At 72.3% G+C, this 225,533-nt stretch carries 201 protein-coding genes and 3 pseudogenes (2 of these 204 cut by a window edge); 117 read left to right on the plus strand and 87 right to left on the minus strand.

Going from position 1 to position 225,533, the window contains the following annotated elements:
• The 4 genes in view from LCN96_RS24415 to LCN96_RS24430 are tightly spaced (at most 22 nt apart) and all read left to right on the plus strand, a layout consistent with a single transcriptional unit that may run on beyond the window.
• A protein-coding gene (locus tag LCN96_RS24415; protein WP_225275202.1) for a type I polyketide synthase crosses the window boundary here: on the plus strand, positions 1 to 1,499 show its 3' end. It extends 4,222 nt beyond the left edge of the window; 1,499 of the gene's 5,721 nt are visible here — the last part of the coding sequence; its start codon lies off the left edge, out of view; it ends in the stop codon at positions 1,497 to 1,499.
• On the plus strand, positions 1,496 to 1,930 hold the full coding sequence (locus LCN96_RS24420) for an acyl-CoA thioesterase (RefSeq protein WP_225275203.1): 435 nt from the start codon (positions 1,496 to 1,498) through the stop codon (positions 1,928 to 1,930). Before LCN96_RS24415 ends, LCN96_RS24420 begins: the two co-directional genes overlap by 4 nt.
• A gap of 22 nt (positions 1,931 to 1,952) precedes the next feature.
• A complete protein-coding gene (locus LCN96_RS24425; protein ID WP_225275204.1) occupies positions 1,953 to 2,483 on the plus strand; it encodes a flavin reductase family protein in 531 nt (176 codons plus the stop codon).
• Positions 2,483 to 3,871 carry a cytochrome P450 gene (locus LCN96_RS24430; RefSeq protein WP_225275205.1) on the plus strand — a complete coding sequence of 463 codons (1,389 nt, stop codon included), beginning with the start codon at positions 2,483 to 2,485 and terminating at the stop codon, positions 3,869 to 3,871. Before LCN96_RS24425 ends, LCN96_RS24430 begins: the two co-directional genes overlap by 1 nt.
• 74 nt (positions 3,872 to 3,945) lie before the next feature.
• Here the strand turns inward: LCN96_RS24430 and LCN96_RS24435 are convergent, their stop codons facing one another.
• Complete coding sequence (locus tag LCN96_RS24435; protein WP_225275206.1) at positions 3,946 to 4,740, minus strand: helix-turn-helix domain-containing protein; 795 nt, start codon at positions 4,738 to 4,740, stop codon at positions 3,946 to 3,948.
• A gap of 432 nt (positions 4,741 to 5,172) precedes the next feature.
• Between LCN96_RS24435 and LCN96_RS24440 the strand changes: the two genes are divergently transcribed.
• From LCN96_RS24440 to LCN96_RS24460, 5 genes are read left to right on the plus strand one after another with little or no spacing between them, the layout of a single operon-like run.
• The gene (locus tag LCN96_RS24440; RefSeq protein WP_225275207.1) at positions 5,173 to 5,676 is read left to right on the plus strand and encodes a SigE family RNA polymerase sigma factor; all 504 of its coding nucleotides are present in this window, start codon (positions 5,173 to 5,175) and stop codon (positions 5,674 to 5,676) included.
• 9 nt (positions 5,677 to 5,685) lie between these two features.
• Positions 5,686 to 6,255 carry a DUF5987 family protein gene (locus LCN96_RS24445; RefSeq protein ID WP_225275208.1) on the plus strand — a complete coding sequence of 190 codons (570 nt, stop codon included), beginning with the start codon at positions 5,686 to 5,688 and terminating at the stop codon, positions 6,253 to 6,255.
• On the plus strand, positions 6,252 to 7,889 hold the full coding sequence (locus LCN96_RS24450) for a GMC family oxidoreductase N-terminal domain-containing protein (protein WP_225275209.1): 1,638 nt from the start codon (positions 6,252 to 6,254) through the stop codon (positions 7,887 to 7,889). The genes LCN96_RS24445 and LCN96_RS24450 overlap by 4 nt, the downstream gene beginning before the upstream one ends.
• 1 nt (position 7,890) lies before the next feature.
• Positions 7,891 to 8,976 (plus strand): carboxymuconolactone decarboxylase family protein, encoded by a 1,086-nt coding sequence (locus LCN96_RS24455; protein WP_225275210.1) that lies wholly within the window; start codon positions 7,891 to 7,893, stop codon positions 8,974 to 8,976.
• A complete protein-coding gene (locus LCN96_RS24460; protein ID WP_225275211.1) occupies positions 8,973 to 9,779 on the plus strand; it encodes a TIGR03084 family metal-binding protein in 807 nt (268 codons plus the stop codon). Before LCN96_RS24455 ends, LCN96_RS24460 begins: the two co-directional genes overlap by 4 nt.
• Before the next feature lie 10 nt (positions 9,780 to 9,789).
• Here the strand turns inward: LCN96_RS24460 and LCN96_RS24465 are convergent, their stop codons facing one another.
• Positions 9,790 to 10,008 (minus strand): EF-hand domain-containing protein, encoded by a 219-nt coding sequence (locus LCN96_RS24465; protein ID WP_225275212.1) that lies wholly within the window; start codon positions 10,006 to 10,008, stop codon positions 9,790 to 9,792.
• A 41-nt stretch (positions 10,009 to 10,049) separates the two neighbouring features.
• Positions 10,050 to 11,546, minus strand: a complete 1,497-nt coding sequence (locus LCN96_RS24470) for a benzoate-CoA ligase family protein (RefSeq protein WP_225275213.1) — start codon at positions 11,544 to 11,546, stop codon at positions 10,050 to 10,052.
• Between the two features lie 195 nt (positions 11,547 to 11,741).
• Here LCN96_RS24470 and LCN96_RS24475 point away from each other — a divergent pair, with 195 nt between their 5' ends.
• From LCN96_RS24475 to LCN96_RS24495, 5 genes are all read left to right on the plus strand, one after another.
• On the plus strand, positions 11,742 to 12,776 hold the full coding sequence (locus tag LCN96_RS24475; protein WP_225275214.1) for a hypothetical protein: 1,035 nt from the start codon (positions 11,742 to 11,744) through the stop codon (positions 12,774 to 12,776).
• Between the two features lie 82 nt (positions 12,777 to 12,858).
• On the plus strand, positions 12,859 to 13,845 hold the full coding sequence (locus LCN96_RS24480; protein ID WP_225275215.1) for a LuxR C-terminal-related transcriptional regulator: 987 nt from the start codon (positions 12,859 to 12,861) through the stop codon (positions 13,843 to 13,845).
• A gap of 86 nt (positions 13,846 to 13,931) precedes the next feature.
• Positions 13,932 to 15,542, plus strand: a complete 1,611-nt coding sequence (locus tag LCN96_RS24485) for an acyl-CoA carboxylase subunit beta (protein ID WP_225275216.1) — start codon at positions 13,932 to 13,934, stop codon at positions 15,540 to 15,542.
• Between the two features lie 310 nt (positions 15,543 to 15,852).
• The gene (locus LCN96_RS24490; protein WP_225275217.1) at positions 15,853 to 16,134 is read left to right on the plus strand and encodes a hypothetical protein; all 282 of its coding nucleotides are present in this window, start codon (positions 15,853 to 15,855) and stop codon (positions 16,132 to 16,134) included.
• Positions 16,131 to 16,898, plus strand: a complete 768-nt coding sequence (locus LCN96_RS24495) for a 4'-phosphopantetheinyl transferase family protein (RefSeq protein ID WP_225275218.1) — start codon at positions 16,131 to 16,133, stop codon at positions 16,896 to 16,898. Before LCN96_RS24490 ends, LCN96_RS24495 begins: the two co-directional genes overlap by 4 nt.
• 70 nt (positions 16,899 to 16,968) lie before the next feature.
• On the opposite strand, the gene LCN96_RS24500 is transcribed toward LCN96_RS24495, so the two are convergent.
• From LCN96_RS24500 to LCN96_RS24510, 3 genes are all read right to left on the minus strand, one after another.
• Complete coding sequence (locus LCN96_RS24500; protein ID WP_225275219.1) at positions 16,969 to 17,430, minus strand: hypothetical protein; 462 nt, start codon at positions 17,428 to 17,430, stop codon at positions 16,969 to 16,971.
• Positions 17,427 to 17,969 (minus strand): hypothetical protein, encoded by a 543-nt coding sequence (locus LCN96_RS24505; protein ID WP_225275220.1) that lies wholly within the window; start codon positions 17,967 to 17,969, stop codon positions 17,427 to 17,429. The genes LCN96_RS24500 and LCN96_RS24505 overlap by 4 nt, the downstream gene beginning before the upstream one ends.
• 66 nt (positions 17,970 to 18,035) lie before the next feature.
• Positions 18,036 to 18,650, minus strand: coding sequence for an isochorismatase family protein (locus LCN96_RS24510; protein WP_225275221.1), 615 nt, complete (start codon positions 18,648 to 18,650; stop codon positions 18,036 to 18,038).
• A 424-nt stretch (positions 18,651 to 19,074) separates the two neighbouring features.
• On the opposite strand from LCN96_RS24510, the gene LCN96_RS24515 reads away from it, so the two are divergent.
• Positions 19,075 to 20,226: an acyl-CoA dehydrogenase family protein gene (locus tag LCN96_RS24515; protein WP_225275222.1), complete on the plus strand. Its 1,152-nt coding sequence runs from the start codon at positions 19,075 to 19,077 to the stop codon at positions 20,224 to 20,226.
• Here LCN96_RS24515 and LCN96_RS24520 read toward each other — a convergent pair.
• The gene (locus LCN96_RS24520) at positions 20,208 to 21,173 is read right to left on the minus strand and encodes a prephenate dehydrogenase (protein WP_225275223.1); all 966 of its coding nucleotides are present in this window, start codon (positions 21,171 to 21,173) and stop codon (positions 20,208 to 20,210) included. The genes LCN96_RS24515 and LCN96_RS24520 overlap by 19 nt on opposite strands.
• Positions 21,174 to 21,442: 269 nt before the next feature.
• Here LCN96_RS24520 and LCN96_RS24525 point away from each other — a divergent pair, with 269 nt between their 5' ends.
• Both LCN96_RS24525 and LCN96_RS24530 read left to right on the plus strand, forming a co-directional pair.
• Positions 21,443 to 22,270 (plus strand): alpha/beta hydrolase, encoded by an 828-nt coding sequence (locus tag LCN96_RS24525; protein WP_225275224.1) that lies wholly within the window; start codon positions 21,443 to 21,445, stop codon positions 22,268 to 22,270.
• A 49-nt stretch (positions 22,271 to 22,319) separates the two neighbouring features.
• A complete protein-coding gene (locus LCN96_RS24530; RefSeq protein ID WP_225275225.1) occupies positions 22,320 to 22,964 on the plus strand; it encodes a carboxymuconolactone decarboxylase family protein in 645 nt (214 codons plus the stop codon).
• 117 nt (positions 22,965 to 23,081) lie between these two features.
• On the opposite strand, the gene LCN96_RS24535 is transcribed toward LCN96_RS24530, so the two are convergent.
• Positions 23,082 to 23,474, minus strand: coding sequence for a nuclear transport factor 2 family protein (locus tag LCN96_RS24535; RefSeq protein ID WP_225275226.1), 393 nt, complete (start codon positions 23,472 to 23,474; stop codon positions 23,082 to 23,084).
• 187 nt (positions 23,475 to 23,661) lie between these two features.
• Between LCN96_RS24535 and LCN96_RS24540 the strand changes: the two genes are divergently transcribed.
• Positions 23,662 to 24,225 carry a carboxymuconolactone decarboxylase family protein gene (locus LCN96_RS24540; protein ID WP_225275227.1) on the plus strand — a complete coding sequence of 188 codons (564 nt, stop codon included), beginning with the start codon at positions 23,662 to 23,664 and terminating at the stop codon, positions 24,223 to 24,225.
• Positions 24,222 to 25,763 (plus strand): NAD(P)-binding domain-containing protein, encoded by a 1,542-nt coding sequence (locus LCN96_RS24545; RefSeq protein ID WP_225275228.1) that lies wholly within the window; start codon positions 24,222 to 24,224, stop codon positions 25,761 to 25,763. The genes LCN96_RS24540 and LCN96_RS24545 overlap by 4 nt, the downstream gene beginning before the upstream one ends.
• Positions 25,764 to 25,790: 27 nt before the next feature.
• On the opposite strand, the gene LCN96_RS24550 is transcribed toward LCN96_RS24545, so the two are convergent.
• The 3 genes from LCN96_RS24550 to LCN96_RS24560 form a co-directional block, all read right to left on the minus strand.
• Positions 25,791 to 26,369 (minus strand): TetR/AcrR family transcriptional regulator, encoded by a 579-nt coding sequence (locus LCN96_RS24550; RefSeq protein WP_225275229.1) that lies wholly within the window; start codon positions 26,367 to 26,369, stop codon positions 25,791 to 25,793.
• 66 nt (positions 26,370 to 26,435) lie between these two features.
• Positions 26,436 to 27,626, minus strand: a complete 1,191-nt coding sequence (locus LCN96_RS24555) for a serine hydrolase domain-containing protein (RefSeq protein WP_225275230.1) — start codon at positions 27,624 to 27,626, stop codon at positions 26,436 to 26,438.
• A 168-nt stretch (positions 27,627 to 27,794) separates the two neighbouring features.
• Positions 27,795 to 28,916: a carboxylate-amine ligase gene (locus tag LCN96_RS24560; protein WP_225275231.1), complete on the minus strand. Its 1,122-nt coding sequence runs from the start codon at positions 28,914 to 28,916 to the stop codon at positions 27,795 to 27,797.
• 273 nt (positions 28,917 to 29,189) lie between these two features.
• On the opposite strand from LCN96_RS24560, the gene LCN96_RS24565 reads away from it, so the two are divergent.
• The 4 genes from LCN96_RS24565 to LCN96_RS57440 all read left to right on the plus strand — a co-directional run bounded on the left by LCN96_RS24565 (position 29,190) and on the right by LCN96_RS57440 (position 34,013).
• A complete protein-coding gene (locus tag LCN96_RS24565; RefSeq protein WP_225275232.1) occupies positions 29,190 to 32,372 on the plus strand; it encodes a hypothetical protein in 3,183 nt (1,060 codons plus the stop codon).
• A 278-nt stretch (positions 32,373 to 32,650) separates the two neighbouring features.
• Positions 32,651 to 33,499 (plus strand): NAD(P)H-binding protein, encoded by an 849-nt coding sequence (locus tag LCN96_RS24570; RefSeq protein WP_225275233.1) that lies wholly within the window; start codon positions 32,651 to 32,653, stop codon positions 33,497 to 33,499.
• A 16-nt stretch (positions 33,500 to 33,515) separates the two neighbouring features.
• The gene (locus LCN96_RS24575; protein ID WP_225275234.1) at positions 33,516 to 33,701 is read left to right on the plus strand and encodes a Rossmann-fold NAD(P)-binding domain-containing protein; all 186 of its coding nucleotides are present in this window, start codon (positions 33,516 to 33,518) and stop codon (positions 33,699 to 33,701) included.
• 174 nt (positions 33,702 to 33,875) lie between these two features.
• Positions 33,876 to 34,013, plus strand: coding sequence for a hypothetical protein (locus tag LCN96_RS57440; RefSeq protein WP_397351974.1), 138 nt, complete (start codon positions 33,876 to 33,878; stop codon positions 34,011 to 34,013).
• 33 nt (positions 34,014 to 34,046) lie between these two features.
• Here the strand turns inward: LCN96_RS57440 and LCN96_RS56635 are convergent, their stop codons facing one another.
• Genes LCN96_RS56635 through LCN96_RS24595 form a run of 4 tightly spaced genes read right to left on the minus strand, consistent with a single transcriptional unit; the run spans position 34,047 to position 38,680 of the window.
• Positions 34,047 to 34,853 carry an EAP30/Vps36 family vacuolar-sorting protein gene (locus tag LCN96_RS56635; RefSeq protein WP_263657510.1) on the minus strand — a complete coding sequence of 269 codons (807 nt, stop codon included), beginning with the start codon at positions 34,851 to 34,853 and terminating at the stop codon, positions 34,047 to 34,049.
• Positions 34,850 to 36,334 (minus strand): hypothetical protein, encoded by a 1,485-nt coding sequence (locus LCN96_RS56640; protein WP_263657511.1) that lies wholly within the window; start codon positions 36,332 to 36,334, stop codon positions 34,850 to 34,852. Before LCN96_RS56640 ends, LCN96_RS56635 begins: the two co-directional genes overlap by 4 nt.
• Positions 36,327 to 37,091: an ATP-binding protein gene (locus tag LCN96_RS24590; protein WP_225275235.1), complete on the minus strand. Its 765-nt coding sequence runs from the start codon at positions 37,089 to 37,091 to the stop codon at positions 36,327 to 36,329. The genes LCN96_RS56640 and LCN96_RS24590 overlap by 8 nt, the downstream gene beginning before the upstream one ends.
• Entirely contained in the window at positions 37,091 to 38,680 is a 1,590-nt protein-coding gene (locus LCN96_RS24595) for a Mu transposase C-terminal domain-containing protein (protein ID WP_225275236.1), read from the minus strand. Before LCN96_RS24595 ends, LCN96_RS24590 begins: the two co-directional genes overlap by 1 nt.
• A gap of 202 nt (positions 38,681 to 38,882) precedes the next feature.
• On the opposite strand from LCN96_RS24595, the gene LCN96_RS24600 reads away from it, so the two are divergent.
• The gene (locus LCN96_RS24600) at positions 38,883 to 39,614 is read left to right on the plus strand and encodes a hypothetical protein (RefSeq protein WP_225275237.1); all 732 of its coding nucleotides are present in this window, start codon (positions 38,883 to 38,885) and stop codon (positions 39,612 to 39,614) included.
• A 247-nt stretch (positions 39,615 to 39,861) separates the two neighbouring features.
• Here the strand turns inward: LCN96_RS24600 and LCN96_RS24605 are convergent, their stop codons facing one another.
• From LCN96_RS24605 to LCN96_RS24620, 4 genes are all read right to left on the minus strand, one after another.
• The gene (locus LCN96_RS24605; RefSeq protein ID WP_225275238.1) at positions 39,862 to 43,068 is read right to left on the minus strand and encodes a tetratricopeptide repeat protein; all 3,207 of its coding nucleotides are present in this window, start codon (positions 43,066 to 43,068) and stop codon (positions 39,862 to 39,864) included.
• The gene (locus LCN96_RS24610; RefSeq protein ID WP_225275239.1) at positions 43,068 to 43,505 is read right to left on the minus strand and encodes a hypothetical protein; all 438 of its coding nucleotides are present in this window, start codon (positions 43,503 to 43,505) and stop codon (positions 43,068 to 43,070) included. Before LCN96_RS24610 ends, LCN96_RS24605 begins: the two co-directional genes overlap by 1 nt.
• 204 nt (positions 43,506 to 43,709) lie before the next feature.
• Positions 43,710 to 44,261 (minus strand): tyrosine-type recombinase/integrase, encoded by a 552-nt coding sequence (locus tag LCN96_RS24615; RefSeq protein WP_225275240.1) that lies wholly within the window; start codon positions 44,259 to 44,261, stop codon positions 43,710 to 43,712.
• The gene (locus LCN96_RS24620; RefSeq protein ID WP_225275241.1) at positions 44,258 to 44,662 is read right to left on the minus strand and encodes a site-specific integrase; all 405 of its coding nucleotides are present in this window, start codon (positions 44,660 to 44,662) and stop codon (positions 44,258 to 44,260) included. The genes LCN96_RS24615 and LCN96_RS24620 overlap by 4 nt, the downstream gene beginning before the upstream one ends.
• Positions 44,663 to 45,015: 353 nt before the next feature.
• On the opposite strand from LCN96_RS24620, the gene LCN96_RS24625 reads away from it, so the two are divergent.
• Positions 45,016 to 46,191, plus strand: coding sequence for a pentapeptide repeat-containing protein (locus LCN96_RS24625; RefSeq protein ID WP_225275242.1), 1,176 nt, complete (start codon positions 45,016 to 45,018; stop codon positions 46,189 to 46,191).
• 177 nt (positions 46,192 to 46,368) lie between these two features.
• On the opposite strand, the gene LCN96_RS24630 is transcribed toward LCN96_RS24625, so the two are convergent.
• The 3 genes from LCN96_RS24630 to LCN96_RS24640 form a co-directional block, all read right to left on the minus strand.
• Positions 46,369 to 47,478 carry an IS5 family transposase gene (locus tag LCN96_RS24630; protein WP_311132513.1) on the minus strand — a complete coding sequence of 370 codons (1,110 nt, stop codon included), beginning with the start codon at positions 47,476 to 47,478 and terminating at the stop codon, positions 46,369 to 46,371.
• A 100-nt stretch (positions 47,479 to 47,578) separates the two neighbouring features.
• Entirely contained in the window at positions 47,579 to 47,908 is a 330-nt protein-coding gene (locus LCN96_RS24635) for a hypothetical protein (protein WP_225275243.1), read from the minus strand.
• Positions 47,905 to 48,507: a hypothetical protein gene (locus LCN96_RS24640; protein ID WP_225275244.1), complete on the minus strand. Its 603-nt coding sequence runs from the start codon at positions 48,505 to 48,507 to the stop codon at positions 47,905 to 47,907. Before LCN96_RS24640 ends, LCN96_RS24635 begins: the two co-directional genes overlap by 4 nt.
• 440 nt (positions 48,508 to 48,947) lie before the next feature.
• Here LCN96_RS24640 and LCN96_RS24645 point away from each other — a divergent pair, with 440 nt between their 5' ends.
• The 15 genes and pseudogenes from LCN96_RS24645 to LCN96_RS24715 all read left to right on the plus strand — a co-directional run bounded on the left by LCN96_RS24645 (position 48,948) and on the right by LCN96_RS24715 (position 65,954).
• On the plus strand, positions 48,948 to 49,484 hold the full coding sequence (locus tag LCN96_RS24645; RefSeq protein WP_225276051.1) for a DinB family protein: 537 nt from the start codon (positions 48,948 to 48,950) through the stop codon (positions 49,482 to 49,484).
• Positions 49,485 to 49,568: 84 nt separating this feature from the next.
• Positions 49,569 to 49,778, plus strand: a pseudogene (locus LCN96_RS24650) (three-helix bundle dimerization domain-containing protein); the annotation flags it as partial.
• A gap of 27 nt (positions 49,779 to 49,805) precedes the next feature.
• Positions 49,806 to 50,183, plus strand: coding sequence for a hypothetical protein (locus tag LCN96_RS24655; RefSeq protein WP_225275246.1), 378 nt, complete (start codon positions 49,806 to 49,808; stop codon positions 50,181 to 50,183).
• A 236-nt stretch (positions 50,184 to 50,419) separates the two neighbouring features.
• On the plus strand, positions 50,420 to 51,613 hold the full coding sequence (locus LCN96_RS24660; protein WP_225275247.1) for a hypothetical protein: 1,194 nt from the start codon (positions 50,420 to 50,422) through the stop codon (positions 51,611 to 51,613).
• 806 nt (positions 51,614 to 52,419) lie between these two features.
• Positions 52,420 to 53,352, plus strand: a complete 933-nt coding sequence (locus tag LCN96_RS24665) for a hypothetical protein (RefSeq protein ID WP_225275248.1) — start codon at positions 52,420 to 52,422, stop codon at positions 53,350 to 53,352.
• A gap of 174 nt (positions 53,353 to 53,526) precedes the next feature.
• Positions 53,527 to 54,528 carry a hypothetical protein gene (locus LCN96_RS24670; RefSeq protein WP_225275249.1) on the plus strand — a complete coding sequence of 334 codons (1,002 nt, stop codon included), beginning with the start codon at positions 53,527 to 53,529 and terminating at the stop codon, positions 54,526 to 54,528.
• A gap of 28 nt (positions 54,529 to 54,556) precedes the next feature.
• Entirely contained in the window at positions 54,557 to 55,636 is a 1,080-nt protein-coding gene (locus tag LCN96_RS24675) for a hypothetical protein (RefSeq protein WP_225275250.1), read from the plus strand.
• 259 nt (positions 55,637 to 55,895) lie between these two features.
• A complete protein-coding gene (locus tag LCN96_RS24680) occupies positions 55,896 to 56,156 on the plus strand; it encodes a hypothetical protein (protein WP_225275251.1) in 261 nt (86 codons plus the stop codon).
• Between the two features lie 117 nt (positions 56,157 to 56,273).
• The gene (locus LCN96_RS24685; protein WP_225275252.1) at positions 56,274 to 58,313 is read left to right on the plus strand and encodes a SpoIIE family protein phosphatase; all 2,040 of its coding nucleotides are present in this window, start codon (positions 56,274 to 56,276) and stop codon (positions 58,311 to 58,313) included.
• A 37-nt stretch (positions 58,314 to 58,350) separates the two neighbouring features.
• Positions 58,351 to 59,517, plus strand: a complete 1,167-nt coding sequence (locus tag LCN96_RS24690; RefSeq protein ID WP_225275253.1) for an erythromycin esterase family protein — start codon at positions 58,351 to 58,353, stop codon at positions 59,515 to 59,517.
• Between the two features lie 45 nt (positions 59,518 to 59,562).
• Positions 59,563 to 60,066 (plus strand): MarR family winged helix-turn-helix transcriptional regulator, encoded by a 504-nt coding sequence (locus LCN96_RS24695; RefSeq protein WP_225275254.1) that lies wholly within the window; start codon positions 59,563 to 59,565, stop codon positions 60,064 to 60,066.
• A gap of 129 nt (positions 60,067 to 60,195) precedes the next feature.
• Positions 60,196 to 61,086: pseudogene (locus LCN96_RS24700) on the plus strand (LLM class flavin-dependent oxidoreductase); the annotation flags it as partial.
• 17 nt (positions 61,087 to 61,103) lie between these two features.
• Positions 61,104 to 63,353, plus strand: a complete 2,250-nt coding sequence (locus tag LCN96_RS24705; protein ID WP_225275255.1) for an LLM class flavin-dependent oxidoreductase — start codon at positions 61,104 to 61,106, stop codon at positions 63,351 to 63,353.
• Positions 63,354 to 63,449: 96 nt separating this feature from the next.
• Positions 63,450 to 64,631 carry a cytochrome P450 gene (locus LCN96_RS24710; RefSeq protein ID WP_225275256.1) on the plus strand — a complete coding sequence of 394 codons (1,182 nt, stop codon included), beginning with the start codon at positions 63,450 to 63,452 and terminating at the stop codon, positions 64,629 to 64,631.
• 96 nt (positions 64,632 to 64,727) lie between these two features.
• Positions 64,728 to 65,954, plus strand: coding sequence for an alpha/beta fold hydrolase (locus LCN96_RS24715; RefSeq protein WP_225275257.1), 1,227 nt, complete (start codon positions 64,728 to 64,730; stop codon positions 65,952 to 65,954).
• A 30-nt stretch (positions 65,955 to 65,984) separates the two neighbouring features.
• Here the strand turns inward: LCN96_RS24715 and LCN96_RS24720 are convergent, their stop codons facing one another.
• A complete protein-coding gene (locus LCN96_RS24720; protein WP_225275258.1) occupies positions 65,985 to 66,728 on the minus strand; it encodes an SAM-dependent methyltransferase in 744 nt (247 codons plus the stop codon).
• Between the two features lie 147 nt (positions 66,729 to 66,875).
• On the opposite strand from LCN96_RS24720, the gene LCN96_RS24725 reads away from it, so the two are divergent.
• Positions 66,876 to 68,189 carry an FAD-binding oxidoreductase gene (locus LCN96_RS24725; RefSeq protein WP_225275259.1) on the plus strand — a complete coding sequence of 438 codons (1,314 nt, stop codon included), beginning with the start codon at positions 66,876 to 66,878 and terminating at the stop codon, positions 68,187 to 68,189.
• A 124-nt stretch (positions 68,190 to 68,313) separates the two neighbouring features.
• Here LCN96_RS24725 and LCN96_RS24730 read toward each other — a convergent pair whose 3' ends face one another.
• On the minus strand, positions 68,314 to 69,984 hold the full coding sequence (locus LCN96_RS24730) for an RICIN domain-containing protein (protein WP_225275260.1): 1,671 nt from the start codon (positions 69,982 to 69,984) through the stop codon (positions 68,314 to 68,316).
• 276 nt (positions 69,985 to 70,260) lie between these two features.
• On the opposite strand from LCN96_RS24730, the gene LCN96_RS24735 reads away from it, so the two are divergent.
• Positions 70,261 to 70,830 carry a GNAT family N-acetyltransferase gene (locus tag LCN96_RS24735; protein ID WP_225275261.1) on the plus strand — a complete coding sequence of 190 codons (570 nt, stop codon included), beginning with the start codon at positions 70,261 to 70,263 and terminating at the stop codon, positions 70,828 to 70,830.
• A 121-nt stretch (positions 70,831 to 70,951) separates the two neighbouring features.
• Here LCN96_RS24735 and LCN96_RS24740 read toward each other — a convergent pair whose 3' ends face one another.
• The 3 genes from LCN96_RS24740 to LCN96_RS24750 all read right to left on the minus strand — a co-directional run bounded on the left by LCN96_RS24740 (position 70,952) and on the right by LCN96_RS24750 (position 72,656).
• On the minus strand, positions 70,952 to 71,260 hold the full coding sequence (locus LCN96_RS24740) for a GntR family transcriptional regulator (protein ID WP_225275262.1): 309 nt from the start codon (positions 71,258 to 71,260) through the stop codon (positions 70,952 to 70,954).
• Between the two features lie 212 nt (positions 71,261 to 71,472).
• Positions 71,473 to 72,057: a TetR/AcrR family transcriptional regulator gene (locus LCN96_RS24745; protein ID WP_225275263.1), complete on the minus strand. Its 585-nt coding sequence runs from the start codon at positions 72,055 to 72,057 to the stop codon at positions 71,473 to 71,475.
• Entirely contained in the window at positions 72,054 to 72,656 is a 603-nt protein-coding gene (locus LCN96_RS24750; protein WP_225275264.1) for a sugar O-acetyltransferase, read from the minus strand. The genes LCN96_RS24745 and LCN96_RS24750 overlap by 4 nt, the downstream gene beginning before the upstream one ends.
• Positions 72,657 to 72,721: 65 nt before the next feature.
• Between LCN96_RS24750 and LCN96_RS24755 the strand changes: the two genes are divergently transcribed.
• Positions 72,722 to 72,994, plus strand: coding sequence for a hypothetical protein (locus LCN96_RS24755; RefSeq protein WP_225275265.1), 273 nt, complete (start codon positions 72,722 to 72,724; stop codon positions 72,992 to 72,994).
• A gap of 32 nt (positions 72,995 to 73,026) precedes the next feature.
• Here the strand turns inward: LCN96_RS24755 and LCN96_RS24760 are convergent, their stop codons facing one another.
• On the minus strand, positions 73,027 to 76,041 hold the full coding sequence (locus LCN96_RS24760; RefSeq protein ID WP_225275266.1) for an NACHT domain-containing protein: 3,015 nt from the start codon (positions 76,039 to 76,041) through the stop codon (positions 73,027 to 73,029).
• 143 nt (positions 76,042 to 76,184) lie between these two features.
• On the opposite strand from LCN96_RS24760, the gene LCN96_RS24765 reads away from it, so the two are divergent.
• Positions 76,185 to 76,844 (plus strand): maltokinase N-terminal cap-like domain-containing protein, encoded by a 660-nt coding sequence (locus tag LCN96_RS24765; protein ID WP_225275267.1) that lies wholly within the window; start codon positions 76,185 to 76,187, stop codon positions 76,842 to 76,844.
• A 23-nt stretch (positions 76,845 to 76,867) separates the two neighbouring features.
• Here LCN96_RS24765 and LCN96_RS24770 read toward each other — a convergent pair whose 3' ends face one another.
• The 7 genes from LCN96_RS24770 to LCN96_RS24800 form a co-directional block, all read right to left on the minus strand.
• Positions 76,868 to 78,010 carry a L,D-transpeptidase gene (locus LCN96_RS24770; RefSeq protein WP_225275268.1) on the minus strand — a complete coding sequence of 381 codons (1,143 nt, stop codon included), beginning with the start codon at positions 78,008 to 78,010 and terminating at the stop codon, positions 76,868 to 76,870.
• A gap of 170 nt (positions 78,011 to 78,180) precedes the next feature.
• Positions 78,181 to 78,816 (minus strand): response regulator, encoded by a 636-nt coding sequence (locus tag LCN96_RS24775; protein ID WP_225275269.1) that lies wholly within the window; start codon positions 78,814 to 78,816, stop codon positions 78,181 to 78,183.
• Entirely contained in the window at positions 78,816 to 79,985 is a 1,170-nt protein-coding gene (locus LCN96_RS24780) for a sensor histidine kinase (RefSeq protein WP_225275270.1), read from the minus strand. The genes LCN96_RS24775 and LCN96_RS24780 overlap by 1 nt, the downstream gene beginning before the upstream one ends.
• Positions 79,982 to 80,707: an ABC transporter permease gene (locus LCN96_RS24785; RefSeq protein WP_225275271.1), complete on the minus strand. Its 726-nt coding sequence runs from the start codon at positions 80,705 to 80,707 to the stop codon at positions 79,982 to 79,984. The genes LCN96_RS24780 and LCN96_RS24785 overlap by 4 nt, the downstream gene beginning before the upstream one ends.
• A gap of 2 nt (positions 80,708 to 80,709) precedes the next feature.
• Positions 80,710 to 81,423, minus strand: coding sequence for an ABC transporter ATP-binding protein (locus LCN96_RS24790; protein ID WP_225275272.1), 714 nt, complete (start codon positions 81,421 to 81,423; stop codon positions 80,710 to 80,712).
• Between the two features lie 64 nt (positions 81,424 to 81,487).
• Positions 81,488 to 82,789: a hypothetical protein gene (locus LCN96_RS24795; RefSeq protein WP_225275273.1), complete on the minus strand. Its 1,302-nt coding sequence runs from the start codon at positions 82,787 to 82,789 to the stop codon at positions 81,488 to 81,490.
• A 289-nt stretch (positions 82,790 to 83,078) separates the two neighbouring features.
• Positions 83,079 to 83,642 carry a TetR/AcrR family transcriptional regulator gene (locus LCN96_RS24800; RefSeq protein ID WP_225275274.1) on the minus strand — a complete coding sequence of 188 codons (564 nt, stop codon included), beginning with the start codon at positions 83,640 to 83,642 and terminating at the stop codon, positions 83,079 to 83,081.
• 79 nt (positions 83,643 to 83,721) lie between these two features.
• On the opposite strand from LCN96_RS24800, the gene LCN96_RS24805 reads away from it, so the two are divergent.
• The 4 genes from LCN96_RS24805 (at position 83,722) to LCN96_RS24820 (ending at position 86,502) form a co-directional block, all read left to right on the plus strand.
• On the plus strand, positions 83,722 to 84,537 hold the full coding sequence (locus LCN96_RS24805; protein WP_225275275.1) for an NAD(P)H-binding protein: 816 nt from the start codon (positions 83,722 to 83,724) through the stop codon (positions 84,535 to 84,537).
• 106 nt (positions 84,538 to 84,643) lie between these two features.
• On the plus strand, positions 84,644 to 85,015 hold the full coding sequence (locus LCN96_RS24810) for a pyridoxamine 5'-phosphate oxidase family protein (protein WP_263657512.1): 372 nt from the start codon (positions 84,644 to 84,646) through the stop codon (positions 85,013 to 85,015).
• 14 nt (positions 85,016 to 85,029) lie between these two features.
• A complete protein-coding gene (locus tag LCN96_RS24815; RefSeq protein ID WP_225275277.1) occupies positions 85,030 to 85,881 on the plus strand; it encodes a haloalkane dehalogenase in 852 nt (283 codons plus the stop codon).
• A gap of 42 nt (positions 85,882 to 85,923) precedes the next feature.
• On the plus strand, positions 85,924 to 86,502 hold the full coding sequence (locus tag LCN96_RS24820; protein ID WP_225275278.1) for a TetR/AcrR family transcriptional regulator: 579 nt from the start codon (positions 85,924 to 85,926) through the stop codon (positions 86,500 to 86,502).
• Here the strand turns inward: LCN96_RS24820 and LCN96_RS24825 are convergent.
• Complete coding sequence (locus LCN96_RS24825) at positions 86,492 to 87,727, minus strand: serine hydrolase domain-containing protein (protein ID WP_225275279.1); 1,236 nt, start codon at positions 87,725 to 87,727, stop codon at positions 86,492 to 86,494. The genes LCN96_RS24820 and LCN96_RS24825 overlap by 11 nt on opposite strands.
• A gap of 148 nt (positions 87,728 to 87,875) precedes the next feature.
• On the opposite strand from LCN96_RS24825, the gene LCN96_RS24830 reads away from it, so the two are divergent.
• From LCN96_RS24830 to LCN96_RS24840, 3 genes are all read left to right on the plus strand, one after another.
• Positions 87,876 to 88,694, plus strand: coding sequence for an NmrA family NAD(P)-binding protein (locus LCN96_RS24830; protein WP_225275280.1), 819 nt, complete (start codon positions 87,876 to 87,878; stop codon positions 88,692 to 88,694).
• A 20-nt stretch (positions 88,695 to 88,714) separates the two neighbouring features.
• Entirely contained in the window at positions 88,715 to 89,896 is a 1,182-nt protein-coding gene (locus tag LCN96_RS24835) for an epoxide hydrolase family protein (protein WP_225275281.1), read from the plus strand.
• Positions 89,897 to 90,249: 353 nt separating this feature from the next.
• Positions 90,250 to 91,101: a phosphotransferase gene (locus tag LCN96_RS24840; protein ID WP_225275282.1), complete on the plus strand. Its 852-nt coding sequence runs from the start codon at positions 90,250 to 90,252 to the stop codon at positions 91,099 to 91,101.
• 169 nt (positions 91,102 to 91,270) lie between these two features.
• Here LCN96_RS24840 and LCN96_RS24845 read toward each other — a convergent pair whose 3' ends face one another.
• Complete coding sequence (locus tag LCN96_RS24845) at positions 91,271 to 94,378, minus strand: ATP-binding protein (RefSeq protein WP_225275283.1); 3,108 nt, start codon at positions 94,376 to 94,378, stop codon at positions 91,271 to 91,273.
• Positions 94,379 to 94,613: 235 nt separating this feature from the next.
• Here LCN96_RS24845 and LCN96_RS24850 point away from each other — a divergent pair, with 235 nt between their 5' ends.
• Positions 94,614 to 95,876 (plus strand): metallopeptidase family protein, encoded by a 1,263-nt coding sequence (locus LCN96_RS24850; protein ID WP_225275284.1) that lies wholly within the window; start codon positions 94,614 to 94,616, stop codon positions 95,874 to 95,876.
• 135 nt (positions 95,877 to 96,011) lie between these two features.
• Here LCN96_RS24850 and LCN96_RS24855 read toward each other — a convergent pair whose 3' ends face one another.
• A complete protein-coding gene (locus tag LCN96_RS24855) occupies positions 96,012 to 96,236 on the minus strand; it encodes a hypothetical protein (protein WP_225275285.1) in 225 nt (74 codons plus the stop codon).
• Between the two features lie 217 nt (positions 96,237 to 96,453).
• Here LCN96_RS24855 and LCN96_RS24860 point away from each other — a divergent pair, with 217 nt between their 5' ends.
• A complete protein-coding gene (locus LCN96_RS24860) occupies positions 96,454 to 97,233 on the plus strand; it encodes an IclR family transcriptional regulator (RefSeq protein WP_225275286.1) in 780 nt (259 codons plus the stop codon).
• A gap of 17 nt (positions 97,234 to 97,250) precedes the next feature.
• Here LCN96_RS24860 and LCN96_RS24865 read toward each other — a convergent pair whose 3' ends face one another.
• Together LCN96_RS24865 and LCN96_RS24870 are read right to left on the minus strand one after the other, a co-directional pair.
• Positions 97,251 to 98,258 carry an aminotransferase class V-fold PLP-dependent enzyme gene (locus LCN96_RS24865; RefSeq protein WP_225275287.1) on the minus strand — a complete coding sequence of 336 codons (1,008 nt, stop codon included), beginning with the start codon at positions 98,256 to 98,258 and terminating at the stop codon, positions 97,251 to 97,253.
• A 285-nt stretch (positions 98,259 to 98,543) separates the two neighbouring features.
• Positions 98,544 to 99,332 (minus strand): ABC transporter ATP-binding protein, encoded by a 789-nt coding sequence (locus LCN96_RS24870; protein ID WP_225275288.1) that lies wholly within the window; start codon positions 99,330 to 99,332, stop codon positions 98,544 to 98,546.
• Positions 99,333 to 99,417: 85 nt separating this feature from the next.
• Here LCN96_RS24870 and LCN96_RS24875 point away from each other — a divergent pair, with 85 nt between their 5' ends.
• The 3 genes from LCN96_RS24875 to LCN96_RS24885 all read left to right on the plus strand — a co-directional run bounded on the left by LCN96_RS24875 (position 99,418) and on the right by LCN96_RS24885 (position 102,878).
• Positions 99,418 to 100,437, plus strand: a complete 1,020-nt coding sequence (locus LCN96_RS24875) for an ABC transporter substrate-binding protein (RefSeq protein WP_225275289.1) — start codon at positions 99,418 to 99,420, stop codon at positions 100,435 to 100,437.
• Between the two features lie 4 nt (positions 100,438 to 100,441).
• Complete coding sequence (locus LCN96_RS24880) at positions 100,442 to 101,218, plus strand: ABC transporter permease (RefSeq protein WP_225275290.1); 777 nt, start codon at positions 100,442 to 100,444, stop codon at positions 101,216 to 101,218.
• 109 nt (positions 101,219 to 101,327) lie between these two features.
• The gene (locus LCN96_RS24885) at positions 101,328 to 102,878 is read left to right on the plus strand and encodes an AMP-binding protein (protein ID WP_225275291.1); all 1,551 of its coding nucleotides are present in this window, start codon (positions 101,328 to 101,330) and stop codon (positions 102,876 to 102,878) included.
• A 75-nt stretch (positions 102,879 to 102,953) separates the two neighbouring features.
• Here LCN96_RS24885 and LCN96_RS24890 read toward each other — a convergent pair whose 3' ends face one another.
• From LCN96_RS24890 to LCN96_RS24905, 5 genes are all read right to left on the minus strand, one after another.
• Positions 102,954 to 104,003 carry an aldo/keto reductase gene (locus LCN96_RS24890; protein WP_225275292.1) on the minus strand — a complete coding sequence of 350 codons (1,050 nt, stop codon included), beginning with the start codon at positions 104,001 to 104,003 and terminating at the stop codon, positions 102,954 to 102,956.
• Between the two features lie 68 nt (positions 104,004 to 104,071).
• Entirely contained in the window at positions 104,072 to 104,197 is a 126-nt protein-coding gene (locus LCN96_RS56645) for a hypothetical protein (RefSeq protein ID WP_263657513.1), read from the minus strand.
• A 136-nt stretch (positions 104,198 to 104,333) separates the two neighbouring features.
• Positions 104,334 to 105,458 (minus strand): hypothetical protein, encoded by a 1,125-nt coding sequence (locus LCN96_RS24895; protein WP_225275293.1) that lies wholly within the window; start codon positions 105,456 to 105,458, stop codon positions 104,334 to 104,336.
• A 3-nt stretch (positions 105,459 to 105,461) separates the two neighbouring features.
• Complete coding sequence (locus tag LCN96_RS24900) at positions 105,462 to 106,052, minus strand: RNA polymerase sigma factor (RefSeq protein ID WP_225275294.1); 591 nt, start codon at positions 106,050 to 106,052, stop codon at positions 105,462 to 105,464.
• A 129-nt stretch (positions 106,053 to 106,181) separates the two neighbouring features.
• Positions 106,182 to 106,709: a TetR/AcrR family transcriptional regulator gene (locus LCN96_RS24905; RefSeq protein WP_225275295.1), complete on the minus strand. Its 528-nt coding sequence runs from the start codon at positions 106,707 to 106,709 to the stop codon at positions 106,182 to 106,184.
• A 227-nt stretch (positions 106,710 to 106,936) separates the two neighbouring features.
• Between LCN96_RS24905 and LCN96_RS24910 the strand changes: the two genes are divergently transcribed.
• The gene (locus tag LCN96_RS24910; RefSeq protein ID WP_225275296.1) at positions 106,937 to 107,851 is read left to right on the plus strand and encodes a zinc-binding dehydrogenase; all 915 of its coding nucleotides are present in this window, start codon (positions 106,937 to 106,939) and stop codon (positions 107,849 to 107,851) included.
• A gap of 74 nt (positions 107,852 to 107,925) precedes the next feature.
• Here LCN96_RS24910 and LCN96_RS24915 read toward each other — a convergent pair whose 3' ends face one another.
• The 3 genes from LCN96_RS24915 to LCN96_RS24925 form a co-directional block, all read right to left on the minus strand.
• Complete coding sequence (locus LCN96_RS24915; protein WP_225275297.1) at positions 107,926 to 108,615, minus strand: flavin reductase family protein; 690 nt, start codon at positions 108,613 to 108,615, stop codon at positions 107,926 to 107,928.
• Positions 108,616 to 108,687: 72 nt separating this feature from the next.
• The gene (locus LCN96_RS24920; RefSeq protein ID WP_225275298.1) at positions 108,688 to 109,287 is read right to left on the minus strand and encodes a hypothetical protein; all 600 of its coding nucleotides are present in this window, start codon (positions 109,285 to 109,287) and stop codon (positions 108,688 to 108,690) included.
• Positions 109,288 to 109,471: 184 nt separating this feature from the next.
• Positions 109,472 to 110,092, minus strand: a complete 621-nt coding sequence (locus LCN96_RS24925; protein WP_225275299.1) for a chemotaxis protein CheB — start codon at positions 110,090 to 110,092, stop codon at positions 109,472 to 109,474.
• Between the two features lie 524 nt (positions 110,093 to 110,616).
• On the opposite strand from LCN96_RS24925, the gene LCN96_RS24930 reads away from it, so the two are divergent.
• Together LCN96_RS24930 and LCN96_RS24935 are read left to right on the plus strand one after the other, a co-directional pair.
• Positions 110,617 to 110,811 carry an MbtH family protein gene (locus LCN96_RS24930; RefSeq protein WP_225275300.1) on the plus strand — a complete coding sequence of 65 codons (195 nt, stop codon included), beginning with the start codon at positions 110,617 to 110,619 and terminating at the stop codon, positions 110,809 to 110,811.
• Positions 110,808 to 111,053, plus strand: coding sequence for a hypothetical protein (locus LCN96_RS24935; RefSeq protein ID WP_225275301.1), 246 nt, complete (start codon positions 110,808 to 110,810; stop codon positions 111,051 to 111,053). The genes LCN96_RS24930 and LCN96_RS24935 overlap by 4 nt, the downstream gene beginning before the upstream one ends.
• A gap of 199 nt (positions 111,054 to 111,252) precedes the next feature.
• Here the strand turns inward: LCN96_RS24935 and LCN96_RS24940 are convergent, their stop codons facing one another.
• Positions 111,253 to 111,483 (minus strand): hypothetical protein, encoded by a 231-nt coding sequence (locus LCN96_RS24940; protein ID WP_225275302.1) that lies wholly within the window; start codon positions 111,481 to 111,483, stop codon positions 111,253 to 111,255.
• A gap of 134 nt (positions 111,484 to 111,617) precedes the next feature.
• Here LCN96_RS24940 and LCN96_RS24945 point away from each other — a divergent pair, with 134 nt between their 5' ends.
• Positions 111,618 to 114,197 carry a DUF7824 domain-containing protein gene (locus LCN96_RS24945; RefSeq protein WP_225275303.1) on the plus strand — a complete coding sequence of 860 codons (2,580 nt, stop codon included), beginning with the start codon at positions 111,618 to 111,620 and terminating at the stop codon, positions 114,195 to 114,197.
• Positions 114,198 to 114,328: 131 nt separating this feature from the next.
• On the opposite strand, the gene LCN96_RS24950 is transcribed toward LCN96_RS24945, so the two are convergent.
• Positions 114,329 to 116,197: an Ig-like domain-containing protein gene (locus LCN96_RS24950; RefSeq protein ID WP_225275304.1), complete on the minus strand. Its 1,869-nt coding sequence runs from the start codon at positions 116,195 to 116,197 to the stop codon at positions 114,329 to 114,331.
• Positions 116,198 to 116,340: 143 nt separating this feature from the next.
• Between LCN96_RS24950 and LCN96_RS56650 the strand changes: the two genes are divergently transcribed.
• Positions 116,341 to 118,998, plus strand: coding sequence for a hypothetical protein (locus LCN96_RS56650; RefSeq protein WP_263657514.1), 2,658 nt, complete (start codon positions 116,341 to 116,343; stop codon positions 118,996 to 118,998).
• Between the two features lie 34 nt (positions 118,999 to 119,032).
• Here LCN96_RS56650 and LCN96_RS24960 read toward each other — a convergent pair whose 3' ends face one another.
• Positions 119,033 to 119,437, minus strand: coding sequence for a RidA family protein (locus LCN96_RS24960; protein WP_225275305.1), 405 nt, complete (start codon positions 119,435 to 119,437; stop codon positions 119,033 to 119,035).
• Positions 119,438 to 119,536: 99 nt separating this feature from the next.
• Between LCN96_RS24960 and LCN96_RS24965 the strand changes: the two genes are divergently transcribed.
• From LCN96_RS24965 to LCN96_RS24985, 5 genes are all read left to right on the plus strand, one after another.
• Positions 119,537 to 119,917, plus strand: coding sequence for a winged helix-turn-helix transcriptional regulator (locus tag LCN96_RS24965; protein WP_225275306.1), 381 nt, complete (start codon positions 119,537 to 119,539; stop codon positions 119,915 to 119,917).
• 254 nt (positions 119,918 to 120,171) lie between these two features.
• A complete protein-coding gene (locus LCN96_RS24970; RefSeq protein ID WP_225275307.1) occupies positions 120,172 to 122,523 on the plus strand; it encodes a sensor histidine kinase in 2,352 nt (783 codons plus the stop codon).
• Complete coding sequence (locus LCN96_RS24975; RefSeq protein WP_404823973.1) at positions 122,520 to 122,954, plus strand: roadblock/LC7 domain-containing protein; 435 nt, start codon at positions 122,520 to 122,522, stop codon at positions 122,952 to 122,954. Before LCN96_RS24970 ends, LCN96_RS24975 begins: the two co-directional genes overlap by 4 nt.
• Complete coding sequence (locus LCN96_RS24980) at positions 122,951 to 123,343, plus strand: DUF742 domain-containing protein (RefSeq protein ID WP_225275308.1); 393 nt, start codon at positions 122,951 to 122,953, stop codon at positions 123,341 to 123,343. Before LCN96_RS24975 ends, LCN96_RS24980 begins: the two co-directional genes overlap by 4 nt.
• Complete coding sequence (locus LCN96_RS24985; RefSeq protein WP_225275309.1) at positions 123,324 to 123,923, plus strand: GTP-binding protein; 600 nt, start codon at positions 123,324 to 123,326, stop codon at positions 123,921 to 123,923. Before LCN96_RS24980 ends, LCN96_RS24985 begins: the two co-directional genes overlap by 20 nt.
• 22 nt (positions 123,924 to 123,945) lie before the next feature.
• Here the strand turns inward: LCN96_RS24985 and LCN96_RS24990 are convergent, their stop codons facing one another.
• The 3 genes from LCN96_RS24990 to LCN96_RS25000 form a co-directional block, all read right to left on the minus strand.
• Complete coding sequence (locus tag LCN96_RS24990) at positions 123,946 to 124,740, minus strand: DUF1838 family protein (RefSeq protein ID WP_225275310.1); 795 nt, start codon at positions 124,738 to 124,740, stop codon at positions 123,946 to 123,948.
• A 345-nt stretch (positions 124,741 to 125,085) separates the two neighbouring features.
• Complete coding sequence (locus LCN96_RS24995; RefSeq protein ID WP_225275311.1) at positions 125,086 to 125,424, minus strand: YciI family protein; 339 nt, start codon at positions 125,422 to 125,424, stop codon at positions 125,086 to 125,088.
• Entirely contained in the window at positions 125,421 to 125,792 is a 372-nt protein-coding gene (locus LCN96_RS25000) for a YciI family protein (RefSeq protein ID WP_225275312.1), read from the minus strand. Before LCN96_RS25000 ends, LCN96_RS24995 begins: the two co-directional genes overlap by 4 nt.
• Positions 125,793 to 125,956: 164 nt before the next feature.
• On the opposite strand from LCN96_RS25000, the gene LCN96_RS25005 reads away from it, so the two are divergent.
• Together LCN96_RS25005 and LCN96_RS25010 are read left to right on the plus strand one after the other, a co-directional pair.
• Positions 125,957 to 126,877 (plus strand): LLM class flavin-dependent oxidoreductase, encoded by a 921-nt coding sequence (locus tag LCN96_RS25005; protein ID WP_225275313.1) that lies wholly within the window; start codon positions 125,957 to 125,959, stop codon positions 126,875 to 126,877.
• Between the two features lie 60 nt (positions 126,878 to 126,937).
• Positions 126,938 to 127,903: an SDR family NAD(P)-dependent oxidoreductase gene (locus LCN96_RS25010; RefSeq protein ID WP_225275314.1), complete on the plus strand. Its 966-nt coding sequence runs from the start codon at positions 126,938 to 126,940 to the stop codon at positions 127,901 to 127,903.
• Positions 127,904 to 127,948: 45 nt separating this feature from the next.
• Here LCN96_RS25010 and LCN96_RS25015 read toward each other — a convergent pair whose 3' ends face one another.
• From LCN96_RS25015 to LCN96_RS25025, 3 genes are all read right to left on the minus strand, one after another.
• Entirely contained in the window at positions 127,949 to 129,106 is a 1,158-nt protein-coding gene (locus LCN96_RS25015; RefSeq protein ID WP_225275315.1) for an alkaline phosphatase PhoX, read from the minus strand.
• Positions 129,107 to 129,309: 203 nt separating this feature from the next.
• Positions 129,310 to 129,765, minus strand: a complete 456-nt coding sequence (locus LCN96_RS25020) for a VOC family protein (RefSeq protein WP_225275316.1) — start codon at positions 129,763 to 129,765, stop codon at positions 129,310 to 129,312.
• Between the two features lie 104 nt (positions 129,766 to 129,869).
• Positions 129,870 to 130,793 carry an AEC family transporter gene (locus LCN96_RS25025; protein WP_225275317.1) on the minus strand — a complete coding sequence of 308 codons (924 nt, stop codon included), beginning with the start codon at positions 130,791 to 130,793 and terminating at the stop codon, positions 129,870 to 129,872.
• A 178-nt stretch (positions 130,794 to 130,971) separates the two neighbouring features.
• On the opposite strand from LCN96_RS25025, the gene ctaD reads away from it, so the two are divergent.
• Positions 130,972 to 132,642: an aa3-type cytochrome oxidase subunit I gene (ctaD, locus tag LCN96_RS25030; protein ID WP_404823974.1), complete on the plus strand. Its 1,671-nt coding sequence runs from the start codon at positions 130,972 to 130,974 to the stop codon at positions 132,640 to 132,642.
• Between the two features lie 4 nt (positions 132,643 to 132,646).
• Positions 132,647 to 132,877 carry a DUF3040 domain-containing protein gene (locus tag LCN96_RS25035; protein WP_225275318.1) on the plus strand — a complete coding sequence of 77 codons (231 nt, stop codon included), beginning with the start codon at positions 132,647 to 132,649 and terminating at the stop codon, positions 132,875 to 132,877.
• A gap of 46 nt (positions 132,878 to 132,923) precedes the next feature.
• Here LCN96_RS25035 and LCN96_RS25040 read toward each other — a convergent pair whose 3' ends face one another.
• The gene (locus LCN96_RS25040) at positions 132,924 to 133,688 is read right to left on the minus strand and encodes a PIG-L family deacetylase (protein WP_225275319.1); all 765 of its coding nucleotides are present in this window, start codon (positions 133,686 to 133,688) and stop codon (positions 132,924 to 132,926) included.
• 66 nt (positions 133,689 to 133,754) lie between these two features.
• On the opposite strand from LCN96_RS25040, the gene LCN96_RS25045 reads away from it, so the two are divergent.
• Positions 133,755 to 134,249, plus strand: a complete 495-nt coding sequence (locus LCN96_RS25045; protein WP_225275320.1) for an NUDIX hydrolase — start codon at positions 133,755 to 133,757, stop codon at positions 134,247 to 134,249.
• A gap of 15 nt (positions 134,250 to 134,264) precedes the next feature.
• Here the strand turns inward: LCN96_RS25045 and LCN96_RS25050 are convergent, their stop codons facing one another.
• Together LCN96_RS25050 and LCN96_RS25055 are read right to left on the minus strand one after the other, a co-directional pair.
• Entirely contained in the window at positions 134,265 to 134,792 is a 528-nt protein-coding gene (locus tag LCN96_RS25050) for a hypothetical protein (protein WP_225275321.1), read from the minus strand.
• A 67-nt stretch (positions 134,793 to 134,859) separates the two neighbouring features.
• Positions 134,860 to 135,264, minus strand: a complete 405-nt coding sequence (locus tag LCN96_RS25055) for a hypothetical protein (RefSeq protein ID WP_225275322.1) — start codon at positions 135,262 to 135,264, stop codon at positions 134,860 to 134,862.
• Positions 135,265 to 135,436: 172 nt separating this feature from the next.
• On the opposite strand from LCN96_RS25055, the gene LCN96_RS25060 reads away from it, so the two are divergent.
• The 5 genes from LCN96_RS25060 (at position 135,437) to LCN96_RS25080 (ending at position 138,889) form a co-directional block, all read left to right on the plus strand.
• Complete coding sequence (locus LCN96_RS25060) at positions 135,437 to 135,835, plus strand: VOC family protein (RefSeq protein ID WP_225275323.1); 399 nt, start codon at positions 135,437 to 135,439, stop codon at positions 135,833 to 135,835.
• 16 nt (positions 135,836 to 135,851) lie between these two features.
• Positions 135,852 to 136,190, plus strand: a complete 339-nt coding sequence (locus LCN96_RS25065) for a YciI family protein (protein ID WP_225275324.1) — start codon at positions 135,852 to 135,854, stop codon at positions 136,188 to 136,190.
• A complete protein-coding gene (locus LCN96_RS25070) occupies positions 136,187 to 137,392 on the plus strand; it encodes an RNA polymerase sigma factor (protein WP_225275325.1) in 1,206 nt (401 codons plus the stop codon). Before LCN96_RS25065 ends, LCN96_RS25070 begins: the two co-directional genes overlap by 4 nt.
• Before the next feature lie 64 nt (positions 137,393 to 137,456).
• Positions 137,457 to 138,254, plus strand: a complete 798-nt coding sequence (gene ppk2 / locus LCN96_RS25075; protein ID WP_225275326.1) for a polyphosphate kinase 2 — start codon at positions 137,457 to 137,459, stop codon at positions 138,252 to 138,254.
• 113 nt (positions 138,255 to 138,367) lie between these two features.
• Positions 138,368 to 138,889: a DoxX family membrane protein gene (locus LCN96_RS25080; protein ID WP_225275327.1), complete on the plus strand. Its 522-nt coding sequence runs from the start codon at positions 138,368 to 138,370 to the stop codon at positions 138,887 to 138,889.
• Positions 138,890 to 138,940: 51 nt separating this feature from the next.
• Here the strand turns inward: LCN96_RS25080 and LCN96_RS25085 are convergent, their stop codons facing one another.
• The gene (locus tag LCN96_RS25085; RefSeq protein ID WP_225275328.1) at positions 138,941 to 139,561 is read right to left on the minus strand and encodes an L-threonylcarbamoyladenylate synthase; all 621 of its coding nucleotides are present in this window, start codon (positions 139,559 to 139,561) and stop codon (positions 138,941 to 138,943) included.
• A 394-nt stretch (positions 139,562 to 139,955) separates the two neighbouring features.
• Between LCN96_RS25085 and LCN96_RS25090 the strand changes: the two genes are divergently transcribed.
• Both LCN96_RS25090 and LCN96_RS25095 read left to right on the plus strand, forming a co-directional pair.
• Complete coding sequence (locus LCN96_RS25090; RefSeq protein ID WP_225275329.1) at positions 139,956 to 140,561, plus strand: hypothetical protein; 606 nt, start codon at positions 139,956 to 139,958, stop codon at positions 140,559 to 140,561.
• A 93-nt stretch (positions 140,562 to 140,654) separates the two neighbouring features.
• Complete coding sequence (locus LCN96_RS25095; RefSeq protein ID WP_225275330.1) at positions 140,655 to 141,182, plus strand: signal peptidase II; 528 nt, start codon at positions 140,655 to 140,657, stop codon at positions 141,180 to 141,182.
• A 52-nt stretch (positions 141,183 to 141,234) separates the two neighbouring features.
• Here the strand turns inward: LCN96_RS25095 and LCN96_RS25100 are convergent, their stop codons facing one another.
• Both LCN96_RS25100 and LCN96_RS25105 read right to left on the minus strand, forming a co-directional pair.
• Positions 141,235 to 142,383: a macrolide family glycosyltransferase gene (locus LCN96_RS25100; protein ID WP_225276054.1), complete on the minus strand. Its 1,149-nt coding sequence runs from the start codon at positions 142,381 to 142,383 to the stop codon at positions 141,235 to 141,237.
• Between the two features lie 19 nt (positions 142,384 to 142,402).
• Positions 142,403 to 143,059: a CatB-related O-acetyltransferase gene (locus LCN96_RS25105; RefSeq protein WP_225275331.1), complete on the minus strand. Its 657-nt coding sequence runs from the start codon at positions 143,057 to 143,059 to the stop codon at positions 142,403 to 142,405.
• A 248-nt stretch (positions 143,060 to 143,307) separates the two neighbouring features.
• Here LCN96_RS25105 and LCN96_RS25110 point away from each other — a divergent pair, with 248 nt between their 5' ends.
• A complete protein-coding gene (locus tag LCN96_RS25110) occupies positions 143,308 to 143,931 on the plus strand; it encodes a TetR/AcrR family transcriptional regulator (protein WP_225275332.1) in 624 nt (207 codons plus the stop codon).
• Between the two features lie 97 nt (positions 143,932 to 144,028).
• On the opposite strand, the gene LCN96_RS25115 is transcribed toward LCN96_RS25110, so the two are convergent.
• Complete coding sequence (locus LCN96_RS25115; RefSeq protein WP_225275333.1) at positions 144,029 to 144,643, minus strand: TetR/AcrR family transcriptional regulator; 615 nt, start codon at positions 144,641 to 144,643, stop codon at positions 144,029 to 144,031.
• A 67-nt stretch (positions 144,644 to 144,710) separates the two neighbouring features.
• Between LCN96_RS25115 and LCN96_RS25120 the strand changes: the two genes are divergently transcribed.
• The gene (locus tag LCN96_RS25120; protein ID WP_225275334.1) at positions 144,711 to 145,475 is read left to right on the plus strand and encodes an SDR family oxidoreductase; all 765 of its coding nucleotides are present in this window, start codon (positions 144,711 to 144,713) and stop codon (positions 145,473 to 145,475) included.
• Between the two features lie 310 nt (positions 145,476 to 145,785).
• Here the strand turns inward: LCN96_RS25120 and LCN96_RS25125 are convergent, their stop codons facing one another.
• The 3 genes from LCN96_RS25125 to LCN96_RS25135 all read right to left on the minus strand — a co-directional run bounded on the left by LCN96_RS25125 (position 145,786) and on the right by LCN96_RS25135 (position 149,207).
• Positions 145,786 to 146,016 carry a carboxymuconolactone decarboxylase family protein gene (locus LCN96_RS25125; RefSeq protein WP_225275335.1) on the minus strand — a complete coding sequence of 77 codons (231 nt, stop codon included), beginning with the start codon at positions 146,014 to 146,016 and terminating at the stop codon, positions 145,786 to 145,788.
• Between the two features lie 6 nt (positions 146,017 to 146,022).
• Positions 146,023 to 146,259 carry a carboxymuconolactone decarboxylase family protein gene (locus LCN96_RS25130; protein WP_225275336.1) on the minus strand — a complete coding sequence of 79 codons (237 nt, stop codon included), beginning with the start codon at positions 146,257 to 146,259 and terminating at the stop codon, positions 146,023 to 146,025.
• A gap of 200 nt (positions 146,260 to 146,459) precedes the next feature.
• Positions 146,460 to 149,207, minus strand: coding sequence for a tetratricopeptide repeat protein (locus tag LCN96_RS25135; protein ID WP_225275337.1), 2,748 nt, complete (start codon positions 149,205 to 149,207; stop codon positions 146,460 to 146,462).
• 331 nt (positions 149,208 to 149,538) lie between these two features.
• Between LCN96_RS25135 and LCN96_RS25140 the strand changes: the two genes are divergently transcribed.
• The 7 genes from LCN96_RS25140 to LCN96_RS25170 all read left to right on the plus strand — a co-directional run bounded on the left by LCN96_RS25140 (position 149,539) and on the right by LCN96_RS25170 (position 155,334).
• Positions 149,539 to 149,799, plus strand: coding sequence for a YciI family protein (locus LCN96_RS25140; protein ID WP_225275338.1), 261 nt, complete (start codon positions 149,539 to 149,541; stop codon positions 149,797 to 149,799).
• The gene (locus tag LCN96_RS25145) at positions 149,745 to 150,011 is read left to right on the plus strand and encodes a DUF6596 domain-containing protein (RefSeq protein ID WP_225275339.1); all 267 of its coding nucleotides are present in this window, start codon (positions 149,745 to 149,747) and stop codon (positions 150,009 to 150,011) included. Before LCN96_RS25140 ends, LCN96_RS25145 begins: the two co-directional genes overlap by 55 nt.
• Before the next feature lie 461 nt (positions 150,012 to 150,472).
• A complete protein-coding gene (locus tag LCN96_RS25150; protein WP_225275340.1) occupies positions 150,473 to 150,874 on the plus strand; it encodes an ester cyclase in 402 nt (133 codons plus the stop codon).
• Positions 150,875 to 151,068: 194 nt separating this feature from the next.
• Positions 151,069 to 151,440, plus strand: coding sequence for a hypothetical protein (locus LCN96_RS25155; protein WP_225275341.1), 372 nt, complete (start codon positions 151,069 to 151,071; stop codon positions 151,438 to 151,440).
• A 115-nt stretch (positions 151,441 to 151,555) separates the two neighbouring features.
• Positions 151,556 to 153,025 (plus strand): NF041680 family putative transposase, encoded by a 1,470-nt coding sequence (locus LCN96_RS25160; RefSeq protein ID WP_225275342.1) that lies wholly within the window; start codon positions 151,556 to 151,558, stop codon positions 153,023 to 153,025.
• Between the two features lie 141 nt (positions 153,026 to 153,166).
• Entirely contained in the window at positions 153,167 to 153,808 is a 642-nt protein-coding gene (locus LCN96_RS25165) for a PadR family transcriptional regulator (RefSeq protein ID WP_225275343.1), read from the plus strand.
• Between the two features lie 44 nt (positions 153,809 to 153,852).
• Complete coding sequence (locus tag LCN96_RS25170) at positions 153,853 to 155,334, plus strand: FAD-dependent monooxygenase (protein ID WP_225275344.1); 1,482 nt, start codon at positions 153,853 to 153,855, stop codon at positions 155,332 to 155,334.
• Between the two features lie 116 nt (positions 155,335 to 155,450).
• Here LCN96_RS25170 and LCN96_RS25175 read toward each other — a convergent pair whose 3' ends face one another.
• On the minus strand, positions 155,451 to 157,271 hold the full coding sequence (locus tag LCN96_RS25175; protein WP_225275345.1) for a substrate-binding domain-containing protein: 1,821 nt from the start codon (positions 157,269 to 157,271) through the stop codon (positions 155,451 to 155,453).
• A 523-nt stretch (positions 157,272 to 157,794) separates the two neighbouring features.
• On the opposite strand from LCN96_RS25175, the gene LCN96_RS25180 reads away from it, so the two are divergent.
• From LCN96_RS25180 to LCN96_RS25230, 11 genes are all read left to right on the plus strand, one after another.
• Positions 157,795 to 160,569 carry a carbohydrate-binding protein gene (locus LCN96_RS25180; RefSeq protein WP_225275346.1) on the plus strand — a complete coding sequence of 925 codons (2,775 nt, stop codon included), beginning with the start codon at positions 157,795 to 157,797 and terminating at the stop codon, positions 160,567 to 160,569.
• Positions 160,570 to 160,575: 6 nt separating this feature from the next.
• Positions 160,576 to 163,167, plus strand: coding sequence for a ThuA domain-containing protein (locus LCN96_RS25185; protein WP_225275347.1), 2,592 nt, complete (start codon positions 160,576 to 160,578; stop codon positions 163,165 to 163,167).
• A 48-nt stretch (positions 163,168 to 163,215) separates the two neighbouring features.
• The gene (locus tag LCN96_RS25190; protein ID WP_225275348.1) at positions 163,216 to 163,689 is read left to right on the plus strand and encodes a hypothetical protein; all 474 of its coding nucleotides are present in this window, start codon (positions 163,216 to 163,218) and stop codon (positions 163,687 to 163,689) included.
• On the plus strand, positions 163,686 to 164,603 hold the full coding sequence (locus LCN96_RS25195; RefSeq protein ID WP_225275349.1) for an alpha/beta fold hydrolase: 918 nt from the start codon (positions 163,686 to 163,688) through the stop codon (positions 164,601 to 164,603). The genes LCN96_RS25190 and LCN96_RS25195 overlap by 4 nt, the downstream gene beginning before the upstream one ends.
• Before the next feature lie 122 nt (positions 164,604 to 164,725).
• Complete coding sequence (locus LCN96_RS25200) at positions 164,726 to 165,250, plus strand: DUF2243 domain-containing protein (RefSeq protein ID WP_225275350.1); 525 nt, start codon at positions 164,726 to 164,728, stop codon at positions 165,248 to 165,250.
• Entirely contained in the window at positions 165,217 to 166,038 is an 822-nt protein-coding gene (locus tag LCN96_RS25205; RefSeq protein ID WP_225275351.1) for a cytochrome c oxidase assembly protein, read from the plus strand. The genes LCN96_RS25200 and LCN96_RS25205 overlap by 34 nt, the downstream gene beginning before the upstream one ends.
• 84 nt (positions 166,039 to 166,122) lie before the next feature.
• A complete protein-coding gene (locus LCN96_RS25210; RefSeq protein ID WP_225275352.1) occupies positions 166,123 to 167,835 on the plus strand; it encodes an FAD/NAD(P)-binding protein in 1,713 nt (570 codons plus the stop codon).
• Between the two features lie 171 nt (positions 167,836 to 168,006).
• Positions 168,007 to 168,924: an iron-containing redox enzyme family protein gene (locus tag LCN96_RS25215; protein ID WP_225275353.1), complete on the plus strand. Its 918-nt coding sequence runs from the start codon at positions 168,007 to 168,009 to the stop codon at positions 168,922 to 168,924.
• A gap of 152 nt (positions 168,925 to 169,076) precedes the next feature.
• Positions 169,077 to 170,744, plus strand: a complete 1,668-nt coding sequence (locus tag LCN96_RS25220) for an FAD-binding oxidoreductase (RefSeq protein ID WP_225275354.1) — start codon at positions 169,077 to 169,079, stop codon at positions 170,742 to 170,744.
• Positions 170,745 to 170,788: 44 nt separating this feature from the next.
• Positions 170,789 to 172,138: a sensor histidine kinase gene (locus LCN96_RS25225; protein ID WP_225275355.1), complete on the plus strand. Its 1,350-nt coding sequence runs from the start codon at positions 170,789 to 170,791 to the stop codon at positions 172,136 to 172,138.
• Positions 172,135 to 172,782 carry a response regulator gene (locus LCN96_RS25230; protein ID WP_225275356.1) on the plus strand — a complete coding sequence of 216 codons (648 nt, stop codon included), beginning with the start codon at positions 172,135 to 172,137 and terminating at the stop codon, positions 172,780 to 172,782. The genes LCN96_RS25225 and LCN96_RS25230 overlap by 4 nt, the downstream gene beginning before the upstream one ends.
• 23 nt (positions 172,783 to 172,805) lie before the next feature.
• Here the strand turns inward: LCN96_RS25230 and LCN96_RS25235 are convergent, their stop codons facing one another.
• Positions 172,806 to 173,132 (minus strand): hypothetical protein, encoded by a 327-nt coding sequence (locus tag LCN96_RS25235; protein WP_225275357.1) that lies wholly within the window; start codon positions 173,130 to 173,132, stop codon positions 172,806 to 172,808.
• Between the two features lie 53 nt (positions 173,133 to 173,185).
• Here LCN96_RS25235 and LCN96_RS25240 point away from each other — a divergent pair, with 53 nt between their 5' ends.
• A complete protein-coding gene (locus LCN96_RS25240) occupies positions 173,186 to 173,668 on the plus strand; it encodes a hypothetical protein (protein WP_225275358.1) in 483 nt (160 codons plus the stop codon).
• A gap of 11 nt (positions 173,669 to 173,679) precedes the next feature.
• Here the strand turns inward: LCN96_RS25240 and LCN96_RS25245 are convergent, their stop codons facing one another.
• The gene (locus LCN96_RS25245; RefSeq protein WP_225275359.1) at positions 173,680 to 175,611 is read right to left on the minus strand and encodes a hypothetical protein; all 1,932 of its coding nucleotides are present in this window, start codon (positions 175,609 to 175,611) and stop codon (positions 173,680 to 173,682) included.
• Between the two features lie 219 nt (positions 175,612 to 175,830).
• On the opposite strand from LCN96_RS25245, the gene LCN96_RS25250 reads away from it, so the two are divergent.
• A complete protein-coding gene (locus LCN96_RS25250; RefSeq protein WP_225275360.1) occupies positions 175,831 to 176,799 on the plus strand; it encodes an enolase C-terminal domain-like protein in 969 nt (322 codons plus the stop codon).
• On the opposite strand, the gene LCN96_RS25255 is transcribed toward LCN96_RS25250, so the two are convergent.
• Positions 176,784 to 178,001, minus strand: coding sequence for an FAD-dependent monooxygenase (locus LCN96_RS25255; protein ID WP_225275361.1), 1,218 nt, complete (start codon positions 177,999 to 178,001; stop codon positions 176,784 to 176,786). The two genes, LCN96_RS25250 and LCN96_RS25255, sit on opposite strands and share 16 nt — an antisense overlap.
• Before the next feature lie 100 nt (positions 178,002 to 178,101).
• Between LCN96_RS25255 and lgt the strand changes: the two genes are divergently transcribed.
• Complete coding sequence (gene lgt / locus LCN96_RS25260; protein WP_225275362.1) at positions 178,102 to 178,941, plus strand: prolipoprotein diacylglyceryl transferase; 840 nt, start codon at positions 178,102 to 178,104, stop codon at positions 178,939 to 178,941.
• A 120-nt stretch (positions 178,942 to 179,061) separates the two neighbouring features.
• Here lgt and LCN96_RS25265 read toward each other — a convergent pair whose 3' ends face one another.
• From LCN96_RS25265 to LCN96_RS25285, 5 genes are all read right to left on the minus strand, one after another.
• A complete protein-coding gene (locus LCN96_RS25265; RefSeq protein ID WP_225275363.1) occupies positions 179,062 to 180,261 on the minus strand; it encodes an MFS transporter in 1,200 nt (399 codons plus the stop codon).
• 58 nt (positions 180,262 to 180,319) lie between these two features.
• Entirely contained in the window at positions 180,320 to 180,754 is a 435-nt protein-coding gene (locus LCN96_RS25270) for a carbohydrate binding domain-containing protein (protein ID WP_225275364.1), read from the minus strand.
• Between the two features lie 139 nt (positions 180,755 to 180,893).
• Entirely contained in the window at positions 180,894 to 182,360 is a 1,467-nt protein-coding gene (locus tag LCN96_RS25275) for an MFS transporter (RefSeq protein ID WP_225275365.1), read from the minus strand.
• Between the two features lie 71 nt (positions 182,361 to 182,431).
• Positions 182,432 to 182,920, minus strand: coding sequence for a MarR family winged helix-turn-helix transcriptional regulator (locus LCN96_RS25280; RefSeq protein WP_225275366.1), 489 nt, complete (start codon positions 182,918 to 182,920; stop codon positions 182,432 to 182,434).
• A gap of 65 nt (positions 182,921 to 182,985) precedes the next feature.
• The gene (locus tag LCN96_RS25285) at positions 182,986 to 183,579 is read right to left on the minus strand and encodes a hypothetical protein (RefSeq protein WP_225275367.1); all 594 of its coding nucleotides are present in this window, start codon (positions 183,577 to 183,579) and stop codon (positions 182,986 to 182,988) included.
• Positions 183,580 to 183,807: 228 nt separating this feature from the next.
• Here LCN96_RS25285 and LCN96_RS25290 point away from each other — a divergent pair, with 228 nt between their 5' ends.
• A complete protein-coding gene (locus tag LCN96_RS25290; RefSeq protein WP_225275368.1) occupies positions 183,808 to 186,051 on the plus strand; it encodes an arylsulfatase in 2,244 nt (747 codons plus the stop codon).
• 21 nt (positions 186,052 to 186,072) lie between these two features.
• On the opposite strand, the gene LCN96_RS25295 is transcribed toward LCN96_RS25290, so the two are convergent.
• The 5 genes from LCN96_RS25295 to LCN96_RS25315 are packed head-to-tail and all read right to left on the minus strand — an operon-like array spanning position 186,073 to position 189,553.
• Positions 186,073 to 187,272: a cytochrome P450 gene (locus LCN96_RS25295; RefSeq protein ID WP_225275369.1), complete on the minus strand. Its 1,200-nt coding sequence runs from the start codon at positions 187,270 to 187,272 to the stop codon at positions 186,073 to 186,075.
• A gap of 9 nt (positions 187,273 to 187,281) precedes the next feature.
• On the minus strand, positions 187,282 to 188,046 hold the full coding sequence (locus LCN96_RS25300; RefSeq protein ID WP_225275370.1) for an ABC transporter permease: 765 nt from the start codon (positions 188,044 to 188,046) through the stop codon (positions 187,282 to 187,284).
• A 12-nt stretch (positions 188,047 to 188,058) separates the two neighbouring features.
• A complete protein-coding gene (locus LCN96_RS25305) occupies positions 188,059 to 188,826 on the minus strand; it encodes an ABC transporter ATP-binding protein (protein ID WP_225275371.1) in 768 nt (255 codons plus the stop codon).
• Positions 188,823 to 189,221: a DUF1048 domain-containing protein gene (locus LCN96_RS25310; protein ID WP_225275372.1), complete on the minus strand. Its 399-nt coding sequence runs from the start codon at positions 189,219 to 189,221 to the stop codon at positions 188,823 to 188,825. Before LCN96_RS25310 ends, LCN96_RS25305 begins: the two co-directional genes overlap by 4 nt.
• Positions 189,218 to 189,553 (minus strand): PadR family transcriptional regulator, encoded by a 336-nt coding sequence (locus LCN96_RS25315; protein ID WP_225275373.1) that lies wholly within the window; start codon positions 189,551 to 189,553, stop codon positions 189,218 to 189,220. Before LCN96_RS25315 ends, LCN96_RS25310 begins: the two co-directional genes overlap by 4 nt.
• A gap of 243 nt (positions 189,554 to 189,796) precedes the next feature.
• On the opposite strand from LCN96_RS25315, the gene LCN96_RS25320 reads away from it, so the two are divergent.
• From LCN96_RS25320 to LCN96_RS25340, 5 genes are all read left to right on the plus strand, one after another.
• Entirely contained in the window at positions 189,797 to 189,982 is a 186-nt protein-coding gene (locus tag LCN96_RS25320; protein WP_225275374.1) for a hypothetical protein, read from the plus strand.
• Between the two features lie 8 nt (positions 189,983 to 189,990).
• A complete protein-coding gene (locus LCN96_RS25325; RefSeq protein ID WP_225275375.1) occupies positions 189,991 to 191,529 on the plus strand; it encodes an aKG-HExxH-type peptide beta-hydroxylase in 1,539 nt (512 codons plus the stop codon).
• A gap of 123 nt (positions 191,530 to 191,652) precedes the next feature.
• On the plus strand, positions 191,653 to 192,177 hold the full coding sequence (locus LCN96_RS25330; RefSeq protein ID WP_225275376.1) for a hypothetical protein: 525 nt from the start codon (positions 191,653 to 191,655) through the stop codon (positions 192,175 to 192,177).
• The gene (locus tag LCN96_RS25335) at positions 192,174 to 193,502 is read left to right on the plus strand and encodes a lanthionine synthetase C family protein (RefSeq protein WP_225275377.1); all 1,329 of its coding nucleotides are present in this window, start codon (positions 192,174 to 192,176) and stop codon (positions 193,500 to 193,502) included. Before LCN96_RS25330 ends, LCN96_RS25335 begins: the two co-directional genes overlap by 4 nt.
• Positions 193,499 to 196,453: a lantibiotic dehydratase gene (locus LCN96_RS25340; protein ID WP_225275378.1), complete on the plus strand. Its 2,955-nt coding sequence runs from the start codon at positions 193,499 to 193,501 to the stop codon at positions 196,451 to 196,453. The genes LCN96_RS25335 and LCN96_RS25340 overlap by 4 nt, the downstream gene beginning before the upstream one ends.
• Positions 196,454 to 196,456: 3 nt before the next feature.
• Here the strand turns inward: LCN96_RS25340 and LCN96_RS25345 are convergent, their stop codons facing one another.
• Positions 196,457 to 198,295, minus strand: coding sequence for an N-acetylmuramoyl-L-alanine amidase (locus LCN96_RS25345; RefSeq protein ID WP_225275379.1), 1,839 nt, complete (start codon positions 198,293 to 198,295; stop codon positions 196,457 to 196,459).
• A gap of 817 nt (positions 198,296 to 199,112) precedes the next feature.
• On the opposite strand from LCN96_RS25345, the gene LCN96_RS25350 reads away from it, so the two are divergent.
• The gene (locus LCN96_RS25350) at positions 199,113 to 199,994 is read left to right on the plus strand and encodes a hypothetical protein (RefSeq protein ID WP_225275380.1); all 882 of its coding nucleotides are present in this window, start codon (positions 199,113 to 199,115) and stop codon (positions 199,992 to 199,994) included.
• Positions 199,995 to 200,125: 131 nt separating this feature from the next.
• Here LCN96_RS25350 and LCN96_RS57445 read toward each other — a convergent pair.
• Positions 200,126 to 200,362, minus strand: a pseudogene (locus LCN96_RS57445) (respiratory nitrate reductase subunit gamma); the annotation flags it as partial.
• A gap of 283 nt (positions 200,363 to 200,645) precedes the next feature.
• On the opposite strand from LCN96_RS57445, the gene LCN96_RS25360 reads away from it, so the two are divergent.
• Positions 200,646 to 202,127, plus strand: a complete 1,482-nt coding sequence (locus tag LCN96_RS25360; protein WP_225275381.1) for a WS/DGAT/MGAT family O-acyltransferase — start codon at positions 200,646 to 200,648, stop codon at positions 202,125 to 202,127.
• A gap of 44 nt (positions 202,128 to 202,171) precedes the next feature.
• Entirely contained in the window at positions 202,172 to 204,082 is a 1,911-nt protein-coding gene (gene hypF / locus LCN96_RS25365; protein WP_225275382.1) for a carbamoyltransferase HypF, read from the plus strand.
• Positions 204,083 to 204,086: 4 nt separating this feature from the next.
• On the opposite strand, the gene LCN96_RS25370 is transcribed toward hypF, so the two are convergent.
• The gene (locus tag LCN96_RS25370) at positions 204,087 to 204,728 is read right to left on the minus strand and encodes a response regulator transcription factor (RefSeq protein ID WP_225275383.1); all 642 of its coding nucleotides are present in this window, start codon (positions 204,726 to 204,728) and stop codon (positions 204,087 to 204,089) included.
• Positions 204,729 to 204,766: 38 nt separating this feature from the next.
• Positions 204,767 to 205,465 (minus strand): CBS domain-containing protein, encoded by a 699-nt coding sequence (locus LCN96_RS25375; protein WP_225275384.1) that lies wholly within the window; start codon positions 205,463 to 205,465, stop codon positions 204,767 to 204,769.
• Between the two features lie 222 nt (positions 205,466 to 205,687).
• On the opposite strand from LCN96_RS25375, the gene LCN96_RS25380 reads away from it, so the two are divergent.
• The 5 genes from LCN96_RS25380 (at position 205,688) to LCN96_RS25400 (ending at position 221,941) form a co-directional block, all read left to right on the plus strand.
• Entirely contained in the window at positions 205,688 to 207,388 is a 1,701-nt protein-coding gene (locus LCN96_RS25380) for an acyl-CoA dehydrogenase family protein (protein WP_225275385.1), read from the plus strand.
• Positions 207,385 to 215,052, plus strand: coding sequence for a type I polyketide synthase (locus LCN96_RS25385; protein ID WP_225275386.1), 7,668 nt, complete (start codon positions 207,385 to 207,387; stop codon positions 215,050 to 215,052). Before LCN96_RS25380 ends, LCN96_RS25385 begins: the two co-directional genes overlap by 4 nt.
• Before the next feature lies 1 nt (position 215,053).
• Positions 215,054 to 220,519: an ATP-binding protein gene (locus LCN96_RS25390; protein ID WP_225275387.1), complete on the plus strand. Its 5,466-nt coding sequence runs from the start codon at positions 215,054 to 215,056 to the stop codon at positions 220,517 to 220,519.
• A complete protein-coding gene (locus LCN96_RS25395) occupies positions 220,516 to 221,223 on the plus strand; it encodes a 4'-phosphopantetheinyl transferase family protein (RefSeq protein ID WP_225275388.1) in 708 nt (235 codons plus the stop codon). Before LCN96_RS25390 ends, LCN96_RS25395 begins: the two co-directional genes overlap by 4 nt.
• A gap of 70 nt (positions 221,224 to 221,293) precedes the next feature.
• Entirely contained in the window at positions 221,294 to 221,941 is a 648-nt protein-coding gene (locus tag LCN96_RS25400) for a hypothetical protein (protein WP_225275389.1), read from the plus strand.
• 269 nt (positions 221,942 to 222,210) lie between these two features.
• On the opposite strand, the gene LCN96_RS25405 is transcribed toward LCN96_RS25400, so the two are convergent.
• Together LCN96_RS25405 and LCN96_RS25410 are read right to left on the minus strand one after the other, a co-directional pair.
• Positions 222,211 to 223,206, minus strand: coding sequence for an NAD(P)H-dependent glycerol-3-phosphate dehydrogenase (locus tag LCN96_RS25405; protein WP_263657515.1), 996 nt, complete (start codon positions 223,204 to 223,206; stop codon positions 222,211 to 222,213).
• Positions 223,207 to 223,306: 100 nt separating this feature from the next.
• Positions 223,307 to 224,260, minus strand: coding sequence for an Acg family FMN-binding oxidoreductase (locus LCN96_RS25410; RefSeq protein ID WP_225275391.1), 954 nt, complete (start codon positions 224,258 to 224,260; stop codon positions 223,307 to 223,309).
• A 208-nt stretch (positions 224,261 to 224,468) separates the two neighbouring features.
• On the opposite strand from LCN96_RS25410, the gene LCN96_RS25415 reads away from it, so the two are divergent.
• Both LCN96_RS25415 and LCN96_RS25420 read left to right on the plus strand, forming a co-directional pair.
• Positions 224,469 to 224,999, plus strand: coding sequence for a hypothetical protein (locus tag LCN96_RS25415; protein WP_225275392.1), 531 nt, complete (start codon positions 224,469 to 224,471; stop codon positions 224,997 to 224,999).
• Between the two features lie 102 nt (positions 225,000 to 225,101).
• Positions 225,102 to 225,533 carry the 5' end (the start) of a glycoside hydrolase family 30 protein gene (locus LCN96_RS25420; RefSeq protein WP_225275393.1) on the plus strand. Its footprint extends 855 nt past the window's final position, so the window shows 432 of its 1,287 coding nt (coding positions 1-432); the start codon lies at positions 225,102 to 225,104; its stop codon lies beyond the right edge, outside the window.

Below are 225,533 nucleotides of genomic sequence, written 5' to 3' on the forward strand. Positions count from 1 at the left end.
GCAGGCTCGTCACCGACCCGGACCTCGACGGCGTCGTGGTGATCAGCGGGCGCACCGAGGGGGTCGCCACGGTCAGGCGCGACGAGCCCGAGCTGCCGCTGCTGCGCTTCGTCGGCACGCCGCTGATCCGCTACCACGGGGTGGAGCTGGTCAGCGAGGTCGAGCTGAACGCGGGCACCGACCTCTACCTGGCCGACCACCTCCTCGACGGGAACCTGCTGTTCCCCGCCGTGATCGGCATGGAGGCCATGAGCCAGGTGGCGTGCGCCGCCACCGGCCGCCAGGAGGCGCCCGTCATCGAGCGGGCCGCCTTCAGCCGGCCGATCATCGTGCCGCCCGGGTCGAGCACCACGCTCAGGATCGCGGCGGCCGCCACCGGCGACGACACCGTCGCCGTCACCATCCGCAGCGCGGAGACCGGCTTCGAGGTGGACCACTTCAGCGCCGAGCTCCGCTTCGACGCCGGGCCCTGCCCCGAGGGCCCGCCCGGCCAGATCCCGGACGGGCTGCCCCCGGTCGCCCTCGACCCCGACACCGACCTGTACGGCCAGGTGCTCTTCCAGGGCACCCGCTTCCAGAGGCTGCGCCGCTACCACCGGGCGGCGGCCCGCCACGTGGACGCCGACCTAGCCGTGGAGCGGGACGGCTCCTGGTTCGCCGGATACCTGCCGGGTGAGCTGCTGCTCGGCGACCCCGGCATGCGGGACGCGCTCATGCACGGCAACCAGGTGTGCGTGCCCGACGCCACGCTGCTGCCGACCGGCATCGACCGGGTGCGGCCGGGCGGGGCGGCGCTGGACGAGCTGGACGAGGTGCGTTACTGCGCCGCCGAGCGCAGCAGGGACGGTGACACCTACGTCTACGACATCGCGGTCCGCACCAAGACCGGTGATCTCGTCGAGCGCTGGGAGGGGCTGCGCCTGCAGGCCGTGCGCAAGCAGGACGGCCGCGGGCCGTGGGCGGCGCCGCTGCTCGGCCCGTACGTCGAGAGGAGGCTCGGCGACCTGGTCGGCGCGAGCGTCGCGGTCGTCGTCGAACCCGGCGACGAGCTGACGGACCTGGCCCGCCAACGCCTGCACACCCTGCCGGCCGCTCCACCTCCTCAGGGCAGCAGCGCACTGGCGCATGTGCCGGGCCTGACGCTCACCGTGGCCGCCACGCAGACGGTGGCCTGCGCCATCACACCGGTCGGTGCCGCGCCGGAGCCCGCGCACCGGGCGACGGCCGAGCGGAACGACACGCAAGCCGGGCTCGCCGAGCGGATCGCCGCGCAGGCGGGGGAGAGCGGCGACGTCGCCGCCGCCCGCGTCCGCGCCGCGGCGGCCTGCCTGCGCGACGCCGGCCTCGGCGACCTGGCGGAGCCGGAGCTGCGCCCGCCCACCGGCGACGGCTGGGTGGTGCTGGCCACGGCGGACGCGCGCATCGCGACCCTGGCGACCACCGTGCGCGGCCTGACCGACCCCGTGGTGGTCGCGGTTCTCACCGAAGGACGGTCATGACGATGGAGAAGTACTTCGAGTATCGCCACACGGTGGGTTTCGAGGAGACCAACCTGGTGGGCAACGTCTACTACGTCAACTACCTGCGCTGGCAGGGCAGGTGCAGGGAGATCTTCCTCAAGGAGTGCGCCCCCGAGGTGCTCGCCGACCTTCAGGACGACCTCAAGCTGTTCACCCTCAAGGTCGACTGCGAGTTCTTCGCGGAGATCACCGCCTTCGACGAGCTGTCGATCAGGATGCGCCTGATCGAGCTCGCCCAGACCCAGCTCGAGTTCGGCTTCGACTACGTGCGCGTCGGCCCCGGTGACGGGGAACTGCTCGTCGCGCGTGGCCGGCAGCGGGTCGCCTGCATGCGCGGGCCGAACACCAGGACCGTCCCGGCCAGGGTGCCGCCCGCACTGGTCGGCGCGCTCGAACCGTACGCAGCCTAGACGCCGATCACAGGAGGTCAGCGTGCACGTCTCCTCTTCCACCGCACTGACCGACAGCGCGATCGACGCCGCGGCGTTGCGTCACGCGTTCGGTGCCTTCGCCACCGGCGTCACCGTGGTGACGACCGGCGGCCCCGTCCCTCACGCCATGACGGCCAACTCCTTCACCTCGGTCTCGCTGGACCCGCCGCTGCTGCTGGTGTGTGTCGCCAAGTCGGCGAGCATGCACCGCTTCCTCGGCGCCAGCTCCTTCTTCGGCGTCTCCGTGCTCGCCGCCCACCAGGAGGCCGAGGCCAGGCACTTCGCCAACCGCTACCGCGAGACGGGCGCCGCCCAGTTCGCCGCGGTGGACGTGGTGCCCGGCGAGCTGACGGACGTGCCGCTGATCGCGGACGCCGCCGTGAGCTTCGAGTGCGACCTGTGGCGCTCCTACGACGGCGGCGACCACACCATCTTCCTGGGCAAGGTGCTGTCGATGCGGCAGCGTCCAGGCAGTGACGGGTTGCTGGTGTACCGGGGCAGGTTCGCCGCGCTCGACGAGGTCGCGGCGTGATGGCTGTCCAGACTCGGCCGGCGGCGCGGGCACGGGTGCGTGCCGCGCCGCCCGGCCCGCCGCTCTGGGCGGGACCGGCCCTGTTCAGGCAGCTCGTCTCGGACCGGCTGGGCATGCTGTCGGACGCCGTGGCCAGGTACGGCGACGCGGTGCGGCTCACCATCGGCCCCAAGAGCCTCTACCTGTTCAACCACCCCGACCACGCCAAGCACGTGCTGGCCGACAACAACGCCGGCTACCGCAAGGGCCTCGGCCTGGCCGAGGCCAGGCGGGTCCTCGGCGACGGCCTGCTGACCAGCCACGGGCAGGTGTGGCGCGACCAGCGCAAGGCGATCCAGCCGCTGTTCCAGAACAAGCGGCTGGCCAGGCAGGACACGGTCATCGCCGAGGAGACGGGCCGGCTGGTGGCCAGGCTGCGCGCCCACGCGGGCGGCGGGCCCGTGGACGTGGCCCACGAGATGACCGCGCTCACACTCGGCGTGCTGGGCAGGACGCTGCTGGAGGCCGACCTCAGCGCGTGCGGGTCTCTTGGGCACGGGTCCATCGGGCACGGCTTCGAGGGCGTCCAGGACCAGGCGATGTTCGAGATGGTGACGCTCGGCGCGGTGCCGCTGTGGCTGCCGCTCCCGCTGCACCTGCGCTTCCGCCGGTCGCGGCGCGAGCTGCACCGGGTCGTGGACGCCCTGGTCGCCCACCGGATCGAGCATCCCACCGGCGGGGATGACCTGCTGTCCCGCCTGATCGCCGCCGCCGGGCAGGCGCCCGACGAGCGGGCGGCCCGCGACCGGCTGCGTGCCGAGCTGATCACCATCCTGCTGGCCGGGCACGAGACCACGGCCAGCACGCTGTCGTGGGCCTTCCATCTGATCGACCGCCATCCCGCCGTGCGGGAGCGGCTGCGCGAGGAGGCCGTCTCCGTGCTGGGCGACCGGCCGCCGACGGTGGACGACCTGCCCAGGCTCACCTACACCACCATGGTGCTGGAGGAGGTCATGCGGCTCTACCCGCCGGTGTGGGCGCTGACCCGCGTGGCGGTGACGGGCGACGAGGTGGGCGGGTACCGGGTGCCCGCCGGGGCGGACGTGCTGATCAGCCCGTACACGCTGCACCGGCATCCGGCCTGGTGGCGCGAGCCGGAGCGGTTCGATCCCGGCAGGTTCGCGCCGGACGTGCGGTCGGACCGGCCCCGCTACGCCTACATCCCGTTCGGCGCCGGGCCGCGGTTCTGCGTCGGCAGCCATCTGGGGATGATGGAGGCCGTCTTCGTGCTCGCCTCCGTGGTGCGCGAGCTGCGGCTGACCGGGCTGCCCGGGCGGCCGGCCGTGCCCGAGGCGATGTTGTCGCTGCGGGTGCGGGGCGGGCTGCCGATGACCGTCGGCGTCCTGTAGGAGAAGGCGCGGAAAAAAGGGCCGCGGGCGGTGATCTCGTCACCGCCCGCGGCCCCGCGCGTCCCTGGTCTCCTTCACCCGGTGTCCTCCCGCTGCTGGTCGTACCCGCCGGCCTCCTGGTTCCACGCGGACAGCATGTCGCCCAGCGCGAGCAGGTGCGGCGGGTCGAAGCTGCTCATGGGCCGCAGCGTGAGGTCGGCCCGGTGGGCGCCGCCGTGCGCGCCGACCGCGATGGGGCCGCGGCGCGCGACGCACAGCGTGACCTCGCTGGTGGGCGGCAGGTTGACGACCTCGTCGCAGCCCTCGGCCACCGACTGGGCCAGCAGGTACCAGTGGCCCGCTGGCACGTCGTCCATGACGAACGGGCCGGGCCGGCTGAGCACGGTGTAACTGGCGGGCTTGCCCTCCAGGAGTTGCCCCACGAACATGCCCGCGAAGACCGGCCGGTCGGGCAGCGGCGAGGTGACCGTGCCGTGCACGGTGGCGGTGCCGCCGCCGCGCGACCGGCTCGCCCCGCCCGCCACGCTCATCCTCGGCACGCTCAGGACCTGGCGGTAGCGGCTGGGGGACAGGCCCACGCTCCGCGTGAAACGGCTGCTGAACGTGCCGACGCTGGAGTAGCCGACCTGGTGGCTGATGTAGGCGATGTTCAACGAGGTCGAGGCGAGCAGCCGCTTGGCCTCGCGCAACCGCACCGCCGACAGGAACCGGCCTGGTGACAGCCCCGTGACCCGCTGGAAGACCCGCGAGAAGTGGAACTTGCTGAACATCGCGGTGTGCGCCATGTCGTCGATGGTGATCTGCTCACCGAAGTTCTCGTGAATGTCGTCGATCACTCGCATGACCGCTCGTTCGATGACGTCGTCCATGTGGCCTCCCGCTTCCGGATCGGCCGGTGTTGCGCGCTTTCCGGATACGCGTCGATAAATGCCCTTCGGTGGTACACGCGGTGCGCCCGCGCGAATGCTGCACGGTTCCCGAAATTGATTCGACAAAAATCGCCAAGTGCTTGCCCGGTTTCTCGCGGTAGTTTTCCTTGCAAAACCCTGTTGATTGTTGTCAACTGTCCTGAGAGGGCCGGAGGGCCGCGCAGGTGGCCAAGAGGGCTGCCCATCCCCCGAGCGTACGAGCGCACCGGCCGCCCGCCCCCGGCCGCGCCGCGTTATCAGGGGTCCGCCGGCCACGATTAGGGGTGCCCCTTCGAATAAGGGCGCCGGGCACCCGGCTAGGGGTTGTCCCGCATAGTGCGCAGGTCGATTCTTCACATATCGACCGACTGTGCAAAAAACGGGGGAGCGATTATGTCCGAAGGGCGGGGCGAACAAGAATTCACGCGCTTCGTCCAGCAGACCAGGCCCATGCTGAGACGCAGCGCCTTCGCGCTGTCCGGCGACTGGCACGAGGCGGACGACCTGGTCCAGCGGACACTCATGACCATCTATCTGCGCTGGCGCGAGCTGGAACGGCGGGACAGGATCGCGCCGTACGCGCGCCGGGTCATGACGCGGCTGCTCATCAGCGACCGCCGGTCGTCGCGATGGACCAGGGAGGTCCTGTTCGGCGTGCCGCCCGAGGCCGGCGCCGCGCTCGACCCGTACGTCCCGGTGGTCCAGCGCATGGTGCTGAGGGACGCGCTGGCCAGGCTCGGCCCCCGCCAGCGCGCCACGATCTTCCTCCGCTTCTGGGAGGACCGCAGCGTGGAGGAGACCGCGCGGGTCCTGGGCAACGAGTCATCCACGGTACGCAGCCAGACCGTCCGCGCGCTGAACACCCTGAGGGACGCGCTGGACGCCTCATCCACCTAAGGAAGGCCCATGAGCGCACAGCTCTCCGCGGACCACGAGACGAGGGTCACCACGCTCGAGGCGTTCGCCGACACGATCATCCCCGGCGCCAGACGCAGCGACCAGGACAGGGCGGTGGCCGGCGCGAGCCCCACCGGCGGCGCGGTGGCGGCGGGCGCGATGGAGCTGATCCACTGGGACGCCACCGGCATCAGCCAGAGCCTCGACGGTTACGCCCGCGCGCTCAATGAGCACGCCCGCGAGTTCGCCCAGCAGCACGGCCTCGACCTGGACGGGGACGTCCCGCCGTTCGTGGCGCTCGGCTTCGAGCAGCGCACCGACCTGGTCCGCGTGCTCACCGCGCCCGGCCACCCCGACAAGGCGCTGTGGGTGCTGCTGTCCCTGTTCTGCTACATGGCCTACGACTCGGCCGCGCACACCGGCACCGCCGCCGCGCTGGCCGCCGGGCACCCGGGCCTGACCTCCATGCGCCTGGCCGCGCCGGGCGCCGACGGCCTGTGGCGCTTCCCCTCCTGGTCGTACGGCAGGCAGCTCGCCGACCTCCACCCCGGCACCACCGACACAGGGAGCCCAGCATGAACAGTGTCGAGCGCACCGACGTGCTCGTGGTCGGCACCGGCTTCGGCGGCGCGATCGCCGCCTACCACCTGGCCGCGGGCGGGGCCCGCGTGGTCATGCTGGAGCGCGGCCCGTGGCTGACCGCCGCGGACTACGACCACGACTTCAAGCTCGGCTCGTCCTACACGCGCCTGTTCGACTTCACGGTCGGCGACGGGATGAGCGTGCTCGGCGGCAACTGCGTGGGCGGCGGCAGCGTCGTCTACTTCGCCGCGATGCCGCGGGCGCCCCGCTTCGTGTTCGAGCGGCGCGGCAGCGTCAACCGCCGCATGTGGCCCTCCTCGATCACCCGCGACACGCTGGACCCCTGGTACGACCGCGTCGCGGAGTCCATCGCCATCACCCGGCAGGGCTGGGACGACGTGTCCTACTCCGGCGGGCTCTGGGCCGCCGCCTGCCGGCACGCCGGCCGCACCGCCAACCCGGTGCCCGCCGCCGTGGACACCGCCGCCTGCACCAACTGCAACTGGATGATGGCCGGCTGCCGCTTCGACGCCAAGCAGTCGCTCCTGCTCAACTACCTGCCCGCCGCGCTCGCGCACGGAGCCGCGATCAGGCCGCTGCACGAGGTGCAGAGCATCGCCAGGAACCCCGACGGCGGCTACCGCGTGCACTACCAGCTCGTGGACGCCGAGGACTACCGGATCACCGCGGGCGAGGGCAGCATCGACGCCGAGGTGGTCGTGCTCGCCGCGGGCGCCGCGGCCACCCCCGTCATCCTGCAGCGCAGCGCCGCCGCGCTCGGCCCGATGCCGCACGCGGTAGGCCGCTACTTCTCCGGCAACGGCGAGCGGCTCAACACCGCGGTGCTGAACGAGGAGCGCGTCCGCGAGGTACTCGGCCTGGAGCTCGACCCCGCGGCGTTCCAGATCGGCAAGGGGCCCACGGTGGCCAACTGGGACCGGCTGGACGGCTCGCTGCCCGAGTACACCCGCTTCTCGCTGGAGCAGCTCTACTTCCCGCCGGGGCTCGGCACGATCCTCGCGCTGACCGGCGGCCAGGACCCGCGCTGGTTCGGCCTGGAGAAGAAGGAGCTGCTCAGCCACTGGCAGAAGTGGCTGATCATCTTCCAGATGATCGAGGACGACAACGAGGGCGTGTTCGGCCCGCCGCCCGCGCGCGGCAACGCCGACCGGGTCTCCCAGCAGATGCTCGGCCTCGGCACGCTCAGCTACAAGCCGACGCTCAACACGCAGGCCGCCTGGGCGATGGCCGACGCCGAGTGCAAGGACATCCTGGAGCGCGACGGCCTGGCCACCGTCACGCCGTGGACCAACGACCTGGTGGGCGCGTACACCGTGCACCCGCTGGCCTCGTGCCGCATCGGCGACGACCCGCGCACCTCCGCGCTCGACGACCGGCACGAGCTGCGCGGCCACCCGGGGATCTTCGTCACCGACGGCTCCGCCGTACCGGCCGCGCTGACCGTGAACCCGGCCATGACCATCTCGGCGCTCGCCGAGCGCGCGGTGCCGGCCATCGTCCGCGCGGCGCGGGAGCGCGGGGTGGACGTCCGGTACGGCGCGCCCGCCCCCGACGGCTCGACCGCCGGCCGGCGCGGCACCGCGCCGCTGGTGCCCGCCCTGGGAGGGTGAGGTGGGCAGGCTGCTCGCCCGCGTGACGGAGCGCGGCGTGCTCGCCCAGGTGCGCCACGTGTCCCCGGTGCCGCCGCGCGCGGCACGCGGGCTGGTGGGGCGGGTGTACGGCCAGCTCGTCCGGGACTTCGGCATGGCGGCCCCGCCGGTGCTGCTGCACTCGCCGGCGCCCGAGGTGCTGGCGGCGGGGTGGATGATGCTGCGCGAGTCCCTGCTGTCCGGGGGAGTGGCTGCGCGGGTGGTCAAGGAGGTGGTGGCGACCGAGGTGTCGGCCGCCAACGCCTGCCCGTACTGCGTGGACGTGCACCGCGCCACGCTGCTCGGCCTGCGCGGGCACGACGACCCGCGGTACGCGCCCGTGGCGGCGTGGGCGCGGAGCACGGGCGGCGGCCGAGCGGCGACGGAACCGCCCCCGGCGCTGGATGCGGAGCTTGTCGCCGTGGCGGTGACCTTCCACTACCTCAACCGCATGGTGGCGGTGTTCCTCGGCGACTCCCCGCTGCCTCCCGAGGTGCCCCGCCGCGCCCGCGGGCCGGCCCTGCGCGTCTTCGGCCGGCTCATGCGCCCGGCCGCCCGCAGGACGATCCCGCCCGGCGAGTCGCTGCCGCTGCTGCCCGCCGCCGACCTGCCGCCGGACCTGGCGTGGGCGGGCAGCGGCCCCCTGGCCGGCGCGTTCGCCAGGGCGTCGGCCGCCATCGAGGCGGCCGGGCGGCGCTCGGTGCCCGCCCCGGTCCGCGAGTTGGTCACGCGACGCCTGGCGGCCTGGGACGGCGCCCCACCCGCCCGCGCCAGGGTCACCGAGGCGACGGCGGAGCTGCCACCCGGCCTGCGCCCCGCCGCCACGCTGGCCCTGCTGACCGCGCTGGCCCCCTACCAGGTCCACGACGCCACCATCGCGGCCTGCCGGAGCGCCCAGGGCGGCGGCCACGACGACCGCTCGCTCATCGAGCTGACGTCGTGGGCGAGCCTGTCAGCCGCCCGCCGCACCGCCGAGGACCAACCGGCGCCCCTTGCGGCCGGCACGCCGTCCCCAGCCGACACGCCATCCCCAGTCAAGGCTTCATCAGTGGAAAGGACGAACCCGTGAGCGAACTCGACGCCGTACTCGCCGACCTGGCCTCGGACGGCGACCAGCTCGACAGCCTCGTGGCAGGTCTCGAACCGGCCCAGTGGCACCTCCCCACCCCCGCCCCCGGCTGGACGATCGCCGACCAGATCGCCCACCTGACGTTCGTGTTCCGGCTGGCCGCCACGGCGGCCACGGACGCGGCGGCCTTCCAGGCCATGACCGAGGACGCCCAGCACAACTTCGACGGCGCCGTGAACGCCGCGCTCAAGGCGTTCGCCGACGACACCCCCGCCACCCTGCTGGCCAAGTGGCGCGCCCAGCGGGCCGCCGCGGTCACCGGGCTCGCCGCGGTGCCGCCGGACCGGACCGTGCCGTGGCTGGTCAACCCGCTGCCGCCGATCGTGCTCGGCTGCGCGGGCATCATGGAGCAGTTCGCGCACGGTCAGGACATCGCCGACGCGCTCGGCGTCGAGCTGCGGCGCGGTGACAGCCTGCGGCACCTGGTGGTCTTCGCGGTGCTCACCCAGGACTTCGGTTACCTGTCGCGCGGCCTGACCCCGCCGGCCACCGAGTTCCGCTTCGAGATCACCGGCCCGGGCGGCGAGCTGTGGGCGTACGGGCCCGAGGACGCCGACCAGCGCGTCAGCGGGCTCGCCGAGGACTTCTGCCTGCTGGTGACCCGGCGCAGGCACCGCGCCGACGTCGCGGTCACCGCGGTGGGCGAGGAGGCCGACCGGTGGCTGGACATCGCCCAGGCCTACCGGGGCCCGGCGGGCGCGGGGCGCCGCCCCGGCCAGTTCCCGCGCAGGAGCGCGGCCTGAGGGCCGCTCGTCACTTGTTCCAGGCCACCAGGAACTCCGCCAGCGAGATCCGGCCGTCCACGTCGCCGTCGTGCTCGTCCGACACCCTGAAGATCGAGTCGAGCTCGGCGGCGGTGACCTCCTCGCCGCGCGAGCGCATGGCGAGCACGAACTCCTCGCGCGTGATGTATCCGTCGGCGTCGCGGTCGAACTCGCGGAACGTGGCGGTCGGGTCGTCGAGCTCCGGCATGGGCAACCTCTTCACTGCGCGGGCGGTCACTCGGACGGATTCTAGGCGGCCAGGGCCCGGCGATCGACCTTTCCGTTGGCGGTCTGCGGCAGGCCGGGGACGAGGGTGATCTCCCTGGGGAACTTGTGCGGCGCCAGCCGGCCCCGTACGTACGCCTTCAGCTCCTCGGGGGAGACCGGCGAGGTGGCCACCACGTAGGCCCGCGGCCGGCTCAGGCCGCCCGCCTGCTCGCCCACCACCACGCACTCGCGCACCGAGGGATGCGTCAGCAGGCAGTTCTCTATCTCGGCGGGCGCGATCCACACCCCGCCCACCTTCAGCAGGTCGTCGGCCCTGCCGTGGAAGCGGTAGAAGCCGTCGGCGTCCCTGCTGACCAGGTCGCCGGACAGGACGGTGCGCTCGCCCACGAACGTGCGCGCCGACTTGACCGGCTCCTGCCAGTACTCCGCCGCCACCGTGTCACCGGTGATCTCCAACCGGCCGACGTCGCCGTCACGGACCTCCGCGCCGTCCTCGTCCACCACCCTGGCGCGGTAGCCGGGCACCAGCTCGCCGAGCGTGCCGGGGCGCACCCGTCCCGGCCGGTTGGACAGGTAGATGTGGTACGCCTCCGAGGAGCCGATGCCGTCGACCACCTCCACGCCGAACGTGTCGAGCCAGCGCCGGTGCAGCTCGGGCGGGAGCGGCTCGCCCGCCGACGTGCACAGCCGCAGGCAGCTCAGGTCCTGCCGGGCCGCGTCGGGGTGGGCCAGCATCGCGCTCATCATGGTCGGCACGTTCACCAGGATCGTCGGGCGGTGCTCGGCGATCAGCTCGAAGATGGTCTCGGCCCTGCTCCGCTCGGGGAAGACCACGCCCGCCGCGCCGGCGCCGAACGGGAACAGCGCGGCCAGGTCGCGGGCGTAGCCGAAGAACAGCTTCGGCACCGGCAGCACGACGTCGTCCTCCCGGATGCCCAGCACGCCCCGCGCGTACTGCTCGAAGCTGCGGTGCGGGCTGCGCGCGGGCAGCACGCAGGCGCGCGGCGCGCCCGTGCTGCCGGTGGTGAACTTCCAGATCGCCGGCTCCTCCGGCGCCACGTGGACGGGGTCGAGCCGGTCGGACTGGGCGCCGACGAGCGTGTCGAAGTGGTGCTCGCCGGCGCGCAGCCCGCCGCGCGGGTAACCCGTCACCAGCAGGCCGGTCGCGCCCGCGGCGCGCAGGTTGTCCAGGACGGCGGGGTCGGCCAGGATGACCTTGGGCTCGGTGTAGCCGACGAAGTAGCGGTAGTCCTTGGGCCGCAGGTAGGTGTAGACCTCGGCGGTGACGGCGCCGATCTGCTGGGCGCCGTACCAGGTGGCGACGAACTCCGCGCCGTCGCCCGCCGCGATGAGGACCCGGTCGCCGCGGCGCACGCCGAGCGCGCGCAGCGCGTTGCCGGCCCGGGCGGCCAGGGCCCGCAGCTCGCCGTAGCTGATCGGGCCCGCGCGGGTGATGAGCGCGGTCGCGTCCGCCCGGCCGCCGCCGAGGAAGCGCGTGGTGATGTTGTAGGAGTCCATGCCTCCACGGTGCCTGCGCCCCCCGTCACGGGACAGCGGCGGGCCGCGCAGCAAGCTGGGCGTGGCTGGCAGGTTGCTGTCAGCGGCCGGGCTTCTCTGCGATTGCTCGATCAGGGGCGGCACGTTGACTGCCGTGGCGGGCGCCACCTGTACTGAAGGCACGCAGGCTTCCCTGTTCCCGGTTGAGGAGTGGCTATGGCGTCCATGCCCGCAGGCTCGTGGTCGGCCACCGGTGTGGACGAGGTGGTCGACTGCCTGGGCGGCGCCGTACACCTGGCCTACGCGGAGGCGGCCAGTGAGAGGGCCGGTGAGAGGGCCGGTGAGGTCGCGGCGATCGTGGCGGGCTTCTCCGGGCACGAGGCGCGCACGCGGGCGCGCGCCCGCGCCAGGGCGTCGGCGGTGCGCGCGCTGCGCGAGCTGGCCGAGCGGCCGCCCACGGGCGCGCGGGCGCGCGGCGGCAAGGAGCTGCGGCTGGACGACTTCCTCGCCGACCCGCCCGCGAGTACGGGCGTCGTGCTGCCCGGCGTGGGCCTGCTGAGCGGCAACCGCTACCTGCTGCCCGCCGAGGTGGTGTGGCTGGAACGGCAGGAGTGCCGGGTCGAGCCGGCCACGAGCGGGGTGGTGGACCACGGCGTGGCCGAGGCGATCGCGGAGATCTTCGCCCACGACGTGGTGGCCCGCTGGTGGGCCGATCCGCGTCGGCCGCTGCTGCGGGTCTCCGAGCAGCTCGACCGGCTGCTGCCGCCCGGGGTGATGGCCTCGGCCACCGGGCTCGGCCTGCGGGTGTCGGCGTTCGTGCTGTCGGCGCAGGACGCCAGCGTCGCGCTGGTGACCGTGGGCGGGGACGCGGGCGCGCTGGCCGTCGCCGCCGACCGTACGGTGAAGTCGGCGGTGAGCGAGGCGTTCCTGCTGGCCATGGCGTCCAGGGCGCAGCCGTGGCACACGCTGCCGCTGCCCGACTCGCTGCGCCGCTTCGCGGTGTGGCACCGCGAGGGCGACTACGCGGCGTACCTGGAGGGCATGGCCGTCGAGGCCGACACGTCGCTGGTGCACGAGCTGGGCGGGCTGCGCCCGGCGAGCTGGCCGGAGATCGCCGGGCACCGGTTCGGCCACGAGCCCGTCGCGGTGGAGCCGCAGGCGCCCGGGCAGGTCGTCAAGGTGGTGTGCCCCGGCGCCGCCTGCTACCGGGCCACCCGGTCGGCCACCGTGCTGCCCTGCCCCGTCCCCTGACACCGCACGTTGCGAGGGGACGCGGCGCGTTCCGGCGCCGATGATGGTGCCAGGAGCTCCATGTGCAGGTAGGAGGTGCGCGATGGACCTCTCGGTCATCGGCATCACACCACAGGCGGAACAGGTCTACCGGTTCTTCCTCAAGCACAAGGGTGAGGGTGTCGGCTCCGTGCCGGAGGCGCTCGGCATGGACCCCGACACGGTCGAGGAGGCCGTGGACCTGCTCGGCAGGCTGTCCATGCTGGACCTCACCGACCGCTACCGCGTCACCGCCACGGACCCGCGCGTGGCCATCGAGCGCCTGGTCGAGCAGCGCATGGAGGAGCTGAACGCGGAGATCAGGCGGGTCTTCAGCGCCCGCGACGCCATCTCCTCCTTCCAGGACGACAAGCGGGAGGGCGACAAGGTCGCCGCGATCCTCGACATCGAGCGGGTCGAGGACGGCGCCCGCGTCCGCCAGCGCCTGGACGACCTGGCCTTCTTCTGCTACAAGGAGACGCTCTGCCTGCACCCCGGCGGCCCGTTCACCGAGGTGATGATCGAGTCGGCGCTGCCGCTCGACCAGCGGTCGCTGCGCCGCGGGCTCGCGCTCAAGCAGATCTTCCACCCGAAGGCGATCGAGGACCAGCGCATGCTGTCCTACCTGCGCGAGCTGGTCAACCTCGGCGCCGAGATCCGCATCACCGACCAGCACATGGACCGCATGCTGATGTACGACCGCAGCGTGGCCGTCGTGCCCATCGACCCCTCCCACCACTCCGCCGGCGCGCTCCTGGTGCGCGAGCCCGGCCTGATCTCGCAGCTCTACATCTACTTCGAGGGCCTGTGGAAGAGCGCCGTGGACCTGCGCCACCACCTCGACCCGCCCGACGAGGAGCCGGCGCTGTCGCAGATGGAGCAGCGCATCCTCACCGTGATGGCGACGGCGGACAAGGACGAGATCGCCGCCCGCGAGCTCGACATCTCCGTGCGCACCTACCGCCGCTACGTCGCCGACCTCATGGCCAGGCTCGGCGCCGCCAACCGCTTCCAGGCGGCGCTGCGGGCGAAGGAGGAGAACTGGATCTGACGGTGCGTCCGGCACACCAAGAGGTGACACCCACCGGGCTCCGATCTTTCACTGAAGGATACGGAGAAGCCTGTGAGGAGCAGACGATGAGCATCTCTGAGCTGGACATCACCGCGGAAGAACTCGAACAGGCCGTCCTGCCGGCGCCCCCCTCGATGGACCGGCTCCGTGACGAGCTGGGCAGGTTGCGCCAGGACATCGCCGACGGCGACCACCGGGGCGTGGAGCGGCAGCGCGCCCTGGGCAAGCGCACCGCGCGCGAGCGGCTGGACCTCCTGCTGGACGAGGGCTCGTTCGTGGAGCTGGACATGTTGCGCAGGCACCGCGCGCAGGGGCTGGGCATGGAACGGCAGCGGCCGCACACCGACGGGGTCGTCACCGGCTCCGGCACGATCGACGGCCGCCGCGTGTTCGTCTACGCGCAGGACTTCACCCTCTTCGGCGGCTCGCTCGGCGAGGCGCACGCCCTGAAGATCCAGAAGGTGATGGAGCTGGCGCTGTCCACCGGGGCGCCGTTCATCGGGCTGAACGACAGCGGCGGCGCCCGGATCCAGGAAGGCGTCATGTCGCTCAACGGCTACGGCGGCATCTTCCAGCGCTATGTGCAGGCGTCGGGCGTGATCCCGCAGATCAGCGTGGTGCTCGGCCCGTGTGCCGGCGGCGCGGCCTACTCCACGGCGCTGGCCGACTTCACGTTCATGGCAGGCGACACCGCCCAGCTCTACCTGACCGGGCCCGACGTGGTGGAGGCGGTGACGGGCGAGCGCGTGACGCACGCCGAGCTGGGCGGCGCGCAGGTGCACGGCAGCCGCTCCGGCGTGGCCACGTTCGTGCACGACGACGAGGAGGAGTGCCTGGCCTCGGTGCGCGACCTGCTGTCGATGTTGCCGAGCAACAACCTGGGCAGACCGCCCGCCGCGCCGCCCTGCGGCGCGGCGGCCGACGTGCGTCCCCGCCTCGCCGAGATCGTGCCCGCCGAGCAGCACAAGCTGTACGACATGCGTGAGGTGCTGGCGGAGCTGGTGGACGACGGGGACTTCCTGGAGACCCACCGGAACTGGGCGGGCAACGTGATCTGCGCCCTGGCCAGGATCGACGGCGAGGTGGTCGGCGTGGTGGCCAACCAGCCGACCGTGCTGGCCGGCGTGCTCGACGCGAAGGCCGCGCAGAAGGCGGCGCGCTTCGTCAGGTTCTGTGATGCCTTCTCCATCCCGCTGGTGACGCTCGTGGACGTGCCCGGCTTCCTGCCCGGCAAGGACCAGGAGTACGAGGGCGTCATCAGGCACGGCGCCAAGCTGCTGTACGCCTACTGCGAGGCGACGGTGCCGCGCATCTCGGTCATCCTCAGGAAGGCGTACGGGGGCGCGTACATCGTCATGGACTCGCGCTCCATCGGCACCGACCTGTCGCTGGCCTGGCCCACCAACGAGGTCGCCGTGATGGGCGCCGAGGGCGCCGTGAACATCGTCTACCGCCGGCAGCTCGCCGCCGCCGCCGATCCCGTCACCGAGCGGGCCGAGCTGCTCGAACGCTACAAACGCGAGCTCATCCATCCCACCTACACCGCCGAGCGCGGGCTCGTGGACGACGTGATCGACCCCGCCGACACCAGGGCGGCGCTCGCCCGCGGCCTGGCCATGCTGCGCGACAAGCGCAAGCACAGCGCGCCGCGCAAGCACGGCAACGTCCCGCTCTGACCCGCCTGTACACCCTCCCAGCCCGCCTCTCCCAGCCCGCCTCTCCCCGCCCGCCCCTTCAGCCCGCCCCTTCAGCCCGCCCCTTCAGCCCGCCCCTTCAGCCCGGCCTCGGTGTCACCGAGGCCGGGCTTTTCGCGTGCTCAGCGGCCCTGCCTGACAACATGCGGTGCCCCGCATGCAGCTTCCTGCCTCCCCGACGCCTCGATCGGCGGCCCCCGCCACCGCACAGTGGAGCTGTGAGGACATGACCCCGAACAGGGAGGCACGACATGAAGCGCACTTTCCTCCACGGGCGGAGGGTCCTGCCGCCATGGTGATCCAGCTGACGATGCGCCAGGCGCACGGCCTGCCGCTGCCGGCGACGCCGGTGGACGGCATCCGCATCATGGCGCTGCTGCCCGCAGGGTGGCACAAGGACCTCGCCCAGGCCACCGGTGCCATCGTCATCCGCGTCCGCCCCGACGAGCCGCTCACGAGCGCTCAGGTGGGCGAGCGGGTGCGCGAGATCCTCGCCAACCCGGAAGTGGACCGTTGGGAACTGGTGGGCTGCCACCGCCTTGTCACGCGTGAGGCCAGGGAGGACGACAGATGATTGCTTCGGTGCTGACGCAGGGACAGTGCCAGATCTGGTGGGCGGGTCCGGACGACCGGACCGAGGAGAGCATGGCCGTGGTGCTGAGCGAGCGGGAGCTGGGCAGGGCGGCGCGGTTCCGCCGCGCGGCCGACCGCCGCCGTTTCGTCACGGGAGCGTGGCTGCTGCGGACGGCGAGCGCCGCCCAGCTCGGCACCAGCCCGCAGGAGGTGGCGGTCGACCGCTCCTGCCCGGATTGCGACCGCTACCACGGCAAGCCCGAGCTGACGGGCGACGGCGCCCACCTGCACGTGTCCATCTCCCACTCCGGTGACCGGGTGGTGGTGGCGCTGAGCGAGGAGGGGCCGCTGGGCGTGGACGTGGAGGCCGTCCCGGCCGAGCCCGTGGACGACCTGGCGCGCTGCGCGCTCACCTCGTGGGAGCAGGCCCAGCTGGACGCGCTGCCCCGGCACGAGCGCTACGAGGCCTTCGTCAGGCTCTGGGTACGCAAGGAGGCGGCGCTCAAGGCCACCGGGCACGGCCTGCGGGTCCCGCCCACGGAGGTGGAGGTCAGCGGCCCCTTCGCCGAGCCGGCGCTGCTGAGCTGGCCGCTGGACGTGCCTCCCGGGCACGTACGCTTCCGCACGCTGCACCCCGGCGACGGGTACGCCGCCGTGGTGGCGGTCATCACCGAGGAGAGCGCGATCACCGTCGCCGAGCGGCGGGCGATGCCGGGGCGCAGCACGACGCGCGTGCCGGACGACGCCCTGCTCGTGGCGGCCTGAGAGACACCGAGGCCCCGCCAGGCCCCGCTGCCGCACCATCGTGACAGCGGGACCTGGCGGGGCTGCGCCGTCACGAGCGCGTGACGGCCGGGGCGCGGCGGGGGCGCCGGCCGTACAGGAACCACAGGATGGCCGCGGCGGCGGCCAGCAGCAGCACGCGGAACATCCACTCGCCGGAGCCGCCGGGCCCGTACACCCTGGCGGGCGCGCCGACGTCCACGGCGGGCACGGCCAGACCGGCCCGGTGCGTGGCACGGTCGCTGCCGTACAGCTCGACACCGCGCAGCAGGACCGTCCCGTCGGCGGAGCTGAAGTCACCGGTCCACACGCACGACTCGTGACCGGGATGCCGCAGGCAGCTCAGCTCACGCGGCACGAACCGTCCCGCCTCGCCCTGCGCGAACGCGGCCCGCAGCACCGTACCGGCGTCCTGCGCCCCCAGATAGACCAGCAGCCCCGCGAAGAGAGTGAGCACCACGGAGAAGCCGGACACCCGGGCACGCCTGCCCGCCGCCGTCCCCGACGCGGTCACCAGCTGGGCGCCACGGCGCAGGTGCAGCGCATGCCGGCACCTTCGGACACGCGCGGACGCCGATGCAGCAGCACCGCCACCACCATCGGCGCGAACACCAGCGCGTTGTAGAACAGGTGCAGCTCCATCCGCGGCACCAGGAGCTGGATGAGGCTCGTCGGCGCGGGCCGGCCCAGCAGGTTCGCCCCCGCCAGCGCCTGGACGAGCAGCAGCAGGTGCTCCAGGTGATGCCACACCTGGATGCCGAGCGAGACGTTCCACCACGTACGCGACCTGCCGACGAACCCGCTCCGCAACATGATGAGCCCGGTCAGCATCAGCAACGCGTACCCGTAGTGCATCCACTCCGATGAGATCAGCCACGGGAAGGGCACGCCGAGCAGGCCACGCGCCTCCTTCAGCGGCCAGCCCAGCGCGTAGACCTGCACCGCCTGCGCGAGGTGCTCGCCCCAGTGGGCGACCACCACGACCATGAACGCCGTGAGCGCGGCCTTGTGGTGGCGCGCGTTGAGACCGGCGGGCAGCGTTTCCGTGCGCATGCCTGTACCTCGATTCCGACCTGGGAGTTTTCCCTCAGCCTGAATCGAGGCACGGAACGCGGCATCTCAGAACGTGCGCAGTTGCACGAGCAACTGCTTGGTGGTCAGCGTGACCCCGCAGGAGCCGGCCACGAAGCGGAGCGTCTGCAGGTGGTCGGCGGCGGTGCGGTCGGCGATGGCGTCGGCCACGATGTAGGGCTGGATGTCGTGGGTGAAGGCGTCGAGCGCCGTCGCCAGCACGCCGGCGTGCGCGTACACGCCCGCGATGAGAAGCTGGTCGCGGCCGGACTCGCGCATCCGCCACAGCAGCGTGGAGTCGTGGAAGGCGCTGTAACGCTTCTTGGCGATGAGCCAGTCGTGCGGCCTGGGGGCCACGCAGTCGGGGAAGCGCCGCTGAGCCGCGTCCAGCCGGGGGCCGCGCTCCTCCTGGAAGTCCCTGAGCAGGCCCTGCTGCTGCTCGCTCATCAGCCCCGGCTGCGCCGCGTACGCGACGGGGACGCGCCAGCGCGTGCACTGCTCGCGCAGCTCGGCGACGTTGCTCAACAGGTCGCGCAGCGGGGCCTCGCCGTGCGGGAAGGCGTCCAGCACGCTGTTGCGCATGTCGAGCAACAGGAGCACGGCACGCCGCGGGTCGGGCGTCCACGGTGGAGTGTTCTCGGGAAGCTCTCCCGTGTCCGGCATCGGATAAGGCTCGAATTCCGCAACAATCGTCATGTCAGCTCACCCGTAGAAATCTCGGCTTTCCATCATGATCGCCTCAAGTGCATTGTCGCGGAAGGGTGGTACGGCGGCAGGAAGCTGCCTTCCTGTCGCCGTTTCTTGCCAGCCCGGCATTTTCTCACCGGCCTAGAACGGTAGCTTCTTGCCGGACGGCGTGCGCAGGTCGAGCTGGGTGGGCGCGGGCTTCTTGGTGGGCTTGGAAACGCGAATACGTCGCATGATGAACTCCGTTCGGATTCCCCTGCCTGCGACGGTAACCGCTTGCCGGAATTCCCGGTTCTCGTGCCGTGCCCAGCGCCGAGGAGAGCAATTTCGGAGATGTCCGCGCGGGCGCGGAGTGCGAGCCTCGTTGACGACGGGCACGCCGGCCCGACGAGGAGGCGCGATGCTGAGGCTGCCGACTCCCAGCGGAGCGGAGCTCGTCGCCCGCGCGGCGGATCTGGCGCGGGCCCTGCGCGGCAAGGCCGCCCCGGCCGGGCGCGACGGCGCCCCGCACGCGGAGACCCTGGAGGCGATGACGCTGGCGGGCGTGTTCCGGCTGTGCGTGCCCGCGCGCTTCGGCGGCTACGAGGCGGACGCGGGCACCGTGGCCGCGGTCGCCGCCGAGCTGGCCGGGGCCGACGGCGCCGTGTCGTGGGCGGCCGCCGCCTCGTGGAGCGCGGCGTGGGCCTGCGCGATGTTCCCCGAGCAGGCGCAGGAGGACGTGTTCCGCACCGCGGACGTCCGCATGTGCGGCACCCTGCGGCCCACCGCGATGGCCTTCGAGACCGGCGACGGCATCGAGATCAACGGCAGGTGGGGGCAGATCGCCGGCGCGGCGCACAGCCAGTGGCAGCTCATCGCCGCGATGCGCGTGGGCGCCGACGGCCGGCCCACCCACGTCCTGGCCCTGGCCAGGACGTCCGACCTGAAGCTGGTGGACGGCTGGGACGCCCCTGGGCTGCGCGGCTGCGGCGGCGCCGGCACGGTCGCCGACCACCTCTTCGTCCCGGCCCACCGCGTGCTGCCCCTGCGTGAGGCCCTGCGCGGCTCCGCCTCACGCGCCCCGCTCGTGCCCTTCGCCTCCGTCTGCGCGGCCGGCGCGGCACTCGGCCTCGCCCGTGCCGCCCGGGAGGCGTTCGCCGAGCGCGTCACGTACGGCAGGCTCGCCGACACCGACTACGAGAGCCGCGCCGCCGCCCCGATGACGCACCTGCGGGTCGCCGACGCCACGATGCAGATCGACGAAGCCGAGTTCCACACCCGCCGCCTGGCCGCGCTCGTGGACGGCAAGAGCGCGCGGGCCCAGGAGTGGAGCCTGGCGGAGCGCGCCAGGGCGCGGGCGGAGGCGGGCGAGGTGTGCAGGCTCGCCCGGCAGGCGGCCGACACGCTGGCGGCGGCGGGCGACGAGACCTCGATCCGCGACGACGAGCCCCTCCACCGCATCGCCCGCGACCTCGCCACCCTGTCCCTGCACAGCCTGACCCACCCGGCGACGGGCGCCGAACTGTACGGCCGCACTTTGTGCGGCCTGCCGCCTCACACGCTGTACGTCTGAGGCGCGGGATCCTGCCTGCGCCGTACGGGCGGACGCGGGGCACCGCTCGCACCCGGCCAGGACCTGACGATGCGGGAACGTCCCGCGTTGCCGGCCCCCAGCACGTCGGTCAGCGCCGCCAGCCGCGCCGGGTCACCCGAGCGCAGCGCCGCCACCACCGAGTCGAGGTCACCGGCGACGGCCTCCAGCACGTCGGCGACGGGCTCGGCGTTGTGCTCCAGGATGTCGCACCACAGCCCGGACGGCCCGCCCGCCACGCGCGTGACGTCCAGCAGCCCCCGCCCGGCGAGGATCAGCGCCGCCTCACCCGCCCCGGCGAACCGGGCCGCCAGCGTCGAGGACACCACGTGCGGGGCATGCGACACCGCGGCGGCGGCCCGGTCGTGATCCTCGGCCCCCATCGCCACCACCCGCGCGCCGCACGCGCTCACCAGCGTGGTCACGGCGCGCACGGCGTGCGGCGACAGCGCCGGATGGTGACACACCGCCCACGGCCGCCCCTCGAACAGGTCGGCACTCGCGGCTCCCGGCCCGGACGACTCGCGCCCGGCCATCGGGTGCCCGGGCACGAAGCTCCCCAGGTCACACCCCGCAGCCTCGGCCTCCGCGAGCAGCCGCGCCTTGACGCTGGCCACGTCCGTGTAGAGCACCCCGAGGCCGCGCGCCTGCGCCCAGCGCAACATCGGCACGACGGCGGACGGCGGCGTGGCGATCACCACCACATCAGCGGGCCCCGACCCCCAAGGCACTCCCACACCCGCCTCTTGCGTAACGCCTCCGTCCGAAGCCGCACCCGCCGGCAGCGGCACCCCCGCACCCCGGCTCACGGCCGTCGCCACCGCACGCGGATCGCGGTCGGCGAGCGCCACGCGGACCCCGGCCCGGCGCAGGGCGAGCCCCACCGACGTGCCGATCAACCCGCACCCGATCACCGTGACCTTGCGCACCGCCCACCCGGGCGTCGTTGAGGTGCCAGATCCTGACATGGCAGTGCCTTCCCTGACGAGGCCTTCACGTTGACGTGGCCTTCACACTGGCGCGGCCTTCACGCTGGCGTGGCCTTCACGCTGGCGCGGCCTTCACGCTCCCGACCATGGTGCGCGCCCGCCCCACCGCCGGGCAGCGCCCCACCAGGTCCCCTTGCTGCACGGGCACGGCACCTTCCTGCCACGCCAGGCCAGGGTCCGCGTCCCGCACCCCTGCCTACGCTCGCGGCATGTCCTTCCACGAACTGCTGACCAGACCCGTCAGGGCCCCCGACCGCGTCATCCGCTTCGGCCCGCACCCCGACCAGGTCATCGACGTCCACCTCCCACCCCGGGAGACCGCGCCCGCGGTGGTCCTGCTGCACGGGGGCTTCTGGCTGTCGCAGTACGACAGGTCGCACACCCGCCCCATGGCCACCGCACTGGCGGACCTCGGGCACCGCGTGTACGTCCCGGAGTACCGCAGGCTGGGTCAGGAGGGCGGCGGCTACCCGGGCACCTTCGACGACGTGGCCACCGCGATCGACCTCGTCGCCGCCGAGCGGCGGGGCCGTGGCGGGGTCACCGTGGTGGGCCACTCGGCGGGCGGGCACCTGGCCCTCTGGTCGGCCCTGCGGCACCGCCTGCCGGCCTCCTGCCCGTGGCGCGGCGAGCCCGCCGTGGAGGCGGTGGTGGCCCTGGCGGCCCTGTCCGACCTGGGAGCGGCGTTCACCTCAGGGCTCGGCGGGGGAGCGGCGGCGCGCCTGGTGCACGGCCGCGCGGAGCTGACCGGCCTCCTCGATCCGGTACGGCTGCTGCCCCTCGCCCCCACGACCCGCGTCGCCCTCGTGCACGGCACCCGGGACCGGCTCGTGCCCGTGGAGATGAGCCGCAGGTTCGCCGCCCGCGCGGCCGTCGCGCTCACCGAGATCGAGGACGCCGGGCACTTCGCCCTCATCGACCCGCTCTCCGCCGCGTGGCCCGCGGTGATCCGCGCCCTCACCCCATCGGGCGGTGGCAGGAAGCGGTCACCGGCCTGCACCTTGCTGGCCGCCCGCACCCCCTTCTCCCGGGCCTGATCGCCGCACACTGAAAAGGCCGGACACTACCGAGAACGAAGGGTACAAAATGACCAACGTCACCTTTCTGGATAACCGCAATACCGCGAATTGGCCGCCGCGCTGGGAGGAATTCGTCAACCACGCCGGCGGCAGAACCGCTCACATCACGTTACATTCGGACGAACCGGGAATCCGCGGCCTGTTCCGCTACCGCCCGGAGGCCGCGCAGCCGCTGAACCTGCTGTCCGAGGTGCTCCTGTGCGGTGACGGCACGCTGACCAGAGGCGAGCGCGAGCTGATCGCGGCCTACGTGTCGTCGCTCAACCGCTGCCGCTTCTGCTACCACACCCACGCCGCCTTCGCCGCCGTCCGCGTCCCCGGTGGCATGGAACTGGTCGATCAGGTACGCGCCGACCCCGAGACCGCCCCCGTCCCCGGCAAGCTCAAGGCCCTGCTGGCGATCGCGGCGGCGGTGCAGCGCGGCGGCCAGGAGGTCACGCCCGAGCACGTGGCCGCGGCCAGGCGGGAAGGGGCCACGGACGACGAGATCCACGACACGGTGCTGATCGCGGCGGCGTTCTGCATGTACAACCGCTACGTGGACGGCCTGGCGACGCTGGCCTGCGACGACCCCGAGCACTACGCGGAGCGGGCCCGGCTGACCAGCGGCTACGTGGCCACCTGGAACGACGCCCTGCGGGAGGCCTCCTGAACGGCCACGGCCGAGCCCGCCACGGCCGAGCCCGTCACGGCCGAGCCCGTCACGGCCGAGCCCACCACGGCCGAGCACGGCGCGGACCCCGTACAGGCGCCCGCGCCTCACCGCCCGTCAGGCGAAGAACTCATCCACGGAGTAGGGATCGTACGGATAGCTCGTCCGCTCGCTGATCCTGCCACCGCTCAACCGGAAGAGCTGCAGGCCATGGTCGTTGAGGGTGCGCCCGTCCCGTTCACCGCGGATCGACAGCACGGCGGCCACGCGGTCCCCGCCGGCGAGGAAGTCCTCCGGCTCCAGCCGCAGCCCGCCGGAGGCGGCCTCGGCCAGCCGGGACAGGTAGCCGAGCACCTCCTCCTTGCCCCGGTAGTCCCTGGCCATCGGGCCGCGGCCGGGGACGTGGAAGACCACGTCGTCGGTGAGCAGATCTCGCAGGACGTCCAAGTCGCCCTTGGCGAGAGCGTCGTAGAAACCGCTGGCGACAGTGATGTGGGAATGTTCGGTCATGGAGTTCCGTCCCATCGCAAACAGGGCTGATGAGCCGTTCGCGACCTTACGCTGCGTAGATCCACAAAACAAGAAGACGTCCGAAATATGCTCATAAATGAGGAAAAGAGGACATTGACAGTGGATGAGCGACGACCCGATCATGCAGGAGGTGACCGACCGGATCGGCCGAAAATGAGGAGCATTAATGCCCCATATCCCCATCGATTCTGGTGAGCCCGGAATTCGCGGCCTCTTCGCCTTCCGCCCCGAGACGGCGGGACCGCTGAACGCCCTGGCCGAGACGCTGCTGCGCGGCGACAACACGCTCACGCGCGGCGAACGGGAGCTGATCGCCACCTACGTGTCGAACCTCAACGAGTGCCGCTTCTGCACCGCCTCGCACGCCGCGTTCGCCGCCGCCCAGCTGCCCGGCGGCATGGACCTGGTCGACCGGGTCCGCGCGGGCACGGCGGGCACCGAGATCTCGCCGAAGCTCACCGCCCTGCTGGCGATCGCCGCCGCCGTGCAGCGCAGCGGCCGCGAGGTCACCGGTGACCTCGTGGCGGCTGCCAGGGCAGAGGGCGCCACCGACCAGGAGATCCACGACACGGTGCTGATCGCGGCGGCGTTCTGCATGTTCAACCGGTACGTGGACGGCCTGGCCACGCACGCCCCCGACGACCCGGCCGGCTACGCCGCCGCGGCCGAGCGCGTCGTGCGGTACGGCTACGGCCACCCCGCCCCGCAGCAGGCGGGACACGCCGGGTGACGCACGACCACCGCTACCTGATCATCGGCGCGGGCCCCGGCGGCCTCCAGCTCAGCCACTTCCTGCAGCGGGCCGGAGCCGACTACGTCACGCTGGAGCGGGAGGAGTCGCCCGGCGGCTTCTTCCGCCGCTTCCCGCGCCACCGGCGGCTGATCTCGCTGAACAAGGTCCACACCGGCGAGAAGGACCGCGAGATCCAGCTCCGCTGGGACTGGAACTCGCTGCTCAACGAGGGCCCCGAGCTGACCTTCCCCAGCTATTCGCAGGAGTACTTCCCGCACGCCGACGACCTGCTGCGCTACCTCGCCGACTTCCAGCGCGTGCATGACCTGCGCGTCCGCTACGCCACGCCGGTGCTGCGGGTGGAGCGGAGCGGCGGCCGGTTCGCCGTGCACACCGCCGGTGACCTCTACCGCGCCGACTGCGTGATCGTGGCCACCGGGTTCGGCGGGCCGCACGTGCCCGACATCCCCGGCATCGAGCTGGCCACCGGCTACGAGGACGTGCCGGCCGGCGGCGAGGGCTTCGCCGGGCAGCGGGTGCTCATCCTCGGCAAGGGCAACTCGGCGTTCGAGACCGCCCAGGCGCTGCTGCCGTACGCGTCGGTGATCCACCTGGCCAGCCCCAGCCCCGTACGGCTGACCTGGGCCAGCAAGCACCCCGGGCACGTGCGCGGCCAGTACGGCGCGCTGCTGGACAGCTACTGGTTCAAGACGCTGCACGCCGTGCTGGAGTGCACGGTGGACCGGATCTGGCGGGAGAACGGCGGCTTCCGGGCCGCGATCACCTACACGCTCGCCGACGGCGAGCAGGCGGTGCTCGACTACGACGCCGTGCTGCGCTGCACCGGCTTCACCATGGACACCGGGCCGTTCGACGCCTCCTGCCGGCCCGAGCTGGCCCCGAACGGCCGCATCCCGGCCATCCGCCCCGACTTCCAGTCCGCCAACGTCGACGGCCTCTACTTCGCCGGCACGCTCATGCAGGCCCGCGACTTCAAGCGCGCGTCCTCGGCGTTCATCGACGGCTTCCGCTACAACCTGCGCACGCTGGCCGCGCTCCTGCGCGAACGCTACGACGGCGTGCCGCTGCGCTCGCGCGAGCTGCCCGCCGACGCCGGGCTGCTGACCGACGACGTGCTCGGCCGCGTCAATCACAGCTCGGCGCTGTGGACCCAGTTCGAGTACCTGGCGGACGCGTACGTGATCGACGCGGCGAACCGGACGGCCCGGCACTTCGAGGACCTCCCGGAGGACTACGCCGTCTCCCGCTTCGCCGCGGAGGACCTGCTGCTCACCGTCACCCTGCGCTGGGGCCCCCGCGACCGGCACCCCGACGTGTTCGCCATCCGCCGCCACCCGACGCCGGACCGCGCCGACGAGTGCGCCTTCCTGCACCCCGTCGTCCGGGTCTGGCGGCGCGGCGAGCAGGTAGCCGAGCGGCACCTGCTGGAGGACCTCCAGGCCCGCTGGCAGGACCCGGTACGCCACGCCGCCCCGCTGCGCGCCTTCCTGGCCGAGCACCTGCCCGCCGCCTGAACCCGCGTGGCCGTGACCTGCTTGAGGTCAGCGATCGAGGATCGCGTTCGCGCCGCTCAGGAGCTCGGCGCGGAGATCGTCCACCGGCACGTCCGCGAGCTGGCTGACGGGGTCGGTGGCCGCGGCGAACGCCTGGGCCGCGCGTACGCGCCGGCGCCAGTCGGGATCGGGCCCGGTGAGCAGGTCGATGGCCCGGTTGACGATGCGCACCATCCTGGACATGACCTCGGTCGTCTCGTCGCTGTAGACCGAGGCGTCGCGCAGGAGCAGGGCCATGGTCTCGCGGTGGGCCAGCATGACGTCGAGACAGCCGCCGAGCACGTGCTGCCTGATCTCCGCCTGCGTGGCGCGGGCCGCCGCGCCGTCGACCACCGACTCGAGCTGCTCGATGGGCGGGCCCACCAGGCTGGCCAGGATCTCGCTCTTGCTGCGGAAATGGTGATACAGGGAGGGCTTGGTGATGCCGACTCGCTCGGCGATGTCGCGCATCGAGGCGGCCCGGTAGGTCTGCGTGGTGAACAGCTCCCGCGCTGTCTCGATGATGCGGCTTCGCGTGTCGCCCGGCTCCGTACGCAGCAACGGCTGTCCTTCGTCCTCGGTGCTCAACTGGTCACAGCCTATCCGCGTCGCCGCCCTCGCTAGGCGATCCGCGAGCCCGCTCCGACGGCGTGGTCAGAGCCTGCCTTCGTACAGTGCCTCGATCAGGCCGCGGACCCGGAAGTCGCCGCCTTCGAGCAGCTCGGAGCCGCGGTTGGGGACGTAGGCGAAGGCCAGGCCGCGTGCGGGGTCGGCGAAGGCGAAGGAGCCGCTGGCCCCGCTGTGCCCGAACAGCCCGGTGACGTGCTCCGGCGCCGGCCACATCGGGCCGCCGGGCAGCGCGAACCCGAGCCCCCACGACGTCCGCACCCGCAGGATCTCGTCGATGCCGTCGCCGTGGGGCCGGCGCACCTCGTCCAGGAGCGGAGGGCTGAGCAGCCGGACGCCGTCGACCTCGCCGATCAGCGCGGCGTAGTAGCGCGCCAGCGCCGGGGCGGAGGCGACGCCGTCCATGGACGGGCTCTGCACCTGGTACGTCCTCGGATCGTTGGTGGCGTCCCAGCCGATGGCGACGCTGCCGAACATCGAGCGGTACGTCAGCGTGGCCGGATCGTGCAGCGCCGCCACCAGGCCGGCCAGCTCGGGCACCGCCATGCCCAGCCTGAGATCCTCGGCGCCGGGCACCACCATGGTGGCCATCCTGGGCAGCTCGGCGTCGGGCACGCGGAGGTAGCAGTCGAGGCCGCCGAGCGGCTCGGCGATGTGGCGGGCGAAGAACTCGCTCAGGCTCGTCCCCGACACCCGCCGGACGATCTCCCCGGTCAGGTGGCCGAACGTCACGCCGTGGTAGCCGTGGGCGGTGCCGGGCGGCCACTCGGGTGCCGCGGCGGCCAGGGTGTCGGTGATCGGCGTCCAGTCCCTGAGGTCCTCCCAGGTGACGGGCCTGGCCTCCATCGACGGCAGCCCCGCGCGGTGGCTGAGCAGCACCCGTACGGTGATCTCGCCCTTGCCGTTCCGCGCGAACTCCGGCCAGTAGCGGGCCACGGGCGCGTCCAGGTCCACCTGGCCCCGCTCGACCAGCAGCAGGAGCGCTCCCGCCGCGAAGGTCTTCGTGGTCGAGGCCAGCGGCGCGATCGTGTCGTGCTCCCACCGCCGACGGGTGCCGGGGTCGGCGTCGCCGCCCCACAGGTCCACGACCGGCTCCCCGTGCTGGTAGACGGCCAGGCCGGCGCCCACCTCGGCGCCCTGGGCGAAGTTGCGGCGGAAGACCTCCCGCACCGCCTCGAACCCGCCGGCGACGGTCCCGTTGATCTCGGTGACATCCATGACAGTCCTCTCACATCGCTCTACCGACCGGTCGGTAGAGAGGGTGGAGTGGAGACTACCTACCGGTCGGTCGGGACGCAACCGATCAGTCGCCGGCCTCAACGCGGGGAACCGTGCGACTGAGGCGCCCGGCTCCAGGCGCGAAGCGTTTCACTGAGGCGCCGGCCTTCAGGCGGGGAAGCGTTCCACCAGGTCGTCCACCACCCCCTCGAACGACCCGCGCTCCTTCAGTGCCGCACGCTGCCGGGCGGCCCCGCTCCCGGCGGCGCGCAACCACCGCCACCCCCGCATGACCGCCTCCAGGTCACCGCTGTCCACCAGGGCCGGCCGGACGTGCTCCAGCAGCCCCGCCACGAGCTCCGCCACGGGAACCGCCCGCCCGGTGTGCGGATCGACGCCGTGCCCGTCGAGCCCGTCCCTGGCGGCCCGCCAGTACGCCACCCGCAGCAGCTCGCCCGGCGTCCGCGGCCCGGGATCGCCCGCCTCCACCCGCCGCAGCGACACCGTGACCAGCGCCCTGACCAGCAGCGCCAGGAACACCGACTCCCGCGCCGAGGCGGGCACGTCGCTCACCCGCACCTCCACGGTCGGCAGCCGCGGCGACGGCCGCACGTCCCAGAAGACCGTCGCCGGATCGACCAGCGCCCCGCTCGCGGTCAGCGCCGCGACCACGCTCTCGTAGTGTTCGAGGCCCTCCAGGTACGGCGGCGGCCCCGCCACCGGCCACTTGCTCCACGACAACACCCGCCAGCCCGCGTAGCCGGTGTCGCGGCCCGTCCAGAACGGCGAGTTCGCCATGAGCGCGATCAGGACGGGCAGCCAGGGCCGCAGATGGTTGCAGACCAGCGGCACCAGCTCCCGGTCCGGCAGGTGCACGTGCACGTGACCGGCGCAGATGGCCTGCTCGTCGTGGAGCGAGCGGTAGTTGTCGATGCCGAGGTCGTAGCGCGGGTCCTCGGTGATGGGCGGCGGCACCGCGGCGCCCAGCACGGGCGTGCCCGACGCGACCGCGGCCAGCCCCTCCGCCCGCGCGGCGGCGGCGACCACGTCCCGCATCCGCCGCAGCTCCCGCTCCAGCCCGGCGGCGTCGGCGCAGGGCGGCGTCTTGGCCTCCACCTGAAACCGGGTGATCTCCGTGCACACCCGGTCGCCGAGCTCGCCGGCGGCCCGCCGGACGACCTGCCCGGCCCGCGGCGCCACCTCCCGGGTGCGCGGATCGACGACGAAGTACTCCTCCTCGACCCCCATCAGGGGCCGGACGGGATCGAACGACGCGGCTGGCACGGTCATGAGCTCCCCTGCGACGGTGGACGGCGGGACGGCGGGACGGCGGGACAACGGGACGGCGGGACAACGGGACGGCGGGACAACGGGACGGCGGGACGGCCCGGTCCGATCCCAGGACGACCAAATCCGGAGCTCGGGACGGCCCGCTCCGATCCTGCCCGTCGCGCCGCCCGCCCGGCAGGCCCTTCCCGCAACGGCGGCCGTTAGGTCTAGGCGACTTATTGGACGCGACGTACAGTCCCGATCAAACCTCCCGTCCCGAGGCGGTCGATGACCATGTCGTCGCGATTCCTGGTTCCCTCAGTCGTCCTCCTGCTCGTCCTGGCCACCGGCGCCGCGCCCGCCTGGGCCGACCCGGTGGCCGGGTCGAGCTCCTGCACGGCGGGTGGTGTCACCTGGCGGGTGGCGTGGACGGTCTCCGACTCGGTCTACGGCCCGCTCGCCAGGGTGACCGGCCTGACCAGGACCGACGCCTCGGGCACCACCGAGGCGGGCGCGCTGCGGTGGGAGCTGCGCTGGGACAACCTCCCCGGTCAGTGGCCGCCGGACACCCCGCAGGCCGTGCCGTTCCAGCACGTCACCGGCACGCTCACCGGCACGCCCGCCGTCGGCGACCGGCCGGTCGCCACCTACCTGTCACCGCGGCTGGTCACCCCCGACGGCGGCTGCCAGGTCTACCTGTCGCCGTACGCCAACGCGCACGGGCAGCCCGGCCTGCCACGGGTCGCCGTGCTCGGGGACAGCCTGCTGCAGCAGCTCAACGACTCCGGCTACAACGCGGCCCACGGCATGCAGGGCTACGTGGAGGGCAACCTGAACACCGCCGGGATGCTTGCGGAGGTCGAGGGCCAGGGCGGGCGCCGCTGGACCGACGACGGCGGCACCGGCCTGGCGAAGGCGGACGGCTACCTGCTCGACGAGTTTCGGGGGCTGGGCGAGCACGAGACGAGCGGGTTCGTGGTCGCGCTGGGCGCCAACGACGCGCTCCACGTCGCGCTCGGCGCCACCCAGCAGGAGCGCGACGCGCGCTGGGCGGCGGTGTACGACAAGCTCGTGGCCGTGCTGGGCGAGATGATCGCCGGCACCGGCTGCCTGGTCGCGATCACCGCTCCCCAGCACGGCAACGTCTACAGCGGCGACTACGCCGCCGCGGCCACCCGGCTGAACGACGTGCTGCGGTGGATCGCCGCCGCCGACGGCGCCGACTCCTTCACCCTGCTCGACTTCGCCGCCGAGGCCGGCCAGCACCAGCACGGCGCCGCGCAGCCGTGGTTCGACAGCGACAACCTGCACCTGAGCACCGCCGGGCGGCTCGTCTACACGGCGAAGATCACCGAGGCCGCCGGGCGCTGCCGGCAGACCCCGGCCGCGCGGGCGGTGCAGGTCTACGGCGCGCCCGGCACGTTCGGGACGCTCACCGACGGCGGCACGGCGCCCACCGGCCAGCCCATCGGGGCCTCCCCGGTGCCCGGCTGGGACGTGCCGCCGGGGCAGAGCGCGTTCTTCTCGGCCGTCGCCGCCGACGGGACGATCTTCACGGCGGGGCTCGACCACAACGCGGTCTTCTTCTTCCCGACCGCCGACGACAGCGTGATCATGTCGTTCGACCCGGCACGCCGCGCGTACGAGAACATCCGGATCCGCTCCACCACCGGCGCCACCCACGGCAGGCACCCGCCAGCCTCGCCGGGCGGCAGCTCCATCGCCGACCTGCAGGCCATCGACGGCGGCGACGCGATCGCGTTCACCGTCTTCGCGCCCAACCAGAGCGGTCACGACGGGCAGGGCGTCTGGCCGACGTTCGGCGTGCTGACCAAGACCGGCGGGCGCTGGCAGGTCGCGGACGGCAACCAGTGGACGGCGGCCCAGCTCAGGGACTCCCACCCCACGCTGGGCCGGGCGGCGTGCGGCGACAGCGCGCCTTACTGCCGCGGCATGAACGAGATGTCGCTGCTGCCCGCCTCCAAGGACCTCGTGGTCGCCCAGTACACCTCCGGCACCGGCGAGGAGAACAAGAACGGCGCCATCGTCGTCCTGCGCGTCGAGGGGCCGGACGCCGCCGGCCGCTACACCGCCAGCATCCGCGGTCACTACCAACTGCCCCGCTTCCCGAACCCGCAGACCGCCGCCCCGGACGACTACGCCGACCTGTCCGTGCTCGCGGTCGAGGCCGACCCCACCGGCACGCTCGGCGACGAACGCTTCACCGCGGTCTTCGACGCCTGGAACGTGCACAACCCGGTCATCGAGTTCAGCTACGACGCCGCCACCGGGCGCATCACGCCCGTCTCGGCGCCCCTCATCGCCGGTGACCGCGACGACGGCGGCCGGTTCTGGGGCTCCAGCGCCGGCACCTACGATGGGGACGGCAACCTGTGGATCCGCCGCAGCCGCGGCTTCGCCAACGGCCCGCTCGCCGTCTACGCCCGGCAGCCGGGCCGGCACAACGTCGGCGGGCAGAGCTGCGCGTACGACCCGGCCAAGGGCTGGCACGAGTACACCTCGTCCTTCGGCGGCACCACCGTGTGGGGCCTGACCTGCCCGCCCGACTACGACCTGCTCCAGGGCGCCGAGACCGGCCCCACCACGGGCGTCGCCTACGACCCGGAGCGCGGCCACCTCGTCACGCTGGGGGCGAGCGGCGAGGTGCTGGCCATCCGCCCGAGTGGCGCGGGCCGGGCCATGTCGTTCACGATCGGCGCCTTCACCGACCCGGGACGCTCCAGACTCCCCGTCGGCGCCAACCCCGCCGACCCGGCGCGCAAGTCCGTCACCGACACCCGGCTCGGCGGCTTCGACGCCTCCGGCCGCTTCTTCTACTGGCTCGGGCAGCGCGTCGCCCCGAGCTGCGGCGCGCCGGTCGAGGGGCCGTGCCGCACCGACAACGCCTACGCCGAGCTGGACCAGTGGCTGGTCACCGTCGACCCGGGCGCCCTGTTCGACCCGGCCCCTGCCATCCTGCCGGTCGAGCCGGGGCAGCGCCGCACGATCGAGGCCGAGCACACCGCCACCACGGCCACCACCCTCACGCAGGGCTCCACCATCACGGTGGACTCGCACGCGTTCGTGCACCTGTGCATGTGGGGGTGGGGGACGAGCCAGTGCGCGGACAAGGGGGCGGACAACTCGTACCAGACCGAAGGGTGGGTGCTCGCGGACGACACGGGCACGGCGGGGCATCCGGGGACGCCTGTTGCGTACAAGGTGTTCGTGCCTCGGGGTGGGGAGTACACGATCGCGTACCGGGCCCGCATGCGGGGGGCGGCCGGCGGTCGCATCCACGTCCGCGTCGGCTCCACCGCCTACCCGGCCACCACCGTCGCCGAGGGTGGGTGGGGAGTGGTCACCGGGCCGGTCCTGACGCTGGCGGCGGGGGAGAACACGCTGACCGTCTCGGCGCCGCCGGGGGAGGCGGGGTGGTATCTGAACTGGTTCAGCCTTACGCGAGGGGCGTCGTAGGGCGGCTCACGGCGCGGTGGCGCGGTGGCGCGGTGGCGAATCACGTTGGCGCGCTGACAGTCATGGCGCCCTACGCCCTACGCCCCGCGCCCGCGCCCATGCAGCACGCCCGCGTCCGCGTCCGCACCTCGCCCGTGCAGCGCGCCCGCGTCCGCACCTCGCGCCCTCAGCCGAGACGCGCGGAAATGCAACCGAGCGTCATGAACATGGATCCTCTCGCCGCCGACGCCTTCACTGAGAACACGGCACCCGAAACGACAAGAGGCAGGAGGCGGCTGATGTACGCGATCACCGGAGTGACAGGTCATGTCGGCGGAGCGGCGGCCCGGAGGCTGCTGGCCAGGGCCGAGCCGGTGCGGGCCGTGGTCCGCGACCCGGCCAGGGGCAAGGGCTGGATCGAGGCGGGAGCGGAGACGTTCGTCGCGGACCTGGGCGACAGGGCGGCCCTGGCGGAGGCGTTCGGCGGCTGCCGGGCCGCGTTCGTCATGCTCCCGACCGATCCGGCGGCGGACGACGCCGGCCACCGCGCGCTGGCCGACTCGATCGCCGGCGCGGTCCTGGACAGCGGCGTCCCGTACGTCGTGATGCTGTCCTCCCTCGGCGCCGAGCTGCCCGAGGGCACCGGCCCCATCCGCTGGCTCCACCATCTGGAGCACCGGCTGCGCGAGACGGGCGTCCTGCTGACCGCGGTGCGCTCCGGGCACTTCCAGGAGAAGGTCGAGGCCGCGCTCGACGCCGCACGCGGGGCCGGCGTCTACCCGGTCTTCGGCGACTCGGCCGACACGCCGGCCCCGATGATCGCGACGCACGACGTCGGCAAGGTGGCCGCCGACGCCCTCCTGACGCCGCCCGCGCGCAGCGAGGTCATCGACCTGGATTCCCCCAGCTACACCGAGCGGCAGGTGGCCGAGGAGCTGGGCGCCGTCCTGGGCAGGCCGCTCCAGGTGATCACCATCCCGCAGGCGCAGTGGATCCCCAGCATGGTGGAGGCGGGCGTGCCGCCGCAGCTCGCGCGGGAGCTCGCCGGCATGTACGAGGCCGTGGAGCGCGGCCTGCTGCAGCCCGCCGGCGATCGGCGGATCGCCTGCCCGACCGAGATCGGTGAGACGTTGCGCCGTCTGGTGTGACGTGAGGGGAGGCGGTGTGCGCACGATCGTGCTGACCGGCGGAACCGCGGGCTTCGGCGCGGTTGTGGCCGAGCGGCTGACGCGGTCGGGAGACGTCCGCCTGATCCTGGGCACCCCGCGGCGGGGCGAGGCGGCTCACAGTGCGGAGCCGTCGCGGGCGCTCTGGAACGACAGCGCCATGCTCGTCGGCCTGCCGGAGTGAACGAACCCATGAGCATCTGTGTATTCCGGTGAAACAAAAAAATCGGCGCGGCCGAGAACCCCTATATGGTTGGGTCCCGACGCTCGGGCAGACCTGGCGGTTTGCTGCGAAATGCGACAAATGCGACGTCGGGGAGATATTGGTGAGTGACGATACCTTCGCGAGGAACAGGCGATTCGCCGGATCACGGATCACCTGATTCAGATTTTCGCGGACACCCACTCCGCCGAGCACGTCGAGAGGGTGATGCAGGCCGCGTATCTGTTGAGCGACGAGTTTCTGTCAGTGGAAACGACAGGTTCTTGGCAGTAGCTCGCGACAAGTTGATGTCAGTGACGGCGACAGTCAGTCACTGACATCTGGAGGCGAAGCCGAGTGGCGTGCTGCCCGGAAGCCGTCTCGCTGTGCGTGGGTGTCGGCCGGGGCGCTGGGACGGTGGTCGAGGCTGAAGCGGACATCGTCGTCCAGGCTGACGCGGTGGGGCCCGTTCTGGCTGTGGATCAGGCCGCCGTCCTTGAGTGCTTGTTCGGCGTCGAGGTGGTCCTGGCGCCAGCTGTCATATTCACCGTGGCTGTGGAGGACGTAGGCGGCCAGCAGGGTGTTGGCTTGGTCGTCGGTGAGCGGTGCGCGGTAGCGGACGTTGTCGGCCAGGGCGCGGCGCTGGTCGTCGGTGAGCACGTCCAGCCGGGCGGAGACGGCCCAGCCATCTGGAGGGACGCGGCGGAGTGCGACGGGGCCGGCGAGGGCAGGGTGTGCGTGGGCGTGGCTCAGCGCCGTGGTGATGCGATCGAGTGTCCACCGCAGCGCGGTGGCGAGTTCGTCTGCGGTGAGCGGGATGCTGGTGGTGGCCAGTGCGGTGAGCACGGTCAGCGCGTCGGTGTTGAGGTCGGGCTGCGCGGTGTCGGCCGCGGTGTCGGCGGCGGCGGCGGTGGTGCAGCGGGCGGGTGTGGGTGGATCGAGTGCCTCGATGAGGTCGGCGGGGTGCAGATCGAGACGGCGGGCAAGGTCGATGATGACCTGGGCGGGGAGGGCTGTCAGGCCGGGGACGTCGCCGGTGTGCAGATGGTGCGGGTGGATGCCGAGGAGGTCGCCCAGTTCCCAGAGCGACAGGGCGGTTTGTTCGATGCGTTGCTGGAACGCCTGAGGGTTCATGCGGGTCGTCCTACGGGTGGGGAGGTCAGCCGGGCGATGAGGTCGCGGTCGAGCTGGCGCATGACCAGGGCGCGTTCGTTCAGCCAGCCGTGGGAGCGTGGGGTGAGCCCGACGTCGGCGCCGTACTTGCAGGGGTCGCGGTGGAGCCAGGGCGGGTTGAGGTTGAGCCGGCGGCAGGTGCGGATGGTCCGCTCGTGCAAGGCGGCGGCTGGGCTGCGGGCGGGGTCGTGGTCGTTGAGGAAGAGCGGCTCGTCGTCGGCGGCGTTCTGGCGGCGTCGCAGGGCCTGGTGGGCGGCGAGCAGGTGCCGGGCGTGCGGCGGGATGAGGATGGGGCCTTGGCAGGCCAGTTCGCCTTCGGCGACGGTGAGTGTGGTGGGTGCGCCGTTGGGGGCGTAGAAGAGTTTGCTGTGCGGTGGTGGCGGGTGGTGGTGTGGTGGCGGGGCGGCCAGGTGTGAGGCGTCGGCGGCGAGGTCGCCGTAGCGGAAGCAGCCGAAGTGGGTGGGCGGCAGGTTCAGATGCAGGGACAGGGCGGTGGCCGCGGCGTGATCGGTGGGGGCCAGTGTGGCCAGATCGCGGGCCCGGGCCGGGGTGAGGTCGCCGGGCAGCCGGGCGGCGGGGGCAGGGCCGAGGGTGGCCGGGGTCCAGCGCAGCAGGATGGCGTGCCGGAACAGCGCGGCCTGGGTGGCGCGCAGCGCGATGAGCGCCGGGGCGGGTTCGGCTGTCGGTCCGAGGTGGGTGTCGCGTAACCAGCCGATCAGGTCGACAGCGATGTCGGTCAGCGGCGGTGACGGGAGGGCGAGCCAGTCGTACAGGCGCGGGTCGCGGTCGGCCATCCAGGCGTGGACGTGTCCGACGGCGGCGCGGTAGAGGTCGTCGGCGCGGGCAAAGGCGCGCGGGGACAGGTGGCGGCGGCAGGCGGCGCGGAAGGTGGTGAAGTCGGCGGCGGGCAAGACGGGCCATGGCTCGGCGTGGTCGGGCCGGGCGGGTACGGGCAGCGGCAGCACGTCGGGCAGGTCCTGGGGGCGGATCACCTGGTCGGGGTGACCGGCGTCGACGATCAGTTTCATCGTCGGGCCGAGGTGCTCGTCTCCACTCCAAATCAGCCACAACCACATGCCGAGCTCGTCGGCCAACGCGATCAGGTCGGCGATGCGGTCGGTGGGCAGGATGTTGGCGCGGTCGATGAGCAGGTCGGTGATGCCGGTGGCGGTCAGCCAGGCGCGGGCCAGCTCCCATCCGGCGCCGCCGATCCTGTCGCGGCGCAGCCCTTCGGGGTTCTTGCCGAGCGCGGCCAGCACGTCCAAGCCCAGGGTGAGCTCATCGCCGCCGCCCGGCGTGGGGCGGATGAGCAGACGCGGGCAGGGTGTGTTGGTTCGCTGGAGCGTGCCGAGGCGGTACAGGTAGCGCTGGGTGGCCTTGAGGTGATGGCGATCGTCGACGATGACGGGCTGCGGGTGGGGCCACAGGCGGCGGTCAGCCATCCAGGCCGCCGCCGAGCAGGGTGTAGGCGTTGGCCAGCACCGCCTCGTCCAGCCGGGTCCGGCCGGCCTGGCCGCACAGCGCGGCGGCGGTGTGGGTGAAGGCCGCCCAGTCGCGCAGGGTGCCGTGGGCGTAGAAGTCGTTGATGTCGAGCAGCAGCTGCTCGTCGGCGTCGGCGTAGATCGGGTGGTAACCGCGCATCAGCTCGGGGACCTGAGCGCGAGGCAGTGCCTTGAACGGCAGGCGGCGAAAGACGCGCGAGCGCAGCATCGGCTCGCGCGAGAGCACCTCCCAGCAGCCGTCGCCGCCGACGTACAGCAGTGCGAAGCGGGTGTCGTGGTGGTCGTGCAGGTGGCGCAGCAGCTCGATGCAGTCGCTGTTGAGGCGCTGGGCCTCATCGATGCACACCAGCCGGCGAGGCCCGGTCAGCAGGCCGACCAGGTGAGAGACGAGGTGGAAGCGGCTGTGCGAGCGCGGCGGCGCGCCGCCGGTCAGCGCGGTGAACAGCTCGGCGGCCACCCGGCGCATGGTGGGCTTGGACGGGAAGGCCAGCGAGCAGGTGATGACGCGGTGCTCGCCGTCTTCGCGCAGCCGTTCCAGATGCGCGTCGACGGCGAAGGTCTTGCCGACGCCGGCCGGGCCGTGGATGACGCCGGTGGCCGAGTAGTCGATGAGGTCGTCGATGATGCGGCCGGTGAGCTGGAACTGGGCGGTATCCAGCGTCGCGGCGTCCCGCAGGCCGAGAAAGTGGACGGGCATCAGGACGTCTCCTCCGGAGGGATGGCCCGGACCGGGCGCAGCCCGAGCAGGTCGCTACGCGAGCGGCGGGTCAGCTCGCCGTCGGCACGGCGGCGGGCCTGGTCGGTCAGCGCCGCGGCGGGCAGCAGCCGCGCCTGCGCCGGCTCGCTGTCCGCATCCGACAGGGGCGCCAACTCGGCGCGGGTGCGAGCGGCCGCCTGGCGGCGTTGCCGGGTCAGGCGTTTGGTCTCCTGGCGGGCGTGCTCGCGGAAGGCCTCCACCTGTTCGTCGGTGAGCTGGCCTTGCGGGTGCGCGGTGCACAGGTGCTCGCCGTCGAGGTAGACCTCGACGAAGCGGTCGTCGTGCGGCATGTAGCGCACCTGCACCGGCTGGCCGCGGCGGCCCTGCAGTTCGGGGGCGACGTAGGCCAGGCCGTGCAGGCGCACGCCGTCCTTGCCGATGGTGCGCTCGATGCCGGCCAGCAGCAGGTGCCGCAGCCGTTCGGCACCGATGCGCGCCAGCGCGGACGGATCGTCGTTCCACGCCTGCACCGGGGTCCGGCCGTCCAGCGCGGTGTGTGGCCGTTCGGTGTTGTACCAGGCCGCCCAGGAGGCGAAGTGGGCGGCGAAGCGTTCGATGCGCATCGGCTGGACCGCCTGATCGGGCGCGGCGGCACGGGCGGCGGCTCCATCGTCCAGCGGCCCGTACAGCTTGCCGGCGGCATCGCGCGGGCCTTCGGTGAAGCCGGGCAACCCGGACAGCAGGGTCTGGTCGATGGTGCGGTGCAGTCGTTCGATCTTGCCTTTGCGGTGTGGCTGGCGGGCCGGCAGGCGCTGCAGGTCGACGCATAAGGCGGCCAGAGCCTCGCGCACCGAGGCGGCGGCGAATTCCAGCCCGCGGTCGATGCGTACCAGGGCCGGGATCGCGCCGAACGGGCCGCGTTCGGCGTCGCAGACCAGCGCCATCCGCAGTGCGGTCAGCACCGTGCCGGCGTGCGGCGTCAGCGCGAGCGCCCATCCGAGCAGGGCGCGGGTGCCGTCGTCGACGATCGTGGTCAGCCACGGGCACACCGCCGGGCCGCGTGGCGGGAGCACCAGGATGGGCAGCTTCTTGTGGTCGGCCTCCCAGATCTGGTTGCGGTGCGCGGCGGGGCGCACCAGGTAGACGTCGGCCTCGCGCCGGGCCTGCTCGCCCGAACTCCAGCTGGCCCGCTCGGCGGGCGACAGTGCCCGGGTGAAGGCCCGCTGCAGGGTGCGCAGCGTGACCGGCTCGGCTCCGACCCAGCCCTGGACCAGGAATGCGGGGATCGGTACGCCGGCCGCGCTGGTCTGGCCGTCCAGGACGGCGGTGCGCGCCCGGTGCACCGCGGCGATGTTCGCGCCGTAGTGGGCGTAGGCCTCCCGGTCGGTTTCCGTCAGCGCGTACGGCGGCGGACCGGGACGGCGTGCGGCGCCGTCTTCGCTGCCCAGCATTCGCCACACGGTGCGCTCACTCAGCCCGAGACCGGCGGCTGCCAGGCGCACATGGTCGGCGGTGAGATCGCCGTCGGCACGCAACTGACGCAGCCGCTCGACGGCGGCCTGGCGCTGCTCGCGATCGGCTCTCGGCATGATCGGCCTCCCGCTGCGGGGGAGATATCACAAGGTGCCTGGACCGGAACGTAGCAAGGCATGTCACCGCGGTCAGGCGAATGAGAAAGTCTCCGGCCAAAGCGGCCAAGCTGGGCCGACCTCCTCGGCGTTGCCGCTGCGCTCATGCCAGGTGTCGGGTTCGGTCAGGTTCCTGTCGTCGCCCTGGAGTAGTCTCCGCGCCATGCGCGCGAAGTTACCGGTGTACGGCATGCCGGAGCCGGGCCCGCGGCTGGAGATCCGGCCCAGGTTGGCGAGCTGGGACGCGGCCGGGCACCCGAGCCAGGTCTGGCTGGAGGAATTCCTCGTCGAAGCGTCCCGGGTGTGCGCTCCGCAGCTCGACCAGCTCCCGGATCCACTCGCGTTGCGGCTGGATGTGGGTCTTCCCGTAGAGACGCCGCTGCTGGAGCAGCATGACCTGGACAACTACCTGTTCCCACTCGTCACCAGCCTGAGCAAGGCCAGCGGCAGGCGGTTCGTGTCGGTATGGGGCACCAAGCAGCACGCCCCGGACTCCCATCTCGGCGTCACCGAGGCGGTCCCCGCCGGAGACGATCTCGGGCCCGGCCAGGTCTTCGATGTTCGGACCACCGCGGCCAGCGACTCAACGGCGTTCAAGGAACAGATCGACCAGCAACTCACCGAGGCGGTGCTCCTGCCCGAAGGGCCGCTTCGGCTCCACATCGGCTTCCTCGTCGGCCCCCGAAGGCATTGGGCCAACCTGTGGAAGCCGACCATCGACGCCCTCGACCGGATCCTCGGCCGAACAACACCGAACCGCTCCTGGCACCCCCGCGACGGCCGCATTGTGGAACTTGGCCTGAGCGCTCTCACTGACCCGGACCTCGGCCACCACGTGGCTCTACGCATCCACGCCGGCTCTTCATGCAACTCAGCCAGAGTCGCCACCACCTGACTGAACAGGCGAATCCCCGTCGCATGCCCAGCCATGGGGCGATCAGTGCTCTGCCTGGTCTCGGCGTCGGCTGAGCAGATCGCGTTGAGGCCTTGGCGACGTCGGCGGCGGCGAGGTCAGGCACGGCGAAGCCGGGGGTTCCCGGACATAGGTTTCTGGACGGTGTTCGCCCAGGTCGTCACTGCGTCCGGAAACGTACACCTTTCCCGATGGGCCGAGCTCAGCTCCAAGCTGTTGCCGTAACCTCTCAGCCCTTGGTTGAGTCGAGTGGTTTTTTCATCCACTCGGGGACGTCTAGATCCGTGAATAGGCGGAACTCTTCGGCTACCTCGTCGGGATCCGCTGCATAGGCGCGACGCAGCAGATTGAATATCGTGCTGATAATGCCCTGGGCAGACTCAGGTAGTTGCTGCCCGAGATGGAATGCATCAATCAGGGGAGCGATCGCCTCGCGGAACCGGTCATCTTTGATCAGAACGTACCCAATGGTCATGGTGCTTCGGGCGTGGGGGATGAGGTAGACAGCCGGGTTGGCCTTAGCCAACTCTCGGCAGGACATCAGGGCCTCCGCCGCGAATGCCCACGCCTCCTTTGGCTGGCCGATTTCTGCTAGCAGGGCGGCTAGGTTGCTCAGCGAGGTGGCCAGGAGGGGCAGGTAAGCATCCTGGCCGCGAGGGACCAGCTCACGGTAGGAGGTGACGGCCTCCGCCGAGAACGGCAGCGCCTCTTCCCGCCATTCACTCTCCGCCAGCCAAGCGGCGAAATTGGTCAACGCAGCAGCCAGGTCAGCTAGATATGCGTCCCGGTCGCAGCCAACCAGTTCCCGCCGCAGTGTGACGGCCTCCGCCGAGAATGGCAGCGCTTCCTCCCTCCGCCCGCTTGCTGCCAGTAAGACCGCGTGGTCGTACAACGATGTGGCCAGGCCAGGTAGGTAAACGTCCCGATTGCGGTTGGCTAGTTTCCGCCGTAGGGCGATGGCCTCCGCCGAGACCGGCAGCGCCTCCTCTGATCGTCCGATTTCTGCCAGTAGGGCGGCATGGTTGTTCAACGACATCGCCAGGTCAGGCAGGTAGACGTCTCGATTGTGTGCGACCAGTTCTTGTCGCAGGGCGACGGCCTCCTCCGAGACCGGCAGCGCCTCCTCTGGCCGTCCGTTCTTTGCCAACCAGTTGGCGTGGTTGTTCAACGAGGTGGTCAGCTCAGGCAGGAAGGCGTCTCGATTGCGGTCGACCAGTTCGCGCCGCAGGGTGACGGCCTCTTGAGAGATTGGCAGCGTCTCCTGTGGTCGCCCATTCTCTGCCAGTCGGACGGCGTGGTTGTTCAGCGACTTCGCCAGGTCGGGCAGGAAGACGTTCCTATGCTGGTCAGCCAGTTCCCGCCGCAGGGTGACGGCCTCGGCTGAGATCGGCAGCGCCTCCTCTGGCCGCCCGCTCTCGGCCAGCCAGATGGCGCGATTGTCTAACGCGGCGGCCAGGTCTGCCAGATATGCACCCCGGTCGCGGCCAGCCAGATCCCGGTAGAGGCTGACGGCTTCGGCTGAGATCGGCAGCGCCTCCTCTGGCCGCCCGCTCTCGGCCAGCCAGATGGCGCGATTGTCTAACGCGGCGGCCAGGTCTGCCAGATATGCACCCCGGTCGCGGCCGACCAGTTCGCGCCACAGGGTGACGGCCTCCTCAGAGATGGGGAGCGCCTCCTCTGGCCGTCCGTTCTCTGTCAATCGCGCGGCATGGTTGTTTAAGGAGGCGGCCAGGTCGGGCAGGTAGACATCTCGGTTGAGCCGGGCGAGGTGATGCCAGATTTTGGTAGCCATATCCGTCGCTGCCAGGGCACGCGCATACCAGCCAGCGTTGGATAGGCGGGCAGCCAGGTGATCATGGATGCGAGCGCAGGCGACGAGGTCGATGGGAGCGGCCAGCCGATACCCAGTCAGCCGGACGGCCACCGCCGCGATACCGATGTCCAGGTCAATGTGCCGGTGGTTGGGGAAGTGGGACTCAATGGCTTCTAGGAGATCAGGTTCGACATCGTCCAGACTAGCCAGGGCGGTCAGGGCGGCGCTGCCTGCAGTTAGGGCGAGTTTGGGATCGTGGCGGAGCAGGGGGTAAAGGTGGCGGGGGCCGAGGTGGGGCCAGCGTTGGGTGGCGGTGGCCAGGAAGGTGATCGCGCGGGGGGTCCAGGCGGGAGGCGCGTGGTCGCTGTCGCGGGTGAGCAGGGTGCCGGCTGTGTGGGCGGCCCAGGGTTGTGCCGGGTAGTCGGCCGTGTGTCCAGGGAAGGTCAGGGCGAGGAAGTCTTCGGCGAGGCGGTCGGGATACAGCGGTTCTAAGACGGTGGCCCGGAAAGGGTCGGCCGGGGGATAGCAGAGGCTGTGGTCGGCGATGACCTGCTCGGCCGGGAGCGGTAAACGCAGAGTCTGCACAAGCGTTGCGCCTGCAGTCTCGGGGAGTGCGCCGGTGAGAGCGGCGGTGAACACCGTTCGGTTCATCACCGCCGGTGGGGTCCGATACTTTCGGTCAGCCGGGTTGAGGTCGTGGGCTGCGTCCTGGTGCAGGCGGGTCCAATGCAGGTGTTCGCGATCCAGCAGATAGATGGTCAGCCCGGCCATATCGCCAGGAGGCTTGCCGCCACAGATGTGGGCGTCTACCGCAACCAGGGCGGCCATGTGCAGGGCCAGGGTCAACCCGAAGTCGGGATCACCCAGCGGGCCGGGCGGGTTGATGGCGACGGCGTCGGCAAGGCCGTAGCGGGCGGCGAAGCTGTCACGCGCCACGCGGAACATCTCCCTGCGTGGCCCCGGATCATCCGGTAGCTCCTTCAGAGGCTGCGTTGATGTTTCGACCCGGAGATTGGCCAGGTTAGCCAGGCTGGCGCGAACCGCCGGCCAGACATCGGCACTTCGCGCGAGCATAAGCACCCGGACCGGAACGGCACTGCGGTGGAGCAGGGCGTTACTGAACAGCCAGGTCAGATGCGTCAACGGCCACTGGTCGGCGTAGTCAACGATCAGCAGCAGGCCAGCGGCGCCATCCAGACGCAGGTCCTGGCTGCCCGGCGGAGGCAACACCGACCCAGGACCCTGGATCGCGGTAACGACCCGCCAGCCCGCATCAAGCGACTCATCAGCCAGCTGCGCGGCGAGCCGGGTCTTTCCTTGTCCACCGGGTGCGTGTAACCACCGGGCGGCCAGGCGGGGCCGGCTGCCTCGCCACTGGCGCAGGTCCGCCAGTTCATCGGCGCGGCCGGTGAAGTCGACCACGGCGAAGCGGGCATTCAGCATCCGGCTGGGCAGTTCCCGCAACCATTGCGGGTCCACCTCGGGCGCAGATCGCCACCTCTCCAGCAGGTACAGGGGCATGCCGTTGCCGAACACGTGAATGTCAGCGCCGATGACCCCGTAGGCGAACCCATCGACTGCCGAGACGTTCTGAACGATCGGCTGCTGGTCCTCGCTCGCCATCAATCCTCGCCAACGTCCAGATCAGTGCGTGAATCAGGCGAAGGCAGGGAGCCGGCAACCGGCGGACCACCGTAGTGGTTGATGATGTTGCCGAACATCGCACCTTGAGCAGTCGCGCCCTGAGCGGATGCGGTGATGTTCTGAACTGGCCCACCCCCCGAAAAGGTGGTCCCGCTGTTATCTCCCCCGCTGGCGATCGATCGCTCCCCGGAGGCTGAGGCACGCTGCGGTGTATCCTTCCCGCCACCGCTGCTCTTCCGATCGGTGATCAGCCCGTACGCCGCCACCCCCAATCCGGCCACCGCGACGAACAATCCGATCACGCTGGCCAGCTTGTCCGCCTCATCGAGCCCTACCCCGGCGAGGTAGACGCCTAGTCCCGCAAGGGCTGCCACGGCGATGACCGCCCCAGCCCATACCAGCACACGTCCGCGCATACTGGCATCATTGACCACTCCACAAGATCACACAACGTGATCACACGATAACGCATCCGATGTTCCGTGTCGTCCCTAAAAGTAGACGTTCCTGGAGCGAATTCCGGAAGGACCGCCGATGGAACAGACGATCGGCCTACATCCTGCTCTCGGCCCGCGGCCGAAATCCCGACTCCGGGGTGGAGGCAGCGACGAAAGACTTCCTCAGCGCGTCATCTGGTCGCGGCGTCGGCGGGCGGCGCGGATCTCGGCGTCGGCGATCTTGTCGTCGAGCAACGCGTACAGCTGCGTCGTCTCGGTGGAGGCGTGACCGAGCCGGCGGCGCACGGCCTCGATGGACACCCCGGCGTTGATGAGTTCGGTGGCGTGGGCGTGGCGCAGCTGGTGGATGTCGATCTCGACGCGTGCAGCAGCGCAGTAGCTCTGCCAGCGGTGGTGGGCGGCGTCGTAGGACAGCGGTCCGCCGCGGCCGTTGATGGAGGCGCGGAACAGCGGACCGGCTGTGTAGCCGGCGCGGGCCAGGTAGAGCTTGAGCAGGGTGACGTACCCGCGGTCGTCGAGCAGGACGGTGCGCACGCTGCCGCCCTTGCCGTGGATGCGGACGTGTTCGTCGTCCAGGCGTAGGTCGAGGTCTTCGACGTACAGGCCGCACACTTCCGAGGCGCGGGCGCCGCAGACGTAGGCGGTCTCGAACAGCACTCGATCGCGCAGCCGGTCCAGCGGCAGGTCCTTGCGCGGCCGCCGTGAGCAGATCACCGCCAGCACCCTGGCGACGTCGGCCGCGCTGGCCGGGCGGGGCAGGTTCTTCGGGACCTTGACGGTGTCGATGTGGTCCGTCGGGTTGGCGTCGAGAAGGTCGTGGCGGACGGCCCACTTGGTGAAGGAGGCGACGGCGGCGCGTTGCGCTTGCGGCTGGCCGGCGACAGCTCGGCGAGCTCGGCCAGGAACGCGCGGACCGGCGCGGCGGTCAGCTCGGCGAGGTCCTCGCCGTGGTGGGCGGCGAAGGCGATCAGGTCGCCTCGGTAGGCGCGCCGGGTGTGTGCCGACTTCCCGGCGTTGGCCAGGTCGGTGAGGAAGTCGTCGAGATGGCGGGCGAGCGGGTGGGAGTGGCCGAGTTGCTCGGCGATGACCGGATCCACCGTGCCGACCTCCACCATCCGCGAAGTTGCCAGATAACCGGGAACCGAAGCCCTCGCGCTGGACGGCGACCGCCCTGCTCGCGCTATGCCGGTGATCGCTATCTTGCCAGATAACGAAGGTTATCTCTTAAGTGGTTCCAAACCGCTCGCACGGTCGATTAGCTGCTCGAGGAGCTTGAGCGGGATGCGGGCCGGATTGATGAAGACGGCACCCGGGGGTCGCCGGCCCTGGCGAGGTGGAATGGGCTATGAGCCCTTTTACTCGCTCCCCCAAGTCCTCTACGCGTCCGCCTGATTTGCATGCGCCGCGCGCGGTGTGGTGGTGGATCGTCCCGGGCGCGCTCCTGATAGGCGCAGCCGTCTGGGGCACCATGAGCTGGCTGCTCAGTGACCTCAACCTACTGCCCGTTACCGAGCAGGTCTCCGCGCGTATCGAGGCCGCGCGCACCGCGCTCGCGGCCGCGGCTGGCGTTGGTGCCACGGTAACTTTGATGCTTGCAGTGCGTCGGCAACGCCATCAGGAACTGGCCGCTGCGCACAGCGCGCACGACGCCGCCGAGCGACGAGTTACCGAGCTATATACCAAGGCCGCCGAACAACTCGGCAATACCCAGGCACCTGTCCGCTTGGCCGGGCTGTACGCCTTGGAACGCCTCGCCCATGACACTCCGGCGCTGCGGCAGACGATCGTGGACGTAATCTGCGCCTACTTGCGAATGCCCTACACTCCACCTCGAGACGACCTCCGGGAGAAGATCCGAACCGCTCAGCGCGCCGCACGCGCCAGGACAGGCTCGTCGAATAGCGCGGCCGGGCGGAGCCCTTGGGAGGAACAGCAGGTCCGGCTCACAGCCCAACGCATCCTCACCGAGCACCTGCGGCACACCGAACCGAGCAGCAGCCAAGGAAGGTGGTATCGAAGGCCCTGGCGTCGAAAGACACCAACCAGCTCCCGGTTCTGGGACGGCATCCGCCTCGACTTGACCGGCGCGACGCTGATCAACTTTGACTTTCAATCCTGCCACCCCGCCCACGCCTATTTCGTCGGAGCAACCTTCTGTGACAACGCGGTGTTCGACGGAGCGATATTCCCTGGATGCGCTGAGTTCGGCGACGCAACTTTTGGCGGAATCACCCGTTTCAACAACGTGACCTTCCAGGACAACGCCTGGTTCGTTGGGGCGACCTTCGACGGGGGCGCTTGGTTCAACGGCACGACCTTCGACGCTGCTGCTGAGTTCCGCGAAGCCGTTTTCAAAGGTCCCGTCCGGTTTGGCCGAGCGACCTTCGACGGCGCGGCTCAGTTCGACAGAGCGATCTTTGATGTATCGGCCAGATTTGGTGGGGCTGCCTTCCATGACGACGTCGGATTCCGGCAGGTGCTCGGAGCAGAACGCGTGTCCTTAGCTGGGGCGGTAACCACTTCTGATGGAAAGTTTAGGAAGCGGCACTGGCCACCCGGTTGGCATCCGAACCAGGAGCTTGCTCCCAACAACAAGCTAGGCAAGGTGCCTGTTGTGCAGGTGACGGAGATCACAACCACCTGACCAGGCGAGCACGCTCTTGGGCACCTTGACGAATCACAACAACCCCCGACCGGAAGGTGATCGGTGATGATGCTCTCAACCATCCGTCGTAGCCGAAACCAGCCTACAGAGCTTCGGTGTCGATCGAGCGCAACACGAGGGCCAGTCGCTGATCACTGAGAGCCTGCTGACAAAGGCTTAAGTGCTGGCGGGCGTGGGCCCGTAGAGAGCCGGTCCGAGCTTGTTGATGTAGCCCTGGTGGGACCATTGGGATAGCTGAACGCGGAAGCTGTTGACGTTCTCGATCTTGAGGATGGCGGCCAGCTCGCTGCCTCGCCAGACTCGCCACGGCTGAGCGGCCAGGAGTTGCAGGACCTTGCCGCGCCGGTCGGGGCTGGACAAGACCGGTAGCGGCGGCGGGCCGCTCCAGCGGCTTGGGGAGGGCAGGCCTGCCAGCTCGCGTGTCAGGCGGCGGGTCATCTGGTGCACGGTGGCCCACCAGATCATGGCCTCGTGATGGGCAGGCTTGCGTTCGTAGATCCGCGCCAGGCGGCGGTAGCGGACCAGCCAGGCGAACGTTCTTTCCACCACCCACCTGCGGGGCAGCACCACGAAGCCGCGCAGGTCGTCGCTGCGCTTGACGATCGTGACCGCCAGGCCGAGGACCTGCCGGGCCCAGACCTGCAGCCGTCCGGCGTAGCCGCCGTCGGCCCAGACCAGGCCGATGGTGGAGAACTTCTCGCGCAGCAGCGCCAGGACCGGATGCGCGCCGTCGCGGTCCTGCACGGACGCGGCGGTGACGATCACGCACAACAGCAGCCCGAGGGTGTCTACCACGACGTGCCGTTTCTGCCCCTTCAGCTTCTTGCCCGCGTCGTACCCGCAGGCCGCCGCCCCGATGGTCTCGGCCGCCCGGACGGTCTGGGAGTCGACACACCCAGCCGTCGGCAGCTCACGCCGGCCGGCCAGGACACGCAGCCGCCCGCGCAGCCGCGCGGCCAGCTGTTCCGGCAGACCACGCCGCGACCAGCGCAGGAAGAACGCATACACCGCCTCGTGCGGCGGGAAGTCGACCGGCAGGGCCCGCCACTCGATCCCGTACCGGGTCACATAACCGATCCCGTCCAGCACAGCTCGCAGGTCGTGCACCATCGGCCGGCCCGCGACCGCGACCAGCTCGGCCATCACACCCCGCGCCTCGCCCTCCAGCACCAACCACTCGGCATCGGTCAGATCCGACGGATATGCCGGTTTCCGGCCGCGACATCCGCACCCCGGTGAGGCGCAACCGCTGGCGTTCACGGCCACGGGCGTGTAGACAGACAACCACGGGCTCCTGGCCGCTGAGCTGCTTAGACAACACCTCAGCTACCGGGAGCCCGCTCGCGTTCACGGGTCAACAGCCCAATCATGACCACAGCACGGCGCTCTTCTGACCCGAGCCCCAACACCAAATCCCTTTGTCAGCAGGCTCTGAGTGTTGGGCCAGTTCGAGTTCGGCTTCGATCTGGTCGCGGGTCTCCCGCATCCGGTGCCAGTTGCCGCGCAGCTCGGGGATTCGTCCGTCCTGCCGTACGAGGGTGGCCACCAGGTGGATGTGGTCGCGGGCGTGCCGGAGTGCGATCCATCGGCAGGCGTTGAGGTCTCCGTACGGGGCGATGCCGGCGGCGTCGATGAGGCGGGCGGCGATCTGTGCCCAGGTGGTGTCGGTGAGGGGCCGGTGCGAGCCGCTGGTCACCAGATGAAGTAAGCAAGCAGGGTGGCTACGGTCAAGGGAAGCAAATACCGCATGCCCATGGTGGCCCGGTACAACTGCTTGTACTTGGTCATAGCCAGATGCGAGAGCTTTCGAAGTGTCTCCGCCTTGGCTTCCAAGGTGCTCTCGGCGACCATGCACTGCAGCAGGTCGCCTGAAGACTCGTGCTTGGCATAGGCGACGAAACCAGTACCACCGCCGTATTTAGGCGTCATCCGCGGCGTGATCGCGCGCAGCACATCCCAAGCTGTGATGGCCAGTAACGCGAACGCGATGATGCCCACCGCCTTTATGATCCAATGGACCTGCGAGTTCCCTTGTAGGACGAAGCCCAGCGCGGTCGCCGCCAGCGTCAGCACCACTAGCAGCACGTTGGCCTTGGTGTCACTGCGAGCGATTTGGTTGAGGGCGACGGCGATCGCATTGTCCAGATGCGCGCGTACCTGGGCATCGGCAGTTTGCTCAGCGATCCCGTCGGTCTTGAGACGGCGCTGGGTGAGCATGGTGGAACTTCTAGCCGACGCGATCCCCGCCGCGAACGCCACGGCGGTCACGGTCACCACGATGCGAACCGGCTTCATGCCTCCAAGCTGATTCGAAGCGACGCTGACGGCTAGGGACGAAGGAAACTCTGGCGCCGCCTTTTGTCATGACCCAGTCAAAAGCTCTGATCTGCCGGGTTCCGTTCGTCTGATTACAACCTGCCACTGACAGTGGTGTCGCGGGCCGCTGACACTCTCCTGGCGCACAACACGGGTGGCGTGTTGCCCGGAAGTCGTGTCGCGGTGTGTGGGTGTCGGCCGGTGCGCCGGGACGGTGGTCGAGGCTGAAGCGGACATCATCGTCCAGGCTGAAGCGGTGGGGCCCGTTCTGGCGTCCTGCTCCCGAAGGCGTCCCAGCCCCAGAGTAGCGATGAGCTAGATCACGATTACTGCTCGTGGGCGTGTATCTCCGACATCACCGATGCGACATTCCCGGCATAGCGCTCCAAGATCCGCACTATAGGGTGCATCGGGTGGACATGACCGATCCCGCCACCCGGGACATTCTCCTGACTTTCGAACACGCGCGATCCCGGCTGTTCGGGCGCCTTGAGGGCCTGACCGACGCCGAGTACCACTGGGAGCCGGTCAGCGACTGCGTCGGACTGCGCCCCGGCGACGACGGTGTCTTCCGCGTCGACGCGGTCTTTCCGGAGTCGAGCCCAGATGCACCGGACCCCGTCACCACGATCGCCTGGCGTATCTGGCACATCGGCAACCTCTGCCTGCGCGGCTATGTGATCTACTTCTTCGACGATGCCCCGGAGTTCGGCGACCGCGACGCGTGGCCGGGCACCGCGAAGGAGGGCCTCCAGGCGCTCGCCGAGGACTGGGAGCACTTCACCTCCCGCCTCGCAGCCCTCGACGACGAGCGCCTGCTGGCGCCGATCGGCATGGGCCCCGCCGAGAGCACCTACACCTACCTGAAGCTCGCGCTGCACGCCCTGGTCGAGGTCTCGCATCACGGCGGCGAGATCGGCCTGCTGCGCGACCTGTACATACGCCAAGGCGTCTAACACGGCCTCCGTCTACCCACCTGATCACACTCTGCGACCGACATTAGTGTCGCGGCCCACTGACACTCTCCTGTCGCTCAACAGTATCGCCGTTTCGACGGCTTTCCGGTCCGGGATTTCGTTCCCGTCCTAGCCGAACGCGTGGCCCGCAGCGAGCTGACCAGCCCGCCGGAGGCGTCCCCGGAAACCCAGGCGCCTCCGTACGTCGCCAACGGCGGCAAGGTCGTGCCCGGCGCCGCCGCGGAGAAGGCCGTGCTGCCCCTGGTGACGCCGCTCTTCACCGGCCAGGGGTAGACCGACAACACCTCCGAGGGGCCGTTCGTGGAGTACCTCACGGTGGGCATGGGGCCGTCGCCGATGGTGTGGATCTACGAGGCGCAGTTCGTGGAGGCCGCCGCCCACGGGCAGGTCAAGCCGGGGATGGTGCTGCTGTATCCGTCGCCGACCGTGCTGTCCAAGCACACGCTGGTGCCGCTCAAGCCCTCGGGCGACCGCCTCGGACGGCTGCTCAGCACCGACCCGCGACTGCAGCGGCTGGCCGCCGAGCACGGGTTCCGCTCGAACGACACCGGCAGCTTCGCCGAGGTCGCCGCCGCTCACGGCGTACCTGTCGCGAAGGACCCCATCGACGTGGTCGACATCCCCTCCTACGACACCCTCGAGCACCTCCTGGAGGGCGTCGCCAAGTCCTACGGCTGATCGCCGCGGAATCCTGACGCGCCGCCGCCGGGCGGCGCGTCCCCTTTGTGCGGCGATGTCCGCGCATGTCGTGGGGCGGCTGGACGGCTGCGGTTGCCGTCCGCTGGCCATGTGGCGGAGTGCCATGGGCGACCACTGGACGATCTCGGACAAAACCCTCTGGCTGGTCAACGTGCGGAGCCATAGCAAAGCCTTCAGGAAGGTCCGACGGACCAAGTCCCTCACGGAGGCACTCAATGCATATTCGCTCACGGCGACGCATCACGTACGCCGCCCTGGCCGGCGTGCTGGCGCTCGGCGGAACGGGGCTCACCATAGGGGTTGCGACGGCGCAGCTCGAGAACGACGACCCTGACGTGGCCATGGTGAAGGAGGCGGCAGCCAAGAAGAGCGACTCTCTCATGGCCACCACCTCCGAGGACGCCGACTCGGAGGAGATCAGCGTCGCCGACGAGGCCGACGACCCCGCCGAGTCGGACGAGAGCGGCGACGCGACCGCGATGACCGATGAGGACGACACCACCACCGAGACCGACGACGACACCAGCACCGACACCAGCACCGACACCAGCACCGACACCAGCACCGACACCGAGTCCGGCACCGAGTCCGACGTCGAGCAGGCCGACGGCACCGAGGTGACGGACAAGACCGACACCGGCGACGAGACCACGGAGCCGGACGACACCGAGACGACCGACGACACCGAGACCGACGCGGACGACGCCGGGGTCGGCTCCGACGAGATCGAGGAGGGCACCGAGGAGACGGCGACCGGCGAGGAGGCCGTCACCGAGCTCACCGAGGAGCAGGCCCGCTGCCCGTTCACCACGCTCTACAAGGGCAGCGTCAAGCAGATGCTGATCAAGCGTGAAGGTGTGCGGACGGAGGCGGTCAGCACCACCGAGAAGACCAAGAAGGGCAAGACCCGCACCACCGTCACCATTGGGATCGGCTTCGACATGAACCGTGGCGACGCCCGGACCATCATCAACGGCATCCTGAAGGAGACCACCGCGCCGTCCGAGCAGGACGACATCAAGTCGGGCAAGGCGTTCGACGACCTCAAGGCGGGGGCGGCCGAGCTGACCGAGGAGCAGGTGAACGCGCTCTTCGACGTCTCGTACGAGGAGGCCAAGGAACTGGTCACGCGCCGGGGCATCGAGAGCTTCGACAAGCTGCCGCGGTCCGTGCAGGCGGCGTTGATCGACTTGGCGTTCGCGCGGCCGAGCAAGGTCAACGACATCGCGGACGAGATGAACCTGGGCACCCAGGCGGCGCTGGCCAAGAAGCAGTCGCTGAGCAGCGCCAACTATGGGCCGGCCGCCAAGCGGCTGGAGGCCATCGGTGAGGCTGCCGGGGAGCGGGGGCAGGCGGCCGACAAGATGCGGTTCGAGCTGGATGCGGCGATGCTGCGTAACAAGTGCTGAGGCACTGTCATTGGAGTTCCACTGGGTCGTGCCCGGGTTTCCGACGGAATCCGGGCACGGCCCTTTTCGTGTCCGCATTCCGGCTCGCGTGCCCGGTCCACGCGCCTTGCGCCGCCTGGCGTGCGCGCCCCGCGTGCGCGCCCCGCGTGCCCGCTCCGCGCCCGCGCGGCCCGCGCCTGCGCCGCCCGCGACTGCGCCTGGCGCACACCTGGACGCGGGCCGTTGGCATGCGCGAGCGCACCCGGATGCGCGGGGCAGGCGGTGGGCGGCGCTTGCCGTGCTCGGCTCGCCGTCGGCCGCGCTTGCGAACCGCAGCGGCTCCCGCCTCGCATCGTGACGCCCACCTCGCCAGGCCGGGCGATGCCGGACGCTGCCACGCTGGGCTGCGTCGCGTCTGACGTGGGATGCGGTGCTGCGTGATGCGGTGCCGCGCGACGGTGCGATGCGGCGTGCTGCTAAGCGGCGTGCCCCTGTGCCGCGTCGGGCTGCGGCGCGTCGGACCCCCGGCGGCGGAGTGTCGGGCTGCCCACGCCATCCCTCACCCCGACGAAACGTTCCGTCAGACCACCCCGTACACGTGGACAGCCGCCCCAAATGACGCCCCCCACTCCGCCCACCACCCCCACCAGCCCAGACGCCACCCCCCATCCCTGGACATCGGTTTGCGGCGCTGGACAACGTCCTGACCTGGCTGGTCATCGCCAGGCCCCGTAATCAGGAAGTCGCAGCAAACATCCCGACGCGTTCGGCACCCGGGGGAGCACGCCGCTCCCCGCCGATCGCGTCACCATGAGAGGGGAACCAAGGTGAAAGCACCTTCGAAGCTTCGTCTTGCGGTGGCCGGCCTGGCGGTCGGCGGTGTGCTGGCCGGTAGCGGCCTCACCGCGGGGGCGGCGCACGCGCAAGTGAACGACCCGTTCGGGTTCGGCGGCTCGTCCGGCGGCAGCTCGTTCGACTTCGGGCTCACCGCGCCCCAGCCCGGAACCGGGAGCAGTGGCTCCAGCTCCGGCGGGTTCGGCGACTTCCTCAAGGACCTCGGCAAGAACGTGGGCAAGCAGCTGACCCAGGAGGCGCTGGACAGGCTGCTCAAGCGCGACAAGAACAACAACACGACCACGCAGCCGAACACCGCGCCGCAGCTCCCTACCGGGGAGGGCGCCGGCACCGTGCCGTCCGAGGACCTGACCCAGCAGCTCCCCACCACGACCAGCGCGAGCAAGCGGGTGCCCGAGTCGGTGGAGAAGGTGCTGCGCGAGGCCGGGGTCAGCCTGGTGGACTGGATCGTCAAGCGGCAGCCCGGCGACGACCGCAGGGGTCTCGGCTCGTTCCGTGAGCCGGACCGCTTCTTCCGGCCGGAGCTGCAGCGGCAGTTCTGCCGCGTCCCCGGCAACGTCCGCCTGTTCGGTACGACGGTCCGCAGGGGCCGCTTCGCCCCGACGAACTTCATCGGCGGCGACAACCTGGGCCGGACCCTGGTCCTGGGCCGGAACTCGTTCCTGGCCCCGTCGGGCAACAAGCTGAAGAGGTTCAGCACGGTCAACTACGTCTTCGTCTCGAAGAAGGGCGCCGAGGTGCTGCGCCCGCAGCCCCGCGTCGCCAGGAACACGGTGCTGGAGGACCGCGTCAGGTACTCCACGGACTTCCTGAAGAGGGGCGTCAAGTACACCGTGATCGTCCGGTACGTCAACACCTGCAACGAGCCGGTCGTGGACGTGATCGGCAAGGTCCGCCGGCGATAGCCGGGAGTTCCGGATCGTCGTGCGGGGTGGCCCCTGACCAGGGGTCACCCCGCAGTCGTGCCGATTTCGGATGGGAGCAGTCCGGTCAGGGTCAATTCCGAAACCCGAAGGATCAGTCCGCGGGCCGCGCACCTACGAATAGGGGCCGACAGCTTCATCTCGTCAGGGGGCACGATGATCCATCAGGACACCACCACCCGGGGCAGACGGGAACGGCCGGTGCCGCCCGGCCCGCTCCAGGAGTTCGCGCAGGGATTACGCGACCTGCGGATGGCGGCGGGCAATCCGAGTTACCGGGCCATGGAGCGTAAAGCGGGATATTCGTCGTCGGCCTTGTCCGCGGCCGCGTCGGGGGACCGGCTGCCGAGTCTGGCGGTGACGAAGGCGTACGTGGGGGCGTGCGGCGGCGACCAGGACGCGTGGGCCAGGAAGTGGAACACGCTGCGGGAGGAACTGGACAACAGGAGCGGCGACGGCGAGGTGGCCGCGCGCCCGGCCGCGGCCCGCCGCCCGCGCCGGTTGCGGCTCAACCGCGGCGTCGTCAAGCTCTCCGCGCTCCTGGTCGCGATCGGCGTGACCGGGCTGGCCACCGCCGGCGCCCTGCGCGACGATCTGATCTTCCGCGCCATCTCCACCACGGACGACGCCAAGGACAAGCCGAAGCAGAGCCGCCCGGCCTTCACCGCCGTCGCCGGGCCGAGCTGCCCGCGCGACACCACCCGCAGCGTGCGCATCGACGGCATGCCGGGCCGGGACGGCTGGAAGGACGCCGCCGCGTCCGGCTGGACCGGCGCGGGATGCGGCGACAGCTTCCTGTTCTCCGAGCTGAAGCCGGGCAGCGAGGCGAACACCCGCAACTCCTTCCAGTGGCGCTTCACCACGGGCCTGCGCGGCCCGCACGACTGCACGCTGACGGTGTATGTGCCGAAGTCGGAGCTGGCCGGGCAGCGCGTCTGGTACACGGTGAGCGACGGCTTCGACGAGGAGGCGCGCACGGTGGGGGAGTTCACCCTCGACCAGGGCGTGCGGCAGGGCCAGTGGGTGCCGGCGCCGGTGCCCCTGGTCGTCACCAGCGGCCTGGTGATCGTGGAGATCAGCGACACCGGGGCGCGGCAACAGCACGGGAAACCAGGCCATGGCGGCCGGGCCGGTCCGCCTGTCCTGCCCATGATCTGACGGACCGACCCGATCGCTGGGGGGCACGATGACGAGCAAGGACACGCTTCGCGAGTTACCGCGCAGGCCTCGGGGGCGGCACGCGCGGCCGGCGGCGCCGGATCCGCTGAGAGAGCTGGCCCGCGGGCTGCGCGAGCTGCGGGCGGCGGCGGGGCAGCCGAGCCACCGCGTGATGAGACGCAGGACGGGAGTCCCGGCCGCCGAGCTGGCCGCGGCGGCCTCGGGGGAGGAGCTGCCGAGCCTGGCCGTCACGCAGGCTTACGTCGCCGCGTGCGGCGGCGACAGGAACGAGTGGACGAGGAAGTGGCACGTGGTCGACGCCATGCTGCGGGTACGGCACAGCGACCGCGTGTACGAGACGGTGGAGTTCCCGCGCATGGGGCCGGCCCAGGAGCCGCCTGCGGCCGAGCCCAGGCGCACCTCCATCAAGACCTGGGTGATCCTCGGGGTGCTCGCGCAGATCGCGGTGCCCACGGCCCTGGTGATCTACCAGAACCAGGTGCCCATGGCGGTGTCGGTCGCGGGCCGGCAGGACGCGTTCACCACCACCTCGCGGCCGCCCGCCCGCCCGTCGCCGCGGACCACGGCGACGGGCTCCGGCCGCCCGGCCTTCGTGGCGGTGGCCGGGCCCGGCTGCCCGCGCGACGCCAGGAGGAGCGTGCGCATCGACGGCATGCCGGGCCGGGACGGCTGGAAGGACGCCAGCGCTCCCGGCTGGACGGGCGCGGGCTGCGGCGACGGCTTCCTGTTCTCGGCGCTGACGGACGACCCGGGCCGGGCCGTCCCGCCGCGCAACAGCTTCGAGTGGCGCTTCACCACCGGGCTGGACGGGCGGCACCAGTGCCAGGTGAAGGTGTACATCCCGAAGACCGGCTTCGCGGGCCGGCGCGTCTGGTACACCGTCACCGACGGCTTCGACCGGGACGCCCGCACGGTCGCGGAGTTCACCCTGGACCAGCGCATGCGCCAGGGCACCTGGGTGTCAGGACCGGCTCCCGTCACGATCACCGGTGGCCTGGTGATGGTGCGGATCACCGACACCGGCAAGGGGAACACGACGGGCGACCAGGCCATGGTGGCCGGTCCGATGCGGCTCTCCTGTCTGTGACGGTGCGGTCCCGCCCCGCCCGAGATCTGACGGGGCGGCCCGACGCGGCGAGACCCCGCGGATCTCGCCGCGGTTTGGGGCCCGCCCCATGATGGCCACAATCGGCCAGGCCGGGCCCCGTCCGCCGGGCTCAGCGACGACCCGGCCGCGCCGCCGCCCGTTAAGGCCGGTGTCAAATGCGCGCCCCGATTGACCACCGCCCGGTGGCGTCTCATAGTCAGGGCTCCCGGCGCCTACGACGAAGTGGGAGGGAACGCGCATGGCCACGTACAAGACGCAGATCCAATGGGGCGGGCCGAACGCCGAGTGGCACGACGACACGGACCTGACGATCGTCATCAACAACCGGGCCGGAGTCGTGCCCAGCACCGGCATGCCCGGCACCGGCACCCAGGTGTCATGGGCGAGCCCGCAGGGCAACGGCACGATCATGTTCTTCGAGGACGGCAACCGGTTCGTCGGCTCGGCCCAGTTCAAGGGCGAGGGGCCGGTCGGCTACCGCGGCACGCTGAAGCCCTGATCCCCGGCGCACCAGGCCTGGGGCCGGTGTCCGCGCCGGCTTCCAGGCCCGATGCGTTCTCACTCGCCGATGGAGGGTATTCAGAGGCGAGGGGTGACCATCGGGGGGAGGTCACAAATGGGGAGGGCCGGCGACGGCTCACGCTGCGGCCTGGCGTTCGAGGTGCTCGATCCCGCGCCGGTGGGGGTTGCCGTCACCAGCGGTCCCGGGCACCGGCTGCTCTACACCAACGCCATGTACCGCGCACAGTTCGGCGAGAGACCGATGGGGCTCCCGCTGGAGCAGGCTTTTGCCAAATTCGTCCAGAAAAGTTATGGGCAACTGTTCGACCAGGTGTACGAGACGGGCGAGCCCGTCGTCCTCAACGCGGCTCCGGCGAGCATGGCCGCCGACGAGGAGGAGCGGTTCTTCACCTCCAGCCTGTCGCGGGTCTCCCTGGAGAACGGGGAGTACGGCGTGCTGGTGGTGACCACGGAGGTCACCGAGCAGATCAACGCCACGCAGGAGTTCCGCGCGATCGCCGACGAGCGCAGCCGCATCCTGCGGCGCTACGAGAGCCTGATGCGCGTGAGCGCGGAGATCTTCTGGGTGGCGGGCCCCGAGGGCGAGGTCATCGAGCCCAGCCCGAGCTGGCAGCGGGTGACCGGCCAGCCGTGGGAGGAGTTCCGCGGCCACGGCTGGCAGCAGATGCTGCATCCCGACGACCGCGGGCCGACGATGCGCGCGTGGTGGCAGGCGGTCCGTGAGGGGGCCGAGATCTGGGAGCAGGTCTACCGGCTGCGCACCGCCGACGGCTGCTACCGGCACTTCCGCGCGCAGGCCGTGCCGATCCGCGAGAACGGCCGGATCGTGGAGTGGGTGGGCACCTGCAGCGACATCGAGCAGCAGTGGCGCGACCGGCGGCGCCAGCAGGTCCTGGACCGTGCCACCGCGGCGACGGCCGACCTCACGAGCCTGCCGGAGATGCTCGGCGCGCTGGCCGACGTGATCGTGCCGGAGCTGGCCGACGCGTGCGGTGTGCACCTCGTCACCGATCTCACCAGCATCCGGCAGGGCGGGGTGCCGTTCGTGGTCGAACGGCTGGCCACCTCCGCCCGCAGCGGCCTGAACCCGCTGCCCACCTACGGTGAGGAACGCCTGCCCGCCGACAACACCCTGGTCAGAGCCGTCCAGCAGCGGCGCCCGCTGCTCAAGATCTTCCCGCAGGGCTCGCCGCCGCCCGACCTCGCGCCCCCGGACTTCCAGTCGTGGCTGGAGGGCAACGGCACCAACAGCCTGCTGACGCTGCCCGTGGTGGTGGACGGCGCGGTCCCCGCCGTCGTCAGCGCCGTCACCTGCGGGGAGCGGGCGCCGATCGGCTGGGACGACATCGAGCTGCTCGGCGAGATCTTCGACCACGCGCACGACGCGCTGAGCAACGCCATCCGCTACCAGCGCGCGCAGCAGGTGGCCCTGGCCCTGCAGCACAGCCTGCTCGCCGAGCCGCCGACCCTGCCCGACCTGGAGATCACCGCCCGCTACCAGGCCAGCCCGACGGCGGCGGAGGTGGGCGGCGACTGGTACGACTCCTTCGTCCTGCCCGACGGGGTCACCGTGGTCGCCATCGGCGACGTGGCCGGCCACGACCTCGGCGCCGCCGTCGCCATGAGCCAGCTGCGCAACATGCTGCGCGCCCTGGCCATGGACCGCTGCGAGCCGCCGGGCGAGATCCTCACCCGGCTCAACCTGGCGATGGAGTCGCTGTCGGACGACGTGACGGCGACGTGCGCGCTCGCCCGCGTGGAGCGGGTCGACGGCGGCCACCAGTTGCACTACGCCGTGGCCGGGCACCCGCCGCCGCTCCTGGTCACCGCCGACGGCGGGAGCTGCTTCCTGAACGGCGCGGCCAGCCCCCTGCTCGGCTTCCGCCACGAGCAGGCGTGCTCCTCGGAGGTGCTGCCGTTGCCGCCGCGCAGCACGTTACTGCTGTACACGGACGGTCTCGTCGAGCGGTCGGGCGAGCACCTGGACCGGGGGCTGGAGCGGCTGCGCCGGCTGGCGGGCTCGCTGGCGGATGAGCCGATCGACGCGTTCTGCGACAATCTGCTCAGCGGGCTGCCCACCAGCGGACAGGACGACATCGCCGTCATCGCGCTGCGGCTGCCGGCCGAGGCGTAGATGTCGGGTGTAGCGGCGACCTGACGCGAGGGGGGCCATGCCGGACGAGGTGACAGGCTGGCTGGCCGCGCGCGCCGTGCCGCTCACCGGCCTCGCCCCGCTGCGGGCCGCCTTCCAGGGCGTACGCGTGGTGGGGCTGGGCGAGGCCACGCACGGCAGCGCGGAGTTCTTCCTGGCCCGGTGGCGGCTGACCGAGTTCCTGATCGAGGAGCTGGGGTTCACCATCCTGGCCATCGAGGCCAGCGCCGCCGCGGCCCACGCCGTGGACGACTACACCGCAGGCGGCCCCGGCGACCCCCGCCGGGCGCTGGCGGGGCTCGGCTTCTGGACGCTGCGCACCGCGGAGATGCTGACGGTGCTCGAACGGCTGCGCGCGCACAACCGCACCGCGGCCCGGCCCGTGCGTTTCGTCGGGATCGACCCGCAGAACCCGGCGACGGCGCTGCGGGCCCTGCGTGACAGCCTGGGGCAGGACGCGGCTCCCCTGCTCGACCCGCTCGCGGGCCTCGACCTCTCGGGGTTCCTGCACCGGCTGGACCCGCGGGCCGGAGAGCACGCGCGGCGCCTGGAGGAGTACGTGGCCGCGCACGGCCCGGCCGAGGCCCGCGAGCACGCCCTGATCCTGCGGCAGTACACCGAGGTCGCCGCCAGGCCCCGCGTCCACACCGACCCGGAGCGGACCCTGAGCGCCCTGCGCGACCGCTACATGGCGGAGAACGCGGGACGGCTCCTGGCCGACCCCGAGGCCAAGGTCGTCCTGTGGGCGCACAACGGCCACGTCAAGAAGAGCGCGACCCACAGCGGCTTCGTGCCCATGGGCGCGCACCTGGCCGACGAGTTCGGCGACGCGTACTACGCGCTAGGGGTGCTGTTCGGGCACGGCGGGTTCCGCGCGATCCGGCGGCTGCCGTTCGGCAGGATGACACGCGAGCCGGCCCGGTTCCGGGTCCCGCCGGCCGACACGCCGCGCCACGTGGCGGCCCGCCTGGCGGCGGCCCGCCCCGGCGACTACGTGGTCGACCTGCGCGGCGGTGACCGCCCCGAGCCCGTGGCCGCCTGGCTGTCCGCGACCGGCCGGATGCGCAGCTTCGGCGGGCTGGCCGGGCGGAGGAGCGCCAGGTCGGCCTTCAGCGACACGGTGCCGGCCGACGAGTTCGACGGCCTCGCTTTCCTGCCGCAGGTCAGCCCCTCCACGCCGTTATGATGCGCCGCGCGGGGCGGCACGCGTCAGCGCGGATAGGATGCGGTCATGAGCACCGACCGGCCAGGAGACGTTCCCGGCGGTGACAACCTCGGCTGGACGCTCGGCGTGCTGCTGCGCGCCTACCAGAGCACGGTCGTCACCGTGATCGGCGACCTGCCCCACGGGCCGCGCGGCTACCAGACGCTCGCCGCCGTCGTGGGCGGCGCGCATCCGACGCAGCTCGCCCTGGCCGCGCACCTGGGCATCGACCGCACCGTGCTGACGTACCTGATCGACGATCTGGTCGAGGCCGGGCTGGTCGAGCGCCGGCTGAGCCAGGCCGACCGGCGCCGGCGCCGGATCGTGGCGACGGCCGAGGGCGAGCGCACGTTCCGTGAGCTGGAGCGGCGCGTCCGCGACGCCGAGGACGGCCTGCTCGGGGCGCTCGACCCGGCCGAGCGTGACACGTTCAGGAAGCTCCTGTGGCGGGTGGCCTGCGACGTGCGCGACATCGACGCCGCCGCCGACCCGTGTGACGTGGCCGAGGAGCTGCTCTCCGAGGGTCGCTGAGCCTCCTCCCAGATTCCTTGCATACGCGTGGAATGCCCGTGCGCAACTTGCTGTTGTGCAACTCGTCTGAAGCGGAGATAGTCTGCTTCACAACACATCTGCCTCGTGCGGGCGGAGGAGGAACACACCATGCCTGACTACGGGCACGACCTGACGTTCGGGTCCTTCATCACGCCGGCGAACGCCTCGCCCAAGGAGGTCGTCGCGCTGGCGCAGGAGTCGGAGGCCGCCGGCCTCGACCTGGTGACCTTTCAGGACCACCCCTACCAGCCGGCCTTCCTCGACACCTGGACGCTGCTGTCGTACGTCGCCGCCCGGACGGAGCGCGTCCACCTGTCGGGCAACGTGATCAACCTCCCGCTCCGCCCGCCGGCCGTGCTCGCCAGGGCCGCGGCCAGCCTCGACCTGCTGAGCGGCGGCCGGTTCGAGCTGGGCCTCGGCGCGGGCGGCTTCTGGGACGCCATCGAGGCCATGGGCGGCCGGCGGCTCACCCCCGGCCAGGCCGTGGACGCGCTCAGCGAGGCCATCGACGTCATCCGCGGCGTCTGGGACGCGGGCAACCGGGCCCGGCTCCGCGTGGAGGGCACGTACTACCAGGTGGACGGGGCCAAGCGCGGGCCCGCCCCGGCGCACGACATCGGGATCTGGCTGGGCGCGTACAAGCCCAGGATGCTCCGGCTGACCGGGGCCAAGGCCGACGGCTGGCTGCCCTCGCTGCCGTACATGAAGAGCCTGGACGAGCTCGCCGCGGCCAACGCCACCATCGACGCCGCCGCGACCGAGGCCGGGCGCGCACCCGCCGCCGTCCGCCGCCTGCTCAACCTCGGCGGCCGGTTCGGCGCGCCCAGCGACCGGTTCCTGGCGGGGCCGCCGGAGCAGTGGGCCGAGCAGCTCGCGGTGCTGACCCTGGAGTACGGCTTCTCCGGCTACATCCTCATGGCCGACGACGCGGCCACCATCCGGACGTTCGGCGAGCAGGTCGCACCCGGCGTGCGGGAGCTGGTGGCCCAGGAGCGCGCCGCGCGGGAAGCGGGGCGATGAGCGTGGACTACGGTCACCCGCTGCGGCTCGGCGTGCTGCTCACCCCGGGCGGCGACCGGCCCGAGGCGGTGGTGGAGCGGGCGCGGCTGAGCGAGGAGCTGGGCTACGACGTGGTGTCCTTCGTGGACGAGCGCGCCGGGGTGGAGCCGTGGACGCTGCTGAGCTGGGTCGCCGCCCGTACCAGCCGCATCCGCCTGATGGGTGTTGCGTCCATGGGCAACCCGGCGGTGCTCGCCCGGGCGGCGGCCGGCCTCGACCTGCTCTCGGACGGGCGGGTCGAGCTGGCACTGAGCCCGGGTACGCCGGAGGAGCTGGAGAGCCTGGATGAGGCGATCGACGTCATCCGTGGCATCTGGGCCGCGAACCTCCGTGCCCCGCTGCACTTCGACGGGCGTCACCATCGCGTGCTGGGCGCCGAACGCGGGCCCGCGCCGGCGCACAACATCCCGCTCTGGATCGCCGCCGGCACCCACCCGGACGCCCTGCGCCTGGCCGCCACCAAGGCGGACGGCTGGCTGCTCACCGCACCCGCCACCGCCACCGCCACCCCACCCGCCACCCCCACCCCACCCGCCACCCCCACCCCAGCCGCCACCGCCACTGCGCCCGCCACCGCCACTGCTGCCGACCTGGCGACGGCCAACGCGCGGATCGACGAGGCGGCCGCGACGGCGGGACGCGACCCGCGCGAGCTTCGCCGCCTCGCCCTCATCACCGGCGACGGCTTCCTGACCGGGCAGCCGGAGCAGTGGGTCGCGGACCTCCTCCCCTTGATCACCGGCGACGGCCTCAGCACCCTCCTGCTCGCCACCGACGACGAGGACACCCTGCGCCGCTTCGCCACCGAGGCCGCCCCGGCCCTGCGCGCCGCCGGAGGGGAGCCCGGCCGCACCCCCGGCAGCCTGTTCGTCCGCCGCCACCGCCGCGAGAACATCGACTACGACGCCCTCCCCGCAGCCCTCGCCGAGTCGGCGGTCGAGCCGGGCGACGCGGCCTACGCGCGCGTCCGCTCCACGTACCTGCGCGGCGGTTCCCCGGGCCTGGTCCTGCGCCCGGGCACACCGGCCGAGGTGAGCCAGGCCGTGCGCTTCGCCCGTACACAGCCCGTGAAGCTCTCCATCCGCAGCGGCGGTCACGGCATCAGCGGCCGCTCCACCAGCAACGGCGGCATCGTCATCGACCTGTCCAGGCTGAACGCGGTCGAGGTGCTCGACAAGGCCACCCGCCGCGTCCGCGTCGAGCCGGGCGCGCGCTGGGGCGAGGTCGCCGCCGCGCTGGCCCCGCACGGCTGGGCGCTGACCTCCGGCGACTACGGCGGCGTGGGCGTCGGCGGGCTGGCCACCGCGGGCGGCATCGGCTGGTTCGTCCGCGAGCACGGCCTGACCATCGACCGCCTGCGCGCCGTGGACGTGGTGCTGGCCGACGGCAGCCAGGTGCGCGCGGACGAGGCGGAGAACGCCGACCTGTTCTGGGCCGTACGCGGAGCGGGCGCGAACTTCGGCATCGTCACGGCCTTCGAGTTCGAGGCGCACGAGGGCGGCGACGTCGGGTTCGCCCAGTTCGTCGTGGACGCCACCGACACGGCGGGCTTCCTGCAGCGCTGGGGCGCCGCGATGGAGGCGGCTCCCCGCGACCTCACCAGCTCGCTCATCATCGGCCGGCCCCGGCCCGGGCAGCCCCTCATCGCCCAGATCATGGCGGTCGTGCACTCCGGCGACGCCGAGACGATCATCAACCGCCTGCAACCCATCGCCGCCACGGCCCCGCTGCTCGACCACTCGATCCAGGTGCTGCCGTACGAGTCGATCATGGACGTGCCGCACGGCCCCCACGACGCCCAGGGCGAGCCGGTCACCCGGGCGGGCCTGGCCGACCACCTCACCCCCGAGCTGGCCGCCGCAGCCGCCCGCCTCGTCGCCGGCGGACGCACGTACTTCTTCCAGGTCCGCGCCGCGGGCGGCGCAGCTTCCGACGTCCCCCCGGACGCCACCGCGTACGCGGGCCGCTCGGCCGGCTTCTCGCTCGTGGCCTTCGGCGCCAGCCGCCGCGCCCTCGACGAGCTGTGGGACGGCATGCTGCACCACTTCTCCGGCCAGTACATCAACTTCGAGACCGACCTGCGGCCCGAGCGCGTCCAGGAGGCCTACCCCGAGCCGACGCTGCGGCGGCTGCGTGCGCTCAAACGCCGCTACGACCCGGACAACGTCTTCCGCGACAACTTCAACATCACCCCGTCCGACCCCTGATCTGGCTGCGCAGGCGGGATTTGACCTTGACGCGACGTCAACGTCTTTCCTGGAGGGGACGACCACGATCCCCACTCCGAGAGGCGTCCCAGACCGATGATCCTTCCGTTCGACCGGCCCACCCCGCTCGCACCTCCACCCGAGTACGCCCGGCTCCGCGACACCACCCCCGTCGCCCCCGTCCAGACTCCCGACGGCCGCCGGGCGTGGCTCGTGACCTCCTACGACGCCGTGGCGGCCGTCCTGTCCGACCGCCGGTTCCGCCTGGCGCCGCCCGGTAGCGCGTACCCCGGCAACGACACCCTCTTCCAGGACGGCGAGGCGCACGCCCGGCTGCGGCGGCTGGTGTCGAAGGCGTTCGGGCCGCGGACGGTCGAGGGGATGCGCGTCCGGGTCGAGCAGGTCGCGGACGAGCGCGTCGCCGCGCTCGCCGCGAACGGCCCGCCCGCCGATCTCGTGGCGGGGCTGGCGGCGCCGCTGTCGATCACTGTGATGGGGGAGCTGCTCGGTGTGGATCCCGGCGACCGTGAGCACGTGCGGGAGCTGGCGGGCGCTGGGGGGACCGACTTCGTGTTCGGAGATGAGGAGGAGGTGGCCAGGGCCGCGCAGGCGTGGGAAGGGCTGACCTCCTACGCTGCCACGCTGGTGGGGGTGCGGCGGGCGGCGCCCGGTGACGATCTGCTCAGCTCGCTGATCGGGGTGCGGGACGCGGAGGACGGGCGGCTCAGTGACGGTGAGCTGGTCGCGATGGTGGCCACGATCGTCGCCGCCGGATATCTCTCGGCCCGCAACGCGATCTCCACCGCCGTCCTCCGGCTGCTCGCCGAGGGTGAGGCCGCCCGTGTCGCGAGCACGGGGCTGGGCGATGCGGCGGGTCCGAGGCTAGACGCCGTGGTCGAGGAGGTGCTGCGCCTGCAGTCCGGGCTGACCGGCGAGCCCTTCCCGCGCTTCGCCCAGACCGACCTCGACCTCGCCGGCGTCCCGATCCGCGCCGGCGACCTGGTGCTGGTACGGCTCGAAGCCGCCCACCGCGACCCCCGCCACTTCGCCGGCCCCGACACCTTCGCACCAGGGCGGAGCTCCAGCCCGTCCCTGGTGTTCGGGCACGGCGTGCACTACTGCCTCGGCGCCCCGCTGGCCCGCCTGGAGGTGGGCGCCGCGCTCGCCGCCCTGGCCCGCCGGCTGCCCGGCCTGCGCCTGGCCGGCACGGTGGACGACATCGCGTGGGCCCACGACGGCGCCGACCGCGGCCCGGCCGCCCTCCCCGTCCTCTGGTGACTCCCGGCCGTCGAGGCCACCGCCAGGCTCCCGCGCACCTCCCGCACCCCCGCCATACGCTGGGATCACAGGACCCCGCCAACCCCTGGAGAGGCGATGAGCGCGGGTGTGGGAGCAAGGGTGGCGGCCGGGCTGCTCATCGTCCTGACGCTGCCGGCCGGACTGGCCGCCGGGCTGGGCGCGCTGTGGGCCACCGCCTCGGTGACCGGCAACCGGTACCTGGCAGTGGCCGCCGCCGCGCCGGCGATGGCGGGCGTCGTGTGGTGGATGTGCCGGTCGGCGTTGCGGCGGGTGGCAGGCCCGAGGGTACGCCGCTGGGCGCCGATCGCGGTCACCGTGGTGGAGCTGGCGGTCGCGGCCGTCCCCCTGGCGGGCCTGCTGTTCGGCGGGCCGCCGCCCCGCCCGATCGCGGCCGGCCCCGACACGCGCTACTGGGACCTGCCCACCGGCTCGCGCCTCGCCTACACCCGTACCCCCGCCCAGGGGGAGAGCCGCAGGGACACGCCCGTGATCCTCGTGCACGGCGGCCCTGGCGCGCCGGACGCGGAGCCGTCGCCGCTCGCGCCCGCGCTCGCCGCCACGGGCTTCGACGTGTACGCCTACCACCAGGTGGGCGCGGGCCTGTCCAGCCGCCTGCCCGACGTCAGCGGCTACACCGTGCGACGGCACGTCGCCGACCTCGACGCCGTCAGGGCCGCGATCGGCGCCGAGCGCGTGGTGCTGGCCGGCGCCTCCTGGGGCGGCCAGCTCATCGCCGCCTACCTGGCCGCACACCCCGACCGGGTGGCGCGCGCGGTCGTCGCCTCGCCCGGGACCATGTGGTCCGCCGCCTACGCGGGCGACCGGCAGCTGACGGAGACCGGCCTGCGTGACCTGAACCGCGTGCTGCTGGACCGCCCGCGCTTCCTGCTGGCGCACGTGCTCTCAGGGGTCGCCGGCCCCGGCCCCGCTCATGCGCTGCTGCCGGACGAGGCGATGGACGGCGAGCTCGACGCGCTCGTCGGGCAGCTCGACCTGCGGGCGGGATGCCCGGGACGGCCGCTGCGGATCCCGATGTCGGGAGCGGGGTTCTGGGCCAACGCCATGACGGCGCGCGACGCCGCTCTGGCCCCCGATCCCCGGCCCGCGCTGCGCCGGGCGACCGTGCCGGTGCTGGTGTTACGGGGCACGTGCGACTACCTGGCTCCCGAGGTGGCCCGCGAGTACGCGGACGTGCTGCCGAACGCCGTCTTCCACGCGATCGACGGCGCCGGCCACGACCTCGCCCATGACCGGCCCGGCGAGTACCAGGAGCTGGTCACCACCTTCCTGGCGCGCGGCTGAGGCGCGAGTCCGGCGTGACGTCGGCCCATCTCAGGCGCCGCGCAGCAGGAGCGTGACGAAGCCCAGGACACCGCGATAGCCGTCGAGCCACAACTCCCGATGCTCCCGGGCGGCGGCCAAGGCACTCTCCCCGTCAGCCCCCGGATGATCCAGCGCCCAGCGGGTCAGCGTGCCGGTCCAGGACCACTCGTACTCGTCCCACTCCTCCATCGTGCTGGTGTGAGCGTGGACGGTGGCGTACCCGGCGCTCTCCGCACGACCCGCCGTCCCGCTCAGATCGGCGTACTCGTCGGGCTCGGCGCCGAACCGGGCGAGCAGCGCGGGAGAGGGCGGGCGCTCCCAGAAACCCTCACCGACCAGGGCAAGCCCGGAGGACGGCCGCAGGTGATCACGTACGGCGTCCAGGGTCGGCGCGAGGCCGCCGAAGGCGTGCGTGGCGCCCACGCACAGCACCAGATCGTACGGCTCATCGGCGGCGAAGCCGGCGGCCGGGACGGCATGCAGGCGCAGCCGGTCGGACACCCCGCGACGCCGCGCCTCCTCCTCGGCCCTGGCGAAACCGGAGTCGGAGATGTCCACCCCGTCGGCCGTCGCGTCCGGGTAGAGCGACAGCGCTCTGTTCAGCCAGCCGGCCTCGCCGCAGCCCAGGTCGAGGATGCGGGCCCGCGCGGGCAACTGCGCCCGGACGAGCAGGCGTTCCAGGTTGTCCTCGCTGATCGGGGCGGCGATCGGGTGGTCGGCGTGGGCGAGGTGGCTGATCAGGTCGCGGTCCATTCGGCGAAGGATGGCGCACCGGAGGTCACGGCGGCAATCGGATTTCCGGCCCGGGAGATTTCGGGAGAGGCGGTCACACTTCCTCCGCAGCATCCGTCATATCCGTACCACCCCGGCGATCGGGGATGACGATGACATGGGGGATACATGACGCACACCGATCTGCGCGCCACGGTACGAGGCCTGGTCCTGCTCCCGGGCGACGACGCCTTCGAGCAGGCGGCCAAGCCGTGGAACCTGTCGGTACACCAGCCCGCGGCAGCCGTCGTGGAGGCCGAGGACGCCGCCGACGTGGCGGCCGTGGTCCGGTACGCGGCCAGGAACGGCTTGACGGTGACCGCCCAGCCGAGCGGGCACGGCGCCTCCGGCGACACCGACGGCGTCATCCTGCTGCGCACCGGGCGCCTCGGCGGCGTGACGGTGCGCCGCGAGGAGCGCGTGGCCAGGGTGGGCGCCGGCGTGCAGTGGGGCGAGGTGCTGGCCGAGACCGGGCCGCTCGGCCTGACCGGGCTGGCGGGCAGCAGCCCCGTCGTGAGCGTGACCGGCTACACCCTCGGCGGCGGCCTGAGCTGGTTCGGCCGCAGGTACGGGTTCGCGGCCGACAGCGTGCGCTCGTTCGACGTGGTATCGGCCGATGGGGAGCCCGCCACGGTGACCGCGAGCTCCGACCCCGACCTCTTCTGGGCGCTGCGGGGCGGCGGCGGTGACTTCGCGCTGGTCACCGCGATCGAGTTCGGCCTGCATCCGGCGCCCGCCCTGTACGGAGGGCGCATGATGTGGCCCGGGCACCGCACGCACGAGGTGTTCGAGGCCTTCCGCGAGATCACCGAGGCGGCGCCGGACGAGCTGTCCGTGTGGTTCAACAGGTTCCAGTTCCCGCAGGCGCCGCCCATGGTCGCGGTGGACGCCGCCTTCCTCGGCGAGGAGGGCGACGGGCGCGCGCTGCTCGCCCGGCTGGACAAGATCGGCGACGTGCTCGCCGACAAGCGCGGCACCCTGCCGGTGGCGGCCCTGGGCGCCATCACCGACGAGCCCACCGACCCGGCGCCCGGCCGCTCCCGCGCCGAGCTGCTCACCGGCCTGGACGACACGGCCGCCAAGGCCCTGCTCGACACGCCGCTGGAGCCGGTGCTCGCGGTGCAGGTCAGGCACGTGGGCGGGGCGCTGGCCGCCGCCCGCCCTGACGCGGGGCCGAGCGGCCCGATGACCGAGCCGTACCTGCTCTACCTGCTCGGCCTCGCGCTCAACCCGGACCTGTCCGCGGCCGTGGGCGAGCGGCAGGAGCGCTTCGCCGCCGATCTGGGGGCGCTGGTGAGCGGGCGCAAGCCGTACACGATGCTGGGGCGGGGCGAGCGGGCGGCGGCGGCCTTCGCCGAGCCGGACCTGGAGCGGCTGCGGGAGATCAAGCGGGCGCGCGACCCGCACGGCGTCCTGCGCGCGAACTTCCCCGTGCTGGGCTGACGGCGGCCCGCCCTCCGGCGGCGTCGCGTGCGTGCTGCCCGTGTCAGGAACCTTCGCAAGGGCCGCACGCACGCGGACGCGCCGGGGCGGTGAGGCGGTGGCGAGGGCGCCGGTGCGGCGACCGTCAGCCGAACGTCACGACCAGCCGCCCGTCCGAGGCGAACGACCAGCGCAGCGTGCCCGCGTAGGACGAGCAACGGGAGCCGTTCGTGCCGGTCCAGAACTGGTTGGAGCCGTCGCTGTTACCGACGATCTTGTCATTGGTGCCGCTGCCGCTCCGGCACGAGGTGTTGTTCCTGAACACCGAGGTGCCGCCGTCGAAGGAGAAGTTGCGCTCGGCGTTGTCGATGCTGACGTTGTCCGCGATCGACATCGTGCCCAGGTTGCGGTTGTAGGTGAAGCCGTGCTTGCCGTTGCGGTAGGCGAGGTTGCGCCGGATGACGTGGTTGACGCCGATGTCCTCGCCGCCCAGCTTGTAGCCGTTGCGGTCGCCGTTGCCGGCCTGGCTGCCGTCGCTGAGCGTGCCGTTGCCGTACGCCAGGGAGTCCTCGATCGTCACCGGGCCGATGGGACCGGTGTCGGTCTTGGTGTAGAGGTCCCAGCCGTCGTCGATGTTGTTGCGGGCCACGGCGTACCGGAAGACGTTGCCCGAGCCGACCGTGAGCTTGGCGGCGAACCCGTCGGCGTCCTCACCGTCGGAGTCGGCGTTGTCGTGTGACAGGGCGCTGAGGATGAGGTTGTCGGCCGGCCACTGCGAATCGGGCGTGTCGGAGGCGATCCTGGACAGTTGCAGGCCGGTGTCGCGGTTGTGGCGCGTCACCGTGCGCTCCAGGATGTTGTGGCTGCCGCCGACGAAGATGCCGTTGTCGCCGGCGCGCTCGACGACGACGCCGTAGACGTGCCAGTACGAGCCGTTCACCGCCAGGCCGCGGTTGGCCGGGTCCTCGCTCTGGGCGGAGAAGTTCAGCACCGGGGTCTCGCCCGGGTAGGCCGACAGCTTCTTGCGGGCGGCGGCGGTGCCGTCGTTGCCGGGCGCGATGGTGACCGTCTGCGCGAAGTCGTAGGTGCCGCCGCGCAGGTAGATCGTGCCGCCGGCGGCGATGCGGGTGAGGGCGGAGGTGAGCGTGGTCGGGTCCGCCTGCGTCCCGGCGGCGCCGTCCCTGCCGCCCGGCGCCACGTACAGCGTGCCGCTCGCCGGCGGCGGCGTCACGGTCGGCGTGACGGTCGGCGTCACAGTGGGGGTGGGGCTCGTGGTCGGGCCGCTCCCGGTGGGGCGCAGCGTCCACTGCTTGGTGGCGGCAGAGTCGCAGGAGTTCTGCTGCAGGACGGCGCCCGCCGCGGTCGAGTTGTCCTTGACGTTGAGGCACTTGCCGCCGTTGCCGTTCACCACCCGGTAGCCGGCGCCGGAGACGACCAGTTGCCAGGTCTGCGAGGCCGCCCCGGTGCAGGTCTCCTGCTGCACGGCCTTGCCCGCGCTGGTGGAGGCGTCTCGGACACCGGCGCACTTGCCGCTGTGCTCGGCCTTGATCTGGTAGCTGCTCCCGGACGCGGTGAGCGTGAAGACCTGCCCGGCGCCGCCGGTGCACGCGCTCTGCACCAGTTGCACGGCCTCGCCGGTGCTCTGCCCGGGCACCGCGGCGCACAGCCCGCTGCCCGCGTTGACCAGCGTGTACGAGCCGCTCGCCGGAGCGGCGGAGGCCGGCAGGTTGAGCACGGCGATCAGGCCGCCGGTGGTGAGCAGGCCCGCGGTCGCCACGACGGCGAGCCTGCGTGCCAGGGGTGGGTGGTTGCGCACGTTTCCATCCATTCCATACGGGGGTGGGGGCGTAGGACATGGTGAAGCCGTCGAGCACCGGCGAGTTGACAACCGGTTGCAGTAACAGTGACGTTACCTGGCTGCAACGTCAATACAGCCAGGTAAAACTGCAAACCGGGTGCGGTATCGGCCCTGGTAGTTCTGCTTTTTCTGCAACAACCGATTGCAAGCTTCGCCGCCTCCGCCGTACAGGCTTGATCGATTTTTGGTACGTTGTGTCGCCTTCCTTCCGATCTGTGACCTTGGAGCTGCCGGATGTTCGCGACCCGCCTGGGAGAGGACGGCGCGGTGCTGCGCCCGCTGGAGCCGTGGCGGGCCGAGGAGTTCCTCGCCCACATGGAGCGGGGGCGCGAGTTCATCGGACGCTTCATCGCGCTGCCCGACGCCGTGGTCGACCAGGCGTCCAGCCGGGCGTTCCTGCAGGCGTACGCGGACAAGGCGGCCGCCGACACCGCCCGCATCTACGGCATCTGGACGGACGGCACCCTGGTCGGCGGCGTCCTGTTCCGTACCATGGACGTCGCGATGGGCGTCGCCGAGGCGGGCTGCTGGCTGGAGCCCGCCGGTGTCGGCAAGGGGCTCGTCAGCAGGGCCGCCCGGCTGGTCATCGACTGGGCCGTCGAGGAGCGCGGCATCCACCGCATCGAGTGGCGCGTCGCCTCGGCCAACGAGGCCAGCATCGCCGTCGCCCGCCGGCTCGGCATGACCCGGGACGGTGTGCTGCGGCAGAGCTACCCGTACCGGGGCGAACGGCACGACGTAGAGGTCTGGTCCGTGCTCGCGCCGGAATGGCGGGCGAACAAGGGCGCGACTCCGGCCGCCTGACGCCTCAGCCTGACGCCTCAGCCGGCCGCCTCAGCCTGACGCCTCAGCCGGCCGCCTCAGCCTGACGCCTCAGCCGGCCGCCTCAGCCTGACGCCTCAGCCGGCCGCCTCAGCCTGACGCCTCAGCCGGCCGCCGACTCCAGCACCTCGCGCGCCTCCAGGATGTCGGCGGCCTCCTCGACGGAGAAGCTGCGCGTGCGCACCCCGCGGTTCACCTCGCTGGTGACGTACCCCTCCTGGGCCAGCCGGACCAGCACCGAGCGCATGGTGCTGCGGGAGACGTTGCACCTGCTGGTCAGCTCGGCCTCGGTGAGCCGGCTGCCCGGCTCGATTCCGCCCGACAGCAACAACGGGCGCAGGCCCTCGTAGGCCTCGTCGTGCCTGGTCCGCGAGGCTCTGTCCTGCGCGTCGGCGTCCTCCCTGAATTCCACCGTGATCACCTGTGTCTCGGAGGAGATGGCTGTTGCTCCGGGAGTATTCCTGCTCGGCCGCGTCACCCGCGTCACCCGCGTCACCCGCGTCACCCGCGTCACCCGCGTCACCCGCGTCACCCGCGACGCCGCGAACGGCCCGCGCGTGGCCCGGGTGTGGCCCGCGTGTGGCCCGCGTGTGGCCCGCGTGTGGCCCGGCACCCGCCCGCGGGTCAGCGCAGGAACCGAAGCACGGCGTGCCGGATCTGCGCGGGCGTCATCGGGTCGGTCGACAGGGCGCTGTGCAGGACGAGCCCCTCGATGAGCGCGTCGAGCTCCCTGGCGGTGGTGGCGTCGAAGTGCCGCTCCAGCGCCTGGCGGTTGCGCGCCATCCAGGCCTGGGTGACGGCTCGTAAGGCGGGGTTGCGCGCCGCGGCCACGTACAGCTCCACAGTGAGCACGAGGTCATGCCGAGACCCGAGCAGAGCGTCCGACACCAGCGCGATGACGGCCTCGGCCGCCTCACCCGGATCGCGGGCGGCGCTCAGGTGCTCGTCGAAGACGCGCGCCGCCGCCTCGGCGTGCCGGGTGAACGCCTCGGCGAGCACCTCGTCCAGCGACGTGAAGTGGTACGTCATCGAGCCGAGCGGCACGTCGGCGGCGCGCGCGATCTCCCGATGCGTGGTGCCGGCGACGCCGCGCTCGGCGATGACGGCGAGCGCCGCGTCGATCAAACGATCCCGCCGCCCCGGGTCGTGCCGCCGCGCCCGCCGCCTCGGGGCAGGACCGCTCACCTCGCGCCCGCCGTCCCCGCTCATGTGGCCCCGGCTCCCGCCTCGCCCGGCTCGATCGTACGGATGACCCGGGCCGGATTGCCCACCGCGACGACGTTCGCCGGCAGATCGCGGGTGACCACCGCACCGGCGCCGACCACCGTGTTCTCCCCGATCGTCACCCCGGCCAGCACGATCGCCCCGCTCCCCAGCCAGACGTTGTCACCGATGGTGATCGGCTTGGCGGCCTCCCACTTGGCCCGGCGCAGCTCCGGATCGACCGGGTGCGTCGGCGTCATGAGCTGCACGTTCGACCCGATCTGCACGTCGTCCCCGATGGTGATCGGCGCCACGTCCAGCGCGACGAGCCCGAAGTTGGCGAACGACCGGGCGCCGATGCGGAGGTGACTGCCGTAGTCGACCCGCAGCGGCGGCCGGATCACCGTGCCCTCGCCGACCGCCCCCAGCAGCTCCGTGAGCAACCGGTGCCGCAACTGCGGATCGCGGGCCGACGACGCGTTGAACGCCTCCATCAGATCCATGGCCCGCAACATGTGCTCCGCCAGCTCCGGGTCGTCGGCGATGTACAGGTCACCGGCCAGCATCCGCTCACGCATCGTGCGGTCGTCCACGTCGTGTGTCATGTGTACAAGCGTACATAACGGCGGGCGTGGCTGGACGGCGATCGGTCAGCATCCCTCCGACGGGTTTGGACGGGGTCGCCAACAAAGCGTTGCGCGCCAATTTGATCGAAAAGCTGGAAAAGACGCCTGCGGCCGTCATCCGGATCGGATCGATTCTGATCGTGAAGACCGAAAGCGAGCTACGCGTTCGCGAGTTGACCGCGCAGGAACTGCAGTATCTCGAGGCGAACCCTGGACCGAGAAAGGATCCTGCCACCGCCGCCATGGTCTTCAGCCTGCATGAGGGGCCGAAGGAATTGAGCGAGGTGCGCACCAGCCCCGTGTCGGGGAACGAGTGAGCAGTGGTCGAGCGTCGGACACCACAGCGAAATCACCGGAATCCGAGCCGTGTCAGCTCCGCACGTATCCTCTCGACGAGTTCCGGCTCGCTGGAGCCCAGCGGCACCTCGTCGAGCCGCAGCACCCCCCGCAGCCGGTGGGCGTCCAGATTGAGATGCCCGAGGACCAGGTCGAGGTAGGAGTGGGCATCACGCTGAGCGAAGGGGGCGAACGCCTGGCTCAGGTGCAGGCATTCGACGTAGGCCGCCGCGAGCTCCGGGAGGTTGGCTCGGCGACTGGAGAGCAGCCACAGGCGCAGCAGAGCGTGAGCTGGTGAGACGGCGCGGTCCGGCCAGAAGCCGGCGAAGGTCGTGATAGATCTGCTGAGCTCGTCCGCCAGCGGCTCCACGGTGTGCAGCAGGACATCCTCTTCGTAGCCGCAGATGAAGTGGAGTTGCCGGACCGATGGCTGGAACTCGTTCATCATCCAGGCGTAGGTGCCGCGCTCGATCGAGCGGTAGGTCCAGTACGGGTCCACGGTGGGCAGATTCGCCGGCGGCCCGGCGGTCCAGCGGATGATCACGTCGCGTTCCTCACCTGCGCCCGTACGATCGAGGTCGATGGCGTGGATCAGGTTGAACCAGGCGTTGTAGCCGATCTGCGACTGCCAGAAGCGGGCCAGGCCGCGCCACCTGGAGATCACGTATCCCGGCTCGTCGAAGAGCTCTCCGCCCGAGACCTCACGAGAGACCAGTACGAGGAGCAGCAACAGGTTGACGCTGTAGGCGGCGAATCGGGCCGGAACCGTCCTGAACGCCTCGATGCGCCCCGGCTGATAGGCGTCGAACGCCGATGAGGTGCGGGACGTGAGTGCGTTCCGGAACATGCCGAGCAGAAGATCCTTGCCCTCCGGCAGTTCGCGGAGCAACTCGTGGAGGAACTCCGGGATCGATTCGCGGGAGGAGAGCGGGGTGTGGGACAGCAGAGCATGGAGGAAGGCGTTGTCGGGGCTGGTGCGTCTGGCCCGGGGGGCGGACAGCCGGGCCTGCGCCAGCAAGTGACGCACTTCCTGCGCGGTGAGCCGCGCGACCAGGTACTCCCCGAAGGTGGCGTGCAGGAACTCGTAGGTCTTCAACCGCCGCTCGTCCTGGAGAGCCTGCGCTTCATGGACGAAGAAGAATCGCCCTACAGCCAGCTGGCTCGCGCTCAGGGCGGGCTGGAAGCTTCGGGAGGACATGGGCGCTTCGGGCAGCAGAGCTTGGAGATCGGCTTCCAGCTCCTCCTCGGTGATCCACTGGCTGTCGCGGTTGAACATGCCGAACGCGACAACGGACAACCGCAGCAACTCCCTGTCGATCGCTCGATCGAGCTCTGCCTCGCTGAGCTGGGATCCGTACTTCATCACCTCGCGATGGGCGAAACGGACGAGAATCCGTTCGTACAGCTCGCCCCGGGCCAGCTCGCCCTCGCCGCCGAGCGGGGCGCCTTCCGCGTCGTAGAGGGCGAGCAGCAGTAACAGCAGCGGCTGGGCGGCGAGGTCGCCCAAGGAAAATACGACGTCAGTGCAAAGACCAGTGCGGTTGATCCGGTTCCAGATCCCCACCCACTCGGCGACCTGGGCATGTTGGAAGGGCTCCAGCCGGACCATGGTGCTGCCCAGCGGCATCCGCGCACGATCCGCGACCGCTGTACGACTGGTCACGATCACCGCGGTAGGCCGGCCCTGGGCCGTTTCGCGTTCCTGGAAGGCCGCCACCCGCTCGAGGAAGTCGGAGTTGCCGATCCGCGTGGCCTGGAGCAGTTCGTCGAAGCCATCGAGGAGCACCACGGCCACCACGCCGGTCTCATGGATCGAGGCCCATGGACGGTGCTCGCCCGTTGCCTGCCGCATCGCGTGCTCCATCTGCGTCTGCAGGTCCGCCTCCATGGGGACCTCCCGCAACGGCACGCGGAGCACCACGAACTGACTCGCCGGCAGCTCGGCGGCGAGGACCTTCGTCAGGACGGACTTGCCGGCTCCCGGCTGACCGAGCACCAGCAGCGGGTACCGGGTGGCGGCGGGGTGAGTGAGGTGACCGAAGAGGAACGCGCGCAGATCCGCTTGCACCGGCACCTCCGCCCACCAGTGGTCCTCGGCCGGTCTGGCTGCGCTGTCTGCTGCGGTGAGGCGGAAGCAGGGGCTGATGTAGGCGTCACTCAGCGACGGGATCGTCACACCGGCGGGCAGGTCCGTCGCGGACAGGATGGGCTTGCCGAGCGCCAGGCGATAGATCCGGGACAGCGCTTCACGTACACCGTGGGGCTTCGTCCCCGATCCCGCTGATTCAAGCAGCCTCCGCAGGTCGCTCAGGCCGGCGTCGAGCTTCTCCCGAGTGGCCTGATGATCGATCCGGTTGCTCCAGTACGCGATCTCGGGCACTTCCGCCTCGAGCCGGTGGAAGAGATCGGCATATCGCTCGCGGGCCTGCGCTGGCAGCCCGGTGGTGAGCCATTCGTCATGATGGCGACGACGTGTCTCGTCCATCGCCTCCCACCGCTGCAGCCCGTTGATGAACACCTTCAACCTCGAGCCAAGCTCGGCGTAGTGGGACTTCAGGTCCTCAAGGACGATCTCGTACGGCGAGGCGGGGCTCGGGCATGGCACCTGCATATGCAGGAGCCGCTGCACCAGGTGTCCAAGGGCGGAGCCTCCGGCCCTCTCGTCGCCGGCGATCAACAGCTCCTCCTGGCGTAGCAGGCGGAGTTCCTCGTCGCTGAACCGACGGCAACCCTCAGCCGCCGCCTCGAAGAAGGCGGTCACCACGATGACCGTGTGAGCGGCTGCGATGCGTTGGGTACGCGAGAAACGATCCAACCCGCGCAGACGATCGCCGAGCCCCGTCCCGAGCTGCCGGCTGAGCCTGGCCAGCTCACCCTTGGCGTCGAAGAGGCTGAGCGCGAGCTGGCTGCCACCCCCGGTCGCTGCCAGGAGCAGCCCGCCTGTCAGCCGGTCGAGCGCGTCGGCGAGCCCGGTGTCCGCACCGAGAATCCTGACAGCGTTGGTGTAACTGAACCAGCCGTTCGTCACGACATGAGCATCGCCGTGCACCCTCTCATAAGCAATGAGGTCGCAGGTTCCGCGGCAACGGGGTGAGCTCGCTCGAGCCCGTTGTCCGGGGCGGATGGCAAGATGTGAAGATCGCAGGCGTTCGAGGAAAGAGAACCACCGGCATGGCCGTCATCCACCGCACCGTCCTCAACCCGACCAAGCTGGAGCTGCTCACCGGCTGGCTGCCCTCCCGCCCCTGGTACCAAGGCGGCCAGGGCACCCCAGAGCTGGTCAAAGCAGGAGGCTTCCGGCTGGACGACCCCGAGGGCGAGGTCGGCATCGAGTTCATGGTGGTCACGGACACCTCCGGTGCCGGGGCCACCTGCTACCTGGTCCCGCTCACCTATCGCGGTGCCCCGCTCGACGGGGCGGAGCACGCGCTCATCGGCACCATGGAGCACGGCGTGCTGGGGCGGCGCTGGGCGTACGACGGCTGTCACGATCCGGTGCTGATCGCCCAGTTGCTCGCACTGATCGCCGGCAAGGCCGAGGCTCAGGACCAGAACATCAGCGACACCCCCGATCGGGAGGTGACCCGCTCCAGCGCCGCCCCCGCACCCGAAGGCTTCTCCGCCGACGCCACGGACGATCAGGAGGGTACCGAGCTGCGTGCGGCGGACGGCACGGCGCTGCGGCTGCAGCGGGTCCTGCGTCCCGGCGGGGACGACGAGGCCGCGCTGCCGCCGGAAGTGATCGGCCACGTCGCCGGGGCCTGGAGCCTGCCGGACGGTATCCCAGTGCGCGGGCTGTTCGCCGCCCTGCGCACCGGTTCTCGCGCCTGAGCGCCGGTTCTCGCCCGGACGGGTCAGGCGTCGGTTGAGGTGCGGAGGGCGCTGCCCGCCAGCCACTCCTCCCACGACTTGGCCCACGGCGTAGGCCCGTTCCCGAACTGCAGCCGACGCGAGGTCCCCACGACCTTGATGATGTCCCCCCGCTGCGTGAAGTTGTAGAACCACCGGGCATGGTCCATCCCGGCGTTCACGCAGCCGTGGCTGACGTTGCGGTGCCCCTGGTCCCCGACCGACCACGGGGCCGCGTGGAAGAACATGCCGCTGTAGGTCATGCGGACGTTCCACTTGGTGTGGTGGAAGTACTCGCCCGGGATGCCGACGGTGGCCGAGTCCATGAGGAAGTTCTCGGCCTTCTCCTGGGCGATCATGGTGCCGGAGTAGCTCTCGTAACCGGGCTTGCCCAGGCTGACCGGGATGGTTTTGACGACCTCGCCGTTCTTTCGGACGATCGCCCGGTGTGCCTTGTTGCGGATCGTGGTGATGTGCTCCGGGCCGACGGTGAAGGTGACGGTACGGTCCTTGGCCCCCCACAGATCCTGGCCGATGCGCAGGCCGGCCAGGTGGGCGACCACCGTGACGCGCTCGCCGCTCGGCCAGTACGTACGCGGCCGGAACTGCACCTCCCGATCGCTCACCCAGCTCCAGGCCCCCTCGACCGGCCGGGACATGTGCACCGCCAGCGAACGTTCGACCGCCGCCCTGTCCTCCTGCTCGCGCACCGGCTTCGACAGCAGGAGCTGGATCGGCATCCCCACGCCGACCCGCTCGCCGTCCAGCGGCGACATGCCGGTCTCCAGCACGTGCCTCGGCTTCAGCGTGGTGAACGCGGCCCGCTTCGTGACCGTCTGCCTGCCGTCGGCGCCGGTGGCCTGCGCCCGCACCGTGTACTGGGTGGACGGCCGCAGGGGCCACCTCGGCCGCCAGGTTCCGTCGGCGCCCAGGGTGCCGCTGACCTGGCGTCCCTTGGCGTCGGCGACGGTCAGGCCGGTGACCTTGCCGTCGGTGACCCTGATGCCGATCCCGGTGTCCGGCGGGACCTTCTTCGCGCCGTGTACCGGTGTGATCGTCAGTGCGGGCGGTGGTGGCGGGGCCTGCTCCCGTTGTGGTGCGGGGTGCGTGGCCGGGGCCGAGGTGCACCCGGCGAGCGTGAGCAGCACCACTGTGGATGTGCTGATGAGTATGGTGCCGCCGTTCCGCATCGCCGAAGCCCCCACTTCTCCCGACACATGGGCATATTTCCGATCACGTGGCCCCTCGTCGGGACGAGAAGTGTTATGCCCGTCACTGTGAGTAATCATGCGGAGATTTCTGGCCGACCCGCCGACCGTCACCCCCGGGACGCCGGCTTGAGCAGCCCCCTCTCGTACGCCACCGCCACCGCAGCCGCCCGATCCTTCACCCCCAGCTTGGCGAAGACATGCAGCAGATGCGTCTTCACCGTCGCCTCCGTGATGAACAACCTCCCAGCGATCTCCCGGTTCGTCGCCCCCCGAGCGATGAGCCCCATCACCTCCACCTCCCGAGGGCTCAACACCCGTACCGCAGCCTCACGCACCCGCTGGTCTAGCACGCCCGCCACCGTAGGCGACAGGACCGCCTCCCCCCGGGCCGCCGCGATCACAGCCCGCCGCAGCTCGTCTCGCGGCGTGTCCTTCAGCAGGTATCCGGTCGCCCCCTCCTCGATGGCGGGCAGCACGTCGGCGTCGTCGTCGAACGTGGTCACCACCAGCACCCGCACCCCCGGCTGCTGCTCCCGCAGGCGGCGGATGACCTCGACCCCGCCCATGTTCGGCATCCGCAGATCGAGCAGGACCACGTCCGGACGGGTACGCAGCGCCACCGCCAGAGCCTCCCGGCCGTCGGCCGCCTCGCCGACGACCTCGAAGCCATCGGTGTCGAAGATCCCGCGCAGCCCGTCACGTACGATCGGATGATCATCCACGATGATCAGGCGGATCGGCATCACGACCTCACCGCGGCGGCGGGGATGGCCGGAACGGTGGCGGAGATCCCCGTGCCCTGACCGGGCGCGGTCTCGATCGCGAAGCTGCCGGCCAGGCGGATGACGCGCTGGCGCATCCCGATGAGCCCGAACCCGCGCGACCTCCCCGGCTCGTGCACGAAGCCCGCCCCGTCGTCGCGCACGTCCAGGGCGACCACGTCGTCCATGTACGACAACGTCAGCACCACCCGCCCCGCCGAAGCGTGCCTGGCGACGTTGGCCAGCGCCTCCTGCGCCACCCGTAACAACGTGCTCTCCACCTCCGCGTGCAACGGCCGCGCGTCCCCCGTCACGGACACCTCGGCGGGCACCCCCGAGACCCGCGACCATCGCGCGGCCACCTCCGACAGGGCCGCCGCGAACCCCGGGCTCTCCTCCAGCGGCGCCGGCCGCAGCGCGTGCACCGAGCGGCGCGCCTCCGCCAGGCTCTCCCTGGCCAGCCCCCGTACGGTGGCCAGCCGATCACCGGCCCCCGGCACGTCGCCGAGCGCTTCGAGCTGGGTGAGGATCGCGGTCAGCCCCTGCGCGAGCGTGTCGTGCATCTCCCTGGCCATCCGCTGCCGCTCACCGAGCACCCCGGCCTCGCGCGCCTGGTCCAGGAGCTGGGACTGCAGCGTCGCGTTCTCCTCGGCGAGCGCGGCCAGCCGGGCGGAGGTCTGCTTGAGCTGCTCGTTCTGCTCGGCGACCGTCTGGAAGACCAGCCCGGCCATGGACGCGATCAGCACGCCCACCACGAACGAGGCGAGCAGTTCCACCGGCGTCCGGCCGTCGGCGGGCCGGGCGGCGACGAGCACGCCGGCCGTCACCGCCACCCCGGCGTACGCCCACAGCCCGGGCAGCAGGGCGAAGCACTGCAGGAACGTCCCGACCCCGGTCACCGTGAACACCGTGTCGATCCTGACCAGCGCCGCGACGGCGGCGAGCAGGACGGCGAAGTAACCGATCACCACCCAGCGGCGGGCGACCCACTCGGGCTGCCGGGCCACGACCACCCAGTGCCAGGCCGCCGTGAACAGCGCCAGCGCCAGCACCTCCACCCGCCACTCCCGCAGCAGCGAGAAGAGCGCGGGCAGCAGGACGAGCAGGTACGGCAGCGCGGCCAGGACCCGATCCCAGCGCCTGAGCGTCACCACCGGTACGCCCGCAGCGCGACGCCGCCCGCCACCACCGCGATCGCGACCATGACGCCCAGCGTAACCGCCGACCCGGGAGTGCCCGCCCACCCGTCGCGGACCGCCTCGACCACGGGGGCCATCGGCGTCAGATCGCCGATCGCGCGCATGGAGCCCGACATCGTCTCGCGGGGGATGATCGCCCCGGACAGGAACACCATCGGGAAGAACAGCCCGAGCCCGATGACGGTCGCCGCCCGCCCGCTCGGCACCAGCGCGCCCAGCAGCAGGCCGACGGACCCCAGGCTCAGCGCGCCGAGCAGCCAGCCGAGCAGCACGCCGGTGAGGTCCGCGGGGGCCGCCAGGCCGTAGAAGAGGGCCGCGACCAGGACGATCACGGCCGTCCCCGCCGCCGCCAGCAGCATGTGGGCGATCCACTGGGCGCCGAACAGCATGGCCGGCGCCGCCGGGGTGGCGCCCAGCCGCCTCAGCACGCCGCGCTCCCGGTACTGGGCGAGCGTGGCCGGCAGGATCACCAGCGCGGCCAGCCCGATCACGAACGCCGCCAGCATCGGGACGGTGGCGTCCACCAGCGGCACCCCGCTGGACAGCGGCTTGTTCCCGCCGCGCAGCTTGACCCACAGCATGATCAGCGGGAAGGCCAGCGCGAAGAAGGCCGACATGGGCTCGCGCAGGCCCAGCTTGAGCTCGACGGCGACGACGGTGGCGAAGCCCTTCATGGTCAGTTCCTTCCGGTGAGTGCGAAGTAGGCGTCTTCGAGCGAGCCGGTGCCGGCCCTGTCGATCAGCTCGCGGGGGCTGCCCTGGGCGGTGACGCGGCCACCGTCGATGATCGCGACGCGGTCGCAGAGCGCCTCCGCCTCGTCCATGAAGTGCGTGACCAGGACGACGGTCACGCCGCGGTCGCGCAGGCCGCGGATGAGACCCCAGGTGGTACGGCGGGCGTCCGGGTCCAGGCCCGTGGTCAGCTCGTCGAGCAGCACCACCTCGGGATCGCCCACCAGGGCCAGGGCGATGAACAGCCGCTGCTTCCACCCGCCGGACAGCCCGCCGAACCGGCTGCCCTTCCTGGCGGTCAGGCCCCATTCGTCCATGACCGCCCGGTGATCGGCGGGGTGGTCGTAGAGGGAGGCGTACATCCGCAGGGCCTCGCCGACCTTGATCGCGTCAGGGAGCGCCGCCTCCTGCAGTTGCACGCCGATGCGCTGCTGCAGCGCGCGGCGGTCGCCGCCGTGCGGGTCCAGGCCCAGCACCCGTACGGTGCCGCCGTCGGGGCGGCGCAGCCCCGACACGCACTCCACGATGGACGTCTTCCCCGCGCCGTTCGGGCCGGCGAGCCCGAAGATCTCCCCGCGTGCCACGGTGAGGCAGACGCCGTTGACGGCCTGGTGGCCCTGGTAGCTCTTGCGCAGGTCGCTGACCTCGATGACTGTCATGCATCGAGGATCTTCGGCGGATGCCCGTCCCGATATCCACCGATCGGTTGACCCCTGCCGGGGATCAGCCGCTCCCGCCCGCCGGGGGATAGGCGAACTCCTGCACCCCCGCGAACGTCTGCGGCCCGGTGATGCCGTAGTCGTGGGCGGCCTCGCTGTCCAGGTGGCGGGGGCCGACGTCGAGGGTGTCGGCGAGCTTCCACCCGCCGCCGACCTGCTGCTCGACGGTGTACAGGAACTCGTTGAAGTCCTGGTCGGAGGAGACGAACGTGTTGACGACGGTCAGCGCGCGCCGGCCCGCGCTCAGCGCCGGTGGCAGCTCCACGCTCTGATCGCTCCATCGGTACGCGTGCTGCACGGGCAGCGGTTGCCAGGTGCCGGCGGGGGCGCCGTTCACCGTGATGTCGGCGCGCTGCGCGCCGATGCCGGCGTCGAGGCGGCGGGTCAGCCGCACCCCCGTGTTGGCCGGATCGATCGTCACCGTGAAGCGGCTCGAACCGCCGGGGCCGAACGCGCGGCCGTCGTCCACGACGGTGCGGGGCTCGGGTGTGGTCTGGCGTGGTATCCAGCTGCCGACCAGGAGACCGAGTGTGGCGGCGGCCAGCGAGGCCAGGACGGCGAGCAGGAACGGCCTGCGCCGGTCCCGGATCTCGGACGCGGACGGCTCCTTCTGGGGCGCTTCCGGGGGTGCGGCGGGTTTTTCTCGCGTCGTGCCTGCGTGCGCGGACGGGTTCTCCGGCGTCGTGGCCGTGTGCGCCGACGGTTTCTCCCGCGCCGTGCCCGCGTGCCTGGGTGGTCTCTCCGGCGTCGTTTCCGCGTGCGCCGATGACTCCTCCCGTGCTGTGCCCGCGTGCGCCGGCGACTCCTCCCGTGCTGTGCCCGCGTGCGCCGGCGACTCCTCCCGCGTCGCGCCCGGGTGCGCGGACACTTCCTCCGGCGTCGTTTCCGTCCGCGCCGGGGGCTGCGGCAGGGAGGCCGTGGCCAGCGCGTTGAGCTGCGCTTGGGCCTCGGCCTGAGCCCGGGCCGCCATGTCCGTCAGCCGCGCGATCCTGACCCGCTCCCACGCCTGCTCCCAAGCAGGCAACCGATGCTCGGGGACACGGCACCCGCGAAGGAACGCCACCATCACCGCCTTCTTCGGGAACCGCCGCCCCGCCAGCATGTCGGCGCAGGTGGCACGCGGCAGCCGGGTGCCACCCGCCCGGTCGGCCCGCGCCTGCAGCTCCCGCAACGACACGTCCGCCCGCGCGAACTGCTCCGCCAGCAGCCGCACCAGCTCCTCATGACGGGTCACCGACTCCAGGCCGCGAGGCGGCTGCGCCCCGGCGACCCTGACGTCCTCGGCCCCGTCCAGCTCCCTGCCCATCACCGCAGACCCTGCCTCTCCCGACCGGGGCCGTGCCGCCCGTGAACCACCCGTGCCAGTGATGGACAGTGTAGGAGTGATGACTCTGCGTACACGAACGGTTTTCCGGCCGGCCGGGGTCTCCCGCCCCCGCGCGTGGGAGACCCCCTGAGGCGGCCGTGTCGGACGGGCCGTGAGCGCCGCCGCGGCGGCGGCTTCCGGCCCGGGACGTGAGACTACGGGGGGCGGGCTTCAGGCCCGCTTCATCATGTTGTCGCGCGGGGAACGGCCCGGTGGCCGGTCGGCGAAGTCAGAGCGAGTCGATCCAGCGCTCCAGCCGCCGCCCCTCCGCCCGCATGAGACCGGGGTCGCGGAAGGTGTTGGTCAGCAGCGCCACGCCCTGGTACGCGGCGAACAGGGCGACCGCCAGCTCCCGCGCGTCGGCCCGCCCCATGGCCGCGAACTGGCCCTCCACCCAGTCGAGCAGCCGCCCCATGACCTCGGCGATGGCGCGGTCGAGGCCGTCGTCGCGCTTGTCCAGCTCGGCGGCGAGCGTGCCGGTCGGGCAGCCGTACCTGGCGGTGAGATCGCTCTCCCCGACCCAGCCCCGCAGCAGCGCCTTGAGCCTCTCCTGCGGTGTGCCGAGCCGTTCCATGGTCTCGATCATGGTGTCGAGGTGCCGGCCGTGCTCCTGGATGGCCGCCTCGACGAGCTGGTCCTTGGTCTTGAAGTAGTAGTAGACGTTGCCCACGGGCACGTCGGCCGCGCGGGCGATGTCGGCCAGGGTGGTCTTCTCGACGCCCTGCTCGTGGAGCACCCGTGCGGCGGCGCCCGCCAGCCGCTCCCGCTTGCCCGTCCGTGTTGAGTGAGTCACCTGACTAACTATAGACGCGCCACCCGGTCGCCCGCTATGGTCCTGGAAGTGAGTCAGTCAACTAACTAAGGAGTGACGCATGTTCGTGATCACAGGTGCCACCGGGAACGTCGGCAGCGAGCTGGTCCGGCTGCTCGCCGCCGCCGGCGAGCAGGTCACGGCGGTCTCCCGGCGGTCCGCGCCGTTCCCCGACGGCGTGCGGTACAGCGCGGGCGACCTGGGCGAGCCCGCCGGGTTGAAGGCCGCCTTCGACGGGGCCGAGGCGCTGTTCCTCCTCGTCGCGGGGCACGAGCCGCGCGCGGTGCTGGAGGCGGCCGAGGCGGGCGGGGTCCGGCGCGTGGTGCTGCTCTCCTCGCAGGGTGCGGGCACCAGGCCCGGCCTGTACGGGCATCCCGTCGCCTTCGAGCAGGCCGTGCGCGAGTCGGGGCTGGAGTGGACGATCCTGCGTCCGGGCGGTTTCGCCTCCAACGCCCTGGCCTGGGCGGGGCCGATCCGCGAGCACCGTACGGCCGCCGCGCCGTTCGCCGACGTCGCGCTGCCCGTCATCGATCCGGCCGACATCGCCGAGGTCGCCTCCGTGGTGCTGCGTCAGGACGGGCACGCGGGGCGTACGTACGTGCTCACCGGCCCTCGGCCCGTCAGCCCGCGCGAGCGGGCCGCCGCGATCGGTGAGGCGCTGGGGGAGGAGGTGCGGTTCGTCGAGCAGAGCAGGGACGAGGCCCGTGCGCAGATGCTGGGCTTCATGCCCGAGCAGGCCGTCGAGGGCACCCTGACGATCCTCGGCACGCCGAACGAGGCGGAGCAGCAGGTCAGCCCGGACGTGGAGCGCATCCTGGGCCGCGCTCCGCGCCCCTTCGCCGCCTGGGCCACCCGCAACCTCGCGGCCTTCCGGTGAACGCCGCGCCCGCCGGCATGACCGTCGCCGCGCCCGTCGCCGTGACCGTCGCCGTGATCGCCGCCCGCGACCTCGCGGCCTTCCCATGAACGGCACGCCAGCCCGCATGGAAGGCTTCCTGACCGAGCCCACCGTGGCGACCCTGACCACGCTGCGCCCCGACGGCTCGCCGCACGTGGCCCCCGTGCGCTTCACCTGGGACCCGGAGGCGGGCCTGGCCCGGGTGCTGACCGTCGCCACCGCCCGTAAGGCACGCAACCTGACCGGCACCCCCACCACCGGCCGAGCGGCACTCTGCCAGGTGGCGGGCTTCCGCTGGATCACCCTGGAGGGCCCGGCCACGATCTCGAACGACCCGGGCCGGATCGCCGAGGCCGCCCGCCGCTACACCGACCGCTACCTGTCGCCACCGCCCGCCCCGCCCGGCCGGGTCGTGATCGAGATCGCGGTCGACCGCTTCCTGCACCTGAACCTCTGAAAGGACCCCTGACCATGCCCATCCAGCACGTCCTCGACTCCATCATCCACTACCGCGAGGCCGGCAGCGGCGCCCCGATCGTCTTCCTGCACGGCAACCCGACCTCCTCCCACCTGTGGCGCGACGTCATGCCCGCTCTCGGCCAGGGCCGCCGCCTGGCCCCCGACCTGATCGGCATGGGCGAGTCGGGCAAGCCCGCCGTCGACTACACCTTCGCCGACCACGCCCGCTACCTGGACGCCTGGTTCGACGCCCTCGACCTGGACGACGTGCTGCTCGTCGGGCACGACTGGGGCGGCGCCCTGGCCTTCGACTGGGCCGCCCGCCACCAGGGCCGGGTGCGCGGGATCGCCTTCACCGAGGCCATCGTCAAGCCGATGAGCTGGGAGGAGTTCCCCGAGGGCGGCCGGCCGCTGTTCCGGGCGATCAAGACGGAGGGCGTCGGGGAGACCATGATGCTCGACGACAACGCCTTCCTGCGCGGCCTGCCGGGCACCGTCGCCACGCCGATGGCCGACGAGGACGTGCAGGCGTACCTGCGGCCGTACCCGACGAGGGAGAGCAGGCTGCCCCTGCTGCGCTGGGCCCGCTCGATGCCGCTGGACGGCGAGCCCGCCGACGTGGTGGCCAGGATCGAGGCGTTCGACCGGTGGCTGGCCGGCAGCGTCGAGGTGCCGAAGCTGCTGATCGACTTCCGGCCCGGCCCCGGCAGCATGTGGACGCGGGAGACCATCGCCTGGTGCCGCGCGAACCTCGCCGCCCTGGAGATCGTGGAACGCGCGGAGGTCGCGGGCCACCACACCCCGGAGGACCACCCCCAGGTCATCGCCGCGACGATCGCGGAGTGGATGGCCAAGCACCTCTGAGCGGGATGCAAGTCGTACAAGTGTTGGCCTACACTTGTTGTCATGGCATTCACCGAGAGGTCGGCGGCCACCAGGAACGCCATCCTCGCCGCCGCCAGGAAGCTGCTCATCGAGCGCGGCTACGAGGCGATGACGATCCGGGCGGTCGCCTCCCTGGTGGGCGTGGACCCGTCCATGGTCATGCGTTACTACGGCAGCAAGGCCGGGCTGTTCAACGCGGCCGTGGACGTGGACCTGCAGCTCGACAAGCTCGACCGGCCGCCGCGCGAGCGGCTGGGCGAGCTGCTCGTGCGGCACTTCCTGTTCCGCTGGGAGGGGGCGCAGGCCGACGACGTGCTCATCCTGCTACTGCGCTCGGCCAGCACCAACCCCATGGCCGCCGAGCGCATGCGCGAGGTGTTCGCCACGCAGATCACCGCGCTCGTCGGCCGCCTCACCGGGGCGCCCGACGCCGAGCACCGCGCCGCGCTCGCCTCCACCCAGCTCCTCGGCCTGGCGCTGACCCGGTACGTGCTGCGCTTCCCGCCGATGGTGGAGGCCGACGTCGACACCCTCGCCCGCGACATCGGGCCCGTGGTGCAGCACTACCTGACGGGAGGCGCGCAGCCGCTCACGCGGTGATCCGGCTGCGCTCCTGCTCGATGATCGGCTCGATCGGCAGGTCGTGGTTGCACAGGACGACCGCCACCCAGTCGAGGTCGAGGTAGATGCTCCAGTTCGTCGAGCCGCCCGCGATGCCGCCGCCGTGGGAGATGTAACGCTGGTCGTTGTAGGTGGACGCGGTCGGCCCGTACGCGTGGAACGCCTCCCCGCGGCGCGGATCGGCCGGGCCCTCCCGCAGCGGCGGGCCCGAGACCTTCGCGTTCACGAACAGCTCCGTGTACGCGCGCTTGAGCAGCTCGTCGCGTTGCAGCGCGAGCGCGAAGCGCACCAGGTCGGGCGCCGTGGTGAAGCCGTTCCCGCCGCCGGACCCGATGAACGCGCGCGCCGAGTTGCTCCCCGGCACGCCGCCGACGCCGCCCTTGTCGAGGTGGCGGACGCCGTCGACCCGCGAGCCGTCCTCCTGCAGCATGTACGGGTGCGCGATGCGCTCGTTCGCCAGCCATTCCGTCCTGGTGTGGTAGGCGGAGTCCACCATGCCCGCCCGCGCGAAGACGTGCTCGCGGACGTACTCGTGGAACGGCTGCCCCGAGACCGTGGCGACCAGCTCGCCGAGCACCTCGTACCCCATGCTGGAGTACTCCTTGCGGGTGCCGGGGGTGAAGCGCAGCGTCTGTGCCCTGGCGCGGGCGGCGAGGTGGCGGTTGCGTTCCTCGGCACTCGTGAAGACGTGCGGGTCCGGCGCGTCGTTGGTGGGATCGGTCATCCCCGAGGTGTGCGTGAGCATGTGGTGGATGGTGACGTGCTCGGCGATCTGCGCGGGAAAGCCGTCCAGGTGGTCGCCGACCTTGTCGTGGAACCTGAGCTTGCGCTGCTCGGCGAGCCGCACCACGGCCAGGCCGGTGAACGGCTTGGAGGCCGAGGCCATGGCGTAGACGGTGTCCGGCTCGTTGGGGATGCGCCGCTCCTTGTCGGCCATGCCGTACGCGCGGGCCAGCACGTGCCGGCCCCGGTGCGCCAGCAGCACCGTCCCGGAGAACTGGTCGCGCTCGGCCAGATCCCTGATGTAGCGGTCGAACGCGCCGCCCGGGCGCAGATCGGCCGGGATCCGGCCGGAGCCGTCGCCCGCCGCTGAGGCTGACGCGCTCCGGGGGGCGGCTCCGAGCAGGCCGCCGGCGCTCAGGGGGACGGCTCCGAGCAGGCCGAGCGCGGTCCGCCGGGACGGCGCGGCCTCGTGTCCTGTCATGGGTGCCTCGTCTCGTCGTGATCTTCACGGAACGGGCACGATGCAACCGCGCGCGGCGTTTCCCCGGCGTTTCCGCCGTCTAGCGAGCGCTATTTCCCGTGTAGCGCCTCCTGTTCGACAGACAAGACCATCGGACAGGAGAACACGGATGACGATTCTCGTGACCGGCGCCACGGGGACTGTCGGCCGCCGCATCGTGGGGCAGCTCGTCGAGCGCGGCGTGCCCGTACGAGCGCTGACCAGGAACCCCGGCAGGGCCGCCCTTCCCGACGGGGTCGAGGTGGCCTGCGGCGACCTCACCTCGCCCGGGACGCTGGCCCCCGCGCTGGAGGGCGTGACGGGACTGCACCTGATCACGTTCGGCGGGGACGACTGCACGCCGCTGGAGAACGGGGCCGAGCTGGTCCGGCTGGCGGCCAAGGCGGGCGTCCAGCGCGTCAGCGTGCTCAGCAGCTGGGACGAGACCTCCGTCGAGGAGGCGCTGCGGGCCGGGGAGCTGGGGTGGACGCAGCTGCAGTGCGTCGAGTTCATGGCCAACGCCTTCGAGTGGGCCGAGCCGATCCGGCAGGAGGGCGTGGTGCGGGTCTTCGGCAACCATCCCGGGGCCGTGGTGCACGAGGCCGACATCGCAGCCGTGGCCGTGGCCGCGCTGGTGGAGGAGGGGCACGCGGGAGAGACGTACCTGCTGACAGGGCCTGAGGCGCTCACGCCCGAGCAGCGGGTGCGGATGATCGGCGCGGCGGCCGGGCGGGAGATCCGGTTCGAGGAGCTGAGCGAGCAGGAGTACCGCGCCGCCATGCGGGCGGCGGGGGTGGGTGACGACCTGATCGAGTTCGGGGTCCAGCTCGGCGCCAACCCGCCGGACGCCGCCTCCGTCGTGCTGCCGACCGTGGAACGGGTCACGGGCCGTCCCGGGCACACCTTCGCCCAGTGGGCCGCCGAACACGCCGCCGCCTTCCGCATTTAAGAGCTTAGAGAGGAAATTTCATGACTATTCACCCGTTCCGGATCGAGATCCCCCAGCAGGACCTGGACGACCTGCGGACCCGCCTGGCCATGACCCGCTGGCAGGACCAGCTCCCCGGCACCGGCTGGGAGCGCGGCGTCCCGGCCGGCTACCTCAGGGAGCTGGCCGAGTACTGGCGCACCGGCTACGACTGGCGCGCCCACGAGGCCAGGCTCAACGAGCTGCCGCACTACACCACCACGATCGACGGCCAGCGCCTCCACTTCGTGCACGTCCGCTCGGCGCGCGCCGACGCGCTGCCGCTCATGCTGCTGCACGGGTGGCCGGGGACGTTCGTGGAGTTCCTGGACGTCATCGAGCCGCTCTCCCGCGACTTCCACCTGGTCATCCCGTCGCTGCCGGGCTTCGGCTTCTCCAGCCCGCTCTCCGCCACCGGCTGGGACGCCGCCCGCACCGGCCGCGCGTTCACCGAGCTGATGGAACGGCTCGGCTACGACCGGTACGGCGTCCAGGGCGGCGACGCCGGCGCCTTCATCGCGCCCGAGATGGGCAAGCAGGCACCCGATCGCGTCGTCGGCATCCACCTCAACGCGGCGCTCACCTTTCCTGTCGGTCAGGAGGGGGAGCTGGACGGGCTGTCGCCGGAGGAGCGGCGGCGCTGGGAGGCCATGGAGAACATGAACGACGGGTATCTCCAGACGCAGTCCAAGCGGCCGCAGACGGTGTCGTACGGGTTGCACGACTCGCCGGTGGGGCAGCTGGCGTGGGTCATGGAGAAGTTCAAGGAGCTGACCGAGCCTGTGGAGGGGCTGCCGGAGGAGTCGCTGGATCGCGATCTCATGTTGACGAACGTGACCCTGTACTGGGTGACGGGGACGGCGGGGTCGTCGGCGCAGTTCTACTACGAGAACATGGGTGCTGCGGAGTGGGAGCACTCAGAGGGGTGGGCGGACGCCGGGGATGCGGCCGGTGGCTGGGGGGCTGCTGACGGAGGCGCCGATTGGGCGGCTGCTGCCCGGGGCACCGTTCCCACGGGGGTGCTGGTCTCCAAGGCTTGCGACGTCACGATCCGCTCCTGGGCGGAACGCGATCACAACATCGTGCACTGGGCCGAATACGACAAGGGCGGCCACTTCTTCGCCGCCGAGCAGCCCGGCCTCTTCGCCGAGGACGTCACGACCTTCTTCGCCAAACTCCGCTGACACCCGCCGGGCCACCCCCGCCGCGCGGTCTGCCACGCCGCGCGGTCTGTCACGCCGCGCGGCGGCGGGTGGCACGGCGGCGGGCGGCACGGCGGCGGGCGGCGCGGCGGCCAGCAGCATGACGGCGGATGGCATGACGGCGGCTGGCACCAGGCACGTGGCCCGCCTCGGCGCCCGCCACACCGGCGGTCCGTCACGCTGAGGGGTCCGCCATGCCGGAGGTCCGCCACATCGCGCGGCCCGCCGGACGTGCCGCCGGGCGTCGCGCGGTCAGTGGCCGGCTCTCTCGATCGAGGACTTGATAGGGTGCCAGATCGCACCGCTCGTAGATCAAGGGAGAGGGGCCGGCCACGATGCAGGCGTCAGAGGTCGCACGTGCGGTGGCTGCGGCCAGATCGATCGCCGCATCGCTCAACCTGACAGCCGACGACGCGATCGTCCTGCAGAACTCGAACAAGCTCACCCTGCGCCTCCTGCCGTGCGACGTCCTGGCCCGGGTGGCACCCGCGGCGGATCACGTCGCGGAGCTGGAAGTCGAGCTGGCACAGCGGCTCGCCGAATCCGGAAGCCCGGTCGCCGCGCTAGAGCCACGAGCGGAGCCGCGGGTCCACGAGCGTGACGGCTTCGCGGTCACGCTCTGGACCTACTACGAACAGGCGACAACCCAAGAGGCCGCACCGGCCGACTACGCCGGTGCGCTCGAACGGCTGCACGCCGGGATGCGCAAGCTCGAAGTCCCGACGCCGCACTTCACGGATCGCGTCGAGCAGGCGCAACGCCTGGTGGCGAGCCGCGACCGCACGCCGGCGCTCGCGGAAGCGGACCGGGAGCTCCTCGCCGCCACGCTAGGCGACACGAGACGAGCCATCGTCGAGCGCGGCACCACCGAGCAGCTCCTGCACGGCGAACCGCACCCGGGCAACGTGCTCGCCACGAAGAACGGGCTGCTGTTCATCGACCTCGAGACGTGCTGCCGCGGGCCTGTCGAGTTCGACCTCGCCCATGCGCCCGACGAGGTCGCCGGGCACTATCCGGGTGTCGACCGGGGCTTGCTCCGGGACTGCCGGCTGCTCGTGCTGGCGATGATCACAACCTGGCGCTGGGACCGGGACGACCAGCTGCCGGACGGGCGTCGGCTGGGCATGGAGTGGCTCGGCCAGATCCGGGCAGCGCTCGGCCCCAACGCGCAGGACACCCACGGCTGACGCACGGCGGCCGACGTCGCGCGTGGCGGCTCCTGCGGTCACGCGGCCGGTGCTGCGGTCACGTGAGTCGCACCGCGCGACGTGACCAGCGCTGGGCTCAGCGCCGCCTCATGCCGTGTCGGGTGGCGCTGCGTCGGGTGGTGGTCTGTCGGGTGGCGCTGCGTCGAGGTCAGGTGTTCCAGCTCACCTCCGACGCCGGTTGATAGCGGCAGGTCGAGCCGGTCGAGACGGAGGCGCGTAAATGGGCCGCCAGCTCGGGGTGCCGCTGGTCGAGCTGGCGGAGAGTGTTGCGGATGCGGTTGGTGACCGCCTTGCGGGCACGTTCGGCCTCGTCGCCGAGCCGGCGGGGGCGGCCACCGAGGCCGGCGGCGGCCCGTAGCTCATCCAGCAGGGCCTGCCGCTCCGCGTCGAGGTCGGCGGCGCGGTGGTCCTGGCCGAGGTGGACCGCTCGATCGATCTCCTCGTCCAGCAGTTCCAGCCGCCTGCGGTAGCGCGTTCGGGCCTCATCGTCCAGGACGTCGTCGCCGCCCATGCCGCGCGCCGCGATGACGACCTGGCCGCCCGGTGGGTTGAGGAGCTCGACCGCCGGTACGTCGCTTCCCGGGCGGGCGAGCAGAATGCGCAGGTCGGCCAGGCCCTTGGAGTCGGGCAGGTGTACGGTGCGGCCGGCGAAGGTCACGGCCCAGACCTCGCCGTCGAAGTGGAAGGTGCCGGTGTCCGGGGCCGGGAGGCGGAGCAGCATGCCGAGCTCCGCGGCGTCCCGTTCGAGCTGCTCGATCAGGGTGGAGGCGTCGTCGCCGCGAGCCTGGAGTGCCTGCGCCAGGCCGGCGCGGGACAGGACCGACCAGGGGCGCGCGCCCAGGAGGTCGGCCGCGCGGCAGGCCGCGGTGAAGCCGGTGATCGCGTCGTCCCAGCGTTCCTGGGCCGCGTCCAGCACGGCCGCCCAATGGGCGTACGGGCCCTCGACGGTGACGGTGGCGGTGATGCCCCACTGGCCGATGTACGGGGAGATGGCGGCGCGGGCGTGCTCGCAGAGCACGGGGTCCTTGGACCGGGCCGCCGCCTGCGCCTGGAACCTCAGCCACAGCGGCGCCATCCAGCGCAGGTACTGCTCGCCCGCCGCCATGATCTGCGCCAGGTGCCGCACGGCGGCCTCGCCGTCGCCGCCGCGCTGCACCGCCGTCACGGCGTGGTAGAGCGGGAAGTGCCGGCTGCCCGCACGCTCCATCTCCGCCAGGACGGTGTCGGCCACGTCGAAACGACCGCGGAGCAGGGCGGCCGACCAGCGTTGCATCCAGCGCAGGTCCTGTCTGCCGATGCCGGGCTGCTCGCCGAGGTCGTGGGCGGCGTCGATGTCCGCGTCGGCCTCGTCGAAGCGGCCGGTGAGCGTGGCGAACGCGGCCTCGAGCACGGCGGCCTCGTGCTGGAAGAGGGCCAGCCCCGAGGACTTCGCCCGGGCGGTGAACGCGCGCTGCTCGGCCAGGCAGCGCGGGTCGCCCAGCTCCAGGAGGGCGCCGATGCGCCAGGAGCGGGCGGTCAGGTCGAGTTGGTCGTCTTTCGTGCGTCGGGCGACCGCCGACAGCTCCTCGGTGATCGACAGGCGTTCGGCCGTGGTGCCCGGGCTCCAGATGACGCCCAGCCTGGACAGCAGGCTGTAGGCGAGAGCCTCGTCGTCCTCGCCCTGCCTGGCCAGGTCGGCCGCCACCTCGGTCAGCTCGCGCGCCGCGGCGTGCAGCCGGTCCTCGCCCTCCGCCTGGCCGGGGCGGTTGCCCTCGTGTGTGCCGGTGCTCGTCGGTGGGAGTGGGGAGGGGGCGTCGTGGTGCAGGAGCTTGTGATGGGCGTCGTGGACGAAGTCCGTCCAGCGGCTCTGACCGGTGTGGCACAGGTCGTGCAGCTTCAGGGCCGCGATCGCCAGTAGCTCGGGCACGTCGAGGCGGCGGATGAGCGCGAGGGCGGTCTCCAGGGTGCGGGCTCCGGAAGCGGCATCGCCTGCGCGGTGCTGGGCCACGCCGAGGTCGAGGCCGATCGTGGCCCGCCGGCGCGGCTCGGAGCCGGGCGTCAGCTCCAGGGCGCGGCGGTAGTGGCCTGCGGCCTCCTCGTCCGCCATCCGGGCCTCGGCGTCGTGGGCCGCGGTCAGGAGCAGGTCCACCGCGTCGGGTGCGGCGGCCAGGTAGGCGTGGTGGGCGCGGGTGGCGGGGAGCGCGGTGTCGAGTGCTGCCAGGGCGGATGCGTGCAGGGTGGCCCGGGCCGGCTCGTCGAGCTCGGCGTAGAGGGTCTCGCGCACCAGGTCGTGCACGAACGCGTAGCGGCCGGAGTCGTGCGAGACGATGAGCTTGGCGGACACGGCCTGGTCGAGCGCCCTGGTGACGGCTGCCTCGGCGACGGACGCCTTGAGGGCGGGCGCCTGGACGATGGAAGCTGGGAGGGCGGGCGCTTCGCCATCCAGGAACGGCACGTAAGCCAACGCCCGAACCAGGGCGTCCTCGGCGAACTCGCGCCCCAGCACCGCCGCCACCCGCAAAACCCCCAACACCTCACCCGCCAACCGAGACAACCGCCGCCGAACCACCGCCCCGACCCCGGGCGGAACGGTGGCCAGCGGGCTACCCCCCTGCCACAGCCGCGCCGTCTGCTCCACGAAGAACGGATTACCCCCCGTACGCTGATGGATCTCCGCCACCAGCTCAGGCTCCGGAACCACCCCCGTCGTCCGCTCAACCAGCCGCCGCACGCCCGATTGATCAAGCCCCGTCAACGCCACCGTGGTCGCCTTGGCCTCCAGGGGAGGGCTGAGCGGCCCGTCCACCTCGGCGTCGCGGTAGGTGCCGATCACGAGCAGCCGCTCGAACCAGGCGTGCCGCACCACGAACTCCAGCAGCCGCAGCGACGCCGCGTCCGCCCAGTGCAGGTCTTCGAGCACGACCACCACCGGCCGCTCCCGCGAGGCGGTCACGAGCAGCCCCGTCACCGCGTCGTAGAGCTGGAACGCCTCCGCGTCGGCCCCCGCCAGGCCCTGCGGGGTGGCGCCGGGGGCGAGCTGCCTGACCACCTGCACCCACGGCCAGTAGCCCGGCGCGCCCTCGCCCTCCCAGCAGGCGCCGGTGAGCAGCCTGGCGCCGCCGCGCACGGCCTCCTCGGCCGCGCCCGCCACCAGCGTGCTCTTGCCGATGCCCGCCTCGCCCGTCACGAGGACCAGCGCTCCGTGGCTGACCAGCGCGCGCTCCACCTCGCCGCGCAGGATGGCGGCGGGCCGGTCGCGCCCGATGAGCGGGGTCATGCCGGAACCCTACGCGGCCGGACCGACAAAGCCGGAGGCCGTGCCGGGCATGAAAGTTTCAGCGGGCGAACCTGCAGGTCGGTGCGAGTGCTCAGGCGTCCGGTTTGACGCCTGTCCCAGGGCGTGCGATCAAGTGCGCGAGCCCACGCGCACCGGACGGACGAGCCGGGCCTTGAGGGAGCGCGCCCTTCCTCAAGGCCCACGGATGTTAGCGCTACCAGATCGGAGGACCGGCGTGCAGAGACGTGTGAGACGCCTGGCCATCCTGCCCATCCTGCTCCTCTCCGGCTTGCTGTTACCGGCCCGCCCGGCCCTGGCGGACACGAACGTGGCGGTGACCGCGACCCCGGCGGCCTCGTACACCTCCCCCTGGGAGAGCGTCGCGGCGATCAACGACGGCATCACCCCGCCGAGCTCGAACGACACCGCCAACCGCCGCTGGGGCACCTGGCCCAACACCGGCTCCCAGTGGGCCGAGCTCACCTGGGCCGCCGCCCAGCCGCTCATCTCCGCCGAGGTGTACTTCTTCGACGACGGCGGCGGCGTGCGCGTCCCGGCCTCGTGGAAGCTGCAGCGCTGGACAGGCAGCACGTACGCGGACATCCCCGGCACCTACCCGATGGCCGTCAACGCCTTCAACAAGGTCACCTTCGCCTCGGCCGTCAGCACCACCCGGCTGCGCGTCGTGCTGCAGAGCGGGCCGGCGTCGGTCGGGCTGCTGGAGGTCAGGGCGTGGACCGCGGGCTCGTCCGGCGGCACGGGCTGGAACCCGCCCGCCAGCCTCGTCACCCCGCTGAACGAGGTCTGGCAGCACCAGGAGAGCACGTACCCGAACCTGTACGGCTTCCGCAACTACGGCTGGGACCAGGTCATGGCCAACCGCGGCTCGATCAACTACTGCGTGCGCTGGGACTCGAGCGCCTCGGTGACCGCCGCGCAGCGCGACCAGATCCACGCCACGCTGGCCCGCCAGTTCAAGAAGTGGATGGACGTGATGGCCGGCCACAACGGCTGGCCGTACAGCAGCGTGCCGGTGAAGGTGGTGGGCTGGGCGGTCCGCGACCGCGCCCAGCTCCAGTGGAGCGACACCTCTGTGGACGTCTACGTCAACGACATCCGCGAGAACGCGCCCCAGTGCGCCGAGGCGTGCGGCCGCTTCTTCAACCAGAGCGGCACCTACCCGCGCTGTCCGGGCGGCGCCTCCCACCACTACGACATGTCGCTGTGGCTGACCGCCGGCTTCGGCGGCGGCGCCGGCGGCGACTGGGGGCAGCGGATCGGCAGCGAGTACTACCTGTCCAACCTCGACGCCGACAACGTGCACATCCTGCTGCACGAGATCGGGCACTCGTTCGGCCTGGACGACTTCTACGACTGGACACCGACCGGCGTGTGCTGCTTCCTGATGAAGGCGGGCAGCGCGTCGTCGATCACGGAGTTCGACGCGTGGATGTTCCGTGACTGGTGGCGGCATCTGAAGAGCCGTTACGGGTTGTGAGCCAGGGGAGTGGGGCCGCAGCGCGGCGTCCGGCCGGTGCCGGACATCGGTGCCGGCCGTGGGCACCGGGCCGGACGCCGCGCTGCGGGACTTACGGGCGGTCCCAGGGAAGAAGGGGGACCGCAGGGGAGCCGGTCAGCGCTGGACGCAGCCTGCTGATTCCGACGACACGATGGGTACCTTGACGCCGATGGCGGCCGCTTCGACGTCCTGCACGCAGACGTTGTTGTCGTTCAGGACGCTGTTGCCGTTGAGCGCGTCGATGCCGCCGGGGACGGTCGCCGCCGCCGGACCGGCGACGGCGGCCAGCGCGAAGGCGCCGGCGAGAGTGATGGTGGCGATCCGGGTTGAGTGACGCATGAAATGCCCTTCTGTGAGTGGAGGGGACCATGGATTGTCGTGTGTTGATTTAGCCGTTCCCGATGGTTACTCAACGTAGCGAGCGGTTACGGTGTGCTGTCACGGGTGCGAGCGAGGCTTGTCGAACCCGCAACCCCCTTGCGTGCGTCTAAGCACCGCCGCGGGCCCGTCGTGCCCGGTGGCGTGAGAAGGTGAGCGGCAGGTAACCGTTCGACCGATGAGTGAGGATCCCGTGCCTTCAAACCAGGCTGAAGACACCGGCGGCGTGCGCAGCGTGCAGCGGGCGTTCGACATCCTGTCACTGCTCACCGAGGACCGCCGGACGCTGACGATCCGCGAGGTGGTGGACGAGACGGGGCTGGCCAAGACCACCGCCCTGCGGATGTTGCAGACGCTGGAGCACATGGGGCTGCTGTGGGCCACGCCGAAGGGTTACGCGGCGGGCCCGGCCCTGTGGCGGTGGGCGCACCTGGCCCGCAACGCCTGGGAGCTGCCGCCGGAGACCGTGCAGCTCATGCGGGAGCTGGGGGCGCGGCAGCGGGAGACCGTCAACCTGTACGTGCTGCGCGACGTGCACCGCGTGTGCATCGCGCAGCAGGAGAGCCCGCAGCCGCTGCGGCACGTCGTGCGCGTGGGCGACGAGCTGCCGCTGTGGGCGGGCGCGTCCTCGAAGGTGCTGCTCAAGGACGCCCCTGAGCGGCTGCTCGAACGGGTGGCGCGCGCCTCGCCGTACGGGCAGGAGCACGTGGCGACGCTGCGGGAGTGGGCCGCGCGGGCCGAGCGCGACGGGTACGCCGTCAGCCACGGCGAACGCGAGCCGGGGCTGTCGGCGGTGGCCGTCCCGGTCACCGGGGGATCGAAGGCCACGGTCGCCGCGCTCACGCTGAGCGGGCCGAGTGTGCGCTTCACCGCCGAACGTGTCGAGGAGTTCACGGCCGACCTGGTCGAGGTGGCCAGGCGCATGTCGGAGCGCGGGTTCGAGCACCCCCTCGGCTGAGCCGCCCAGGGGCGCGGTCAGGTCAGGGCGTCGAGGGCGCGGTCGACGTCGTCCCGCGTCGTGTAGAGGTGGAAGCTGGCGCGCACCTTGCCCGCCCGCACGGCGGCGCGGATCCCGGCCGCCGCCAGCCGTTCCCCCGGCGCGTCCACCGAGACGATGGCGGAGTCGGACGGCGGCAGGCCGAGGCCCGTCAGGAAGCGGTTGGCCAGCGCCACGTCGTGGTCGCGGACACGTTCGACGCCGAGCTCGTTCAGCAGCTCGATCGCGGGCGCGGCCCCGACGAAGGAGAACCAGGCCGGCGACAGGTCGAACGCCCGCGCGTCGCCGGCCAGCCGCAGCGGCGGGCCGTAGTAGGAGCCGCCCTCGTCGGCGCCGCCGTACCAGTTGGCGGCCAGCGGGCGCATGCGCTCGCGCACGCGCGGCGACAGGTAGGCGAACGCCGCCCCGCGCGGCGCCATCAGCCACTTGTACGCCGCGCAGGCCAGTACGTCCACCCCCGCGACCTCGACGGGCAGCCAGCCGCACGCCTGCGAGGCGTCCACGACGACCAGCGCGTCATGCTCGCGGGCGGCGGCCACGACGTCCGCGAGCGGCGTCACGTACCCGGTGGCCGACTGCACCAGGCTGAACGCCACGGCGGCGGTGCCGCGCGTGACCGCCTCGGCCAGCCGGTCGGCGGGCACCGGCTCGACCCGGGCCGCCACCGCCCAGGGGAACAGGTTGCTGGTGAACTCGATCTCCGGCACCACGACCCTGGCGCCGGGCGGCAGCGCGGTGGCCACCACGGACATGATCTGGGACACGGTCGAGCTCACGCTCACGTCCGCGACGGGGGCCGAGACGAGGCGGGCGAAGGCGGCCCTGGCACGCCCGACGGAGGCGTCCCACGGCTTCCAGTCGGTGGCGCCGTGCCGCCAGTCGGTCAGCACGGCCTGCAGCTCCTCGAAGGCGGGGCGAGGGGGCAGGCCGTAGGAGGCGGTGTTCAGCCAGCCGGGGGCCGCGTCCCAGAGCTCGGTGACGTCCATGGTCCCAGCGTAGGGGCGGGGTCAGTGGAAATCTACGTTGTAAAGGCGGACTGGCGCCGGACGTACTGATCGTATTCACCTCCGATCATTACCACACGTTCTTCGTCGAGAGCGTGCCGATCTTCGGCATCGGGGTGGCCGAGTCGGCCGCCGGGCCGAGCGACTACGCGGAGCTGCCTCGGTGCGAGGTGCGGATCGAGGCGGGGCTCGCCAGGCGGATCCGGGCGAGCGTGGTGCGGGCGGAGTTCGACGTGGGGATGAGCCAGGAGTTCGGATCCGCGCCGCCTACCGCTGAGGGGCGGGCGGCGGCTCGCCGACGGCGCGGCGGGCGCCGAGCACCTCGTGCAGCTCGGCCGAGCAGCGGGCCAGGTCGGCGGCGTAGGCGTGCTGGCCGAGGGTGCGCGGCCGGGGCACGGCCACGTCCACGACGGTGAGGATGCGGCCGGGGCGCGGGGTCAGGACGACGACGCGGTCGGCGAGCAGCACGGCCTCCTCGATCGAGTGGGTGACGAGCACGACGGTGGCGGCGTGCTCCATGTGGATCTGCTGCAGCTCGATCGACAGCTCCTCGCGGGTGAGCGCGTCGAGGGCGGAGAACGGCTCGTCCATGAGCAGCACGCGGGGCCACTGGATGAGCGCCCGGCACAGCGCGACCCGCTGCTGCATGCCGCCGGACAGCTCGTGGGGCAGCCGCCGGTGGAAGGACTCCAGCCCGACCATCTCCAGCAGCCGGAAGGCGTGGGCGCGGTGCTCCTGACGGGGCCAGCCGAAGATCTCGACGGGCAGCAGGACGTTGTCGAGCACGCTGCGCCAGGGCAGCAGGGCGGGGCGCTGGAACATGATGGCGACGTCGCGGCGGGGTTTGACGACGGGCTCGCCGCCGACGCGTACCTCTCCCGAGGTGGCGGTGAGCAGCCCGGCGATGAGGCGCAGCAGCGTGGACTTGCCGCAGCCGGAGCGGCCCACGACGGCGGTGAACTCGCCGTCGGCCACGTCGAGGTCGAGGTCGCGCAGCGCTTCCACCTCGCCGCGGCGCCCGCCGAACACCTGGGAAACCTCGCGCAGCAGGATCACCTCGGGACCTCCTGATCCCGATGGTATGCCGAGTCACGGCCCGCGACATATTGACCGTCGTGCAGGGTCCGTCATGATCTGGGGCATGAGGCGACTGCCGCGCGTCATCACGATCACCGTTCTGGTCGCGACGTCCTTCCTCCCCGCCGCCTGCGGCTCGGGGGCGCAGGAGCCGTCGCCGGCCCGGCCGGCCGCCGATCGGGTCACCTGGGTGACCGGGTTCGGCGCGTTCGGGCGGGAGGCCTATGTCTACGTCGCGCAGGAGAAGGGCTTCTTCAGGGAGGCCGGGATCGAGGTGGCCGTGCAGCCCGGCCAGGGCAGCGGTGAGAACCTGGCCGCGGTGCTCGGCGGCCGGGCGCAGTTCGCCGCCGTGGACTTCACGGCCACGCTGATCAGCGCCGCCGGGGGCAAGGCGGAGGGCGCGGTCGCGGTGGCGGCGCTGCACCAGCGCACGCTGGCCGCGCTGATGACGCTGGGCGACAGCGGCATCAGCCGGCCGAAGGACCTGGAGGGCAGGACGGTGGCCGACACGGCGTCGTCGGTGATCAGAATGATGTTCCCCAGCTATGCCCGGCTGACCGGGCTGGACGCCTCGAAGGTGAAGTGGGTCAGCCTGGAGCCCGCCCAGCTCGCCGCGAACCTGGCCTCCGGGCAGGTGGACGCGATCGGCCAGTACGTGGTCGGCCAGCCCACGGTGCGTAACGCCGCCAAGGGCAAGGAGGTCACGGTCCTGCCGTTCGGGGACGTCATCACCGACCTGTACGGCTCGGCGGTGACCACCTCCACCGCGGTCGCGACCGGCCGGCCCGACCTGGTCAGGCGGTTCACCGGCGCGCTGCTCAAGGGCCTGGCGTACGCGGTCGAGCACCCGCAGGAGACGGCGCGGATCCTGGTCGCCGAGCAGCCCGCGCAGAAGGCCGAGGTGGCCGCCGCGGAGCTGACCCTGATGGCCTCGTACGTGCGCCCGGAGGGCGGGGCGCCGATGGGCACGATGAGCAGGGAACGCGTGGAGCGGGCGATCACCGTGCTGCGCACCGCCGGGGCGTTCGAGGAGCAGCTGACGCCGGAGTCGGTGGTCGCGTTCGACCTGCTGCCCCAGGGCTGAGCGGGTGGAGCGCGGCCGGGACGCGGCGACCGCGGCGGCCTGGTCCACGCTGGGCGTGGTCGTCGCGGTCGGCGCGTGGGCGCTGGTGGCCTCGGCGTTCGCGATTCCGGAGATCGTCCTGCCGTCGCCCGCGGACGTGGTGGCGGCGTTCCTGCGGATCCCCGGTTACCTGCTGGAGCAGGCGGTGATCACGCTGGGGGAGACGGTGCTCGGGTTCGTGCTGTCGGTGGCCTGCGGGCTGGTGATCGGGATGGTGATCGCGGCGTTCCGGGTGGCGGAGCTGATGTTCTATCCGCTGCTGGTGGCCTTCAACGCGGTCCCGAAGGTGGCGCTGGCGCCGCTGCTGGTGGTGTGGATGGGGTTCGGCCAGCAGCCGAAGGTGGTGATGGCGTTGCTGGTGTGCTTCTTCCCGGTGGTGCTGTCGGTGGCGGGCGGGCTGGCCTCGACGCCGCCCGAGCTGGTGGAGCTGGCCAGGTCGCTGGACACGCCGCGGTGGCAGGCGTTCGTGAAGATCCGCTTTCCCGGCGCGTTGCCGCAGGTGTTCGTGGGGTTGAAGGTGGCGATGCCGCTGGCGTCGGTGGGTGCGGTGATCGGGGAGTTCAGCGCGGGGGACGCCGGGCTGGGGTTCGTGATCGTGCAGGCGGGCGGTAGCTCGGACACGGCGCTGGCGTTCGCCGCCATCGGGCTGCTCGGCGTCATGAGCATCGCGTTGTTCTACGCGCTGGTGCTGGCCGAGCGGCTGCTGCTGCCCTGGGTGCGGGAGACGGCGGCCGTCCGCTGAGCCACTCACCACTGAGCCTCTCACCACGAGGTCGCGCTGCCTGCGTGGTGCGCTTGCGGCGTGGGCGGGTACGCGTACCTTCTGTCCTGACGAAAGGCGTGGTGCGCAGATGCTCGGAAGGCTGATCGACCTGGGCGGTTTCGGAATCGAGGCCGCCTCCGCGCTCATCCGCAACGGACTCCTGGGCCCGGTGCACCCCTCGGTGCTCGCCCGCGTCGTGGAGGCGTACCGGCACTTCCACCTCAGCCCCGCCACGGGCCTGGCCGCCGCGGCGGCGCGCTGGCCCGACCGGCCGGCCGTCATCGACGAGGCGGGGACGCTCACGTTCGCCGAGCTCGACGCCCGCGCCGCGGCGCTGGCGGCGGGCCTGCACCGCCGGCTCGGCATCGAGCCGGGCAGGACGGTGGCGGTCATGTGGCCCAACGACCGCGGGTTCGCCGAGGTGGTGGCGGCCGTGTCCCGGCTCGGCGCCGACCTGCTGCTCCTGAACACCGGGCTGGCGGGGCCGCGCCTGCGGGACGTGCTGCGGCGCGAGCGCGTACACGCCCTCATCGCCGACCCCGGCCTGCCCCACGTGGACTTCGACGGACCCTGGACCGGAGATCTGGACGGGCTGATCCGGGAGGGCGGCTCCGGCGCGGGGGTGCCGTCGCCGCGGCGGGCGGGGCGGCTGGTGCTGCTCACGTCCGGGACGACCGGCGTGCCCAAGGGCGCGCCACGGCGGCTCTCCCCGGCCGCCGTGGCGGAGCCGTTCCTGTCGATGCTGGCGACCGTGCCGGTGCGCGGCGGCGAGCCGATGCTCATCGCCCCGCCGCTGTTCCACGGTCTCGGCCTGCTCTGGTACGCCGCCGCGCTCGTGCTCGGCTGCCCGGTCGTGCTCATGCGGCGCTTCGACCCCGAGGCCGTCCTCGACGCCCTCGAACGGCACCGCGCCGGCACGCTGGTGGCCGTGCCGGTGATGCTGAAACGCCTCCTGGCGTGCACGCCCCGGCCGCTGCCGCACCTGCGGGTGGTCGTCTCGGGCGGCTCCGCGCTGCGCCCCGACCTGGCCACCGCGTTCATGAACACCTACGGGGACGTCCTGTACAACCTCTACGGCTCCACCGAGGCCGGTTGGGCCGCCCTGGCCACGCCCGCCGACCTGCGCACCGCACCCGACACCGTCGGACGTCCTCCGCGCGGGGCGACCGTGCGCATCGAGGGGCCGGACGGGCGTGCGCAACCGGCCGGGCAGGTCGGGCGGGTGCTCGTCGGGGGCGGGCTGACGTTCGGCGCCGGGGGAGGGCCGGACGGCCTGCTGGCCACGGGCGACCTCGGGCACCGGGACCGGCGGGGCCTGCTGTTCATCGACGGCCGCGACGACGACATGATCGTCTCCGGTGGCGAGAACGTGTTCCCGCAGGAGGTGGAGAACGTCCTGGCCCGCGTCCCGGGCGTGGCGGATGTGGCGGTGCTGGGGGTGCCGGACGAGGAGTACGGGCAGCGGCTGGCCGCTTACGTGGTGGCGGCCGATGGGGCGCGGTTGTCGGCGGAGGAGCTCCGGCGGGCGGTCAAGGAGTCGCTGGCCGGGTTCAAGGTGCCGCGTGATGTGGAGTTCGTGCCGTCCGTGCCGCGTAACCCGACGGGGAAGGTGGATCGGGACCGGCTCGTACGGGGATGAGCCCCCCTCGTCCGGCTGGCATGATCCCCGGATCGCCGCCCGCGCCTCACCTCCGGAGCACGCCCCCCACGGGCCTCACCCGTGGATGAGGCGCTCGATCGGCGGGTTCACGCGGGCGAACCCCTCCTGGCTGCGATACGGGTAGTAGGGGTAGGCCGCCGTGACGGTGCTGGCGGCGTCCAGGCGGGACACCTGGTCGGGGGTGAGGGACCAGCCGACGGCGCCCAGGTTCTCCCGCAACTGCTCCTCGTTGCGCGCCCCCACGATGACCGAGGCCACGGTCGGGCGGCGCAGCAGCCAGTTGAGCGCGATCTGCGGAACGCTCTTGCCGGTCTCCCCGGCGATCTCGTCGAGCACGTCCACCACCGCGTACAGCCGCTCGTCGTCCACGGGCGGCCCGTAGGCGGCCGTGCGGTGCAACCGGCTGCCTGCGGGGAGCGGCGCGCCGCGCCGGATCCTGCCGGTGAGGCGGCCCCAGCCGAGCGGGCTCCACACCAGCGCGCCGACGCCCTGGTCGAGGCCGAGGGGCATCAGCTCCCACTCGTAGTCGCGGCCGACCAACGAGTAGTAGACCTGATGCGCCACGTACCGGGGGTAGCCGTGCCGGTCGGACGCGGCGAGGGACTTCATGAGCTGCCAGCCGGAGAAGTTGGACACGCCCACGTACCGCAGCTTGCCGGCCGCCACCAGGTCGCCGAGCGTGGACAGGACCTCCTCGACCGGCGTGGCGGCGTCGAAGGCGTGCAACTGGAACAGGTCGATGTAGTCGGTGCCGAGGCGGCGCAGCGCGTCGTCCACCGCCCTGATCAGCCGGGGCCGCGACGTGCCGGCGCCGTTGGGAGTGTCGTCCACGGGCAGCCCGGCCTTGGTGGAGATGAGCACCTCGTCCCGGCGTCCCTTGATCGCCTGGCCGAGCACCTCCTCCGAGGCGCCGTCGGAGTACACGTCGGCGGTGTCGAACATCGTCACCCCCGCCTCGACGGCCACGTCCACCAGCCGCCTGGCCTCCGCCACGTCGGTGTTCCCCCACGCGCCGAACAACTCGCCCCTGCCGCCGAACGTGCCTGCGCCGAAGCTCAGCGCGGGCACCTTGAGACCGGACGCACCCAACTGCCGAAATTCCATGATTCCATCCTTTAACGGGTCAGATTTCCCGTTAAGAACGGTAGCACACTAACGGCAAATTTGTTTCATTAGAGGGGGGTGCGGTGGCCGAACAGGCAGAACAAGCCCAGGCCGGCGAGCAGGAACGCCGGCAGGAGCAGCGCGCCTGCCGGCGCGGCCTGCCAGGACGGTGCGCCACCGGTGGACAGCGCCATGAGGAGCAGGCCGGGGAGGGTGAGGAGGCTTCAGCCTGCCGAGGGGGCTGGCGATGCGCCGCATGGCCGCACCGTATGGCGGCGCCGCATCGGTGCGTAGTGCCGCCGGGGGCCGAATGCCGTCCCCGGATCCGGGTCAGCCGGGCCGTTGCCCTGCCCGGTCGACGACGGCGGTCTCGACCAGGGCGTCCCAGTTGTGGATGTCGCCCTTCCTCATGGTGTCGAAGGGGCCGTCCTTGTGGTTCTTGACCACGATGGTGCGGTAACCCAGGTACTCGTACGTCCGCGGGTCGATGAAGATCTCGTCGCGCAGGTAGCCGTCCAGGACGTGGTAGAGGGTGATGCCCCGGCGGTCGAGCAGGTCGGAGGAGCCGTCCTCGTACCGGACGCCCGGGATCGCGGCCATGGCGCCGTACATGGCGGCACGGATCCTGGGCGGCAGCGCGGCGTCCCCCATGCCCAGCGCGATCAGCTGGAACGCCCACCTGTCCCGCTGCACGGAGGTCAGCGGCGGCGGCGCCTCCTCGGCCAGGCGGGCGGCCTCCTCAGGCGTCCTGCCTCTGGCCTGCGCCCGCTGCCGGGCACGCTCCAGCATGGACGCGCGATTCCTGGCGTGCTCGGCGTCGACCGTCTCGTAGATCCGGGCCAGCAACCGGTCGGCGTCGGCGGGCAGGGCGAGCAGGTAGGGGTAGGTCACCTCGAACTCCGACCCCTCGTGCACCGTGAGCTTGCCCCGCTCGATGGTGGCGAACGCCTGGTCGTCGAGCCGTCGCCACTGCTCGTGCGTGCTCGTCTTCGCCGGCTCGCCGCGCAACCACCGGCCGCCGTCCGTCCTGGTGCGCGCGCGCAGGCTCTTCACGTAGCCCCACTGCTTCGGCCCGGCCGTCCACGCCGGCTCCCCGCCGGCCAGCAGTGCCGCGTTGTCCGCCACGTCCTGGGCGTTCGCCACGGGACGCAGCCGCAGCTCGGCGATGGTGGGTGGCTGCGCCTGAGGGGGTCGCGGGTCCTCGCCCTGCCGGGGTGCGACCGTCACGGCCACAGCCAGCGCGACGGCGGCCCCGGCCAGCGGCGCCCACAGCGCCCGGCGCAGCCAGAACGCCCGCGGTGCCCACGCCGCCCGCAGCGGCCGGAGCTGACGGGGCCGCTCGTCGCGCCCTCCTCGCATGTGGGCGTTCAGGCGCGAACGTGCCGCGTCGATGGTCCTCGCGTCCGGCTCCGGCATCGTGTCGTGATGGCGGCGCAACTCGTCCAGCTCGTTCATGACTCAGACCTCCTTCACCGCGTGACCCAGGGACTTGCGCAGCCTGGCTCGGGCCCGGTTCAGCCGGGAGCTGACGGTGCCGATCGGAACGCCCAGGGCGAAGGCCGCCTCCGCGTAGCTGAGGCCGGCGCAGGCGACGAGCATCAGCGCGTCACGGTCACCCTGGGGCAGGCTCTTCAGCCCGCGGGCCAGTCGCGGGCTGAGCTGTTCGGCGGTCACGCGGTCGGTGACGCGGTCGGCGTGGTTCTCGGTGTCGTCGCGGCCGGCCGCGCGGCTGAGCGCCCGGTAGAGGCGGAGCTCGTCGCGGCGGTGGCGGCCGATGAGGTTCGTGGCGATGCCGTACAACCAGGCCTTGGCCTCCGGCCGGGTCAGGTCGTAGCGGTCGCGCTGGTCGAACCCCGCCAGGAACGTCTCCGCGGCCACATCGTCGGCAGCGGCCGGTCCGAGCCTGGCGGCGGCGTACCGGTGGATCGCGGTGAAGTACCGGTCGAAGATCACCGAGAACCACTCGGGGTCGTGGCGCGAGTTCGCGATGACCGACGCGTCGTCCGGCTCCGCGGCCACGGGCGTGGAGAGGTGGGAAGGGTCATGCATCCGGCGCCTTTCTCGAAGGAGGGTCGGCGCTTATTGCCCGATGCGGTCGTCCTTGTTCGCGGTTTTTCGCGGCGGCGCCGGAGAGTGCTGACGGTCGGCGCCGCCGTTCAGGAGATCACGACTGTGCCCTCAGGGGCGAGGGCCGAGCAGCGCCGCCGCCAGCTCCTGCACGGAACGGGTGAAGCGGCGGGGGTCGCCCGGCGGGGTCAGGTGGCGGACCAGGTCACCGTCGAAGACGGCGAGCAGGGCGTGGGCCAGGAAGTCCGCGTCCAGGTCGGGGCGTTCGGCGGCGAACAAGGTGCTGAGGTGGTGATGCCAGAGCCGGTAGCTGGGGTCGCCGTACCTGTCTTCCGCGCAGGCCTGCTCGTGTGCCGCCAGCAGGACGGCGTTGCCTTCCGCGATCGCGCCGAGGGCGTCGAGGAACGCCCGTAGCCGCTCGTGGGCGGGGGCGCCGGGGCCGAGCGGGGGCGGGCCGCTCGCGACCGCCTCGCGCAGCTCGCGGGAACGCTCTTCGAGCAGCGCCTGCAGGAGACCCGCGCGGCTGCCGAAACGCCGGAACACCGTGCCTTTGCCCACTCCTGCCAGCGCGGCCACCCGATCGAGCGACACATGATCCCCGCCGCCTTCGGCCAGGAGCTGCTCGGTCGCGCGAAGCACCGCCTGCCGGTTCCTGGCCGCATCAGCACGCTCCGACCGTCTGCCATCCTCGCCGCTGCCCGTGCTCGTGCTCGTGGCGTGGGCGGTACCCGCAGCGGTTGCGGTGCCGTCGGTGTGGCGGTCTGCCATGGAACCCTCGCGTGCAGATGCGGACTATCGGTCCGATTATGCTACCTTCCTGCCAAGCGGACTGTCGGTCCGCATCAACCCCCACGAGAGGAACGGACATGCGCGCACTCATCGTCGACCCCGACGCCCCCGCTTCACTGCGCCTCGCCACGGCCCCCGAACCCGAGCCCGCGCCGCACCAGTCGCTGATCGAGGTGCGGCACGTCTCCCTCAACCGGGGCGAGGTGGCCTTCGCCGGACGACGGCCGGCCGGGACCGTGCACGGCTACGACGCCGCCGGGGTCGTCGTGCGTGCCGCGGCCGATGGGAGCGGGCCGGCTGAAGGGGCCAGGGTGGCGGCGTTCGGGGCCGGCGCGTGGGCGCAGCGCATGGCCGTGGACAGCACCGCGGTCGCCGAGGTTCCCGAGGGGGTGGAGCTCGCCGACGCCGCCGCGCTGCCGATGGCCGGCATCACGGCGCTGCGTACCTTGCGTACGCGCGACATCCTGGGGCGGCGGGTGCTGATCACCGGGGCCGCGGGTGGTGTCGGACGGTACGCGGTGCAGCTCGCCGCGCTGGGCGGCGCTCACGTGATCGCCTCGGTGGGGTCGGTGGCGCGGGGCGAGGGGTTGAGCGGGCTGGGGGCGCAGGAGGTGGTCGTGGGGCTGCAGGGCATCGATCGGCCTGTCGACCTCATTCTGGACAACGTGGGCGGGCCTCAGCTCGCCGCCGCCTGGGCGTTGCTCGCGGCTGGGGGGAGCGTGCAGAACATCGGCTGGGCGTCCGGTGAGCCGGCCGTGTTCGAGCCGTACTCGATGTTCTTCGTCGGGGCCGCCAAGACGATGAGCACGTTCGGCGATGTCCATGAGGTGGGGCCGGACCTTGCGACGCTGCTCGGGTTCGCCGCTGCGGGGCGGCTGTCGCCGGAGATCGGCTGGCGCGGCCCCTGGGAGCGCATCGCCGGCGCCTCGCGGGCGCTGCTGGAGCGGCGCGTCGCGGGCAAGGCCGTCCTGGACGTGACCCCGCCCGCCTGACGCGCCCGCCTGACGCGCCCGCCTGACGCGCCCGCCTGACGCGCCCGCCTGACGCGCCCGCCTGGCGCCGAAGGTCACCGGCCGTGGGACGCGGAGACCTCCGTGCGGGCCCGGTCGAGGTCCTCCGTCCGGTAGAGCCGCTCAGGAATGCTCGCCAGCCTCGACGGATGCACCTGCTGCCCCAGCCCGTACAACTTCTGGAAGCTCATGATCAACGGCCGCCACGCATCCGGATCGATGTGGTCGTCCGTCCCCGCGAGCCGGATCTCCTCGTGCGCCCACACCCGCACGACCCGCACCTCGAACCCGAGAACCCCGCCGTCACCCACCGGATGCACCGCCTCCACCACGCACTCCATCGCCACCGGGCACTCGCCCACCCGTGGCGGCGCCACCACCTCGGACGGCACAGCGGTCAGCCCCGCGTGCCCGAACTTGTCGCCCACATGCCGGTAACCCCGCTCGTACTTGCGCTCGGGCACCGGGTCGGAGCCCGTGGTGAGCGCCAGCCGGTCCACCGCAGCCGCGAGCGCGTCGGAAGGCAGGTTGAGGACGCACTCGCGGGTCCTGCGCAGGTTGGCGGCGGTCTTGGACCTGGCGCCCAGCCCCAGCATGGCGCGCCAGCCGAGCCAGAAGGCCGACGACATGGGGGCCAGGTTGGGGGTGCCGTCCTCGTTCGAGGAGGAGATCAGGACGACGGGGGTGCCGAAATAGAGGATGTTCGGCTCGATACGGACGTGCCCGGTCACCACAGTGTTGTTCATGGGCAACCACTTTCGCCCCCGCCCCGGCCGTACGCTGGCGGACTTCGGACCTCCCGTTCAGTTGGCCGGCTGCTAACGGGCGGCCATCATGGCGAAGGCGTCCACCCACAGACGCTGCTTGTCCTCAGGCTGCCCGACCAGGTAGGTGGCGCGTAACTTCGGCGGCAGGTACGGCAGCAGCCGTGCCACCACCTCCAGGTGCTCGCGCAGCTGCGACACCTCCGCGTCGGCGAAGATCTGGTGCACCGTGTCGGAGTCGGCGCCGCCCTCGTCGTGCTTGCCGGCCGCCGCCAGCCGCGCCTCCCACGCGCCGGCCTCGGCCGCCAGGTCGCGGATGCCGATCGCCCGCCGCCCCGACAGCCGGTGCCGCAGCCCCGACAGCGGGATCATCGCACCCTCGGGTCCCGCCCAGCCCACGCCTGTGGCGCAGGACAGGCCGCGGCGGCGGGCGCGCAGCGACCACGCGGGCTGTCTGGCGCTCACCAGCTCCAGGGCCACCCGAGCGACCGGGGCCTGCCCGGTGGCGGCGAGCCGGTCGGGCAGGCTCGGCCGGTCGGACAGGAGCCGCTGGTTGGTGGCCAGGAGGCCGAGCTGGGCAGGTTCCCCGGCGGCGAAGACGGCCTCGACGAAGGCGTCGGGCAGCGGGGCGCCGCCGAGCGCGGGGGCGAGCACGTCCGCGGCTGAGGCGAGGGGGTGGGTCCAGTCGGGCAGGGCGGAGACGCGCAGCGGGAGGAACAGCCGCTCGCTTGCACGCGGCCCGAGCCAGGGCGGCCAGGCGTTGATGGCAAGCTCCCCTGAAGGCCATGGGGGACGAAGCCGGGAAGCGTATTCCCGGCGGACGATCGCCGCCGGGCCATCAGGGACCGTCCGGCCGAAGCCCGTCGACCAGGCCGACGAGCAGCGCCGCCACCTGGTCCAGCGGCACCACGTGATCCACGGTCTCCTCCTGCTCGATGCACGCCGCGGGCATGTCGAAGTGATCGCTGGTCGCGGCGTCCGTGGCGACCACGGTGCCGCCGAAGTGGTGCACAGCCGCGGCCCCCGTCGCGCTGTCGTTCCCTCTGCCCGACAGGACGACCGCGATGGCGTCGGGCCCCGCGGCGAGGGCGAGGCTCACAAGCAGCAGGTCCGCGGAGGGCCGGGACGGCGGGAACGGCCCCGAGGGGATCAGCGCCAGCCGCCGGTCGGCGCGCACCAGCAGGTGCCGTCCGGGTGGCGCGACCACCACGCGGCGGGGCAGGAGCGGCTGCCCGTCCTGGGCCGCCGCCACCGGCAGGCCGGTGCGCAGGCCGAGGAGCTCGGGCAGGACGCTCCGGTGGTCCGGCGCCAGGTGCTGCAGCACGATCACCGAAGCGGCCAGCCCGGACGGCAGGCCGGACAGGACCGTGCCGGTGGCGGTCAGCCCGCCGGCCGAGGAGACGAGGGCGACGACCGGGCACGGCGGAGCGGGCCCCGGCCGTCCGGTCGCGGAGGCCATGCCGGTGCTCCTTCCCAGGAAAGGCGGCCGTCACCCCGCAGGTCTCGCGCGAAGCCACCCCCGGTCGCGCGGGCCCTCGCACGACATGAGGCGGGTGGCCGTGAGGGCATCGGAACACTCCCTTGACAGATGCTGACTTTCCGATCAAATTAGGCAAGGCTTGCCTAACTAAAGCATTCGGGGAGGACTTGCCGCAATGGACGGGATCGAAGGCAGCATCGCCTCGGTGACCGGCGCGGCCCGGGGGATCGGCGCGGCCCGGGCGCGCTCCCGCTCACCGTCAACGGCAAGCTCGACCGACCGCGCCGCCCTGCCGCATCGAAGGCTGTGGCGGCGACGTGCTCTTCTTCCGCGCCACCGTCGACCCCCTCGACGACACCCTCACGTGCGGACGCCTGGCGCCCGCACGTGAACGGCGCGATCGAGGCGCACGACGTCGCCTGCAGCCACAAGGACATGACCCGGCCGGGACCGATCGCCGACATCGGCGCGATCGTCGCGGCCCGACGCGAGGAGCTCGAATCATGAACCCCTTCGACGACCCCGACGGCGAGTTCTTCGTCCTGGCCAACGACGAGGAGCAGCACTCCATCTGGCCCTCCTTCGCCGCCGTGCCCGAGGGCTGGTCGGTGCGCTTCGGCCCCGACTCCCGCGCCGCGTGCCTGGCCTACGTCTCCGCCTCCTGGACCGACCTGCGTCCCCGCAGCCTGCGTCGGTGAGGCCGGTCGTCCAGGCCGTCCATGTCACGGCGATGTGCATGAACGGCCTGGACGCGACGATCGTCAACCCGGCGCTGTTCGCCATCGCCGCCGACCCCGGGTGCCGCCGCAGGCGAGCGGCGCCGTGGAGCCGGCGTTCCTGGCCGGCCTCGCGGTGTGCATGCCGGTCGCCGGCTGGTTGTGCGACCGGTACGGCGCGCCCCGGCGTGTTCCTGGCCGCGCCGGCGGTGTTCACGGTTTAGGGGGCTGCGCGCCTGTCCTGGGACGTGGGCTCGCTGGTCGCGTTCCGCGTGGTGCAGGGTGCGGGCCCTTACGCGGGAGAGAGTCCCGCGACCTTGATCGACCCCGGGTGGCGGGCGCCCATGTGCGCGGAGGCGGCCCGCCGCCCGGGGTTCCCCGCACGCTGTCCTGAGGCTCACCACCAGCCGGCCGCCGGCGTGGTCAGGCAGGTGCCCAGGCCGCCCAGGACAAGGACGGCACCGCCCACTCGATGCCGCTCAGCCTGGAGTCGCTGTCGGACATCCACGGCGACTGGCTGTTCGGCTCCACGCTGACCGCCGACAGGCAGAAGACGCTCGACGAGGCACCGGAGGACCGGCAGCCGCTCGACGCGCCGGCGGGTGTGGAGGTGACGTGGCTGGAACGCGAGGACCACACGGCCGTCCCCGGCATGCTCGCCCTGGAGGTCGCCCGCGCTCTGCCGCCGCGCCCACGGTCACCCGGAGCCGTGCCGCCCGCGCGGCCCGGGAGCCGTGCCGTCCGCGTGACCGGGGAATTGTCGTGCCCACCCGCTAGGGTCCCGGATCATGGCACATGTGCTGGCGCCGCACCCGAGCGCCCGACCCACCTCACCCCCGCCCGCGACCGCCTGGGAGGAGACCCTCGCGCGGGTCACGGCCGGCGACGCCGCCGGGCTGGCGGCGTACCTGGTCACGCTCGACGACCCGGCCCGCAGGAAGGTCGCGGCCGAGCTGCCCGGCTACGTCACCGCCACAGCCCGCACGGCCGGGTGGCGGGAGTGGGCGGCGCAGGGCAGGCCGCTGCTGGTGGCGGGCGTGGCGTGCCTGGGCGGCGCGTCGGCCGTGACGGCCTGGCTGTTCCGGCGGGAGCTGCCCCGCTGGCTCGACGACCGCGACCACGAGCTGCTCCTCGGCCTGCTGCGCCGCCGGCCCGTGGAGTGGCAGGCCGACGTGGCCCGCCGCGTCGCCGCCCGCATGCGGCTGCCGGAGCCGAGGCACTGGTACCTCGCCGCCGCGCTCGTCCGCGAGACCGGCATCGAGCCGCCGGACGGCGAGCCGTTCATCGTCGGGTGGCTGCGCAGGCTGCATCCGGAGACGGCCGGCCGCGACCCGTTCGTGGCCGCGTACGGGCCCCGCATCCTCGAGGTGGACGCCCTCGCCCAGGCCCCGCTCTGGCAGGTCGTCGAGACGGTCGCGCGCCTCGTCCACGACGGCCTGCTCGACCGGGCGGCCGTCGTCGGCGCCATCGTGCGGCGGCTGCTGCGCGACGGCCCGGCGGCCCGCTCGGAGCTGGCGACCCTGCACGACCGCCTCGACCTCGACCTCGACGAGTCGGCCAGGTACGCCCGTGACTACACCGCCCTGCTGCCCGCCGGGCCCGTCGCGGTGGCCGACGTGGCGCTGGCGCAGCTGCGGCGGCTGGAGGAGGCGGGGCGGCTGGAGGAGGAGCTGTTCGCCGAGGCGATGGGGGCGCTGGCGTTCCGGCCGGAGAAGAAGCTGCTGCGCGCCGCCGTGTCGTGGGCGGGCGACGCGGTGCTGCGCGACGCGGGCCGCGTGGACACCGTGCTGGGCACCCTCGCGACGATCTTCACCCAGGACACGCTCGCGCTGCAGGAGCGCGCCGTACGGCTGGCCGTCAGGCTCGCGCCGCAGGCCGGGCCCGCCGGTCGCGACCCGATCCGGCAGGCGGCGGCGGAGCTGCCGTCGGAGCTGCTGGAGAAGATCTCGGCGGCGTACGGGGGCGGCATCGCCGAGGCTGCCCCGCCCGCCGCGCCACCGCTGTGGGTGGGGGAGGGCCCGCCGCTGCCGCCGCCCGTCGCCTCACCGCAGGAGCTGGTGCAGGAGCTGCAGGCGTTCCGCTGGCCGCCCGACGTGTACGCCTTCGAACGCCTCCTCGCGGGCCTGATCGAGTGGTCGCACCGGGCTCCCGGGCAGCTCAGGCAGGCGCTACGGCCGTGGTGGCATCCGTTCTCCGAGGCCGCCTACGGGATCGACGGCCACCAGACCCTCTTCACGGCGGTCTCCAGGGCGTTTCTCGCCTTCGCCGACCCCGCGCGCAGCAGGAAGCTGACGGCGGGAGCCGCGGCGCGGCGCCGCTACCGCCACTCCGACGCTCCCGGCGCGCCCGAGCTGCTCTACCGGCGCCGCGCCATGGAGCTGGTGACCCCCTTCGAGAACGGCACCGGCTATCCGGTGCTGCTGGCCACCCCCACGTCGGGCACCGGTCACCTGGCCCCCTCGGTGCTGCTCGACCGCCTGGAACGGCTGGAGGCCGCGGGGGTGGAGGCGCTGCCCGCCGACCTGGCGCAGGCGTTACTGCGGCTGCCCCGCCGGTTCGAGACCGCCGACGTCGAGCGGGCCGTCCGGCTGACGTCCGAGGCGGGCCGTACGTGTGCGGCGTGGATGCGCGACGGCGGCATGCCCGACCCGGAGGCGACCGTGACCGTGCGCCGGACCGACGGCGGCGTGGAGCTGCAGAGCCGGCTCACGCCGCCCGCGCACGGTCTCCCGGAGGAGATCCGGGCCCTGTTCGAGCCGCAGAACGGTCACACGTACTCGCTGACCTGGTGGCCGCTCGCCCTGCCCGCCCACCGCGAGATCGCGGCGGCCCACCTGGTGGGCTACCTGCCGTGGTCCATGGACGCCAACGACCGGCAGACTCAGGCACTGACCACCCTCGCCCACGGCGACGGGCCGATCGGCGCCGCCACCGCGCACGCCCTGGTGTGCGGCATGAGCCACGTCAACCCGGCCGAGCGCGCCGCCGCCACCGACGCCTTCCTCACCCTCGCCGCCCACGGCGAGACCCCGGCCCAGGCGCTGGCGGAGGCGGTGACGAGCCTGGTCACGGCCGACCTCGTCAAGCTCAACCGGGTGGTCTCCGTCCTCGATGACGCCACCCAGGCGGGGGCGCACGAGGCGGTGTGGGCGGTGGTGTCGGGGGTACTGGCGGGCCTGCTGCCGAGGGAGGGCGAGCGGCCCCGCGCCGGGGTGGCCGACCTGCTGGCGGCAGGGGCTCGGGCGGCCAGGATCGCCGGTGTACGGGCGCGGCTGCCGGAGGTGGCGGCGGTCGCCGGGCGCAAGGGGTCGAGCCGGTTGACGCAGGAGGCCCGGCGACTGGTCCAGCTCGTCGGCACGACGGACTGAGGAGCACGACTGACTGAGGCGGCACGACCGACTGAGGCGGCACGACGGATGGAGGCGGTGCGGCCGGCGGTGGTGGTGCGGCCTCGCCGGTGGCGGTGCGGCCTCGCCGGTGGGCGCACAGCCCTGCCGGGTCACCCCGCCGCGTGGCCGGTCAGCGGCGCCGCAGCAGCGTGATGCGCTCGCCGCCCAGCTCCGTCACATAAATGTTCCCGGTGGCCCGGTCCTCGACGAGGTCGAGTGGCTGGTCGAAGCCGGTCAGCCCGGCGATCCCCCGGATGACCGTAGTAGCGGCCCGGCTTGACGTCGAAGACGTAGTCGGTCTCGGCCTGCGGGTTGGCGGTGATCGCCGGCACCTGCGGGCCGGTGTACCCGCGCCGGGCACAGGAGGCGGGCAGCGGGCTCGGGGTGGCGGGCGTGTTGCCGCCGGCGGCCGAGCCGTTCGTGGGCGCGTACAGGTGGCCGTTGCTGTGCCAGACCAGGTCGTAGGCGTTGCGCACGCCGGTGGCGTACAAGGTGAGCGGCGCACCGGCCGCGTACGGGTCGTAACCGCCGCCCGCCTCGGTCCGCACGTCGAGCGGCAGCGTCGCCGGCAGCCTGGCCGGGTCGAGGCGCAGCACGGCGGCGCTCAGCAGCCGCTCGGGCCGGTTGCCCCAGGCCGCGTCGGGCGCGCCCATCGCGTTCATCGAGCCCTGGGTGAGGTAGCAGGCGCCGTCGGGGCCGAAGGCGAGCGAGTTCGTCTCGTGGTCGCGGGCCGAGCGCGGCAGGCCGGTGACGACCGCGGTGTAGGTGCCCAGGTTCTGGCCGCTCAGCCGGGCGATCCTGCTGGTCCACTCCGGTACGTCGGAGCCCGGGTACGCCTGGTTGTCGGTGATCCACAGGATCGGGGCGGCGGGCGTGGAGGCGGGGTCGAAGGCCAGCCCGATGACGGTACGGTCGGCGCCGCCGTGCGCGTTGCGTACCGTGTCGATGACCAGCTCGTCGGCCAGCGTGCCGTCGGCGTCGATCGTGTAACGGCGCAGCTGCCCGGTGAGCGTGGCGGCGTACAGGCGCCCGTCCGGCCCCTTCACGACGCTGGTGTACGGCGCGCCGCCCGCCCCGGAGACCACCTTGTCGAAGGCCGCCTCCCCGCCGGGCGGCGCGCCGGTGGTGAAGACCATCGAGTACGGGTGGAACGCGTTGCCGGCGGTGTCGCGGACGGCGCCGGTGATGTCGAGCCGGTAGAGCGTGCCGGGCTGCAGCGCCGTGGCGGGGGCGACGCTGATGGTGTCGCCGCCGCCGCTGGTGGCGACGTTGACCGGCACGGCGGCGCCGTCGCTGACCCGCCTGATCGTGGCGCTGCCCGCGGTGAGCGAGCCGACCGCCACGCCGCCCGCGATCAGCCGCAGGTCGGCGACCACCGCCCCGGTCAGGGGGACGTTCGCGGCCCGGTCGGCCGGGACGGTGCGCCGCACGCTCGGCGCGGGTGTGGTCAGCTCGGTGATGTCGACGTAGTCGAGCTTGGTGTTGACACCGCCGGCCGGGAGCGTGAGCCGCCCGTCGGTGACCGTGACGGTCCTGGTCACGGTGCGATGCCGTTCGGCGGCCGACGGGACGAACGCGGCGGTGCCGTTCTGGTCCTCGATGGTGAGCCAGTGGGTGCTGTCGGTGTGCGACGGGTCGCCGACCGCCGCCGTCACCCGATAGGCGCCGCTGGGCACCGCGATCTCCCACGAGCCCGGCGTCCTGATGCCCGCGGAGCCGGCGGGCAGCTGCATGTGGATGAGCGTGGCCAGGCGCGGGTCCGTCCCCGTGCCGCGATTGCGGCCGTTGCCGATCAGCGACAGCGGGGTGGTGGTGCCGTTCTGCACCCAGCCGTAGGTCAGGCCGCCGGGACGCGGCCCGTACGCCTCGCCGAAGTCACGGACGTATCCGGCCGGCGGGGCGGTGGCCTGGTCGGAGAAGTTCACCTGCACGTCGAGGGGGGCCAGGGCGATCAGGACCGCGAGTAACGGGAGGTGCATGCCGGACCTCTTCCACACAGGGGTTTCCGGGGACACACCGGTACGAGCCGCACATTCGGCACCAGCGCTGTGACGGTAACCCGGCGCGGAGATCGAATCCAGGCGCCGCGGGATTGTCGGTGGGGTGCCCTACTGTCCCAGGCATGATCAACGCCTGGGACGCGGTCCGCGCGGCCATCCACGCCGAGGACCTCACCGCCATCGCCACGCTGCTCGGCGGTTTCGACGACGCCCAGCGGCGCGAGGTGGCGCAGGAGTTGCCCGGATACCTCACGCCGGCACAGCAGGCCGGCGACCGCCGCGACGCCGAACACCGCGCGGCGGAGCGGGCGCGGTGGTGGGAGCTGGTCGCCGAGGCGAAGCAGGCGGGCCGCAGCGTGTGGGAGCTGCCCGAGGCGCTGGCGCTGTCGAGCCGCCCGTTCCGGGGCACCCGCTGGGTCGAGGCCATGCGCGTGGCGGGAGCGGGCGCCATCGCCGGTGCCGCGGCCGTCGCCGCCTGGCTCAACAGGCGCGAGCTCGTCCGTGGCGGCGCCGTGCGCGGCGTCGACGACGTGCCGCCGATCCTCCAGGTCGTCGCGTCCAGGCCGGTCGCCTGGCAGGAGGATCTCGCCGTACGGCTGGCGCTGCGCCTGCGCGGTGCCCGCCTCCGTGCCGACGACGGCCGCGTACGGCTGGCGCTCGCGCTGCTGCGCGCGACCGGGGCCGAGCCGCCCGGGCACGACCCGCTCACCCTGGCCTGGATCACCGCCACGCCGGTCGCGGAGCTGGCCGCCGATCCGCTGCTCGACGCCATGTCGCAGCGGCTGTTCGAGACCGAGGGCGTGGGCCGGCTGCTGCGTCACGATCGCGTGTGGGGCCCGGCCCTGGTCAGGCTCGCCGCCGACGGCCGGATCAAGCGCGCGGCGCTGCTCGACGGCTGCCGCACCCGCATGCTGCGCGGTGGTCAGACCGCCGACCTGCGCTTCTTCCAAGCCCTGCACGACCTGCTGGACCCGGCGCCGGAGGAGGTCGCCCCGCACGCGCGCGACTACGCGGCCCTGCTCTCGCTGCCCGCGGCCAACGTCGCCGACCTGGCGTTACGCCGGCTCCGCCAGGTCAAGGCGGCGCCCCCGGCGGAGGCCGTCGAGAGCCTGCTGTTCCGCTCGGAGGGCAGGCTCGTCCGCGCCGGGCTGGCGCTCCTCGACCGGGTGCTCAAGCAGCCAGGAGAGGACGTCGACGCGTACGCGCCCGCACTGGCCGCCGCGCTGCTGTCCGGGTCCGGCGAGGCCCGCGACAGGGCGGTGCGGCTGGCCGTCAAGCACGCCGGCCGCTTCGGCCCGGAAGCGGCCCGGACGATCAGGGAGACCGTGGCGATGCTGCCTCCCGGCCCGGCCGCCGAGCTGGCCGGCGTCTTCGGCGGGGAGGCGGCGCCGCCTCCGCCGCCACGGCCCCGCTACCAGCCGCCACCGTTGCCGCCTGCCCCCGAGCCCGGGCCGATGCCGCTGATCACGGACGCCGGGGTGCTGGCGCGGATCTCGCTGCGCGAGTACGACTGGATGCAGCCCGAGCGGTGGCTGGACGGTTTCGTCCGGCTGGCGGCGGGCGAGCAGCGGGAGTCGCTGATCGCCGAGCTGGCTCCGCTGGCCGCGCGCTTCGCGGACGACCGCTACCACTGGATGCCGTGGTGGGACACCAACGACTGGGCCGGCGCCATGGCCCGCGAGCTGATCGAGCCGAGGGCCGAGCGCAGGGCCATGCCGGACTGCCGGGCCGACGTGGCGCGCCGGGTCCCGCCGCCGGCGCACTCCGGCGTGTGGCGGCACATGCCGCTGGCCCGCTTCGGCGAGGTGTACCAGGCGCAGCTGGACGGACGGCTGCCGCCGTACCTGCTGGCCGTCCCCACCCGCGCCAACGGGCTGCTGGACGCGGAGGCGCTGGTCGAGCGGCTGGAGGGGTACGAGCGCGACGGTGTTCACGCGTTACCGCTGGACCTGCGGCAGGCGCTGCTGCGGCTGGGACGCCGGACCGTGACCGCCGAGGCGGTGCGGCGGGCGGCTCAGCTCACCGGGCCGGCGGGGCGCCGGGTGCACCGGTGGCTCACCGACCGGCCCGCCCATCCGGAGGTGGTGCTGCGCTGGACGACGCACGAGGACGACACCCGGATCGCCGCCGAGTTCGATTGGGGGCAGGAGTACGAGGAGCTGTTCGCGGACCTGCTCGCGCCGCGCATGCACGACGAGCCGGGCGAGCTGCTGCTGCCCGTCTTCGCCGGGCATCGGGAGCTGGCGGCGGCGCGGCTGGTCTACGGCATGAGGTCCTTCTGGCCGATCAGCAAGCCCACGGCGCGCGACCTCGACCACCTGGTGCTCGCCGACGGCCCCGGCGGCCCCGGGGTGGCGCTGCTGTTCGCCCGCTACCTGATGGAGGGGGCCGACGGTGACGGGGTGCGGCCCTTCCTGCACCTGGCCGCCTCCGGTGACCTGCCGGGGGCCGAGCTGGGCAGGCAACTGGCGTTCCTGCTGAGACGCGGGCAGGAGCGCCCCGCCGGCGCCATCGGGGCGCTCGAGGAGGCGGCCAGGCTGGGGGCGCACCGGGAGGTCTGGCAGGTGATGACGGGGCTGCTGCCCGCCTATCTGCCGGGGGCGGGGGAGCGGGCGACCGGCGTGCACACGCGGCTCATGCGGGTCGCGGCCGAGGTCGCCGAGTGGGCGGACGCGCGGGGTGAGCTGCCGGTGGTGGCCGAGCTGGCGGGCAGGGGGCGCACCAGCGAGCTCGTCCGCCAGGCCCGCGCCCTGCACGCCCTGCTCACCAGCCCCGCTTGACCAGCCGGATCCGGTCGCGGGCGCGGTGGTCGGGTCAGTCGATGACCGCGGTGACCTCGGCCTCGACGAGGATGCCCGGCTCGAAGAGCACCTCGACCCCGATCAGCGCGGCAGGCGGCGTGGCGAGGTCGAACTCGCGTGCCGCCTGCTCGATCCCCGCGTTGAACGCGTCGTACATCTCCCTCTTCCACCCCGCCGCATACCAGGTCATCCGCACCACGTCATGGAAGCTCGCCCCGGCCGCGGCGAGCCCCTTGGCGACGTTGCGGTACACCTGGGCCACCTGCCCGGCCAGATCACCCGGCGCCACCAGCTCGCCGTTCTCGTCCCAGGCCACCTGCCCCGCGAGGTGCACCTGCCTGCTCCCGGTGGCCACCGCCACGTGGTGGTAGATCGGGACGCGCACGTGCCGGTCGGGGTTGATGAGCGTGACAGCCATGATCTCTCCTCGGTCCATACTCTCTTGCGGTTACTCGGAAACTGTAAGAGAGTGTGCGCTGACATGGAAGAACGCACTTTTCAGTGACTGGGGAACCAGATGGTGAGCAAGCAGGTCAGCGGCCTGTCCGACGAGGCGGACCTGAGGCGGGCCGACTCCCTGGCCAGGGAGATCTTCTCGGACGTCGCCAACAAGTGGGCGTTGCTGATCATCGAGGCGCTCGGCGAGCGCACCCTGCGCTTCAGCGAGCTGCGCAAGGAGGTCGAGGGCATCAGTCACAAGATGCTCACCCAGAACCTGCGCATGCTGGAGCGCAACGGCCTGGCCGAGCGGACGGTGTACCCGACGGTGCCGCCGCGCGTGGAGTACACCCTCACCCCGCCGGGTCAGGCGCTGCGCGCGACCGTCGATCTGATCTGCGGCTGGACCCACGAGTTCTTCGGGCACATCGAGTCAGCCCGCCGCCGCTTCGACGCCTGATCACCCGCGCGACCGGCCGCCTCGGCGAGGTGACCACCCGCGCGACCGGCCGCCTCGGCGAGGTGATCGCAGCGGCGGGCGCGACCGCGGTTATGCCCCCGCGAAATCAGGACTTTCGGCCTCAACCTCGCATGGCTACGATCGGGCACCGATCACCCGCACGGGGATCATTCATGTGGGCTGCACCGATCGGCGAGGAGAGGGTCCTGCACGTGACTGGATGGGGCAGGAGCAGACGACGACGGGGCGAAGCCGTGGACGAAGGAGGAGAGCCGCGGGGACCGGCCGGCGTCAGGCGGCTGAAGCTGCGTACCGTGCTGCTCATCATCGTGCTGGTGCCCAGCCTGACCTTCACCCCGCTGCTGGCCTCGGGCATGAACCAGCTGTTCAGCCAGTGGCGGGCGGAGCAGGTCCAGATGGACCTGGCCACCTCGCTCGTCGGCAAGCCGGCGTCCGAGCTGTTCTTCACCCTGAACACCGAGCGCAGGCTCACCGCGGAGCTGCAGGCCGGCCTGCGCCGCAGCGCCGCCGACGAGCTGACCACGCAGCGCGCGGCCACCGACCGGGCGATCAAGGCCTTCCTGCCGCTGGCGGACCTGGACACCGCCGACGGGCCCGAAGGGCTCACCGCCGCCATCACCCGCACCACGGGCAGCCTCGGCCGCCTGGCCGAGCAGCGCCGCGCGGTGGACGCCGGATGGGCTGCCGCGCAGAGGTCGTACGACTACTACAGCGGCGTCATCGAGTCGGCCATCGGCGTGCTGACCGTGCTCAGCCAGACCGACGAGGGCGAGGTCAACAACAAGGCGCGGCTGCTGGTGGACCTCTTCTGGATCGTCGACACCTTCGGCCGCGAGGACGCCCTGCTGGCCCGCGGCTGGGAGAGCAAGCGCCTGACGACGGAGGAGTACCGCCTGGTCAGCGGCGCGATCGGAGCCAGGAGGCACCTCCTGCAGAGCCGGGTGCTGCCGAACCTGACGGGCAACGAGACCCGGTACGCGGGGCTGATGAACAGCCAGGCGTGGCAGACTCTGACCGTCCTGGAGGGCCAGTTCGTCACGCCCGCCGGCAGCGGCGTGGCCGGGCAGGTGACCCTGCGCGGCAACCGGTCGATGTGGCGCTCCTCGGCGGACGCGGTCACCCAGCAGGTGGTGGAGCTGCTGCGGCTGCGCCTGGCCAACGTCACCGCGATCGGCTACGGCCACGCCGACATGATCTTCACCGTCTTCGTCAGCATCAGCAGCGTCGGCCTGCTCGCGCTGGGCCTGGTCATCTTCACCAGCTGGCGGCTGACCAGGACCCTGCGCCGGCGCATCGACCACCTGCGCCAGGACGCCCACGAGCTGCAGGAGCGGCTGCCCGACGTGGTCGCCAGGCTGGAACGCGGCCAGGACGTGGACGTGGACGCCGAAGCCCACATGATCGAGCCCACCCAGGACGAGCTCGGCGAGCTGGGGCACGCGCTCAACCTGGCCCGCCGCAGCGCCGTGACCACCGCCGTGCGGCAGGCCGAGCAGCATCGCGGCTTCCAGCGCATGCTGCAGCGCATCGCCCGGCGCACGCAGATCCTCATCGGCCTGCAGCTGAAGAAGCTGGACGAGCTGGAGCGCAAGCACGAGGACCCCGAGGTGCTGGAGGGCCTGTTCGACCTGGACCACCTGACGGCCCGGCTGCGCCGCTACGAGGAAAACCTGGTGATTCTCGGCGGCGGTCAGCCGCAGCGGCGCTGGCGCAGGCCCGTACCGCTGCTCGACGTGCTGCGTGCCGCCCAGGGCGAGGTGCAGGACTACCGGCGGATCTCGATCGACGTCGAGGGCACGCCGTGGGTGGCGGCGCGCGCCGTCGGCCCGCTGGTCCACGTCCTGGCGGAGGTCATGGAGAACGCCACCACCTTCTCCAAGCCGAACACCCCGGTCGAGGTACGGGCGGCGCCCGTCAGCCGGGGCGTGGCCGTGGAGATCGAGGACCGCGGCCTGGGCATGGAGCCCGAGCAGTACGCCGCGGCCAACGACCTGATGGCCGCACCGCCCGAGCTGGACGTGATGACCCACGCCGAGGACGCGCGGCTGGGCCTGTACGTGGTCGCGCGGCTGTCGGCGACCCTGGGCCTGCACGTCGAGCTGCGTTCCTCGCCCTACGGCGGCACCCGGGTCATCGTGCTGCTCCCGGAGACGATCGTGGTGGAGGCGCCGCCGCCGGACCCCGAGGAGCCGGTCCTCCAGGTCGCGGCGGTCCGGGAGCCCGGCCCCGCGCAGGACGTCCCCCACGAGAACGGGCAGTTGCCGGCGCGCTCCAGGGGACGCGCGCTGGCGCAGGTGACGGCCCCGGCCGGCACGCGGGAGCCGGACGACGAGCCGCGGGGCCGCGCGCCGCTGCCCCAGCGGGTCCGCCAGGCCAGCCTGGCGCCCGAGCTCAGGGTCCCGGCGGAAGCGGAGGAAACGCCCGGACAGGACACCGGGCCGCTTCGTGATCAACCACGCCGATCCGGTGCCACAATCGGTGCGTTCCAACGGCAGTCCCGCCGGCGCCGGACCGGTGACGACGCCTACCCCACGCCCCCGGACGCGGACCCCGAGCCCGGTACCCCTACGACGGAAGATCGATGATGACGCAGCGAACCACCGCCACCAACGCAGACCTGGACTGGCTCCTGGACCGCCTGGTCAATGAGGTCGCCGGCACCCGGCACGCCATCGTGCTGTCCGACGACGGCCTCGTGCTCAGCCGGTCGCGGACCATCGAACGCGCCGACGCCGAACGCCTGGCCGCGATCGCCACCGGCCAGCAGAGCCTGGCCCGCGGCGCCGGGGCGCTGTTCGGCGGCGGGCCCGTCCAGCAGGTCATCGTCGAGCTGGCCGAGCTGTGGCTGTTCATCACCGCGGCGGGCCGCGGCACCCACCTGGCCGTCGTCGCCTCCCAGGAGGTGGACGCCGAGGTGATGAGCGAGGCGATGCACACCCTGATCCAGCAGGTCGGCCAGAAGCTGGGGACCGGCGCGCGCACCCCGGTGACCAGTGAGCCGGGGAGATCAGGATGAAACACTGGACGGAGGACTTCGACGACGACACCGACGAGCCCCTGGTCCGTCCCTACACGATCACCGGCGGCCGGACCGCCACCCAGCGCGACGACCTGACGCTGATCACCATGGTGTCGGCCGCGGCGCCCGCTCCGCCGTCCAGGCGCGAGCTGCGCAAGCTGCAGCCGGAGCACCACACGCTCCTGGACCTGTGCCGGCGGCCACTGGCGGTGGCGGAGCTGGCCTCCGCGCTGCACCTCCCGGTCTCACTGACCAAGATCCTCATCGAGGACCTCATCGAGGCCGGCCACCTGCGGGCGCAGCCACCGCTGGCCTTCGCCCAGGAGAGCAGGCTTCCCGACATGACAATCCTGAAGGCGGTACGGGATGGGCTACGCAACCTCTGAGCACGGGGCGCAGGCTCCCCTGGCAGTCAAGATCCTCATCGCCGGCGGGTTCGGCGTCGGCAAGACGACGATGGTCGGCTCGGTGAGCGAGGTGCCGCCGCTGCGAACCGAGGAGTACCTGACGCACGCCAGCGTCGGCGTGGACGACCTGGAGGGCCTGAGCGGCAAGTCCACCACCACCGTGGCGCTGGACTTCGGCCGCATCACCATCAACGACCAGCTCGTGCTCTACCTGTTCGGCACCCCGGGGCAGGAGCGCTTCTGGTTCATGTGGAACGACCTGGTCAACGGGGCGCTGGGCGCCGTCGTCCTGGTCGACACCCGCCGGCTGGACGTGAGCTTCGCCTCCATCGACTTCTTCGAGAACCGCGGCATCCCGTTCGTGGTCGGCGTCAACTGCTTCCACGGGGTCAGGGACCGCACGCCGCAGGAGATCCGCGCGGCGCTCGACCTCGACCCGCAGGTGCCGCTGGTGCTCTGCGACGCCCGCGACCGGAAGGCGGGACGCGACGTGCTGCTGACGCTGATCGACCATCTGATGGCCGTCCAGGAGCGGAGCACCCCGCATCCCGTTCCGTGACCGGCCGGGGGCGGCGGCGGGTTCAGGCGCGGCCGTTGGCCGCGCACCAGCCCGCCCAGGTGGTGGCACCCTTGCCGAGCTGCTTGTTGTAGAAGGAGGTCCAGGAGTTCTCGCTCGGCCCCGGCGCGGCGGGGGAGGACTTGTAGAGCGGGTGGTCGGCCTCGATCTCGGCCCGCAGCCACGGCTCGACGGCGGCGTAGGAGCCCAGCGACCAGCTACGGGCGTGGTAGGTGAGCTGGCCGCGCACCTCCGTCTCCGGCAGGCACATGAACGGCGCCCACGGGCTGGTCCGCGCCCAGCTGATCTTCGTCTTCATCGCGCCCTCCGGCACGCCCGGCTCGGTGCGGGCCGCCACCTCGCGCTGGTCGACGGAGAAGTCGAACATCTCCTGCGCGGCGTAGACGCCGCCGACCAGGCCGAACTGCTCACCCAGGGTGGTGGCGAAGCTCGTGCGCACGGGGATGTCGCTGGTCCAGACCGTCTCCTCGTGCAGGCGCTGCAGCGGCGGGCCCGCGTAGGAGGGGGTGATCGTGAACGGGCCGAAGTTCACCGTGTCGTTGTTGATCGGGATGACCGGGTACGTCTTGCCGTCAATCGGGTTCTTCCACTCGCGCAGGATGCGCTGCGGGTCCGCCGGGTCGGTGTAGAAGACGATCTCGCGCGAGAGCTGGTAGAGCTGGTTGGTGTCGGGCACCCGGTACAGCCGCCGGATGTTGTAGCCCTCGATGTTGAACAGCTTCTGGCCGTGCCGCATCGCCGGGTCCAGGCTGTTGCCCTCGATGTTGGCGTACACCGAGCCCGAGATCCGGAACACCATGTCCTTGCCGTCCGGCCGCCCGAAGGTCTGCAGGGACAGCTTCCCGCTGGTGTCGGTGACCGTCGCGTAGACCGGTCCGGGCGCCGTGGGGCTGACAGCGTCGTCCTGAGCCGCCGCGCCGGGGGCGCCGGTGCTGAGAAGTAAGGCGAGCGGGGCCAGCAGCCCCGCCAGACGTTTTGTGATCACGTACGGCCTTCCGTGCCGATGAGGAACCGAACAGCGCCATATGTGATCATGTCGCCCGAAGGCTTGTCCACTCCGGGCCCCGCGAACGGCCTGCGCGCCAGAGGACCTGCGGCACCGGGCGACCCGGCGCCGCAGGCCCTCACAGGGCGCCGGCGAGGCTCACATCTCCAGCCCGGCCGGATCCATCACCGGCCGCACCTCCACGCCCGCGCCCCGGCCGCGCGCCATGGCGGCGGCCAGCTCCACGGCCCGCTCCCTGCTCTCGCAGTCGAGCAGGTACTGGCCCGCGACGTGCTGGACGGCCGGCAGGTACGGGCCCTGGCTCACCTCCACCACGCCGTCCCTGACCCGTACGACGGTGCTGATGGACGGGTCGGCCAGCGCGTGGGCGCCGATCAGCTCGCCCGACCGCCCGGCCAGGGCCAGGATCCGCTCGTGGCCGAGGGCGTCCCCCGGCCCGTCGGACGCGCTCGCGTAGACGTTCAGCAGAAACTTCACGAGCCGTCGGCCGTGCCCGCGAACACCACCGGCCGCACCTCGATGCCGAGACCCTCCACGCCGGCGTCGGGGATGAGCGCGGCCAGCTCCAGGGCCCGCTCCCGGCTGTCGCACTCCACCAGATAGTAGCCGCCGAGGAACTCCTTGGCCTCCAGGTACGGTCCGTCCGTCACGACCGGGACACCACCGCGGACCCGCACCACGGCGCTCTGCCCCGGGTCGGCCAGCGCCGCGGTGCTGATCAGCTCACCGGACTTGGTGATGGTCTCCATGAAGCCGCCGTGGCCGCTCATCACCTCGTTGCGCTGCTCCTCGGTGAGCCCGTCCCAGACCTGCGGGTTCTGGTGCATGATCAGTAGAAATTTCATGTCATCTCCTTCGATGGCCGGGCGGCACCCCCGTGGGCGCCGTTCACCATGAGGTCGGAACCGGTGGCGGGTTCTTGCCGTGGCGGGCGCAAAAATCTTCTCGCCGCTCCGACCTCCTGCCGGAGTGGGTGTTCCCGCCCACCGGCTACGAATGGAGCATACGAATGAGCCTTCCCCGTATCGGCGTCACCCTGCCGCAGGTCAGCCCGTACGCGGGGCCCGAAGCCGTCGTCACGGTCGCCCAGGCGGCCGAACGGCTCGGCTACCACGCCGTGGCCGCCAGCGACCGGCTGCTCATCCCCGCAGGCCCGCACTGGAACAACGACGCGGGCCTGCCGGAGGACCACGTCTGGGAGTCGCTGGAGCTGCTGGCCTGGGCGGCGGCGCACACCCGGCGCATCCGCGTGGTCACCGGCATCCTGAACACGATCTTCCAGCCGCCCGTGGTGCTGGCCCGCCGGCTGGCCACGCTCGACCGGCTCTGCCAGGGGCGGCTGGTCGTCGGCATCGGGCAGGGCGGCGGCACCCGGCTGCCGCCGTTCTACATCCCCGAGGAGTTCACCGCCGCGGGTGTGCCCGCCGGCCGCAGGGGCGCCGGGTTCGTCGAGCACACGGCCGCGATGCGGGCCTGCTGGGCGCCCGACCCGGTCGAGTTCGAGGGCGAGCACTACCGGATCCCGCCGTCCAAGATCGGCCCGAAGCCGTGGCGCGGCAGCATCCCCCTGCTGTTCGGGGCGATCGCCCGGCCCACCATCGAGCGCGCCGCGCGCCTCGGCGACGGCTTCATCACCACCGCCGTCGACTGGGACGACACCCGCACCCAGGTCGGCTGGTACCGGGACGCCGGCGGCACCGGCACCGTCGTGGTGAACATCATCCCGACCACTCCCGGCGAGCCGGTCTCGCCCGCGGCCTTCACCGGCGCCGTGCTGGCCCAGCTCGACCGGGCCGTGGCCGTCGGGGCCGACGAGACGCACATCGCGCTCCACCTGCTGCCCATGGGCGCGGCGGAGCAGGCCGAGCTGATCGAGGCGCTCGCGGCCAAGCTGGGCCTGCCCGCGGAAGGGGCCGGTGACGCCGCGTAAAAGGCGTTGATGGCCGGCCCGGTCCGTGCGACGGTGGCCATCGAAGAGGGGAGCTGATCGATGAGATCGTTCACCGGAAAGATGGCCGTCGTCACCGGCGGCGGCGCCGGCATGGGCCGCGAGCTGGTCCTGCGGCTGGCGGCCGAGGGCTGCTCGGTCGCCGCTTGCGACCTCGACGAGGCGGCCCTGGCCGGCACCGCGGAGCGCGCGGCGCCGGCCGGCGGCGCGCGGGTCACCACGCACCTGTGCGACGTGTCCGACGAGGACCAGGTGGCTCGCCTGCGCGACGAGGTGGTCGAGCGGCACCGTACCGGGCACGTCAACCTGCTGTTCAACAACGCGGGCGTCGGCGGCGGCAGCAGCTTCTTCACCAGCCCGCGCGCCGAGTGGGAGCGCACGTTCGCCATCTGCTGGGGCGGCGTCTACAACTGCTCGCGCGCGTTCATGCCGCTGCTCGTCGCCGCCGACGAGGGCTTCCTGGTCAACGTCAGCAGCGTCAACGGGTTCTGGGCCGGCGGCCCCGGCATGCCGATGAGCGCCTACAGCGCCGCCAAGTTCGCCGTGAAGGGCTTCACCGAGTCGCTGCTGGCGGATCTGCGGATCAACGCGCCGCACGTACGGGTCGCGCTGGTGATGCCGGGCCACGTCGGCACCGAGATCCTGATCAACTCGCGCCGGGTGCACGGCAGCGCCGACCCGGAGGACATGACCGCCGAGCAGCTCGCGGACGCCCGCGCGCTGGCCGCCGCCATCTCCGGCGTTCCCGCGGGCGGGCTGAGCGACGAGGCGGTCCGCGCGGCGGTCAAGGCCATGGGGGAGACGTTCCGCGACCACGCGCCGCTGTCGCCCGCCGAGGCCGCGGCGATCATCCTCGACGGCGTGCGCGCCGGCACCTGGCGCATCCTGGTCGGCGACGACGCCCGCGCCCTCGACGCGGCGATGCGCGCCGACCCGCTGGACCTCTACCGGTCCGACAGCCCGACCCTGGCGAAGCTGTTCGGCGACCGGTGGCCGCCCGGCGAGTGAGCGCCCGCGCCCCTCGCCGGGCCGCCTGTGCGGGTCGGGTGCGGGTCAGGTGCGGAACGGCCCGGTGACGCAGTACGTGATGCCGCCCGACGGCGACCCCGACGTCCCGCGCTGGGAGGAGAAGTACAGCCGGTCACCCGCCGGGCTGAAGGCCGGCCCGGTGATCTCCGACGCGCTCTGCCCGTTGATGCGCAGGAACGGCGAGATCCTGTCGTCGGGGGTGATCAGGCAGATCTCCATGTTCCCGCCGTCCTCGGCCACGTAGAGGTCGCCGGAGGAGGAGCCGGTGACGTTGTCGACGCCGGTGAGCGGCGGCGTGCCGGGGCTGACGAGGCTGTCGTCGTAGGCGAGCTCGTAGGTGCCGGAGGCCAGGTTGACCTGCCACACCCGGTTGTCGCCCTTGGTGGTGAACCAGACGGTGTCGCCCGCGTAGTGGCAGCCCTCGCCCCCGTTGAAGGACTTCGACCCCGCCACCTGGCTGCGCGTGGCCGTCGGCGAGCCGTCGGGGTCGGGTACGTTCGCCCAGGTGAAGGAGCCCGAGGTGGCGGAGCCCGCCATCAGGACCTGAAGGGTGCCCGACGACAGGTCGCCCCACGTCGTGGGGACGAACCGGTAGAACCGCCCGTCGGTCTCGTCCTCGGTCAGGTAGATGACCCGCCGTACCGGGTCGGCCGCGGCGGCCTCGTGCTTGAACCGGCCCATCGCGGGGCGCTGCACGGCGGTGCCGCCGAAGGGGTGGGTCTCGTAGACGAAGCCCCGGCTGACCTCCTCGCATGACAGCCAGGTGTTCCAGGGCGTCTTGCCGCCCGCGCAGTTCGTCCTGGTGCCGGACAGGATCCGGTAGGCGGAGGTGACGTTCCCCGAGGCGTCGAAACGCAGGGCCGAGGCGCCGCCGCCGGGGTTGATCTCGGAGTTCGACACGTAGATCCAGCCGCTGCCGTCGGCGAAGCACGCACCGCCGTCGGGGGCGTTGTGCCAGGTGTAGGAGGTGCCGGGGACCGTCTGGCCGGAGCGGGCGATCACCCGGCTGGTGAAGCCGGTGGGCAGGTGGATGCCGTTGGCGTCGGCGGCCTGCAGCGCGCCGTACGGGCCTGGGGCGTTCTGGGCGGGCGCGGCCAGGGCCGCTCCCTGCCAGAGACTGCCGGAGAAGGCGATCGTGCCGGCGCCGAGCACCGAGGCGCGCAGGAAATGGCGGCGTTCCATCGACGAACCTCCTGAGTGGGGGGTGCAGCCTCGCCGACAGTAAGTCGAGCACATGGACACCGATCTGTCAGGAAAGTTAACGACATAGGTGTGCTGCACCACATTCCGGTGGGTTCGCCGCATTCTGCGGGTTCGCGAAGACGGAGACCCGCCGACCGGTGACCGAGGCCGGACTTCGGCCACCGGTGAACCGCTCGGCGGGATCACTGCCCGGCGGCCGCCTTCAGCTCGCTGATCTGGATCTTCTGCATGCCGAGCATGGCCTTCATCACCTGCTGCGCCGTGTCAGGATCCGGGTGCTGCAGCAGCTCGGGCAGCTGCCTCGGGATGATCTGCCAGGACAGGCCCCACCGGTCCTTCAGCCAGCCGCACCGCGACTCCTCGCCGCCCTCGGTGAGCCGGGCCCACAGCTCGTCCACTTCCTCCTGCGACTCGCAGTCGACGTACAGCGAGATCGCGTCGTTGAAGGTGTGCTGCGGCCCGCCGTTCAGCGCCAGGTACCGCTGGCCGGCCAGCTCGAACTCCACCACGAGCGCCTGGTGCGCCTCGCCCTGGCGCTGCACGGACACGATGCGGGAGTCGGGGAACAGCGAAGTGTAGAAGGTGGCGGCCTCCTCGGCCTGGTGGTCGAACCACAGGTACGTGGTGATCTTCTGCATGGCGGGTCCCTCCTCAGGGGGTCGTTCGTCGTCCTACACCGATGCGTCGTACGGGCTGAGCGCGGATCGACACGATCCCCGGAAGAATCTTCTCCGGATCGCCGTCAGCCGAGCACGGCGCCGATCGCCGTCATGATCGGGATGGACAGACCCGTGGTCAGCAGCACCGCTCCCCGGGCCAGGCGCCTGCCCGTGTCATAGGTGACGGCGTAGACGTAGATGTTCTGCGCGGTGGGCAGCGCCGCGAACAGCGTCGCCGCCAGCAGCTGCGTGCCCTCCAGGCCCAGCGCGAAGCGGGCGGTCACGTACGCGAGCGCGGGCTGCGCGAACGCCTTGAGCGTCACCGCCAGCGCGATGTCCTTGCCGACGCCGCCCTCCTCGGGGGCGGCGGACGCCTGGCGCGAGCCGTACAGGCTCAGGCCGTACGCCAGCAGCGCCACGGGCACGGCCGCGCCGCCGAGCAGGTCGATCGGGCGCATGACCGTGACCGGCAGCGAGACGCCGCTGAGCGCGAGCGCCAGGCCGAGCAGCGAGGCGACCGTGAGCGGGTTGCGGAAGGGCAGCAGCAGCGCCGCGCGCGGCGAGCGGGAGCCCTTGTCGAGGATCAGGAACGACACCGGGGTCAGGACGAGGAGCTGGAAGAGCAGGATGGGCGCGACGAGGGCGGCGTCGCCGAGCACGTACAGCGAGATCGGCACGCCCAGGTTGCCGGCGTTGACGTAGGACGAGGCCAGCGCGCCGATCGTGGCCTGCCGGGTCGTCCGCCGCCAGGCCAGCTTCGCCACCAGCACGAACACGAGCTGCGTGACCGCCACCGCGATGACCTCGGTCAGCAGCACCGGCGAGAGCAGCGCCCCCAGGTCGGCCCTGGACACGGTGGCGAACATCAGCGCCGGGGTCGCCACGAAGAACGCCAGCCGCGACAGCACCAGCTCGTCACTGGTCCGCAGCAAACCGATGACGCCGATGACGTAGCCGAGCACGGCAACCGACACCAGAGCGGCGAACGCCGCAACAACCCCCGACAACCCATTCCCTCCCAAACTGGACGTTCGTGAGGCTATCTGAGGTAACCGGACCGGTCCGAGCCCGGCTCACCGGCATAGGACACCCGGGAGGGGGTAAGCCCGTCGTACGGCGCTGACCTGGGGAAACTTCATCATGTGCGGGCGCCGAGAGCACCACGGGGCAAATGGGGGGTTCCCGGTGACCATTGACGAACCGCGTACTGACGAGCCGTTGACGTCCGCCGTGGCGACGGTCCGGCCGTCGAGCAAGGGCCGCATCATCGCGAGCTGGCTGTCGAGCACGGACCACAAGGTCATCGGCTACATGTACCTGATCGCCTCCTTCATCTTCTTCTCGCTGGCCGGCGTCATGGCGCTGCTCATCCGGGCCGAGCTCGTCCATCCCGGCCTGCAACTGGTGAGCAACGAGCAGTACAACCAGCTCTTCACCATGCACGGCACGATCATGATGCTGCTGTTCGCCACCCCGCTGTTCGCCGGGTTCGCCAACGTGATCATGCCGCTGCAGATCGGCTCGCCCGACGTGGCCTTCCCCCGGCTGAACGCGGTGAGCTTCTGGCTGTTCCTGTTCGGCGGGATCATCGCGGTCAGCGGCTTCCTGAGCCCGTCGGGCGCGGCCAGCTTCGGCTGGTTCGCCTACACGCCGCTGTCGGACGCCGTCTTCTCCCCGGGCATCGGCGGCGACCTGTGGGTCATGGGGCTGAGCCTGGCGGGCGTCGGGACGATCCTCGGCGCGGTCAACTTCATCACCACGATCATCTGCATGCGGGCGCCGGGCATGACGATGTTCCGCATGTCGATCTTCACCTGGAACGTGCTGCTGACCAGCATGCTCGTGCTGATGGCGTTCCCCGTGCTGGCCGCCGCGCTGCTCGCGCTGGAGGCGGACCGCAAGGTCGGCACCCAGTTCTTCGACCCCGGCAACGGCGGCCCGATGCTCTGGCAGCACCTGTTCTGGTTCTTCGGGCACCCCGAGGTCTACATCATCGCGCTGCCGTTCTTCGGGATCATCACCGAGGTGCTGCCGGTCTTCAGCCGCAAGCCCATCTTCGGCTACATCGGCCTGGTCGGCGCCACCATCGCCATCGCGGGGCTGTCGATGACCGTCTGGGCGCACCACATGTTCCCCACCGGGCAGGTGCTGCTGCCGTTCTTCTCCTTCTTCACCTTCCTCATCGCGGTGCCGACGGGGGTGAAGTTCTTCAACTGGATCGGCACCATGTGGCGCGGGCACCTGAGCTTCGAGACGCCGATGATGTTCGCGATCGGGTTCCTCATCACGTTCCTGCTCGGCGGCCTGACCGGCGTCATCCTCGGCTCACCGCCGCTGGACTTCCACGTCACCGACACCTACTTCGTCGTGGCCCACTTCCACTACGTGGTCTTCGGCACCGTGGTGTTCGCGATGTTCGCCGGGTTCTACTTCTGGTGGCCCAAGATGACGGGGCGCATGCTGCACGAGGGGCTCGGCAAGCTGCACTTCTGGCTCCTGTTCGTCGGCTTCCACCTGACGTTCCTGGTCCAGCACTGGCTCGGCGTGGCCGGCATGCCGCGCCGCTACGCCGACTACAGCGCCGCCGACGGCTTCACCGACCTGCACCTGGTCTCCTCCATCGGGGCGTTCGTGCTGGGCGCCTCGACGCTGCCGTTCCTGTTCAACGTCTGGTACACCGCGCGCAGGAGCAGGCGCGTGGTCGTGGACGACCCCTGGGGGTTCGGCAACTCGCTGGAGTGGGCCACCTCCTGCCCGCCCCCCCGGCACAACTTCACCAGCATGCCCCGCATCCGTTCCGAACGGCCCGCCTTCGACCTGCACTACCCGCACGCCGGCGGGCAGGCGGCGGAGTGACGGCGTGGACGGCCTGTCACCCCAGGAGCGGCTCGTCCTGGCGGCGATCGAGCTCGAACTGCGGCACAACGGGGAACGCCTGGCCAGCCGGCTCAGCGAGTTCAACGAGCGCGCCGAGCGGGAGGGCCCGCGCCGCTTCTGCGACCACGTCAGCCGCGCCGAGGTGGCCGTGGTGGGCGTCATGGTGCTGATCCTGACCGGGATCGTCACGCTGGTGATCGTCACCTGCAAGTGAGGACTCCGGGCCCGGACGGCGTGGCGAACCGGCTGAGGTGACCGGGCTACCCCTCCAGCGAGGTGGCCCGCCGCCCCCCGGCGAACGACACCCGCCGGTACCACTCGTTGCCCAGCAACTGCGCCCGCGCCCGCTCCGGCAGCGACGTCAGCAACGTCATCGACGCGCCGCGCCCCACCTCCGACTCGTGCGCGTGCATGGCCGCCCACTTGCGCTCCGCCCACGCCGACACGTCCAGGTGAACGGCGATCTCCTCGTCGGGCACGCCCAGCATCGCCTGCCCCGGCTCCGGCGGCGCCCCGAACACCTCCTCCCACCCCGCCACGGCCACCGAGCGCGGGACCGTGGCCAGGTAGACCGCCCGTGGCCGCCACGGATCGCCCGTACCGGGATAGAGCTGGTCGTACCCGGCCGCCTCGACCGCCGCCAGCGTGACGCGGTGGGCGTGCACGTGATCCGGATGGCCGTAACTGCCGTAGCCGTCGTAGGTGAGCACCACGTCCGGCCTGACCTGCCTGATGTGCTCGACCAGCCGCCCCACCGTCTCCTCCAGCGGCACGTCCACGAAGCGCGGCGCGCCGGGCGCCGACTCGGCCTTGCCCGCGTCGGCGTATCCGAGCAGCCGCGGGGCGCCCGCGCCGAGCAGGTCCAGGGCGCGCTCCAGCTCCGCCGCGCGGTGCGTGCCCTTGGCCCAGGTGCAGGTCACCACGGCGGTCCTGGCGCCGGCGTCGGCGTACCTGGCCAGGGTGCCGCCCGTCCAGATCGCCTCGTCGTCGGGATGCGCGTGCACACACAGCAGACCGAAATCCATGTGGATCAGGCTAGCGGCCTGCCTTATCGTGGTTCGCCCGTTTCGCTACCTTACGAGGGGAGCCCCATGACCTCACCCCGGCTGCGCAGGGCGGCGCGTGCCGTCATCCTCGACCAGGACGACCGGGTGCTGCTGTGCCGCATCGATCTCAGCGCCGGCGGCGGGCCTGTCGTGTGGGCCATGCCGGGCGGCGGGGTGGAGCCCGGCGAGACGAGCCTGCAGGCGCTGGCCCGCGAGCTGGCCGAGGAGGTCGGGCTGCGCCTGGACGGCGAGCGGCCACCGCACGTCTGGCACCAGAGCGCGACCGGCCCGTACGCGCCCGGCTACGACGGTGTGGTCAACGACTACTTTCTCGTGCGGCGGCCCTGCTTCGAGCCGCGGGGCGTCAAGAGCGACGCGGAGCTCGCCGCCGAGCACATCACCGGCTGGCGGTGGTGGAGCGTGGCGGAGATCGCCGCCGGCCACGGCGACGATCTCTTCTCACCTCGCGACCTGGCCGGCGTCCTGGGCGAGCTGCTGGCAGGCGGCGTGCCCGAGGAGCCGGTCCGCATGGGAGCGTGACCCACGCCCCGGCGTTCAGTTGACGCAGTCCTGCCTGTTCAGCCCGAAGGCCAGTTCCCTGACCTTGTTGCCCTTGGTGTAGAGGAAGGCGTAGTAGGCCTTCGGGTTGCCCGGCACCGTGACGTAGGAGATCCCGGCGGGCGAGACGCGCAGCTTCGGGTACGCCTTCTTGACCTGCCGCGCCGAGGAGCCCAGGCCGATGCCCTGCGGCGTCCGCATCCCCTTCTGCGCCAGGATCACGGCCACGCCGACCCGCTTGGAGATGTACAGGCCCACGCGGTCCTTCCCGGCCGGATGCGCCTTGAGGTTCCAGCCGGAGCACGGGCCGGCGCCGGCGCGCTGCTTGAGCACGATCCTCCCGGTGGCCCGCGCCTTCGTGGCGCTCATGCCGAGCTTGACCGCGCCGTAGCCGTACGGCCCCAAGGTCGTCTTCGCAACCGTCGAGAGAGCGGGCGCGGCGAGAGCCGGTGTGGCGAGTGCGGGCGCGGCGGCGACGGCGGCCAGCGCTCCGCCGGCCAGCAGTGCGACGAGTGACTTCTTCATCGATATCCTCCCCGTTGTCGTGACACGTACGGATTCGTCCAGCAGGCCCGGGCGGATCACCACGCCATCACTGCCCCGGCCGCACGATGGTCTTCCACGCCGAGCACTCGCCCGTGGGCCGCGCGGCGGAGCCACGGCAGACCCGCACCTTGACCTGCCGCGTGTTGCGGTAGTCCTTCCTGAACGTGCCGACGCCCGGCACGCAGTTGTAGAAGCCGTGCTCGCGCCAGCGGCCGTCGCGCGAGTCCTGCGAGCGCAGCACCGCCCACGCGCACCCCTTGCCCCGCGTGTCCTCCAGCTTGCCGTCCACGACGTGGCCGAACTGGTGGATGGCGACCTCGCCCCAGGCGGTGGCCATGCCGTCGGCGGAGTGCACGGCCCGCCACTTCCACATCGCCGGGGTGGCGGCGGCGGGGGTGCCGAGCGTCAGCGAGACGGCGGCGGCGGTGACCAGGACGGCGAGCGAACGCATGAGAGAGCTCCACGGTGCGGTGATGATCGAACCCTCCCAGGAATAGGCCCCCGCCCTTGCACCCGGCTTGGAGATCGCTGCACGAGATCTCCGCCGGAGGTGTCGTATCGCGGGTCCGCCCGATCGTCTTGAGGATGAGGAACCATCCAACCGACCCCAGAGGAGCGCACCGATGCGTCCCACCTTGAACACCGTCGACCTCGTGGTGTCCGACATGAAGGCCGCGATCGCCTTCTACGCCCGCCTGGGCCTGACGTTCAAGCTCGACGAGCACTCGCCCGAGCACGCCGGCTGCGACCTGCCGAACGGCCTGCACGTCATGCTGGACACCGAGGCCTTCCGCACCCCGTTCCTGCCGGGCTGGAGCGCGCCGACCGGCACGCCGCGCACGCTGCTGTGCTTCGAGTTCGACAGCCCGGCCGCGGTGGACGCCAAGTACGCCGAGCTCGTCGGGGCCGGTCACCGGGGCGTCGCGGAGCCGTTCGACGCGTTCTGGGGCATGCGTTACGCCACGGTCGCCGACCCGGACGGCGGCCTCGTGGACCTGTACGCCGCACTTCCGGCAAGCTGACCCCAGGAGGACGGACGTGAAATACGTGCTGATGTTCATCGAGACCGAGCAGTACGCCAAACAACTCCAGGACCTGGACGAACCGGACCGGCAGGCCGCCTACGAGGCCGTCACCCGGTGGTTCGCCGAGCACGAGGGCAAGATCACCCATCACACGCACCTGGCGCCGGTGCACACCGCGACCACCGTGCGGCTGGACCAGGGGGAGCCGGTGGTCACCGACGGGCCGTTCGTGGAGGGCAAGGAGGTGGTGAGCGGGTTCGCCGAGATCGAGGTGGCCGACCTGGACGAGGCGTTGCGGCTGGCGCGCTCGTGGCCCGCCTGCCCGATCGTGGAGATCCGCCCCGTCTCATGACCGGACCCACCGGCGGTCAGGAGGTGCTGGCCAGGGCGGTCCGCGAGCACGCGGGCCGCCTGGCCGCGTCCCTGGTGTCGCTGCTGGGCGACTTCTCCGCCGCCGAGGACCTGGTGCAGGACGCGGTGGAGACCGCGCTGCGGCGCTGGCCGGTCGAGGGCGTGCCGGACCGGCCGGACGCCTGGCTGTTCACCGTGGCCAAGCGGCGCGGCCTGGACGTGCTGCGCCGCGAGTCCAACTACCGCGCCAAGCTCGCCCGGCTCACCTGGCCCGACCCGGCTCCGCGCGACGACCGGCTGCGGCTGGTCTTCACCTGCTGCCACCCCGCCCTGTCGCGCGCCGCGCAGATCGCGCTCACGCTCCGGGTGGTGTGCGGGCTGTCGGCGGCGCAGATCGCCGCGGCGTTCGTCGTCCCGGAGAGCACGGTGGCGCAGCGCATCACCCGCGCCAAGCGGAAGATCGCCGAGGCGGGCATCCCCTATCGCATCCCCGCCGAGGAGGAGCTGCCGCAACGGTTGAACGAGGTGCTGGCCGTCATCTACCTGCTGTTCAACGAGGGCTACCTGAGCAGCACCGCCGAACGCGCGCACGCGCTCGACCTGGTGGAGGAGGCGGAATGGCTGGCTGCGCTGCTGGTGAACCTGATGCCGAAGGAGCCGGAGGCGGCCGGACTGCTGGCGCTGATCCGGCTGCACCGGGCACGCGGCGCGGCCCGCTTCGACGGCAGGGGGCGGCTGGTGCTGCTGGCCGACCAGGACCGCTCGTCGTGGGACCGCGACGCCATCGCCGAGGCCACCGCCCTGCTCACCCGCACGGCCAGGGCACATCGGCAGCCGGGGCCCTACCAGGTGCAGGCGGCGATCGTGGCCTGCCACGCCGAGGCAGGGACGTTCGCCGACACGGACTGGGCGCAGATCCTCGTGCTGTACGACATGCTGCTGCACCTGGCGCCCTCCCCGGTCGCGCGGCTGCACAGGGCCGTCGCCCTGCGGCACGTCACCGGCCCCGAGGCGGCCCTGACCGAGCTGGCCGGCCTCGGCCACGCGCTGGAGCGTTACCCGCTCTACCACGCCACCCGCGCCGAGCTGCTGCGCGACCTCGGCCGGGCCGACGAGGCGCGCCGTGCGGACGAGCAGGCCCTGCGCCTGACCGCCAACCCGGCCCAGCAGGCGCTGCTGGAACAGCGCCTCGGCTGGGACTGAACGCCGCCCGTACCCCATCCCGGCTGCTGGCGCGTACGGTGGCGGAGCGGAGGTGATGGTGCGGATGAGCGCTGAGAAGCTGCGACGCAAGCCGTACGAGAAGCGGTTGTTCGAGTTGCAGGCCGAGCTGGTGAAGCTCCAGGAGTGGGTACGCGCGGAGGGCCAGCGGCTGGTCGTGATCTTCGAGGGACGCGACGCGGCCGGCAAGGGCAGCACGATCAAACGGGTGGCCGAATACCTCAACCCCCGCGTGACCAGGATCGTCGCCCTGCCCGCACCCACCGAGCGCGAGCGTACGCAGTGGTACTTCCAGCGCTACGTCGAGCACCTGCCCGCGGCGGGCGAGATCGTGCTGTTCGACCGGAGCTGGTACAACCGGGCCGGCGTCGAGCGGGTGATGGGCTTCTGCACCCAGCAGGAGTACACCCGGTTCCTGCACCAGTGCCCGATCTTCGAGCGGCTGCTGGTGGAGGACGGGATCCTGCTGCGCAAGTACTGGTTCTCGGTGAGCGACACCGAGCAGGAGCGCCGCTTCCGCGCCCGGCTGGAGGACCCGATGCGGCGCTGGAAGCTGTCGGAGATGGACCTGGAGTCGATCACCCGGTGGGAGGAGTACTCCCGCGCCAAGGACGAGATGGTGGTGCACACCCACATCCCCGAGGCGCCCTGGTACGAGGTGGAGAGCGAGGACAAGCGGCGGGCCAGGATCAACATGATCTCCCACCTGCTCTCCACGGTCCCCTACCGCGAGGTGCGGCGCACGCCGCTGAAGATCCCGGCCCGGCCCGCCCCGACCGGGTACCGGCGCCCGCCGAGGGTGGAGACGGCGGTGCCCGACGTGACGAAGGATCTCCAGCGATAGAGGGGACCAAGGACCTTCGGGCGCGGGCCGTACGGCACTGAGCGCGAGCGGCGGGGACCGGTGTGATGGAGGCATGACGAGGACTGCACGACGGAGCTGAACGGAGGCTCGTCATGGCCACCACCACCCCCCGGCCCACGGCGACCGGTGAGCTCGCCGCCCGCCGCCCGGTCGACTACGTCTGGGCCGCCGCCCGGATCTCGATCGGCTGGATCTTCCTGTGGGCGTTCCTGGACAAGACCTTCGGCTGGGGCTTCGCCACCCCCGCCGACCGCGCCTGGCTGAACGGCGGCAGCCCGACGACCGGCTTCCTCAAGGGCACCGGCGAGAACGCGCTCGGCGGCTTCTTCTCCGGCCTGGCCGGGCAGGCGTGGGTGGACTGGCTGTTCATGGCCGGCCTGCTCGGCGTCGGCGTCGCCCTGATCCTCGGCATCGGCACCCGGATCGCCGCCGGCGCCGGCACCGCGATGCTGCTCCTGATGTGGGCCGCCGAGCTGCCCCTGGCCAACAACCCGGTCATCGACGACCACATCGTCTACTCGATCGTCCTCATCGGCCTGGCCCTGGCCGGCGCGGGACGTACCCTCGGGCTCGGCAACCTGCCCATCGTCCGGCGCACCGCCTGGCTGAAGTAGCGGGCCACCCGTCCACCCCCTGCGCCCCAGGGGGTGGGCTTTCCGCTGCCGTCACTCGAACAGCGACGGATCCCCGGTGCCCCGGCGGAGGATCTCCGGCTCGTCCTGCGACAGGTCGACGACCGTCGTGGGGGTGGCGCCGCACTCGCCGGCGTCGATGACGGCGTCCACCACGTGGTCGAGCCGCTCCTTGATCTCCCAGCCCTGCGTCGGCGGCTCGCTCTCGCCGGGCAGCAGCAGGGTGCTCGACACCAGCGGCTCGCCCAGCTCGGCCAGCAGCGCCTGCGTCACCACGTGATCGGGGATCCGCACGCCGACCGTCTTCTTGCGAGGGTGCAGCAATCGGCGCGGCACCTCCTTGGTGGCCGGCAGGATGAACGTGTACCCGCCCGGAGTCGCCGCCTTGACCAGCCGGAACACCGAGTTGCTCACGTGCACGAACTGGCCGAACTGCGCGAAGTCCCGGCAGATCAGGGTGAAGTGATGGTCGCTGCCGAGGCCGCGGATCTCCCTGATCCGGTCGATGCCCTCCTTGTTGCCCGGCCGGCACCCCAGCGCGTACGAGGAGTCGGTGGGGTAGGCGATCAGCCCGTCCGCGCGCAGCAGGTCGACGACCTGGCTGATCAGGCGGGGCTGGGGGTTGTCGGGATGCATGTCGATGTACTTGGCCACACCTTGGATCCTAGGAGTGGCCCGGACCCGCGCATGACCACGTGCCGCTGGGCGATCGGGGCGGCGGTGCGGGCAGCACCGGCCGGGACGTGGCCGCCTCCGCCTGCGGGTTGTGGTGGCCGCGCTGGAGCAGGCTGAAGGGCCGCCCGTGGGATCAGCGCTGTTCATGTCGGCGACGGCTGCTCCGACTGCGGCGACAGCTGCAACTGTCGCAACTGCTCCTGCGGCAACTGACTGCACCGCGCTCGCATGGAACCGGCGGTGGTACGAAGCCGCGCTCGCTCGCAATCGGCGGTGGTACGAAGCCGCGCTCGCTCGCGATCGGCACCGGCACAGCGCCGAGCCCGCCCGAAACCGGCGCGGCGAACCTCCCCGGCGTCTACACTCTGCCCGCATGCGCTTAAAGATGATCTTCGCGCTGCTCCTGGCCTACGCCGTCACCGCCGCCCCCGTCTTCCTCCCCGGCGAGCTGCGAGTAGTCGTCCAACCGGCCACCCCCGACGGAGCCGAGGTGTTCTACGAGCCCTTCTCCCCGGTGCTGCTCAGATCGTACGAGAACATCGAGCCCTACAACCGGGCCCAGCTCCTCGCCGCACAACGCGCCGAGGCCTACCCCGACGACCTGGCTCCGCCCTACATCGCCCACGGCGGCTCGTACCGCCTCATCGCCCCCTACGTCACCGAGCGTGGCCGCGCGCTGGCCACCCCGGTGATCTCTGGCGTCTACTGGGACCAGGGGCAACGGGTCAGGTTCGACATCGTGCCGGAGGTGCGGCGGGTCGCCAACAGCCAGGCGGAGCTGAGCCGGCTGTTCGAGGGCGGGCCCGACCTGCTCGACGAGCCCGGCGTCTACGGGGCCTCGATCGACGAGGAGGCCAACCGGATCGTCATCGAGACGAACATCTTCGACCCGGACCTGCGCCACCGGCTGGCCGAGCGGCACGGCGGCCTGGTCATGGTGAAGTGGGATCCGTTCGGCCAGCCGATGCAGCTCCTTTGAGCCGGGCTGTGGCTGATCAGGCACCCACGAGGGTCACCGGCCGGCCGGAGATGTCGGTAGATTCAAGGCGAAATCAGGGATGGAGAGGTTGAGATGCCCGAAGACCACGGCGACAGGGCCGGCGGCGCGCGGCCGTACATCTGGATGCTGGTGCTGGCGGCGGCGGTGCTGCTCGCCGACCAGGCGTCCAAGCTGTGGGCGGTCTCCGCGCTCTCGGGCGGCGGGCGGATCACGGTCGTCCCGGGGCTCATCGAGCTGCGCCTGCTGCTGAACCCCGGTGCCGCGTTCTCGATCGGCGAGGGCGCGACCTGGGTGTTCACGCTGACGACGGCCGCGGCGGTCGCGGGCATCCTGTACGTCGGGCGGCGCCTGCGCTCCCCGGCCTGGACCGCGGTCCTGGGCGGCCTGCTGGGCGGCGCCACCTCCCACCTGCTCGACCGCCTGTTCCGCCCGCCGTCCTTCGGGCACGGCCACGTCGTCGACTTCATCGACTACGGCGGCCTGTTCGTCGGCAACGTCGCCGACATCGCCCTCACCGTGAGCTGCGCCCTCCTCCTGCTCCTGACCCTGCGCGGCATCCCGCTGGGTACTTTCACCGAGGAGAGGCAGCCCTCGTCGTAGCGGCAGGTCAGGTCGCAGCTCCGAGAGGGGCAGCCCTCGTCGTAGCGGCAGGTCAGACCAGCAGCTGCTCGATGAGGTCGGCGGCGCGGGTGGTGCCGCCCTCGGCGCGGGCGTCCGCCTGGAGCCGGGCCGAGCGGCGGGCGACCTCCGGGTCGGCGGTGAGATCGAGCAGGGCCTCCCGCAGGGCCTGCGCGGTGGCGTCCGCGGTGTCGATGCGGCGGGCGACACCCAGCTCCACCAGCCGGTCGGCGTTCATGAACTGCTCGGCCGCCTGCGGCACGGCGATCATCGGAACGCCGGCCAGCAGCCCCTCACCGCACCCGCCCATGCCGGCGTGGGTGACGAACGCGTCCGCCTGCTCCAGGATCGCCCGCTGTGGCACCCACGGATGCACCTCGACGTTCGACGGGATGACGCCCAGCTCACCCGCGTCGGTGTACTTGCCGATCTGCAGCACGACGTGCCAGCCCGGCAGGTCGCCGAAGGCCGCCAGGCACTGCCGGTAGAACTCGGGCTGCCGGGTGTACGCCGAGCCCAGCGAGATCAGCAGCACCTTCTCCGCGCCGTCGGGACGTGCCCAGCCGCCCTGCTCCCCGCCGGGCCCGTAGCAGGGGCCGACGAAGGTCACCGTGCCGGTGTCGACCTGGTCGGCGTGCGGCTGCATGGCCCGGGAGATCAGCGCCAGGGCACGCGAGGGCACGCCGGAGAAGGCGTCCACGTCGGTGGTGGCGGCCCCGGAGCCGGCGAGCCACCGCGCGAACCTCTCCCGATAGGCGTCGGCGCCCGGCAGCCCCCACAGGTGCGCCGCCACGTCCTGGTCGTAACCCTTCCACGCCACGAACGTCGGCGACAGCTGCACCAGCGGCCGCCCCTGCGACTCGGCGAGCGCGCGGGCGGCGTAGGCGCCGATGTCGTACAGGTAGAGGTCCGCGGGATCGTCGTCGTAGACGGCGCGCAACTGCGGCAGAGCTTGTACGGCGTCGTCGAGGAACAGGCTCATCGCGGCGATGGGGTCGTCGGGCCAGTCGTTGTCGGCGACCGGCAGCACGGAGGTGCAGGGGACCAGGTCGGCCCCGGTGGCCGTGATGAGGTCGCCGACCGCGGGATCGTTGGCGTAGGTCACCCGATGGCCGCGGGCGGCCAGCTCACGGATGATCTCCAGGCTGGGCAGGACGTGGCTGACGGCGGGGATGCCGATCATGGCGATGTGCGACACGCGCTCATCCCTCCTGGTTGCCGGGGGCGGCGGCCTCGAGGTCGGCGACGCCGCCCGACATGATGGTCCGTACGTGCTCGGTGATGTGCTCGGCCGGCCAGTCCCACCAGGCCACCGCCAGCAGCCGGGCGATGTCCTCGTCGCTGAAGCGGGTGCGGATGAGCCGGGCAGGGTTGCCGCCGACGATCCCGTAGTCGGGCACGTCGGAGGTGACCACCGCGCCGGCGCCGATGATCGCGCCGTGCCCGATCCGCACGCCCGGCATCACGGTCGCGCCGTAGCCGAACCAGACGTCGTTGCCGACCACCGTGTCCCCTCTGCTCGGCAGGCCGGCCAGCAGGTGGAAGTGCTGCGCCCAGGAGCCGCCCATGGTGGGGAAGGGGAAGGTCGAGGGGCCGTCCATGCGGTGGTTGGCGCCGTTCATGATGAAGCGCACGCCCGTGCCCAGCGCGCAGAACTTGCCGATGATCAGCTTCTCCGGGCCGTAGTGGTAGAGGACGTTGCGGGTCTCGAACGCGGTCGGGTCGTCGGGGTCGTCGTAGTAGGAATACTCCCCGACCTCGATCAGCGGGGACTTCACCAGCGGCCGGAGCTGCACCACCCGCGGCTGCTCCGGCATGGGGTGCAGCACGGTCGGATCGGCGGGGACGAGCGGATTCATGAAGTGCGACTCCGTTAACGCGACAACCTTTACATTAAGATGTTGTCATGGTGCCGGCCGATGAGCAAACCGAATACCGAGGCTTGGAGTCGAGTGGGAGGCTGTGCGAATGCGCGGGCGGGAGTTCGTGTGAAGCGCGGGCGGGAGATCGTGCGATGACCCGGCGGCGGTTTCGTGCGATGCGCGAGCCGGAGACCGTGCGATGAGCAAGCGGGAGACCGTGCGATGAGCAAGCGGGAGACCGAGCGATGACTTCCGAGGCGGCCCCGCCGCCCAGACGCCGGCCTGGTGGCCGTACCGGCCGCATCCGCGCGCAGGTGCTCGACGCGGTCCGTGCCGAGCTGACCGAGCGCGGTTACGACGGACTCAGCCTGGACGGGGTCGCGGCGCGCGCGGGCGTGCACCGGGCGACGGTGTACCGGCGCTGGCGGGATGTGGGCGGGCTGCTCGCCGACGTCCTGGACGCGACGGGCGACGACGACTGGGAGCCCCAGGACACCGGCTCCCTGCTGGGCGACCTGACCGCACTGAACCACGAGAACCTCACCGCCATGACCGCGCAGCCCTCGATGGCCGCCGCCCTGATCGCCGCCTCGTTCCGTTCGGAGGAGGCCGCCCGCGGGCTGCGGCGGCTGTGGGAGGACCGCTACACCCGCTGCGAGGTCGTCGTCGAACGGGCCGTCAGCCGCGGCGAGCTGCCGCCGGGCACCGACGCGCGGCGGCTGCTCGTCGCCGCCACCGCCCCGCTCTACCATCACCTGGTGCTGCTGCGCACGGAGCCGGACCCCGACCTGCCCGGCCAGGCCGCCAAGGCGGCGGTCCTCGCCGCCTTCGCAGGCGCCTTCGCCGGGAACTCGGCCGACACCGCGTGACGGCGGGGGCTTGGCGCCTCGGTGTGGCCGGGTTCCCGGCGGCTTTCGTGTGACGGCGTGACGGCGAGTCCCGGGCGCCTCGGTGCGGCGCGGTCTCTCAGTCGCCTTCGCGTGGCAGCGGGCTCTCACCGAAGACGGCGGCGAGGGCCTTGGCGATCAGGCCCGGCAGGTCGGCACGCCCGTCCTCCTCGGCCCAGCGCACCAGCGCCGTGTGCAGAGCGGCCAGGCAGGCACTGGCCGCCGCCTGTGCATGGAAGGCCGTCTCGGGGTCGGCGGCGTCATCCCCGAGAGCGCCGATGATCGCCTGTTGCAGGGCGTACTGGTTGTCCAGGTGCTTGGCGCGCAAGGCGGGTGTAGAGATCATCAGCCGCAGCCGGGTGAGCAGGAACTCCCTCCCGGCGTCATCGCCGGTCAGCGCCGCGGCCGAGTCGATGAGCGCGCCCCCGATGCGGCGGACCAGCGGCTGCCCGGGAGCCGACGCGGCGATGCGCTCGCCGACGAGCCTGCCGTGCTCATCGGCCAGCACCAGATCCTCCTTCGTGGGGAAGTGCCGGTACACGGTCATCGGTGACACCCCCGCGGCCTCGGCGACGTCGGTCACGGTCGTCGCGTCGTAACCGCGCCAGGCGAACAGCCGCACCGCGTGCCCCTGGATCATGCGCTGCGTCTGGGCTCTCCTGCGCGCTCGCAGCGTTGTGTGCTGATCGGCCATGTGGTAGACACTACCGCAGTGGTAGTCACTACCAACTTGGTAGCAGCTAACAGATTGGGTGATGAGCATGGCAGGCAGAACGGCTCTGGTGACCGGGGCGTCGCGCGGCATCGGGCAGGCGATCGCGATCCGGCTGGCGGCCGGAGGGACGACGGTCATCGTGCATTTCGGTACGGACGAGGACGGCGCGCACGCGACGGTCGCCGAGATCGAGCGCGGCGGCGGCACCGCCTACGCCGTCGGCGCGGAGCTGGGCGTGGACGGTGACGTCGAGACGCTGTTCGCGGGGGTGGAGGCGGCGCTGGCGGGGCGGCCGCTCGACATCCTGGTCAACAACGCGGCGGCACCGCCCGCGGGGCCGTTGGGGGTGACGACGCGGGCCGAGTTCGACCGGCTCTTCGCGGTGAACGTGCGGGCGCCGTACTTCATCGTCCAGCGGGCGCTGCCGCTGCTGCGCGACGGCGGGCGCATCATCACGATCTCGTCCGTGGCGACCAGGATGGCCAACCCGGGCCAGACGTCGTTCGCCATGACCAAGGGCGCGGTCGAGACCATGACCCTGACCCTGGCCACCCAGCTCGGTGCCCGTGGCATCACGGTGAACGCGGTCGCTCCCGGCGCCACCCGTACAGCCACCAACGGGATGGCCTTCGAGGCGCCCGGCCTGGCCGAGTTCATCGCGGGGTCGACGGCGCTCGGCCGGCTGGGCGAGGCCGGTGACGTTGCGGACGTCGTCGCGTTCCTCGCCTCCGACGCCGCCCGCTGGATCACCGGCCAGGTCATCGACGCCACCGGCGGCCTCTTCCTGGGGCCGGCCGCCAGCGCAGCTTGAGCGCAGGATCACCCCTCCGTGCTGGTCCGGGCGTGGGTGGCTGCTCCGCGCAGGTTCGGGCACAGGCCGCCCGTCCGGGCAGCGTGAGCGCGGGGCCGCCCGTCCGGGCAGCGTGAGCACGGGCCAGTCCGTCCGTGCTGCGTGAGCGCGGGCCAGTCCGTCCGTGCAGCGTGAGCGCGGGGCCGCCTGTCCATGACAGCCCGAGCTGGGCCCAACCCCGGCTGTCCTGTCCAAGCGCTCCGGGGAGGGCGATTCGCCTTCCTCAGGTACGGTGCTTGAGCCCCGGGAGCAGTCCTCGGCCAGGCTCAGGTCACCCCCGCTGCCCGGGTTGGTAGTCGCCGGCCGGCTGCTGGGTGATGACGTTCAGCCGATTCCAGGCGTTGATGATCGCAATCAAACCCGCCAGCGCAGTGAGCTGCTCCTCGTCACCATGCTCAGCGGCCTCGGCCCCACGCCCGGTCGGAGACGCCTCCGGCCCGTCCGCGATGCGTGTGCCCTGCTCGGTCAGTTCCAGGGCGGCGCGCTCGGCGCTGGTGAACACCGTGGCCTACCGCCGGACCGCGACGAGATTGAGGCGCACCGCAGTCTCCCCGGCGTGCGCGGCGTCCTTGGTGTGCTGGTCGACGCAGACGGCGCAGCCGTTGATCTGGCTGGCGCGCAGTTGCACCAGCTCCCGCGTCGCGGCGGGCAGGGGTGAGTCGTGCACGGCCCTGTCCGCTGAGACGAGGTACTTGGCGGCCTTGGCCTCGACCGGGTTGGCGGCGTAGTCGAGACGGGCGTCCATGGTGATCTCCTTGCCGTGTCAGTGGTTCCACCTCGACGACGAAGCGGCCCGGCGTGCGGGACTGGCAACGTGACGTATTCGCTGGTTGGTCGGTGCGATGCGAGCGGGTGAGCCTGTTCGGCGACGGCTCAGATGATCTCACCTGCGTAACGGATTATGATGGCCAGAATCGTGCCCGAATGCCGAATTTCGGTGGACACTCACGCGTCGTCTCGGGACCGGCCGTCGGCTCTCGTTTCCCGGCAACGCCGGGCCCAGTAGGCGAGGTCGGCCTGGGCGGTCAGTGTTTCGGGGTGTTCGGTGCCCGAGATGCGTTCGCGGAGGGGCAGCAGTGCGGCGAACTGGTCGCGCGCTCCGGCCGGATCCCCCGCTTCCCCCGACCAGCGGGCGAGGTTGGCCTGGGCGGTCAGTGTTTCGGGGTGTTCGGTACCTGAGATGCGTTCGCGGAGGGGCAGCAGTGCGGCGAACTGGTCGCGCGCTCCGGCCGCGTCCCCCGCTTCCCCCGACCAGCGGGCGAGGTCGGCCCGGACGGCCAGTGTTTCGGGGTGTTCGGTGCCCGAGATGCGTTCGCGGAGGGGCAGCAGTGCGGCGAACTGGTCGCGCGCCCCGGCCGGATCCCCAGCCTCGCCCGACCAGTAGGCGAGGTTGGCCCGGGCGGTCAGCGTGTCGGGGTGTTCGGCGCCCAGGACGCGTTCGCTGATAGGCAGCAGCGCGGCGCACTGGTCGCGCGCCCCGGCCGCGTCCCCCGCCTGCCCCGACCAGTAGGCGAGGTTGGCCCGGGCGGTCAGTGTTTCGGGGTGTTCGGCACCCGAGACGCGTTCGCGGAGGGGCAGCAGTGCGGCGAACTGGTCGCGCGCCCCGGCCGGATCCCCAGCCTCGCCCGACCAGCGGGCGAGGTTGGCCCGGGCGGTCAGTGTTTCGGGGTGTTCGGTGCCCGAGATGCGTTCGCGGAGGGGCAGCAGTGCGGCGAACTGGTCGCGCGCCCCGGCCGGATCCCCAGCCTCGCCCGACCAGTAGGCGAGGTTGGCCCGGGCGGTCAGCGTGTCGGGGTGTTCGGCGCCCGAGACGCGTTCGGTGATAGGCAGCAGCGCGGCGAACTGGTCGCGCGCCCCGGCCACATCCCCCACCCTCCCGGTGCAGGAGGCGAGGTTGGCCCGGTCGGTCAGCGTTTCGGGGTGTTCGGGTCCGTGGTGGTTGAGCTGAGCCTGGTAGCGCTGGTGTTGCAAGGTTTTGGCGGTGGCGTAGTCCCCGCTGGCGTCCAGGTAGTCGATCACCCGGGACATCGCCGGCGATCGCGGGGGCAGGGCCGCGCGGGCGTGGGCCAGCAGTAGCCGGTAGAGCGGCCAGTTGTCGATCACGTTCGGGTCCGCGGGCAGTTCGGCGGTCAGCAGGTCGGCGGCTCGGGCGTGGACGGTCTGGCGCTCGTGTTCGGGGAGGTCGTTTACGGTGACGGCTTGGACCAGGCGGTGGACGCTGACGGTGTCGCAACCGGGGCCGCGGCCGGTGTTGTCAGGGCTGATGGTGATCATGCTGTAGGAGGCCAGCAGCCCCAGCGCCTGGCCGATCTGAAGTTCATCGACGTCGGGCAGGGCGTCGGGCAGGTGGTGCAGGACGGTGATGGGCAGCTGGTCGGGGGCGTAGCAGGCGAGCAGTGCCAGCAGGTGGGGGGCCAGCGGGTTCTGGGCGGCGATCCGGGCGCGGGTGATCGTCCAGACCTGGGCGAGGACGCGTTCGCCGTCGCCGCCGGGCGGCGCGGCCGCGTGAGCCTTGCCGGGGTTGTCGCGCAGCAGTGTGCGGTAGGTGGTGACGTTCATCGCGGGCGTGCGGGCGATGAACGCGGCGGCTTGCGTCAGAGCCAGCGGCAGAAATCCCAGATCCTCAGCCAGCCCGGCCAGGTCGGCCGGCTCGGCCGGTCCGGACTTGTGCGCGGGGGCGCCTCTGCCGGGCGGTCGGGTGGGATGCGCCTGGGTGATCATCCGGGTCAGGAGCTGCCGGGCGGGTTCGGGGTCCAGCACCTCCAGGCTGATGGGGGTGCAGCCCATATCCGTCCAGCCGGTGTCGCGCCGGGTGGTGATCAGCACGTGTCCGCCGGTCAGCCGGCCCAGGTAGGGGCGCAGGTCACGCTCGTCTTCGACATTGTCGAAGACGAGCAGCCAGCCGGGGTGGGCGGCCAGCCACGCCAGCGCCCAGTCGGCCGCCTCCTCCACCGTCGCCGCGGACGCCGCCACCGAGTCGGCGCCCGCGCAGATCGCCCGGGTCAGCCCTGCCAGCGAGGTCTGGATCTGGGCCGGGGTGTCGGCGTCGATCCACCACACCAGCCGGTAGGCGCCGCGGTGGCGGGCGGCGTACTGCAGCGCCAGTTCGCTCTTGCCGATCCCGCCCAGCCCGTACACGGCCGCCTGCGTGATCACCACCGGCTCCACCCCCGCCGATCCCGCCGGCGGCCTGCCCGGGGGCCTGGCCGGCGTTTTGGGTGTGGTGGTCAGTGTCTTGCGCAGCCGGGTGAGCACCTGCCGGCGGCCCAGGAACACCGCCGCCGGCGGGCGGGGCAACCCGGGCAGCCCGACCGGGACGGTGAGGGTGGCCGCGTCCGGCAACGCCCGCCGGTCGGTCGCGGCCGGTACCGCCGGAGAGTGCGCGGGAGCGGATGCGGCGGGTGAGGGAACGCGAGGAGAACCGGCCGAATCGGAAACCTGCGACTGGCCGCGCCACTCGCCCTGCTCTGCGGGATCGACAGCGTGATCGACAGCGGGGTCAACGGCCGGTGGCAAGGGCCGGGGGCCGGTGCGGGACTGCCACAGCGACACCGCCGCCACGATCAGCGAAGCCAATCCGATGGTGGCGCCGGCGGGATCGACGTCACCCTTCCAGCTGACCCACATGACCACCACGGCGGCGACCACCCCGGCCACACCGGCACCGGCCAGGATCCTGAACGTCGCCCGCACGCGACTCCCGCCCGGCATCATCGGCCGCCCGCCACAGCCACCACGACAGCCACCGCGATGCCGATCGGCCGCGATCCGCCTGCCTGTCCCGCAACCACGCTTCCTATCGTGGCGGCACTTCAGGCGAACGGGCAGCACATGCATACAAATCCGTAATCAAGATCCCTAATCAAGCACTGAAAGGCGATTATGGAGGCCCGATTCCCCCTTAATAACCGAATCGCGAGGGAGTGCTCACGCACACTTGGACGGTTCGGAGAAAGATAGTTTCGGGTGTCCCCCGCGCCGCCGCCCGTTCGTCGTTGGGGAGAGAACCCTTGTGGAGGCCGCCATGCAGTACGCCCTGATCATTCACGACGAGCCCGGATACCTCGACGTCCTGTCCGAGGAGGACCACGAGGCGGAGTGCCGCGCGCTGGCCGAGGACCCCCGCTATGTCGGCGGTGCGCAGTTGCAGCCGGTCGAGACGGCGACCAGCGTGCGCGTGGCCGGGGGCAGGACGCTGGTGACCGATGGCCGTTCGCCGACACCAAGGAAGTGCTCGCCGGGCTGCTGCGGGACGAGGCGGAGGCGCACGGCCTGCTGGCGCTGATGCTGATCCACCATGCCCGGCGGTGGGCCCGCTTCCGGGGCGACGACCTCGTGCTGTTGGAGGATCAGGACCGGTCGCTGTGGGACCTGGATCATATCGCGCAGGGCCGCGCGGTGCTCGACCAGGCCATCGCGCTGGGCGGGCGTGGCACGTACGTCGTGCAGGCCGCGATCGCGTCACTGCAGGCCAGGGAGCGGATCGACTGGCCATAGGTGGCGGCGCTGTATCGGCGGCTTGCCGGACTCACCGGCTCGGCGGTGGTCGAGCTCAACGGAGCGGTGGCGCGCGCCCAGGCCGGTGACCCTGCCGGGGCGTTGCGTGCCGTGGATCGGCTGGGGCTGGACGGTTATCTGTATTACCACTCGACCCGGGGCGAACTGCTGCGGCGGCTCGGCCGTGACGCCGAGACCAAGGGCCGCGTACGGCGAGGCGCTCGCGCTGGCCACCTCCACTCCTGAGCGGCGCTTCCTGGCCCGGCGGCTCGAACGGCTCTGAGCGGTGCTTCTTGACCGGCGGCTCGAACGGCTCTGAGCCGCTGTCCCTCGGACGGGTTCCCGTTCGTCTGTATGCGGACGGCGAATCGCCCGTCCCATGCGAGAAGCGCCGTCCACAGGCGCCATCTCACGAGCGCCGGCCCAGAAGGAGAGACCACAAGTCGGCCAGCGACAAGACGGTGTTCCGCCGCTTCCACGAAGCGATCGGCAGCGGCGACCCCGACCTCATCGCCAAGGCGATCGACGAACTCGTCGCCCTGGACGTCATCTGCAACGCCCCCGTCCCGACCGGCATGACGGGGCTGCAGGCGTTCACCCAGATCTGGGACACGATCCTGCACGCGTTCCCCAACCTGCGCGTGCAGATCGAGGAGCTGATCGCGGAGGTCGACAAGCTCGCCTGCAGGAACACGGTCACCGGCACCCTCCGAGGCGAATACCGGGGGCATCGCGCCCATTGGCAGGACCGTCACCTACGGCGAGATGTTCGTCGTGCGCTTCGCCGACGGCAGGATCGCCGAGATCTGGGGGTCGTGGACGTGTTCGCGCAACTGCGGCAGCTCGGTGCCCTCGCCGTCTAGGAATGCCCTGACCTGGGCGTTCATTTGTCCAGCAGCCGTCCGGAGTTCGCTGGACGGACGCTGGACATAGATCCCTTGCGAGCCGATGGGGCCGGCGCACAGCGTGGTGAGCGAGCCCCGGCGCACAGGTCGCCGCCCGACGGGGGTGGCTGGCGAAGCCGCGCCGGGGCCGTACCGGAGACAGGAAGAGGATCATGACGTACTCGAAGCTCGCCCCCGCGGCGGCCGGCCTCGTCGCCGCCCTCGCGATGCTCGCCGTCCCGTCCACCGCGCACGCCACCGCCGCGCAGGCACAGGCGCAGGGCGTGCACCGGCAGTCCGCCGCGTGCACCTCGCCGAAGGGGCAGAAGATCAACGTCTCGTGGGGCGACGGCAACGTCTCCACCACCGTGTACTTCAACAACCACTGCAACCAGAAGCGGTGGATCGAGCTGAAGTTCGTCAAGCAGAACCACGACTACTTCTGGAAGTGCTTCTCGGTCAACCCGCGCACCAGCGGCAAGAAGAAGATCGGCTACTCCAACCCGGACAAGGTCGTCATCACCAAGGCGAAGACCAACTGCTAGCTTGATCTTTAACCTTGGTGGCTGGTGAGGCCGCGCCGGATTTCTCAACAAGACAGCCCTTGGGTGATCATTCTTCTTGTCGAGGGAAGAAGATCCATAACCAAGGGCTGTCGTGATGACTAGTGTGCCTGATCTATGTCCGGTTGGTGCATGGGGGGACCTGACGCGGTTCCGGGGTGAGTTCTACGGCTGTCTGACCGCGCGGGCCGATGCGACATTCGAGCTGGCCGAGGCGGTGTTACGCAGTGATGGACCAGTGCGTTCGCTGGTGGAGTTGTCCCTGGTCGGTGAGCACCGTCGAGGTCATGGGTCGCTGTATGCGGCGTTGGATCGGGGACGGCTCGACGTGGGGCGGCTGCGTCGGGCGTTGAGCACAGTGCCCCTGCCCAGAGCGGCAGACGGGCGGTTGGTGCTGGCGGTGGATGTGACGTGCTGGCTGCGGCCGGACGCGCACACCTCGCCGGAGCGGATCTTGTGCCACACCTATGGGCGGGGCAAGGATCAGCACATCATGATCCCGGGCTGGCCGTACTCGTTCGTGGTGGCGTTGGAGACGGGCCGCAGCTCGTGGACGGCGCCGCTGGATGCGCTCCGGCTGGCGCCGGGGGATGATCTGGCCGCGGTGACCGCCGCCCAGCTGCGCGAGGTAGTCGAGCGGCTCATGGTGGCCGGGCATTGGCAGTGCGGTGACCCCGACATCCTGATCGTGGCCGATGCGGGTTATGACGGGCCGCGCTTGGCATGGTTGTTGCGTGATCTGCCCATCCAGATTCTGGCCAGGATGCGTTCGGATCGGGTGCTGCGCCGGGCAGCACCGGCGCGGGTGCCGGGGACCAACGGCCGGCCACCGCGTCATGGGGGCGAGTTCGTCTTCGGTGACCGGGGCAGTTGGGGCGAGCCTGACGTGGCCACCGAGACCGAGACCCGCCTGTATGGGCGCGCCGCCGCCTGGGCTTGGGATCGGCTGCACCCGCGGTTGACCCGCCGTGCGGCCTGGGTCGATTCAGCTGAGCTGCCGATGATCGAGGGCACCGTGATCCGTCTGGAGGTGGACCATCTGCCCAGCGGAGCGATTCCAAAGCCGGTGTGGCTGTGGTGGTCCCAGGTGGACGCCACCGCAGTGGAGGTGGACCGGATGTGGCAGGCGTTCCTGCGCCGCTTCGACATCGAGCACACCTTCCGCCTGCTCAAACAGACCCTCGGCTGGACCTGTCCCAAGATCCGCGATCCGCGGGCGGCTGATCGTTGGACCTGGCTGATCCTGGCCGTCTACACCCAACTCCGGCTGGCCCGTCCCTTGGCCGCCGACCTACGCCGTCCTTGGGAGGAGCCTGCATCCCCGCAGCGTCTGTCGCCCGCTCGCGTTCGTCGAGGGTTTCGGCACCTGCGCGCCAAGACGCTCAGTCCGGCCCAGGCACCGAAACCTTCCCGGCCAGGACCGGGACGGCCATCAGGGCGCCGCAACAACCAACCCGCCCCACGCCACGACGTCTACACTGCCACCGGCCTGACCACCACGAAGATCCCTGCCCGGAAACCGACGACGAAGAAATCCGCCAACCCACGTCCTCGACGCACAGGTTAAAGATCAAGCTAGCCGCGGAATCCCGCGAAGGGCCCTGCCATCCGGCGGGGCCCTTCGCTGTTTGACAGTCCCGCGCGCCCCGCACATACTCGGATCCGAGTAATAGGAGGCAAGCGATTGGGATCGAGTAAGCGACGCCCGGTGTCGAACGCGCTGGGCCTGGCCGTGCTAGGGCTGCTCATCGAGGCCCCGCTGCACCCGCACGCCATGGCCGCCGCCCTGCGCGAACGCGGTCAGGACCGGGTGTTCAAGGTGACCACCGGCTCCCTGTACGACGTCGTACGGGCGCTGGAGCGGGCCGGCTGGATCGAGGCGCGGGAGACAGTGAAGGTCGGCGCCCGGCCGGAGCGCACCGTCTACCAGCACACCGAGCTGGGGCGGGCCGAGTTCACGCGGTGGGTGGAGGAGCTGATCCGCGTGCCGGCCGCCGAATACCCCAAGTTCCTGTCCGCGGTGGCCTACCTGGGCGCGCTCGGCCCGGAAGGGGCCGCGGCGGCGCTGCGAGACCGCGCCGCGCGAGTGCGCGCGGCGCTGGAGGAGCATCGGCGCGAGCACGGCGAGCTGATGGCGACCGGCAAGGTGCCGCGCCTGTTCGTGATCGAGGTGGAGTACGCGATCCGCGTGCAGGAGGCCGAGCTGGGCTGGATCGAGGAGACCGTGGCCGACATCGAGACGGGCCGGCTGGCCTGGCCGGACGTCTCCGGCTGGGTGCGTGGCGAGGAGGAAGAGCTGCGAGCGGGCGAGGAGAAGAGGCAGGGAGTGGGCGAGGGGGAGGGGTTGTGAGTGGGCGAGGAGAACAGGCTGCGAGCGGGCGAGGAGGCGAAGAAGTGAGTGGTGACGGCACGATCTTGGTGGCGGGCGCGGGGCCCGCGGGGCTGATGCTGGCGGCCGAGCTGACGCTGGCCGGAGCCGAGGTGATGGTGCTCGACGCGCTGCCGGAGCGCTCGCCGTACTGCCGGGGATTCAACCTGAACGCCCGCAGCCTGGAGCTGCTCGACCGGCGCGGCATCGCCGGGCGGTTCCTGGCCGAGGGGCCCACCGTGGCGTTCGCCATGTTCGCCGATCCGGCCAGGCCGCTGGACCTGTCGGTGATGGACAGCGACCATCCGTACGTGCTGGGCATCGCGCAGACCCGCGTCGAGGAGCTGCTGGAGCAGTGGCTGGCCGAGCTGGGCGTGCGGGTGCGCCGGGGGCACACGGTCGTCGACCTGGAGCAGGACGGCGACGGGGTCGAGGTGACCGTCGAAGCGGGCGGGAAGCGGCAGCGCATGCGGGTCGCCTACCTCGCCGGGTGCGACGGCAGCCGCAGCGTCGTACGCAAGCGCGCCGGCATCGCCTTCCCCGGCACGCCCGCCACCAGCTTCGGCGTACTGGCGGACGTCGAGCTGGCCGACCCCGCCGCTCTGCCGTTCGGGATGACCAAGGGCGAGCACGGCGTGGCGTTCGTGATCCCGCGGCCCGGATACGCCCGCATCGTGCTCGACGACCCCGAGCCGCCCGCCGATCGAGACGAGCCGGTGACCCTGGACTACTTCCAGCGCCTGCTGGACCACCAGCTCGGCCGGCGGGTGGAGCTGCGCGAGCCGCGCTGGCTCACCCGCTTCGGCAACGCCGCCCGGCTGGCCGACCGCTACGTCGCGGGCCGGGTCGTGCTGGCCGGCGACGCCGCGCACATCCACCCGCCGACCGGGGCGGTGGGGGTGAACGTGGCGCTCGCGGACGCCGTCAACCTCGGCTGGAAGCTCGCCGCCACCGTGCTCGGGCACGCGCCCGGCGGCCTGCTGGACAGCTACCACGAGGAGCGGCACGAGGCGGGGGAGCGGCTGCTCGGCACCCTGCGCGCCCAGGCGGCCCTCGCCGCCCACGACCCGGCCGTCGCCCCGGTGCGGGAGCTGTTCGCCCAGCTCGTCGAGCAGGTGCCGGGCGCCGGCAAGTACCTCGCCGAGCTGGCGGCCGGGGTGAGCACCCGCTACGACCCGAAGATCCCCGGCGGGCACCCGTGGCTCGGCCGCCTGGCTCCCGACCTGGAGCTGACCCTCGACGGCCGCCGCACCAGCGTCGCCGAGCTGCTGCGGCCCGCCCGCCCGCTCCTGCTCCGCCTCGGCGACCGTCCCCTGCCGGCGGTCCCCGGCGGCTGGGTGGACACCCGCGACGCCCGCTGCCCCGCACAGCCCGGGCTCGAAGGGCTGCTGCTCCGCCCCGACGGGCACGCCGCCTGGGTCTCCACCACGGCCGACCCTCAGCCGGCGGACACCCTCGCCTCGGCCTTGGAGACCTGGTTCGGCGCACCCGTGCCGATCACCCCCTGATCGCCGTTGTGGCGGTCACCCTTGATCGCGCCCGTACGCGTCACCCCTGCCGGAGCACAAATCGTTAAGAGGCTTCCGCGATCTACACGCGACGTAGGGGTGCCAGAGGTCGCGGGTCAGGCGGACTGACGGCGTACCAGGCGGGCGGGCACGACCAACTCGGTGGACGGCTCGTCGATGGTGCCCCGCAGCCGTTCGAGCAGGCGCACGGCCGTGGCCTGGCCGATCTCGCGGGCCGGGTTGGCCATGGTGGTCAGGCCGGGCGAGACCAGGCCGGCGGCGTCGATGTCGTCGAAGCCCATCACGGCCAGATCCTCCGGGACGCGCAACCCGCGCCGCGCCGCCACGTCGAGGGCGCCGATCGCCATGACGTCGTTCGCGCACAACACGGCATCGGGCGGCTCGGGCAGCGCCAGCAGCCGCGCCACGCCCTCCGCGCCGCCCGCTCGGCTGAACTCGGTGTGCGACACGAGCGCCTGACCGGCTGGCACACCGGCCTCGGCGAGGGCCGCGCGGTATCCGGCGACGCGCTCGGCCGCCGGCCCCTCGGCCGCCGGGCCGCACACGAAGGCGATCCTGCGGTAGCCGCGGGCGAGCAGGTGGCGGGTGGCCTCGGCGGCGCCGCCCTCGTCGTCGCTGTGGACCACGTCCACCCCGCGCTGGACCAGCCGCCCGCCGAGCCGTACCACGGGGATGCCCGCCTCGATCACCGGCCGCAGGTCCGCCGCGTGGGTGTGGAAGACCGCGAACGCCAGCCCGTCCACCTGGCGGGCGATCATCTGCTCGATCGCGGCCTGCTCGACCCGCCGCACCCCGTCGGTGTTGCTGATGATCTGGTCGTAGCCGGCGGGGCCCAGCACGTCCTGCAGGCCGCGGGCCAGTGCGGGGTAGAAGGGGTTGGTGATGTCGGGGATGATCAGGCCGATGGTCTGGCTGCGGCTGGTGCGCAGCCCCCTGGCCAGGACGTTGGGCTGGTAACCCAGCTCCTCGATCGCCTCCAGCACCCGCCGCCGTGTCTCCTCGGCGACGGGGCGGCGGCCGTTGAGGGTGTGGGACACGGTCGTCGCGCTCACCCCGGCCAGGTCGGCCACCCGCCGGATGCTCGGCCGCTCGCCTCTCAGCGCGCGGGGCTGCTCGGTGAGCAGCGGTGGGACGCGGCGCGCCGCCGCCAGTCCTGGACCATGGGGTTCTGTGTCGGTGGGGCCGCCGTCTCGCGGGTGGGTCTCGGCCGCGCCACCGCTGGGCTTCGCGCTCTCGCCGGGGCCCTGGAAGAAGGCTTCGAACGCGCCGCCCAGTACGGCGTAGGCTTCCTCCAGCGTGCGCATGCCGCGCACGACGGCCTCGGCGGGCGGCACCCGGTCGGCGGCCTCCAGCAGGATCGACTCCCACACCTGGCGGAGCGGCCCGAGCGCCGTCGCGGCCAGAATCCGCGCCCTGAGCCGGCCCCCGCCCTCCCCCCTGACGATCGCTCGCGCTTCCGCCTGCGCCGCGCCGAGCAACCCGGCCGGTGCCTCCGCCAGCGATACGGCGAGCGCCTCCGCCAGCGAACGTTCCCGCGCCGCGAACAACTCCCGCCCATACGCCCGCAACGTCTCGCTACCCCGATAAATCCGCCCGAACAGCGCAAGCCCACCAACAGACCCAGACCGCAACAACCCGCTCAGCGCGACAGCCGCCCCCAGACCCCGCCGCAGCAACCCCGCCACCTCGGCCGGATCCCCTGCCAACAGCGGCTCATGCTCGTAAAAGAGCTGCTCCTTGACGGGAAAGTAGTTGAACACGGTCTTGGCCGACACATCAGCCGCCTCCGCCACCTCGCTCACGGTCACCGCGTCGAAGCCCCGCAACGCGAACAACCGCATCGCCGCGTCCGCGATCGCGCGCCGCGTCTCGGCCTTCTTCCGCTCACGCCGGGCCGGGGGCTGCTGGGTGGGCATGCCCGGATCTTACATCGACACGATCCTTTCAGTCACTATAAGTTCAGGGCGCCTCCGGGCCGCCGCCCGGCTCGGTGTGAGCAGGCAGCATGTCTGTCCGGCGGATGCGGCGTCCAAGGTGCGTTCAGCGGCTGTAAGTTCGCGCGGCGGCATGCCCGCCCGGCACGGGACGACGGCACCCACATGCGGCGGGCCCCCGTGGTCGGCGGCAGGGGGCCGCCCACAACCTTCCGTCGGTGCCGGGCGGGCGTGAGTTTGGATTAAAGGCCCTCCGGCTCGACCATGCAAGAGGGTGGAGCGCTCCAGGCCGATATTTGCGCGAAGTGATCGAGATTTTGCGCCGCTAAGTCGTCCCGCGCCGTTCACTCACTGAAGTGTCAAGCTCTTGACAGCCATATTTCGGCGCGGTAAGCAACTCGTTAGATCCTGATATCACCCGACAAATCGTCAAGCGCAATCGCATCTGCAAAGCGCGGTCGGCGCGCGCCTTGCCTGACGTCCCCCCGGTCAGGAAAGGAAGCCCATGTCTGCGTGGTCGAGGCTGCTCGTCGCGGCGTCGCTGGTGTTCACCGGCGCGGCGGCGATCGACATCCCACCCGGCGACTACCAGCACGTCCAGCTCGCACTCGGGCCGCCGGAGCTGGGCGAGCCCATGTCGCTCGCGGTCCTGCCCGACAGGTCGGTGCTGCACACCGCCCGCGACGGCACCGTCCGGCACACCGACGCCTCCGGCGCGACGAAGGTGGCGGGCAAGCTGGACGTCTACACCCACGACGAGGAGGGCCTGCAGGGCATCGCCATCGACCCGGGCTTCACCACCAACCGCTTCGTCTACCTCTACTACTCGCCCAGGCTGAGCACTCCGGCCGGCGACGCCCCCGTGACCGGCACCGAGGCCGACTTCGCCCCCTGGAAGGGGCACCTGGACCTGTCGCGCTTCACGCTCAAGGCCGACAACACCCTCGACCTGGCCGGCGAGAAGGTGGTGCTGGAAGTGCCCAACGATCGCGGCCAGTGCTGTCACGTGGGCGGCGACCTCGACTTCGACGCCGCCGGCAACTTGTACCTGACCACCGGCGACGACACCAACCCGTTCGAGTCGAGCGGCTACTCCCCGCTGGACGAGCGGACCAGCCGCAACCCCCAGTTCGACGCCCAGCGCACCTCCGCCAACACCAACGACCTGCGCGGCAAGCTGCTCCGTATCAAGCCGCAGCCCGACGGCACCTACACCGTCCCCAGCGGCAACCTGTTCCCCCCGGGTACGGCGGGCACCCGGCCGGAGATCTACGCCATGGGCTTCCGCAACCCGTTCCGGATGAGCGTGGACAAGCAGACCGGCACGGTCTACCTGGGCGACTACGGTCCCGACGCGGGCGGCGCCGACCCCGGCCGCGGCCCGGGCGGCCAGGTGGAGTTCGACCGCGTCACCGGCCCCGGCAACTACGGCTGGCCGTACTGCACCGGCACCAACACCGCCGCCGAGACCTACACCGAGTACACCTTCCCCAGCGGCCCCTCCGGCGCCAAGTACGACTGCGCGGGCGGCCCCGTCAACAACTCCTTCCGCAACACCGGCCTGGCCAGGCTGCCCGCCGCCAAGCCGAGCTGGATCAAGTACGGCGACGCGGGCTCGCCCCCGGAGTTCGGCGGCGGCTCGGAGTCGCCCATGGGCGGCGAGGTCTACCGCCATGACGCCGGCTCCTCCTCGGCGGTCAAGTTCCCGCAGTCGCTGGACGGCCGGTACTTCGCCATGGAGTTCGGCCGCCAGTGGATCAAGGCGATCGAGGTCGGGAGTGACGGCACGCCCGGCGTGATCGAGGACTTCCCGTGGGACGGCACGCAGATCATCGACGCGGAGTTCGGCCCCGACGGCGCCCTGTACGTGCTGGACTACGGCACGGGCGGCGGCAACCAGGCGCTGTACCGGATCGAGTACCTGGGCGGCGCGAACCGCAACCCCGTCGCCAGGGCCGCCGCCGACAGGACCTCCGGCACGGCGCCGCTGACCGTGGCCTTCTCCTCCGCGGGCAGTTCCGACCCCGAGGGCGGCGCGCTCACCTACAGGTGGGACTTCGGCGACGGCACCTCCGCCACCCAGGCCAACCCCACCCACACCTACACGGCCAACGGCACGTTCCGGCCGACGCTGACCGTACGCGACCCGCAGGGCCTGACCGGGACCGCCAGCCTGGTGATCACCGTCGGCAACACCGCGCCCACCGTGACGCTCACCACGCCGGCCGACGGTCAGCTCTTCTCCTACGGGCAGGCCGTGCCCTTCCGCGTCACCGTCGCCGACCCCGAGGACGGCACCGTGAGCTGCGCCGCCGTCAAGGTGACGTACCTGGTGGGACACGACAGCCACACCCACGCCATCACCTCCGGGAACGGCTGCGAGGGATCGATCACCATCCCGCCCGACGGTGAGCACGACGCGGCGGCCAACCTCTACGGGGTCTTCGACGCCGAGTACACCGATCGGGGCGGGCTGACCGGCCACAGCGTCCGCACCCTGCAGCCGGCGCACCGCCAGGCCGAGCACTTCGGCGCCCAGCAGGGCGTCCAGATCGCCGCCCACGGCGGCGCCGAGGGCGGCGCCACCGTCGGCTTCACCGACAACGGCGACTGGATCTCCTTCGAGCCGTACCTGCTGGCGGGAGCCACCCGCGTGACCGCCAGGGTCTCCTCCGGCGGCCCCGGCGGGACCATCGAGGTGCGCGCGGGCTCCGCGACCGGGACCCTGCTGGGCACGCTCGCGGTGGCCGGCACGGGCGGCTGGGACACCTTCACCGACGTCTCGGCGAACCTGAGCGGCACCGCCCCGTCCGGCCCGACCAAGCTGTTCCTCGTCTTCAAGGGCGTCACGGGCCAGGGCAACCTGCTCGACGTGGACGCCTTCACCCTCGCCACGGGAGCCACGACCGCCGAGGGCGAGTCGTACACGTCCAGCTCGGGGGTGCAGATCGCCGCCCACCCGCCCGCCAGTGGCGGCAGGACGCTCGGCTACGTGGACAACGGCGACTGGGCGGGCTACGCGAACGTCGCCACGACCGGCGCGAAGACGTTCGCCGCCCGCGTCTCCTCCGGCGGGGTCGGCGGCACCATCCAGGTCCGCTCGGGCTCGGCCACCGGCCCTCTGCTGGGCTCGGTGGCCGTGCCCGTCACGGGCGGCTGGGAGAGCTTCCAGAACGTCTCCACCGCGCTGGCCGGCTCCGGCACCGGGCCGCTGTTCCTGGTCTTCACCGGCGGCAGCGGCAACCTCTTCGACCTCGACACGTTCACGATCACCAGGTAGGCGGCGATGCTGTCCAAACTCCTGAGCCTCGCGCTCGTCGCGGCGAGCCTGACCGCCGTCCCCGCGGATCCGGCCTATCAGGTGCTGGTCTTCTCCAAGACCGCCGGTTTCCGCCACGACGCCATCCCCGCGGGCGTCCAGGCCATCCGCGACCTCGGCGCGGCGAACGACTTCACCGTGACCGCCACCGAGGACGCCGGCGCCTTCACGAACCTGTCCGGCTACGAGGCCGTGATCTTCCTCAACACCACCGGCGACGTGCTCGACGACACTCAGCAGGCCGCCTTCCAGTCCTACGTGGACGGGGGCGGCGGCTACGTGGGCGTGCACGCCGCCGCCGACACCGAGTACGGCTGGCCGTACTACGAGAAGCTGGCCGGCGCGTACTTCAGGAGTCACCCCGCCGTCCAGCAGGCCACCGTCCGCACGGAGAGCCGCGCCCACCCCGCGACCGCGCACCTCGGCCCCGCCTGGACCCGCACCGACGAGTGGTACAACTACCGCACCAACCCCCGGGCGTCGGCACGCGTCCTGCAGTCGCTGGACGAGACCACCTACAGCGGCGGCGACATGGGCGGCGACCACCCCATCACCTGGTGCCACCCCCAGGGCCGGGGCCGCGCCTTCTACACCGGCCTCGGCCACACCGTCGAGTCCTACGCCGACCCGGCCTTCCGCAGCGTGCTGCTCGGCGGCATCCGGTACGCGGCCGGGGTCGCCCAGGCCGACTGCCGCCCCGAGAACGGCTACACCCCGCTCTACAACGGCTCCACCAGCGGCTGGTCCCAGGCAGGGCCCGGCGGCTTCGGCAACGCCGACGCCACCCTCACCTCCCAGGGCGGGATGGGCCTGCTCTGGTACTCGGCCAGGGAGCTCGGCGCGTACTCGCTGAAACTGGACTGGCGGGTGACGGGCGACAGCAACTCCGGCGTCTTCGTCGGCTTCCCCGCCTCGGCCGATCCGCAGTCCGCCGTGGACAACGGCTACGAGGTGCAGATCGACGCCTCCGACACCCCCGACCGCACGACCGGCTCGGTCTACGGCTTCCAGGCCGCCGACCAGGCCGCCCGGGACGCCGCCCTCAACCCGCCCGGCTCGTGGAACACCTACGAACTGCTCGTGGAGGGCGAACGGCTGCGCGTCTATCTCAACGGCGTCCAGATCAACGACTTCACCAACACCGACCCCCGGCGCTCGCTGCGCCAAGGCCACGTCGGCATCCAGAACCACGGCGCCGCCGACCAGGTCGCCTTCCGCAACGTCCGGGTCAAGGAGCTGAGCGGCGGCGGCAGCGTCACCGTCGAGGGCGAGTCGTACACGTCCAGCTCGGGCGTGCAGATCGCCGCCCACCCGCCCGCCAGCGGCGGCAGGACGCTCGGCTATGTCGACAACGGCGACTGGGCGGGCTACGCGAACGTCGCCACGACCGGCGCGAAGACGTTCGCCGCCCGCGTCTCCTCCGGCGGGGTCGGCGGCACCATCCAGGTCCGCTCGGGCTCGGCCACCGGCCCTCTGCTGGGCTCGGTCGCCGTGCCCGTCACGGGCGGCTGGGAGAGCTTCCAGAACGTCTCCACCGCGCTGACCGGCTCCGGCACCGGGCCGCTGTTCCTGGTCTTCACCGGCGGCAGCGGCAACCTCTTCGACCTCGACACCATCACCCTCGACACCGGCGGCACCGCGCAGCCGCCGTCGGACAAGGTGCACGTCTTCTACTACCCCTGGTACGGCTCGCCGCAGGTCAGCGGCGGCTGGCGGCACTGGCAGCAGGGCGGGCGCACCCCTCCGGGCGACATCGGCGCCGACTTCTACCCCGCCCTGGGCGCGTACGACTCGGGGGACTTCACCGGAGCGGTGGCCCAGCACATGAAGTGGATCAGGCAGTCGGCCGCCGGGGTGCTGGTGCTGAGCTGGTGGGGCCGCGGCAGCTACGAGGACGGCCTGGCGCGCGGCGTCATGGACGCGGCGGCCAGGGAGGGGCTCAAGGTGGCCTGGCACCTGGAGCCCTACTCCGGCCGCACCGCCGCCTCCACCGTGGACGACATCCGCTACATCAACCAGACCTACGGCGCGCACCCGGCCTTCAGCAACGCCTTCTACGTCTTCGAGAGCCTGCGCATCACCGACTGGTCCGCCCTGGACCAGGTGAACCAGGGCAACGTCATCCTGGCCCAGACCACCGACACCTCCAAGATCGCCCACTTCGGCGGCATGTACACCTACGACGCGATCGCCGGCGCCACCGCGCCCGGCTGGCAGCAGGCCGCCGACTACGCGCGGCAGCACGGCCTGGTGTGGGCGCCGTCCGTGGGGCCCGGCTACCTCGACGACCGCGCGGTGCCCGGCAACACCACGCCCACCCTCGCCAGGGACGACGGCGCCACCTACGACAAGGAGTGGTCCAACGCGCTGGCGACCATGCCCACGTGGGTGTCGATCACCTCGTTCAACGAGTGGCACGAGGGCAGCGTGATCGAGCCGGCGGTGCCGCGCGCGGGTTACCAGAGCTTCGAGGGCGCCTACGGGCGCACGGGGGCCGCGGCGCAGACGGCGTATCTGGACCGGACGGCGTACTGGGTGGGGAGGTTCGCCGGGAGCTGAGCCGCACTACTTGACGGACGATAGCAAGTACTTGCTATCGTCCGTCAAGTGACGACGACCCACGAGCACGTCGAGCTGGTGGCCGCGCTGGTCCGGCTGCTGGAGACACGGGTGCTCGACCCGCTGGAGATCCTGCTGTCCTCCGACGAGCTGCTGACTCCGATCAAGGCCCGCCTGCGGGTCGAGGCCGAGGTCTGGGCCGCCCAGCTGCTCGGCCGCGACCAGCGGCAGGCCGCGTTGACGGCCGCCAGGCTGATCGCGGTCCTGTTCCCCGGAGACGAGCCCTTCGACCCGCCCGAGCAGTGGTGGCGCACCCCGCTGGGCCGCGCCGTGGCGCGCGGCGCCGGCCATCCCGCCAAGGAGGCCGTCTCCTTCGCGACGGCGGGCGCCATGCTCGGCATCACCCGCCAGGGCGTGCACGACCTGGTGAAACGCGGCAAGCTCGACAGGCATCCCGACGGCGGCGTCACGACCGGCTCCATCCACGCCCGGCTCAACCGCCCCAAGGAGAGTGCCCAGTGACCGCATCCGATCTCGTCGTCGGTGACCGCCCCGTCCCCCTCGCCGTCCGCGACCACGGCGGCGACGGCGCCCCCATTCTGCTGCTGCACGGCCTCGGCGGCACCCTGCTGCACTGGGACGCGGTCGCGCCCCTGCTGACCGGCTCCCACCGGGTCGTCGCGATGGACCTGCGCGGCCACGGCCTGTCGGGCGACGGCCCCTGGGAGTGGGAGGCGGTCCTGGACGACGTACGAGCCGTCGCCGATCACCTCGGCCTGGACCAGCCCTTCGTGGTCGGCCACTCCCTCGGCGGCATGGTCGCCGTGCGGTGGGCGCTGCGCCACCCGGACGCGCCCGGCATCGTCAACCTCGACGGCCTGCGCTCGGCCGAGACCGAGCCGCGGCACTACGCCGGCCTCGCCCAGGAGGAGCTCCAGGAGCTGCTCGCGGAGGTGAAGGCCGTCTTCGACGCGCAGGCCGCGGCGATGGCGCAGCCGCTGCCGGAGGCGCACGCCGCGATGTACCCGCAGCGGTCGCTGCTCACCACCGGCGAGGGCGTCTTCGTCCGGCCGAGCGCCGCGCTGGCCGCGCAGGTGCGCTACGACCCGTACTTCCTGGACAGCGTCGAGCCGGTCGCGGAGATTCGCTGCCCCGCCCTGTTCGTCCTGGCCGGGCGGAACCTGCCCGGGCTGCCCGGCCGGGTCGGCGAGCTCATGACGGCGCAACGCGCGGGCATCCGCCGCGACCTGCTGTCGCTCCTGGCCGACCGGCCGCACCTGCGCCTCCTCGACCTGGACGCCAGCCACGCCATGGTGGTCGAGCGGCCGGAGGAGGTGGCGCGGGCGATCCTGGACTTCCACGCCGAGACCACGGGCCGCACCGGGCCGGCCGGGCGTGACGAGAGCACCGGCCGGCCCTGGATCCCTTCCGCTTGACGCGCGGCCAAGCGGACCTGCGGACTTGGCAAGGATCCCGGCCGGGCCGCGGGCACCCGCGCGTGTCCCGCCTGCCGCGGGGTAGGCCACCCCGGACCGCGAAGGACGCGAGAAGGAGCCCCATGGCGACGCGCAACGCCATCGCACTGCCCGGCACGATCCTGGGGGTCGGTCTCGGCGGCTTCGTCGACGGCATCCTGCTGCACCAGCTCCTGCAGTGGCACCACATGCTGAGCAGCACCGACACCGACAACGTCGGCGTGCGCCACTACCCGGTGGACACCCTGCCGGGGCTGCGGATGAACACGGTGTGGGACGGGCTGTTCCACACCTTCACCTGGCTGGCGGTGCTGATCGGGCTCGGCCTGCTCTACTCCCGCGTCACCGCCTCCCGGGGCCGGCTGTGGCGGTCGCGGGCGCTCTGGGGCTGGATCCTGGTCGGGTGGGGCCTGTTCAACCTGGTGGAAGGCGTCATCGACCACCACCTGCTGGGCATCCACCACGTCCGTACCGGCCCCGGCCAGCTCTGGTGGGACCTGGGCTTCCTGCTCCTAGGCGCGCTCCTGGTGATCGGCGGGTGGGGGCTGCAGCGCGGCGCCCGGCAGGTCGACCTGTGCCGGGACGACGAGCGGGCGACCCGGGCGTGACGCATCACGGCGACCACAGCGGCGTGCCGGCGCCGGTCCTGCTGCCGGTCCTGCTGCTGCTCCTGGCCGCCGCCTACCTGGTGCCCGCGGCACGGGCCACCGGGTGGAAGGGGTGGCGCTCTGCGCTGTTCGTCGCCGGGCTGGCGCTGGTGGCGGCGGCCCTGACGGGGCCGATCGCCGCCTGGGCCGCCACGGACTTCCGCGGCCACATGGTGCAGCACCTGCTCGTCGGCATGCTGGCACCGCTCGGCCTGGTGCTCGGGGCGCCGGTGACGCTGCTGCTGCGCTCGCTGCCGGCCGCCCGCGCCCGCCGCCTGGCCCGCCTGCTGCGCCACCGCGCCGTCCACGCCGTGGCCAACCCGGTCACCGCCCTGCTGCTGAGCGCGGGCGGCATGATCGTGCTGTACTGCACGCCGCTCTACCGGCTCGTCCTGGCGCACGGCGCCCTGCACGCTGCCGTGCACGTGCACTTCCTGCTGTCGGGCTGCCTGTTCGCCTGGGTGATCGCCGGGCCCGACCCGGCCCCGCGCCGCCCCACGGTGGTGGCCCGGCTGGTGGTGCTGGGGGTGGCGATCGCCGCGCACAGCGTGCTCTCCCAGCTCATGTACGCCGGCGTCGGCGTGGACCTGCCCGTACCCGAGGAGCAGCGCCGTGGCGCCGCCGAGATCATGTACTACGGCGGCGACCTCGCCGAGCTGCTCCTGGCCCTCGCCCTCGTGGCCGGCTGGCGGCCCAGGCCCGCCGCGCGGAGGCGGGTGACCGCCGCCGCAGCGGAGCAAGGGGGATGACCGGGCCGCAACGGAGCAGCGGGTGTGACCGGAGCCACGCCGATCAACGCGCCTGACCGGCGGTCGCCCGGGTAGCGGGGCGACATGGGGGAACGGGTCATCGCGGTGATCGGGGTGGGGCCGCGAGGCCTGTCGGTGCTGGAACGCCTGCTCATGCGGCTGCGCGACACCCCGCCCGGCGGCCACGACGAGGTGACGATCTGGGCGTTCGACGCCGTCGGCCACGGCGGCGGCCGGGTCTGGCGGGTCGACCAGCCGTCCTGGCTGATGGCCAACACCACGGCGGGCGAGAGCACGATGCGCGGGCCCGGCGACGACGGCCTGCCCGCCGACCGGTACGGGACGATGGCGCGCTGGGCCGGCCTGGAGCCGGGCGCCTACCCGGCCCGCCGGCTCTACGGGCAGTACCTGGCCGAGGTGTTCCGCGCGCTGTGCGCGACGGCCCCGCCACGCGTGCGCGTCCGTCCCGTGCGGGCCGAGGTCACCCGGATGACCCGCGTGCCGGGCGGGCTGCGGCTGGTCGCGGGCGGCACCGCGTACCGGGTGGACAAGGCGGTGCTGGCCACCGGCCACGGCAGCCTGGAGCCCGACGCGGAGCAGCTCGCCTGGCTGCGGCACGCCGACGACCACGGCCTGCGCTACCTGCCGCCGGGGCTGGCCGCGGAGATGCCGCTCGACGACCTGCCGCCGGGGGCCGAGGTGGCGGTGCGCGGGTTCGGGCTGACGTTCTACGACGTGATGCGGGCGGTGACGCTGGGCAGGGGCGGGCGGTTCTCGCCCACGCCCGCCGGGCTGCGCTACCTGCCCAGCGGGGACGAGCCGATCCTGCTGGCGCTCTCGCGCGGCGGGCTGCCGTTCCTGGCCAGGCCGGAGGTGCCCGACTTCCCCGCGCCGCCCGTACGGCTGCGGGTCGTGACGGAGGAGCGCCTGGCGGAGCTGCGCGCGACGGCGCTGGCGGCCACCGGCACGCCGCAGCTCGACTTCGCCCGGCTCGTCGAGCCGCTCATCCAGTTCGAGGCGGACCTGGCGTGCTCCACCGGGGCCGCCCATCCGCTCACCAGCCTGGCCAGGCCCTTTCGCGACCGGTGGTTCGCCTCACCGGCCGACTACCACGCCGGCCTGGCCCGGCTGCTGCGCGCGGACGCCCGGCGGGCGGGCGCGGGGTGCGTGGACGGCACGGTCAAGGCGGCCACCGAGATGCTGCGCGCGATCCGGCCGCTGCTGCCGCAGATCGTGGACTTCGGCGGGCTGCTGCCGCACTCGCACCGGGACTTCCTGGACAGGTTCGTGCCGGAGAGCTTCGTGTTGTCGGCCGGGCCGCCCGCCGCGCACGTCGACCAGCTCGCGGCGCTGATGGAGGCCGGGATCGTGCGGCCGGTCGGGCCGGGAGCCCGCGTGGAGGCGGTGCCGGGCGGGTTCGGGGTGGGATCGCCGCAGGTGGGCGGGTCCCGGCGGGTGACCAGGGTGCTCGTGGACGCGCGGGCGCCCGCGCGCGACCTGTCCAGGGACGTCTCGCCGCTGATCAGGCAACTGCTGGCGGACGGGATGGTCAGCGAGTTCGTGAATGTGGACCCGGCCACCGGGGCGCGCTTCGACGCGGGCGGGCTGGCCGTGACGCGGGCGCCGTACCGGGTGATCGACGCGCTGGGACGGGCGGCGGGGGACCTTCACGCGCTCGGCGTGGCCACCAACCACACCCGCTGGTTCACCGAGGTCGGCACCGGCAGGCCGGGCCAGGACAGCCCGTTCTTCCGCGACGCGGACGCGGTGGCCGCCGCCCTCCTCGCCCGCCCCTGAACCGGCGCCGCGCTGCCGCCCTGAACCGGTGCCGCGCTGCCGCCGCTGGGAGGGCCGTTTGAGCGTGCAGGCGCAGGGCAGGGTCCGCGTCGAGCAGGTGAGCTGCCGGCGCCGGACGCACACGGCCGTTGCGGGCGCAGCCGGGAACCAGGAACGCGAAGGAGGATCGTGATGCGTCTGCCCGTCGCCCGCGGCCCGATCACAGCCGGGCTCTTCGCCCGCCTCGCCGGCCCGCCGGTGGAGCTGGACCCGCCGCTGGTCACCCCGCCGCCCGCCACCGCGCTGGACGACGGCGACCTCCAGCTCGCCCTGTTCGCCTGCTACGAGCTGCACTCGCGCGGCTTCGACGACGTGGACGACCTCTGGGAGTGGCAGCCGTCCCTGCTGGCCACCCGCCGCGAGCTGGAGCGCTCACTGGAGTCCGCGCTCGCCCGCGCCGTCCCGCGCCCGCCCGCCCCGCCGCCGCAGGACGTCCGTCACGCGCTGGCCGAGCTGGTCGCCAAGGAGCAGGCGAGCGGCCCCTCGCCGGCGGCGCACCTCCAGCGCGAGGCCGACCTGTCGCGCTACCGCGAGCTGCTCGTGCACCGCTCGATCCACCACCTCAAGGACGCGCACACGCAGGCGCCCGCGCGCCTGCCCGGCACCCTGTCCGACGAGCCCGGCGGCCACGCCGAGCCCACCAGCGCCCAGCTGTTCAGGGCCACCATGGCCGGCCTCGGCCTGGACGACGCCTACGGCGCCTACCTGAACGACGTGCCCGGCATCACGCTCGCCGTCACCAACGTCATGTCGCTGTTCGGCCTGCACCGGCGGCTGCGCGGCGCCCTGGCCGGCCACCTCGCGGCACTGGAGCTCACCTCGTCGCCGCCCGGCCACCACGTCGCCGCCGACCTCTGCGCCGGGCTGGCCGCCCAGGAGCCGTCGCTGACCGGCGACATCCTGTACGGCGCCGCCTGCGCCCTGACCCTCGAACGCCGCTGGGCCGAACACGTGCTGGCCCGCTGGCGGCAGGGCCTCAGCTCCCTTGAGGGCGCGGAGCCGCTCGCGCGCGACGGCAAGGAGGGCGAGGCGATGGCGGCGACGAGCTGAGAGCGCCGCACCCGGGGCTGAACCGATCGGTGGAGACGGTCAGCCGATCGGTGGACTCCCTATCTCACCCGCCTTTTCACGACATCGGCTGATGTGCCGTTCCTGCCGGATTGCGAGGCTGATGACCTCCGATCCGAAAGGGAGCGAGCCACATGCCAGCAGGGAACGACTCCACCACCAGCACCCCGATGAGCCGTCGCGGGATGCTCGCCGCCACGGCCACGGCCACGGCCACCGCCACCGCCACCGCCCTCGGCACGGCGGCCGCCGGCGCCGCGCCGGCGCAGGCGCGGACCGCTGAGCCGGCGGGGCCGGGCTTCGGGCCGGTGACCGTACGGCCGGGCGACCCCCGCTACGACAACCTGCTGCGCGGCAACAACTTCCGCTTCGCCGGGCAGCCGGACGAGATCCGCGTCGTCGCCTCCACCGAGCAGGTGGTGCGCGCGGTGTCGGACGCCGTCCGCTCCGGCCGGCGGATCGCGGTGCGCAGCGGCGGCCACTGCTTCGAGAACCTCACCGCCGACCCGTCGGTGCGCCTGCTCCTCGACCTGTCGCCGATGGACGAGGTCGGCTACGACGCCCGCCGCCGGGCGTTCGCCGTGCAGCCCGGCGCCACCCTCGGCGACGTGTACCGTACCCTGCTCAAGGGCTGGAACGTCACGATCCCCGGCGGCGGCTGCCCCGAGGTGGGCGCCGGCGGGCACTTCGCGGGCGGCGGGTACGGCCCGCTGTCGCGCCGGTACGGCTCGGTCGTCGACCACCTGTACGGCGTGGAGGTCGTGGTCGCCGACCGCGACGGCACCGTCCGCGCCGTGGTCGCCACCCGCGAGCCCGGCGACCCCAACCGCGACCTGTGGTGGGCCCACACCGGCGGAGGCGGCGGCAACTTCGGCGTCGTCACCCGCTACTGGCTGCGCTCGCCCGGCGCCACCGGCACCGACCCGTCCCGCCTGCTCCCGGCGGCGCCGCGGCGCATGCTGCAGCACGTCGTCATGTGGTCCTGGGAGCACCTGACCGAGCAGTCGCTCACCGGGCTGCTGCGCAACTTCGGCACCTGGCACGAACGCAACAGCGCCCCCGGCTCCCGGTCCGCCGGCCTGTACGGCATCCTGCAGCCGTCGCACCGCGCGGGCGGCACCGTCATGCTCGTGGCCCAGATCGACGCCGACCTCCCAGGCGCCGAAGACCTGGTGACCGGCTTCATCTCCGCGGTGACCGACGGCCTGGACCTCACCCCCGTGCTCGACCTGCGCAGCACGATTCCCTGGCTGCACCGGATGACCTGGCCGGGCAGCGGCGAGCCGGGCGACGTGCTCGTCCGGCGCTACAAGATCAAGGCCGGCTACCTGCGCCGCTCGTTCACCGACACCCAGCTCGCCGCCGTCTACCGCCACCTGACGAACTCCACCGGCGGCCCGGGCGCCGGCCTGCTGCTCGTCGGCTACGGAGGCCAGGTGCGGGCGGTCGAGCCGGCCGCCACGGCGATCGCCCAGCGCGACGTGATCATGAAGGCCGTCTACCAGACGGTCTGGGCCGACGAGGCCGACGACGCCGCCAACCTCGCCTGGGTGCGGGGCCTCTACCGCGACGTGTACGCCGACACCGGCGGCGTGCCCGTGCCCGGCGAGGTCAACGACGGCTCCTACATCAACTACCCCGACGCCGACCTGGCCGACCCGGCGTGGAACACCTCGGGCGTGTCCGCGCAGACCCTCTACTACAAGGACAACTACCCCCGCCTCCAGCAGGTGAAGGCCCGCTGGGACCCGCGCGACGTCTTCCGCCACGCGCTGTCCGTCGAACCGCCCCGGGCGGGCTGACCGGCGGCGGCTAGATTGTCAGGCACCAGGACAGGAGGGGACGGATGCGCGACGCAGCGACACGATGGCCCCTGGTGCTGGCCGCCGGGCCGTACGCGTTGCTGGCGCTCCTGACCGCCGTCACCGTGGCACTCCACCGCTCAGAGGGCTCCTCGCCGCTCGCCGACCTGGTGCTGTGCGCACTGATCGCGGCCTGGATGCTGGGCCTGTTCACGCTGCGGCCCGCCTGGCGCGGGCGGGCGCCCGTGATGGCCGTGTTCGTCGCCGGGCTGATCCTGCTCACGGGCGTGCTGGTGGTGACGGCCCCGTGGTTCGGGCTCTTCACCCCCGTCGTGTACGTCTTCACCTTCCGGCTCCTGCGCTGGCCGTGGCAGCCGGTCGGCGTCGGCGCGGTGGCGGTGGTGGCGGGCACGGCGCAGGCGTACGACGTGGACAAGAGCACCGGCGTCGGCCTGATCACCTACGCCGCCGTGGTGGCCGCGAACGTCGTCCCCATGTGCGCCTTCGCCTGGTTCGCCCGGCGCGCGGCGCTGCAGGAGGAGGAGCGGGAGCGGGCGCTGCACGAGGCCCGCGAGGCCAACCGCAGGCTGGCGGCCTCGCTCGCCGAGAACGCGGCCCTGCACGAGCGGCTGCTGGCCCAGGCCCGCGACGCCGCGGTGCAGGAGGAGCGGCAGCGCATGGCACGCGAGATCCACGACACGCTGGCGCAGGGCCTGACCGGCATCATCGCCCAGCTGCGCGCCGCCGAGGGCGCGGGCGACGACCCGGCGATCCGGCGCCGCCACGTCGCCGCCGCCACGAAGCTCGCCAGGGAGAGCCTGTCGGAGGCCCGGCGGTCGGTGCACGCGCTGCGGCCCGAGCCGCTGCGATCGGCGCGGCTCAGCGAGGCGCTGGCGGGCGTCGCCGAGCGCTGGTCGGCGCTGCACGAGATCCCCGTCCAGGTCACCACCACCGGCACGGCCCGGCCGATCCGGCCCGAGGCGGAGGTGGCGCTGCTGCGCATCGCCCAGGAGGCCCTGGCCAACGTGGCCAAGCACGCCCGGGCCCGCCGGGTGGGGGTGACGCTGTCGTACCTGGAGCACGAGGCCGCCCTGGACGTCCGCGACGACGGGGACGGCTTCGACCCGTCCCGCCTCGCCACCATCGAGGGCTTCGAGGCGGCGCGGCTCGACGACAGCGGACCGCCCGCCTCCGACCCCGGCCCGCTCACTCCCGGCCCCGACCCCCGGCCCGCCCCTGGAGGGTCGCTGCCCGATCGCGGCGGGTTCGGCCTGATCACGATGCGGCAGCGCGTCGAGAGCCTTTCCGGCACCTTGCAGATCGAATCGGAGCCGGGCGGCGGCACGGGCATCTCGGCCCGCGTCCCCCTCGAACGGGCGGAGGTGTGCGGATGACCCCCATCCGCCTGCTGATCGTGGACGACCACCCGGTCGTCAGAGACGGCCTGAGCAGCATGTTCGCCCGCGACCCCGACTTCGAGGTGCTCGGCGAGGCCGGCGACGGCGCGCAGGCCGTCCGGCTGGCGGAGACCCTGCGCCCGGACGTGATCCTCATGGACCTGCGCATGCCGGGCACGGACGGCGTCAGCGCGACCAGGCAACTCACCGAGCGCGCGAACGCGGCCCGCGTGCTGGTGCTGACCACGTACGACACCGACAGCCACGTGCTGCCCGCCATCGAGGCGGGCGCCACCGGCTACCTCCTCAAGGACGCACCCCGCGACGAACTGCTGCGCGCCGTCCGCGCGGCGGCCCGCGGCGAGGCGGTGCTCGCCCCGTCGGTGGCCGCCCTCCTGATGGGCCGCGTACGCCGCCCCGCCCCCGGCCCGCTCAGCCCGCGCGAGGTGGAGGTGCTCCACCTGGTGGCCTCCGGCGCCACGAACCGGGAGGCGGCCGCCAGGCTGTTCCTCACCGAGGCGACCGTCAAGTCCCACCTGCTGAGCATCTACGCCAAGCTCGGCGTCAAGGACCGCGCCGCCGCCGTCTCCGAGGCCTTCAACCGGGGCCTGCTCACCCCACGACCACCCGAACAGCCCTGACCCCAGCGGCGGCGCATGCCGTCTCAGAGAACGCCGAACGCCGACGGCCGCCCCGACAGCCGCGCGGCCTCCTCCCGCGCCACGGCCGGCGACACCCGCTGCGGCGTCCGCCTGATCTCCGCCTCCAGCTCCGCCAGCACCGTCTCGGCCTGCTGCCGGAGCCGCCGCCGGTGATGCCCCAGCTCCTCCCCGAACCTCCTGGCCACGGGCCCGATCCACACCGCGTCACCGGAGAATAGCTCGAACGGCTCGTCCAGCGCCGCCCGCAACCTCGCGACATGCTCCTCGACCCTGACCTGAGCCTGGCGCAGGGCGGCATAGCGGGGATTGTCCACCGGGATCTCGGTCATCGTGGCCAACCCATCTCGACGTTACGGGTACGGCGGGGGGTGGGTGATGGAGGATGGGGGCGGCGGGGCAGGCGTTCGGGACGGAGAGGGTGTCGATGGCACCGGTGTGGCGTTGGGCGGCTGTGGTGGGGGTGGCCGGGGTTCTGGGGGGGTGTTCGGCGGGGGAGCGGGGGCCGACGGTGGAGCAGGCTGGGGAGATGCTGCAGCGGCATATCACGGAGTTGATGGAGTCGGTGGATCCGGAGGAGACGGTGGTGGTCGATGCTGGGGGGAAGGATGTGCCATGCGGGTCTGGGGGGGTGAAGCGCACGTACGGGGTGAGGTCCACCTTTGCCAGGCTTGACGACAACCTCATCGCCGAGATGGCGGGAAGGCTCGGCACGACGTGGGGCTACGAGGTGCACGACCCCTACAAGCCGGGGCTGCCCAGGACGACACTCAAGCTCGCCTCGTCCCGCACCAGCATCACCGTGGAGACGCCCAGCGACCACGAGGCTGTGGCCATGGGCGAAACGGACTGCATCCCACGCGGATAGCTCAGACACGATCATCCTTCTCCGATCAGAACCTTCTTCAGGTCGGGATCGACCGTGGCCAGGAAGTTCTCCACGTTCTCCCGATCCCCGGAGAAGCGTGTGGACGCCGTGGCGGCCACCTTCCCCAGTGTCCGGCGGTCGGCCTGGTCATCGACGCTGCCGTTCTCCTTCAGCCAGAGCAGGAAGGCCCGCATCGCCCGCGGGTTCCCGTTGATCTGCACGTGTGGCCGCAGCCGCCCTTCCTCGTCGACGATGAGCGGGTCGGTGGGACGTTTGAAGACCACCGGCGCATCCTGCGAGGTGTAGCCATGTGCGATGAGCCCGGCGGCGATCTCGTAGAGGGTCGCGCGTGCCTGGTCCAGCTCCTGCCGGTTGACGTCCGGCATCCGCAGCTCAGGCTCCATCGCGGCTGCCACGCCGTCCTTGAGCCCCCAGCTGAGGACCATCCAGCCCGCTGCTGCGGGTAGCCCTCCCGCAGCGGGGAGGAACAACATTCCTGTGTCCATCCCCTTGTCCAGCGCCTGGCCGAAGCGGTCGACCTCCTCCCGGTCCCTGAGATCCGCGGTGCCACGGACGGCCTTCATCGCGGCGAACTGCATACCCGCCACCGTGCCCAGCCGGGCGAAGACCTGCTCGATCGCCGTCTGCCGCTGCAGCCTGTCCGGGGGTGGGAAGGCCAGCAGATGCCGGTCCGCCCGCACGCCCGCCTCGAAGAGCCGCTGCGTGAGCGAGGCCATGCCTCGGTTGAACGGCTCCATGTGGGCATCGGTGTCTGCGAACGTCTTCATGAACTGATAGCTGTCAGCCAGAGAAAGCCGGAACATCGGCGTCGTTCCGACGAGTTTGTCGTCGAAGCCGCCCAACCGACTCGGGTGTTGCGAGTCGGGGTCCAGAAAAGCGGCGCTCGCCGCGAACTCCGTCGCATAAGCCCCCGCAATCTCCGCAAAATACCTCCGCACCACCTCATTCCTCACCAGCCCAGGCCCCTCCGTGATCACCCGAAACGCAAACCCGGCAGCCTCCACCCCATGCGCCCCATCCACCTCGTCATAAACCCCAGAAGCAGCCGCCAACACCCGCCCAAAAGCATCACTGGCCTCCAAATCCCCCGCCACCAGCACACTCAACCCCGCAAGATCCTCAACCACAGCCCGAGCCGCAACCGCATCACGCGACAGAGCACTCAGAAACCGCCCAGCCACATCCGCCCGCCCACCCCCACCCCCCAAATGCCGCCGAGCCACCACAGTCAGCCACTGCGTAGGAAATCCCCCCGCACTCACCAACCACGACAACGCCCCCGCATCCACCGACCCCCCACCCCGCTCCACATCCCCCATCACCTTCGAAAACCGCGAATCCCCAGGAACAGCGATCGAAGCAGCAGCGAACATCCGGCTGAAACCCCCCAGGATCCGCTTCTCCTCCACCCGCATCGGGATCCCGGCCGCAGCGGGCCCGAACAGGGAAAGGAGGTCCTTGGGCAAAGCCATGGTCCCGCCCGTCCCCAGCTCCCCGAAGAAGGCCGCCGCGAAGTCCGGATCGTCCTTGTGCGCCAGGATGCGCAACAGCAGCTCCCGGAAACGCGGCACCGCGTCGTTCGGCCGCGGGCTGGTCATGCCGAGCTTGGCCGCCAGCACGTGCTGCCGGTAGAGCACGCCCATGGCCGCGCCTTCGCGCCGTGACTCCTGCGGTGTGGCGTACGGCATCGTCGCCTCGTCGTAGGTCACGATGCCCGGATCCCAGCCCGGCACCCGCTCGCGGATGGTGGCGTTGCGGGCCCGCAGTCTCGGCACCTGGCCGCGCGTCCAGCGCTCGATCTCCACGAACGGGGCCAGCGTCAGCGTGCCGGTGCCCAGGCGCGTCAGCTCGGCCCTGATGGCCTGGGTCTGCTCGGCGAGGTCCGCGCAGGCCCGGTCCATGGCGGCGACGAAGCGGTCCATGCGCGCGGGGTCTATCCCCGACACCTCGGGCTTCCACGGGCCATATGGATGAGCCACGCGTCGCTACCTCCTCGACCTGGAGACGGGTGGCCTGGGCCGGACCGCACGAGGCACCAACTTTCCCACAGGCACACCGGCCGCACGCCGCCTTATGACTGTTTGGACGGTGTCCCTGGGGTCGCCGCAGTCACCTGGGGGCCGTGAGAGATGAGAGCCGGGATGAGCGCGATCGACGAGGTCACGGCGGCGGCCTATCGGGTCCCCGCCGAGTGTCCGGAGGGGGACGGTACCCTCGCCTGGGAGGCGACCACGATGGTGGTGGTCACCGTGCGGGCGGCGGGTGTCGCGGGGACGGGCTGGACGTACGCGCCGGCCGCCGCGGCCACGTTCGTCACGGACACCCTCGCCGGCACGCTGACCGGCGCGGACGCCGACGCCGTCCCCGCGCTGCACGCCGCCATGACGCGGCAGGTGCGCAACGCGGGCCGGCCCGGTGTCGCCGGGTACGCCGTCTCGGCCGTGGACGTGGCCCTGTGGGATCTGAAGGCCCGCCTGATCGGGGTGCCGCTGACCCGGTTGTGGGGCCTGGCCCGGGAGGAGGTGCCGCTGTACGGCTCGGGCGGCTTCACCACCTACGCCGACGCCGCCACCGTCGACCAGCTCACGCACTGGGTGCACGAGCAGGGCATCGGCCGCGTCAAGATCAAGATCGGGGAGTCGTCCGGCGGCCGGCCCGACCGCGACCTGCACCGGGTGGCGCTGGCCCGCCGCGCCATCGGCCAGGACGCCGAGCTGTACGTGGACGCCAACGGCGGCTACACCGCCAAGCAGGCCGTCCGTGTCGCCGGCCGGATGCGCGAGCACGGCGTCACCTGGTTCGAGGAGCCGGTCTCCTCCGACGACCTGGCCGGGCTGCGCCTCGTCCGTGAGCGCTGCGACGCCGACGTCGCGGCCGGTCACCATCTGCAGGTGTCCGCGCACTGCGCCCCGAACCTGCACCTCCCGGCCGCGGCGGCCACGATCGGCCTGCGGCACCTCGAATGGTTCCACGACCACCAGCGGATCGAGGCGGAGCTGTTCGACGGCGCCGCCGATCCCGGCGGCGGCGTGGCCCGGCCCTGTGCGGACGCGCCCGGTCACGGCCTGACTCTGCGCACCGCCGCGGCCGAGCGTTACCGCGTCGCCTGATCCGAGGGGCGATCCGCGTCGTGTCCGTAGATCCACGCCATGGCCCCGGGCGACAGCCCGCCCGCCCCGTCGCTGAGCTGGGCGTCGCGGTCCCGCTGCGCGGGCCCGTCGGGGAGATGGAACCGCGCCTTGTTCGCGGTGGACAGGGCGTGCACCCGCGCCGTACGGGGAACGCGCGCCGCCTCGTACCGCCGCAAGGCCGCGCTGACCCCGGAACCGGGGTCGGCGAGGCAGGCGGCGAGCGTGGCCGCGTCCTCGATGGCCATCGCCGCGCCCTGCGCCATGAACGGCAACATCGCGTGGCAGGCGTCGCCCAGCAGGGTCACCCGGCCGGAGGACCAGTGCCGCAGCGGCGCGCGGTCGAACAGCGCCCACAGGTACGTCTCGTCCACCGCCTCCATGATCGCCCTGACCTGCGGATGCCAGCCCTCGAACGCGGCCGGCGCGTCGGCGACGTCGCGCCGGTCGGTCCAGGACTCCCGCGTCCAGGTGTCCTGCTCGGTGATCGCCACGAAGTTCACCAGCCGCCCGCCGGCCACGAAGTAGTGCACGAAGTGGCCGCCGGGCCCCATCCACAGCTGTGTCGTGGTCTCCAGTTCCAGCGCCCGCAGCCGTTCGGCCGGCACCAGGCCCCGGTAGGCGACGCAGCCGGTGAAGCGCGGGTGCTCCGGCCCGAACAGCAGGCCGCGGGTGGGGGAGTGGATGCCGTCCGCGCCCACCAGCACGTCGGCCTCGACGCGTACGCCGTTCGCGAAGCGCGCCTCGACGCGATCCCCGTGGTCGGCCAGCGCGGCGAACCGGTGCCCCAGGTGGATCCGGCCGGCGGGTAAGCGGGTGGCGAGGGCGGCGAGCAGGTCGGCGCGGTGCATCAGGTAGTGGGGGAAGCCGAAGGCGTCCTCCAGCGGGCCGGCGAGGGGGGAGCGGGCCAGGGTGCGGCCGTCGTCCCAGCGCCGCTGGTGCAGGGCCACCGGTTTGACACCCGTCCTGGCCAGTTCCTCCGACAGGCCGAGCCCGTGCAGGACGCGGGACGCGTTCGGGCTGATCTGCACGCCGGCGCCGACCTCGCTCAGCTCGGCGGCCTGCTCGTACACGTGCGCGTCGATGCCGTGGCGCAGCAGCGACAGGGCGGCGGTGAGCCCGCCGATCCCGCCGCCGACGATGGTGACCGAGGTTCGTGCGCCGCGGCTGCCGTACGCGGTCATGGTTCGGCTCCTGCCTGTCCGGGTGTATGCCATGAGGGGTCTCAGGAATGAGTCTCACTCGTTAGCCGCGGGGAGCGCGCCGTCGGTTAGCCTCTCCCGCATGGTGATCGCCTCGATCCCGAGCCCGGCGGAAGCGGCCTGGGACATCGGTTTCATCCCGATCAGGGCCTACGCGTTGTGCCACATCCTCGGGATCGTCGTCGGCGCCTGGCTGAGCGAGCGCCGCTGGCGCGCCCGCGGTGGCGAGCCGGGCACGATGTACGACATCGCGGTCCCCGCGGTGATCTTCGGCCTGATCGGCGGCCGGCTCTACCACGTCATCGTCGACTGGCAGACCTACTTCGGCCCGCGCGCGGTCAAGGAGCCCGTCCAGGCGCTGTTCATCTGGGAGGGCGGGCTCGGCATCTGGGGCGCGGTCGCGCTCGGCGGCGTCGGAGTGTGGCTGGCCTGCCGCCGCCGGGGGCTGTCCCTGGGCGCGGTGGCCGACACGGTCGCGCCCGGCATCGCGTTCGGGCAGGCGATCGCCCGCTGGGGCAACTGGTTCAACCAGGAGCTGTACGGCAGCCCGACCACCCTGCCGTGGGGCCTGGAGATCGACCAGGCGCACGGCGGTGAGCCGGGCGTGCTCTACCACCCGACGTTCCTGTACGAGTCGCTGTGGGACGCGGCGCTCGGCTTCGCGCTCATCCTGATCGGCCGGCGGTTCGTGCTGCACCACGGACGGCTGTTCGCCGTGTACGTCGCCGGTTACACCTTCGGGCGGTTCTGGATCGAGGGGCTGCGGATCGACCCGGTCGGCGGGGTGGACCACGCGGTGCTGCTGCTGGGGCTGCGGATCAACCAGTGGACCTCGATCGTGCTGTTCGCCGGGGCGCTGGTCTACCTGTGGGTCACCCGGGCCAAGGACACCGAGGAGGTCGTGACGGCCCGGACGGGCTGACGCGTGAGAACGCCCCCGACCGCGTACCGCAGCAGAGGCGTCCTCAGGGGTGGGCAATCGAATCCCCTGCTCTCACCCCTACCCTCAGCGTCCGCTATGTATGCATTTGTCCGTTTTGTGTCATTCCTGCGTGCGGAGCGTCAGGTAGCAGACCAGCGCGCCCACCGCGAGCACGGGCACCCCGATCAGGATCGGCGCCGTCAGCCCCCACTCGGCCGCGACGAACCCGCCCGCCAGCGCCCCCACGGGCCCGGCGCTCATCACGATCGTCATCGACGCGCTGCTGACCCGGCCGAGCAGTTCGGGTGGCGTCAGCCGCTGGCGCAACGTCCTGGCCGCGACCGTCCACACCCCGAACGCGGCACTCGTGGCCCCCAGCCCCACCGCCGCCACGGGGACGGAGGTGGTCAGCGCGAGCATCAGCTGTCCCGCCGCGGCGCAGAGCAGGCAGCCCGCCAGCGCCGCCGCCGTCCCGATCCGGCGCGTGACGCGGGCGGCGAGGAACCCGCCGGCCAGCCCGCCGACGGCGCCCACCCCCAGCAGCATGCCGTACCCCCACCCGGGCAGCGCCAGCACCTGGCCGACGTAGAGCACGAAGATGGGGAACCAGGCACTGTCCATCAGCGCGAACAGCCCGCCCAGCGCGACCAGGGCGCGCAGCCGCCGATGGCGCACCAGCCAGCGCAGGCCCGCTCCCGTCTCCGCCCAGATCCGCCTCTTCTCCCCGGCGGGCACGGGCTTGGCCGCGAAGACGTTCGGCAGGCTGAAGATCAGGGCCGCAGCCAGCGCCAGCGTGCTGCCGTTGAGCGCGAACGGCAGCACCATCGCCACCCCGAACAGGTAGCCGCCGATCGGCGGCCCCACCAGCTCGTTGCCCGCCACCTCGGCGTTGACCAGGCCGCCGTTGGCGCGATCGAGATCGGCGTCCTTGACCAGCGGCGGCAGCAGCGTGGCCGTCGCGGTGTCGCGCAGCGTCTCCCCGACCCCGCACATGAACGCCACCGCGTACACCAGCACGATGTTCGCCACGTCCAGAGCGAGCGCGGTCACGAGGACGGCCAGCAGCAGCACCCGGGTGGCGTCCACGAGCACCGTCAGGCGACGCTGGTCGTAACGGTCGACGACGGCCCCCGCGAACAGGCCGAACAGCAGCCACGGGCTCTGCCCGGCGAGGGCCACCCCGGCCACCACGACCGGATCGCGGCTCAGGGCGGCCGCCAGCAGCGGCAGGGCCGCCATCCGGATCCCGTCACCGAGGTTGGACAGGGCCGTCGCCAGCCACAGGCGGTGATAGGCGGGCCCTAAGGACGTCGAGGCCATGGTCGACAATCATGCCGCGCTCGCCGTCCCCGGGGCCACCGTGCCCGGACGGGCAGGCTCAGAACGCGTTCACGCTGTCGATCCAGAGCTCCCGGTTCACGGTCTGCAGGTAGAACTCGACGCGGATCTGCTTCGGTGAGGTGCCGGAGGTGTCCATCGCGCAGGTCACCAGCCGCCATTCCGAGGTGGCCGTGAACCTGGCGGACACCGCGCGGTTCGCGCTCAGGTCCCAGATCGTCAGCGACCCCTTCACCGGCTGCTGCGAGCCGGACCTGACCCAGGCGAAGCAGGAGACGCTCGGGGGCGGCCCGGAGACGGTGAAGTCCTGGGCGACGGAGCCCTCCGCCTGGCTCGTGCTCATGACGAGGACGGCGTCGCCGGATCTGGCGTCGCCCGTGCCCCAGATCTTGTACTGCACGGAGCCCGCCTGGTTCATCCGCGCCCAGGGGGCGATGTCGGGGGCCTCGAAGCTTGGATTGCGCAGGTACGACAACGTTCCTCCTCCTCGCTCTCGCCGTCTCGGCGGCAAGGACAGCGTGCGGCAGGAGGCCGTCGGCCGCATCGGGGGCGGGCTCCGAGAAAACCCTAGGCCCGGCACGCCAGGGGCGCGCCGGGCCTGATGGTCGGCAGGCTCAGGAGGTCGCGGAGGTCTCCACCGCCGGCGACTCCTCGCGAGCGTCCTGACCGGCGGCGGGGGCCGGGGCGGCGGGCCTGCGCAGGACGGTGAGCGCCACCACGAACGCCGCCACCAGCAGCCCGGCCGAGATGGCGAACGCGAGCCGGTACCCGCCGGTGAGCGCGGCGGCCTCACCGGCCCCGGCGGCCAGCAGCTCGCCGGTGCGCGAGGCGGCCATCGTGGACAGCACCGCCACGCCGATGGCCATGCCCACCTGCTGCGTGGTGTTGAACAGCCCGGAGGCCAGGCCCGCGTCGCTGTCCCGGGCGCCGGACATGCCCAGCGTGGCCAGCGCCGGCAGCACCAGGCCGCCACCGGAGATCAGCAGCATCGGGGGAAGCAGATGGGTGAGGTAACCGGCGTCCACCGTGACCCGGGTGAGCAGCAGCATCGCCGCCACCAGCAGCGCCAGACCGCCGATCAGCACCGTACGGGCGCCGAAGCGGGCGCTGAGCCGGGCGGAGACGAACAGCGAGATCGCGCCGATGCCCACTGCGGCGGGCAGCATCGCCAGGCCGGTCTCCAGGGCGCCGTAACCCAGCACCCGCTGCATGTAGAGCGCGACCAGCACCTGGAAGGCGAACATGCCCGACAGGCTCAGCATCTGCGCGAGGTTGGCGCCGGCCACGTTGCGCGAGCGCAGGATCCGCAGCGGCATCAGCGGGGCCTTGGCGGTGGCCTGCCGCGCCACGAAGGCGCCGAGCAGAGCGATCGAGAGCGCGCCCAGCCCGAGGGTGTGGGCGGCGAGCCAGCCGTGCTCCTCGACCTTGACGACCGTGTAGATGCCCAGCATCAGCCCGGAGGTGACCAGCAGGGCGCCGATCACGTCGGCGCCGGCGGACAGGCCGATCCCGCGGTCTGCGGGCAGCGCCGGCAGCGCGAGCAGCATGGTGACCAGCCCGATCGGCACGTTGATGAAGAAGATCCACGGCCAGCTCAGCCCGTCGGTGAGCACGCCGCCGACCACCTGGCCGATGGACGCGCCCGCCGCACCCGTGAAGCTGAAGATCGCGATCGCCTTGCCGCGTTCGGCCGGCTCCGTGAACAGCGTCACCAGGATGCCCAGCACCACGGCGGAGGCCAGCGCACTGCCCACCCCTTGCAGGAAGCGGGCGGCGATCAACAGGCCGGCCTCGGTGGCCGCGCCCGCCAGCACGGAGGCGAACGTGAAGATCGCGTTCCCGGCCAGGAACAGCGTCCGCCGCCCGACCAGGTCGCCCAGCCGGCCCGCCAGCAGCAGCAGGCCGCCGAAGGGGATCAGGTAGGCGTTGACGATCCAGCTCAGCCCGGCGGCCGAGAAGCCCAGATCCCGCTGGATGGCCGGCATCGCCACCGTCACGATGCTGCCGTCCAGGATCGTCATCAGTCCCGTCGCGGACAGCACGCCGAGTGCGGTCCAGCGCGAGTTGAGCACATTGGACATGGTCTCTCCCGTCTCAGTTCGACAAGAGAGACCGTAGCAGATAGTTCCGTAACAGACGATCCCTTGTGGACCTATTTTGTGCGCTCGCGTGCCCTGCGGGCCTGCTGCGGGCTCTCGGCCGGGGTCGCGAGATGGCCGCTGACCAGCCGGTTCAGGGCGCGGACCAGCACCTCGCGCTCGTCGTCCGGGAGCGTTTCGAGCGCCGCCCGGTGCACGCCGTCCACGATCTGCTGGCTGCGCCTGGCGACCTCCGCGCCCGCCTCGGTGACCGCGATGATCCGGGCCCGCCGGTCGGTGCTGGACGGGCGGCGCTCGGCGTACCCGGCCTTCTCCAGGGCGTCCACGGTCACCACCATCGTGGTCTTGTCCATGTCGCCCAGCTCGGCGAGCTGGATCTGGGTGCGTTCCTCCTCCAGGGCGTGCACCAGCACGCAGTGCATGCGCGCCGTCAGCCCGATCTCGGCCAGTGCCGCCGACATCTGGGTGCGCAGCACATGGCCGGTGTGGTCGAGCAGGAAGGACAGGTCTGTTTCTGTACGCGCGGGAGCCATCGCTGTCATGCTCACCAGCCTACCCAACCATCCCGCCGCAGATTATCTGCGAACAAACGATGGGCCGGGTCGCCTCAGCCCAGGAGCCGGTGGCACGCGGCGTTGCGCACCTGGAACTCCCGCACGTGCGCGGGGAACATCGCATCACACCTCAGGCCCAGCAGCGACGTGCTCTGGCCGCGCCCGGACGGCGCGGGCGCGTGCTGGGAGGGGCCGCTGGCCGCGCGCTTCGACCGCTCGCCCGCCCTGGGCGGCCGGCGCTCGCCCGCGGTGCCCGCCGGCCGCCGTGGCGGCACGACCGCGCGGCGGCCGGCCGGCTCCTCGGCGCGCACCCGGTCGCTCACCACCCCCGCCTGCTCCGGGATGCGGATGCCGCCCTCGTCGTCGCGGGCCGCCGCCCTGGCCCGGGGGGAGACCGCCGGTGCCGGAACGGCCGAGGCGCCCGGCTTGCGCCACAGCTGAGCGGCCGCGAGGCTCTCGTCGGTGGCGGCGTCCTGCTGGGAGTTCGCGGCCTGCGGTGCGGCGCTCTGCGGGACGGTGGACGTGGACGTCTCCGGCCCCGCCCCGCTCACGGCCACCACCGTGGCGATGGCGGCGGCGGTCCCGCCCGCCAGCAGCAGGGCCTTCGCGGACTTCCGTCCACGGACCCGGCTCATCTTCTTGCGCATGTCCTGCCCCCCGACGTGCTCGATCGTTACGCGTCGGGAGCGTAGCGGCGGCCCGCGGACGCGGCTGCGGACTTTGAGCTCCCGTAGGCCAACCCTGGACGTTCACCGGACGACGGCCTCGCCGCCCCGCCCGCCATGCGGGTGCGGCGGGGCCGGGACCGGTACCGTCCCCACCATCGGGACCATCACGTCGGCCGCGAGCTGATCCGACCCTCGGGAGCACCGACCATGACCGCCGAACCGATCTTCCGCCGCGCCGCCCGCCCGCCGGCCGCGGCCCCGAACGTGCTGGCCGTCGTCCTGGACGACACCGGCTTCGCCCAGCTCGGCTGCTTCGGCTCCGACCTGGCCACCCCCGCCGTCGACCGGCTGGCCGCAGGCGGCCTGCGCTACAACCGCTTCCACGTCACCGCCCTGTGCTCGCCGTCGCGGGCCTCGTTCCTCACCGGGCGCAACCACCACGCCGTCGGCATGGGCTTCCTCGCCGACCTCCCCCTCAGCCATCACGGGTACACCGCCCGCATCCCGCGCTCGGCGGCCACCCTGCCGCGGATCCTGCGAGATCACGGCTACTCCACCCTGGCCGTGGGCAAGTGGCACCTCACGCCCCGCTACGAACGCTCCGCCGCGGGCCCGTTCACCCACTGGCCGCTCGGCCTCGGCTTCGAGCGCTACTACGGCTTCCTCCAGGGCGACACCAACCACTACGCGCCCAACCTCGTCCAGGACAACCACTACCTCGACCCGCCCGCCACCCCCGAGGAGGGCTACCACCTCACCGAGGACCTGATCGACCGCGCCATCGCCTACCTCGACGACCAGCGCCACGCCGCCCCGGGCAAACCCTTCTTCCTGTACGTCGGCCTCGGCGCCACGCACTCCCCGCACCACGTGCGCCCCGAGTGGGCCGAACCCTACCGGGGCCGCTTCGACCAGGGCTGGGACGCCTGGCGGGAGGAGATCTTCCGGCGGCAGAGCGAGCTGGGCGTCGTCCCGCCCGGCACAGTCCTGACCCCTCGCCCGCCCTACGTACCGGCCTGGGCCGACCTCACCGCCGACCGGCGCCGCATGTACGCCCGCCAGCAGGAGGTCTTCGCCGGCTTCCTGAGCCACGCCGACGCCCAGCTCGGCCGCCTGCTCGGCCACCTGGAGGAGACCGGGCGGCTGGACGACACGATCGTCGTGCTGTTCTCCGACAACGGGGCCAGCGCGGAAGGCGGCCTCGACGGCAGCGTCAACGAGCACCGCTTCTCCGCAGGCGCCCGCGAGTCGACGGCGGACAACCTCGCCCACTACGACGACTGGGGCGGCCCACGCACCTACAACCACTACGCGTGGGGCTGGGCCTGGGCCGGGAACACCCCGTTCCGCCTGTGGAAGCGCTACACCTGGCTCGGCGGCACCCGCACCCCGCTCATCGTCCACTGGCCCCGCGGGATCCAGGCCCGCGGCGCGATCCGCGACCAGATCGTGCACGTCAACGACCTGTTCCCGACGCTGCTCGACGCCCTGGGCATCGAGGCGCCGGCCGTCGTGGACGGGATCGAGCAGCAGCGGATCGACGGCGCCAGCTTCCGCGCCTGCTTCGACGACGCCGGGGCCCCGGCGCCGCGCGACACGCAGTACTTCGAGATGCTGGGCTCGCGCTCCCTCATCCACGGCCGCTGGAAGACCACCACCGACCACGTCTCCAAGGGCGTGCTGGACGAGGAGGAGCTGCTGTCCGGCAGCCGGGACTTCGACGGGGACCACTGGGCGCTGTTCGACCTGTCCGCGGACTTCGCCGAAGCCACCGACATGGCCGCGGATCACCCCGAGGTCGTCGCCGAGCTGCGGCGGCTGTGGGACGGGGAGGCCGAGCGCAACCACGTCCTGCCGCTCTTCGACGGCCTCCTCGACCGCATCGGCTCCCTGATCGGCCCGGCCTGGCCCGCCGGTGACGACCGCACCTTCCGCCCCGGCGCCTCGCCCGTCTGCGACGAGTCCCTGCCTCTGCTCTTCGGTGGCTTCCACATCACCGCCGACGTCGAGGTCCCCGAGGCGCCCGACGGCGTGCTGCTCGCCGTGGGGGACTGGCACGGCGGCTTCGCGCTCCACGTCGCCCAGGGGCGGCTGGCCTTCACCTTCGCCCGGCCCTGCGACGTGCTGGAGGTCGTCGCCGACCGTCCCGTCCCGCCAGGACGCCGGCTGCTGGGCGTCGCGCACACCGCCGGCGCCGGCGGGTGCGCCTTCCACCTGCTGTACGGGGACACCGTGGTGGGGAGCCTGGCCTTCGACGGGTTGCTGCCCGTCGTGCTCCAGCACGGCGGGGCCGGGCTGCGCCTGGGCTACGACGCCGGGCTGCCCGTGTCGGAGCGGTACACCGTACCGGGCACCTGGAACGGCGGGCTCTTCTCCGTCCGCGTGCGGACGCCGGGCTTCGGCAAGCCCGACCCCCTGGCCGAGGTCCGGGCGGCGCTGCACTCGGACTGAGCCGCGGCACGTGGCGCCGGGTCAGGCGTCCCAGGCGACCGGCAGGCTCTTGACGCCGTAGATGTCGGCGGCCTCCGGGCGCAGGGGGATCTGGTCGGCCGGTACGGCCAGGCGCAGCGTGGGGAAGCGGTCGAGCAGGGCGGGCAGGGCGACGCGCAGCTCGACGCGGGCGAGCTGCTGGCCCAGGCACTGGTGGATGCCGTGGCTGAAGGCCAGGTGGCCGCCGTCCTGCCGGTGGATGTCGAGGGCGTGGGGGTCGGTGAAGCGGTCGGGGTCGCGGTTGGCAGTGTTGAGGGAGATGATGACCGTGGTGCCGGCCGTGATCGTGTGGCCGGCCAGCTCGACGTCTTCGAGCGCGACCCGGAAGAACTGCTTGGCGACGGTCAGGTAGCGCAGCAGCTCTTCCACGGCCTGGTCGGTGAGTGACGGGTCGGTGCGCAGGGCGGCGAGCTGATCGGGGTTCCGCAGCAGGGCGAAGGTGCCCAGCGCCAGCATGTTGGCGGTGGTGTCGAACCCGGCCGACAGCAGGATCAGGGCCATGCCCTGCAGCTCCTCGTCGGTCAGGTCGCTGTCGGTCAGGTCGCTGAGCACGTCGTCGGTGGGGTCGGCGCGCTTGGCGGCGACCAGCCCGGCGAGGTACTGCTGGGTCGCGACGTAGGCGGCGCCCACCTCCTCGTCGCTGGCCTCGCCGCCGAGGAAGGTGTCGATGTTCTCCTGGAAGAAGCCGCGGTCCTCGTACGGCACGCCCAGCAGCTCGCAGATCACGACGGCGGGGATGGGCTTGGCGAAGGCGGTCACCAGGTCGGCCGTCGGCCCGGCCTTCTCCATGGCGTCCAGGTGCTCGGCGGTGATCTGCTCGACCCGCTCGGTGAGCAGCCGCATCCGGCGGACGGTGAACTTGCCGACCAGCGGTTTGCGGTAGCGGCCGTGCTGCGGCTCGTCCATCAGCAGGAACTCACCGGGCGGTGCGGGAGGCACCTCGATGTCGCCGTAGTCGACGGTCGGGTGGTGCTTCATGAGCTCCCGGCGGGAGCTGAAGCGCGGGTCGGCCAGGATCGAGCGGGCCAGGTCGTAGCCGGTGACGATCCAGCCCTGGTGGCCGTCGGGGAAGGGGAAGCGGCTGATCGGGCCGTGCTCACGCGCCTCGATCAGCTCCTTGGGCGGGTCGAAGGGGCAGCCGGGCTGACGGCTGGTGGGCATCGAGGGGAGGGTGTGGGTCATGAGGGCTCCTCAGGAGATCTTGCGGCGGTAGGTGTTCATGGCGAAGGCGTAGGCGACGACGAGGATGCCGGCGCACCAGCCCAGGGCGACCCAGATGTCGTTGCCGACCGGCTGCTCGGCGAACAGGGCGCGGATGGCGTTGACGATGGAGGTCACCGGCTGGTGGTCGGCGAAGACGCGCAGCGGGGTGGGCATGGTGTCGGTGGGCACGAAGGCGGAGCTGAGGAAGGGCAGGAAGATGAGCGGGTAGGAGAACGCGCTCGCCCCCTCCATGGTCTTGGCCGACAGGCCGGGGATGACGGCGATCCAGGTCAGCGCCAGGGTGAACAGGACCAGGATGCCCGCCACCGACAGCCACGCCAGCACTCCGGCCCCCGAGCGGAAGCCCATGAGCAGCGCCACGAGCATCACGACCACGAGCGAGACCAGGTTGGCGACCAGCGAGGTCAGCACGTGCGCCCACAACACCGACGAGCGTGCGGTCGGCATCGACTGGAAGCGCTCGAAGATGCCGCCCTGCATGTCCATGAACAGCCGGTAGGCGGTGTAGGCGATGCCGGAGGCGACCGTGATGAGCAGGATGCCGGGCAGCATGTAGTTCACGTACGACGTGCCCGACCCGGTGCTGATGGCGCCGCCGAACACGTAGACGAACATCAGCATCATGGCGATCGGCATGATCGCGGTCGTGATGATGGTGTCGGGGCTGCGGGTGATGTGGCGCAGGGACCGCCCGAGCAGGACGGTGGTGTCGCCGAGGAAGTGCTTGCTCATGATGGGGGTTCCTTAGGCTTTCGTGCCGACGAGGGAGAGGAAGACGTCCTCGAGGGTGGGCTGCTTCTCGACGTACTCGACCTTGGCGGGCGGCAGCAGCCGCTTGAGCTCGTCCAGGGTGCCGTTGACGAGGATCCGGCCCTCGTGCAGGATCGCGATCCGGTCGGCGAGTTGCTCGGCCTCGTCCAGGTACTGGGTGGTGAGCAGCACCGTGGTGCCGCCCTGGGCGAGCTCGCGGACGGCCTGCCAGACCTCGATGCGGGCCTGCGGGTCCAGGCCGGTGGTGGGCTCGTCGAGGAAGATGACCGGCGGATCGCCGATCAGGCTCATCGCGATGTCCAGGCGGCGGCGCATGCCACCGGAGTAGGTGCCCACCTTGCGCCCGCCCGCCTCTGTCAGCGAGAAGCGGCGCAGGAGATCGTCGGCGACCTTGCCGGGGTCCTTGAGGTGGCGCAGGCGGGCGACCAGCACGAGGTTCTCGCGGCCGGTGAGGATCTCGTCCACGGCGGCGAACTGGCCGGTGAGGCTGATCGACTCGCGCACGTCGGCGGCCCGGGTGGTGACGTCGTGGCCGTTCACGCGGGCGGTGCCGGCGTCCGGTCTGAGCAGGGTGGACAGGATCTTGATGGCGGTGGTCTTGCCGGCGCCGTTGGAGCCGAGCAGCGCGAAGATGCTGCCGCGCGTCACCTCGAAGTCCACGCCGCGCAGCACGTGCAGGTCCTTGTAGGACTTGTGCAGGCCGTGCACCTGGATCGCGGGGGCTTGCTGGGTCGTCGTCACTTCGTCCTGTCCTCTCCGGCGGCGCGCTCGACGGCGCTGGTGAAACGGTCGCGTTCGCGTCTGCGGTACTGACCGAGGGGGTAGTTGGCCATGAACGTCTCGACGAACTCGATGGGGTCGTCGCCGAAGACGGCGCGGATCGGGATCCCGTCGGCCGCGCTCTGCTCGAACAGGTCGGCCAGGTCCTCGTACATCGCCATCGCGCCGGCGCCGTCGGCGGGCCCGAAGTGCATCAGATACCGCTCCAGCGCCTCCACCGCGATGCGATAGTTCTCAGGCAGCCCCTTGACGCGCGCCTTGTACTGCCGCCAGCGCTTCTTGTCCTCCAGCGGCCCGAGGACGAGCTCCAGGTACTGCAGGTAGCGGCTCTTGGACTCATTGGACTCCGCGGTCAAGACTGCGGCCCTCCCTTGCGAAGTTGTTCGATGCGTTCGGCGAGGAAGCTCCAGGTCCGCCAGAACTCCTCCAGGTACTCGCGGCCCTGGGCGTTGAGTGAGTACACCTTGCGCGGCGGCCCCTTCTCCGACGGGACCTTCTCCACGTCGACCAGGCCACGCTGCTCGACCCGGACCAGCAGCGCGTAGATGGTGCCTTCGGCGATGTCGGAGAAGCCCTGGTCGCGCAGCCAGGCTGTGATCTCGTAGCCGTAGGCGGGCCGAACGGCCAGGATCGCCAGGACGATGCCCTCCAGCGTGCCCTTCAGCATCTCCGTCACGAGCTTGCCCATGGAACACCCCCCTTCCAGCTACCTAGCGATGTTGATTACCGGTACAAAGTAACACCGACTACCGGTACTTAGCAACACCGAATAGAAGTAACGAGGGTCATCTCCCGCACGGTCGGCGAGCGGGCTCCGCGACGCTGCCGTGGTCCTTCGCGTGCGCAACCTTGATGAAGCCGATGGTTCCCGCTTGCCCTCCTCCGAGCAGGAGAAGCATCGATCCGAACAGTCCGAAGAGGGGGAGCACCCATGGGACAGCACATCAAGGGACCGATGGTCCTGCGCATCTCCGAGGCCGAGATCGTCGAGAGCCAGCTCTCGGAGGACGACCTGAGGGCACTGAGCGACAAGGGCCAGGGATCCGCCAGCCCGGCCAGGATCAGATGTCCCGTCCTGTACTGCGCCGCCATGTACGACTCCGAGCAGCTGCGCTGAGACCTCCGTTGAACACCACACGGACCCACCTGCTGAACAGCGACGAGGCCCGCCGGGAGGCGGAGGAGATCCTCGCCGGCGACCGCCCGTTCGGCGACTGCGACTACATCCGTCAGCGCACCCGCATCCACTACCGCCACCGCCTGCTCCTGCTCAAGGAGCACTCCAAGGGCGCGCACCTGCTGTTCACCGCCCAGGAGGACACCTCCGACGGCCGGCACCATCAGGTGCTGGGCGATCCGGCGGTCCGGGTGGCGATCGACACCTGGCTGGGCGCCGTGCTGGGCGGGCGTGAGCTGCCCTGGCCCGAGGAGGAGCTGGACGCCGTCCTGGAGACCGCCGCCGCGCGGAGCGCTCGCGCGGACGTCCCGCCGCTGGCCGAGGGGGCGGCGGACCTGGTGAGACTGCACGAGGCCGCCTGGCCGTGGGTGTGGACGGAGCCCCGGGCGGAGGTTGATCCGCTGGGAGAGTTCTTCCGCCGCGTCTTCGCCGAGAGTCTTCCCGGGCTCACCCTGGCGAGCCCCGACGCGCCCGCGCGCGAGACGCTCCTCCGGGGAGCGGCACTGCTGCACGAGCTCTGTCCCAGGCTCGCGCGCAGCGCGCTGAGCCACGTGCATGTGATCGTCGTCGCGGGCAAGGAGTCGTCGCCCGGCTTCGCGTCGCTCACGCATCCGCGCATCCCCGGGGCGATGTTCCTGTCGACGGCCGTGCTGGGCGATGCGTGGCAGGCAGCCGAGTATCTCCTGCACGAGGCGATGCACGTCAAGTTCACCGATCTCGAGCACACCCACTCCCTGCTGGGCGAACACTACGACGCGGAGACCTCGCCGCTGATCCGCCCGCACTGGAACAGGGCCCGGCCCCAGGCGGACGACGGCTGGCCGATCGATCGTGCGCTCACCGTGAGCCACGTCTACACCAGCCTGGCGCTGTTCCACTCCACGGTGGCCGCACGGCACGCGGAGCTGGCCGACCGGTACGGCCCGATCACCGGAGCGGACCCCGCCAGGCAGGCAAGACGGTCCTTCGACCGGGCCCAGTACCTCATCCAGCGCCTCGGCGGCCGGACGGAGCAGCTCGGAACCGGTGGCCGGCTCTTCCTGCGCTGGCTGCACGGGATCAACCAGGCGTTCGACCCGTCACCCGCACCGGAGGGCACTTACGTGCACCTCGTGCTCGACCTCTACGAACGCGAAGCGGACACGATCCGCAGAGCACTGACCAGGCCCGGAGCCCCACACGCCGATGAGGACGCCGCCTCGCTGCGCAGCGCCGCGAGGCACGAGATCGGCAGCTGCCTCGCCGTCCTCGCGGGAGAGCCGGCCGGTCGGAGCCGCGAGCTGCGGGACCAGGACGGAGTGCTCGCGGAGCTCGAATCCCGCCAGGCGTCCTTCCACGACAGCGCCGAGGCGTTCCTGCGGACCAGGGAGGTCGTGCTGCGGGCCCTGAGCCCCATGCCCGGCAGGCGGGAGGAGGCGTCGGCCGAGCTGGTCCGGGCGATGGTCGAGGAGTCGGGCCGCCGCCTGGGCGCCCTGCTCGAACGCTGATCGCGGGGTGGCGGGGCCGCCGCGGCCCCGCCGCCCGGCAACCGCAGACGTCAAGGAGCGCAGGCGATGCCTGACGAGGATGAGAGGGCACCGCGGAGTGCCGACAGATCACAGGACCCGATCGTGGACAGGCTCCGGCCCGATCCGGCGCGGGCTCCCGCGGCGGTCCTGCGCATGACCGGCTTTCTCGGCGACAGCGACCGGCCGGGCCACCGGCGGCTGTACTTCACGCGCGAGCTCGACTACTACGCGGAGTTCCGCACCGGCGACGTCGTCGACCTGGCCGCCGTCGGCCGCGAGGAGGAGCCGTTCCCCGGTGAGGAGGCCACCCGGGTTTCCCTGCGCCGCGACGCGATGGTGGAGTTCACCAGAACCCGGACGGCCCGCGCTCTCGACGAGTTCGACCTCGACGTCCGGATCGGCCGGCCGAGGAGCGGCGGGTGCGTCCCGGGCCTGACCGACTCCCGCGAGCACGGCTGTCCCGAGCCGACAGCGGCGGGCGGCGGGGACTGCGTGACACCCGGCACCTGCGCGCCGACCTGCGAGACCTGCGTGACCAACTGCGGATCCTGCTACGAGACCTGCCTCAGCCCCACCAACTGCGGAAGCTGCGTGACCTGCGATCCCTGGTGCGGTGACGACCGGTGAGCGCGGTCACGTCCGAGCCGGCGCCGGGGTGTGACGCCGCCTGGCGCAGCGTGCTCGACCCCGGCCGCCAGGCGTCGGCCCTGCGTGTCGCCCGGGATGTCGCCGCGCGGGTGACCGACCCGGGACGCGTGGCGATGGCGCTCGCCGCGTCCGTCGAACAGACCCCCTCGCCGAGGACGCCGGCCCGCAAGCCGTACGCGGTGGCGGACGGCGACGCGGGCCTCGCGGTGACCTGTGCCTATCTGGACGCCTGCCTGCCCGGCGAAGGCTGGGACGCGGTGGGCCACGAGTTCCTCGCTGCGGCCGTGGCGGGCGCGGACTCGGCGCCGGTGGGCCTGTTCGGTGGGTTGAGCGGGCTGGCGTTCGCCACAGTGTCGCTCAGCCGGGACGGCGCGCGGTACCGGCGGTTGCTCGCCGCGCTGGACGACGCGCTGGCGCCCCGGGCGGCGGCGGTCGGCGCCCTGCTCAGCGGGATCGCCGAGCCGGGGCCCGTGAGCACGTTCGACCTGATCTCCGGAGCCGCAGGATTGGGCGCCTACCTGCTGACGCACGACCCGCACGGGCTTCTTCCGCGGATTCTCGGCGGGCTCGTGACGCTCGCCAGGCAGCAGGAGCCGCCCGCCTGGATGACGCCCTCCCACCTGCTGGGCGACCGGACGATGGCGCGACTCCACCCGCACGGAGTGCTCGACTGCGGTCTGGCCCACGGGATCCCCGGCCCGCTCACCGTGTTGTCGCTCGCCCTGCGGGCGGGCGTCGAGGTGCCGGGCCAGGCGGAGGCCATCAGACGGATCAGCGACTGGCTGGTCCTCCACCGGGTCCGCGACGGCGGGGAAACGGGCTGGCCCGCGATCGTGGCGCTGACGAACGACGGCGGGGCCGGCCCGCCCGCCTCGTCCCGCACCGCGTGGTGCTACGGAACGCCCGGGGTCGCGCGCGCCCTGTGGCTGGCGGCACAGGCGCTGGACGACGAGGACCTGGGTGAGCTGGCGCTGCACGCCATGGACGCCGTCCTGCGCCGGCCGGTGCGGCTGCGCGGGATCGCCTCGCCGACGTTCTGCCACGGGGTCAGCGGCCTGCTGCACGTCGTGCTCCGTTTCGCCGACGACACCGGCCTGTTCCGGGAAGCAGTGGCCGGCCTCGTGGACGAGCTGCTCGCCGCCTACCAGCCGAATCGGCCGCTCGCGTACGCCTCGCTGGAGCCGGAGGGCCACCGCGTGGACCGGGCCGGGATCCTGGACGGCGCGGCGGGCGTCGCCCTGGTGCTGCTGGCCGCCGCCACCGGCGTCGAACCGACCTGGGATCGGCTCTTCCTCCTCTCATGACTCGCGCGGACCGGAGCCTGTACACCCCGATGGACTGGGCGCTCGTACGCGCCCCGCTGCTACCGGCCGGCGCCGCGGCGACGGCGGGCGCGCCGGCGGATCCCGGCTGCCTGCTGCCGGGCGCCCCGGCGGTGGTGGCGGCCCTCCAGGTGGCGAGCACCGACCTGGCCGCCGCCCTGGCTCGGACGGCGCCCGGCCATCCCAAGGCCGACCGGATCGGCCGCAAACTGCTGCGTTACCTCATTCGCATGAGCACGCGGCCGACCCCGTTCGGCCTCTTCGCCGGCGTCGCTCTGACGCAGTGGGGACACTGCACCGATCTGGCCCTGGCCAAGGAGCCACCACGCACCCGCACCCGCCCGGACCTGGGCTGGCTGACGGACCTGGTCGCGCGCCTGGAGGCCGATCCCGGGGTCCGTGCCGGCCTGCGCCTGGTCGCGGATCGATCCGTGCTGGTCCGGGCGGGGCGGGCGTTCGCGGCGGGCGGCACCGGCCGTACGGCCTCCGTGCGTGCCACCTCGGCGGTACGGCGCGCGCTGGCCCTCGCCCGTGAGCCCGTCTCCCGCGCGCAGATCGTCGAAGCGCTGACCACGCTGCCCGGCGCCACCCCGGAGAAGGCGGACCGGCTGGTCGAGGAGCTGGTCCGGCACGGGCTCCTGCACCACGACCTGTGGCCGCCGCCCACCCGTGACCCCCTCGGGCACGTGCGGGAGCGGCTCGCCGGCCACCCCGTCGCGGCCGGCCTCGCCGGGCTGCGCCAGGCGCTGAGGCAGTGGGACGCCCGCCCGCTGGACGACCGGGCCCGGACGTGGCCAGGCCTGCTCGACCGGGTCAGCACGCTCGCCGCCGCCTCCGACCCGCGCAACCTCCTCCAGACGGACCTCGCGCTCCCGCTGTCCGGCAGCGGTCTGAGCAGGCGCATCGGCGCCGAGGCGGCCGTGGCCGCCGAACTGCTGCTGCGGCTGAGCCCGTACCCCACAGGGCCGCCCCGCCTCGACGCCTACCGCCGGGCGTTCGAGAGCCGCTACGGCGCGCATCGGGAGGTTCCGTTGCTGGAGCTGGTGGATCCCGACTTCGGACTGGGCAGCCCGACGGACAGCGGCGGCACGAGCCCCGAGCGGGCCGCCCGCCACCGGCTGCTGTCCGACCTCGCCGCCAACGCCTGGCGTGACCGGCTGTCCACCGTCGAGCTCGACGACCACCTGCTGGGCCGCCTGCAGACCTGGACGCCGGAGGCCGCGCTCGCCCCGCCGTCCCTGGATGTCGCGGTGCTGGTGGCGGCGTCCTGCGCGGAGGCCGTGGACCAGGGCGACTTCCTGCTCGTCGTGGGGCCGAACCTCGGCGCGAACGCGGCCGGCCGAACCCTCGGACGGTTCGCCGATCTGCTGGGGCCTCCGGCGGACGCCGCGCTGGCGCGGGTGGCGGAGTCCGACCGCCGGCATGCGCCGGGCCGCCTGCTCGCCGAGGTGGTCTACACGCCGGAGCGAGCCCGTTCCGGCAACGTCGCCGTCCGCCGGTGCGCTCACCGCCACGAGATCCGCCTCGGTCCCGCCACCGGGATCTCGCAGGAGTGGCTCGTACCGGTCGACGAGCTCGTCGTGGGGCTGCGCGACGGCCTGTTCATCGTGCGGTGGCCCGCCCGTGACGTGGAGGTCGTCGCAACGCAGTGCCACATGCTCAACCCGGCGCACGCGCCCCCCGCGGCGCGCTTCCTGCTGGACGTCGCCCGCGACGGCCGGTGCGTGTTCAGCACCTTCGACTGGGGACCGGCGGCCGGCCTCGCGTTCCTGCCGCGGATCCAGCGGGGCCGCGTCGTCCTCTCCCTGGCCCGCTGGCGCGTCGATCCGGCGGCCCTGCGCGATGCGCGCGGCCTGGCCGCCTGGCGGGAGACGCACGGAGTGCCCCGCCACGTGTACCTGGCCGGCGGCGACAACCGGCTGCTGCTCGACCTGGACGACGCCGACCAGGCCGAACTGCTGCGCATGGAACCGCCGGGGCGGCCCGTCCTGCTCCAGGAGGCCCTGCCCCATCCCGGGCACGCCTGGCTGCCCGGCCCCGACGGGGCCCACCTCAGCGAGGTGGTGGTGCCACTGACGCTGCGGCGGCGGCGACCGGCCGCGCCGGCGCGCCGGCGCCCCGGCGCCGTGCCTGACCGGGCGCGCATCCGGCCGCCCGGCAGTGACTGGCTCTACCTCAAGCTGTACGGCCCCCGCCGGTTCGAGGACGAGCTGATCGTCGAGGCGCTGAGCCCCTTCGGGCAGTTCGTCACCGGGGCGGAGCTGGCCGACGGCTGGTTCTTCCTGCGCTACCGCGATCCCGACCCGCACCTGCGCGTCCGCTTCCACGGCGAGCCTGCCACGCTGCTGGGCCCGCTCCTGCGCCACGTCTGCGACTGGGCGGCGGACCTGGTCTCGGCGGGCACCTGCAGGACGTTCGCGTTCGACACCTACGAGCGCGAGATCGAGCGGTACGGCGGCGTGGACGCCATGCCGGCCGCCGAGGGTGTCTTCCTCGCCGACAGCCCGGCCGCCGCCGGCCTGCTCACCCTGTCCAGAAGCCGCGGATTCCCCTACGACCCGATCACCGTGGCCGCGCTCAGCGTGGACGACCTGCTCGACGGCCTCGGACTCGACGTCGAGCAGCGCACGCGCTTCTACCGCGACGGCGTCTCTCCGTCACCTGAGGGCGGCCTGGAATATCGCAGGCGCTCCCGGGAGCTGCGGCGGCTTCTGCGCGATCCGGGTCCGCCGGGCACGACGGCGCACGACCGGGCACTGGCGTCCCTGCTGGCCGCCCGCCGCCGGGCGCTGCCGGCCACCCGCCCTGCACCCGAGGTGTGCCGCAGCCATGTCCACCTGCACTGCAACCGCCTGCTCGGCGCCGGTCACGAGGCCGAGCACCGCGTGCTGGAGCTGCTGCGCCGCACCCGCGAAGGTCTCACGCGCGGATGACGCTCACGTCTCGGTCACCACGACGTCCTCGCTCCTGACGAACATGACGCGGTGACCGAACTGGATCTGGTGGTACTCCTGGGTGCCGCGGACCACGCGGTGCTGCGTGGTGTCGAAGGTCGTCGCCTTGTAGAACTCGCCGGTCGTGGTCAGGCCGACCGTGTACGACTGCCCGGCCGCGAACGTGTACTGCAGCGGGATCAGCGGCTGCACCCCCACGCCCGCCGGGTACGCCGCCGCCTCCGGATACGCGCGGCCGTACACGGGCACGGAGGCCAGGCCCGGCCGGGGTGTCGCCATCCGGGTCCGGCTGGGCACGGCGACAGGAGCGGACTCCGGGTTGTGGAACCACGCCTTCTGGCCCAGGTACCAGATGGCGGTCCAGTCGCCGCGCCGCTCGGCGACGACGTAGCGCTGGCCGGTGGCGGCGCGGGCGGCGTGGTCGTACACGCTGAACGTGGAGTTCCCCATCGGGTGCTTGCCGATGTCCTTGACGAGGGGCGAGTCCGCGCGCGGCTCGGTGTGCAGCCAGACCGAGGCCGACCCGTGCGCCGGGCAGGCGGCTGCGGGATGGTCCTTGTCGCAGCCGATGTAGTGCGGGCGGTTGCGGTCGTAGTCCGGCAGGATCATGACCGTGGCCGTGCCGGCATCGCCGTCAGGGCGTAGCGGAGCCCCCATCAGGTCGAAGAAGTGGGCCCAGTCCCAGTACGGGCCAGGGTCCTCGTGCATCCCCCGGACCTTCTCCGGCAGCAGGCCGGGCACGTTGTCGTGGCCGATGATGTGCGCGCGATCCAGCGGGACGCCGAACCTGTCGGCCAGGTAACGCACGAGCTTGGCGGACGTGCGGTACATCGCCTCGGTGTACCAGGTGCCGCCGGCGGCGAGGAAGCCCTCGTGCTCCAGGCCGATCGCCTTGGCGTTGACGTACCAGTTGCCGGCGTGCCAGGCCACGTCCTTGGTGCGCACGTGCTGGGCGAGGTGACCGTCGTGCGAGCGCAGCGTGTAGTGCCAGCTCATCTCCTTCGGGTTCTGGACGAGGCCGATCGTCTTGTCGTACAGCTCCTCGGTGTCGTGGATGACGATGTAGTGGATCTTCTGACCGGCGGGGCGGTCGGCGAGGTCGTGGTTGCCGTACTTGCCTCCCGGCAGTTCCTGGTACGGCGCCGGGATCCACTCGCAGGCGAGCGAGCCGGGGCACTCCACGGCGCCGGCGCGGGCCAGGTGGGGCAGGTCCAGCCTGCTCAGCCAGGACCTGGACGGGTGCACCTCGGGGGCGGGCGGCAGGGTGATCTCCGCACCGGTGTCGGTCGTCCGGGTGGCACCCTCGTGGATGACCTCGTAGACCTCGTCGGCGAAGCCTGCCGCGACCTCCTCGGCCGAGGCGCCCGAGTAGCGTGCCACCGCGCCGTACCAGTCGGCGGGGTCGGCGCTCGGCGGGGCGCCCAGGGCTCGCTGGTAGTCGGCGAGCAGTGCCGCGCCGCCGTCGATGTTGGCAGCCGGGTCCTCACGCAGGCGCTCGGTGCTCTGCCCGGTCAGCTCGGCGGCACGCTCCAGAGTGTGCAGGGACGCGGGAGCACCGTCGTGCCGCTCAGGCTCGGCGGGCTGCGTCGACGGCCGGGTGTCGTCGCCGCGCGGGTCCTCGTTCCCGTCGAGGTGGTGGTGCCGCGTCCCGGCCGGCGCGGCACCGTCGGTGAGGTGCATGGGGCCGAAGCCGGCGGCCGTGCTGGGCTTGCCGCCGTTGCAGTCCCAGCGCGACTCCAGGTAGGACACGGCGAGCAGGATGCTCTCCGGCACGCCGTGTCTCTTCGCGGCCTGCTCGAAGGCCTTAGGCATCGTGGTCATGACAATCCCCTCTCACCTGCACCGTCGCATGGATGCGCACCCAGGTGGAGGCGAGATGTCATAGTTTTCCGCTTTCTTGTGGCGGTGCGGGGCCCGCGCTCTGTGCCGAGGACAGCGCGGCCCCGGCAGCACACCATGGCTTCTCGACCGAAGTGTCATGCCGACCGGGGAAAAGGATGCGCGTGCCTGCGGATCCCAGGAGAAGCCGGTGTCGAACCCGCGCGGCCGGCCCGTGCTCGGCGGGCGCCCGCTCGTCCTGACCGCCCTGGCACCGAGATCGAGGGGGAGGGTACCGAGCCCGTGAGAGCGGCCGTGGACCTCCTCGCGGCCGATCCCGCCACCTGTTGAGGGCGTCGCGGGCGTCCCGGTCGTTGAGAGCGTTTAGGCGTCGCGTCCGTCGCGTCCGTCAAGGGCGCTCAACGCCGCCACCGAAGAGCCGCTGCGACCCGACCTGTACTCGCGCGTCCGCACCGCGAGGTAGCCGCTGCCCGGTGACGTCCACGCGCCCGTGACGTCCCCGTGCAGCTCTCCGGGGGAAGACGCGGGACAGCGGATACCCGCGACGGGATCGGGGGCAAGGCCGTGCTCGGCGCAGCAGGCGGCGACCGGATGCCCTTCGCGCGCCACCGCCACCACCCGGGCCGCGCGCTCGTCACTGATCGGCCACAACCGCATCCCGCGCCTCCCACTCCGGAAATGGTCCTGCAGTATCTACCGCAGAACCGGTGGCGGCAGTCGCGAAAGAATGTCGAAGAAAGGCAGGAGAGATATGGCGCGGGAATCGTCGACGGAGCGCACAGAAGAGGATGGTCAGCCGGTGAGCAGGAGACTGCTCTACCCGATCTGCCGCTGGACCGGCACGGTGATCCTGCTGCAGTACGGCTTCGCCAAAATCTTCGGCGCGCAGTTCACGATTCTCGACTCCGAGCTCGACAAGCCCATGGGCACGGTGAGTGGATTCTGGCTGACCTGGTATTACTTCGGCTACTCACCGATTTTCGGCAATCTGATCGCACTGCTGCAGATCGGCTTCGGCCTGGCGCTGGCGTTTCGCCGTACCACCCTGCTCGGTGCCGCGGGGACAGCGGCGCTGCTCGGCGGGATCACCGTGCTGAACATCTCCTACGGGATCGCCCTCGACGCGATGGTGATCGCCATGATCGGGACGGCCTGCGCCGGGTATTTGTTGTGGCAGCACCGCCGGGAGCTGACTGCGTTGTTCTGGCGCGACCAGAATCGCATCGCGCCGGGAACGCGATCCGCGCGCCTGCGCCGGGTGCACGCCGCAGTGGTCTTACTCCTGGTCGGGGGCGCGGCGTCGTGCTCGTACCTGGTCGCCAATGACAACAATCGCGTACCCACCCCGCTGGACGGCACGTGGGACGTCACCGCGGGCACTTTCCAGCCGGCGGGACTGCCCGGTCCCGCCGAGCGCGTGTATTTCGAGCACAATCGCGCCCATCAGGTGGTTCTCCGTCATGGGCAGACCTGGCAGAGACACCATTTCGAGGTCGATCCGGCCGCCGCCACGATCGGAATCTGGCAGACCTGGCTGCGCAAGGACCAGCAATTGATGTCCGGCCGGTACGAGCTCACCGCCGGCCGCCTGCTGATCCACGGCACGGACCTGACGACAGGACGGCCGATGCGGTGGGAGCTGCGGGCCGTGCCTGCCGAGCGACTGAGGCCCGGCCGGTGAGGGGAGGCGCGCCGCGCGGGCCCTCGGTGACCGGCCCGTGCCCCGTCACCGTGACGGCTCCCAGCCGCGCCGCGCCCGCGGTAGACGATGTACGGCCGGGTCAGGTACCCCACGGGCGCGGGGAGCATGGTGCACCAGCGGGGTGAACGGCGGGATCGCGAACAGCGCCAGCGCGCGCAGCCGGAACAGCAGGGCCGCCCCGCCATCAGCGCGGGCTCCGGCTGGGAGTAGAAGATCGACCGGAACCACGGCGAGACGGTGGTGCGGTAGTCGTAGCCGCCGCCGACGAGGTCGGCCACGACGGTGGCGGCCAGGCCGAGGGCGATGGTGAGGGCGAGGACGGCATACCAGTCGTAGAACGACAACATCGCGCCGCCGATCACGCCTCCCGGTACAGCTCCACCAGCACGCCGCGCGCGTAGGGGGAGCGGACGCGGGTGGGGGAGCAGGTGTACCGGGAACCGTCCCGGCCGCAGGTGCCGGCCCGGCTTCAGCAGCGCGTCGCTGACCGGCCCATCCGTACAGGGCCGAAATCCTCAGGCACAACGGCGCGCGACCGAGGGACCTTGGGCCCTGCCCCCCTTCCCCGCCTGGGACGACGCTGAGTCGGACCGGCACGCACGAGAGGCGGCGAGGGGCATGAGCGATCACATGAGTCCGCTTGACGCGGCGTTCCTGACGCTGGAGGACGAGCAGCCCGAGGTGTCGATGGCCATCTCCTCCGTCGCCGTCCTGGAAGGCCCGGCGCCCGGCCACGAGGAGTTCCTGGAGGCCATCCGCGCCCGGCTGCCCCTCGTCGAGCGCTACCGGCAGAAGGCGCGGCAGGTGCCGTTCGACCTGGGCCCGCCCGTCTGGGTCGACGACCCCGCCTTCGACCTCGGCTATCACGTGCGGCGCGTCGCCCTGCCCCCGCCGGGCGGGGACGCGCAGCTGAGCGAGCTGATGGGCGACATCATGTCGCAGCGGCTCGACCGGGCCCACCCGCTCTGGGAGTACTGGGTGATCGAAGGGCTGGCCGAAGGTCGCTGGGCGCTGGTGTCCAAGGTGCACCACTGCATGGTGGACGGGGTGTCCGGCACCCACCTCTACTACGTGATCTTCGACGAGTCGCCGGAGGGCACCCCCGGCCTGCCGCCGGACGAGTGGAACCCGGACGCCGAGCCGTCCACTCTGGACCTGACCACCCGCGCGCTGCGCGACCTGCTGCGCAACCCGGTCGAGCAGGCCCGGATGATCGGCCGGGCGCTGGCCTCGCCGCGTGCCGCCGCCCAGCGGGTGATGGACGCCGCGCGCGGGCTGCCGCCCCTGATCGGCGCGCTGTGGCCGGCGGACGCCTCCTCGCTGACCGGGCCGATCAGCGAGCACCGCCGCTACGCCGTCGCCCGCGCGCCGCTGAGCGACGTCAAGGAGATCGCGCACAGCGCCGGCGTGACGTTCAACGACGCGGTCCTGTCGGCGATCAGCGGCGCCTACCGCTCGTTGCTGCGCGAACGCGGCGAGGACCGTCATCCGCACACCGTGCGCTCGCTCGTGCCCGTCTCGGTCCGCGCCCCCGGCGAGGAGGGCGTCTACGAGAACCGCATCTCGCTCCTGCTGCCCTACCTGCCCGTGCACCTGGCGGATCCGGCCGAGCGGCTGCGCGCCGTGCACGCGCACCTGGCAGAGCTGAAGGCCGGTGGCGAGGCCAGGACCGGCGAGGCGCTCACCACGCTCGCCGCGCACGAGCTGTTCCCGCCCGTCTCCTGGGGGACGCGGCTGGCCGCGCACCTGCCGCAGCGTCAGATCGTCACCGTCACCACGAACGTCCCCGGGCCGCGCCGCCCCCTCTACCTGCTCGGCCGCCGCACGCTGGAGATCCTCCCGTACGTCCCCATCGCCACCCGGCTGCGCACCGGGGTGTCCATCTTCACCTACTGCGACCAGGTCACCTTCGGCGTGACCGGCGACTACGACAGCGCGCCCGAGGTCGAGGGACTCGCACGCGCCATCGAGCGGGAAGTCGAGGCGCTGCGCCTGGCCTTCTGCCCTCCGCCGGCGCCGCCGAAGCGTCCCCGACCCGCCGGCACCCGCAAACCGGCCCGGCGCGCACCGGCGCGTACGCGGACGAAGCGGGCCGAGCCGCACCCTGCCTGACCGACCCGGGGCCGTGAAAGAAAGGTGGAAGAAAGGTGGACGTCATGTCGATCGACGATGCCGCGGGCCGAGTGGCCACCGCCGGGCCGCCGCCGGCGCACGGCGGTGTGATCCCGCCCGACCTGGCCACCTGCGCCGACTGCCTGCGCGAGCTGTTCGACCCGGCCAACCGGCGCCACCGCTACCCGTTCATCACCTGCGCGGCGTGCGGCCCCCGCGCGACCATCATCGAGAGCCTGCCCTACGAGCGCGCCCGCACGTCGATGCGCGGCTTCGAGCCGTGCCCCGCCTGCGCGGCCGAGTACGACGACCCGGCCGACCGGCGCTTCCACGCCGAGACGATCGCGTGCGCGTCCTGCGGCCCCCGGCTGCGCTGGGGGAGCATGACGGGTGAGGCCGCGCTGCGGGCCGCGACGGACTTCATCGCGGCCGGCGCCGTGGTCGTGGTCAAGGGGCTGGGCGGCTTCCACCTGGTCTGCGACGCCATCGACGAGGCGGCCGTCACCCGGCTGCGCGAGGTCAAGGCGCGTGACGGCAAGCCACTGGCCATCATGGTGCGGGCGCCCGTCGTCGCCGGAGCGCTGGCCGACCTGTCCGACGACGACCGCGCCCTGCTCACCGCCCCGTCCGCGCCCATCGTGCTGGCCCCGCGGCGGCACGGGGTGCTCGCGTCCGGTGTCTGTCACGGCATGCCGGACGTCGCGGTGCTGCTGCCGTACACGCCGGTGCACCACCTGCTCCTGGACGCGCTGCGCCGCCCCCTCGTGGTCACCGGCGCCAGCCCTGACGGCAGCCCCACGCCGACTGGCGAGATCTCCGGCCTGGCCGTGGACGGCGTCCTGACCCACGACCGGCCCATCGTGGCCCGCTACGACGACTCGGTGATCCGCTCGTTCGGCCGCGGCTCGATCACGATCCGGCGCGGGCGCGGGCTCGCCCCCGCGCCGCTGCCCCTGCCCGCCGCGGCGCCGCCGCTGGTCGCCGTGGGAGCCGAGCTGAACAGCACCTTCACCCTCGCCGACGGTGAACGGGCGGTGCTCGGGCCGCACCTCGGCGACCTGCCCGCCGCCGCCACCCTCGCAGCCTACGAGCAGGCGCTCGACCACCTCGTTCACCTGAACGGCATCGAGCCGCTGCACGCCGCGCACGACCTGCATCCCGGCTACCTGTCGACCCGGCTGGCGCGGCGCCTGCCGAGCCGGATCGCCGTCCAGCACCACCACGCCCACGTCGCCGCCGTCGCCGCCGAGCACCGGCTGGAGCCGCCGTTCCTCGGCGTGGCCTACGACGGGCCGGGCCTCGGCGACGACGGCACGTGGTGGGGTGGCGAGCTGCTGCTGGCCTCCTACCGCGGTTATCGGCGGCTGGGCCGCTTCTCCCGCGCACCCCTGCCCGGCGCCGAGGCGGCCGCACGCCATCCCGTCCTCGACGGGGACGTCATCGCGCGCGAGGCCGGCTGCCCGGCCACCTCCAGCGCCACCCGCCTGTTCGACGCCGCAGCCGCGCTGCTGGGCCTGTGCGAGGTGAACGGCTTCCCCGGCGAGGCCGCCACCCGGCTGGAGCAGGCGGCCGGCGCTTTCCCCGGTACGGAACCGCTGGCCTGGCGGCTGGAGCGGCGCGGCGGCCTGTGGGTGTACGACGGGGCGGCGACCCTGCGCCACCTGCTGGAGGCCCGGGCCGACGGGGAGCCCGCCGGACGGATCGCCGCCGCCTTCCACGCCACCGTCGCGGCCGTCACCGTGCTGCTGTGCGAGCGGGCCGCCACCGAGCACGACGTCACCCAGGTGTGCCTGTCGGGCGAGGTCTTCGAGAACCGGCTGCTGGCCACCGACGTGCTGGACAGGCTGTCGGCGGCGGGCTTCGAGCCGTACCTCGGCCGGCAGGTTCCGCTCAACGACGCGGGCCTCAGCTACGGCCAGGCGGCCGTCGCGGCGGCGCGGCTGGCACGCGCTTGAGCCGTCACTCCTTGCGGCCGGCCCGCAATCGGGCGGCCAGGGCGGCGGCCTGGGTGCGGCGCTGCATGTCGAGCTTGGACAGCAGGTTGGAGACGTAGTTCTTGACCGTCTTCTCGGCCAGGAACATGCGCTCGCCGATCTGCCGGTTCGTCAGCCCCTCACCGATGAGGTCGAGGATCTGCCGTTCCTGGTCGGTGAGCGCGGCGAGGGGGTCCTTCCTGGCGGCCTGGTCGCGCAGCCGCTGGAGCATGGCGGCGGTGGTCTGCGGGTCGAGCAGCGACTGGCCGGAGGCGACCGTGCGCACGGCGCCCACCAGGTCGGAGCCGTGGATCTGCTTGAGCACGTAGCCTGAGGCTCCGGCCATCACGGCGTCGAACAGGGCGTCGTCGTCGGCGAACGAGGTCAGCATCAGGCACGCCAGGCCCGGCACCCGTGAGCGCACCTCGCGGCAGACGTCCACGCCGTTGCCGTCGGGCAGCCGCACGTCCAGCACCGCCACGTCCGGCACGAGTGCGGGGATGCGCGCGATGGCGGATTCGGCGGTGCCCGCCTCGCCGATCACCTCGATGTCGTCCTCGGAGTCGAGCAGGGCGGCGACGCCACGGCGGACGACCTCGTGGTCGTCGAGCAGGAACACGCGAATCATGCCCATGACGCTACCGAAGCGATGGGCAGGGACGAAAGTCACGTACTCCTGCGAAGGTCATCATCCCGGGCGGTGACGTCGTCCTTCTTCCAGGAGAGCTTGTTCACGACGTCCACCACGCCGTTGACCCGCCGCGTCATGCGTGCGGCGATGGCGGCCTCGCTACGGCGCTCCATCCACCCGGACAACGTCACGACGCCCTGGCGCGCCTCGACCCGTACCCCGTCGGCGGGCACCCACAGGGTGCGGCGGAGGATGTCGTCGCGGACCTCCGAGGCCAGCTCCTCGTCCGATCGGAGGAACAGCTTGACCAGGTCGCGGCGGCTGACGATGCCGACGATCCGGCCGTTGTAGTCGACGACCGCGAGCCGCCTGACGTTGTGCGCGTCCATCAGCCGCGCCGCCTCGACCGCCGACGCCTCAGGGGAGACCCGGACGGCGGGGCTGGTCATCAGCTCGGCGGCGGTGTCGCCGTCGGCCTTGCGCCGGGCCTTGGGGTGACGCAGGCGGGCGCGCAGCGGCGGCTGGTAGCCCTCGCGGTGGAACTGCTCGCGGAACTCCTCCTTGCGCAGCAGATCCGCCTCGGACACCATGCCGAGCACGTGGTCGTCGTCGTCGAGGACCGGAACGGCGCTGATGCCGACGGCGACGAGGGTCTCGGCTATCTCCTTGAACGGGGTGGCGGCGGCGACGGAGACGACCTTGTCCGTCATCACATCCGCGACGGTCATGCGCATGGCTCCTCCTTCATGGCTGCGTCCAGCACACCTCCCCGGGCCACCCCGGGAGTAGGGACGGAAGTCCCGGACCGGTGAGTCCTTGGTCGGCGCCACTCCGTTCGCGGCGTGCGAAGTCAGGACGAAAGTCCTCCGCACAGGGGCCCTCCGCGACTGCCTTCGGCACGCCTCATCGTCTTACGGTCACGGAGAACCAGGCGGACGATGAGAGGGAGGCGAGCCATGACGGATGGACTCGACCTCGGAACACTCGACCTGATGCTGGACGCGCTCGGCGACTTCGTGACCGCGGCGCTGCCCGAGGAACGGCTGCTGGAGCTGGACCGCGACGACCTCTGCCCCGAGGACACGGTCAGGCAGATGTGCGGTGACGACCTGGGCGTGCAGCTCGCCTTCGTGCCCGAGGAGTACGGCGGCATGGGCGGCGGCGCATTCGACTCCTACCGCATCTGCGAGCGCCTGGCCCGGCTCGACCTGGGGCTGGCCACGTCGGTGTTCGCGACGTTCCTCGGCAGTGACCCCATCCTGTTCGGCGGGACCGCGGAGCAGAAGGAGCGCTGGCTGGGCCGGATCGCCAAGGAGGGCATCCTGTTCGCGTACGGGGCGACCGAGCCCGAGGCCGGCAGCGACCTCGGCGCCCTGCGGACCACCGCGACCCCCGTGCCGGGCGGCTACCGGATCAACGGCCGCAAGCAGTGGATCAGCAACGGCTCCATCGCCGACGCCTGGAGCGTGCTGGCGCTTGCCCCCGGCGGTCCGTCCTGGTTCGTGGTGGAACGCGGCGCCGAGGGCTTCTCCACGGCACCGCCGGAGGACAAGCACGGCATCCGGCTGTCGAACACCGCGGCGCTCTACCTCGACGACGTGTACGTCCCGGCGGAGAACCTGGTCGGCCTGGTGGAGGGCAAGGGCCTGACGCAGGCGCAGAACGTCTTCGGCTACACCCGGCTCATGGTCGCGGCCTTCGGGCTCGGTGGCGGCTGGGAGGCCACCGAGCGGGCGATCCGCTACTCGCTCGACCGCGTCCAGGCGGGCGCGGCCCTGGCCACCAAGCAGGGCTACACCCACAAGCTGATCGTGCCGCACGTCGTACGGCTGGAGGCCGCGCGGGCGTTCATCGAGGAGACCGCGACCCGCATCGACGCGGGCGAGGGCTCGCTCAACACCGAGGGCGCCATCGCCAAGTACCTGGCCAGCGAGGCGGGCAACGCCGCCGCCGAGGCCGCCATCCAGGCCCACGGCGGGTACGGCTACACCAAGCCGTACCTGGTCGAGAAGATCAAACGGGACGTGCGCATCACCACGATCTACGAAGGCACCTCCGAGATCCTGGAGATGACCATCGCCAGGGACCGCTGGCAGCAGCACCTCAAGACCCGCGCCGCCCACTACCGCGACGCCGCCGCCACGGTGGCCGCGCTGCCCGCGCGGACCGGCGCGGCCACCGCCGCCCTCGCGCTCGACGGGCTCGCCGCCGTCCTGGAGGGCTGCCGGGCCGGGCGGCTGACCCGTAACCAGCACGTCCTGCTGCGGCTCGGTGAGCTGATCGGGTACGGCGAGGCGGCGGCCAGCCTCGCCCGGCGCGCCGCCGCCGCGCTCGACGGCACGCTGCCGGAGAAGGCCGAGCGCCGCTTCGGCCCCGCCGCGCTCGCGGCCATCAGCCGGGTCTTCGCCCGGGAAGCCGCGATGAAGATCGCCGAAGAGGGCACGCGGTGGGTCCTCGGCGCCCTCCCCGAACACGCCGCCACAGACTCCGCCGCCACGGACCCGGGCGCTGCAGACCCCACCGCCGATTACGGCGCCGCCGAGCTGGACGGGCTGCGCGCCGGTGAGGTGCGGCAGGTGCAGCGCGGCCTGCTCGCCGACATGGACCTGATCGCGGACGTCCTCTACGGCCGCGCCGACCCCCAGGACCCCTCATGAATCCCATCACGCTCGAACCCGTCGCCGTCATCGGCCTCGGCGCGATCATGCCCGACGCCCCCGACGCGACCTCCTTCTGGGAGAACATCAAGAGAGGCCGATACTCCATCTCCGACGTCCCGCCCGAGCGCTGGGACCCCGCCCTCTACTACGACCCCGACCCGAAGGCGCCGGACAAGACGTACTCGCGTATCGGCGGCTGGGTGCGGGACTACCCCTGGGATCCCATGGGCTGGCGGCTGGCCGTGCCACCCGCCGTGGCCGCGCAGCTCGACGGCGGCCAGAAGTGGGCCATCAGCGCCGCCAGGTCGGCGCTGCGGGACGCCGGCTGGCCGAACTGGACGGTCGATCCGGAACGGGTCGCCGTGGTCATCGGCAACGCCATCGGCGGCGAGAAGCACTACCGCTCCAACACCCGCGTCGAGCTGCCGGAGTTCGTGCGGCGTCTGGAGCAGTCACCCGCCTTCGCCACCCTGCCCGCCGACGTGCGCGAGGCCGTGCTGCGCGAGACCACCGGCTCCTTCCTGGACGGGTACCCGCCGATCACCGAGGACACCATGCCGGGCGAGCTGGCCAACATCATCGCCGGCCGGGTGGCCAACCTGTTCAACTTCCGCGGCCCCAACTTCACCACCGACGCCGCCTGCGCCTCCGGCCTGGCCGCCATGTCCTCGGCCGTACGCGGGCTGCAGGCGCACGACTTCGACACCGTGATCACCGGTGGCGTGGACCGGAACATGGGGGTGGCCGCGTTCGTCAAGTTCTGCAAGATCGGCGCGCTGTCGGCCACCGGCACCCGGCCCTTCGACGCGGGCGCCGACGGGTTCGTGATGGGGGAGGGCGCGGCGCTGTTCGTGCTCAAGCGCCTGGCCGACGCCGAACGCGACGGCGACCGCGTCTACGCCGTCATCCGCGGCATCGCCGGCTCCAGCGACGGCAAGGGCAAGGGCATCACCGCGCCCAACCCGATCGGGCAGCGGCTGGCCATCGAGCGGGCCTGGGCGGGCGCCGGCCTGAGCCCCGCCGACGCCACGCTCGTCGAGGCCCACGGCACCTCCACCCGCGTCGGCGACGCCACCGAGCTGGGCGCGCTGAGCGAGGTGTTCGAGAAGGCCGGCGCGGAGCGCGGCGCCATCGCGCTCGGCTCGGTCAAGTCCAACATCGGCCACCTCAAGGCCGCCGCCGGGGCTGCCGGGCTGTTCAAGATCGTGATGAGCCTGCACGAGCATGTCCTGCCGCCCAGCCTGCACTTCGAGACCCCGAACCCGAACGTCGACTGGTCGGCCATCCCCTTCCGGGTCGGCACCGAGCTGCAGGAGTGGGCGCGGCCCGCCGGCGGGGTGCGGTGCGCCGGGGTGAGCGCGTTCGGGTTCGGCGGCACGAACTTCCACGTCGTGCTGGAGGAGTACATCCCCGGCCGCCACCGCTTCACCGGCACCCCGGTCACCTACGCCACGTCCGGCACCCCGGCCGCCACCCTGACCACGCCCACCGCACCGGGCAGCGCCACGCCGGTGGCGCGGGTGCCCGGCGGGGCCAGGCCGCCGCTGCGTGGGGCCGCCGTCGTGGGCGGGGCCGACGAGGCCGAGGTCATCGCCCGGCTCGAACAGGTGCGCGCCACCGCCACCCCGCAGCCGCCCGACCCCGCGCTCGCCACCGCCGCCATCAGGGTCGCCATCGACTACGCCGACCCCGCCGACCTGGCCGCCAAGGCGGCGAAGGCCGTCGCCGCCCTGCGGACCGGCGACCAGGCCAGGTGGCGCATGCTGCGCGCCCAGGGCGTGTTCCTCGGCCGCGGCTCCGCGCCCAAGGTCGCCTTCCTCTACACCGGCCAGGGCTCGCAGTACGTCAACATGCTGCGCGACCTGCGCGAGCGCGAGCCCATCGTGGCCGCCACGTTCGACGAGGCCGACCGGGTGATGACACCGCTGCTCGGCCGGCCGCTGACCTCGTACGTCTTCAGCGACGACACCGACCCCGGCGCGGCACAGCAGGCGCTGCTGCAGACGGAGATCACCCAGCCCGCCGTGCTGACCGTGGACGCCGCGCTCACCCGCCTGCTGGAGGCGTACGGGGTGCGCGCCGACATGGTGATGGGCCACAGCCTCGGCGAGTACGGCGCGCTCGTCGCGGCCGGATCGCTGACCTTCGAGGCGGCCCTGGAGGCCGTCAGCGCGCGCGGCCGGGAGATGGCCTCCCTGGAGGTGCCCGACAACGGCGCCATGGCCGCCGTCTTCGGCCCGCTGCCGCAGGTCGAGCGCATCGTGGCGGAGTGCGACGGCTACGTCGTGGTCGCCAACATCAACAGCACCGCCCAGGCCGTGGTCGGCGGCGCCACCGAGGCTGTCGAGGCGGCCGTCGAGCGCTTCCGCGCGGCGGGCATGACCGCGAGCCGCATCCCCGTCAGCCACGCCTTCCACACCTCGATCGTGGCGCCCGCGGGCGAGCCACTGAAGGCGGTGCTGCGCCGCCTCGACATCCGGCCGCCCGCCAAGCCGATCGTGGCCAACGTGACCGGCGCGTTCTACCCGGACGACGCCGACGCCGAGACCATGCTCGACATCCTCGGCCGCCAGGTCGCCTCGCCGGTGCGGTTCGTGACCGGCCTGCGCACGCTGTACGACGCGGGCGCGCGCGTCTTCGTCGAGGTGGGGCCGAAGAAGGCGCTGCACGGCTTCGCCGAGGACGTGCTCGGCTCGGTGCACGACGACGTGCTCGCGCTGTTCACCAACCACCCCAAGAACGGCGGCGTCCCCGCCTTCAACCAGGCCCTGTGCGGCCTGTACGCCGCCGGCCTGGGCTTCCCCGCCACCGACGTGCCCGACCGGACGCCCGCCACGGTGCCGGCGCCCGCCACCTCCGCGAGGCCCACCACTCCCATGAGGCCCACCATGACCCCAGAGACCACCTACACCCAGCTCGGCCGCCTCTTCGCGCAGACCCTCGAACAGGGCCTGGCCCTCTACGGCGGCACCGCGCCCCAGAGCCTCCCGGCCACGGAACCGGTCGTGGTGACCGGGGCCGCGCTCGGGCTCCCAGGCGTCGAGCGTGTCTTCGACGACGACAACCTGGCCCGCATCCTCGCCGGCCAGCAGTTCATCGACACCATTCCGCACCGCTTCCGCCGCGCCATGGTGGACCACCGCATCACCCGCCTGGTCAAGCGCGAGTCGGGCGACCCCACGTTCGAGACCATCGGCAGCGAGGCGGACGTGCTCAAGCTCGCCGGCCGCCACGCGCCCCTGGACGTGGTCGCCGAGTTCGGCGTGGACGCCGACAGGGACGCCGCCCTCGACATCGCCACCAGGCTCGCCATCGGCGCGGGCTTCGACGCGCTGCGCGACGCGGGGATCCCGCTGGTCATGCACTACCGGAGCACCACCCTGGGCACCAGGCTGCCCGATCGGTGGGGGCTGCCCGAGGCGCTGCGAGACGACACCGGCGTGGTGTTCGCCTCCGCCTTCCCGGCCTACGACGCCTTCGCCGACGAGCTGGAGCGCTACTTCACCGACCGCGGGCGCAGGGAACAACTGCTCGCGCTGGAGGCCGTCCGGGCCAGGATGGGAAGTGGGGAGAGCGCCGCCGCCGAGACCGATCGCCGCATCGACGAGCTGCGCCACCTCCTGCGGAGCGAGCCGTACGTGTTCGACCGCCGATTCCTGTTCCGCTGCCTGTCCATGGGGCACTCCCAGTTCGCCGAGCTCATCGGCGCGCGCGGCCCCAACACGCAGGTCAACGCCGCCTGCGCGAGCACCACCCAGGCCATGTGCGTGGCCGAGGACTGGATCCGCGCCGGCCGGTGCCGCCGCGTGATCGTCATCTCGGCCGACGACGTCACCTCCGACGCGCTGCTGCCCTGGATCGGCTCCGGCTTCCTGGCCTCCGGCGCCGCCGCCACCGATGACGTGGTGGAGGAGGCGGCCACGCCGTTCGACCGCCGCAGGCACGGCATGATCGTCGGCATGGGCGCCGCCGCCGTGGTGGTCGAGTCCGCCGAGGCGGCCCGCGAGCGCGGCCTGCGGCCGATCTGCGAGGTGCTGGGCGCCGTCACGGCCAACAGCGCCTACCACGGCACCCGCCTCGACGTCGAGCACATCTCCCAGGTCATGGAGCAGGTCGTCCGTCAGGCCGAGGGCCGCGGTGCCGATCGGCACACGATCGCGCCCGAGACGGTGTTCGTCTCCCACGAGACCTACACCCCGGCGCGCGGCGGCAGCGCCGCGGCCGAGATCCACGCGCTCAGGCAGGCCTTCGGCAGCACCGCCGACTCGATCGTGATCGCCAACACCAAGGGCTTCACCGGCCACGCCATGGGCGCCGGCATCGAGGACGTCGTCGCGATCAAGGCGATGGAGACCGGCATCGTGCCGCCCGTCCCCAACTACAAGGAGCCGGACCCCGAGCTGGGCCCGCTCAACCTCTCCACCGGCGGCGCCTACCCCGTGCGGTACGCGCTGCGCCTGGCCGCCGGGTTCGGCTCCCAGATCGCCATGACCCTGATGCGCTGGACCCCGATGCCGGACGGCAGGCACCGGTCCCCGAGTGAGCTGGGCTACGCCTACCGCATCATGGACCCGGCCGCCTGGCAGGCGTGGCTGTCCACCGTCTCCGGCCGCCCCGGCGCCGCCCTGGAAGTCGTGCAGCGCCGCCTGCGCATCACGGACGCAGCCGCCGCTCCGCCCCCCGTCGTGGTCGCCGAGCCTGAGCCCGCCGCCGTCGCACCCATCGAGCCAGAAGCCGTACCCGCGCAGGCGGACCCGCTCGCGGAGACCGTCGTCGCGATCGTCTCGGAGATGACCGGGTACCCGCCGGAGCTGCTGGAGCCGGACCTGGATCTGGAGGCGGATCTCGGGGTGGACACGGTGAAGCAGGCGGAGATCTTCGCGGCGGTGCGGGAGCGGTACGGGCTGGAGCGGGACCCGAACCTGCGGTTGCGTGACTTCCCGACGCTGAACCACGTGGTCGGCTGGATCCGCGACCGCCTGCCCACCGCGCCCACCGCGCCCACCGCATCCACCGCGTCCACCGCGCCCACCGCATCCACCGCGTCCACCGCGTCCACCGCACCCGCCGAGCAGCAGCCCGAGCCGCCGGCACCCCAGGACGAGCAGCCCGAGCCCGCCCCCCACGACGGCACGCGCTTCCCGCGCCGGATCCCCGTCCCGGTGCTGCGCCCCGCGCTCAGCCGCTGCGAGCCGACCGGCGTCAGCCTGGGCGAGGGCATCAGGATCATCATCGGCATGGACGCGGGCGGCGTCGGCAAGGCCCTGGCAGGCCGGCTCGGCAAGCTCGGCTGCGAGGTCGTCGCCGTCGATCCCGGCGGCACGCCGGAAGAGCTGGTGGCCCAGGCGCGGGGCAAGGTGGACGGACTCTACTGGCTGCCCGCGCTCGACATCGAGCAACCGCAGGCGGAGATGGACCTGCCGGCCTGGCGCGAGGCGCTGCGCCGCCGGGTCAAGTCGCTCTACGCCCTCACCCACCACCTCTACGAGCAGGCCCCCTTCCTGGTCACCGGCACCAGGCTGGGCGGCCGCCACGGCTACGACGACGCGGGCGCCGTCGCCCCGCTCGGCGGCGCGGTGACCGGCTTCGCCAAGGCCTACCGGCGCGAACGCCCGGACACGCTGGTCAAGGCGGTCGACTTCGGCACCGGCAGGAAACCGGCGGCGTACGCGGACGTCCTGATCGAGGAGACCCTGACCGACCCGGGCTGCGTCGAGGTCGGCCACGCCGACGGCGAACGCTGGTCGATCGGCCTGGCCGAACGCCCCTTCCCCGACGGCGAACGCTGGTCGGCCGGCCTGGCCGAACGCCCCTTCCCCGACGGCGAACGCTGGTCGGCCGGCCCGGGCGAACGCCCCTTCACCGCCCCCGATGGCGGGCAGCCGGACCCGGGCAGTGTCTTCCTCATCACCGGAGCGGCCGGCGGCATCGTCTCGGCCATCACCGCCGACCTGGCCACCGCCTCGGGCGGCGTGTTCCACCTGCTCGACCTGATCCCCGAACCGGACCCGGCGGACGCCGACCTGGTCCGCTGCACCACCGACCGCGACGGCCTCAAGGCGGACCTGGCCGACCGGATCAGTCGGCGCGGCGAGCGCCCCACCCCGGTGCTCATCGAGCGCGAGCTGGCCCGCCTCGAACGCCTGCGCGCCGCCCTCGACGCCATCGAGGCCGTCAGGAAGGCCGGCGGCACGCCGCACTACCACCAGGTCGACCTCACCGACCCCACCGCGGTGCGCGGCGTCATGGACGACGTGCGCGGCGTCAGCGACCACGTGGACGTGCTGCTGCACGCCGCCGGGCTGGAGATCAGCCGGTCCCTGGGCGACAAGCCGCCCGCCGAGTTCGACCTGGTCTTCGACGTCAAGAGCGACGGCTGGTTCAATCTCCTGCACGCCGCCGCGGACCTGCCGATCGGCACCACCGTGGTCTTCAGCTCGGTGGCAGGCCGCTTCGGCAACGCCGGCCAGGCCGACTACAGCGCGGCCAACGACCTGCTGTGCAAGCTCACCAGCGGCATGCGCCGCACCCGGCCGGGCACCCGCGCCATCGCGCTGGACTGGACGGCCTGGAGCGGCATCGGCATGGCCACCCGCGGCTCCATCCCCAAGATCATGGAGATGGCGGGGATCGAGATGCTGCCGCCGGAGGTGGGCGTGCCCTGGATCAGGCACGAGCTGACCGCCTCCGGCGAGCGCGGCGAGGTGCTCGTGGCCGGCGCGCTGGGCGTGCTGGGCGCCGAGAGCGACGAGCGCGGCGGGCTGGCCACCGCCTCCACCGGGGAGCCGATGGCGGCGCGGATCGACGCGTACGGCGTGCACACCGGCCTGGTCGTCCGGACGACGCTGGACCCGAAGGAACAGCCGTTCCTGGACCACCACCGCATCGACGGCGTCGCCGTCCTGCCCGGCGTCATGGGCATCGAGGCGTTCGCCGAGGCGGCTCGGCTGGCCGCGCCCGCCTGGCAGGTGACGGCCGTGGAGGACGTGGACTTCCTCGCCCCGGTGAAGTTCTACCGCGACGAGCCCCGTACGCTCAGTGTGACGGCCGCCGTCACCGCAGACGGCGACGACCTGCTCGCCCGCTGCGCGCTGACGGCGGAGCGCCTCCTGCCGGGGCAGGACGAGCCCCAGCGCACCGTGCACTTCACCGGCACCGTGCGGCTCTCGCGCACGGCACGCGAGGGCGCGCGGCGCGACCGCGCCGAGGAGGCCGCCACCACGATGGCGCCCCCGCAGGTGTACACGCTGTTCTTCCACGGCCCCGCCTACCAGGTGGTCGCCGCCGCCTGGGCGCACCAGGAGGGCGCCGCGGCCAGGATGGCCGCCGGCCTGCCGCAGGCGCTGCGGCCGGAGGCGCCGACCACGACGCCGCCGCGCCTGGTGGAGCTCTGCTTCCAGACGGCGGGGCTGGCGCAGGCCGCTCGCGACGGCGTGCTGGCGCTGCCCGCGCACGTGGACCGCGTCCTGCTCCATCCGTTCAAGGAGGGCGAGGACGTGCAGGCGCTCGTCGAAGCACGCGGTGACCGGTACGAGTGCGCCGTCCTCGACGGCGACGGCACCGTGCTGGTGGCCGTCGAAGGCTACCGGGGCACCCCGCTGCCCGGCGAGCTGCCCTCCGAGGTCAGGCAGACGCTGGACCCGCTGACGAGAGAAGGCTGACATGCCGGGAATCAAGCGCCTGGCCATCGTCAACCGGGGCGAGCCGGCCACCCGGGTGCTGGACGCCGTCGCGGAGCTCAACCGCGACGGCGCCACCCCCCGCATGGCGACGATCATCCTGCACACGGACCAGGACATCGACGCCTGGTACGCCCGCAGAGCCGACGAGGCCCGCTCGATCGGTCCCGCCACCTACCTCGACCCGCGCGACGGCCACCGCAGGTCCGCCTACCTCGACGAGGAGCGCGTCATGCGGGCGCTGGAGGCGGCCCGCGCCGACGCCGTCTGGGTCGGCTGGGGCTTCCTGGCGGAGCACGCCTCCTTCGCCGAGCGCTGCGAGAAGGCCGGCATCACGTTCGTCGGCCCGCGCAGCACCACGATCCGCCTGCTCGGCGACAAGATCGCGGCCAAGCTGCTGGCGGAGCAGGCCGGCGTGCCGGTCGTGCCGTGGAGCGGCGGCCCCGTGACCGACCCGGCGGACGCGCTGGCACACGCCACGCAACTCGGCTTCCCGGTGGTCGTCAAGGCCGCGGCGGGCGGCGGCGGGCGCGGCATCAGGGTCGTCCGCGCGCCGGAGGAGGTGGCGCCCGCGCTGAGCGCCGCGCGTGCCGAGGCGCAGGCCGCGTTCGGCGATCCGGCGGTGTTCGTCGAACGGCTCGTGCCGCGCGCCCGCCACGTCGAGGTGCAGATCATCGCGGACGGGCACGGCGCCGTCTGGGCGCTCGGCGTGCGCGACTGCAGCATCCAGCGGCGCAACCAGAAGGTCATCGAGGAGGCCGGCTCCACCGCGCTGACCCCGTCCGCCGAACGTGCCGTGCGCCGGGCGGCCGTCCGGCTGGCCAGGGAGGCGGGCTACCAGAACGCCGGGACGGTCGAGTTCCTGCTCGACCCGGACACCGGCGTGCACCTGTTCATGGAGGTCAACACCCGGTTGCAGGTCGAGCACCCGGTCACCGAGGAGACGACGGGAGCCGACCTGGTCAAGCTCCAGCTGCACGTGGCCAGGGGCGGCCGGCTCGACGGTGACCCGCCGCCCGCCAGGGGATACGCGATCGAGGCCCGGCTGTGCGCGGAGGACCCCGAGCAGGGGTTCGCGCCCGCGCCCGGCCGGATCGTCGTGTGGCGGCCACCGTCCGGGCCCGGCATCCGGGTGGACGCCGGCGTGGCCGAGGGCGATGTGATCGCGCCGGAGTTCGACTCGATGATCGCCAAGGTGGTGGCCAGGGGCGGCGACCGCAACGAGGCCATGGCCAGGCTGCGGCGCGCGCTGGCCGCGACCCGCGTGGTCGTCGAGGGCGGCGCGACCAACCGGGCCTTCCTGCTGTCGCTGCTCTCCCGCGAGGAGGTCCGGCGGGGCACCGCCGACAACCGGTGGCTGGACGGGCTCACCGCCGACGGGGCGCACCTGCCCGACCCCGATCCCGTCGCCGTGCTGCAGGCCGCCGTCGAGGCGTACGACGCCGAACACGAGGCCGAACGGGCGGCCTTCCACGAGGCCGCCGGCCGGGGCAGGCCCGTCATGCCCGAGCAGATGGGGCACCGGGCCAGGCTGCGTTACCGCGGCCGCCCGTACGAGCTGCTCGTCCTGCGCACCGGCCCCGAGCAGTACCGGGTCGAGACCGCGGACGGGCCGGTGGAGGTGGGGGTGCGGCGGCTCAGCGGGTACGAGCGGCGGCTGTCGTGCGGCGGCGCCGCGTACCGCACCCAGATCTCCGCCCAGGGCCCCGCCTACCTGGTGGAGGTGGAGCGGGACGGTGAGTGGGCGGCCCACCGCGTGCACCGCGACGACGGCGGCGTCATCCGGGCCTCCCACCCGGCCTTCGTGGTCGCGGTGCCCGTGGCGCCCGGCGACCGGGTGGCCGAGGGCGACCCGCTGCTCGTGCTGGAGAGCATGAAGCTCGAGTCCACGCTGGCCGCCCCGTACGCGGGCGAGGTCGCCTCGGTCGAGGTGGCCGTCAACACCCAGGTCGTGGCGGGCCAGCCGCTGCTGCGCGTGCGCGAGGTGGCGCCCGCCTCGCGGCCGGAGGGCACGGCCGTGTCCTTCGCCGGTTTGTGCCACGCCGATCAGGCGCCGGGCTGCCGGCCGAGGTACGCGGCGCTGCACGGCTGCCTGCTCGGCTTCGACCTGGATCCGCGCGGGCTCGGCGGCGGCCACGAGCCAGGGCAGGCACCCGGCGATCCGGAGCTGCTGGCGTGCGAGGAGGCGTTCCTGGACCTGTACGCCGACGTGTGCGGCCTGTACCGGCCCGTGCCGGAGCCGGAGGAGCCGGGCAGCTCCAGCGCCCAGGAGTACCTCCTGTCCTACCTGCAGTGGCTCGACCCCGGCAGGGCCGGCCTGCCCGCGGGCTTCCGCACCCGCCTGGAGCGCGTCCTGGCCAGGTACGGCGTGCGCGGGCTCGACCGCACGCCCCAGCTGGAGGAGGCCGTCGTCTGGCTCTTCCGCTCCTTCCACCGCGCCCACGACCTGGCCCCGGTCGTCGCCGCCGTGCTGGAACGCCGGCTGCGGCACCGCGACCTGCTCGCGCCGGACCCGGCCCTGCGCGACCTGCTGGACCGGCTCGCCATCGCCGCGCAGGTACGCCATCCGGTGGTCGCCGACCTGGCCAGGGACGTGCGCTTCCACTACTTCGACGAGCCGCAGCACGAGCGGGCGCTGGCCGCCGTGTACGCGCAGATGGAGGCCGGCCTCGACGCCCTGGCGGCCGACCCGCGCAGGCCCGACCGCGACGAGCTGATCGACCGGCTCGTGTGGTGCCCGCAGCCGATGCGCGGCCCGCTGCTGGCCCGCTGGCAGGTGGCGGGCCCGCAGATGCGGAACGCCGTCGTCGAGATCTACATCCGGCGCTTCTACCGCACCCGCGCGCTCGAACACCTCACCGTCGAAGGCGGCCTCGGCACGGCCGACTTCGACCTCGAGGGCATGCCCCACCACCTGGTGGTCGCCTACACCCCGCTCGCCGGCAGCCGCGCCGCCTGCGCGGACATCGCGGCGCGGCTGAAGGGCGTCGATCCCGGGCGGCGGGTCATCGCCGAGCTGATGACCTGGCGGCCGGGGGAGCGCCCCGCCGCCGACGTCACCCAGGCGGAGGTCGCGGACCTGCTCGCCGGCGTGGACCTCGGCCGTTCTCTGGAGCGGCTGTCGGTGACCGTCACCAGCGAGCGCGGCCCCGGCCCCGAGCACCACCGCACCCAGCATTTCGCCTACCGGAACACCGCCGGCGGCTTCGAGGAGGACGTCCTCTACCGCAACCTGCACCCGATGATCGCCGAACGGGCCGAGCTGTGGCGGCTGTCCAACTTCACCCTCGAACGCCTGCGCTCCGCCGAGGACGTCTACCTCTTCCGCGGCGTCGCCAAGGACAACCCGGCCGACGTGCGCCTGTTCGCCATCGGCGAGGTCCGCGACCTGACCCCGGTCCGCGGCCCGACCGGGCGGGTCGTGTCCCTGCCCCGGCTGGAACGCATGGGGCTGCAGGCGCTGGCCGCCATGCGCGAGCACCTCGCCGCCACCCCGCCGGGCCGGCGGCCCCAGCCGAACCGCATCATCCTGTGCGTACGCCCGCCGTTCGACGTGCCACCCGCCGACTGGCCGGGGCTGGCCAGGCCGTTCGTGCCGCTGGCCGCCGGAGCGGGGCTGGACAAGCTGGTGCTTCAGGTCCGCATCCCAGGTCCCGGCGCCGCGCCGGAGCCCGCGGTCCTGCACGTCGAAGGGCTCGACGAGGACCACGTGACGGTCCGCAGGGCACCGTACGGCCGGGCGCCGGTCAAGCCGGTCACCGAGTACCGGCGCAAGGTGCTGCGGGCCCGGCGCCTCGGCGCGCCCTACCCGTACGAGATCGTCCGCATGCTGGCCCCGCCCGAGGGCACCCCCGGCGGCTTCCCGCCGGGCACGTTCGCCGAGCACGACCTGGCGGCCGACGGCACCCTCGTCCCCGTCACCAGGCCCGAGGGCGGCAACGCCGCCAACCTGGTCGTCGGCGTCATCACCAACCGCACCGCCGAGGTGCCCGAGGGCATGTCCAGGGTGGCCGTCCTCGGCGACCCCACCCGGAGCCTGGGCTCGCTGGCCGAGCCCGAGTGCCGTCGCGTCATCGCGGCGCTCGACCTGGCGGAGCGGATGCGGGTGCCGGTGGAGTGGTTCGCGGTGTCGTCCGGCGCGCGGATCGCGATGGACAGCGGCACCGAGAACATGGACTGGATCGCCGCCGTGCTGCGCCGCCTCATCGAGTTCACGCAACGGGGCGGCGAGGTCAACGTCGTGGTCACCGGCGTGAACGTGGGCGCGCAGCCGTACTGGAACGCCGAGTCCACCATGCTCATGCACACCCGCGGCATCCTCGTCATGGTGAGCGGCAGCGCGATGGTGCTGACCGGCAAGCAGGCGCTCGACTTCTCCGGCGGCGTGTCCGCCGACGACAACGCCGGCATCGGCGGCTACGAACACGTCATGGGGCCCAACGGCCAGGCCCAGTACGGCGCCGCCACGCTGGCGGAGGCGGGCCGCATCCTGCTGCGCCACTACGAGCACGCCTACGTGGTGCCCGGCGAGCGCTACCCGCGCAGGCGCCCCACCGCCGACCCGGCCGGCCGCGACGTGCGGCCGGCGCCCCACGTGGGCGCCGGGTTCGGCACGGTCGGGGAGATCTTCTCCAGGACGCACAACGCCGAGCGAAAGCGGCCCTTCGACATCCGCTCGGTCATGCGCGCGGTGTGCGACACCGACGCCGAGCCGCTGGAGCGGTGGGCTCGCTGGCGCGACGCCGAGACGGCCGTCGTCTGGGACGCGCACATCGGCGGCATCCCCGTCTGCCTGATCGGGCTGGAGTCCGCGCCGCAGCCCAGGCACGGCTTCGTGCCCGCCGACGGCCCGCCCGCCTGGACCGCCGGCACGCTGTTCCCGCAGTCGTCACGCAAGGTGGCCAGGGCCGTCAACGCGGCCAGCGGCAACCGGCCCGTCGTGGTGCTGGCCAACCTGTCCGGTTTCGACGGCTCGCCGGAGTCGATGCGGCGCTGGCAGCTCGAGTACGGCGCCGAGATCGGCCGGGCGGTGACGAACTTCTCGGGACCGATCGTGTTCGTGGTGGTCTCCCGGTACCACGGCGGCGCGTTCGTGGTGTTCTCCAAGCGGCTCAACCCGCTCCTGGAGATCGCCGCCGTCGAGGGTTCCTACGCCTCCGTCATCGGTGGCGCGCCCGCCGCCGCCGTGGTGTTCGTGCGCGAGGTCAACGCCCGTACCGAGCGCGACCCCCGGGTGATCGCCGCGGGCGGGTCCGGGCCGCGCTCCCGGCTCGTCGAGATCACCGAGGAGGTGCGGGCGGACAAACTGCGCGAGGTGGCCGCCGAGTTCGACCGGGTGCACAGCATCCAGCGGGCCCTGGAGGTCGGCTCGGTCGACCGGGTCATCCCGGCCGCCGAGCTGCGCCCGTACGTGATCGGCGCGCTGGAGAGAGGCATGGCCGCGACATGAGATGGCTGGCACGCGGCGAGCGGCACCTGCCCGCCGGCGACGGCTGGCTGGCCCCCGGGGAGGCCCGGCGGGCGGCCGGCATGCGCTTCACCAAGCGGCGCACCGAGTTCCTGGTCGCCCGCTGGACGGCCAAGGAGGCCATGGGCCGGCTCTACCCGGCGCCCGCGTACGAGCTGGAGGTGCGCCACCATCCCAGCGGCGCCCCCGAGGCGTACCTGGCGGGGGCGCCGCTGCCGGTCGGCCTGTCACTGACCGACCGCGCGGGCTGGGCGGTGTGCCTGCTCGGCCTGGAGCCCGGCGCGGTCGGCTGCGACCTGGAGCTGGTGGAGCCGCGCAGCCCCGGTTTCGTCGCCGACTACTTCACCGCCGCCGAGCGGCGGCTCATCGGCGCGGACCCGCTGCGTGCCAACCTGCTGTGGTCGGCCAAGGAGAGCGCGCTGAAGGTGCTGCGCACCGGGCTGCGCAGGGACACCCGCTCGGTCGAGGTGACGCTCGGCTGCGCCACGCCGTCCGGCGGGTGGAGCGGGCTGACGGTGCGGACGGCGGAGGGCAGGACGTTGCACGGGTGGTGGCACAGGTTCGGCGACTTCCTGCTCACGGTGGCGACCGACCGGCCGGCGCCGCCGCCGTCCTGCCTGGAGGAACCGCCCGCGCTGGCCTCCGCCTCACCGTCGCACAGCTGGCTGGCACGCCCCCTGCGCTGAGAGGGTGCCCCGGCGGCGGCGTGGCCGCCGTAGCCTCTTAGTGTAGACAACCTACATATGGGAGGCGGACATGGCCCGCTCCGGCACCGTGCGCTGGCGCAATCTCCTGGTCGGCCTGCACGTCATCACGTCCGTGGGCTGGATGGCCCTCGCGCTCGTCCTGGTCGTGCTGCTGACCCACGGCATGCGTACGGGGGACGCGCACGCGTACCGCATGGCCGACCTGCTCGACGACGACCTGCTGCTGCACCTCGCCAACGCCTCGGCCTTCACCGGTCTCATGCTCGCCGGCCTGACCCGCTGGGGCTACACGCGCCACTGGTGGGTGACCACGAAGTTCGCCATGACGCTGAGCCAGCTGTACGTCGGGATCTTCATCCTCGGCGGCCACCTGGACAGGCTCGCCGCGGGCCTGCAACGGTCCGCGACCGGCGTGGCGGTCGCCACCGTGCTCATGGCCGGCGCGCTGGCGTTCCAGACGTGGCTGTCGATCGCCAAGCCGTGGCGGCTGACGCCGTGGACGACGGGCAAGGCCGGGCCGAAGCCGCCGGACTGGCTGTTCGCCGCCGCGCTGGCGGTGCCCGTCATCGACTACTCGACGGCCACGTTCGTGTTCGGTCATCCCGCGCCCCTGCTCACCGTCCTGACGGTGATCGGCTACCCCATCTGGCGGGCCGCGCGCGCGAGGCCGGCGACGGCAGGGGACCCGATCAGGTAGCACCGCCTGCCTTCGTGACCGGGCAGCGCGAGCCCGACGACGCCGCACGCCGGGAGCAGTAGGCCACCCGCCAGGAGCCACCTGACGATCCAGAGGCCCCGGTTCAGCGGCTCTTCGAGCCGGGCCTCCACCCGTACGGGATAAGCACTCATACTGCCAGCGCAGCACCGCCGGGCGGGGCCGCCTGCGGGCGGAAGTCCCTACCTCGGGCGCCGATGGACACCAGTCGGCACGCTCGCCGCCGCCGGTGTGGGCCTGTGCGGGCCGGGTCACCAGGGGCCGGACTCCGTGCCGGCGGGGGAGTGGCGCAGGCCCGCGTAGGCGTCGCGTGCCGTGAGGTCGCCGATGAGCACCCGGTGGATGGTCCGGCAGATCGGCAGCTCCAGCCCGTGCCGGTCGCCCAGCCGCACCGCCACCGGAGTCGTGCGCACGCCCTCCGCCGTCATGATCATGTCCGCGAGCACCTCGTCGAGCTTGCGGCCCCTGCCGAGCTGCTCGCCGACGTGCCGGTTGCGGCTGTACGGGCTCAGGCAGGTGGCGACGAGATCCCCCAGCCCCGTCAGCCCGGCGAAGGTGGCCGCCGCGCCGCCCATGGCCACGCCGAGCTGCGTGAGCTCGGCCAGCCCCCGGGTGATGACCGCGGCCCTGGTGTTGTCGCCCACCTCCAGCCCCTCCGCCATCCCGGCCGCGATCGCCACCACGTTCTTCAGCGCACCGCCGAGCTCGCAGCCGATCACGTCGCCGTTGGTGTAGACACGCAGCAGCCCGCGCTGGAAGATCTCCTGCAGCATGGGGGCGACGGTCTCGTTGCCGCTGGCGATGACGGTGGCCGCCGCCTTGCCCGCGAGGATCTCCCTGGCCAGGTTCGGCCCCGTCAGCGCGGCGGCCGGATGGCCGGGCAGCACCTGCTCGATGATCTGGGTCATGCGCAGGTCGGTGCCGTCCTCCAGGCCCTTGGCCAGGCTGACGACGGGGATCCAGGGCTGGGCGTGCGCGCGGGCCCGGTCGAGCACGTCGCGGAAGGCGTGCGAGGGCACGGCGACGATGAGGACCTGGGCGCCGGACGTGGCCGCCGCGAGGTCGGCGGTCGCCGTGAGGGCCGGGGGCAGGGTGAAGCCGGGCAGGTACACCTGGTTGCGGTGCCTGGTGTTGATCTCTTCGGCGACGCCGGGATCGCGGGACCACACCAGCGTGTCATGCCGCTTGCAGACCAGGGCGGCGACTGTCGTGCCCCATGAACCGGCGCCGAGAACGGTGATCCTCATCCTTCCATTCCAGCCGTCGCGCGTTCTGCGCCCAGTGCCGATGGTCCCGGGCGGAGGGCGATTTCGTCCTGCTCCGTGAAATGTCATGGCCAGGCGCACGTCACGCGGTCACCAGCTCGCCCGCCGGGCGGCGCGGGCTGCGGGCCACGTGCGGGCCGTAGCCGAGCCTGAGGACCATCTGCGGGTGGCCGCGCCGGTGGTGCGGGTCGCGGCGGTCGCGCATGTCGCGCAAGTCGAGCGGCTGGTTCAGGAACGACGCCGACACGTCGTACCCGGCGGCGACCAGCAGGACGCGCTGCAGCGCCTGACCGGCCCGCAGCCAGTCGGCCGGCGTGTCGCCCATCGTGGTCAGGACCGCCAGCTGCGGCCGCTCCTCGAACCGCGCCTCGCCCTCCTGCCGCCCGAAGTCGCGGACCGGGGACGGGTCCTTCGCCGCGTGCGGGCCGTGCGCGTAGCCGGGCATGCCGTCGTACAGCGCGCCGGGCATCGTCCAGGCGGCCACCTCGGCGCGGTAGTCGTGGTCACGGGCCAGCTCGTCCTCGGCGATGGCGGCGTAGTCCAGCATGTCGGCCGTGGCGTGCCGGTCGAGCGGGAGGAGAGCCGCGCCCTCACGGGAGGCCGCCACCCGCAGCGCCGCCATCACGGCGCGGGGCACGCCCCGGTCGTAGAACGGCCGGCGGTTGGTGCGGCGCACCGGGATGAGGTCGTACAGCGCGCGATGCTCCGCCGAGGCCGGCAACGCCACACCCAGGCGGACGGCGGCCAGCAGGTCCGGCTCGTCCTCCGGCGCGGGCAGCAGCCACACCAGCGGCCGCCGCCCCGAGGTGCGCACCGCCAGGCGCAGGTTGAACAGGGCCGCGCCGCAGCTGACGTACTGGTTGCGGCCGCGCGGGTCGGTGACCCGCAACCGCCGGTCCTGGTCGGCGAAGACCTCGACGAGCTCCTGACGCACCACGCGGAAGCGCCACGGCTGGGTGTTGAGCACCGACGGCGCCTGACCGGCCGCCACCAGCAGCCGCCGGACGCCGAGTCCGGTCGTGAGTGAAGCGGACATCACACTCACCTCCTGCGTCCGAGGCTTCCGCGTCCGCTCGCCGCCCACGAGTGCCGGACGGCCCCCGCGCCGCCGCCGAAGGTCCCTGCGCCGGGGGAGGACCAAGGTCCCTCCCCCTCAGGCCGTACGGCACTGAGCACCGGCCGCCGGAACCGATGTGATGGAGATGCGACAAGGACACACCAGAGAACGGAAAGGCAGGCCCGCCATGGCCACCACCATCAACAAGCCCGTGATGCACGCCGGCGTGGGCAAGGCGGAGCACAAGAACCCCGTCGACTACGTCTGGGCCGCCGCCCGGATCGCGATCGGCTGGATCTTCCTGTGGGCCTTCCTGGACAAGACCTTCGGCCTCGGCTTCGCCACCCCGGCGGCCAAGGCCTGGATCAACGGCGGCAGCCCCACCACCGGCTTCCTCAAGGGCACCGGCGAGCACGCCCTGGGCGGCTTCTTCACCGGCCTGGCCGGGCAGGCCTGGGTGGACTGGCTGTTCATGGCCGGCCTGGCCGGCGTCGGCGTGGCGCTCGTGCTCGGCCTCGGCACCCGGATCGCCGCCGGCGCCGGCACCGCGATGCTGCTGCTCATGTGGGCGGCCGAGCTGCCCCTGACCACCAACCCGTTCATGGACGACCACATCGTCTACGCGATCGTCCTCATCGGCCTGGCCCTGGCCGGCGCCGGCCGCACCCTCGGACTCGGCAACCTGCCCATCGTCCGCCGCACCCCGTGGCTCCAGTAGCCACCCCGGCAACCCGCCCGCCCTGCCCCCAGGGCGGGCGGGCTTTTCGCGTCATGGCACATGTTGAGCGGGAAGGCGCGCATGTGCTAACTCTTTGGCGCCATGAGCGAACCCCGGCCGGCCGGACCACCGCTGATCACCGTCGACGACGGGGTCCGGCACCAGACGATCGACGGTTTCGGGATCTCCACGGCGTTCCGGCGGGGCGAGCTGCTCAAGGCGCTGCCGGAAGGCGGCCGGCGCGAGATCCTGGACCTGTGGTTCGATCCCGCCGAGGGGGCCGGGTTCAGCATCGTGCGGCTGGGCATCGGCTCGGCGCCGGCCGGCAGCCCGTACGACGACATGGTCTCGATCCAGCCCGAGGACCCGGGCGGCCCAGACGCCCCGCCCCGGTACGTCTGGGACGGCGACGACAACAGCCAGGTCTGGCTGGCCAGAGCCGCACAGGAGTACGGCGTGCGGCGCTTCTTCGCCGTCCCGTGGAGCGCCCCCGGCTACATGAAGGACAACGGCGAGGAGAAGAACGGCGGCAGG

The organism is Nonomuraea gerenzanensis (assembly GCF_020215645.1).
Taxonomy (GTDB): Bacteria; Actinomycetota; Actinomycetes; order Streptosporangiales; family Streptosporangiaceae; genus Nonomuraea; species Nonomuraea gerenzanensis.

What these genes read in the sequence shown, in the direction of transcription:
- LCN96_RS24420 (WP_225275203.1), top strand. Translation starts at nt 1,496, where the DNA reads ATGACGATGGAGAAGTACTTCGAGTATCGCCACACGGTGGGTTTCGAG.
- LCN96_RS24430 (WP_225275205.1), top strand. Translation starts at nt 2,483, where the DNA reads ATGGCTGTCCAGACTCGGCCGGCGGCGCGGGCACGGGTGCGTGCCGCG.
- LCN96_RS24435 (WP_225275206.1), bottom strand. Translation starts at nt 4,740, where the DNA reads ATGGACGACGTCATCGAACGAGCGGTCATGCGAGTGATCGACGACATT.
- LCN96_RS24440 (WP_225275207.1), top strand. Translation starts at nt 5,173, where the DNA reads ATGTCCGAAGGGCGGGGCGAACAAGAATTCACGCGCTTCGTCCAGCAG.
- LCN96_RS24445 (WP_225275208.1), top strand. Translation starts at nt 5,686, where the DNA reads ATGAGCGCACAGCTCTCCGCGGACCACGAGACGAGGGTCACCACGCTC.
- LCN96_RS24450 (WP_225275209.1), top strand. Translation starts at nt 6,252, where the DNA reads ATGAACAGTGTCGAGCGCACCGACGTGCTCGTGGTCGGCACCGGCTTC.
- LCN96_RS24465 (WP_225275212.1), bottom strand. Translation starts at nt 10,008, where the DNA reads ATGCCGGAGCTCGACGACCCGACCGCCACGTTCCGCGAGTTCGACCGC.
- LCN96_RS24470 (WP_225275213.1), bottom strand. Translation starts at nt 11,546, where the DNA reads ATGGACTCCTACAACATCACCACGCGCTTCCTCGGCGGCGGCCGGGCG.
- LCN96_RS24475 (WP_225275214.1), top strand. Translation starts at nt 11,742, where the DNA reads ATGGCGTCCATGCCCGCAGGCTCGTGGTCGGCCACCGGTGTGGACGAG.
- LCN96_RS24480 (WP_225275215.1), top strand. Translation starts at nt 12,859, where the DNA reads ATGGACCTCTCGGTCATCGGCATCACACCACAGGCGGAACAGGTCTAC.
- LCN96_RS24485 (WP_225275216.1), top strand. Translation starts at nt 13,932, where the DNA reads ATGAGCATCTCTGAGCTGGACATCACCGCGGAAGAACTCGAACAGGCC.
- LCN96_RS24490 (WP_225275217.1), top strand. Translation starts at nt 15,853, where the DNA reads ATGGTGATCCAGCTGACGATGCGCCAGGCGCACGGCCTGCCGCTGCCG.
- LCN96_RS24495 (WP_225275218.1), top strand. Translation starts at nt 16,131, where the DNA reads ATGATTGCTTCGGTGCTGACGCAGGGACAGTGCCAGATCTGGTGGGCG.
- LCN96_RS24505 (WP_225275220.1), bottom strand. Translation starts at nt 17,969, where the DNA reads ATGCGCACGGAAACGCTGCCCGCCGGTCTCAACGCGCGCCACCACAAG.
- LCN96_RS24510 (WP_225275221.1), bottom strand. Translation starts at nt 18,650, where the DNA reads ATGCCGGACACGGGAGAGCTTCCCGAGAACACTCCACCGTGGACGCCC.
- LCN96_RS24515 (WP_225275222.1), top strand. Translation starts at nt 19,075, where the DNA reads ATGCTGAGGCTGCCGACTCCCAGCGGAGCGGAGCTCGTCGCCCGCGCG.
- LCN96_RS24525 (WP_225275224.1), top strand. Translation starts at nt 21,443, where the DNA reads ATGTCCTTCCACGAACTGCTGACCAGACCCGTCAGGGCCCCCGACCGC.
- LCN96_RS24530 (WP_225275225.1), top strand. Translation starts at nt 22,320, where the DNA reads ATGACCAACGTCACCTTTCTGGATAACCGCAATACCGCGAATTGGCCG.
- LCN96_RS24535 (WP_225275226.1), bottom strand. Translation starts at nt 23,474, where the DNA reads ATGACCGAACATTCCCACATCACTGTCGCCAGCGGTTTCTACGACGCT.
- LCN96_RS24540 (WP_225275227.1), top strand. Translation starts at nt 23,662, where the DNA reads ATGCCCCATATCCCCATCGATTCTGGTGAGCCCGGAATTCGCGGCCTC.
- LCN96_RS24555 (WP_225275230.1), bottom strand. Translation starts at nt 27,626, where the DNA reads ATGGATGTCACCGAGATCAACGGGACCGTCGCCGGCGGGTTCGAGGCG.
- LCN96_RS24560 (WP_225275231.1), bottom strand. Translation starts at nt 28,916, where the DNA reads ATGACCGTGCCAGCCGCGTCGTTCGATCCCGTCCGGCCCCTGATGGGG.
- LCN96_RS24565 (WP_225275232.1), top strand. Translation starts at nt 29,190, where the DNA reads ATGTCGTCGCGATTCCTGGTTCCCTCAGTCGTCCTCCTGCTCGTCCTG.
- LCN96_RS24570 (WP_225275233.1), top strand. Translation starts at nt 32,651, where the DNA reads ATGTACGCGATCACCGGAGTGACAGGTCATGTCGGCGGAGCGGCGGCC.
- LCN96_RS56635 (WP_263657510.1), bottom strand. Translation starts at nt 34,853, where the DNA reads ATGAACCCTCAGGCGTTCCAGCAACGCATCGAACAAACCGCCCTGTCG.
- LCN96_RS56640 (WP_263657511.1), bottom strand. Translation starts at nt 36,334, where the DNA reads ATGGCTGACCGCCGCCTGTGGCCCCACCCGCAGCCCGTCATCGTCGAC.
- LCN96_RS24590 (WP_225275235.1), bottom strand. Translation starts at nt 37,091, where the DNA reads ATGCCCGTCCACTTTCTCGGCCTGCGGGACGCCGCGACGCTGGATACC.
- LCN96_RS24595 (WP_225275236.1), bottom strand. Translation starts at nt 38,680, where the DNA reads ATGCCGAGAGCCGATCGCGAGCAGCGCCAGGCCGCCGTCGAGCGGCTG.
- LCN96_RS24600 (WP_225275237.1), top strand. Translation starts at nt 38,883, where the DNA reads ATGCGCGCGAAGTTACCGGTGTACGGCATGCCGGAGCCGGGCCCGCGG.
- LCN96_RS24605 (WP_225275238.1), bottom strand. Translation starts at nt 43,068, where the DNA reads ATGGCGAGCGAGGACCAGCAGCCGATCGTTCAGAACGTCTCGGCAGTC.
- LCN96_RS24610 (WP_225275239.1), bottom strand. Translation starts at nt 43,505, where the DNA reads ATGCGCGGACGTGTGCTGGTATGGGCTGGGGCGGTCATCGCCGTGGCA.
- LCN96_RS24620 (WP_225275241.1), bottom strand. Translation starts at nt 44,662, where the DNA reads ATGGTGGAGGTCGGCACGGTGGATCCGGTCATCGCCGAGCAACTCGGC.
- LCN96_RS24625 (WP_225275242.1), top strand. Translation starts at nt 45,016, where the DNA reads ATGAGCTGGCTGCTCAGTGACCTCAACCTACTGCCCGTTACCGAGCAG.
- LCN96_RS24640 (WP_225275244.1), bottom strand. Translation starts at nt 48,507, where the DNA reads ATGAAGCCGGTTCGCATCGTGGTGACCGTGACCGCCGTGGCGTTCGCG.
- LCN96_RS24645 (WP_225276051.1), top strand. Translation starts at nt 48,948, where the DNA reads ATGACCGATCCCGCCACCCGGGACATTCTCCTGACTTTCGAACACGCG.
- LCN96_RS24660 (WP_225275247.1), top strand. Translation starts at nt 50,420, where the DNA reads ATGCATATTCGCTCACGGCGACGCATCACGTACGCCGCCCTGGCCGGC.
- LCN96_RS24670 (WP_225275249.1), top strand. Translation starts at nt 53,527, where the DNA reads ATGATCCATCAGGACACCACCACCCGGGGCAGACGGGAACGGCCGGTG.
- LCN96_RS24675 (WP_225275250.1), top strand. Translation starts at nt 54,557, where the DNA reads ATGACGAGCAAGGACACGCTTCGCGAGTTACCGCGCAGGCCTCGGGGG.
- LCN96_RS24680 (WP_225275251.1), top strand. Translation starts at nt 55,896, where the DNA reads ATGGCCACGTACAAGACGCAGATCCAATGGGGCGGGCCGAACGCCGAG.
- LCN96_RS24685 (WP_225275252.1), top strand. Translation starts at nt 56,274, where the DNA reads ATGGGGAGGGCCGGCGACGGCTCACGCTGCGGCCTGGCGTTCGAGGTG.
- LCN96_RS24690 (WP_225275253.1), top strand. Translation starts at nt 58,351, where the DNA reads ATGCCGGACGAGGTGACAGGCTGGCTGGCCGCGCGCGCCGTGCCGCTC.
- LCN96_RS24695 (WP_225275254.1), top strand. Translation starts at nt 59,563, where the DNA reads ATGAGCACCGACCGGCCAGGAGACGTTCCCGGCGGTGACAACCTCGGC.
- LCN96_RS24705 (WP_225275255.1), top strand. Translation starts at nt 61,104, where the DNA reads ATGAGCGTGGACTACGGTCACCCGCTGCGGCTCGGCGTGCTGCTCACC.
- LCN96_RS24710 (WP_225275256.1), top strand. Translation starts at nt 63,450, where the DNA reads ATGATCCTTCCGTTCGACCGGCCCACCCCGCTCGCACCTCCACCCGAG.
- LCN96_RS24715 (WP_225275257.1), top strand. Translation starts at nt 64,728, where the DNA reads ATGAGCGCGGGTGTGGGAGCAAGGGTGGCGGCCGGGCTGCTCATCGTC.
- LCN96_RS24720 (WP_225275258.1), bottom strand. Translation starts at nt 66,728, where the DNA reads ATGGACCGCGACCTGATCAGCCACCTCGCCCACGCCGACCACCCGATC.
- LCN96_RS24725 (WP_225275259.1), top strand. Translation starts at nt 66,876, where the DNA reads ATGACGCACACCGATCTGCGCGCCACGGTACGAGGCCTGGTCCTGCTC.
- LCN96_RS24735 (WP_225275261.1), top strand. Translation starts at nt 70,261, where the DNA reads ATGTTCGCGACCCGCCTGGGAGAGGACGGCGCGGTGCTGCGCCCGCTG.
- LCN96_RS24745 (WP_225275263.1), bottom strand. Translation starts at nt 72,057, where the DNA reads ATGAGCGGGGACGGCGGGCGCGAGGTGAGCGGTCCTGCCCCGAGGCGG.
- LCN96_RS24750 (WP_225275264.1), bottom strand. Translation starts at nt 72,656, where the DNA reads ATGACACACGACGTGGACGACCGCACGATGCGTGAGCGGATGCTGGCC.
- LCN96_RS24765 (WP_225275267.1), top strand. Translation starts at nt 76,185, where the DNA reads ATGGCCGTCATCCACCGCACCGTCCTCAACCCGACCAAGCTGGAGCTG.
- LCN96_RS24775 (WP_225275269.1), bottom strand. Translation starts at nt 78,816, where the DNA reads ATGCCGATCCGCCTGATCATCGTGGATGATCATCCGATCGTACGTGAC.
- LCN96_RS24785 (WP_225275271.1), bottom strand. Translation starts at nt 80,707, where the DNA reads ATGAAGGGCTTCGCCACCGTCGTCGCCGTCGAGCTCAAGCTGGGCCTG.
- LCN96_RS24790 (WP_225275272.1), bottom strand. Translation starts at nt 81,423, where the DNA reads ATGACAGTCATCGAGGTCAGCGACCTGCGCAAGAGCTACCAGGGCCAC.
- LCN96_RS24795 (WP_225275273.1), bottom strand. Translation starts at nt 82,789, where the DNA reads ATGGGCAGGGAGCTGGACGGGGCCGAGGACGTCAGGGTCGCCGGGGCG.
- LCN96_RS24805 (WP_225275275.1), top strand. Translation starts at nt 83,722, where the DNA reads ATGTTCGTGATCACAGGTGCCACCGGGAACGTCGGCAGCGAGCTGGTC.
- LCN96_RS24810 (WP_263657512.1), top strand. Translation starts at nt 84,644, where the DNA reads ATGGAAGGCTTCCTGACCGAGCCCACCGTGGCGACCCTGACCACGCTG.
- LCN96_RS24815 (WP_225275277.1), top strand. Translation starts at nt 85,030, where the DNA reads ATGCCCATCCAGCACGTCCTCGACTCCATCATCCACTACCGCGAGGCC.
- LCN96_RS24820 (WP_225275278.1), top strand. Translation starts at nt 85,924, where the DNA reads ATGGCATTCACCGAGAGGTCGGCGGCCACCAGGAACGCCATCCTCGCC.
- LCN96_RS24825 (WP_225275279.1), bottom strand. Translation starts at nt 87,727, where the DNA reads ATGACAGGACACGAGGCCGCGCCGTCCCGGCGGACCGCGCTCGGCCTG.
- LCN96_RS24830 (WP_225275280.1), top strand. Translation starts at nt 87,876, where the DNA reads ATGACGATTCTCGTGACCGGCGCCACGGGGACTGTCGGCCGCCGCATC.
- LCN96_RS24835 (WP_225275281.1), top strand. Translation starts at nt 88,715, where the DNA reads ATGACTATTCACCCGTTCCGGATCGAGATCCCCCAGCAGGACCTGGAC.
- LCN96_RS24840 (WP_225275282.1), top strand. Translation starts at nt 90,250, where the DNA reads ATGCAGGCGTCAGAGGTCGCACGTGCGGTGGCTGCGGCCAGATCGATC.
- LCN96_RS24845 (WP_225275283.1), bottom strand. Translation starts at nt 94,378, where the DNA reads ATGACCCCGCTCATCGGGCGCGACCGGCCCGCCGCCATCCTGCGCGGC.
- LCN96_RS24855 (WP_225275285.1), bottom strand. Translation starts at nt 96,236, where the DNA reads ATGCGTCACTCAACCCGGATCGCCACCATCACTCTCGCCGGCGCCTTC.
- LCN96_RS24860 (WP_225275286.1), top strand. Translation starts at nt 96,454, where the DNA reads ATGAGTGAGGATCCCGTGCCTTCAAACCAGGCTGAAGACACCGGCGGC.
- LCN96_RS24865 (WP_225275287.1), bottom strand. Translation starts at nt 98,258, where the DNA reads ATGGACGTCACCGAGCTCTGGGACGCGGCCCCCGGCTGGCTGAACACC.
- LCN96_RS24875 (WP_225275289.1), top strand. Translation starts at nt 99,418, where the DNA reads ATGAGGCGACTGCCGCGCGTCATCACGATCACCGTTCTGGTCGCGACG.
- LCN96_RS24885 (WP_225275291.1), top strand. Translation starts at nt 101,328, where the DNA reads ATGCTCGGAAGGCTGATCGACCTGGGCGGTTTCGGAATCGAGGCCGCC.
- LCN96_RS24890 (WP_225275292.1), bottom strand. Translation starts at nt 104,003, where the DNA reads ATGGAATTTCGGCAGTTGGGTGCGTCCGGTCTCAAGGTGCCCGCGCTG.
- LCN96_RS56645 (WP_263657513.1), bottom strand. Translation starts at nt 104,197, where the DNA reads ATGGCGCTGTCCACCGGTGGCGCACCGTCCTGGCAGGCCGCGCCGGCA.
- LCN96_RS24895 (WP_225275293.1), bottom strand. Translation starts at nt 105,458, where the DNA reads ATGAACGAGCTGGACGAGTTGCGCCGCCATCACGACACGATGCCGGAG.
- LCN96_RS24900 (WP_225275294.1), bottom strand. Translation starts at nt 106,052, where the DNA reads ATGCATGACCCTTCCCACCTCTCCACGCCCGTGGCCGCGGAGCCGGAC.
- LCN96_RS24910 (WP_225275296.1), top strand. Translation starts at nt 106,937, where the DNA reads ATGCGCGCACTCATCGTCGACCCCGACGCCCCCGCTTCACTGCGCCTC.
- LCN96_RS24915 (WP_225275297.1), bottom strand. Translation starts at nt 108,615, where the DNA reads ATGAACAACACTGTGGTGACCGGGCACGTCCGTATCGAGCCGAACATC.
- LCN96_RS24925 (WP_225275299.1), bottom strand. Translation starts at nt 110,092, where the DNA reads ATGGCCTCCGCGACCGGACGGCCGGGGCCCGCTCCGCCGTGCCCGGTC.
- LCN96_RS24930 (WP_225275300.1), top strand. Translation starts at nt 110,617, where the DNA reads ATGAACCCCTTCGACGACCCCGACGGCGAGTTCTTCGTCCTGGCCAAC.
- LCN96_RS24940 (WP_225275302.1), bottom strand. Translation starts at nt 111,483, where the DNA reads ATGCCGGGGACGGCCGTGTGGTCCTCGCGTTCCAGCCACGTCACCTCC.
- LCN96_RS24945 (WP_225275303.1), top strand. Translation starts at nt 111,618, where the DNA reads ATGGCACATGTGCTGGCGCCGCACCCGAGCGCCCGACCCACCTCACCC.
- LCN96_RS24950 (WP_225275304.1), bottom strand. Translation starts at nt 116,197, where the DNA reads ATGCACCTCCCGTTACTCGCGGTCCTGATCGCCCTGGCCCCCCTCGAC.
- LCN96_RS56650 (WP_263657514.1), top strand. Translation starts at nt 116,341, where the DNA reads ATGATCAACGCCTGGGACGCGGTCCGCGCGGCCATCCACGCCGAGGAC.
- LCN96_RS24960 (WP_225275305.1), bottom strand. Translation starts at nt 119,437, where the DNA reads ATGGCTGTCACGCTCATCAACCCCGACCGGCACGTGCGCGTCCCGATC.
- LCN96_RS24965 (WP_225275306.1), top strand. Translation starts at nt 119,537, where the DNA reads ATGGTGAGCAAGCAGGTCAGCGGCCTGTCCGACGAGGCGGACCTGAGG.
- LCN96_RS24975 (WP_404823973.1), top strand. Translation starts at nt 122,520, where the DNA reads ATGATGACGCAGCGAACCACCGCCACCAACGCAGACCTGGACTGGCTC.
- LCN96_RS24980 (WP_225275308.1), top strand. Translation starts at nt 122,951, where the DNA reads ATGAAACACTGGACGGAGGACTTCGACGACGACACCGACGAGCCCCTG.
- LCN96_RS24985 (WP_225275309.1), top strand. Translation starts at nt 123,324, where the DNA reads ATGGGCTACGCAACCTCTGAGCACGGGGCGCAGGCTCCCCTGGCAGTC.
- LCN96_RS24990 (WP_225275310.1), bottom strand. Translation starts at nt 124,740, where the DNA reads ATGGTGTTCCGGATCTCGGGCTCGGTGTACGCCAACATCGAGGGCAAC.
- LCN96_RS25000 (WP_225275312.1), bottom strand. Translation starts at nt 125,792, where the DNA reads ATGAAATTTCTACTGATCATGCACCAGAACCCGCAGGTCTGGGACGGG.
- LCN96_RS25005 (WP_225275313.1), top strand. Translation starts at nt 125,957, where the DNA reads ATGAGCCTTCCCCGTATCGGCGTCACCCTGCCGCAGGTCAGCCCGTAC.
- LCN96_RS25010 (WP_225275314.1), top strand. Translation starts at nt 126,938, where the DNA reads ATGAGATCGTTCACCGGAAAGATGGCCGTCGTCACCGGCGGCGGCGCC.
- LCN96_RS25015 (WP_225275315.1), bottom strand. Translation starts at nt 129,106, where the DNA reads ATGGAACGCCGCCATTTCCTGCGCGCCTCGGTGCTCGGCGCCGGCACG.
- LCN96_RS25020 (WP_225275316.1), bottom strand. Translation starts at nt 129,765, where the DNA reads ATGCAGAAGATCACCACGTACCTGTGGTTCGACCACCAGGCCGAGGAG.
- LCN96_RS25040 (WP_225275319.1), bottom strand. Translation starts at nt 133,688, where the DNA reads ATGGATTTCGGTCTGCTGTGTGTGCACGCGCATCCCGACGACGAGGCG.
- LCN96_RS25045 (WP_225275320.1), top strand. Translation starts at nt 133,755, where the DNA reads ATGACCTCACCCCGGCTGCGCAGGGCGGCGCGTGCCGTCATCCTCGAC.
- LCN96_RS25050 (WP_225275321.1), bottom strand. Translation starts at nt 134,792, where the DNA reads ATGAAGAAGTCACTCGTCGCACTGCTGGCCGGCGGAGCGCTGGCCGCC.
- LCN96_RS25055 (WP_225275322.1), bottom strand. Translation starts at nt 135,264, where the DNA reads ATGCGTTCGCTCGCCGTCCTGGTCACCGCCGCCGCCGTCTCGCTGACG.
- LCN96_RS25060 (WP_225275323.1), top strand. Translation starts at nt 135,437, where the DNA reads ATGCGTCCCACCTTGAACACCGTCGACCTCGTGGTGTCCGACATGAAG.
- LCN96_RS25070 (WP_225275325.1), top strand. Translation starts at nt 136,187, where the DNA reads ATGACCGGACCCACCGGCGGTCAGGAGGTGCTGGCCAGGGCGGTCCGC.
- ppk2 (WP_225275326.1), top strand. Translation starts at nt 137,457, where the DNA reads ATGAGCGCTGAGAAGCTGCGACGCAAGCCGTACGAGAAGCGGTTGTTC.
- LCN96_RS25080 (WP_225275327.1), top strand. Translation starts at nt 138,368, where the DNA reads ATGGCCACCACCACCCCCCGGCCCACGGCGACCGGTGAGCTCGCCGCC.
- LCN96_RS25090 (WP_225275329.1), top strand. Translation starts at nt 139,956, where the DNA reads ATGCGCTTAAAGATGATCTTCGCGCTGCTCCTGGCCTACGCCGTCACC.
- LCN96_RS25095 (WP_225275330.1), top strand. Translation starts at nt 140,655, where the DNA reads ATGCCCGAAGACCACGGCGACAGGGCCGGCGGCGCGCGGCCGTACATC.
- LCN96_RS25100 (WP_225276054.1), bottom strand. Translation starts at nt 142,383, where the DNA reads ATGATCGGCATCCCCGCCGTCAGCCACGTCCTGCCCAGCCTGGAGATC.
- LCN96_RS25105 (WP_225275331.1), bottom strand. Translation starts at nt 143,059, where the DNA reads ATGAATCCGCTCGTCCCCGCCGATCCGACCGTGCTGCACCCCATGCCG.
- LCN96_RS25110 (WP_225275332.1), top strand. Translation starts at nt 143,308, where the DNA reads ATGACTTCCGAGGCGGCCCCGCCGCCCAGACGCCGGCCTGGTGGCCGT.
- LCN96_RS25115 (WP_225275333.1), bottom strand. Translation starts at nt 144,643, where the DNA reads ATGGCCGATCAGCACACAACGCTGCGAGCGCGCAGGAGAGCCCAGACG.
- LCN96_RS25120 (WP_225275334.1), top strand. Translation starts at nt 144,711, where the DNA reads ATGGCAGGCAGAACGGCTCTGGTGACCGGGGCGTCGCGCGGCATCGGG.
- LCN96_RS25130 (WP_225275336.1), bottom strand. Translation starts at nt 146,259, where the DNA reads ATGGACGCCCGTCTCGACTACGCCGCCAACCCGGTCGAGGCCAAGGCC.
- LCN96_RS25140 (WP_225275338.1), top strand. Translation starts at nt 149,539, where the DNA reads ATGCAGTACGCCCTGATCATTCACGACGAGCCCGGATACCTCGACGTC.
- LCN96_RS25155 (WP_225275341.1), top strand. Translation starts at nt 151,069, where the DNA reads ATGACGTACTCGAAGCTCGCCCCCGCGGCGGCCGGCCTCGTCGCCGCC.
- LCN96_RS25160 (WP_225275342.1), top strand. Translation starts at nt 151,556, where the DNA reads ATGACTAGTGTGCCTGATCTATGTCCGGTTGGTGCATGGGGGGACCTG.
- LCN96_RS25175 (WP_225275345.1), bottom strand. Translation starts at nt 157,271, where the DNA reads ATGCCCACCCAGCAGCCCCCGGCCCGGCGTGAGCGGAAGAAGGCCGAG.
- LCN96_RS25180 (WP_225275346.1), top strand. Translation starts at nt 157,795, where the DNA reads ATGTCTGCGTGGTCGAGGCTGCTCGTCGCGGCGTCGCTGGTGTTCACC.
- LCN96_RS25185 (WP_225275347.1), top strand. Translation starts at nt 160,576, where the DNA reads ATGCTGTCCAAACTCCTGAGCCTCGCGCTCGTCGCGGCGAGCCTGACC.
- LCN96_RS25200 (WP_225275350.1), top strand. Translation starts at nt 164,726, where the DNA reads ATGGCGACGCGCAACGCCATCGCACTGCCCGGCACGATCCTGGGGGTC.
- LCN96_RS25210 (WP_225275352.1), top strand. Translation starts at nt 166,123, where the DNA reads ATGGGGGAACGGGTCATCGCGGTGATCGGGGTGGGGCCGCGAGGCCTG.
- LCN96_RS25215 (WP_225275353.1), top strand. Translation starts at nt 168,007, where the DNA reads ATGCGTCTGCCCGTCGCCCGCGGCCCGATCACAGCCGGGCTCTTCGCC.
- LCN96_RS25220 (WP_225275354.1), top strand. Translation starts at nt 169,077, where the DNA reads ATGCCAGCAGGGAACGACTCCACCACCAGCACCCCGATGAGCCGTCGC.
- LCN96_RS25225 (WP_225275355.1), top strand. Translation starts at nt 170,789, where the DNA reads ATGCGCGACGCAGCGACACGATGGCCCCTGGTGCTGGCCGCCGGGCCG.
- LCN96_RS25230 (WP_225275356.1), top strand. Translation starts at nt 172,135, where the DNA reads ATGACCCCCATCCGCCTGCTGATCGTGGACGACCACCCGGTCGTCAGA.
- LCN96_RS25235 (WP_225275357.1), bottom strand. Translation starts at nt 173,132, where the DNA reads ATGACCGAGATCCCGGTGGACAATCCCCGCTATGCCGCCCTGCGCCAG.
- LCN96_RS25240 (WP_225275358.1), top strand. Translation starts at nt 173,186, where the DNA reads ATGGGGGCGGCGGGGCAGGCGTTCGGGACGGAGAGGGTGTCGATGGCA.
- LCN96_RS25245 (WP_225275359.1), bottom strand. Translation starts at nt 175,611, where the DNA reads ATGGACCGCTTCGTCGCCGCCATGGACCGGGCCTGCGCGGACCTCGCC.
- LCN96_RS25250 (WP_225275360.1), top strand. Translation starts at nt 175,831, where the DNA reads ATGAGCGCGATCGACGAGGTCACGGCGGCGGCCTATCGGGTCCCCGCC.
- LCN96_RS25255 (WP_225275361.1), bottom strand. Translation starts at nt 178,001, where the DNA reads ATGACCGCGTACGGCAGCCGCGGCGCACGAACCTCGGTCACCATCGTC.
- lgt (WP_225275362.1), top strand. Translation starts at nt 178,102, where the DNA reads ATGGTGATCGCCTCGATCCCGAGCCCGGCGGAAGCGGCCTGGGACATC.
- LCN96_RS25265 (WP_225275363.1), bottom strand. Translation starts at nt 180,261, where the DNA reads ATGGCCTCGACGTCCTTAGGGCCCGCCTATCACCGCCTGTGGCTGGCG.
- LCN96_RS25275 (WP_225275365.1), bottom strand. Translation starts at nt 182,360, where the DNA reads ATGTCCAATGTGCTCAACTCGCGCTGGACCGCACTCGGCGTGCTGTCC.
- LCN96_RS25280 (WP_225275366.1), bottom strand. Translation starts at nt 182,920, where the DNA reads ATGACAGCGATGGCTCCCGCGCGTACAGAAACAGACCTGTCCTTCCTG.
- LCN96_RS25285 (WP_225275367.1), bottom strand. Translation starts at nt 183,579, where the DNA reads ATGCGCAAGAAGATGAGCCGGGTCCGTGGACGGAAGTCCGCGAAGGCC.
- LCN96_RS25290 (WP_225275368.1), top strand. Translation starts at nt 183,808, where the DNA reads ATGACCGCCGAACCGATCTTCCGCCGCGCCGCCCGCCCGCCGGCCGCG.
- LCN96_RS25295 (WP_225275369.1), bottom strand. Translation starts at nt 187,272, where the DNA reads ATGACCCACACCCTCCCCTCGATGCCCACCAGCCGTCAGCCCGGCTGC.
- LCN96_RS25300 (WP_225275370.1), bottom strand. Translation starts at nt 188,046, where the DNA reads ATGAGCAAGCACTTCCTCGGCGACACCACCGTCCTGCTCGGGCGGTCC.
- LCN96_RS25315 (WP_225275373.1), bottom strand. Translation starts at nt 189,553, where the DNA reads ATGGGCAAGCTCGTGACGGAGATGCTGAAGGGCACGCTGGAGGGCATC.
- LCN96_RS25320 (WP_225275374.1), top strand. Translation starts at nt 189,797, where the DNA reads ATGGGACAGCACATCAAGGGACCGATGGTCCTGCGCATCTCCGAGGCC.
- LCN96_RS25340 (WP_225275378.1), top strand. Translation starts at nt 193,499, where the DNA reads ATGACTCGCGCGGACCGGAGCCTGTACACCCCGATGGACTGGGCGCTC.
- LCN96_RS25345 (WP_225275379.1), bottom strand. Translation starts at nt 198,295, where the DNA reads ATGACCACGATGCCTAAGGCCTTCGAGCAGGCCGCGAAGAGACACGGC.
- LCN96_RS25360 (WP_225275381.1), top strand. Translation starts at nt 200,646, where the DNA reads ATGAGTCCGCTTGACGCGGCGTTCCTGACGCTGGAGGACGAGCAGCCC.
- hypF (WP_225275382.1), top strand. Translation starts at nt 202,172, where the DNA reads ATGTCGATCGACGATGCCGCGGGCCGAGTGGCCACCGCCGGGCCGCCG.
- LCN96_RS25370 (WP_225275383.1), bottom strand. Translation starts at nt 204,728, where the DNA reads ATGATTCGCGTGTTCCTGCTCGACGACCACGAGGTCGTCCGCCGTGGC.
- LCN96_RS25375 (WP_225275384.1), bottom strand. Translation starts at nt 205,465, where the DNA reads ATGCGCATGACCGTCGCGGATGTGATGACGGACAAGGTCGTCTCCGTC.
- LCN96_RS25380 (WP_225275385.1), top strand. Translation starts at nt 205,688, where the DNA reads ATGACGGATGGACTCGACCTCGGAACACTCGACCTGATGCTGGACGCG.
- LCN96_RS25385 (WP_225275386.1), top strand. Translation starts at nt 207,385, where the DNA reads ATGAATCCCATCACGCTCGAACCCGTCGCCGTCATCGGCCTCGGCGCG.
- LCN96_RS25390 (WP_225275387.1), top strand. Translation starts at nt 215,054, where the DNA reads ATGCCGGGAATCAAGCGCCTGGCCATCGTCAACCGGGGCGAGCCGGCC.
- LCN96_RS25395 (WP_225275388.1), top strand. Translation starts at nt 220,516, where the DNA reads ATGAGATGGCTGGCACGCGGCGAGCGGCACCTGCCCGCCGGCGACGGC.
- LCN96_RS25400 (WP_225275389.1), top strand. Translation starts at nt 221,294, where the DNA reads ATGGCCCGCTCCGGCACCGTGCGCTGGCGCAATCTCCTGGTCGGCCTG.
- LCN96_RS25405 (WP_263657515.1), bottom strand. Translation starts at nt 223,206, where the DNA reads ATGAGGATCACCGTTCTCGGCGCCGGTTCATGGGGCACGACAGTCGCC.
- LCN96_RS25410 (WP_225275391.1), bottom strand. Translation starts at nt 224,260, where the DNA reads ATGTCCGCTTCACTCACGACCGGACTCGGCGTCCGGCGGCTGCTGGTG.
- LCN96_RS25415 (WP_225275392.1), top strand. Translation starts at nt 224,469, where the DNA reads ATGGCCACCACCATCAACAAGCCCGTGATGCACGCCGGCGTGGGCAAG.